Annotated in this window: 198 protein-coding genes and 4 pseudogenes (1 of these 202 cut by a window edge); 70 read left to right on the top strand and 132 right to left on the bottom strand. The window is 38.5% G+C overall.

From position 1 onward, the window contains the following. The first annotated feature begins 196 nt into the window (after positions 1-196). The 5 genes and pseudogenes from SOI81_RS08375 to SOI81_RS08355 all read left to right on the top strand — a co-directional run bounded on the left by SOI81_RS08375 (position 197) and on the right by SOI81_RS08355 (position 4,801). Positions 197-967 (top strand): SDR family oxidoreductase, encoded by a 771-nt coding sequence (locus SOI81_RS08375; RefSeq protein WP_004792425.1) that lies wholly within the window; start codon positions 197-199, stop codon positions 965-967. A 43-nt stretch (positions 968-1,010) separates the two neighbouring features. Further along, positions 1,011-2,249, top strand: a complete 1,239-nt coding sequence (locus SOI81_RS08370) for an isochorismate synthase (protein WP_320541553.1) — start codon at positions 1,011-1,013, stop codon at positions 2,247-2,249. After that, positions 2,246-3,910 (top strand): (2,3-dihydroxybenzoyl)adenylate synthase, encoded by a 1,665-nt coding sequence (locus tag SOI81_RS08365; protein WP_239976389.1) that lies wholly within the window; start codon positions 2,246-2,248, stop codon positions 3,908-3,910. Before SOI81_RS08370 ends, SOI81_RS08365 begins: the two co-directional genes overlap by 4 nt. Positions 3,911-3,931: 21 nt before the next feature. Beyond that, positions 3,932-4,582 (top strand): annotated as a pseudogene (locus SOI81_RS08360) (isochorismatase family protein); the annotation flags it as partial. Positions 4,583-4,612: 30 nt separating this feature from the next. Beyond that, a complete protein-coding gene (locus tag SOI81_RS08355) occupies positions 4,613-4,801 on the top strand; it encodes a phosphopantetheine-binding protein (RefSeq protein ID WP_235823111.1) in 189 nt (62 codons plus the stop codon). A 49-nt stretch (positions 4,802-4,850) separates the two neighbouring features. Here SOI81_RS08355 and SOI81_RS08350 read toward each other — a convergent pair whose 3' ends face one another. Then, complete coding sequence (locus SOI81_RS08350; protein WP_239976390.1) at positions 4,851-8,018, bottom strand: multidrug efflux RND transporter permease subunit; 3,168 nt, start codon at positions 8,016-8,018, stop codon at positions 4,851-4,853. Positions 8,019-8,235: 217 nt separating this feature from the next. Here SOI81_RS08350 and SOI81_RS08345 point away from each other — a divergent pair, with 217 nt between their 5' ends. After that, a complete protein-coding gene (locus tag SOI81_RS08345) occupies positions 8,236-10,197 on the top strand; it encodes a TonB-dependent receptor plug domain-containing protein (RefSeq protein ID WP_239976391.1) in 1,962 nt (653 codons plus the stop codon). A gap of 138 nt (positions 10,198-10,335) precedes the next feature. Further along, positions 10,336-10,737: a transcriptional repressor gene (locus SOI81_RS08340; protein ID WP_005305185.1), complete on the top strand. Its 402-nt coding sequence runs from the start codon at positions 10,336-10,338 to the stop codon at positions 10,735-10,737. Positions 10,738-10,792: 55 nt separating this feature from the next. Here SOI81_RS08340 and SOI81_RS08335 read toward each other — a convergent pair whose 3' ends face one another. Then, positions 10,793-12,574, bottom strand: coding sequence for a bifunctional metallophosphatase/5'-nucleotidase (locus SOI81_RS08335; protein ID WP_320541552.1), 1,782 nt, complete (start codon positions 12,572-12,574; stop codon positions 10,793-10,795). A gap of 456 nt (positions 12,575-13,030) precedes the next feature. Here SOI81_RS08335 and pqqA point away from each other — a divergent pair, with 456 nt between their 5' ends. The 9 genes from pqqA (at position 13,031) to SOI81_RS08290 (ending at position 19,438) form a co-directional block, all read left to right on the top strand. Beyond that, a complete protein-coding gene (gene pqqA / locus SOI81_RS08330; RefSeq protein ID WP_001982218.1) occupies positions 13,031-13,105 on the top strand; it encodes a pyrroloquinoline quinone precursor peptide PqqA in 75 nt (24 codons plus the stop codon). 75 nt (positions 13,106-13,180) lie between these two features. Continuing rightward, positions 13,181-14,092 (top strand): pyrroloquinoline quinone biosynthesis protein PqqB, encoded by a 912-nt coding sequence (gene pqqB, locus SOI81_RS08325; protein WP_239977345.1) that lies wholly within the window; start codon positions 13,181-13,183, stop codon positions 14,090-14,092. Between the two features lie 8 nt (positions 14,093-14,100). After that, the gene (gene pqqC / locus SOI81_RS08320) at positions 14,101-14,859 is read left to right on the top strand and encodes a pyrroloquinoline-quinone synthase PqqC (protein ID WP_239977343.1); all 759 of its coding nucleotides are present in this window, start codon (positions 14,101-14,103) and stop codon (positions 14,857-14,859) included. After that, entirely contained in the window at positions 14,856-15,140 is a 285-nt protein-coding gene (pqqD, locus tag SOI81_RS08315; RefSeq protein WP_239977341.1) for a pyrroloquinoline quinone biosynthesis peptide chaperone PqqD, read from the top strand. Before pqqC ends, pqqD begins: the two co-directional genes overlap by 4 nt. Next, positions 15,137-16,291, top strand: coding sequence for a pyrroloquinoline quinone biosynthesis protein PqqE (pqqE, locus tag SOI81_RS08310; protein WP_239977339.1), 1,155 nt, complete (start codon positions 15,137-15,139; stop codon positions 16,289-16,291). Before pqqD ends, pqqE begins: the two co-directional genes overlap by 4 nt. An 18-nt stretch (positions 16,292-16,309) precedes the next feature. Then, positions 16,310-17,362 carry a dipeptidase gene (locus SOI81_RS08305; RefSeq protein WP_239977337.1) on the top strand — a complete coding sequence of 351 codons (1,053 nt, stop codon included), beginning with the start codon at positions 16,310-16,312 and terminating at the stop codon, positions 17,360-17,362. A 580-nt stretch (positions 17,363-17,942) separates the two neighbouring features. Then, positions 17,943-18,119, top strand: a complete 177-nt coding sequence (locus SOI81_RS08300; protein ID WP_224991887.1) for a hypothetical protein — start codon at positions 17,943-17,945, stop codon at positions 18,117-18,119. A 252-nt stretch (positions 18,120-18,371) separates the two neighbouring features. Continuing rightward, complete coding sequence (locus SOI81_RS08295) at positions 18,372-18,608, top strand: hypothetical protein (RefSeq protein ID WP_239977347.1); 237 nt, start codon at positions 18,372-18,374, stop codon at positions 18,606-18,608. Positions 18,609-18,850: 242 nt separating this feature from the next. Beyond that, entirely contained in the window at positions 18,851-19,438 is a 588-nt protein-coding gene (locus tag SOI81_RS08290) for a uracil-DNA glycosylase family protein (RefSeq protein WP_320541551.1), read from the top strand. Positions 19,439-19,455: 17 nt separating this feature from the next. On the opposite strand, the gene SOI81_RS08285 is transcribed toward SOI81_RS08290, so the two are convergent. Continuing rightward, complete coding sequence (locus SOI81_RS08285) at positions 19,456-21,021, bottom strand: phospholipase D family protein (RefSeq protein ID WP_016141040.1); 1,566 nt, start codon at positions 21,019-21,021, stop codon at positions 19,456-19,458. Between the two features lie 225 nt (positions 21,022-21,246). Here SOI81_RS08285 and SOI81_RS08280 point away from each other — a divergent pair, with 225 nt between their 5' ends. The 3 genes from SOI81_RS08280 to SOI81_RS08270 all read left to right on the top strand — a co-directional run bounded on the left by SOI81_RS08280 (position 21,247) and on the right by SOI81_RS08270 (position 23,473). After that, positions 21,247-21,681, top strand: coding sequence for a GFA family protein (locus SOI81_RS08280; RefSeq protein ID WP_239967763.1), 435 nt, complete (start codon positions 21,247-21,249; stop codon positions 21,679-21,681). Between the two features lie 194 nt (positions 21,682-21,875). Further along, positions 21,876-22,337 (top strand): hypothetical protein, encoded by a 462-nt coding sequence (locus SOI81_RS08275; RefSeq protein WP_016141038.1) that lies wholly within the window; start codon positions 21,876-21,878, stop codon positions 22,335-22,337. 827 nt (positions 22,338-23,164) lie between these two features. Beyond that, complete coding sequence (locus SOI81_RS08270) at positions 23,165-23,473, top strand: hypothetical protein (protein WP_016141036.1); 309 nt, start codon at positions 23,165-23,167, stop codon at positions 23,471-23,473. Between the two features lie 5 nt (positions 23,474-23,478). On the opposite strand, the gene SOI81_RS08265 is transcribed toward SOI81_RS08270, so the two are convergent. Further along, on the bottom strand, positions 23,479-24,636 hold the full coding sequence (locus SOI81_RS08265) for a catalase family protein (protein WP_239977267.1): 1,158 nt from the start codon (positions 24,634-24,636) through the stop codon (positions 23,479-23,481). Between the two features lie 183 nt (positions 24,637-24,819). On the opposite strand from SOI81_RS08265, the gene SOI81_RS08260 reads away from it, so the two are divergent. Together SOI81_RS08260 and adhC are read left to right on the top strand one after the other, a co-directional pair. Then, a complete protein-coding gene (locus tag SOI81_RS08260) occupies positions 24,820-26,691 on the top strand; it encodes a phage capsid protein (RefSeq protein ID WP_239977265.1) in 1,872 nt (623 codons plus the stop codon). Between the two features lie 229 nt (positions 26,692-26,920). Next, complete coding sequence (gene adhC / locus SOI81_RS08255; RefSeq protein WP_016141033.1) at positions 26,921-28,030, top strand: S-(hydroxymethyl)glutathione dehydrogenase/class III alcohol dehydrogenase; 1,110 nt, start codon at positions 26,921-26,923, stop codon at positions 28,028-28,030. A 56-nt stretch (positions 28,031-28,086) separates the two neighbouring features. Here adhC and SOI81_RS08250 read toward each other — a convergent pair whose 3' ends face one another. From SOI81_RS08250 to SOI81_RS08215, 8 genes are all read right to left on the bottom strand, one after another. Further along, positions 28,087-29,034 carry a DUF4882 family protein gene (locus SOI81_RS08250; RefSeq protein WP_239977263.1) on the bottom strand — a complete coding sequence of 316 codons (948 nt, stop codon included), beginning with the start codon at positions 29,032-29,034 and terminating at the stop codon, positions 28,087-28,089. 113 nt (positions 29,035-29,147) lie between these two features. Then, entirely contained in the window at positions 29,148-30,176 is a 1,029-nt protein-coding gene (locus SOI81_RS08245) for a fimbrial protein (protein ID WP_239977261.1), read from the bottom strand. Further along, on the bottom strand, positions 30,173-32,734 hold the full coding sequence (locus tag SOI81_RS08240; protein ID WP_320541550.1) for a fimbria/pilus outer membrane usher protein: 2,562 nt from the start codon (positions 32,732-32,734) through the stop codon (positions 30,173-30,175). Before SOI81_RS08240 ends, SOI81_RS08245 begins: the two co-directional genes overlap by 4 nt. A gap of 55 nt (positions 32,735-32,789) precedes the next feature. Further along, positions 32,790-33,524 (bottom strand): molecular chaperone, encoded by a 735-nt coding sequence (locus SOI81_RS08235; protein WP_016141029.1) that lies wholly within the window; start codon positions 33,522-33,524, stop codon positions 32,790-32,792. An 88-nt stretch (positions 33,525-33,612) separates the two neighbouring features. After that, the gene (pilin, locus tag SOI81_RS08230) at positions 33,613-34,146 is read right to left on the bottom strand and encodes a fimbrial protein (protein WP_000731819.1); all 534 of its coding nucleotides are present in this window, start codon (positions 34,144-34,146) and stop codon (positions 33,613-33,615) included. Between the two features lie 494 nt (positions 34,147-34,640). Next, on the bottom strand, positions 34,641-34,931 hold the full coding sequence (locus SOI81_RS08225; RefSeq protein ID WP_224991896.1) for a hypothetical protein: 291 nt from the start codon (positions 34,929-34,931) through the stop codon (positions 34,641-34,643). Between the two features lie 1,653 nt (positions 34,932-36,584). Beyond that, the gene (locus tag SOI81_RS08220) at positions 36,585-37,934 is read right to left on the bottom strand and encodes an OmpP1/FadL family transporter (protein WP_320541549.1); all 1,350 of its coding nucleotides are present in this window, start codon (positions 37,932-37,934) and stop codon (positions 36,585-36,587) included. A 243-nt stretch (positions 37,935-38,177) separates the two neighbouring features. Beyond that, positions 38,178-38,783 (bottom strand): TetR/AcrR family transcriptional regulator, encoded by a 606-nt coding sequence (locus tag SOI81_RS08215; RefSeq protein WP_016141009.1) that lies wholly within the window; start codon positions 38,781-38,783, stop codon positions 38,178-38,180. Positions 38,784-39,201: 418 nt separating this feature from the next. Here SOI81_RS08215 and SOI81_RS08210 point away from each other — a divergent pair, with 418 nt between their 5' ends. The 3 genes from SOI81_RS08210 (at position 39,202) to SOI81_RS08200 (ending at position 42,654) form a co-directional block, all read left to right on the top strand. Beyond that, positions 39,202-40,737, top strand: a complete 1,536-nt coding sequence (locus SOI81_RS08210; protein ID WP_320541548.1) for an NAD(P)/FAD-dependent oxidoreductase — start codon at positions 39,202-39,204, stop codon at positions 40,735-40,737. 71 nt (positions 40,738-40,808) lie between these two features. Beyond that, positions 40,809-41,732 (top strand): alpha/beta hydrolase, encoded by a 924-nt coding sequence (locus SOI81_RS08205; RefSeq protein WP_064192618.1) that lies wholly within the window; start codon positions 40,809-40,811, stop codon positions 41,730-41,732. Positions 41,733-41,778: 46 nt separating this feature from the next. Further along, positions 41,779-42,654, top strand: coding sequence for a phytanoyl-CoA dioxygenase family protein (locus SOI81_RS08200; protein ID WP_000060616.1), 876 nt, complete (start codon positions 41,779-41,781; stop codon positions 42,652-42,654). Between the two features lie 84 nt (positions 42,655-42,738). Here the strand turns inward: SOI81_RS08200 and adeS are convergent, their stop codons facing one another. After that, positions 42,739-43,809: a two-component sensor histidine kinase AdeS gene (gene adeS, locus SOI81_RS08195; RefSeq protein WP_320541547.1), complete on the bottom strand. Its 1,071-nt coding sequence runs from the start codon at positions 43,807-43,809 to the stop codon at positions 42,739-42,741. Between the two features lie 48 nt (positions 43,810-43,857). Next, positions 43,858-44,586 carry an efflux system response regulator transcription factor AdeR gene (gene adeR / locus SOI81_RS08190; protein WP_320541546.1) on the bottom strand — a complete coding sequence of 243 codons (729 nt, stop codon included), beginning with the start codon at positions 44,584-44,586 and terminating at the stop codon, positions 43,858-43,860. Positions 44,587-44,732: 146 nt separating this feature from the next. Between adeR and SOI81_RS08185 the strand changes: the two genes are divergently transcribed. From SOI81_RS08185 to adeC, 3 genes are all read left to right on the top strand, one after another. Beyond that, the gene (locus SOI81_RS08185; protein WP_320541545.1) at positions 44,733-45,878 is read left to right on the top strand and encodes an AdeA/AdeI family multidrug efflux RND transporter periplasmic adaptor subunit; all 1,146 of its coding nucleotides are present in this window, start codon (positions 44,733-44,735) and stop codon (positions 45,876-45,878) included. Continuing rightward, positions 45,878-48,988: an efflux RND transporter permease subunit gene (locus SOI81_RS08180; protein ID WP_320541544.1), complete on the top strand. Its 3,111-nt coding sequence runs from the start codon at positions 45,878-45,880 to the stop codon at positions 48,986-48,988. Before SOI81_RS08185 ends, SOI81_RS08180 begins: the two co-directional genes overlap by 1 nt. Positions 48,989-49,067: 79 nt before the next feature. Then, positions 49,068-50,462, top strand: coding sequence for an AdeC/AdeK/OprM family multidrug efflux complex outer membrane factor (gene adeC, locus SOI81_RS08175; protein ID WP_320541543.1), 1,395 nt, complete (start codon positions 49,068-49,070; stop codon positions 50,460-50,462). A gap of 103 nt (positions 50,463-50,565) precedes the next feature. Here adeC and SOI81_RS08170 read toward each other — a convergent pair whose 3' ends face one another. Further along, complete coding sequence (locus SOI81_RS08170; protein WP_320541542.1) at positions 50,566-51,162, bottom strand: TetR/AcrR family transcriptional regulator; 597 nt, start codon at positions 51,160-51,162, stop codon at positions 50,566-50,568. Between the two features lie 81 nt (positions 51,163-51,243). Here SOI81_RS08170 and SOI81_RS08165 point away from each other — a divergent pair, with 81 nt between their 5' ends. From SOI81_RS08165 to SOI81_RS08155, 3 genes are all read left to right on the top strand, one after another. Then, entirely contained in the window at positions 51,244-51,999 is a 756-nt protein-coding gene (locus SOI81_RS08165; protein WP_320541541.1) for a hypothetical protein, read from the top strand. A 76-nt stretch (positions 52,000-52,075) separates the two neighbouring features. Further along, the gene (locus SOI81_RS08160; RefSeq protein ID WP_320541540.1) at positions 52,076-53,443 is read left to right on the top strand and encodes an FAD-binding oxidoreductase; all 1,368 of its coding nucleotides are present in this window, start codon (positions 52,076-52,078) and stop codon (positions 53,441-53,443) included. A gap of 258 nt (positions 53,444-53,701) precedes the next feature. Continuing rightward, positions 53,702-55,963 carry an excinuclease ABC subunit UvrA gene (locus tag SOI81_RS08155; RefSeq protein ID WP_320541539.1) on the top strand — a complete coding sequence of 754 codons (2,262 nt, stop codon included), beginning with the start codon at positions 53,702-53,704 and terminating at the stop codon, positions 55,961-55,963. 123 nt (positions 55,964-56,086) lie between these two features. Here SOI81_RS08155 and SOI81_RS08150 read toward each other — a convergent pair whose 3' ends face one another. Both SOI81_RS08150 and SOI81_RS08145 read right to left on the bottom strand, forming a co-directional pair. After that, a complete protein-coding gene (locus SOI81_RS08150; protein ID WP_262457826.1) occupies positions 56,087-57,391 on the bottom strand; it encodes an MFS transporter in 1,305 nt (434 codons plus the stop codon). A 331-nt stretch (positions 57,392-57,722) separates the two neighbouring features. Then, positions 57,723-58,622: a LysR family transcriptional regulator gene (locus SOI81_RS08145; protein WP_239976463.1), complete on the bottom strand. Its 900-nt coding sequence runs from the start codon at positions 58,620-58,622 to the stop codon at positions 57,723-57,725. A 110-nt stretch (positions 58,623-58,732) separates the two neighbouring features. Here SOI81_RS08145 and SOI81_RS08140 point away from each other — a divergent pair, with 110 nt between their 5' ends. Next, positions 58,733-59,656: an alpha/beta hydrolase gene (locus SOI81_RS08140; RefSeq protein WP_320541575.1), complete on the top strand. Its 924-nt coding sequence runs from the start codon at positions 58,733-58,735 to the stop codon at positions 59,654-59,656. A gap of 95 nt (positions 59,657-59,751) precedes the next feature. Here SOI81_RS08140 and SOI81_RS08135 read toward each other — a convergent pair whose 3' ends face one another. Next, positions 59,752-60,534 carry an HNH endonuclease gene (locus SOI81_RS08135; RefSeq protein WP_320541538.1) on the bottom strand — a complete coding sequence of 261 codons (783 nt, stop codon included), beginning with the start codon at positions 60,532-60,534 and terminating at the stop codon, positions 59,752-59,754. Between the two features lie 269 nt (positions 60,535-60,803). Here SOI81_RS08135 and SOI81_RS08130 point away from each other — a divergent pair, with 269 nt between their 5' ends. Then, the gene (locus tag SOI81_RS08130) at positions 60,804-61,052 is read left to right on the top strand and encodes a hypothetical protein (protein ID WP_320541537.1); all 249 of its coding nucleotides are present in this window, start codon (positions 60,804-60,806) and stop codon (positions 61,050-61,052) included. Positions 61,053-61,144: 92 nt separating this feature from the next. Here SOI81_RS08130 and SOI81_RS08125 read toward each other — a convergent pair whose 3' ends face one another. The 3 genes from SOI81_RS08125 to SOI81_RS08115 form a co-directional block, all read right to left on the bottom strand. After that, positions 61,145-62,341 (bottom strand): hypothetical protein, encoded by a 1,197-nt coding sequence (locus SOI81_RS08125; RefSeq protein WP_320541536.1) that lies wholly within the window; start codon positions 62,339-62,341, stop codon positions 61,145-61,147. 118 nt (positions 62,342-62,459) lie between these two features. Further along, positions 62,460-63,368, bottom strand: coding sequence for a hypothetical protein (locus SOI81_RS08120; RefSeq protein WP_320541535.1), 909 nt, complete (start codon positions 63,366-63,368; stop codon positions 62,460-62,462). Positions 63,369-63,579: 211 nt separating this feature from the next. Then, on the bottom strand, positions 63,580-64,134 hold the full coding sequence (locus tag SOI81_RS08115; protein ID WP_320541534.1) for a TetR/AcrR family transcriptional regulator: 555 nt from the start codon (positions 64,132-64,134) through the stop codon (positions 63,580-63,582). 794 nt (positions 64,135-64,928) lie between these two features. On the opposite strand from SOI81_RS08115, the gene SOI81_RS08110 reads away from it, so the two are divergent. Then, on the top strand, positions 64,929-65,363 hold the full coding sequence (locus tag SOI81_RS08110; RefSeq protein WP_320541533.1) for an HD domain-containing protein: 435 nt from the start codon (positions 64,929-64,931) through the stop codon (positions 65,361-65,363). Positions 65,364-65,443: 80 nt separating this feature from the next. On the opposite strand, the gene SOI81_RS08105 is transcribed toward SOI81_RS08110, so the two are convergent. From SOI81_RS08105 to SOI81_RS08030, 16 genes and pseudogenes are all read right to left on the bottom strand, one after another. Then, positions 65,444-66,607, bottom strand: a complete 1,164-nt coding sequence (locus SOI81_RS08105; protein ID WP_320541532.1) for a hypothetical protein — start codon at positions 66,605-66,607, stop codon at positions 65,444-65,446. After that, a complete protein-coding gene (locus tag SOI81_RS08100; RefSeq protein ID WP_320541531.1) occupies positions 66,600-67,928 on the bottom strand; it encodes a TolC family protein in 1,329 nt (442 codons plus the stop codon). Before SOI81_RS08100 ends, SOI81_RS08105 begins: the two co-directional genes overlap by 8 nt. Continuing rightward, positions 67,925-69,511, bottom strand: coding sequence for a GH3 auxin-responsive promoter family protein (locus SOI81_RS08095; protein ID WP_320541530.1), 1,587 nt, complete (start codon positions 69,509-69,511; stop codon positions 67,925-67,927). The genes SOI81_RS08100 and SOI81_RS08095 overlap by 4 nt, the downstream gene beginning before the upstream one ends. Further along, on the bottom strand, positions 69,508-70,296 hold the full coding sequence (locus SOI81_RS08090) for a hypothetical protein (RefSeq protein WP_239970376.1): 789 nt from the start codon (positions 70,294-70,296) through the stop codon (positions 69,508-69,510). Before SOI81_RS08090 ends, SOI81_RS08095 begins: the two co-directional genes overlap by 4 nt. Before the next feature lie 188 nt (positions 70,297-70,484). Further along, complete coding sequence (emrY, locus tag SOI81_RS08085; protein ID WP_320541529.1) at positions 70,485-72,032, bottom strand: DHA2 family efflux MFS transporter permease subunit; 1,548 nt, start codon at positions 72,030-72,032, stop codon at positions 70,485-70,487. A gap of 24 nt (positions 72,033-72,056) precedes the next feature. After that, the gene (locus SOI81_RS08080) at positions 72,057-73,118 is read right to left on the bottom strand and encodes an HlyD family secretion protein (protein WP_320541528.1); all 1,062 of its coding nucleotides are present in this window, start codon (positions 73,116-73,118) and stop codon (positions 72,057-72,059) included. Between the two features lie 784 nt (positions 73,119-73,902). Next, positions 73,903-74,025 carry a hypothetical protein gene (locus tag SOI81_RS08075; protein WP_000737387.1) on the bottom strand — a complete coding sequence of 41 codons (123 nt, stop codon included), beginning with the start codon at positions 74,023-74,025 and terminating at the stop codon, positions 73,903-73,905. Positions 74,026-74,191: 166 nt separating this feature from the next. Then, positions 74,192-75,586 carry a methylenetetrahydrofolate reductase C-terminal domain-containing protein gene (locus SOI81_RS08070; RefSeq protein ID WP_320541527.1) on the bottom strand — a complete coding sequence of 465 codons (1,395 nt, stop codon included), beginning with the start codon at positions 75,584-75,586 and terminating at the stop codon, positions 74,192-74,194. Positions 75,587-75,659: 73 nt separating this feature from the next. Beyond that, positions 75,660-76,427, bottom strand: coding sequence for an NUDIX domain-containing protein (locus SOI81_RS08065; protein ID WP_320541526.1), 768 nt, complete (start codon positions 76,425-76,427; stop codon positions 75,660-75,662). Between the two features lie 60 nt (positions 76,428-76,487). Next, a complete protein-coding gene (locus SOI81_RS08060; RefSeq protein WP_320541525.1) occupies positions 76,488-77,981 on the bottom strand; it encodes a nicotinate phosphoribosyltransferase in 1,494 nt (497 codons plus the stop codon). A gap of 11 nt (positions 77,982-77,992) precedes the next feature. Then, positions 77,993-78,877 carry a phosphoribosyltransferase family protein gene (locus SOI81_RS08055; protein ID WP_320541524.1) on the bottom strand — a complete coding sequence of 295 codons (885 nt, stop codon included), beginning with the start codon at positions 78,875-78,877 and terminating at the stop codon, positions 77,993-77,995. Between the two features lie 181 nt (positions 78,878-79,058). Further along, positions 79,059-79,154, bottom strand: a pseudogene (locus tag SOI81_RS08050) (sulfite exporter TauE/SafE family protein); the annotation flags it as partial. 8 nt (positions 79,155-79,162) lie between these two features. Continuing rightward, the gene (locus tag SOI81_RS08045) at positions 79,163-79,654 is read right to left on the bottom strand and encodes a GNAT family N-acetyltransferase (protein ID WP_239977192.1); all 492 of its coding nucleotides are present in this window, start codon (positions 79,652-79,654) and stop codon (positions 79,163-79,165) included. Next, positions 79,651-80,415 (bottom strand): ABC transporter ATP-binding protein, encoded by a 765-nt coding sequence (locus SOI81_RS08040; RefSeq protein WP_239977162.1) that lies wholly within the window; start codon positions 80,413-80,415, stop codon positions 79,651-79,653. Before SOI81_RS08040 ends, SOI81_RS08045 begins: the two co-directional genes overlap by 4 nt. Beyond that, positions 80,412-81,422 carry a FecCD family ABC transporter permease gene (locus SOI81_RS08035; protein WP_239977160.1) on the bottom strand — a complete coding sequence of 337 codons (1,011 nt, stop codon included), beginning with the start codon at positions 81,420-81,422 and terminating at the stop codon, positions 80,412-80,414. Before SOI81_RS08035 ends, SOI81_RS08040 begins: the two co-directional genes overlap by 4 nt. A 2-nt stretch (positions 81,423-81,424) precedes the next feature. Then, positions 81,425-82,444, bottom strand: coding sequence for an ABC transporter substrate-binding protein (locus SOI81_RS08030; protein WP_320541574.1), 1,020 nt, complete (start codon positions 82,442-82,444; stop codon positions 81,425-81,427). A gap of 325 nt (positions 82,445-82,769) precedes the next feature. Between SOI81_RS08030 and SOI81_RS08025 the strand changes: the two genes are divergently transcribed. Further along, on the top strand, positions 82,770-84,113 hold the full coding sequence (locus SOI81_RS08025; RefSeq protein ID WP_239977158.1) for a PepSY-associated TM helix domain-containing protein: 1,344 nt from the start codon (positions 82,770-82,772) through the stop codon (positions 84,111-84,113). 117 nt (positions 84,114-84,230) lie between these two features. Here SOI81_RS08025 and catC (SOI81_RS08020) read toward each other — a convergent pair whose 3' ends face one another. The 10 genes from catC (SOI81_RS08020) to SOI81_RS07975 all read right to left on the bottom strand — a co-directional run bounded on the left by catC (SOI81_RS08020) (position 84,231) and on the right by SOI81_RS07975 (position 93,173). Beyond that, positions 84,231-84,521, bottom strand: coding sequence for a muconolactone Delta-isomerase (catC, locus tag SOI81_RS08020; protein ID WP_016140968.1), 291 nt, complete (start codon positions 84,519-84,521; stop codon positions 84,231-84,233). Between the two features lie 13 nt (positions 84,522-84,534). Beyond that, positions 84,535-85,743, bottom strand: a complete 1,209-nt coding sequence (gene pcaF, locus SOI81_RS08015) for a 3-oxoadipyl-CoA thiolase (RefSeq protein WP_239977156.1) — start codon at positions 85,741-85,743, stop codon at positions 84,535-84,537. A gap of 468 nt (positions 85,744-86,211) precedes the next feature. Continuing rightward, entirely contained in the window at positions 86,212-86,865 is a 654-nt protein-coding gene (locus SOI81_RS08010) for a 3-oxoacid CoA-transferase subunit B (RefSeq protein ID WP_239977154.1), read from the bottom strand. Between the two features lie 18 nt (positions 86,866-86,883). Then, the gene (locus SOI81_RS08005) at positions 86,884-87,555 is read right to left on the bottom strand and encodes a 3-oxoacid CoA-transferase subunit A (protein ID WP_163118584.1); all 672 of its coding nucleotides are present in this window, start codon (positions 87,553-87,555) and stop codon (positions 86,884-86,886) included. Between the two features lie 78 nt (positions 87,556-87,633). Beyond that, the gene (locus tag SOI81_RS08000; RefSeq protein ID WP_239975854.1) at positions 87,634-88,566 is read right to left on the bottom strand and encodes an alpha/beta fold hydrolase; all 933 of its coding nucleotides are present in this window, start codon (positions 88,564-88,566) and stop codon (positions 87,634-87,636) included. A gap of 116 nt (positions 88,567-88,682) precedes the next feature. Beyond that, a complete protein-coding gene (locus SOI81_RS07995; RefSeq protein WP_239975855.1) occupies positions 88,683-89,456 on the bottom strand; it encodes a substrate-binding domain-containing protein in 774 nt (257 codons plus the stop codon). A 61-nt stretch (positions 89,457-89,517) separates the two neighbouring features. Continuing rightward, complete coding sequence (locus tag SOI81_RS07990; protein WP_239975856.1) at positions 89,518-90,357, bottom strand: amidohydrolase family protein; 840 nt, start codon at positions 90,355-90,357, stop codon at positions 89,518-89,520. 79 nt (positions 90,358-90,436) lie between these two features. Next, entirely contained in the window at positions 90,437-91,255 is an 819-nt protein-coding gene (locus SOI81_RS07985; RefSeq protein ID WP_239975857.1) for an SDR family NAD(P)-dependent oxidoreductase, read from the bottom strand. Position 91,256: 1 nt separating this feature from the next. Next, positions 91,257-91,820 carry a carboxymuconolactone decarboxylase family protein gene (locus SOI81_RS07980; RefSeq protein WP_239975858.1) on the bottom strand — a complete coding sequence of 188 codons (564 nt, stop codon included), beginning with the start codon at positions 91,818-91,820 and terminating at the stop codon, positions 91,257-91,259. A gap of 30 nt (positions 91,821-91,850) precedes the next feature. After that, on the bottom strand, positions 91,851-93,173 hold the full coding sequence (locus tag SOI81_RS07975) for a cation:dicarboxylate symporter family transporter (RefSeq protein WP_239975859.1): 1,323 nt from the start codon (positions 93,171-93,173) through the stop codon (positions 91,851-91,853). Positions 93,174-93,588: 415 nt separating this feature from the next. Between SOI81_RS07975 and SOI81_RS07970 the strand changes: the two genes are divergently transcribed. Beyond that, on the top strand, positions 93,589-94,500 hold the full coding sequence (locus SOI81_RS07970; RefSeq protein WP_239975860.1) for a LysR family transcriptional regulator: 912 nt from the start codon (positions 93,589-93,591) through the stop codon (positions 94,498-94,500). A gap of 119 nt (positions 94,501-94,619) precedes the next feature. Here the strand turns inward: SOI81_RS07970 and SOI81_RS07965 are convergent, their stop codons facing one another. The 8 genes from SOI81_RS07965 to SOI81_RS07930 all read right to left on the bottom strand — a co-directional run bounded on the left by SOI81_RS07965 (position 94,620) and on the right by SOI81_RS07930 (position 103,674). Further along, entirely contained in the window at positions 94,620-95,504 is an 885-nt protein-coding gene (locus SOI81_RS07965) for a bile acid:sodium symporter family protein (RefSeq protein ID WP_320541523.1), read from the bottom strand. A gap of 75 nt (positions 95,505-95,579) precedes the next feature. Continuing rightward, the gene (locus SOI81_RS07960) at positions 95,580-97,220 is read right to left on the bottom strand and encodes an AMP-binding protein (protein WP_320541522.1); all 1,641 of its coding nucleotides are present in this window, start codon (positions 97,218-97,220) and stop codon (positions 95,580-95,582) included. A 137-nt stretch (positions 97,221-97,357) separates the two neighbouring features. Continuing rightward, positions 97,358-98,731 carry a long-chain fatty acid transporter gene (fadL, locus tag SOI81_RS07955; protein WP_320541521.1) on the bottom strand — a complete coding sequence of 458 codons (1,374 nt, stop codon included), beginning with the start codon at positions 98,729-98,731 and terminating at the stop codon, positions 97,358-97,360. Between the two features lie 157 nt (positions 98,732-98,888). Continuing rightward, positions 98,889-100,712: an acyl-CoA dehydrogenase gene (locus SOI81_RS07950; protein ID WP_239975863.1), complete on the bottom strand. Its 1,824-nt coding sequence runs from the start codon at positions 100,710-100,712 to the stop codon at positions 98,889-98,891. Between the two features lie 9 nt (positions 100,713-100,721). Continuing rightward, on the bottom strand, positions 100,722-101,183 hold the full coding sequence (nodN, locus tag SOI81_RS07945) for a MaoC family dehydratase (protein WP_239975864.1): 462 nt from the start codon (positions 101,181-101,183) through the stop codon (positions 100,722-100,724). Positions 101,184-101,185: 2 nt separating this feature from the next. Then, positions 101,186-102,097: an SDR family NAD(P)-dependent oxidoreductase gene (locus SOI81_RS07940; RefSeq protein ID WP_239975865.1), complete on the bottom strand. Its 912-nt coding sequence runs from the start codon at positions 102,095-102,097 to the stop codon at positions 101,186-101,188. A 44-nt stretch (positions 102,098-102,141) separates the two neighbouring features. Beyond that, positions 102,142-102,897, bottom strand: a complete 756-nt coding sequence (locus SOI81_RS07935) for an SDR family NAD(P)-dependent oxidoreductase (protein ID WP_239975866.1) — start codon at positions 102,895-102,897, stop codon at positions 102,142-102,144. A 12-nt stretch (positions 102,898-102,909) separates the two neighbouring features. Continuing rightward, positions 102,910-103,674 carry an SDR family oxidoreductase gene (locus tag SOI81_RS07930; protein ID WP_239975867.1) on the bottom strand — a complete coding sequence of 255 codons (765 nt, stop codon included), beginning with the start codon at positions 103,672-103,674 and terminating at the stop codon, positions 102,910-102,912. Between the two features lie 179 nt (positions 103,675-103,853). Here SOI81_RS07930 and SOI81_RS07925 point away from each other — a divergent pair, with 179 nt between their 5' ends. Then, entirely contained in the window at positions 103,854-104,795 is a 942-nt protein-coding gene (locus SOI81_RS07925) for a LysR family transcriptional regulator (protein ID WP_125698695.1), read from the top strand. 60 nt (positions 104,796-104,855) lie between these two features. On the opposite strand, the gene SOI81_RS07920 is transcribed toward SOI81_RS07925, so the two are convergent. From SOI81_RS07920 to SOI81_RS07890, 7 genes are all read right to left on the bottom strand, one after another. Continuing rightward, a complete protein-coding gene (locus tag SOI81_RS07920; protein ID WP_239975868.1) occupies positions 104,856-106,805 on the bottom strand; it encodes an alkyl/aryl-sulfatase in 1,950 nt (649 codons plus the stop codon). Between the two features lie 136 nt (positions 106,806-106,941). Then, positions 106,942-108,336 (bottom strand): hypothetical protein, encoded by a 1,395-nt coding sequence (locus tag SOI81_RS07915; protein WP_239975869.1) that lies wholly within the window; start codon positions 108,334-108,336, stop codon positions 106,942-106,944. A gap of 314 nt (positions 108,337-108,650) precedes the next feature. Next, positions 108,651-109,271: a TetR/AcrR family transcriptional regulator gene (locus tag SOI81_RS07910; RefSeq protein WP_320541520.1), complete on the bottom strand. Its 621-nt coding sequence runs from the start codon at positions 109,269-109,271 to the stop codon at positions 108,651-108,653. 319 nt (positions 109,272-109,590) lie between these two features. Further along, on the bottom strand, positions 109,591-110,463 hold the full coding sequence (yhaE, locus tag SOI81_RS07905) for an NAD(P)-dependent oxidoreductase (protein WP_320541519.1): 873 nt from the start codon (positions 110,461-110,463) through the stop codon (positions 109,591-109,593). After that, a complete protein-coding gene (gene hpaX / locus SOI81_RS07900; RefSeq protein WP_239970018.1) occupies positions 110,463-111,839 on the bottom strand; it encodes an MFS transporter in 1,377 nt (458 codons plus the stop codon). Before hpaX ends, yhaE begins: the two co-directional genes overlap by 1 nt. A gap of 33 nt (positions 111,840-111,872) precedes the next feature. Beyond that, the gene (gene denD / locus SOI81_RS07895) at positions 111,873-112,844 is read right to left on the bottom strand and encodes a D-erythronate dehydrogenase (protein WP_320541518.1); all 972 of its coding nucleotides are present in this window, start codon (positions 112,842-112,844) and stop codon (positions 111,873-111,875) included. 215 nt (positions 112,845-113,059) lie between these two features. Next, positions 113,060-113,995: a LysR family transcriptional regulator gene (locus SOI81_RS07890; RefSeq protein ID WP_224991959.1), complete on the bottom strand. Its 936-nt coding sequence runs from the start codon at positions 113,993-113,995 to the stop codon at positions 113,060-113,062. Between the two features lie 111 nt (positions 113,996-114,106). Here SOI81_RS07890 and SOI81_RS07885 point away from each other — a divergent pair, with 111 nt between their 5' ends. From SOI81_RS07885 to SOI81_RS07875, 3 genes are all read left to right on the top strand, one after another. Beyond that, a complete protein-coding gene (locus SOI81_RS07885; protein ID WP_016145340.1) occupies positions 114,107-115,282 on the top strand; it encodes a fumarylacetoacetate hydrolase family protein in 1,176 nt (391 codons plus the stop codon). A gap of 87 nt (positions 115,283-115,369) precedes the next feature. Then, on the top strand, positions 115,370-117,157 hold the full coding sequence (locus SOI81_RS07880; protein WP_224991961.1) for an IlvD/Edd family dehydratase: 1,788 nt from the start codon (positions 115,370-115,372) through the stop codon (positions 117,155-117,157). Between the two features lie 16 nt (positions 117,158-117,173). Further along, positions 117,174-118,751: an aldehyde dehydrogenase (NADP(+)) gene (locus tag SOI81_RS07875; protein WP_239975873.1), complete on the top strand. Its 1,578-nt coding sequence runs from the start codon at positions 117,174-117,176 to the stop codon at positions 118,749-118,751. A gap of 79 nt (positions 118,752-118,830) precedes the next feature. Here the strand turns inward: SOI81_RS07875 and SOI81_RS07870 are convergent, their stop codons facing one another. Further along, positions 118,831-119,451, bottom strand: coding sequence for a TetR/AcrR family transcriptional regulator (locus tag SOI81_RS07870; RefSeq protein ID WP_239969311.1), 621 nt, complete (start codon positions 119,449-119,451; stop codon positions 118,831-118,833). A 165-nt stretch (positions 119,452-119,616) separates the two neighbouring features. Between SOI81_RS07870 and yhcA the strand changes: the two genes are divergently transcribed. After that, positions 119,617-121,194, top strand: a complete 1,578-nt coding sequence (gene yhcA, locus SOI81_RS07865; protein WP_320541517.1) for an MFS transporter — start codon at positions 119,617-119,619, stop codon at positions 121,192-121,194. Beyond that, positions 121,191-122,279 (top strand): HlyD family secretion protein, encoded by a 1,089-nt coding sequence (locus tag SOI81_RS07860; protein WP_320541516.1) that lies wholly within the window; start codon positions 121,191-121,193, stop codon positions 122,277-122,279. Before yhcA ends, SOI81_RS07860 begins: the two co-directional genes overlap by 4 nt. Before the next feature lie 59 nt (positions 122,280-122,338). Here the strand turns inward: SOI81_RS07860 and SOI81_RS07855 are convergent, their stop codons facing one another. From SOI81_RS07855 to aptA, 3 genes are all read right to left on the bottom strand, one after another. After that, positions 122,339-123,730 carry an amino acid permease gene (locus SOI81_RS07855; protein WP_016140939.1) on the bottom strand — a complete coding sequence of 464 codons (1,392 nt, stop codon included), beginning with the start codon at positions 123,728-123,730 and terminating at the stop codon, positions 122,339-122,341. 103 nt (positions 123,731-123,833) lie between these two features. After that, positions 123,834-125,402: a CoA-acylating methylmalonate-semialdehyde dehydrogenase gene (locus SOI81_RS07850; RefSeq protein WP_320541515.1), complete on the bottom strand. Its 1,569-nt coding sequence runs from the start codon at positions 125,400-125,402 to the stop codon at positions 123,834-123,836. 107 nt (positions 125,403-125,509) lie between these two features. After that, on the bottom strand, positions 125,510-126,892 hold the full coding sequence (aptA, locus tag SOI81_RS07845) for an aspartate aminotransferase family protein (protein WP_320541514.1): 1,383 nt from the start codon (positions 126,890-126,892) through the stop codon (positions 125,510-125,512). A gap of 97 nt (positions 126,893-126,989) precedes the next feature. On the opposite strand from aptA, the gene SOI81_RS07840 reads away from it, so the two are divergent. Continuing rightward, complete coding sequence (locus SOI81_RS07840; RefSeq protein ID WP_239975879.1) at positions 126,990-127,907, top strand: LysR family transcriptional regulator; 918 nt, start codon at positions 126,990-126,992, stop codon at positions 127,905-127,907. A 49-nt stretch (positions 127,908-127,956) separates the two neighbouring features. On the opposite strand, the gene SOI81_RS07825 is transcribed toward SOI81_RS07840, so the two are convergent. Next, entirely contained in the window at positions 127,957-133,320 is a 5,364-nt protein-coding gene (locus SOI81_RS07825) for an Ig-like domain-containing protein (protein ID WP_345791155.1), read from the bottom strand. A gap of 116 nt (positions 133,321-133,436) precedes the next feature. Between SOI81_RS07825 and SOI81_RS07820 the strand changes: the two are divergent. Then, positions 133,437-133,537 (top strand): annotated as a pseudogene (locus SOI81_RS07820) (LuxR family transcriptional regulator); the annotation flags it as partial. A gap of 58 nt (positions 133,538-133,595) precedes the next feature. Here the strand turns inward: SOI81_RS07820 and SOI81_RS07815 are convergent. Continuing rightward, on the bottom strand, positions 133,596-133,781 hold the full coding sequence (locus SOI81_RS07815; RefSeq protein WP_016140932.1) for a hypothetical protein: 186 nt from the start codon (positions 133,779-133,781) through the stop codon (positions 133,596-133,598). A gap of 208 nt (positions 133,782-133,989) precedes the next feature. Further along, positions 133,990-134,721 (bottom strand): GntR family transcriptional regulator, encoded by a 732-nt coding sequence (locus SOI81_RS07810; protein WP_239969328.1) that lies wholly within the window; start codon positions 134,719-134,721, stop codon positions 133,990-133,992. A gap of 111 nt (positions 134,722-134,832) precedes the next feature. Between SOI81_RS07810 and SOI81_RS07805 the strand changes: the two genes are divergently transcribed. Genes SOI81_RS07805 through SOI81_RS07795 form a run of 3 tightly spaced genes read left to right on the top strand, consistent with a single transcriptional unit; the run spans position 134,833 to position 138,292 of the window. Next, positions 134,833-136,122: an SLC13 family permease gene (locus tag SOI81_RS07805; RefSeq protein WP_320541513.1), complete on the top strand. Its 1,290-nt coding sequence runs from the start codon at positions 134,833-134,835 to the stop codon at positions 136,120-136,122. Positions 136,123-136,129: 7 nt separating this feature from the next. After that, positions 136,130-136,942, top strand: a complete 813-nt coding sequence (locus tag SOI81_RS07800; RefSeq protein ID WP_320541512.1) for an amidohydrolase family protein — start codon at positions 136,130-136,132, stop codon at positions 136,940-136,942. 9 nt (positions 136,943-136,951) lie between these two features. Beyond that, a complete protein-coding gene (locus SOI81_RS07795; RefSeq protein WP_262446703.1) occupies positions 136,952-138,292 on the top strand; it encodes an MFS transporter in 1,341 nt (446 codons plus the stop codon). Positions 138,293-138,410: 118 nt separating this feature from the next. On the opposite strand, the gene SOI81_RS07790 is transcribed toward SOI81_RS07795, so the two are convergent. The 18 genes and pseudogenes from SOI81_RS07790 to SOI81_RS07705 all read right to left on the bottom strand — a co-directional run bounded on the left by SOI81_RS07790 (position 138,411) and on the right by SOI81_RS07705 (position 156,260). After that, positions 138,411-138,626 carry a hypothetical protein gene (locus tag SOI81_RS07790; RefSeq protein ID WP_320541511.1) on the bottom strand — a complete coding sequence of 72 codons (216 nt, stop codon included), beginning with the start codon at positions 138,624-138,626 and terminating at the stop codon, positions 138,411-138,413. A gap of 235 nt (positions 138,627-138,861) precedes the next feature. Continuing rightward, positions 138,862-139,098 carry a hypothetical protein gene (locus SOI81_RS07785; RefSeq protein WP_320541510.1) on the bottom strand — a complete coding sequence of 79 codons (237 nt, stop codon included), beginning with the start codon at positions 139,096-139,098 and terminating at the stop codon, positions 138,862-138,864. A gap of 243 nt (positions 139,099-139,341) precedes the next feature. Beyond that, positions 139,342-140,055, bottom strand: a complete 714-nt coding sequence (locus SOI81_RS07780) for a DUF2314 domain-containing protein (protein ID WP_320541573.1) — start codon at positions 140,053-140,055, stop codon at positions 139,342-139,344. Between the two features lie 91 nt (positions 140,056-140,146). Continuing rightward, a pseudogene (locus tag SOI81_RS07775) lies at positions 140,147-140,259 on the bottom strand (hypothetical protein). Between the two features lie 176 nt (positions 140,260-140,435). Beyond that, on the bottom strand, positions 140,436-140,879 hold the full coding sequence (locus SOI81_RS07770; protein ID WP_320541509.1) for a hypothetical protein: 444 nt from the start codon (positions 140,877-140,879) through the stop codon (positions 140,436-140,438). 128 nt (positions 140,880-141,007) lie between these two features. Further along, the gene (locus tag SOI81_RS07765; RefSeq protein ID WP_016140922.1) at positions 141,008-141,148 is read right to left on the bottom strand and encodes a hypothetical protein; all 141 of its coding nucleotides are present in this window, start codon (positions 141,146-141,148) and stop codon (positions 141,008-141,010) included. Positions 141,149-141,299: 151 nt separating this feature from the next. Further along, the gene (locus SOI81_RS07760; RefSeq protein WP_320541508.1) at positions 141,300-142,142 is read right to left on the bottom strand and encodes a hypothetical protein; all 843 of its coding nucleotides are present in this window, start codon (positions 142,140-142,142) and stop codon (positions 141,300-141,302) included. Positions 142,143-142,258: 116 nt separating this feature from the next. Further along, positions 142,259-142,810 (bottom strand): TetR/AcrR family transcriptional regulator, encoded by a 552-nt coding sequence (locus SOI81_RS07755; RefSeq protein ID WP_320541507.1) that lies wholly within the window; start codon positions 142,808-142,810, stop codon positions 142,259-142,261. Between the two features lie 712 nt (positions 142,811-143,522). Next, entirely contained in the window at positions 143,523-144,011 is a 489-nt protein-coding gene (locus SOI81_RS07750; protein WP_320541506.1) for a MarR family winged helix-turn-helix transcriptional regulator, read from the bottom strand. Further along, positions 144,001-145,488 carry a UbiD family decarboxylase gene (locus tag SOI81_RS07745; RefSeq protein ID WP_320541505.1) on the bottom strand — a complete coding sequence of 496 codons (1,488 nt, stop codon included), beginning with the start codon at positions 145,486-145,488 and terminating at the stop codon, positions 144,001-144,003. Before SOI81_RS07745 ends, SOI81_RS07750 begins: the two co-directional genes overlap by 11 nt. After that, positions 145,485-146,081: a UbiX family flavin prenyltransferase gene (locus SOI81_RS07740; protein ID WP_016140917.1), complete on the bottom strand. Its 597-nt coding sequence runs from the start codon at positions 146,079-146,081 to the stop codon at positions 145,485-145,487. Before SOI81_RS07740 ends, SOI81_RS07745 begins: the two co-directional genes overlap by 4 nt. A gap of 245 nt (positions 146,082-146,326) precedes the next feature. After that, positions 146,327-147,421: an agmatine deiminase gene (aguA, locus tag SOI81_RS07735; protein ID WP_224992030.1), complete on the bottom strand. Its 1,095-nt coding sequence runs from the start codon at positions 147,419-147,421 to the stop codon at positions 146,327-146,329. Between the two features lie 81 nt (positions 147,422-147,502). Further along, a complete protein-coding gene (locus SOI81_RS07730; protein WP_320541504.1) occupies positions 147,503-148,846 on the bottom strand; it encodes an APC family permease in 1,344 nt (447 codons plus the stop codon). 117 nt (positions 148,847-148,963) lie between these two features. Further along, positions 148,964-150,379, bottom strand: a complete 1,416-nt coding sequence (locus SOI81_RS07725) for an aldehyde dehydrogenase family protein (RefSeq protein ID WP_016140914.1) — start codon at positions 150,377-150,379, stop codon at positions 148,964-148,966. 132 nt (positions 150,380-150,511) lie between these two features. After that, positions 150,512-151,912 (bottom strand): aminotransferase, encoded by a 1,401-nt coding sequence (locus tag SOI81_RS07720; protein ID WP_016140913.1) that lies wholly within the window; start codon positions 151,910-151,912, stop codon positions 150,512-150,514. Between the two features lie 70 nt (positions 151,913-151,982). After that, positions 151,983-153,245, bottom strand: coding sequence for a Zn-dependent hydrolase (locus SOI81_RS07715; RefSeq protein WP_320541503.1), 1,263 nt, complete (start codon positions 153,243-153,245; stop codon positions 151,983-151,985). Between the two features lie 381 nt (positions 153,246-153,626). Beyond that, positions 153,627-154,385 carry a TorF family putative porin gene (locus tag SOI81_RS07710; protein WP_320541502.1) on the bottom strand — a complete coding sequence of 253 codons (759 nt, stop codon included), beginning with the start codon at positions 154,383-154,385 and terminating at the stop codon, positions 153,627-153,629. A gap of 147 nt (positions 154,386-154,532) precedes the next feature. After that, positions 154,533-156,260: an amidohydrolase gene (locus SOI81_RS07705; RefSeq protein ID WP_320541501.1), complete on the bottom strand. Its 1,728-nt coding sequence runs from the start codon at positions 156,258-156,260 to the stop codon at positions 154,533-154,535. Positions 156,261-156,631: 371 nt separating this feature from the next. On the opposite strand from SOI81_RS07705, the gene yhgD reads away from it, so the two are divergent. The 4 genes from yhgD to yjlD all read left to right on the top strand — a co-directional run bounded on the left by yhgD (position 156,632) and on the right by yjlD (position 160,474). After that, on the top strand, positions 156,632-157,201 hold the full coding sequence (gene yhgD / locus SOI81_RS07700) for a TetR/AcrR family transcriptional regulator (protein WP_320541500.1): 570 nt from the start codon (positions 156,632-156,634) through the stop codon (positions 157,199-157,201). Positions 157,202-157,342: 141 nt separating this feature from the next. Then, positions 157,343-158,362 carry an MBL fold metallo-hydrolase gene (locus SOI81_RS07695; protein ID WP_320541499.1) on the top strand — a complete coding sequence of 340 codons (1,020 nt, stop codon included), beginning with the start codon at positions 157,343-157,345 and terminating at the stop codon, positions 158,360-158,362. 198 nt (positions 158,363-158,560) lie between these two features. Continuing rightward, a complete protein-coding gene (locus tag SOI81_RS07690; RefSeq protein WP_320541498.1) occupies positions 158,561-159,109 on the top strand; it encodes an Rrf2 family transcriptional regulator in 549 nt (182 codons plus the stop codon). Between the two features lie 159 nt (positions 159,110-159,268). Continuing rightward, on the top strand, positions 159,269-160,474 hold the full coding sequence (yjlD, locus tag SOI81_RS07685; RefSeq protein WP_320541497.1) for an NAD(P)/FAD-dependent oxidoreductase: 1,206 nt from the start codon (positions 159,269-159,271) through the stop codon (positions 160,472-160,474). Between the two features lie 93 nt (positions 160,475-160,567). Here yjlD and SOI81_RS07680 read toward each other — a convergent pair whose 3' ends face one another. Continuing rightward, complete coding sequence (locus tag SOI81_RS07680; protein WP_320150174.1) at positions 160,568-161,260, bottom strand: type 1 glutamine amidotransferase domain-containing protein; 693 nt, start codon at positions 161,258-161,260, stop codon at positions 160,568-160,570. Between the two features lie 195 nt (positions 161,261-161,455). Between SOI81_RS07680 and SOI81_RS07675 the strand changes: the two genes are divergently transcribed. After that, entirely contained in the window at positions 161,456-162,382 is a 927-nt protein-coding gene (locus tag SOI81_RS07675) for a LysR family transcriptional regulator (RefSeq protein WP_320541496.1), read from the top strand. Positions 162,383-162,464: 82 nt separating this feature from the next. Here SOI81_RS07675 and SOI81_RS07670 read toward each other — a convergent pair whose 3' ends face one another. The 4 genes from SOI81_RS07670 to SOI81_RS07655 all read right to left on the bottom strand — a co-directional run bounded on the left by SOI81_RS07670 (position 162,465) and on the right by SOI81_RS07655 (position 166,913). Next, the gene (locus SOI81_RS07670; protein WP_320541495.1) at positions 162,465-163,643 is read right to left on the bottom strand and encodes a Xaa-Pro peptidase family protein; all 1,179 of its coding nucleotides are present in this window, start codon (positions 163,641-163,643) and stop codon (positions 162,465-162,467) included. Between the two features lie 59 nt (positions 163,644-163,702). Continuing rightward, positions 163,703-164,776, bottom strand: a complete 1,074-nt coding sequence (locus SOI81_RS07665) for a porin (RefSeq protein ID WP_320541494.1) — start codon at positions 164,774-164,776, stop codon at positions 163,703-163,705. 276 nt (positions 164,777-165,052) lie between these two features. Next, positions 165,053-166,339: an MFS transporter gene (locus SOI81_RS07660; RefSeq protein WP_320541493.1), complete on the bottom strand. Its 1,287-nt coding sequence runs from the start codon at positions 166,337-166,339 to the stop codon at positions 165,053-165,055. A 151-nt stretch (positions 166,340-166,490) separates the two neighbouring features. After that, complete coding sequence (locus tag SOI81_RS07655) at positions 166,491-166,913, bottom strand: MarR family winged helix-turn-helix transcriptional regulator (protein ID WP_320541492.1); 423 nt, start codon at positions 166,911-166,913, stop codon at positions 166,491-166,493. A 191-nt stretch (positions 166,914-167,104) separates the two neighbouring features. On the opposite strand from SOI81_RS07655, the gene SOI81_RS07650 reads away from it, so the two are divergent. From SOI81_RS07650 to SOI81_RS07640, 3 genes are all read left to right on the top strand, one after another. Further along, positions 167,105-168,115, top strand: coding sequence for an alpha/beta hydrolase (locus SOI81_RS07650; RefSeq protein ID WP_320541491.1), 1,011 nt, complete (start codon positions 167,105-167,107; stop codon positions 168,113-168,115). 201 nt (positions 168,116-168,316) lie between these two features. Next, positions 168,317-168,733: a MerR family transcriptional regulator gene (locus tag SOI81_RS07645; protein ID WP_004792109.1), complete on the top strand. Its 417-nt coding sequence runs from the start codon at positions 168,317-168,319 to the stop codon at positions 168,731-168,733. A 76-nt stretch (positions 168,734-168,809) separates the two neighbouring features. After that, a complete protein-coding gene (locus SOI81_RS07640) occupies positions 168,810-169,616 on the top strand; it encodes a type 1 glutamine amidotransferase domain-containing protein (protein ID WP_320541490.1) in 807 nt (268 codons plus the stop codon). A 65-nt stretch (positions 169,617-169,681) separates the two neighbouring features. On the opposite strand, the gene SOI81_RS07635 is transcribed toward SOI81_RS07640, so the two are convergent. The 4 genes from SOI81_RS07635 to cpo form a co-directional block, all read right to left on the bottom strand. Further along, positions 169,682-170,257, bottom strand: coding sequence for a dihydrofolate reductase family protein (locus tag SOI81_RS07635; RefSeq protein ID WP_320541489.1), 576 nt, complete (start codon positions 170,255-170,257; stop codon positions 169,682-169,684). Between the two features lie 201 nt (positions 170,258-170,458). Beyond that, a complete protein-coding gene (gene lysl / locus SOI81_RS07630) occupies positions 170,459-171,526 on the bottom strand; it encodes a saccharopine dehydrogenase family protein (RefSeq protein WP_320541488.1) in 1,068 nt (355 codons plus the stop codon). A gap of 15 nt (positions 171,527-171,541) precedes the next feature. Next, positions 171,542-172,780: an NADH:flavin oxidoreductase/NADH oxidase family protein gene (locus SOI81_RS07625; RefSeq protein WP_320541487.1), complete on the bottom strand. Its 1,239-nt coding sequence runs from the start codon at positions 172,778-172,780 to the stop codon at positions 171,542-171,544. A 161-nt stretch (positions 172,781-172,941) separates the two neighbouring features. Beyond that, positions 172,942-173,772 (bottom strand): alpha/beta fold hydrolase, encoded by an 831-nt coding sequence (gene cpo, locus SOI81_RS07620; protein ID WP_004792098.1) that lies wholly within the window; start codon positions 173,770-173,772, stop codon positions 172,942-172,944. A gap of 330 nt (positions 173,773-174,102) precedes the next feature. On the opposite strand from cpo, the gene SOI81_RS07615 reads away from it, so the two are divergent. Then, positions 174,103-174,999 (top strand): acetoacetate decarboxylase, encoded by an 897-nt coding sequence (locus SOI81_RS07615; protein ID WP_320541486.1) that lies wholly within the window; start codon positions 174,103-174,105, stop codon positions 174,997-174,999. Between the two features lie 54 nt (positions 175,000-175,053). On the opposite strand, the gene SOI81_RS07610 is transcribed toward SOI81_RS07615, so the two are convergent. Genes SOI81_RS07610 through abaQ form a run of 3 tightly spaced genes read right to left on the bottom strand, consistent with a single transcriptional unit; the run spans position 175,054 to position 178,952 of the window. Then, positions 175,054-176,628 (bottom strand): aldehyde dehydrogenase (NADP(+)), encoded by a 1,575-nt coding sequence (locus tag SOI81_RS07610; RefSeq protein WP_320541485.1) that lies wholly within the window; start codon positions 176,626-176,628, stop codon positions 175,054-175,056. 10 nt (positions 176,629-176,638) lie between these two features. Next, complete coding sequence (araD1, locus tag SOI81_RS07605) at positions 176,639-177,637, bottom strand: AraD1 family protein (RefSeq protein ID WP_320541484.1); 999 nt, start codon at positions 177,635-177,637, stop codon at positions 176,639-176,641. Between the two features lie 10 nt (positions 177,638-177,647). Next, a complete protein-coding gene (gene abaQ, locus SOI81_RS07600; protein WP_016140856.1) occupies positions 177,648-178,952 on the bottom strand; it encodes a multidrug efflux MFS transporter AbaQ in 1,305 nt (434 codons plus the stop codon). 169 nt (positions 178,953-179,121) lie between these two features. Here abaQ and ilvD point away from each other — a divergent pair, with 169 nt between their 5' ends. Continuing rightward, complete coding sequence (gene ilvD, locus SOI81_RS07595) at positions 179,122-180,855, top strand: IlvD/Edd family dehydratase (RefSeq protein ID WP_239976285.1); 1,734 nt, start codon at positions 179,122-179,124, stop codon at positions 180,853-180,855. Positions 180,856-180,938: 83 nt separating this feature from the next. Further along, positions 180,939-181,655, top strand: coding sequence for a FadR/GntR family transcriptional regulator (pdhR, locus tag SOI81_RS07590; RefSeq protein WP_002113901.1), 717 nt, complete (start codon positions 180,939-180,941; stop codon positions 181,653-181,655). A gap of 67 nt (positions 181,656-181,722) precedes the next feature. On the opposite strand, the gene SOI81_RS07585 is transcribed toward pdhR, so the two are convergent. Beyond that, positions 181,723-182,517, bottom strand: coding sequence for a TorF family putative porin (locus SOI81_RS07585; RefSeq protein WP_239970384.1), 795 nt, complete (start codon positions 182,515-182,517; stop codon positions 181,723-181,725). Positions 182,518-182,598: 81 nt separating this feature from the next. Beyond that, the gene (gene catM, locus SOI81_RS07580; RefSeq protein ID WP_224992007.1) at positions 182,599-183,513 is read right to left on the bottom strand and encodes a LysR family transcriptional regulator; all 915 of its coding nucleotides are present in this window, start codon (positions 183,511-183,513) and stop codon (positions 182,599-182,601) included. A gap of 100 nt (positions 183,514-183,613) precedes the next feature. Between catM and catB the strand changes: the two genes are divergently transcribed. From catB to pac, 8 genes are all read left to right on the top strand, one after another. Next, on the top strand, positions 183,614-184,720 hold the full coding sequence (catB, locus tag SOI81_RS07575) for a muconate/chloromuconate family cycloisomerase (protein WP_016140851.1): 1,107 nt from the start codon (positions 183,614-183,616) through the stop codon (positions 184,718-184,720). A 23-nt stretch (positions 184,721-184,743) separates the two neighbouring features. Next, positions 184,744-185,034 (top strand): muconolactone Delta-isomerase, encoded by a 291-nt coding sequence (catC, locus tag SOI81_RS07570; protein ID WP_000897236.1) that lies wholly within the window; start codon positions 184,744-184,746, stop codon positions 185,032-185,034. A gap of 161 nt (positions 185,035-185,195) precedes the next feature. Next, positions 185,196-186,116 (top strand): catechol 1,2-dioxygenase, encoded by a 921-nt coding sequence (gene catA, locus SOI81_RS07565; RefSeq protein WP_239976282.1) that lies wholly within the window; start codon positions 185,196-185,198, stop codon positions 186,114-186,116. A gap of 135 nt (positions 186,117-186,251) precedes the next feature. Next, a complete protein-coding gene (gene catI / locus SOI81_RS07560; RefSeq protein WP_262456585.1) occupies positions 186,252-186,923 on the top strand; it encodes a 3-oxoacid CoA-transferase subunit A in 672 nt (223 codons plus the stop codon). Positions 186,924-186,941: 18 nt separating this feature from the next. Then, positions 186,942-187,595, top strand: coding sequence for a 3-oxoacid CoA-transferase subunit B (catJ, locus tag SOI81_RS07555; protein WP_239977424.1), 654 nt, complete (start codon positions 186,942-186,944; stop codon positions 187,593-187,595). Between the two features lie 12 nt (positions 187,596-187,607). Beyond that, a complete protein-coding gene (gene pcaF / locus SOI81_RS07550) occupies positions 187,608-188,828 on the top strand; it encodes a 3-oxoadipyl-CoA thiolase (RefSeq protein ID WP_320541483.1) in 1,221 nt (406 codons plus the stop codon). A gap of 10 nt (positions 188,829-188,838) precedes the next feature. Beyond that, positions 188,839-189,618 (top strand): 3-oxoadipate enol-lactonase, encoded by a 780-nt coding sequence (gene pcaD / locus SOI81_RS07545; RefSeq protein WP_016140846.1) that lies wholly within the window; start codon positions 188,839-188,841, stop codon positions 189,616-189,618. A gap of 260 nt (positions 189,619-189,878) precedes the next feature. Beyond that, entirely contained in the window at positions 189,879-192,341 is a 2,463-nt protein-coding gene (gene pac, locus SOI81_RS07540; protein WP_320541482.1) for a penicillin acylase family protein, read from the top strand. A gap of 70 nt (positions 192,342-192,411) precedes the next feature. On the opposite strand, the gene pad is transcribed toward pac, so the two are convergent. From pad to SOI81_RS07470, 14 genes are all read right to left on the bottom strand, one after another. Next, positions 192,412-193,899 (bottom strand): NAD-dependent phenylacetaldehyde dehydrogenase, encoded by a 1,488-nt coding sequence (gene pad, locus SOI81_RS07535; RefSeq protein WP_320541481.1) that lies wholly within the window; start codon positions 193,897-193,899, stop codon positions 192,412-192,414. A gap of 43 nt (positions 193,900-193,942) precedes the next feature. Then, the gene (gene alkJ / locus SOI81_RS07530) at positions 193,943-195,550 is read right to left on the bottom strand and encodes a GMC family oxidoreductase (RefSeq protein WP_320541480.1); all 1,608 of its coding nucleotides are present in this window, start codon (positions 195,548-195,550) and stop codon (positions 193,943-193,945) included. A gap of 64 nt (positions 195,551-195,614) precedes the next feature. Next, positions 195,615-196,832 carry a hypothetical protein gene (locus SOI81_RS07525; RefSeq protein WP_320140650.1) on the bottom strand — a complete coding sequence of 406 codons (1,218 nt, stop codon included), beginning with the start codon at positions 196,830-196,832 and terminating at the stop codon, positions 195,615-195,617. A 143-nt stretch (positions 196,833-196,975) separates the two neighbouring features. Continuing rightward, positions 196,976-199,291 carry a primary-amine oxidase gene (tynA, locus tag SOI81_RS07520; RefSeq protein WP_320541479.1) on the bottom strand — a complete coding sequence of 772 codons (2,316 nt, stop codon included), beginning with the start codon at positions 199,289-199,291 and terminating at the stop codon, positions 196,976-196,978. Positions 199,292-199,498: 207 nt separating this feature from the next. Beyond that, positions 199,499-200,413, bottom strand: a complete 915-nt coding sequence (gene feaR / locus SOI81_RS07515; RefSeq protein ID WP_016140840.1) for a transcriptional regulator FeaR — start codon at positions 200,411-200,413, stop codon at positions 199,499-199,501. Between the two features lie 198 nt (positions 200,414-200,611). Further along, positions 200,612-201,568, bottom strand: a complete 957-nt coding sequence (locus SOI81_RS07510) for a p-hydroxyphenylacetate 3-hydroxylase reductase component (RefSeq protein ID WP_080649450.1) — start codon at positions 201,566-201,568, stop codon at positions 200,612-200,614. 45 nt (positions 201,569-201,613) lie between these two features. After that, a complete protein-coding gene (locus SOI81_RS07505) occupies positions 201,614-202,567 on the bottom strand; it encodes a PDR/VanB family oxidoreductase (protein WP_320541478.1) in 954 nt (317 codons plus the stop codon). 34 nt (positions 202,568-202,601) lie between these two features. Further along, the gene (locus tag SOI81_RS07500; protein WP_320541477.1) at positions 202,602-203,339 is read right to left on the bottom strand and encodes an SDR family NAD(P)-dependent oxidoreductase; all 738 of its coding nucleotides are present in this window, start codon (positions 203,337-203,339) and stop codon (positions 202,602-202,604) included. 10 nt (positions 203,340-203,349) lie between these two features. Beyond that, positions 203,350-203,835: an aromatic-ring-hydroxylating dioxygenase subunit beta gene (locus SOI81_RS07495; protein ID WP_320541476.1), complete on the bottom strand. Its 486-nt coding sequence runs from the start codon at positions 203,833-203,835 to the stop codon at positions 203,350-203,352. A 10-nt stretch (positions 203,836-203,845) separates the two neighbouring features. Further along, a complete protein-coding gene (locus SOI81_RS07490; protein WP_005069110.1) occupies positions 203,846-205,123 on the bottom strand; it encodes an aromatic ring-hydroxylating oxygenase subunit alpha in 1,278 nt (425 codons plus the stop codon). A 29-nt stretch (positions 205,124-205,152) separates the two neighbouring features. Beyond that, entirely contained in the window at positions 205,153-205,680 is a 528-nt protein-coding gene (locus tag SOI81_RS07485) for a nuclear transport factor 2 family protein (RefSeq protein ID WP_320541475.1), read from the bottom strand. A 10-nt stretch (positions 205,681-205,690) separates the two neighbouring features. Next, positions 205,691-206,050, bottom strand: a complete 360-nt coding sequence (locus SOI81_RS07480; protein WP_320541474.1) for an IacB protein — start codon at positions 206,048-206,050, stop codon at positions 205,691-205,693. Positions 206,051-206,077: 27 nt separating this feature from the next. Next, positions 206,078-207,226 carry an acyl-CoA dehydrogenase family protein gene (locus SOI81_RS07475; protein ID WP_080593013.1) on the bottom strand — a complete coding sequence of 383 codons (1,149 nt, stop codon included), beginning with the start codon at positions 207,224-207,226 and terminating at the stop codon, positions 206,078-206,080. A 36-nt stretch (positions 207,227-207,262) separates the two neighbouring features. Then, positions 207,263-208,372: an amidase gene (locus SOI81_RS07470; protein WP_320541473.1), complete on the bottom strand. Its 1,110-nt coding sequence runs from the start codon at positions 208,370-208,372 to the stop codon at positions 207,263-207,265. Between the two features lie 149 nt (positions 208,373-208,521). Here SOI81_RS07470 and SOI81_RS07465 point away from each other — a divergent pair, with 149 nt between their 5' ends. The 3 genes from SOI81_RS07465 to SOI81_RS07455 all read left to right on the top strand — a co-directional run bounded on the left by SOI81_RS07465 (position 208,522) and on the right by SOI81_RS07455 (position 212,095). Beyond that, positions 208,522-208,989: a MarR family winged helix-turn-helix transcriptional regulator gene (locus tag SOI81_RS07465; RefSeq protein ID WP_025470292.1), complete on the top strand. Its 468-nt coding sequence runs from the start codon at positions 208,522-208,524 to the stop codon at positions 208,987-208,989. A gap of 390 nt (positions 208,990-209,379) precedes the next feature. Beyond that, positions 209,380-210,729, top strand: a complete 1,350-nt coding sequence (locus SOI81_RS07460; RefSeq protein ID WP_125739616.1) for a spinster family MFS transporter — start codon at positions 209,380-209,382, stop codon at positions 210,727-210,729. A gap of 109 nt (positions 210,730-210,838) precedes the next feature. Further along, a complete protein-coding gene (locus SOI81_RS07455; RefSeq protein WP_320541472.1) occupies positions 210,839-212,095 on the top strand; it encodes an OprD family outer membrane porin in 1,257 nt (418 codons plus the stop codon). A gap of 36 nt (positions 212,096-212,131) precedes the next feature. Here SOI81_RS07455 and SOI81_RS07450 read toward each other — a convergent pair whose 3' ends face one another. Genes SOI81_RS07450 through SOI81_RS07435 form a run of 4 tightly spaced genes read right to left on the bottom strand, consistent with a single transcriptional unit; the run spans position 212,132 to position 215,968 of the window. Further along, positions 212,132-212,875 (bottom strand): SDR family oxidoreductase, encoded by a 744-nt coding sequence (locus SOI81_RS07450; protein WP_239975841.1) that lies wholly within the window; start codon positions 212,873-212,875, stop codon positions 212,132-212,134. A 16-nt stretch (positions 212,876-212,891) separates the two neighbouring features. Then, a complete protein-coding gene (locus SOI81_RS07445; protein ID WP_016140827.1) occupies positions 212,892-213,590 on the bottom strand; it encodes a histidine phosphatase family protein in 699 nt (232 codons plus the stop codon). Continuing rightward, positions 213,587-214,708 (bottom strand): phosphotransferase family protein, encoded by a 1,122-nt coding sequence (locus SOI81_RS07440; protein WP_320541471.1) that lies wholly within the window; start codon positions 214,706-214,708, stop codon positions 213,587-213,589. Before SOI81_RS07440 ends, SOI81_RS07445 begins: the two co-directional genes overlap by 4 nt. An 18-nt stretch (positions 214,709-214,726) precedes the next feature. Next, positions 214,727-215,968 (bottom strand): acyl-CoA dehydrogenase family protein, encoded by a 1,242-nt coding sequence (locus SOI81_RS07435; protein ID WP_320541470.1) that lies wholly within the window; start codon positions 215,966-215,968, stop codon positions 214,727-214,729. Positions 215,969-216,056: 88 nt separating this feature from the next. Between SOI81_RS07435 and leuO the strand changes: the two genes are divergently transcribed. Next, positions 216,057-216,977, top strand: coding sequence for a LysR family transcriptional regulator (leuO, locus tag SOI81_RS07430; protein ID WP_320541469.1), 921 nt, complete (start codon positions 216,057-216,059; stop codon positions 216,975-216,977). 42 nt (positions 216,978-217,019) lie between these two features. Continuing rightward, on the top strand, positions 217,020-217,832 hold the full coding sequence (gene pcaU, locus SOI81_RS07425; protein WP_004701378.1) for an IclR family transcriptional regulator PcaU: 813 nt from the start codon (positions 217,020-217,022) through the stop codon (positions 217,830-217,832). A gap of 94 nt (positions 217,833-217,926) precedes the next feature. Here pcaU and SOI81_RS07420 read toward each other — a convergent pair whose 3' ends face one another. The 13 genes from SOI81_RS07420 to pcaD (SOI81_RS07360) form a co-directional block, all read right to left on the bottom strand. Further along, entirely contained in the window at positions 217,927-218,793 is an 867-nt protein-coding gene (locus SOI81_RS07420) for an MBL fold metallo-hydrolase (protein WP_320541468.1), read from the bottom strand. Positions 218,794-218,797: 4 nt separating this feature from the next. Then, complete coding sequence (locus SOI81_RS07415) at positions 218,798-219,211, bottom strand: DUF6691 family protein (protein WP_239975837.1); 414 nt, start codon at positions 219,209-219,211, stop codon at positions 218,798-218,800. Between the two features lie 4 nt (positions 219,212-219,215). Then, the gene (locus SOI81_RS07410) at positions 219,216-219,629 is read right to left on the bottom strand and encodes a YeeE/YedE family protein (RefSeq protein WP_239975836.1); all 414 of its coding nucleotides are present in this window, start codon (positions 219,627-219,629) and stop codon (positions 219,216-219,218) included. A gap of 135 nt (positions 219,630-219,764) precedes the next feature. Then, on the bottom strand, positions 219,765-220,223 hold the full coding sequence (locus SOI81_RS07405) for a DUF6438 domain-containing protein (RefSeq protein ID WP_224993864.1): 459 nt from the start codon (positions 220,221-220,223) through the stop codon (positions 219,765-219,767). Between the two features lie 653 nt (positions 220,224-220,876). After that, positions 220,877-223,306, bottom strand: a complete 2,430-nt coding sequence (quiA, locus tag SOI81_RS07400) for a glucose/quinate/shikimate family membrane-bound PQQ-dependent dehydrogenase (protein WP_239977229.1) — start codon at positions 223,304-223,306, stop codon at positions 220,877-220,879. Positions 223,307-223,388: 82 nt separating this feature from the next. Further along, positions 223,389-224,708, bottom strand: a complete 1,320-nt coding sequence (quiX, locus tag SOI81_RS07395) for a carbohydrate porin (protein WP_239977231.1) — start codon at positions 224,706-224,708, stop codon at positions 223,389-223,391. A 61-nt stretch (positions 224,709-224,769) separates the two neighbouring features. After that, on the bottom strand, positions 224,770-226,224 hold the full coding sequence (gene quiC / locus SOI81_RS07390) for a NosD domain-containing protein (RefSeq protein WP_239977238.1): 1,455 nt from the start codon (positions 226,222-226,224) through the stop codon (positions 224,770-224,772). A 19-nt stretch (positions 226,225-226,243) separates the two neighbouring features. Then, a complete protein-coding gene (aroD, locus tag SOI81_RS07385) occupies positions 226,244-227,071 on the bottom strand; it encodes a type I 3-dehydroquinate dehydratase (protein ID WP_239977251.1) in 828 nt (275 codons plus the stop codon). 69 nt (positions 227,072-227,140) lie between these two features. Next, entirely contained in the window at positions 227,141-227,770 is a 630-nt protein-coding gene (gene pcaG, locus SOI81_RS07380) for a protocatechuate 3,4-dioxygenase subunit alpha (RefSeq protein ID WP_016140815.1), read from the bottom strand. A 14-nt stretch (positions 227,771-227,784) separates the two neighbouring features. Beyond that, positions 227,785-228,510, bottom strand: coding sequence for a protocatechuate 3,4-dioxygenase subunit beta (gene pcaH / locus SOI81_RS07375; RefSeq protein WP_000077913.1), 726 nt, complete (start codon positions 228,508-228,510; stop codon positions 227,785-227,787). 10 nt (positions 228,511-228,520) lie between these two features. Next, complete coding sequence (gene pcaC, locus SOI81_RS07370; protein ID WP_005306044.1) at positions 228,521-228,934, bottom strand: 4-carboxymuconolactone decarboxylase; 414 nt, start codon at positions 228,932-228,934, stop codon at positions 228,521-228,523. Between the two features lie 15 nt (positions 228,935-228,949). Continuing rightward, positions 228,950-230,305: an MFS transporter gene (gene pcaK, locus SOI81_RS07365; RefSeq protein WP_239977240.1), complete on the bottom strand. Its 1,356-nt coding sequence runs from the start codon at positions 230,303-230,305 to the stop codon at positions 228,950-228,952. A 42-nt stretch (positions 230,306-230,347) separates the two neighbouring features. Then, positions 230,348-230,686, bottom strand: the end of a protein-coding gene (gene pcaD, locus SOI81_RS07360) for a 3-oxoadipate enol-lactonase (RefSeq protein WP_239977242.1). The gene runs 447 nt beyond the window's last position; only the last 339 of its 786 coding nucleotides appear in the window; its start codon lies beyond the right edge, outside the window; its stop codon occupies positions 230,348-230,350.

Here is a 230,686-nt window from a genome sequence, read left to right as displayed (position 1 = left end):
TATCATTATAATCAATAAAAAAAGATGCGTTTTACTAATGTTAATTAAAAACAATAATTTAAGTTAGATTTATGGTTAATAAATAACTTGATTTAGATTGTAATCTTATGTTTGATATTTATCGCACTTGATAATAATGATAATTATTTGCAATTATGTGGCGCAATTTAATATTCGAGTCAAACTGGAGTAAAACATGAGCTCTACCATCGTAGTCACAGGTGCTGCAAGAGGTATTGGAGCTGCTATTGCAAAAAAATTATTGCAGCAAGGGTATCAAGTGATTGGCATTGACCGACAGGAAAACCCAGAACAATGGGAAATCACTCAAAAGCTACAAGAACGTGAAATTTCACGTTGGCAAGGCTTTCAGCAAGATATTACTGATCAAGAAACAACAGCAAAACTCATTAACAATATTTTAAACAAATATAGCGTGACGGGTTTAGTGAATGCGGCGGGCGTTTTGATTATGCGTTCTATGCTTGAAGCAAAAACAGAAGACTGGCAAACACTTTTCGCAGTAAATGTCATGGCACCTATTGCGATTAGTCAACAACTGGCCAAGCATTTTTGTGAAAAAAAGCAGGGAAGTATTGTCACGATTAGCTCAAATAGTTCACGGATGCCACGTATACAACTTGGCATGTATGCAACTACAAAAGCTGCATTGAGCCATTACTGCCGTAATCTTGCGCTTGAAATTGCACCTCATCAAGTCAGGCTTAATATTGTTTCACCAGGCTCTACGCTAACTCAAATGCAGCAGCAGCTTTGGACAGATAATTCGCCTCCGCCTGCGGTAATCGATGGAGATTTAAGCCAATACCGTACAGGCATTCCCTTAAGGAAATTAGCCCAACCTGAAGATATTGCCAATACGGTGAGTTTTTTACTTTCTGATCAAGCTGCACAAATTACCATGCAAGAAATTGTGGTTGATGGAGGAGCCACTTTAGGCGTTTAAACATCCATTCATTACAACAAAATAACTGATAAGGAGTTGCGAGATGTCGGCACAGCATCCGTATTTTATCCAACGAGAAAATTTTACTGAAAGCCGCGTTGCACTAGCGCAAGAAATTTTAAATTGTGGAAATGACGCAGGTTTTATTTTTACCACGCCAGAATACACCATCAATAGCCATCAAAAATTACGAGATATTCAGGTCGCTAAAAATAGCCTTTTAAAAGATTGGCTAGATGAAGCGCGAACTCAATTACAGCATGCAATAAATGACGGTTATAAAGACGTCAAAATTATGGGTGGACTACCATTTTGCTCGGCAGCCGATGTCAATTTAATGCTCATGAAAAATGCAAAAATCTATCAGAAAGTACTCTATGCACAATCTGATATTGATTTTGGTTTTTTATCTTTAGAAAAGGCGGATTATTTCCCTTTAGGTGAACATTACCAACAGCAAGTTGAGTATTTAGTTCAACAAATGCAAGCAAAAAAACTCGATAAAGCCGTACTTGCTCGTATTTTACAACTTGAATTTGAACAAAATATTCCTGTCTCGGACTTATTTTATAACTTAGCTAAGCATAATCCCGAAGGCTATAACTATGCAGTTGCGAGGCATCCTCAAAGTGAAGGGTGGTTTGTCGGTGCAAGCCCCGAACTCTTAATTGCAAAGCAAAATACAAAAATCTGGAGTAAACCGGTTGCCGGTACATTGGCTCGTGATGATGACCCAACCGTAGACCAAAACAATGCCAGAGCATTACTGGCTTCACAAAAAGATCAACGTGAACATGCTCTCGTCATCGAAATGATTGCCGATGAGCTCACACCTTTTTGCAAGCAATTACAAGTACCAAAACAACCATCCCTCATTCGTACCAAACGCCTCTGGCACTTGGCATCCCATATCACCGGCGAACTTAAGAAAGCCGATACTCATGTTTTTGACTTAATTGAACGCTTACACCCAACACCCGCAATTTGTGGAGAGCCTAGTCCAATTGCTAAAGAATTAATTCAACAACTTGAACCATTTAACCGTGAATTATTTGCAGGAACTATGGGCTGGGCAGATGAACAAGGTAATGGTGAATGGTCGGTGACTGTTCGCTGTGCCCGAATTTATCAAAATATTGCCCGTTTATTTGCTGGTGCAGGGATTGTGGAAGCTTCTAGTCCGCAAGCTGAACATGCTGAAACTGCCGCTAAATTTCGTACTGTACTGGATGGATTCCAGATTTCACCCAATCAATTGCCAATACAAGGACCAAATACATGACAACACAGGTTTATCTGGATGGCGCCGTGCCATATCCAGCAGAGTTTGCTGAGATTTACCGTAAAAAAGGTTATTGGCTTGGGCAAAACTTGAGTGATTTCTTGCGTGAAAGTGCTCAAAAATACCCAGAAAATATTGCTGTATATGATGGGGATAAAGCCGTCAGTTACGCTCAGTTTGATCATTTAGTTGATTACTGTACCAGCCACTTATATCAACATGGACTAAGAGCGAGTGATAAAGCGGTTGTACAGATGCCGAATCACTATCAGTTCTATATTTTATTTTTTGCACTGATTCGGCTTGGTGCTTTACCTGTGATGTCTTTACCTGCACATCGCTATGCAGAACTCAGCAGTTTTTTTAAACAAACTCAAGCAAAAGCTTATTTCTGTGCTGATTTTGGAGCACAAAAATTTGACTACCGAGAACTTGCCGAAAAGCTTCAGCAAACTGCTCCTTGCTTACAACATGTATTTGTCCTTGGAAATGCCGGCAAATTTATAGCCATTCAAGATCTATTAAAAGAAACCAGTATTTTGGATACAGCGATTTCGCCTACTACGGCAGATCAGGTTGCTTTCTTACAACTTTCAGGTGGAAGTACTGGTGTTCCTAAACTGATTCCACGTACCCATGATGACTATCTATATAGCGTACGCGAAAGCGCAAAAATCTGCCGTCTCAATCAGTCATCGCGCTTACTCATGGTTTTACCCGCGGCACATAACTTTTCAATGAGTTCGGCTGGTTCTTTAGGCATTTTTTATTCGGGCGGAGCTGTGGTTTTAGGAACTGATCCAAGCCCTGAAACTGCTTTTTCATTAATCAAGAAACACGCCGTAACCGATGCCTGTTTAGTTCCTGCTTTGGTTCGACCTTGGATGGATAAAGCAGCGAAAGAACAAGATTCAATATTATCGACTTTACGTTGTTTGCAAGTCGGTGGAGCACGTTTACCCGATGCCGTTGCCTCACGCCTAATTGATGAATTTCAAGTCAATCTACAACAAGTCTTTGGTATGGCTGAAGGACTGGTGAACTACACCCGTTTTGGGATGACGAAAGAGCAAATCGTTCATACCCAAGGTTTAAAAATCTCACAAGATGATGAAATCTTGGTGCTGGATGATAACGATCAGCCAGTAGACGCTGGAGAAGTAGGGCATTTGCTGACTCGTGGGCCTTATACCATTCGCGGCTATTATCAAGCACCTGAGCACAATGCACGTTCTTTTACACCAGATGGTTTTTATCGAACAGGCGATTTAGTGCGTATCCGCGAAGATGGCTGCATTGTGGTAGAAGGGCGTTCAAAAGAACAAATCAATCGCGCTGGTGAAAAAATTGCGACTGAAGAGGTTGAACAAGCTTTATTAACTCATCCACAAATTCGCTTAGCAGCACTGGTCGCTATGCCTGATGAGATTATGGGGGAAAAAAGCTGTGCCTTTGTTGCATGGCAAGCACAAAGTGATGACCCAAGCCAAATTCGCCTTGCAATGTCAGTTCGTCAACATCTGAAAGACTATGGACTTGCTACCTACAAAATTCCCGATCGGGTCGAATTTATCGAGCAATTTCCATATACAGCCTTTGGAAAAATCGACAAAAAAAGATTACGTCAACAACTTGAAACTAACACCAATGTTCTTGCTTAAAGATAAAAAAGGAAAAATTTGATGAGTATTCCTAAAATTGCTAGTTACAGCATGCCACAAGCCCACGAATTTACGGCGAATAAAACATCTTGGCAGTTGCATACCAATCGCGCTGTTTTATTAGTACATGATATGCAGCAATATTTTTTAGATTTTTATGATCAAACTCAAGCGCCTATTCCAGAGCTCATTAAAAATACCAAAGAACTGATTGAAACTGCGCGTAAGTTTAATATCCCTGTGGTCTATACTGCACAGCCTGGTAACCAGACACCTGAACATCGTCAGTTATTAACTGACTTTTGGGGAACTGGACTAAAAGATGATCCGAAAATCACTCAAATTTTGCCGGAAATTTCTCCTCAAAAAAATGATACTGTCTTAACAAAATGGCGTTATAGCGCATTTAAGTTTTCTCCACTTGAACAACTCATGCGTGAGTCAAACCGCGACCAGCTCATCATTTGTGGTGTTTATGCTCATATTGGCTGTCTTATGAGTGCAGCGGAAGCCTTTATGCTAAATATCCAACCGTTCTTATGTGGAGATGCGCTCGCTGATTTTAGCCGTGAAGAACACGATATGGCTTTAAAATACGCAAGTACACGTTGTGGGCAAGTGATGACAACTCAACAGGTCACACGAGCTTGGGCGCTTGAACAAGCGGCATCACCCCTCACTCAAGAAGGTATTGTTTTGGCGGTGAGCGAACAGCTTCAGATTCCTGCATCAGACATTCAATTAAATGATGATTTGCTCATGCTTGGGCTTGATTCGGTACGACTCATGACATTAGTGGGTAAATGGCAAGCTTACGGCGCACAGGTGAGTTTTGAAGATTTGGCTGAACAACCAACCTTAGAAGTTTGGATTGATAAGCTAGTCGCTTAAATTTAAAGAATAAAAAAATGGCAGATTTAATATCTGCCATTTTTTTATTTTAATCTTTAAAAGGAGGTATTATCCTTTTTATACGGTCGTTAAATCTCAAAGTTCGGCTCAACCATAGTTTGCTCATTGACCACTGAAAACTCGGTAAACTATGAACCACAACAAAGAAGAACACAGTAAATAGCGGTACCAGTAGTGTACCAAACACAACACTACCGAATACGCTCATTCCAATTTCATATCTACTCGCAGCGCCTGCACCAGTTGCAAAAATTAAAGGAACCACACCCGCACCAAAGGCAAGAGATGTCATCAAAATCGGACGTAAACGCAGTTTCAAAGCTTCACTTGCCGCATCGATTTTACTTTTTCCTTGTTTGAGTGCTTGAGTCGCAAACTCAACAATGAGAATCGCATTTTTACAAGATAAGCCAATACCCGTTAATAGGGCAATTTGAAAGTAAACATCGTTAGGTAACTTAAAAATCCAAGCAAAAATAATAGTGCCTGTAATGCCTAGAGGAAGCCCTAATAAAATAATAAAAGGAACTTTCCAGCTTTCATACAAGGCAGCCAAACATAAGAAAATAAACAAAATAGAAATGAGATATAAATAGATCGCTTGGCGGCTAGATTGTTGCTCTTGTAAAGAAAGACCGCTCCATGCGACATCTATACCAGACTGTTTACCGACCATATCACTTAACTGTTGCATTGCCTGACCTGAGCTAAAGCCTGAACTTACATTGGCTTCCAGTTGAATGGCAGCTAGTCCCATAAATCGGGTAAGAGCTTCTGGGCCACCTGTCCACTGACTTTGCGCAAAATGGGCGAGAGAAAGCATGCCACCTGAGTTATTTCGCACATGCCAATATGCTAAATCTTCGGGTTTAGAACGGAACTCTGCATCGCCTTGCATAATGATTCTCTTAATTCGACCTCGTTCAACAAAATCGCCCACATAGTTTCCACCCCAAGCCGTCGAAAGGGTTGAACGAATTGCTTGTTGGTCAATTCCTAACATTTTGGCTTTATTTTGGTCGAGTTGAATAAATACTTCGGCTTTATCTTCACTTACCAGAGGGCTTAGATTTTCAAAGGCTGAATAATTCTGAGATTCTTTTTCTAAGGCTTTATATTGTTTAATTAATTCATCGCGCCCTTGACCATTTACATCTCTAAGCCAAAGCTCTAAAGCATCAGACTGACCTAAACCAGATACACTTGGCGGCATTCCTACCATGACTTTAGCGGGTAAGTTCTTTTGTAAATATGCTTGGGCACGTTCACGAATAGCACTCGCCGTATTGGCTTCACCTTTGCGTTCATTCCAGTGTTTGAGTGAAACAAAGGCCATACCCAAATTTGGACCGCTCCCTGAAAAATTTTGCCCATTTACGACCAGTACGGTATTAATATTTTTGGCTTCATGTTCAAAAAAATAATTATTGACGAGTCTTCCAACTTCTTCCGTCTGGCTCATTGAAGCACTGTTATGCAAACTATAAGGCACAGCCAGCAGTCCTTGATCTTCATTTGGAATAAAGCTTGTAGGCAAACTGCGGTAAATCATAAATAAAATAACCGCTATACCCACAACCAATAGAATGGAAAATACTTTAAATTGAGTTAAGCGAACCGATAAAAAACTAAAAGCTGATCTGACTTTTTCAAGAGCAAGCTCAAGCATTTGTCCCCATTTCGGTTTTTTATGCTGTTTTTTTAATAGAACTGCGCACATTGCTGGCGTAATGGTCATGGCTACAAATAGCGATAACAACATAGCTGCTGCTAATGTAATAGAAAACTGACGGTAAATCATACCGGTCGAACCACTAAAAAAAGCCATTGGGATAAATACTGCGGTTAAAACCAACGTAATACCTACCAATGCGCCGCTAATCTCTTGCATCGACATTAAACAAGCTTCACGTACACTTAGCTGTTGTTCGTGCATAAGCCGCTCAACATTTTCCACGACTACAATCGTGTCATCAACCAATAATCCAATTGCTAAAACCAGTGCAAATAGCGTAAGCGTGTTAATGCTCATCCCAAAGAGATATAACACTACAAATGTGCCACTAATGACGATCGGAACGGTAATGGTTGGAATAAGAGTTGCACGCCAATTTTGCAAAAAGAGATACATGACAATAACGACAAGTACGATTGCTTCAAGCAAAGTGATCATGACCTGCTTAATAGATTCTTCGATAAATGGCGTATTGTCTCGTGGATAAACAACTTTATATCCCGCTGGTAAATGTTGGCTAAGCTGAGCCATTTTGTCTTTAATAAGAGCAGAAGTCTCGATTGCATTGGCATCGGGGCTTAAAGAAATTCCTAAACCTGCCGACGGATAGCCATTAAGTGTATTAATGCTTTCGTAATTTTCTGCCCCTAATTCGACTCTCGCGACATCTTTTAAATAAACAAGACTACCGTCAACATTTGCTTTAACCACCACCGATTTAAAGTCATCAATTGTTTTTAAGCGCGAACCTGCTTTTACTTTTGCATAAATATTTTGATCAGAAGCAGAGGGCATTGCACCAATCGAACCAGCAGCAATTTGGGTATTATAATCTTCGAGGGCCTTTTCAATATCACTCGGCACAAGTTGGTAATTTCTAAGCTGATTTGGGTTTAACCAAATGCGCATGGCATAACTTGAACCAAAAACATCAACTTCACCAATCCCTTGTAATTGACTTAAAGGTTGTTCAAAGTGATTCACCATATAATCAGACAAATCAATATTGCTGGTTTTACCAGTTTCATCATATAGCCCCACAATCAGCAGCATATCGCCCGTGGTCTTCCATATGTTTACGCCTTGTCTTTGAACTTCCTCAGGTAAACGGTTTAAGGCACTATTAATTCGGTTTTGTACTTGGAGCTGTGCTTTATCGATATCTGTGCCAATTTTAAAATGAATATCAATGCTGCTCGTTCCGGACGATTCACTATGGGATGTAAAGTACAGCAAATTATCCAGACCCTTTATTTGTTGTTCTAAAATTTGGGTCACACTTTCTTCTACAGTGTCAGCAGCTGCACCACGGTAGTTCGCCACGACCGTGACACCGGGTGGTGCAAGGTTTGGATAGCGTTCGACCGGCATGGCTAAAGTGGCAAAAAAACCAAAAATAAGAATAGTAATTGCAATGACAGAAACAAAGATAGGGTGGTAGATAAAAAATCGAGAGAGCATTGTTATGTCTACTTTAAGATTGTTTTAAATAGGTTTTTAGGCACACGAAAGTGCCATGTTAACGCTTTTTTAAATCACAAACAATAATGATTATCATTATATAACTAATAATTATTTTTATCTTGAACAGTAAAAGTCATGAGTATATGATGCTCGGCACATCATAAATGATAACAATTATCATATGGTAATTATTATCCAGAATAAGGGCCGAGAAATGACGTTAACTAAAAAGGCGCTGGTGGTCGCCATCTCAACACTGCTTCCGTTTGCAGTTCAAGCAAATACAGATAGTGAACAGCCGAGTAATAATGAATCAGTTCAAAAACTTAAAACGATTGTGGTTTCCGCTGCATTAAAAGAACAAGATGTAGATAAAGCACCTGCTTCCATTAGTGTGATCACGAGTGAAGAGATTGAACGTAGTGCGGCGCTCAGTCTTGCTGATGTTTTACAAAAACAAGCTGGGGTTTATAACTACAACAGCGGACAAGATAAAATCGTTATACGGGGAATGCTAAATACATCGGGAAACTACACACTCATCCTACTTAACGGTAAGCGTATGTCATCTAATGGTGCCATGTGGCGAGGTAATGACTTTGACTGGAGCGCAATCCCTTTAAATAGTATTGAACGAGTAGAAGTGATTCGAGGACCAATGTCGTCGCTCTATGGAGCAGATGCCATGGGCGGAGTCATCAATATTATTACCAAGAAAGCCGAGGATGGGCAGCTGCATGGTTCGGTCTTTGGCCAATATAATCGAGCAGACCGCGGAAATGGTAAAGAGCAATTCCGTTACGGATTTAACTTATACGGCGGTTTAACCGACAATCTAAGTTTTACTTTGGCAGGAGATGCCTATAACCGTGATGCATGGTACCGAAATGGCAAACCAGATCCAGATGGGGCTTACTTTGTAGAAAAAGATACTAAAAACGTAAACGGTACATTAAGTTGGAATATTAATGACCAACAAACTTTAGACCTAGATTTGGGTTATAACAACGATAAACGCCCACTGACCCAAGATGCGGCAACTTCAATTCAAGAATCAGAAATGAAACGAACCAATGTGGGAATTGCTCACCGTGGAAAATGGGGTTGGGGTAAAACAGAAGCTTACATTGGTAAAGAAACAGCTAAAATTTCTGACTACGATAGCGAATATGATGCGCCACAAAACCGTCAATATAAGCAAGAAAATTTAATTGGTCGTGCCTTTGCTAACTTTGATTGGCTGATGAATAACACCACAGCAGGTTTTGATTATAAAGACCAAAAAATTACAGACGTTGTGAGCTATATCGGCACTGGAAAAAACCAGCAGAAGAGCTACGGTGTATTTGTTCAAAACGATACCCATATTAATGATGCACTGACTTTAACTTTAGGCGGCCGTTACGACGACTTTGATGACTTCGATGGTAAATCGACTGGTAAAGCCTATTTGTCCTATGAACTCGCGGAAGGTGTTGTGCTAAAAGGTGGTGTAGGCCAAGCTTATAAAGTTCCGGCTCCTGCACAGTTAGACATCAATTACTCAATGATTTCATGTGGTGGTAGTTGTCACATTCGAGGCAATCCTGACTTAGAGCCAGAAGAAAGCACCAACTATGAAGCATCCTTAATTGTAACCCGTCCAAACTGGAATGCTGGTGTTACCGTTTTCCAAAATGATGTGAAGAACCTGATCGAAGCCATTACCTTAAGTAATGGAGACCCGCGTTTAGTGGGTGATTTTAGAAAAATCTGGACTAATGTAAGTCGTGCAGAGCTTAAAGGTGTTGAACTTACAGGTGGTTATGATTTCACAGATAATTTAGGTGTTAAGGCAAATGCCACTTATCTTGATGCAAAAAATAAAACGACAGGTCAAGATTTAACTGAACGACCAGAATGGCTGGCTAATGGTTCAATTTCTTGGGCACCCGTTGAAGACTTCCGTGTAAATGCAGGGGTAAGCTACGTTGGTAAGCAAATGTACTCTGCAACTAAAGAGTTACCAGCTTATACCACTTATGACGTGACATTTACTTCACCACTTTCACCACGCTTAACATTGGACTATGGTGTGAAAAACCTGACCGATGTTGATCTGGAAGATAAAAATAAAACCTTTAATACCAAACTTTATGGCCGTAATTATTTTGTAAAAGCGACTTATAGTTTCTAAGGTAAAACGAAGGGCAAAGCCTATTCATAGGGGAATAGGCTTTGCTTTTTAACGTACAAATATCCATAATTTTCAAGTAAGTATAGACAAAATAATTTTAAAAATTTCTATACTTCTCAACATTAAGGCTAATTAATCATGACGGCAACATCAAAATCATTATTAAATGGACTACCAATAAAAAAATCGAGAATTCAGGTTTTTGAAATTTTAAATCAAAATCCACAAGGCTTAAGCGCGGTAAGTATTTATGCACAAATTAAAAATGAACATAAAATTACGCTTGGAACAATTTATCGAATCTTATCTGAATTTGAAAATCGTAAACTCATCAAAAGAGTGTTCTTAGGAAAAAGTAAAAGTATTTATAAGATCAGAAAAGATAAAATGAGCTGTAACTTGATTTGTCTAAAAACGGCAGAAGCAACCAGTTATGAACATGAAAAAGTAAAAGAGTTACTGCATGAAGTCATAGATGTTATTTTTGCGAATACAGGAACCAATATCAGTAGTATTGAACTTAATCTCTATACAGAATAAGAACTACGAATAAAAACCAAAGGACAGCCTAAACTGTCCTTTTTTATTAAATTTACTATTTGATGACTTTAATACGTGTTGTAGCTGGAATAATTAAAGGTGAATTCTTAGCGACATAGCTTTCAAGGGCATCAATATCTTGACCACCACCTACACGGTTTTGACCATCTTTTAATACGGTGAAGTTATCACCTCCATCTGCCAAGAAACTATTTACCGTCACGCGGTATATTTTACTGTCAACCAACGGTGAACCAGCGACCATGATGTTACTTGCTCTTGGTGAAACAGCCGCATTTGCCGCATATTGATAACTTAATTCTTTAGATGGTTGTAAAATTCTAGGTGAGTTTGCATTTGCACCTGACCATTGCTGCTCAAGCACATCTCTAATCTGTTTGCCAGTTAAGCTCAAAGTCACAATAGAGTTGCCAAAGGGCTGAACTGCAAAAACATCACCAAAGGTAATCTGGTTACTGCTATTGATGAGCAGATCAGCACGTACACCACCTGGATTCATTAAGGTAAAATCAGAGCCTTGGTTACTTGCTTTTAGGGCAGCCGCTTGCTGAGCATCGGCAATCATAATACCGAGCGGACTTTCACCACTTTCAACTTGAGTACGACTTACTACTGCTGTTGCAGTTCCAACCACACGGCTTGAAATAGTGGTCACAGCTTGGCGGTATTTATCTAAAATGGCTTCAATGCTTGGGGTTTTACTAAATTTTTGATAGAGGTCTGTAAGGCTTACAGTGGTTGTACCAGACATATAGGCTTCACTTTGTATAGGAACTTGTTTAGCATCCTTTTTAATCACATCCCCAGTTTTACCATCTAGCTCAACCTTGATGTCAGTAATGAGTGTGCCATACTGTCCAGCCGAAGTAAGTAAGAACGGTTTTGCCGGATTTTTTGTAGAATAGTCACAAATATAAGATTGGTGTGTATGGCCTGAAACAACAATATCAACTGCCGGATTTAATTTATCCAAAATTCCTAAAATTGGGCCGCTTAAGCCATCACATGTTTTTTCATTAAACTTCGTACTTGGCGCCGCGCCCTCATGCACAACTACGACAATGGCTTCAATTCCTTGTTTTCGTAACTCAGGAATCAAAGCGTTTACCGTATCTGCTTCATCACGGAATTCAACGTCTTTAATACCAGCAGCAGAAACAATACTTGGGGTCGCTTTAAGGGTTAAACCAATAAACGCGACTGGAATTCCACCATAAGTTTTGACTTTATAAGCAGGAAAGATTGTTTTGCTGGCATCACTTTTCATTGCTACGTTGGCAGCAAGGAAATCAAATTTTGCACCACTAAAGTTTTTATTAATTTGGCATGGGGCAGTGCTGGTATATTGCTGACATCCGCCGTTCTTTAAACGGCGTAATTCATCTGTACCACGGTCAAATTCATGGTTACCTACAGCATTAAAGTCAATTTGAATATCATTCATGACTTCAATGGTCGGTTCATCTAAAAATAAAGAAGAGGTTAGAGGCGAAGCACTAATTAAATCGCCTGCCGAAACCACTGCATTATTTGGATTTTCTGCTTTAAGTTTTTTAATGGCATCGGCAAAGTAACTAACCCCACCCACAGGAATACGAACAGTTTGAGTAGTATCATTTGGATTTGGTGCCTCAACATAACGCTTAGGAGGTTCAAGATTTCCGTGAAAGTCATTAAAAGCTAAAATATTTACAGTCTGATTGCTTCTTTGGACAGGTGGTGCTGTGTCGTTATCATCATCGTCATTACATCCCGCCAATAACGTTACTGCTAGAGAAAGTGTTGTTACTTTAAAAAGTATTGTTAAATTTTTCATTTTCTTATCATTTGATCAATTAAGACGCATAAAAAATACGTTTTTAGTATGAATATTTGATGAAAAATGAATATAACCTAAAAGAGAATAAAATTTGCACAATTAGCATACTTAATAAAAAATAGTATTATTTAAAAAATATCTTAAATATTAAACACATAATTTTTCCATTAAAATTTTCATATAATTATCAAAGATATAATAAATATTGAGCTAATCTTTATAGTTAATAAAAGTAAATATAATTTCTTTAAAAAGACTATAAATATTAATAAAATAATTTTCCCAAAATAATAAGATTGCTAAAATTTGGACAAAAAACACAATTATCGAACAATATATTGTCTAGAGATTATCTACAAAACTACTTTTATTATTTAAAATAAATTTTTAATTGCCTTAAAATCTTAATCAAGTGATTCATTTCACAAGATTAATATGAACCGGAGATAATTTATGCAATGGACTAAACCAGCTTTTACTGATTTACGCATTGGTTTTGAAGTTACAATGTACTTCGAAGCACGTTAATCAGTTTCATCCAAATATGTTATAAGCCCTAGTCTTGCTCTAGGGCTTATCTCTTTCTAATAAGATATTAATTTTATGTATATTTATGTTTTAGGTTCAGCTGCTGGAGGCGGGTTCCCGCAGTGGAATTGTAATTGCCCGAATTGTCACGGTGTGCGCACAGGTACAATCCAAGCCAAAGCCCGTACTCAATCATCAATTGCTGTTTCTGAAAATGGGACAGATTGGGTTTTATTAAATGCATCACCTGATATTCGGCAGCAACTTTTCGAATTTAAAGCAGCTCAACCAGCACGTAAATTGCGTGATACAGGAATAACGAGCGTTATTTTAATGGACAGTCAGTTAGACCATACCACTGGGCTTTTAACCTTACGTGAAGGTTGTCCAATGAATGTATGGTGTACAGAAATGGTCCACCAAGATTTAACGAGTGGCTTTCCTGTTTTTAATATACTCAAACACTGGAATGGTGGTCTTCAATACCATGAGATTAATCCTACGCAAGCCTTTAAAGTTGATGGTTTCGAAAATTTAGAATTTTTACCTTTAATTATTAAAAGTGCTGCACCGCCATATTCACCGCATCGACATGACCCACATGATGGCGACAATATTGCTTTAATTATCAAAGATCATAAAACGCAAAAACAGTTGTTCTATGCACCGGGTCTTGGAAAAATTGACGATCAAATCATGCAGATTATGCAGAGTTCAGACTGCGTCATGATTGATGGTACGCTTTGGACAGATGATGAAATGCAACAGACAGGGGTTGGAACGAAAACTGGCCGTGAAATGGGGCATTTATATATTAGTGGCGAAGGTGGTTCACTGTCTTATTTAAATCAGCTAACCACACCTAAAAAAGTGCTGATTCATATTAACAACACCAATCCAATTTTAAATGAAAACTCTAGCCAGTTTGCTGAGCTTAAAGCAAATGGTGTAGAGGTTGCCTATGATGGCATGCAGATTGAACTCTAAGGTGAAACATGACTCAAACACCTGAAGCTTTGACGACCGAGCAATTCAAACAAGCCATTATCGAAAAAGGCCAGTATTATCATATCTATCATCCATTTCACGTGATGATGTATGAAGGCCGAGCAAATCAACAGCAAATTCAAGCTTGGGTAGCAAACCGATATTACTATCAAATTAATATTCCGCTTAAAGATGCGGCCATTATGGCAAATTGCCCTGACCAACGAGTCCGTCAAGAATGGATTCAACGCATGATCGATCAAGATGGTGAATATCCTGATGGCGGTGGACGAGAAGCATGGTTACGATTAGCCGAAGCTGTGGGCTTGAGTCGTGAACAAGTTATTTCTGAAGAACTCGTATTACCTGGTGTCCGTTTTGCAGTAGATGCCTATGTAAATTTCGCACGCCGTGCCTCATGGCGTGAGGCAGCAAGCAGCTCGTTAACTGAACTTTTTGCCCCACAAATTCACCAATCACGTCTTGATTCATGGCCGCAGCACTACCCATGGATTGATGATAAAGGCTATGAATATTTTCGTTCTCGTTTAAGTCAGGCGCGCCGTGATGTTGAACATGGTTTAACAATTACGCTTGATTCATTTACAACTTTTGAGCAACAAGAACGAATGCTTGAAATATTGCAGTTTAAGCTGGATATTTTATGGAGCATTTTAGATGCTTTAACTTTGGCATATGTTCACAATGAAGCACCGTATCACAGTGTGACAAGTAAACGGGTTTGGCACAAAGGACTATTTAAATGAATAAAGAGCAATTTGATTTAAACCTTGTGCCGACATGGCGACAAGGTTACCGTTTTCAGTTCGAGCCAGCTCAAAATGGTTTTGTGATTTTATATCCTGAAGGCATGATTAAGTTAAATGAAAGTGCAGGGGCAATCGGACAATATATTGATGGGCAGCAAAATGTTTCTGCAATTATTGCTCATTTAAAGCAAAAATTTGGTGATATTGCTGAAATTGATCAGGATGTAGTGGATTACATGCTAGTCGCAAAGCAACAACACTGGATTGATTTAGTATGACAGAAGGTGTTGGCCTACCTTTATGGTTATTAGCGGAACTCACGTATCGTTGTCCGCTACAATGCCCATATTGCTCAAATCCATTAGACTACGCTCAGCATAAAAATGAACTGACCACCCAAGAGTGGTTCGATGTTTTTGATCAAGCACGTCAGATGGGTGCTGTTCAACTTGGTTTTTCTGGCGGTGAACCGCTGGTACGTCAGGACTTAGAACAACTCGTTGCACATGCTCATCAACAAGGCTTTTATACCAACTTAATTACCTCGGGTATGGGCCTTACCGAACAACGCATTGCTGATTTAAAGCAAGCGGGTTTAGATCACATTCAAGTGAGCTTCCAAGCGAGTGACCCTGTGGTAAATGATGCCTTAGCAGGTTCAAAGCATGCTTTTGAACAAAAGTATGAAATGTGCCGACTAGTTAAGAAGTATGATTACCCAATGGTGCTTAACTTTGTTATTCATCGACATAACATTGACCAGATAGAACAAATCATTGAACTTTGCCTAGAACTTAATGCAGATACAGTTGAGTTAGCAATTTGTCAGTTTTACGGTTGGGCTTTTTTAAATCGCCAAGGTCTATTACCAACCCAAGAGCAACTGACCCGTGCAGAACGGATTACCAATGAATATCGAGAAAAATTAAAAGCGCAAAATCATCCTTGCAAATTCATTTTTGTAGTACCTGATTATTATGAAGAGCGACCAAAAGCCTGTATGAATGGTTGGGGTAAAATCTTCTTTACAGTTGCTCCAGACGGTATGGCGTTGCCTTGCCACGCAGCACGACAATTGCCGATTTCATTTCCAAACGTCCGCGAACATAAATTGTCAGATATCTGGTACAAATCAACGGGGTTTAATCATTTCCGTGGCGATGCATGGATGCCGGAAGGGTGCCGTAGTTGCCCAGATAAAGATCGTGATTTTGGTGGATGTCGTTGTCAGGCCTATATGCTGACTGGAGACGCAGCTAATGCCGATCCTGTATGCGGGAAATCGCCGTATCATCAAATGATTGAACAAGCACGCGAAGAAAGTCAGTTGGCTGCACCTCTACAACAATTAGTTTTCCGTAATAGTCGAAACTCTAAGTCTTTAAGCGCCACACAAAATATTCCAGTCCACACGATTACAGACATATAGCAAGTAATAGGAATACTTATGAAGCCTAGCCATATTCCAGTTTTCGATGGGCATAATGATGCTCTAACACGTTTATGGCTAAGTGATCATTCAGATCCAGTACATGCTTTTATTCATGAACGCCTAGCGGGCCATCTTGATCTAAAACGCTGTCAACAAGCTGGTTTTATGGGGGGGATGTTTGCGATTTTTTTACCCCCCTATAGTTATGTTCAACAGCATCATGCCAATAAACTATTTGATCAAAATACTTCTGATTTTACACAACAGCAAATTGAACAAATTTGCTTGGAACAACTCGATTTAGCTCAGCAACTTGGTCACCGCTCTAAAAATATTAAAATTTGTACATCGGTTCAAAATATTCAGGATTGCTTAGTAGAGCAAAAGCTAGCAATTTTGTTGCATATGGAAGGAGCTGAAGCTTTACAAGAAAATCCTGATTTACTCGATATATTTTATGAAAAAGGTCTGCGTAGTATTGGCCCACTGTGGAATAGACCTAGTCGTTTTGGGCATGGTTTAAATGCTAAGTTTCCTCACTCACCCGACACTGGAGCAGGCCTTACTGTCGATGGCAAAGATTTTATAAAACGCTGCGCCAATAAAAAAATGGTGATTGATGTTTCACACATGAATGAGAAAGCTTTTTGGAATACTGTAGATATATTGCAGCAGCCAATTGTAGCAACGCACTCTAATGCACATACTTTATGTCCTCAAGCACGTAATTTAACTGACCCACAGCTCAAAGCAATTCAGGAAAGTAAAGGTATGGTTGGGGTAAACTTCGATGTTGCTTTTTTACGGTCGGATGGGCAACGCAATGCGGATACATCCATAGATGTAATTTTGGAACATCTAGAATATTTAATGAATCATTTAGGCGAAGAACACGTAGGTTTTGGATCGGATTTTGACGGTGCACTTATTGGTACTGAACTTGAAGATGTAACTGGCCTACATCGTTTAATTGAAGGTATGCAACAGCGTGGTTACTCTAAAATGCTAATTGAAAATATATGTATGAATAATTGGATACGGGTACTTCATAGAATTTTTGGTCAATAATGAAATGAACGACTAAACAGAATTAATCTGTAAAATCATTCACTGTTTTTATTGGCCGAAATGACTAAAAAAAATACAAATAGTTTAATTGTCAACCATTCGGTATATTCACTACACTTAACCTTACTGAATGTAAGAACATTTGGTATTTCAGGTCTTTTGTGGTTTTCACATCACCCATTTCTTCATGAGAAGTAGAAGTGGGTTTTTTCTTATCTTAAGCAAATAAAGCGACATTCATCACAATAATTACTAATTATTAGTAAAATCACTCAATTCCATCTTGACTAAAAGTTCAGCATTAAATACAGTTGTATTGTATTTAAAGATAATAAGATTGCTTAAAGCAATTCATAATACTGCTTAATCCTGAAATACAGTAAAAAGCCTGTTCTTTTTTAGAATAGGCTTTTTGCTTTGTATCAAAATTTATTTTTTCAGAATATTTTACTCTTCAATTAACATAAAAAATAAACACCTTACAAAAGCGGAGCAAATGAAAGCCTTTAAATAACAAAATTTGTGCTATTAATTTAAGCTAATTGCTCAAAAGTTACTCCATTAATCAAAGAGGTGCAAAATGTTGAAATCAATTATAGTGTTGGGAACAGGTATTGCGATTGGCATGTGTATGTACAAGAAAAAGCAAAAAAATAGTAAGAGCTTTAACACAGATAGCGATACTGACACAATGATGAGTAAAGACACTGCTAAAAATAAAGACGATAGTTCGCTTGATAATGCAGTACAAGTTTAGAATTAAATAAAAAAGGGTTCAGTTAATGAACCCTTTAATTTTTTATTAAAATTAAAAATTTATCAGTAATCTTTACTTTTCATCGTTTAACTTAAAAATAATCTTTAAATTAAATAATTACTCAACTATTCATTTAATTATTACGAAAATATGATTAAAACAAAAAAAACACTTTCATTATTAAAATTTACATATTGTATCAGTGGAGTCTTTATTATGAGCGATGCGGATAATAAAAAAATGGAGACTAGAATGTCAAAGCGCCATATTTTAAAAGAAGTGAATGCTAAAAGTATGTGTGGAATGGAAATCGTTGTTGAACAAATATATGAAAATATTTATGAAAAAAACTTTGTTCAAACTGAACAAGAGCAGAATTGGTTACCACTTTCTAAAATTGTGATTTCGGATAAAGTCATCAATTTAGACCAAGATAATACTTTTGCTCATCCAAGAACTGGTAAAGTTTTTAAAGTCCTTAATTCTTAATCGTTTTTCTGTGAGAATATTCTTAATATTTCTAAGTGATTGAGGTGAAGTATAAATATGTTTCTCCTCAATGCACTTACCTAAGAACAAAAAATATTTTTAAAATAAGTATTCTTCAACAATGCTTGCTTTTGTGACATCCTTTAACGCTTTAATGAAGAGAAATTGCATTTCATGACTCGAGATTAACTAGAAAATAGGTTAATTTGTTTATAAGTTTTTTAACTAACTACTGATTTTTTATGATAATTGAGATAGAAACACATCCACTTGAACCATTTTTACCTGAAAATGCTCGTTTATTAATGTTAGGCAGTTTTCCACCCCCACGTAATAAATGGAAGATGGACTTTTACTATCCAAATTTCCAAAATGACATGTGGCGTATTTTTGGTTTGATCTTTTTCCAAGATAAAAATTACTTTTTAAGTGAAAGCCAAAAAAATTTTAATGAAGAACGTATCCGAAACTTCTTGATTGATACTGGCATTGCAATCTTTGATACGGCTTACCAAATTAAAAGGTTGAAGGGGAACGCTGCAGATAAGTTTCTTGAAATCGTAACGCCCACAGATCTTGCTGTTTTGCTTCAGCAGATTCCTTTATGTCAGACCATTATGACCACTGGCGATAAAGCGACTGACACCTTAATTTCTGTTTTACCCGAACACACTGAAAAACCGCTTATAGGAATGTCTACCTCGACTTACTTTGCAGGACGTAACATTAATTTATACCGTCTACCATCGTCTTCTAGAGCTTATCCATTGGCACTAGAAAAGAAAGCAGAGGCTTATCGAAAATTCTTTAAAGAAATTGGGATTTTATAATTAAAGCTAAAACGCTTTTACATCATCCATTCAATTGGTAAATATGAAACTGCTTTAACCATGGTACGTTGAAAAAGACTCGTATCTGGGTCTTTGTCATATTCAATAATTTTTCCATCTGACTGATAATCTAACCAAATAATCTTTCCTTCATTATTTAACTTAAGCTGGTAGGCGACTTGAGGTAAATGTTGATCAAGCATGACTGAAACTTGAGCTTGTAGTTGACTCGACTCAATCACAAGACCAACCTCAGTATTTAAGTAAGTTGAACGTGGATCAAAATTAAATGAACCAATAAATACTTTACCGTCTACGTCAAAAAATTTGGCATGTAAGCTCGATTTATTTTTACCTTTTGCAGGGATTACACTTCCAGTCACTACTTCATACCATGTTCGGCGTCTACGTTCTAAAAATGGCTTAAACTCAAATAGCTCTACGCCATTTTTGAGCATTTCAACTCGATATTGACTATAAAAAGCATGCACAATCGCTACATCATTTGCAGCAAAAGAATTGGTTAAAACCCTGACTTTAACCCCTTGTACTTTTAGCTGTTTTAAATAATAAGTTCCTTGCTGAGTCGGCACAAAATAAGCAGAAGCTAATTCGATATGCTGCTCTGGTTCACCCATAATCTTTATGACTTGCCCATAAAGCATCTCTTCCTTAGAGGCTAACCCTAAGATTTTTTTAGGTGAATCTGCAACGAAATATGCTTTTGACCATTGAATTGGATAATTTTGTAGGAGCTCTTTTAAATAAGTTTGTGCATCGGAAAGCTTATCTTCAGTTTGAATATGATTTTCACTTTCGTGAAGTAGATCATGATAGTGCTGCCTGAGTGTTTGCAAGTGGTGGACAGCACATGTACCTATGAGCTCGGTAGCATTTTGACTTAAATCATTTTGCCAAAAATCATTAAATACGACTTGTGCATGCTGTACTGTATGGCCATAAAATAAAATATCTAAATCTGTAAACTGAAACTTACTACTTGCATCAAAATATTCACTGCTGATATTTCTACCGCCTGTTACAGCAATCATGCCATCTGCAATAATTAATTTATTATGCATGCGATGGTTTACTTTTTTGAACCGAAAAATATAGTCCAAGATTCTTAAATATCTAAATTTATATGGGTTAAATAATCGAATTTCAAAGTTAGGGTGGTGCAGAAGACTCCGGAGAACACCATCGAGCTTTATTCCGTTTTGATCATCGATGAGTAAACGGATTTTTACACCACGATCTGCCGCCGTTAGCAACTCATGCAGCATTAAGTTTCCAACAAAATCATTGGTCCAGATATAGTATTGTAAATCGATCTTTTCTTTTGCATTTCTAATGAGGTACATACGAGAAGCGATACTGATAAAGGCATCATCTAATGCGACAAAAGCAGTTAAACCTTGTTTAGTTTTTTCCGTAGCTTGCTCATCATTCAACCAATTAAAGCTATTCGTCACTGTATCATTCTCATCAGGGTCGTATGTACCGTTATACGAAGGTGTATTTGTAAAGCCCCAAGCATTTAATGCCATACGGCTATATTGCTGATACAATTGATTAATCATGTAAGCTTTTAAGTCGCATCCAAGATAAATCCATCACAGCATTTTTATATTCAATTTATATGTCAAAATTCATATTAAACGTTATAAATACACTCTGCCAAGTCTCAACTCTAGCAATTTCTTATATTTATAGGTAATTCTAAGAAAACATATCTATTTAAAAATATAAAGTTAAATTTAACCCTTTTTAAGCCTAGTGCTATATTCAATATTATTTTAAAAAGGATACTCGAGATGAGCCATGTGGGTTCTTGTCTATGCAATGAAGTCAAATTTTCAATTTGCAATGAAATAAACACGGTTTACCATTGCCACTGTAGTCTCTGCCGTAAACAAACTGGAACGGGATCAAACGCAGCAACTTTAGTAAGTAAGAATAGATTTGAATGGTTATCAGGTTTAGAACTTGTCCGCACCTATAAAAAAGAAACCGGCTTCACTTCTTCATTTTGCAGCAAATGTGGATCGCCAGTACCGAACTTAGTGGGCAGTACCGACTTTATGTGGATTCCATTAGGGTTGTTAGATCAAGATATTGTTGTGCTAAAGAAACTTAATTTTTGTATGGTTTCAAAAACCAATTGGGCAAACACAATAGCGGCTGATGAATCCTATAACCAACTTCCCACTTTAAATGAACTAAAAATACTTTTTGATTAAAGTAAATTCCTATCCAAAAAATGAGACTTAGTTTGCATTAAATTTATTTTTTTCGGATGGTTATGCTTGCAAGTTTCACAAAAACACATTAATTACAATTGGCAGCACAACAATTACATTAGAAAACATGATATCTATCATACTTCCTTAAAAGGCTGAGTGAGTAGCTTAACAATAAAAGGGAGAAAATAGAGATGCCACAATATTTAATCATCGCTGAGAATGTGTATAAAAAGATTGAGGACAAAAATTTATTTTCAGAAAGCTCGGCAGAAAACTTAAATCAACTAGTGGGTGCAATTCGTAATGAAATTAAAGGCACCAAATTTAAACTTAAATACAATTTTATCGATTTTGAGGAATGCCTAACTAAGCCTTTAGAGGAGTGTGCCATAAAGTTAGACATGAGCCTTATGCCGAAATATAAAAACAAAGATGAATATATACTTTGGCTCGCAGGTTTTATTGAAAGAATTACAACAGGAGGAGAGACAAAGCTTCCACCAATCTCAAAATTTATACCTCCTGACTTTAAATTTAATTATGACGAACTATCTAAAGTATCAACTTCTACTTCAACTCGAGATGATGGAGAGATGATTATCAATTATTTTAAATCAGATGATTTTACTAAAATTATAAAAGAAGAAAAATAAGTACATAAAAAATATAGAAGTGATCGTCCACTACACTTCTATATGTCGCTGTAAATTCAGCAACCGCCTACTGGGGCGGTTTTTTAATTTTGCTTGTCTTATTGCTAAAAAATATATTGTTATATCTTTTCACAAAAGTTTGCATAACGCACAGAAACAGACTCATTGGCCTAAAAACAGATACATCCTTCAATGTTAGTTTTAAATTTACTTAACTATCTTTTGGAGATAAGTATGTTTAAAGCTATGTTTTTCTTTGGCGCTGGTGCTGTTTTCGGTTATTGCTGTAAACACAAGGAGGATAAAGCTAAAGAGGAAAACTCATCAAAATAAGCTAAGTACATTGATAAAGAACTTACTGCTGAGTCGGTTTTTTATAAGGAGGTGTCTATGCTCCACAATCTTAGACAAATTTTCTGTATTCATGTCTGGGAATATGAATTTGATATTGCTCATAATGAAATTAGAGAATGCAGGAAATGTGGAAAAATTCATAAAATGAAAATTTTCCAGAAACTTACTTAAGATTTTAAAAAGTATTTTTTAGTCTCAAGTAAATATTAAAAATTAAATAGGCTTAATAGATTAACTATATTGAGCCTATTTAATACAAATTTAAAAATCCGAGTATTTTAGTCAATATTAAAAACCTACTAATTTAATCAGAATAAAAAAACAAACTAAATCACATTTTAAAACAATAAATAGTTATACTAGGCACAACTTATGAATTAAAATTAAAAAACTAGAAACAATTTAATAAAAATTAAAAACTTATTTTTATAACTTTAAACTTATACTTATAAATAATTAATAAGGAGGTAGAAATGCCAAAATATTTACTATTAGCAGAAAAAATTAATAAAAATATTAAAAATAAATATTCAAACAATCATCTAAAGAACTTAAACAATCTTATTGTAGAAATCAAAAAAGCTATTGCAGGTACAGAATTAAAATTTTTATATAACTTTGTGAATTTTGAAGGCACTGTAATTAGCGTTAAAAATGAATTACCCATTAGATTAGACATGAGCTTGATTCCACGACATAAAAATGAAGATGAGTTTATTTTATGGTTGGCAGATTTCATTGATCGCATCACTATAGATACAAGCAAGGGCATTAATGGATAATGTATTTAAGGTTCTTGTCTAGGTGCTGAATTCATATCATGCCGAACTCTGCTGATATTTTCATAAATGACTTTACGCATTCTATTTATTGCACCTAATGGTCTATGTTCTGGTAAGGCGTGCCACGGCGTAAAAGATAGATTTTCACAAAACTTATTTTGTTCAGCTGTATCAAAGTCTTGCTTTGGGATATGGATAGTTGCCACTTGATAAAAAGGAGCTGCTTTCTCATCCCACTCTGTCATTGAATCTTCTACTAACATTTGGCTTGAGGTCCGTGGCTGAATAAGAAATTCCATACAAGCATCTGTACTTTGTAGAGTGTTCTTTAAAGCTTCTCTTAAATAATTATGGTTAGGATTTTTAGGTAGATTGTTTGGTGGCATTGAACAGGCACGAACTGAATATTTAACTGCTTTTCGATCATTACCCAGCCCTAGCTGATAGGGAACCATAGACCAATACCGTGCATATAATGGGTTGGCGATTTGCGAATTACGTGCTCCGAGTGCATTCATGGTTCCTTTAAAACCTAGGGCAATCGGAATATGAAGTTTTCTGATGATATTGTGGCTATTCACATCATTCATGAAAGAAAGATATCGTTTAGCATCATTGGCAAAGAAGACCGGATGATTAATCATAATAAAATCTTGTGTGGTTGCTTGCTTTTCACTTTCTAAAATTTTTTGTCCAGATACACCTAAAATTTTTATTGCTATACCACGCGCATCTTTATTAATGTCCGCATTAGAGGCATCATTTGAGGCATTTGAAAAGCGAATCCATGCTTGATAAGTTTGATCTGGAATAAACATCCCTTTGGCCAATTGAGTGGGTATATTTTTTGAGACATGAAATTCAGCTCGCACACATCCATGCGCTTTAGGATGTGCATCACGTAAAGCATTTCCATCCCTATATTGTTCACGGATCGCCTTTTCAATCACTTGGGCTATATTGTGGGCGATGAGTTCCTCATTCGGTTGTAACTTTTCTCCTAAAATCGGATCAATCTCTGGATAAGCAATATTCTCTGAAGAAGTCTTCACTGATAAGGGTGTTTGAGAGTGTAAATTTTCACTGCAACCTGTTAATACAAATACAAGAGGAGTAAATACATACAAAACCTTAAAGTTTATAGGCTGTATAAAATTTGCCATTTGTTATCTCCTCGGTACAAAAAATATTTTAGGTAATATTAAGTTTTCTTGTTTAAAATCATTTTGAACTTTATAAAAAATAATCACTGTAAATAAATTAAACTCCATTGTTACTTATCTGAACAATGCAATAAAAATTATTATTTAAGATAAAACCTCTTAATGCATTAAGAGAATGTAGACATGATAACTAATCGACAAAATGTGCAAAATAATTCTAATTCATCACCTCATCCAATCACTCAAAATACACTTATTGATCGGTTTAGTCCTATTTACTGGAGAATAGACGGTCCGCAAACCATGTCTTTTGCCATTACAAATTATGGGAATGGATTTGAGGCATCTTTTAGATCACGTATGGCAAATGACTTGGTAGGAATTAGTTGGGATTCTTCTGACACTAAAGACCATAAATTTTTAGCGTATGAAACCAAGTATAGCTATGCAGGGGTGGTTTGGGATTTCGATATTGAACTATCGGCTTCTATGCCAGTGCTAAATAATCCGAGTTTAACACCGACTTTAACGGTGTACTATAAAGATAATGGTATAGATAAAATTGCATATATTGTTCTATTTAATTACGCAAATAACCCTTCATCGCGAACGGCGCACATCCGTATTAACTGGGACACAGTAAAAGCAGGTTTTTCTGCTACAGATAGCTTTCCGGTAACCAATATTCAGCGAATTTCATTTTCGGGATTTACCAGTGACTACAATAGCCAATCCGCCACGCCTTTAAGCCAGCCAAAAGATGGCTACATTCGTGTGACCAATTCAGTTGTGACTGGTACAAATGCAAAGTTAAATTTGAGTCGTGTAGTTGTCCCTCAGCACAATTATGGCATCTGTACAAGTTATGATGACCACTATGATTTAAACCCCCAGCGCCTAGTCAACAATATGGTGGCTTTGGGATATAAAGGTTTGGTGAACCATTATTGTGGAATGTCGCATTATCCTGAAATGACTTGGAAAACTGACATTAATAAATGGCAAATACCAGATACGATGGTGACAGGTGAGGCGGTCGTTAACTCATGTGCCCGTAAATGGCATGAGAAATATGCTCAGGCTTTACATAACGCCAGTATGCAGCCCATCTTTGGGGTCAGCTTTGAAATGTATTCCTTGGGGGCCAATGAATATTGGGCACAACGTGACTGGAATAATAACTTAGGTCGGACAGGTTATGAGCCACCTAGCTATTTCTTTAGTTTAAGCCATCAAAATGCTTTGGCATATCTACATAAAGTCTTTATTGAGTTTGCAGATGCAATGGTTGCAGGGGGATGTGATGTAAACATGCAGATTGGTGAACCTTGGTGGTGGTATAACACGGGTACAAATCTACCTTGTGTATATGACTATCCAACTAAACTGGCATTTAATGCAGATACAGGTTTATATGCACCAGATCTAGGTACTATTTACGAAGCAATGAATAAAACAGGAACGCCATATGATGAGTTTAAAACATGGCTTAGAAATAAATTAGGACAAACCTGTCAAAACATTCGTACCGTTATCAAAGCAAAATATTCTAGTGCCAAAGTTAGCCCACTTATTTTCTTTCCTTCTATTCAATCCCCAATTCAGACATTAGCCACTTATATTAACTATCCAAGCCAACACTATTCATATCCTAATTTTGATTACATGATGACAGAAGCTTATGACTGGTTATTAGAAGCTCGCCTAGACTTGGCCCATCAGGCAGTTTCCCAAATACCTATACAAGGGCTAGGCTATCCTGCCAATAAAGTTATTTATTTATCTGGATTTGTTCCTGATGAATCTATTGCTTATATCTATGGGTTCGACAAAAACAAACCTTATCGCACACCTATCTGGCAACGAATTTTTGGTGACATGAAAAACAATGTTCCTCTGGGTTTAATGAAACAATTTATTTGGGCCTATCCACAAGTTATGTTTGATTCAATTACGATTGATACTACTCAAGCTCCAAATGGCTTCTTCGTTGAAAATACACTTTACTCGCCAATTAGTGATAACACACCATATCCACCGGATATTTACCTCTAAGTAAACATAAACCATTTATAAGATAAGTGATTTAATAAGAAACCTCTTTAAGTAAGGGGTTTTCTTCTTTTTTAAATGTAGGCTTGCTTAGAGGTACATGACTGGCTATGCTGTGATGGATTGTCATGAAAGCCAATTTTAATTTAAGCAAAATTAAGCTCTTGTATTACTGTTACATAATCTATTTTGCTCGACTATAAATACCGAATGATTTAAAGGAAACCCAAAGATGAAATCTCGTGCAGCTGTCGCCTTTGCTCCAGGAAAACCTTTAGAAATTGTTGAAGTTGATGTTGCACCACCTCAAGCGGGTGAAGTTTTAATAAAAATTACCCATACAGGCGTTTGTCATACCGATGCTTTTACATTATCTGGCGATGACCCAGAAGGTGTTTTCCCTGCCATCTTGGGACATGAAGGAGCAGGTGTTGTAGTTGAAGTAGGTGAGGGCGTAACAAGTGTTCAACCGGGTGATCACGTGATCCCGCTTTATACGGCTGAATGTAAAGAATGCTTATTCTGTAAATCCGGAAAAACCAACTTGTGCGTTGCAGTACGTGCCACCCAAGGTAAAGGTGTAATGCCGGATGGAACCACACGTTTTTCATATAATGGTGAACCGATTTATCACTACATGGGTTGTTCAACATTTAGTGAATATACGGTAGTTGCAGAAGTCTCTTTAGCTAAAATCAATCCTGAAGCCAATCACGAACAAGTTTGTTTACTTGGATGTGGTGTGACTACCGGTATTGGCGCCGTGCATAACACAGCAAAAGTTCAAGAAGGTGATTCGGTTGCCGTATTTGGCTTAGGCGGCATTGGTTTAGCAGTTGTACAAGGTGCACGTCAAGCAAAAGCAGGACGCATTATTGTCGTAGATACAAACCCAGATAAGTTTGAACTTGCTAAGCAGTTTGGTGCTACAGATTTCTTAAATCCTAAAGATTACGATAAACCAATTCAGCAAGTCATTGTAGAAATGACAGGTTGGGGCGTAGATCATTCATTTGAATGTATTGGTAACGTCAATGTTATGCGTTCGGCTCTAGAGTGTGCACATCGTGGTTGGGGACAATCCGTTATTATTGGTGTTGCCGGTGCAGGTCAAGAAATTTCGACTCGTCCATTCCAGTTAGTTACAGGCCGTAAATGGTTAGGTACTGCGTTTGGTGGAGTAAAAGGGCGCTCACAACTTCCTAAAATGGTCGAAGATGCGATGAAAGGTGAGATTCAGCTTGAACCTTTTGTGACTCATACTATGCCTTTACAAGACATTAATACTGCTTTTGATTTAATGCATGAAGGTAAATCAATCCGTACTGTCATTCATTTCTAAATGAAATAAAAAAGGGCTGTGATTCAGCCCTTTTTTACCACTTATAGCTTTATATCTTAAATGGCATTACCACACATATCTGTTGTGCCTTTAGGGTAGTTAAACTGCAATGCATTACGGTCAGTAATGAGTTCGTTCGACAACTCTTGTCCAAATAAATTTGTTGAAAGAATATTTATATTTCCATTCATTGAGAAAGCTATTTTCTGTAGTGCACCAGGTAATTTAAATTGATATCCTTCATCAACACCATTGGAAATAAACCCGACTTGATTCGTATCCTGATTAATGTAAACGCCTAAGCGTTGATATTCATTTGTGTTATCCGTCATTTGTTTGCTTTTAAAGTAACTATCGATAAGTTCATATTCTCCCACCTCCGATGATAAGCTATGATATAAACGAGGTGGATTCTCACCAAACTCAAAATCATGAGCACCAATATCAAAATGATAATTTGATCTAATTGTATAGTTATTATCAGTTACACCATTAAAACTAATGTCGGCTGAGTAAGAGGAGCTGCTCGAAGAAAGGGTGGGTACTTTAAGCTCCATCTCAAAAGCAACAATACCTTTATCCGGTAATAAAAAATCACCTTCATAACTCGGTGAATTTATTTTTGCCTTACTTTTTGCATTATAATCAAGATAACCGTAATTATCTTCAGTTACAGGCTCTACTTTAAAACCAAATTTTTGACCATTTATCAATGGGAATATTTTCATAGGAAAATCAGGATGTTCATTATTCCATAGATCGAGATCTTCCTGAGTCACATCAAAATTGTATTGGCAGACTGGGGCAGAATTAAGGGAATTTGTTTTTGCCAAAATGGTTTGAGACGTTAATTTTTCATCCTTTGCAGTTGATGAAAATTTTTTAGATGCTAGTTTTTGGCTTGACTCGCTATGCGTTACTGTATTGGTATTATCAGAAGATACTTCATACATGGCCCAGCATAATGTAATTGCACTAACAGCAACTATACCTATTTTTTTCATAAATATTCCTATTAAGTTAAGTATTAAGTTTTTAGAAAGTAGTGATAAAGTAAAATTTATTATTAATATTTAAATATTTAAAATTATTAGGTTTAAAAAACTATTGAATATGATTAATCATATTCAATAGTTACAGTAGCCATTGCACGTACTTTACCAGCAGTCACATTTGTTGCTGTTTGATAGTAGCGAGCAGTCATTGGTACGTTATATTGAAGTGTCTGGTTAGAAGACAATGTACCTATGGCTAGTTTATCGCCTTTTTTGATGACTTGATTTTTATTTTGATAGTTCCAGAGTAACTGCACGCCTACGCCGTTTGCTTTCTCAGATGTTGGAGCAGTATTCGCTAAAACCTGATTGTTTGTTCCGTCTTGGGTAAAGTCGTAAGTTAAGCTAATGAGATTTTTCTCTTCATAACCCGTTGGGTTGATACCACCATTACATAAGATGTTCATATCGAAGGTTTGTTCGCCTTGAGTTGAGCCAACACCTTTGAAACCAGCCTTTGTAACTGTAGGAAGCTGTACAACTTTATTGATATTACCTTGGATTTCACATGAAGAAGAGGCAATGGTAATTGCATCACCGTTAACTGTACTGGTTAAAAAAGGGCGGTTCATATAACCACTTACATAGTATCGACTATATAAACCAGGTACTAATGCACCCGAACCAGTCTGTGCAGCAGTTTTCACAATTTCGACAACAAAATATCCCGAAGCAAGAGTATAATAAGTGCTTGGTGTTAAACTACGAGTATATGGATAATACCCTGAAAAGTTAGTTGCATTTTCCGCTTCACGGTAAAGACGAATACCAATCCCAGGAATGTTGGTAGAATAGATATTATTCCCTAGTGGGCTTAATGCATAACCTTGAGTAAGTGCGGCAGTAATAGTATCACTATAAGACGTACATTTAGCTCTTGAACCATTGTCGGTAATTGGAAAAGTTGCTTTTCTTAAAACCATTCCAACAGGATCACTTGGTCTTACCACAACGCGACCTACGGCCATGGAAATGCCAACCGTGCTAAATGAGCCTCCATTCTTATTGTCTAAAGTACAGTAAGCATTAGCTTCGCTATACATGCCAAGGCCAACCGTAAATAGAGCACCCGTTAATAATATTCTTTTCATTTGCAGACAGCCTCAGTCATTACCATGCTTTGTTGCTTACTTTGCAACTGATTACTGATGTTGTACTCAACCGAACAACGCTCATTGCTTTCGTCGCCCCATTTTACATAGAGACGATCTTGAGCAAGTGGGGTACGTAAGTAAATCATACTACCTTGCGCAACAATACCTACAGCTTCATCTTTTTGGTTAAAGACTTGAGCACCAAACGGTAAACTGTTGCCATCAGCAGTTTTACTATTAATGTAGACTGCATAACCTGTCTTAGTCGCAAAATCTACTTTCGCAATTGCACCAGCAAAAGGTGCGATACGTTGACTTGTTTCTTCAAGCTCTACTTGGCTCGACATCTCTTGTGGGTCAAGCGTAATATCATTTAGGCGATAAGGCGTTACATATGGGATAACCGCATAACCAGCCTTATTTACGCTTAAACCAACGGTATTATTAACTTTTGCCCCAACTGCATCAGGTGCATGTACAAGTACCATCGTTTGGCCTTGCTCAGGTCCAAATAAAATACCATCTGAATGTGCAACCACACTACCACTTAAGCTAACCATTGCTTGTTGGTAAGAATCAGCAATACTGTAAGAACCGCCAACAGTTGCATAGTTCGTACGATAACGACCATTAGCGTTAAATGTTGGATTTGCATAGTCTTGATGTGAAACAGAGGCACCATAACTAAAGCGATCACCCACCATTCCACTTGCACCAACAGTACGGCTGTCTTCAGAAGCAGTAACGTTGACGTTGACTGAATTCTTCTTAAAGTTAATTGGGAATGAAAGCGTCATTAAATATTCAGTATCATGCGTCGCATCATTTGAACCGTACTCAACCTTACGGTTAATTGCAGATAAACCATAGGTTAAACCATGGTAGTTATTGCTATAACCAATTTGGTACTGTTTAGTACTTTCACTACGATTCCAATAATCAACCCATGAGCCAACCACATAGAAATTACCCCAACATTCAGGAAGTCCTTGGTTTAAAGTAATTTGAAATTCACTGCGCTGATGGCCAGCAGCAGCATAGGTATTTACGCCTTTTTCTTCTAAATCGCGAATAAGTAAAGCATCACGTAATTTATAGAAGTTTTCTGTCGAATAACGATAAGCTGCTAGTGTTAAGTTGGTGTTAGTTGGAGTAATTAACTTACTATAACTTAAACGGAAACTTTGCCCAGATTGTGAAGACTGTTTTTCAAAGTCAGCTTCTGAATGGGTAACATCTAACGCAACAGCGCCAATTGGTGTAGCAAAAGCAGCACCCAACAATACAGCAGCATAATTTTCTGTAGCTTGTATGCCCGTATAGCCTGTTAGATAGTTGTTAATACCTTGTTGGTATTTACCTTGAATTACCCAAGGGTTAAGGTCGATATCCTGATCTCGGAACTGACCTACAGTTAAAGAATAACGGTTTACGCCTGGACGGAGCATCTGTACAACTGAAGCATATGGAACCGAAAATTTTTGTACTTGGCCATTTGCTTCAATAATAGAAACTTCAATTTCCCCACCAAAACCAGTAGGGTAAAGGTCATTAATCTCAAAGTTACCTGGTGCAACAGTTGTTTGATAGATAAGTTGGCCCTGTTGACGAACTTCAACCTTTGCATTGGTTTTTGCGTTACCACGAATACGAGGGGCGTAGCCCAACATACTATTGGGTAGCATGCGGTCATCACTTGAGAAATCAATACCACGATAACCAATAGAATCAAATACTTCGCCGTTGGTAAAACTATCACCTAGTGTTAAAACCCCACGGTACTTAGGGAAGGCTCTTTGTAAGTATGTACTTGTTTCTTGATAGTCTGATTTAGATTGATTTTCAGCAGGTGTATCTTGCCATTGCCACTGGCCATTATGACGTAATTGCCAACCAGCAATATTTAAACCAGCTGTAACCCCCATAAATGCATTTGTTGTTTCGCTTCGGTCACCAGACTGATTAAATGTTTTATAGGCACTACCACTATAAGATAAAAAACCAGCATTAATACCACGGTCCCATACACTTGGGTCAACATAGCCTTGCGCATTTTTTTGCAAAGCGACTTGTGGAATAGAAATATCTACACGTAAACGAGAGGTATCAAATTCATAAAATGCATTTTCAACCCACTCTTCAATTTTATAACAACTATTATTTTCTTTTTGAAGGGTAGTGTGCTTAGACAAAACGTCTTGTTTAACGCCGTACTCAAGCAGGTTCATACCTGTAAAACACGTTTCTGCATTTTTATTAGGGTCTAATGCTTTGAAGACCATACGACGTTTACCAAACCATTGCCCATTTACATATAGATCAACGTTGTATTCGCCTGGTAAAACGGGGTTACCATATTTAAAACGAGAAATATCAACTTTTTGCGCATCTCCAATTAAAAAAGCAGAATCAAATTCAGCCTCTACTGGAGCACTCGTAGTTGTTTCTTCAGCATGCACGAATACAGGCATTGTCATTGTGACAACACCAGAAGCCAAGTAGTAACAAATATGGCGTTTTAATAATTTATAAGATTCTTGCCTTTTTTTTGGCATAGCTAAGTCCGCCTACACATATAGGTGCTTAAATTTATTAAAAAGATAAATCTGATTACTGGAGCTTTATTGGGTGCTCAACGCGACCACCGTAGTCATTGACATTAATAAAACTCATATCTTGAAGGTTGCCATTCTTAAGTTGAACTGACGCTTCAGAAAAAGGCTTAATCATTAGCCCTTGAGGTAATAAATCAACTTTTTTATCACCTGCCTTTTGGTAAATAGAAGTCATAGTGATATGAAAAGGGGTAGGATTTTTTACCATTAAACTTTGACCAGATTTAACCCATTGAAGTTTATCTGATGCTAAATTCGCATCTTCTTTAATCGATGAAGGACGATAGAAGAATTTAATCCGTGAACGAATTGCAAGTTGTAAGAAGTTATCAGGTGTCGTATCTTCACTTTTTGAAGTAGGTCTTGGTGGGATATCCAAAATATTCAACCACAAAACCGTTTCTTGCTTCTGATTTAATTGAGAAGCATTTGGCAAAGCGGTAATACGAAGAGTCTGACTTTTCGTTGCTTCAACACGAGAAATTGGAGGAGCAATCATAAAAGGAACTTTTGATTGGTCCGGTGTACTCTTAGGGTCACCTTCGTCAATCCAAGCTTGGACAAGTGCTGGCTTTGAACCGTTATTGCTAACTTGTAGCGTAACTTCGCGAGCATCCGATGGATAGATTACACGGGTGCCATGAATTACAATTTCTGCTTGAGTAGCAGGTGCGACTACTGTCGAAGCAAATGCCAAACCTAACAAAAAATTATAACTGTTCAATTTCATTTTTCGAGTTCTCAACCAAGAAAGATTCAGGAAAGTGTTACACAAAACAGGGTTTCCATGCGGACACAGAAACCCCGCTATCAATTAATTATTGATAGATAATTGTGTATTGAACAGAAGTAGTTACTTTACCAGCAGTAGAAGCGCCAGTTGCATAGTATTCAGCATAGTAGTTAAGGTCAGCACTTGCGCCTTCAGCTACGTCAACCCATTGAGAGTTAGCTTGAGCACCGTTTGCACCCGCAGCAAGTACTGGGATGAAATTGTTGTTGCTACCTAAAAGTTGAACGTTAACGTTTTTAGCACCAGTAGCGTCTTGGTTAAGTAAACGACCAGTATTGAAGTCAACAGTTGCACCTGGTTCGAAGTAAGTAGCTACTTTACCTTGTGAACAGTTAGCTAAGTTGATTTGGAAAGGAGTACGACCAGCAACATCCCCAGCAACAGCTAAAGTTTGTTTAGAAACAGTTGGAAGAGTAACTGTGAAGTCTTTACCAGCAGGGGTAACGATGTCACAAGTTTTGTCTGTAACTAAACCATTAATTGTAATTGTACCATCAGCAGCTTGAGCATTCGCAATCCCTACAACCGAAAGAGCAGCGATCAAAGCAAGTTTTTTCATAGTGTTTTCTCAAAAGTCTGGATAAAAGTTTAATTCCTTACTTTTCCAGTGTTTGACATCTTGAAAAGTAATGTAACAATCCTAAACACATTTCAAACAAAATGCAAACTAGATCACATTATTTTCTCATAGTAGTAATTGGTTCACACTATTGTTTTGTAGTTAAAAGCTACTGTAAACAGCCTATATAGCTGTTTATAAATAATTTTTTTGTTTCAGAAAAAGAGAAGCTAAAGAGATGAGCTAGTTACATAAGAACACGAGGTAAATAGACTAAAATTAAACCATTTATGTGAAAAAATAAGCTTAAATTCTTAGAATACAATTATATAGAATAAATTGTGTATATGTATACAGAAAAAATATACAAATGGGCATTTTTGATGAAAAAAGAGCAATTTTCTTATTAATTCATCAAAAGTCGTGATGAACTCGTCAAATTGCTCTTTTGATTTAAACTTATGATTGAAATAAGCTCAAATACTTCAGTGTGGTTAGTGATAATTGATAAGCACAACCTTATGATTGGAACCTATGCTTTCAATGCTAGTATCCATTTTCTCAGTATGTTGAGCTAATTTAAAAAGACTATCTTTATTTAAATATTCACTATCAAGTTTAATATTTAAATTATTTACCTCTGTACATTCTATCTCGCTATGTTCTCTTGAACACGTATCTTCAACAATATTTCCTCTTATCATTATTGTGTTATTTGCATAACAAAATAATGGGGAAGTGGAAAGCACCATCATAACTAGAAGTTTAAAAATATTATTTTTCATTTTATATACCTATTTATAAAATAGTTTATATCTATTTGATACAATATTTTTTCTTTAAAAACAATTATTAATTTAAAATTATCAAGAATTTATCAATTTTCACGTGATATAAATCACATTAATTATTTTAAATAATGTAATAGTTAAAATTTTTTAAAATTAAATTTGCAAATAAAAGATGTATATTCCTTAAAAACCAAAAAAATACAAGTTGCTGATATTTATATATATTTTAAAATACACCAAAATAAAAACATTTGAAATATAATATTATGAAATAATTAATTAATATGTAATTTATATCTATTCACTTGCATAGTTTTTAAAAAGACACCTAATACAGTTAAAGTGTGACTCATATCACCATTATTTAAGTAAATATAAGATACATTACTATTCTTAATTTAACAGGATTCAAAATTTAAGAACAAAATAACTTTTATTTTTATCTTAAGTATTAGGGTATATAAAAATAGTGAAATAAAATTTCATCATTTTAAGTAGGTTTGAACTATTTTTAAAAATTTAATCAATCCAAATATTTTCAAATCAAATTATGCTTCAGAAGCCTAAGCTGGAGAACAGCCATAGAGTATCCAAAATCAGGAGAAATCATTTTTTATTTAAGTTTTTATAAGAGCTACAGAGCTACAGAGCTACAGAGCTACAGAGCTACAGAGCTACAGAGCTACAGAGCTACAGAGCTACAGAGCTACAGAGCTACAGAGCTACAGAGCTACAGAGCTACAGAGCTACAGAGCTACAGAGCTACAGAGCTACAGAGCTACAGAGCTACAGAGCTACAGAGCTACAGAGCTACAGAGCTACAGAGCTACAGAGCTACAGAGCTACAGAGCTACAGAGCTACAGAGCTACAGAGCTACAGAGCTACAGAGCTACAGAGCTACAGAGCTACAGAGCCAGGCTACAGAGCTACAGAGCTACAGAGCTACAGAGCTACAGAGCTACAGAGCTACAGAGCTACAGAGCTACAGAGCTACAGAGCTACAGAGCTAGGATATTCTTAAAGGGAAACTAAGCAAGTAAAAGACTATATTATTGAATTATATAATTGTTCGTATAATGTATATTATGTTAAATAAGATATTTGGAAACCTACTATATAAGGCTTCACTACCTATGTTGCTGCTATGCTGTTTTATTCTTTACTGCACTGAATTCTGAGCTTACTCACAACTGTATTTGCTGTTTAAGTAACTTACCAAGCTGTGACACTGTTATCTATTTAAATTAGGTTAACCCTATTTCTAATCTTGACCAGAATAATTCTCTAAGAAGCTTTCTCTAAAATTGTCATTACTTTTTATATTTACCCTAGTGAGCCGTACTACTCACCATCTTTATGATGAGCTGCCATAAAAAAAACCACTTTCGTGGGCTTTTCTATTTAATGTAAAGGTATTTTATCTACTGTACTTTGCTGGGCTCCTAGCTCAGAACGTACAACCTGTAATTCAAACCCTTATAACTATATGCATTGGAGTAAATTGCATGCCACTATTTTTATATTAAAATTCAATAACTTAAAAAAACAAAAATCATTTCAAATATGAAATTAATTTCATATTTGAAATGATAAATAAAAAGAAATTTATAAAACTCTATCGCACTAAATAGTTATTCATAGCTCTTCTAAAAGCGATATCCAAACTTTAACGCATATGCAATTGCGCGATTATTTTTAAACTCAGCCTGCTCTGAAAATTCTTTAATACCATCGATTGGTAAATAATAGCCACCACCTTCAGCTTTAGTATCCCCTAACCAGAAATATTTTACGCCAGCAGCAATAAAATAATTAGGCGCTGGATTAAACTGAGCACCAAGTCCAAAAGACCAGTATCCTTTCACTGGTCCAAGCGTTGAAGCAGGACTCCCCGAGCCTGAATCCCAGCCAATATCAGATGCAATACTCCAACGGTCAGTTAACTGTTGTCCCAACCCAAGCGTTACACTATATTGATCTTTTTGGTAAGAATCCAAATCAATACCTTGTTTATATGCCCCTTCCGTTAATGCATCCATATACATTGCTGTAAGAACATCGTATTGCGCCGGACGAATATTAAATTTTTTCCAATTCACCCATCTAAGGTTCATATAAGCAAGCGTCTTTTCAGCAATACCTGTTTGAAAATCTATATTTACTGATTGAGGTGTTTCGACTTTTGTCTTTGCAGGTGCAGTGTATTGTAGTGGCTCACCAAATATATTTTCATCTACCTGAAAATCATATTTAATTTTTGAACGGTAAGTTATAGCGGCTTTAAGTGCAATTTCCGGAATTTGATAACTTCCTCCTAATAGCCAACCTAGCTCTCCCTTCTCTTTAAATTTAGCATTGTATCCATTAAAAGCTTCGGTATATGCCATTCCTCTGAAAGAGACATCACCTTCTACAGTTTGATAGACAGGTCCACCATACACTTGAAAGTTTTTAATAGGTGAATAACCTAAAATAAAACTTAAATTTTGGCTTTTTACATTTACAGATGTACCTTCATGGCTGGCATCATCAGAATAACTATTATTAGGAAGAAGTGGATAAGCTGTTTTTGCAGCAAAAGGCTGATCGTAAAGTAACCCAAAGCTGAATTGGTCTGTGAGTTGTAGCTTTAAGGCGGCAGTATAAAATTGATTATCTTGCCCAATATTTCCTGTATCTCGGCTTTGATTAGGTTTACCAAGATCTGGACGATCATGAACTACGCCAGAAACAGAAGGATCAACAGCGAAGGCATTTGCTTCTGCATAATTACCAGCTTCTAAAAAAGGTAAGATCGATTGGCCCGACTGTTCAAGTGCAGAAGCCTGACTATAACTACTAAAACAAATACCAATTACGCTCAATATAATTGGGCCAGATTTCAACTGAAGTCTGCTGCTTAAGAAATATTTCTTTGGATTAGTTACAAAAGTATCTTTCACTCTTTTTAAGTGTGATCTTAAGTCAGCACAATCCTTGCTTAGAGATTTTTCCATTATTCATCCTTAAATTATAATTTTTGTTAAATCGCTAAGTACCTAGCAATTTATTTGTTCACTAAAGTTATGTGCAGTAATCATAGTGAACAAAATACAAGCTATAAAATTAATTACACTATGTCAATGACTCTGTGTAATTAATAGGAAAATCTGTTATCTTTGTTTATAATGTTCAATATAATCAGCTAATAAGTAAAATATTTTTAAATCTAAAATCGATTAAACGTATAGGTGGAATTCTTATTTGTTCACGTAAAGTGTCGAAGTCCAAATATTTCGAAGTACGCGGATAACGACTTCAGGTTCTACAGGAGATGAGCGCCCGAATGCTTCTGAAAGATAACGCTCTTCCAACCAAATCAGTGCTTTCGCTGTTTCGTCGACATCTAAATTTTGTTTAATATTTCCTGCTTGCTGTTCTGCTCTTATATGTTGAGCAGCGGCCTTGATAAAGTCTTGAATTATAGTTCGATAGACGCTATCAACACGTTCATCTCCACTTGCTGCTTCAACAAAGGCCCTTAATAAACGACCATGTTTTATATAGACATTTATAGAGTCGACTAAGGCACGCTCTAGATCGTCTTGAAGATTATTTCCTGCCAACCACCGTTCTGTGATATTGAACAATTCTCTAGCGATATTCTCAACAAGACGAAGCGTAAGATCGTGTTTATCACGGAAATGGACATAAAAAGCCGGACGTTTTAAACCTGTACGTCGCATGACCTCATCAATATTGAGGTCACGAAAATGATGTTCATTTAAAAACTGTTCAGCAGCTTCTAATATTTCTCGCTCAGATTCTTTTGGATCATGTTTAGGTCTACGGCGAGAGGTTGTCATATTGTCCTATTTCCTTTTAGCATGGCGTCATTGTAGGTATTAAAAAATCTTTCGACAAGTCTTTATCCCCTCTTATCACATATGCTAATGACGTAATACAAGAAGAAACCACTTAATTAAAAATAAAATATAATTTATAAAAATCATAATCTTAAATTAAAAATATCATCCTCCACATGACTGTAATAATTAAGCTATCTATGTTGCAAGCAATAATTACACATAGTCATTGACAGTGTGTAATTATTGGCTTAATAATATTCACACATACCTAAACCTCACTTAGATTTAAATCGAAGTGAAAGTGGATTGGCTCAAGGACTTTGTTCATCAGGGAAGATGAAGATTATAAAAATCATCATCTTAGAGAATCTAACTGATGCTCAATTTATTAAAATTGTGTGAAGAGGAAAAAGATATGAGTACATCAGATCAAATTGCTATTACTGATGTTTTAATTATCGGTGCAGGGATCTCAGGTATTAGTGCAGCATACCATTTAAAAAAATATAGACCGAATACAACATTCACTATGCTAGAGGGTCGTGACGAAATTGGAGGCACATGGAGCCTGTTCCGTTATCCAGGCATTCGCTCAGATTCAGACATGCAATCTTTTGCATTTGGCTTTAAGCCTTGGACCAATAAAAGGGTTTTTGGCAGTGCTAAAATGATCTGTAATTATTTAAAAGAAACGATCACAGAGAACGAAATTGAATCTCATATTCGATTTGGCCATTATATGACAAGTGCTGAATTCTCATCTGATGAAGGCATTTGGACAGTTAAAGTAAAACGTAAAGATCAAAAAAGTTTAACCACTTTCCGCTCTCGCTTTTTACTCATGGGTACTGGTTATTATGACTATAATGCTGGTTATACCCCTGAGTTCAAAGGAACTGAAGAGTTTCAAGGTCAAATCATTCATCCTCAATATTGGCCAGAAAATCTTAATTATTCAGGAAAAAAAGTAGTAGTCATTGGTAGTGGGGCTACAGCGGTCACCTTAATTCCTGCGATGGCTCAGGATGTTGAACACATCACGATGCTTCAAAGATCGCCAAGTTATGTGATGGCTGCACCAAGTACAGATTCAATCGCGAACGCGCTCAATCGTGTTTTCTCACCACAACGTGCTTTCGATCTTATCCGCCGTAAAAACATTGTCCTAACTCGTGGGGTCTACAATTTAAGTCGCCGTTTTCCAAAGCTAATGCGCCTTTTTTTAATTTCTGATGTACGACGTAATTTACCGAAAGATTTCGATATCGAAACCCATTTTTCACCTAAATATAATCCGTGGGATGAACGCTTATGTGTTGTGCCAGATGGAGATATGTTTAAAGCAATTTCTTCTGGAAAAGCTTCAGTGGTAACTGATCATATTGAAAGTTTTACCAAAGATGGAATTTTACTTAAATCAGGAAAAGTACTGGAAGCAGATATCATTATTACAGCCACTGGTTTAAATGCTGTTGCATTTAGCAAAACCCAATTAATTGTGGATGGAGAAAAAATTAATTACCCAGATACCACAATCTTTAAGTCAATGATGCTCTCTGATGTTCCCAACTTTGCCTTCGCATTTGGTTATACCAATCTCGCATGGACTTTAAAAGTTGATCTTGTATGGAAGCACTTCTGTCGCCTTCTTGATTATATGGACGACAATAACTTTAAAACTTTTAAGCCAGTGATTGGCAACAAAGATATGAAGCGTGTTCCTTTTGTTGACTTGAACTCAGGATATATTCAACGAAGTATTACCCAATTTCCAATGGCTGGAACAGAAGGCCCATGGATATTAAAGCACGACTATAAATTCGATTTAGAGCGACTTCATAAAGGCTCTGTATTTGATCAAGAGTTACAGTTTTCAAATCCGAAAACCCAGAAAAAAATTACTCTTATTACAGAAGAACCCCTGACAGCACAAATCAAAGTTCAGGCTTAACACGGCGATTTGCATTTTCACCTCTTATCTAAAGTACGAGTAAGAGAAAAAAATCAATTAGGGAAAATAAGATGGAAAATATTAAATTTACAAGTAAAGGAGTTACCTGTTCTGCATGGTATATCCCTTCAACTTCAGAAGAGTTTATGACGTCTCGAGGACGACCTTGCATTGTTATGGCAACAGGCTTTGGTGGTACAAAAGACACAGGATTATTAGATTTTGCTGAGCCATTTAGCCAAGCAGGCTTTGATACTTTTATATTTGACTATCGTGGATTTGGTGAGTCAGCAGGATTACCTAGACAACATGTATCCTATATTAACCAACGCGAGGACTATCATGCAGCGATAGCAGCTGCACGAAGTTTGCCACTTGTTGATCGAAACCGCATTGTACTATGGGGTACCTCTTACTCTGGTGGTCATGTCGTTGTCGTTGCTGCACAAGATCCAAAAATATCAGCCGTCATCTCCATGAACCCTGCTACAGATGGTTTAGCAGCGTTAAAACAAGTTTTCCAATATGGTGGAATAAAACAGATCACGACGGCTATAGGCCATGGCATCAAAGATTTGATTCATGCCATAGCTCAACGTCCTCCACATCTCATACCAATTGTTGGACAACCTGGTACTGCTGCCATGATTAGTACACCGGGCGCTGAAGAAAGTTATACCGCAATGGCAGGTCCAACTTGGCGTAATGAAGTCTGTGCTCGTGCAGCTCTGGAAGTCTCATACAACCGACCAGTTACTTTTGCAAAAAATGTTAAGTGTCCTACTTTGGTACAAGTCGGCTCTAATGACCAAATTGCGCCACCTAACCCAGCTCGAAAAACGGCAAGCCTAATTCAAGGGCCTTCTAAACTATTGGAATACCCTATTGATCATTTTGATTTCTATACAGAATCTTGGCACGGCAAGATACTAAATGACCAAATTGAATTTTTAAAGCAGTTATTTGCCCCTAAAACAAATAGGCCTAAAAGCTAATAAATTTATTTGAAATATTCTTAATCAGAAAGGATAAGGAAATCTTATGTCACTCGTTAAATTAAGCAAAGATACACAAATCGATGAGATCGTTTCGATTATTAAAAGAGATGGTGGGGTCATCATTGAAAATTTTTTAAATGATGAAATTACCAAAGATATTTATGAGGCACTCTCAAAGCAATTAGAATTAATTCCTGACGGAGAAGATGATTATTTTGCAGGTACTAAGACCCGCCGAATGAGTCGTTTATTTGCCCGCTTGCCGCAAATGCCGTTAGTTGCCATGAACCCAGTATTTTTAGACACTGCAAAAGCGATTCTTCAAACTCCTCTACATGCTTGGAGTGGTGAAAATAAAATTGAATTGTGTCCAGACATCCAAGTGGGTGTGACACAAGCAATTCAAATTTGGCCCGGTCAAAAAGCTCAACCTTTACATCGTGACGATACTGTATGGATGTGGCGACATCCAGTTTATGGGCGTGAAGCTAGAGTACAAATCATGTTTGCCGTGACTGATTTTACTGAAGAAAATGGTGCTACACGTGTTATCCCTGCAAGTCATTTATGGGATGACCAAAGAGTACCTAAAGAAGATGAAACGATAGCGGCCGAAATGAAGGCTGGAGATGCTTTAATATGGATTGGTTCTACCTACCATGGCGGTGGAGCGAATGTAAGTCAAGAACCGCGTATCGGTTTAACAATGTCGTATGATCTCGGTTTCCTTCGTCAAGAAGAAAACCATTATTTATCTCTATCATCTGAAACAGTTAAAAACTTTCCAGATGAGCTAAAAGGCTTACTAGGCTGGAATATGAGCACAACATTTGTTGGATTTGTTGAACACGACGGTAAAATGATGAATCCAATAGATATGTTAAATGTTCAAAACTTTAAAACGTCTGGAATCATTTAATTCTTACCACGCTAAATATCAAAAAAGAGAAATCTGCATGAATTGAGATTTCTCTTTTTTATTAAATTTGATAAATATTTTAGATTAAGCATTTGTTTTTATTTGAATAATAAAAGCACTATTTGAACTGCGATTTTCATATCTAATTGTGCCCGAGTGAGCTAAAACAATGGCTTGCACAACTGCCAAACCTAACCCTGTTCCTCCTAAAGCTTTATTTCTGGACTGCTCCACCCTATAAAAAGGATTAAATAATTCTTTTTGATATTCAACGGGAATTCCCGGCCCTTCATCGACTATTTCTAATATCCATTGCCCTCGTTCAACTGATGACTTAATTTTTAAAACTCCAGGATTAGAGTATCTAATTGCATTATCGATCAACGCGATTAAGACTTGCTCCATACGTCTTGCATCGCAAGATACCAGCTCATTAGAAATGTCGTAATTTATAGTAAAATTTGATTGTCTAAGTTTTTCATCAAACATCCGTATTACTTTTTCAACACATCTCAAAAAATCAACTGACTCAATATTTAACTTAAGCTGTTTATTTTCAAATAAACTCAATGTCCTCAAGTCTTCTACTAAATGTGACAGCCCTTCTACTTGATTCAACAAACTTCGGATGAGTTCAGGCTCAGCATTAAAAACCCCATCTACAATGCCCTGTAATCTGCCTTGTAAAATTGTGATTGGAGTCCTTAATTCGTGGGCAATAGCTGCATTCCATACTTGTGCATTTTGTACAGAACTTTCAAGCTTTTGAGCCATATCATTAAAATTTAAAATTAATGTATAAATCTCTGTGGAATGGACTTTTTGATCATTTGCTCGAGCAGACAAATCACCCTCACTAATTTTATTCGCGGCATCTGCCAATGAATTGATGGGCACAATAAATCTTTTTGCTAACTGCATTCCAATGATTAAAGAAATAATTGAACCACATAAAATAACTGTACCTAGCCAAATCCAGTCAATAAAGTGAAAATCTGTCCAGTCTCCTTCCAAGGAACTTACTGCAATCCATCCACTTTCAATTGCATAGTTATAGACAAAATATCCTAGAAATACAGACAATAAAGTGATGCTCAAATTCACCATACTAAAAGCAATAAAAAATTGCTTATTAATCCCTAATTTATTTTTCATTGTCTTTTCTCAACTTTTAGCATGTTGGATTTTTTCTATCTAATCCTATTATCGTTGGGGATGATCTAATCTATATCCGACACCGCGGACATTAATAAGCATGTGTGCAAGCCCGTACTCTTCTAGTTTTTTTCTTAACTTACTGACATGGCTATCAACCGTTCTTTCTAAAGCATCACTATCGGGCAAGCATTGATTCATTAACTCACCTCGAGTAAATACTCTGTGCGGCTGATTAATCATTAAGAGTAGTATTTTATATTCAGTTAACGTCAGGTTGAGTAAGATTTTCCTGTCCATCTGATTGATATAAACACTATGAATCTCGGTATTAATTTCAATATTTTTATAATGCAGATTTTTGGTCGCCGTCTGTTTGTTTTGATGGGTTCTTCTTAAAACAGCCTGCACACGTGCAACCACTTCATTCGGGTTAAATGGCTTGACTACAAAATCATCTGCACCGATTCGTAAGGCCATCACTTTATCAATATCCTGATCTAATGCGGTCAGCATAATGACAGGCGTTTGTGCTTTTTGACGAATTTTACTGAGCACTTCCCAACCATTGAGTTCAGGTAATTTAATATCAAGTAAAATTAAATCAATGGGTTGTGATGCATGAATTTCGATTGCCTGCTTACCATTCATTGCCCGAATAACTCGCATGCCTTCACGTTTTAAATATTGTTCAATAATGTCCCCAATATCGTATTCATCTTCTACAACAAGAATTTGTTTATCACGGCAATCAAAAGAAAATGAAGCTTCGAACATGAATCAATCATCGAATAATTACAATCATTTTAAATGATACGCTAATTTATCTGCAGATCTCCACACTTTTTCCACACTTCAGTGATGGTCGTTACACAGAGCACAAAAATAATAGCAGCATCAAAAACTCCCAAGGTTTAGACAGCATGCAAAAGCAGCTCTTACTTCCCTTATTTTTATCTATTGGGCTAATCATCCAAGGTTGTAGTTCCGAAGAGGCTAAACAACCAGAAGTCCCACCGGCGAAAGTCAGTGTATTAAGTCTCCAGCCACAATCCGTTAATTTTAGCGAGAACCTTCCAGCTCGCGTTCAAGCCTTCCGTACTGCTGAAATTCGTCCGCAAGTCGGCGGTATTATTGAAAAAGTATTATTTACTCAAGGTAGTGAAGTAAAAGCTGGGCAAGCCTTATACAAAATTAATGCTGAAACTTTTCAGGCTGATGTAAATAGCAACAAGGCTTCTCTCAATAAAGCCGAAGCTGAAGTCGCACGTTTAAAGGTCCAGTTGGAACGCTATGAACAACTGTTACCAAGTAATGCGATTAGTAAACAAGAAGTCAGTAATGCTCAGGCTGAATATCGCCAAGCTTTAGCTGATGTCGCACAAATGAAAGCTCTACTCACCCGTCAAAACCTGAATCTGCAATACGCAACAGTACGTGCGCCCATCTCTGGTCGTATTGGGCAATCATTTGTGACTGAAGGTGCTTTAGTCAGCCAAGGTGATACGAAGAATTTGGCGACCATACAACAGATTGACAAAGTTTATGTTGATGTAAAGCAATCTATTGGTGAATACGAGCGCTTACAAACTGCATTACAAAACGGTGAATTATCTGCCAATAGCGATAAAACTGTTCGTATTGCTAATAGCCATGGCCAATTCTACAACGTCAGCGCAAAAATGCTGTTTGAAGATATTAATGTAGATCCGGAAACAGGTGATGTCACCATTCGTATCGTGGTGAATAACCCTGAACGTAAATTGCTTCCTGGAATGTATGTACGTGTCAATATTGACCGAGCATCCGTACCTCAAGCCCTCCTTGTACCTGCCCAAGCAATCCAGCGTAATAACAATGGTGTCCCACAGGTTTATGTCATTAATGCTAAAGGTTTGGCAGAGGTTCGTCCGATCGAGCTTGGACAACAATATGAACAGTTCTACTTAGTGAATAAAGGACTCAAAGTAGGTGACAAAGTCATCGTTGAAGGAATTGATCGTATTCAACCGAATCAAAAGCTTGAAATAAGTAAGTGGAAAGCACCCATTACTCAAGGAGCTCAATGATGATGTCACAATTTTTCATTCGTCGCCCCGTGTTTGCATGGGTGATTGCGATTTTCATTATTTTGTTTGGATTACTCAGTATTCCCAAACTTCCTATAGCACGCTTCCCTAGTGTTGCGCCTCCACAAGTCACCATTAGTGCTGTCTACCCAGGTGCGACCCCCAAAACGATTAACGATAGTGTCGTTACTCTGATTGAAAGAGAACTATCTGGCGTTAAAAATTTACTTTATTACAGCGCAACCACAGACACCTCGGGTACGGCTCAAATATCGGCGACCTTTAAACCGGGCACAGATGTTGAAATGGCACAGGTGGATGTACAAAACAAGATCAAGGCTGTTGAAGCACGTCTACCTCAAGTGGTCCGCCAACAAGGTTTACAGGTTGAAGCCTCTTCATCAGGCTTCTTGATGCTAGTCGGAATCAACTCACCGAATGGACAATATTCTGAAGTTGAGCTAAGTGATTATTTAGTCCGTAACGTTGTCGAAGAATTAAAACGTGTTGAAGGTGTAGGTAAAGTTCAATCTTTCGGTGCTGAAAAAGCCATGCGCATTTGGGTTGACCCAAATAAACTGGTGTCTTATGGCCTGTCGATTAGTGATGTCAATAATGCGATTCGCGAAAATAATGTCGAGATTGCACCAGGTCGACTCGGTGACCTACCTGCTGTCAAAGGACAATTGATCTCGATTCCTTTATCTGCCGAAGGTCAATTGGGTGATGTTGAACAATTTAAAAATATTAGTCTCAAGAGTAAAACCAGTGGTAGTGTCATTAAACTATCTGATGTTGCCAATGTGGAGATGGGTTCACAAGCCTATAACTTTGCTATTTTAGAAAATGGTAAACCTGCAACGGCGGCAGCAATCCAACTTAGTCCTGGCGCAAATGCTGTAAAAACGGCTGAAGGTGTCAGAGCCAAAATTGAAGAATTAAAAGTCAATTTACCTGAAGGCATGCAATTTAGTATCCCTTACGATACTGCTCCATTTGTCAAAATATCGATTGAAAAGGTAATTCACACATTACTTGAAGCCATGGTTTTAGTTTTCATTGTGATGTACCTGTTTCTTCATAATGTCCGTTATACGCTTATTCCGGCAATTGTTGCCCCTATTGCATTGCTAGGAACATTCTCTGTGATGTTGCTTGCAGGGTTCTCGATTAATGTGCTCACCATGTTTGGTATGGTGCTCGCCATCGGTATTATTGTCGATGATGCCATTGTGGTCGTAGAGAATGTCGAAAGGATTATGGCAACTGAAGGTCTACATCCAAAAGAAGCAACGTCCAAGGCCATGAAAGAAATCACCAGTCCAATTATTGGGATTACCTTGGTACTTGCAGCCGTATTTTTACCAATGGCTTTTGCCAGTGGCTCAGTTGGCATTATTTATCAACAATTTACCTTAACCATGTCGGTGTCTATTCTGTTCTCGGCATTATTGGCATTGATCTTGACTCCGGCGCTGTGTGCCACCATTTTAAAACCGATTGATGGGCATCATCAAAAGAAAGGTTTCTTTGCTTGGTTTGATCGTAGCTTTGACAAAGTCACTAAAAAGTATGAGTTAATCTTACTGAAAGTGATCAAGCATAGTATTCCAATGATGGCGATCTTTATAGTCATTACAGGTCTCACCTTTGCAGGCATGAAATACTGGCCAACAGCTTTTATGCCAGAAGAAGATCAGGGCTGGTTTCTTACCACCTTCCAGTTGCCTTCCGATGCTACAGCTGAAAGAACACGAGGTGTGGTGAATGAGTTTGAAAACAGTTTAAAAGACAACCCGAACGTGAAAAGCAATACCACGATTATGGGCTGGGGCTTTAGTGGCGCAGGCCAAAACGTGGGGATGGCTTTTACCACACTCAAAGATTTTAAAGAGCGTACTTCATCGGCAAGCGAAATCACCAGCGCTGTCAATGAAACAATGGCACATAGTAAAGAAGGTTCATCTATGGCCGTTCTACCTCCAGCCATTGATGAGTTAGGCACGTTCTCTGGTTTTAGTCTTCGATTACAAGATCGGGCGAACTTAGGTATGCCTGCACTACTTGCTGCCCAAGATCAATTAATGGCAATGGCAGCCAAAAACCAGAAGTTTTATATGGTTTGGAATGAGGGTTTACCTCAAGGAGACAATATTTCTTTAAAAATTGACCGACATAAATTAAATGCACTCGGTGTTAAATTTGTCGACGTGTCAGACATCATCTCAACGTCAATGGGTTCAATGTATATCAATGACTTTCCAAACCAAGGTCGTATGCAGCAAGTGATTGTGCAAGTTGAAGCAAAATCACGTATGAAATTGCAAGATATTTTGAATCTTAAAGTGATGGGTGCAAGTGGCCAATTGGTTTCTTTATCGGAAGTTGTGACACCTCAATGGAACAAAGCACCACAACAATACAACCGCTACAACGGACGTCCATCTTTGAGTATTGCGGGTATTCCTAACTTCGATACTTCATCTGGTGATGCAATGCGTGAAATGGAACAACTCATCGCAAAATTACCAAAAGGAATTGGCTATGAATGGACTGGTATTTCTCTTCAAGAGAAACAATCAGAATCACAAATGGCATTCTTGCTTGGTTTGTCGATGCTCGTTGTATTCCTCGTACTTGCAGCTCTTTATGAAAGCTGGTCAATTCCGCTATCGGTTATGCTGGTTGTGCCATTAGGTATTTTTGGAGCGATCATTGCCATTATGACCAAAGGGCTGATGAACGATGTGTTTTTCAAAATTGGCCTAATTACGATTATCGGTCTTTCCGCCAAGAATGCGATTTTGATTGTTGAATTCGCCAAGATGCTCAAAGAAGAAGGAATGAGTTTAGTTGAAGCTACTGTTGCCGCAGCCAAACTCCGCTTACGTCCTATTCTGATGACTTCTCTTGCCTTTACTTGTGGTGTGGTGCCTTTAGTGATTGCATCAGGGGCTAGTTCTGAAACACAACATGCGCTCGGAACTGGTGTGTTTGGCGGCATGATTTCAGCAACCATCCTAGCAATTTTCTTTGTACCGGTATTCTTCATCTTTGTACTAGGCGCAGCCGAAAAACTGTTTTCTTCCAAACAGAAAGTTAAATCTTAAATGAAATAAAGCAAGGGAAATTAACCTGTTTCCCTTGCTCCTCTTATGCCTAAATTTATTTTATTATTTGGAGAAAAGCATGTCTAAGTCGGCTGTTTTATCTCGTGGATTTATGATTTCCACCCTCTCGATTACGTTAACTGCATGTATAAGCATGCAATCACCTCAACCCACTGCTAAGTCTAATATTCCACAAAATTTCACCGAAACTTATGCAGGTCCTTCAATTGCTGAACAAGGATATAAAGCCTTTTTTTCCGATCCTCGTTTATTAGAAGTTATTGAAATAAGTTTGAATAATAATCGCGACTTACGTACAGCAGCGTTAAATATTGAGCGTGCCCAGCAGCAATACCAAATTACCAAATACGACCAACTTCCGACGATTGGTGCGACAGCAAATGCCATTAGGCAAGTTAACCCTTCGGTAAACCCTAACAACCCTTACTCTACGTTTCAGGTGGGTTTAGGAGTAACGGCGTATGAACTTGATTTTTGGGGACGCGTTCAAAGTCTCAAAGATGCAGCATTAAATAATTACTTAGCAACACAAAGTGCTAAAGACTCAACTCAAATTAGTTTGGTGAGCCAAGTTGCACAAGCTTGGTTAAATTATTCTTTTGCTACAGCAAACTTAAATCTTGCGCAGCAAACTTTAAAAGCTCAACTTGATTCGTACAATCTGAATCAAAAGCGTTTTAATGTCGGGATTGATAGCGAAATACCTTTACGCCAAGCCCAAATTTCGGTCGAAACAGCACGTAATGATGTCGCAAACTACAAAACTCAAGTTTCACAAGCACAGAACTTGTTAAATCTTTTGGCCGGACAAGCGATTCCGTCAAACCTGCTTCCAACTCAGTCGGTTAAAACAATTACTCAAGAAAAGAATTTCTCAACTGGTTTAAGTAGCGATTTACTACAAAACCGTCCAGACCTGAAAGTCGCTGAATATCAGCTTCGTGCAGCGGGTGCCAACATCGGTGCGGCAAAAGCTCGTATGTTTCCGACCATTACACTTACGGGTTCAGCTGGATATGCATCGACTGAACTCAAAGATTTATTTAAATCTGGCGGGTTTGCATGGTCAGTTGGCCCTAGCATAGACCTGCCTATTTTTGATTGGGGAATGCGTAAAGCCAATATTAAGGTTTCAGAAATTGACCAAAAAATTGCGCTTTCTGAATATGAAAAAGCGATTCAGGCTTCTTTCCGTGAAGTTAACGATGCCTTAGCTGCCCATGCTCATATTGAAGAACGCTTAAGTGCCCAGCGCCGTTTAGTGTCTGCAACCGATACCACTTATAAACTCTCTACAGCCCGCTTTAGAGCCGGAATTGATAGTTATTTGACTGTTTTGGATGCCCAGCGTTCTGCATATGCGGCTCAACAAGGTCTACTGGTTCTCGAACAAACCAAATTAAATAATCAAATTGAAATCTATAAAGCCTTGGGTGGAGGGTTAAATAAATAACCCATTCTTCATAAACCTTTTAAAGGCTAATTTGCACCCGTCATTAGCCTTTAAATTTTATGTTTTTCTAAAAGATAAGAAATAGGTACTGTGAATTGGATAATTAGCTTAGCCCATTTAAAATCATTAATACCGTTTGCTCCATTTGCTTTTGTCTCTGTTGATCAGTGACGCCTTGAATACTAAACGCCCAATAAGCTTCAAATAAACAAACAATGACATAGGTCGCTGAGCTAATCGCCTCTGGTGTCGCTTTTGGATATTCTTGTGCCAATTGATTTTCAAAATCTGGAAGCCAGTGCTTTGTCCAAAGTGTATGGAGCATTTGCTGGATAAATGGATTTCTCGCACTTTGAGCCACCAACTCAAACCAAACTATTAAATCATCTTGAGTCCGATACACTTCAGGTGTGAACATCATGGTGATTCGCTCGCTCAATGGTTTTCCACTAAAACGATGAATAATTTCAGTGCCCATTTTTGAAATGTAATGTTCAATGAAAGCGTTCATTAAATCTGAACGTGACGAAAAATAATGATGTACGAGAGTACGTTGCATGCCTGAAGCTTCCGCTACTTTGGCAAAAGTAATTCCTTCTAACCCTTCTTTCGCCACAACTGAAACAGCAGCTTGAAGAATTTCATAAGACCTTTCTTGAGCTTTACTTGGGCGCCCTATTTTGTTTTCCATCATCGTCATAAATAAAAAATTGTTTACTAATTCATCATAGCATATTATTTTACTGACATGACAGTCAATTAATTACAAGGAAGTCATATTATGAAAATTCTTGGCCTTGATGCGGGTAGCCAAACGGAAGCTACTACCTCAAAAATCTTAACGAACAGTGAAATGACACATGCTGCCATTTTGGAAATTGTAAATATCTTTGGGTTGGTCGCTTGTATCGTTCTAGCGCTTGCTGGCTGGATCTACGGCGCGAAATTTCTTAAGAAAAAGAATTTTTTGCTTGGTTTAGAATGGTGGATTGTTGCATTTTCGGCGACGAATTTTGTCTCTTACATGCTGACAGCTTCGAATGTTAATTTTTCAATTACCATGTTTCTCGATTCATTCTCGCGTAGTTTCGGCATGCCGGTTATTGCTGTAATTGGTTTGATGGCATTGACTCATAATTACAAACCGTCCGCTTTTAAGGAAGTCATGCTGTTCGTATTGGCATTCGCCGGCACTTTCGTGGTTTTTCTAGCAGATTTTTTTCAAGAAATACGTCCGTATTTTTACGTCATCACGTGGAGCATTCTTGTGATGTATCTGTTCTATTTCATTGTTTGCTTGGTACGTGCGGGAGAGTTTTTTCATGCATTGGCCACCACAATAACCGCTGTAGTGAGTTTAGCAGTAGCCATTGTATATGACTTTTTCCCGATCCCTGGCGACGATACTCATATGATTTTCATGACTTGGGCTTTCGTGACATGGGGCTATGCCATCATTCAGTTGTATTACGCCTATGAAGCCTTAGAACGCGCACAGAAAGTTTCTATTGGATCTTTTATTCCAGCCCGCCAGTAAAACGCACTAAGGGCATTGTTTTTAAAAAGATTAAAGACGATGTCTAGAACTGTAAAATAATACAGAAGGATAGCGAATGAATTATTCAAATAAACAAGTGATGAGTGACAACCCTGAATCTATGCCATTTCGTCTTTTAGGTGGCTGGATAGAACAGCCTAGCAACCTTCAACCTGAGTTGGTGGGTTCGGTCAACGCAGATGTCATTGTGGTTGGTGCTGGTTTTGCCGGGTTGTCTACAGCTCTTGAACTCACTGCACGAGGTGCAAAAGTCATCGTACTTGAGCAAGAGTTCGGTGGTTTCGGTGCCAGCGGCCGTAATGCGGGTTATCTGCTTGGTAGTATGGGAATTGAATTCGAAGTGTTCGCCAAGCGCCTCGGCGTTGAACGTGCAAAGCAGTTTGTCAATTTCTACGATGAGGGCGTGACCTATGTTGAAAAACGTCTAGCCGAGTTAGGCATCGATTGTGATTACAACCCTTCTGGGATTATACGCGCTGTTATAGATCCTTCGCAGGAAAAATGGCTACGCCGCAGTATGAGAGTTGGTGAAGAATTAGGTTCCCATACTCGCTTTGTAGATCAAGCCGAAATGCGTGCTCGTGGAATTCCACCAGCTTTTCTGTTTGGTAGCGAACAGCGCGGCGGCACGCTAAACCCCGGTAAATACGTGAGTGGTTTACGCCGTGCAGCCATTCAGGCAGGTGTTAAAATTTATGAAAAAACACCATTGCTCTCTTATAGCGAAGGATCAATCATTACCTGCAAAACCGCTCGCGGTAGTGCCAGCGCACCCATCATGGTGTTAACCACAAATGCTTTCACACCTCAGTTGGGATTGCTGCGTGATAAAGTTGCTCCGATACGGGTTTCGGCAATTGAGACCCAACAATTAACTCCAAAGCAATTGGAGTCTCTGGGTTGGCCTGGCCGAGAAGGTATTATTACACCGCATCTCATGATGGAAAGCCATCGACTGACTGCACACAACACAATGGTGTTGACAGTTAAGAAGTTGAATTATGTTTACGGTTCAAAAACTCCGAACGTACCAGATCACGACGCCTATGCGGCACTCGCACAGACCTTACGTGAACGTCACCCAACCTTAAAAGGTCTTGGTATTAAGCACTGTTGGAGTGGATATGTTAGCGTGGCTTATGACTTTTTGCCTGTGGTTGGATCAACTGGACCACATCAAAATATTATCTATGCAGCTGGCTGTACGGGACATGGGCTTGCGACTCAGTCGCTCATGGGACAACTTCTTGCCGAGAAAATTAAAGGAGTAGAAAATCCTATTCTGAAAAACTTATACCACAAGACCCCTTCTACGCTACCTGAACCACTCCAGTGGTGCGTATTTAAAACAGGTTTCAAAGCAGCAGCATTCTATGACCGTCTAACTGACCGCAAAGCGCTTGCAGCTAAAAAGGATTTATAGAGCTAAGCATTTTTTAGTGCGGTAAATAATCAATGGACTACATGGTTGTAGTCCATTTTAAACTCGGACCATTTCTATATCTCTTTACTGCATTACCCCATATGGTAAATACCGACATGTCACCACCAGAGATTTAGGCTAGGCAAAGAAAAGACATATAAGTTTAATATTTAAACTATTTACTTAATAAACATATACATCCTTTTCACAAATTTTGTTTTACCTTTAGCCTAAATCTTTAACTTCAAGTGATTACACATGACTAAAAGAACAATAAATATTTATGGAGCAAGACAAAATAATCTTAAAAATATTTCATTAAAAATTCCTAAACACCAAATTGTCGCCTTTACCGGAGTTTCAGGTTCAGGGAAGTCTTCTTTAGTATTTGAAACGATTGGCGCGGAGGCACAAAGACAAATCAACGAAACTCAAGACAGTTTTGTGCGTAATCGTTTACAGCATTTTGGGGTCGCTGATGTCGATAAAATTGAGAATTTAAATGTACCTGTCATTATTAATCAAAAGCCTTTAACAGGTAACATCCGCTCAACAGTGGCAACAATTACAGATATTTATGCCAATCTTCGCTTATTATTTTCACGTATGGGTGAACCTTTTGTTGGATATTCCAACGTTTTTTCTTTTAATCACCCCAATGGCATGTGCCCGCAATGCGAAGGTATTGGGCTAGAGCAAACAATTGATATCTATAAAATATTAGATTTAGATAAATCCTTAAATGAAGAAGGTGCTATAGACTTTCCTACTTATCAACCTACAGCATGGCGTTGGACACGATATGCAGATTCAGGTTATTTCGATTTAGATAAAAAATTAAAAGATTATAGTGAAAAAGAATGGGAATTGTTTTTGTATGCTCCTCAGCACAAGCCTTTAAACCCAACAAGTAAATGGAGAAAAACGGCACTATATGAAGGATTAGTGACCCGCTTTGAACGTAACTTTTTAAAAGGCGAAGCGCAGGAAAGAAATCGCTATCGAAATAAACTTGAGCAAATTATTACCACCAAAGAATGCTCCCTATGTAAGGGACAACGGCTTAATCAAAAATCTTTATCCTGTAAGATTAACGGTAAAAATATTGCGGAATGTACCGCTCTATCTGTTTCAATGCTTTTAGAGTTTATCGAATCGATAAAAAGTGAAAAATTTGAAACCGTTTTGCATGAAATCATTCATAAACTGACTAATTTAAATCTCGTTGGACTTAGCTATTTAAACCTTAACCGTGTGAGCAATACGTTGTCAGGAGGTGAATCACAGCGAATCAAAATGGTTAAACATTTGGGCAATAGTCTGGTTGACTTACTCTATATTTTTGATGAACCAAGCATCGGCCTTCACCCCAAAGATTTAGATAATATTATTAAAATTATTCAAAAGATTAGAGATAAAGGAAATAGCGTTTTACTGGTTGAACATGACCCTGATCTGATTAGAACAGCGGATCATGTTATTGATATGGGGCCTCTTTCAGGCACCAACGGCGGTGAAATTATTTACCAAGGAACTTTCGAAGAATTAAAAAATTCATCAGGTTTAACAGGCGAGTTTTTTAGACGGCCAAATACCTATAAAAAAACACCACGTATAGGCAAAGAATGGATTTCAATTAAAAATGCTCATTTATTCAATTTAAAAAATATAGATGTCGACATACCTAAGAACTGTTTAACCGTGATTACAGGAGTGGCTGGTTCAGGAAAAAGCACATTGATCAGTAAAGTATTACCCCAACAATATCCTGAAACAAAAGTCATTAATCAATCTGCAATTACTGCCAGCATTCGGTCCAATTTACTGACCTATCTCGACCTTCTTGATCCGATTCGCCATCTATTTGCAAAAGCCAATAAAGTAAGCGCCAAGCTGTTTAGCTTTAATAGCGAAGGTGCGTGCCCTCAATGTAAAGGCGCAGGTATCGAAAGGATTGAACTCGCATTTTTAGATGATGTTGAAATGACATGTGATGTTTGTCATGGCTCAGGATATGCGCCTGAAGTATTAAAGTATCTTTATAAAGGTAAAAATATTGCTGAAATTTTAAAAATGACGGTTGCAGAAGCAAGTCAATTTTTTGAAGATCAAACTTTACAGCAACAATTTAACGCTCTGGTCAGCTTGGGGCTAGATTATATTGCAATCGGCCAACGCTTAAATACATTTTCGGGTGGTGAGCGTCAAAGATTAAAACTCACAAAACAAATCAATGAAACAGATAATATTTTTGTATTAGATGAGCCGAGTACGGGCCTACATCCTTCTGATACTGAAAAATTAATTAGTTTATTAAATAACTTAGTTGATAAAGGCAACACAGTCATTGTGATCGAACATAACTTAGACATCATGAGTCAAGCCGACTGGATTATTGATATTGGTCCATTGGCGGGTGACAAAGGTGGTGAACTAGTGTTCTCAGGAACTGTTAAGGGTTTGCTTTCAGCAGAAAAATCTTTAACTGGCCACTATTTGAAAAAATATCTAGAGCTGTAGTAATTTGATTGACCAGCTTGGCACAATCAAGTTTTAAATGTGAGAGTCTTTTAGACTCTCATATCCCTAATCATAGTAAAAAAACTCAACCAACTATTCACGCTCATTCACTTTTAGGTAGCATTATGTTCGATACTTTGCCTGAATCATCAGCATGATAATAACGAACAACGAAGGTATTGCAGCAATCACAAATAAATGAGTAATGACCAGAAATTGAGAAAGATAGCCACCAAATAACGGACCGATGACCGAACCCAAACGGGCAATTCCAATACTCCAGCCCACCCCAGTGGTACGAAGTGAAACTGGATAATAACTCGCAGACAGCGCATTAATAGCAGGTTGTCCGCCAACAATTGCAAAGCCAGCAATGAAAATAATGATAAATAATAAAACAATATGGCTAACAGCATAGCCAATTAAAGCAACACTCATCACTGCAACTAAAAAAACAGGAATTAATACTTTATAAAATCCAGTCTTATCGATTTTAAGGCCCATTACAACACTACCAATCGTACCGCCTAATTGTAGAGTTGAGCCGATCATCAATGCCTGATTTAATGAGAGTCCAGACTCTTTGGCCAAAGTTGGTAGCCAGTTCGCCAGAAAATAGAGGCTAATCATATTTAAAATACTAATGATCCAGATGGAATAGGTAAAAAACGCGCGCTTATTTTTAAATAACTCAAGCGGTGATTTTTTAACCTGAACTTCAGTAGTATTAATGATTTTCATCTCTGAGTTGAATGTTAACGCAGGATAAAATTTCTTTAACCAAAACAAAATTTTGGGAGTATTTTTGCTATTTTCACTTAAAAAATATAAAGACTCTGGCAACTTAAAGAACGTGATAAAGAAAATAATTAAAGGAACAATACCGCCAAAATAGAAAATCGCCTGCCATCCTCCCCAAGGAACTAATAAGGCTGATATGCCTCCTCCCAACATTGCCCCCACCGTATAGCCACAAGAAATGACCATCATGGTGAAAATACGAGATTTATATGGAACAATTTCGGAGCTATAAGCCATGACATTTGGCATGATACCTCCTAAAAAAATTCCTGTAACAAAGCGGATTGCAGTCAATTGCTCAATACTGCCGACATGTGGTGTTACCAGCATCAATATGGAGAACATAAAGGTTGAGATCAGTAGTATTGGACGGCGGCCAAAACGGTCAGAAAGAGAACTTAATAAAAATGATCCGACAAACAAACCAAATAAGCTGGCGCTAAACACAACGCCTAACATGGTTTTATGTACGCCCCATTCTTCTATAATCATTGGGGCTGCGTAAGCCATGGACTGAATGTCATACCCATCCATAATCATTAGTAATAAACAGGTGAATAAAATAAATTTCTGATATCGTCCAACTTTCTGCTGATTGATCAAATCACTTAATGCAACTTCTCTCATGGTCATCCTTTCTCCATGTTGCGCTTTCAATTATTTTCATTCTAATTACGCTATTCATAATCAATTTATGTATAGCGTAAAATAAAATAACAATATTCTCCCCCAAAAGTCAAAAGATTAACTTTTTCGGTTGATCACACAGCGCTTATGTCTACTTATCACACCATATTTTTAAATTATTATTTTAATTCAACTACTTGGTTTAAAAAACTGCTCTAGCATGACATCTCTTTCTTCCAAAATATTGGAACTTAGAAATTGCATCTCTCAAATCCTGACTTAGAAATATCAATATCAGAATTATTATTCTTAACAGTACCTTTACTTAGAATTATCTCTTATTAAAATTTTCCTTTAACGCATTGATTAAGATATTTAATAACGGCGCTTGCTCACGTCTATGAGGATAATACAGGTGATAAGGTTCATAGCTATGTCGCCAGTCCTTTAGTGTTTCTTCTAACTCACCACTTTCAATATAAGGTTGAACCATATCAATAGGTAGATAAGCGATTCCTACACCACTTCTTGCTGCTTGAAGCACTGGAGATAGAGTTGTAAAAATAACTTTAGCGTTAACGGTAACTGTCTGAGTTTTACCTTGTTTAGTAAATTGCCAACGATAGAGTTCACCATGCGTGGGTAATCTTAAATTAATACACTGATGTTCAACTAAATCTTTTGGTTGCTTAGGGTGACCATAACGAACCAAATATTCTTTGGTGGCAACCGTTAGCATTTGTATTGGCTCACTCACTTGTAAAGCGATCATATCTTTAGAAACCAAACCGCCTCTTCGAAGTCCTGCATCAAAACGCTCTTCTACAATATCGACAAGACCATAGTCAGAGATGATTTCTACTGAAACTTTAGGAAATTGTTGGATGACTTTTTCAACTGCTGGCCATATAACACTTTGGATTCCATATTCATCTGCACTGATACGCAATGTTCCCGCTGGATCATTTTTTAAAGCACTAATTTGATTTATGCCATGTTCTATTTCTTGTATTGCAGGTTGAAGCAAATTGAGTAGATATTCCCCCGCTTCTGTAGGCGCTACGCTTCTTGTGGTTCGTGATAATAGTTTTATACCAATTCGGTCTTCTAAATTGCGGAGGGTTTGGCTAATGGCTGACTGTGACGTTCTGAGTTTTGCGGCTGCACGGGTAAAGCTCCGCTCTTGAGCAACGACCATAAAAGTATGCAAATCATTTAAATTTTCTTTCATTATTTATAAGTATTCAATATAAGTGCTATCTAATTATAGTGGATTATCATAATAAATCACTACGGGTATATTGATTTCATCGACCTAGTTTCTCTTTCGGAGATAAGATGATGAAAACTGTAACCTTCAAAAATAAAAACATTGATGTTTCTGCAACTATTCGTTTTCCAAAAGATTTTGATGAAAACAAAAAATATGCAGCAATTGTTTGTGCTCACCCCATTAGTAGTTGTAAAGAACAGACTGCTGGCAGCATCTATGGTGAAAAACTGACTGAAGCTGGTTTTATAACTTTAGCGTTTGATGCATCGTATCAAGGTGCTAGCGGTGGTGAACCGCGCTTTCTTGAAGACCCTGCAACACGTGTTGAAGATTTCCGCTGCGCGGCCGACTATTTAACAACGCTTGCTTATGTCGATGAAAACCGTATTGGTGTATTAGGTGTATGTGGTGGCGGTGGTTATGCTGTCAATGCGGCTATGACTGAACGCCGTTTTAAAGCGGTGGCGACTGTTGTAGGCGCAAATTATGGTCGTCTCATGCGTGAAGGCGATCAAACACCTGATGCAGCCATTAAAACTTTAGAAGCCATTGCTGCACAGCGAACTGCCGAAGCGCGTGGTGCTGAACCCTTTATTACCCAGTACATTCCAAACTCACAACAAGAGCGTGAACAAGCTGGAATCAATGATATTGATATTAAAGAAGCGATTGATTACTACAAAACCCCGCGTGGTCACGCAGAAGGTTCACCAAATAAACTTCGCTTTTCAAGCTTAGCCGCTGCAGTTGGGTTCGATGCATTTCATTTGGCAGAGCACCTACTCACCCAACCATTACAAATTGTGATTGGTGAAATTCCGGGCGGCTTCGGTTCTTATCGTGATGGTTATGAACTATTTAGCAAAGCCGCTTCTAAAGATAAAAACCTTTTTGTGGTTAAAGATGCAAGCCATTATGACTTATATGATCAACCTGAACCTGTTGCTCAAGCTTTAGAAAAAATTATTCCGTTCTTTCAAAAACATCTATAAGTCATATATTGGAAAGTTTCTTAATCGGGGAACTTTCCAAACAGATATGCTTTATTAGATTGATTGTAAATGATCTAGTTATTCATCAGCCTATACTACATTACATTCCTGTTAATCATTTTTTGTAGATCATCGACTGTTAATGTTTTATCTCTTCTTCTATGAATAACTGCATGACAGTTTGCGCATAATGGGACTAGATCTGTCTCAGGATTTACTACTTTTTCGCCTACTGAAAAAAGCGGCTCTATATGATGGATATGAATAAATCCTTTCGCATACTCACCATAAAACTCTTCAAAATTAAAGCCACATGCAACACACGTATAACCATGAATTAAAATTGCTTGTTTTCTAAGCTTTTGATCTCTTTCATACTTAGTAGTAATTTGTAGAGTTGGTTTGCCTTCTACCCCAGATTCAAAACTTTGGCTATCCTCATTAGATAATAGTGTTTTTGTTTCTGAAATAGGTCCTAAATTCGCCAGGTTTTTAATTGCATTGTAAGTATCATCATCAATCTTTCGTACACCATCTCTCCAATAATTCTTTTCCTTATTTTTAGGAATTTTTTCTAAATATTCATTGTTTATTTGAAAATCAACAGCTTGAATAAAAGGTCTAAAATTAATAATTTCCGCTAAGAGTTCTTTGTCGTTATTGATAGAAATAACATCTCCTACCTCAGCGATCCCAAAGTAATGAGGAAACTTACTTAGTCGACGAGGTTCAAAATTTTTATCTTTCATCCTGCCTTTGTAATAAATAACTTTTTCACCAGTTAAGAGTAAGTCCTTATATCTTTTAGGAAAATGATAAACCTCACCGGTTAAATCATCCCATTGGGAAATATCATTTTCTACAATAACTGTTGGCATCTTTATTCCTAACTAACTCAATTTAAAATATTAAAAAAGATGTCAAAATGATCTACGGTCTAAAAATGCATTTTAAACTTATTTTGTTTATTAAGTTAATAATCATCTATGAAAAATTTAATAATTAATCATAAAGTTAGCTTTAATTGAACGTAAATTAGCTAAAATACTTGGTAATCTACACTATTTAGATTCTAAATTTTTCAATAGCTTATTCATTTCTGCAAAAAAATATTTCTGTTGGCATTAATCTAATAAATAAAATTATAATGATCCACTCATTATTTGAGAGTTATAAAATGAGCTTAAACAATATTAAAGAATTAAAAGAAGTTGATAACATTCAAGAAGTTAATTTACTATTGAACCAAGGATGGGTTTTGCTTTCGATTCTTGAATCAAAGGATAGAAATGTATATGTAGTAGGTCTAGATAGATGGAAAAAATTTGATGCAGATTACCCTGTAGATCAAGAAGCATGGAATGAATTTTTCCCTAAAAATCCTGTTCACGAATGATATTTCATTAAAATCACCAATAATATGATGACTAAAGTTTATAAAGTTAAATCTTTTAATAAAAAATTAGTCATCAAATATTAGTTATTTAACTATAAACGGCGTGTTGGTTTCTCCGAAAATCCAAGATATGAAATCTGAAGTATCGAGTCAAAGAAGATTTTGCTTATTTGTGACTGAGGTAACTCTTTAACTCTTGCGTAGTTTTTAAGATCCCAGTTATTAGCAATTGCTCTTTCGCCTTGCCCTTCACAAGATGAGATAACCATATTTTGAGCATGGATTTTAGTGATTTTTCCTGATTGATATTGCTCTGTACTGTTTGCAATTGCTCTATAGATAATATTGTAAATTTGACCTACGGAAAAATTGTTAACCAAGTTCTGAAAGACAGTATATGTTTTAGTACCTGGAGAAAAATCATAACGTACACTTTCCATTTTAAACATTAAATATTGCATACTTTCATAAAATGCAATTTTTTTCCAAAACTCATAGCAAAAAATAGAATCTTCTAAAAATTCATCTGATCTCGGATACATCAAACGATGAAGCATCATTTGATAATTTCCATCCTTAGACTGAATATTAATTTTATATTTAATATAATAAATAAAATAAGTTATTGATCCATCTTCTTCCTCTTGAAATTGATCAAGATCATTTATTAAATATGGAATAATGAACCTTCTAGATAGTAAGTGTTGCAAAAGCTCAGAGGTAAACTCAAGATAAGGAGTAATAGCTATACCTTTTTGATTAACTTCTTCAATATATTCAGCATCTTCATGCAAGCACTCCCTTAATAGGCTTGCTAAGTAAATTTTATCAATTAAAGATAATTCTTCTTCACTTATAGAAGGAATTTTTTGTAGCTGTTCTAAGTAAGTAATTTTTTTATTATTTAAACTTTCTTGCTTGCGTTTCTTTTCCAACTCTTCAAGCTTTACTTTTTCTCTACATTTGAGACATGTACAGGCTCGATTTTGTTGATGTTGGCATTTGGGACAAATAATATCTTTTCGACTCAACTGTTCATAGGAGCTCTTAGAATTAAGCTTTGTAATCATTGGAAGATTACAAAACTCGCATTCGCTATTTATCTTTACTGGCGGAAATAATGAAACAAGCTTAGAGCTGAGGACAGCTATATTATAGTGCTGGATAAGCTCACTTACTTTTATACCACTGTAGTAATCATTAACTAAGTTCGTTATTTCTTCTGGTGTTAAATGAGATAAAGCAGAGTTAATCTCACTGAATTCAAAATTTTCTTTGTCAAACATCATGCTATTCTGTTTTATAACTGTGTAAATATTTTAATAATTATATTTGATTTTTTTAAAGTTTATTAATTTTATTTAGCAGCTCAAAAGCCCACTTTTCAAGAGCGGGCTCTTTTTACGATTAATTTAATAGTATTGAATTATATTTCTCGGGTAATAGACCATATTCACCCCACTCAAGATTTTCAACACAAAGGCCGATACCATTGACCGTAATTTTCCCCCAAAAGAGAACAATTCGACCTGCAGAATTATCATTAATTCCGTGTTTCTTTTGAACTCCATTTAAGTCTTTAAGATAAAAATCTTTAATTGCTGGATTAGAAACTAATCTTGTCATCCTTACATTACTATCTGAACCAGCACCGGCTACATGTGAGCTTCTAATCACACCAAAATATAATTTGGGTTCATCATCTTCTTCAATAACATCTTCAACGTTATGAAGTAATTCATTTAGTAGAATTGCTACATTTGAATTTGGCATATAAAAGTATTTATAGTAATTTTCATCAAATTTTCTACAAATACCTGCTACTGTAGTAATTTTAGTCGGTAAATTTAATGTTTCACCCGTGTGTCTTGCGATTGGAATAGCAGATACTGGACCATCCTCATCTTCTACTGCTGTTTGATCATATTCTTCTGATTCAGAATCATTTTCTACTGGAGGCTCTGATTTAAACTTATGGATAATAGCCAATTGCTTATTTTCAATTGCTTCCCTTGCTTCTTCTTCTGTTTCGTATAATTGACCTTCTGGTTTAGGCACTCTTAATCTACAGTCAACTTCACGATAAGAAGGTAAGTGTGAAAAAAAAGCTTCTCTACCATTTGTAAAAAAATCTTCTACTAAAGGCTTTCTAGTTAAGGGAGTAGAACATATTGGGCAAAAAATTTTATCTTTCATTGAAATATCAAATTCTTTAGCAATAATACTTATAGCATTTCTGCGTAAATTATCTTTGTTACCCGATTCGTAATTCCAGCCATCTAAAAATAGAGCTGATTTAATTCGATTTTCAGACATATTATTCTCTTAAAGTCATTTTGAAGTTTTACCTTCATTTATATTAAGTTAGTTACACAAACTTTAATCTGAGTAACATTGTTATGCAGATCAATGTTTCTAACTATTATTAAGTACAGCTACAAATACTATAATTTATAGATATATTAATAAACATAATATAATTCAATAACAAATAAGACAGCTACTTGACTTTGGTCTTAGATGGAACTCACCCAAACCGCAACAAAAAATACTCAAGTAATCTCTCCCGTTCATCTGGTTTGTTCGGATCTAAAAGCTGAACCATTGCTCCATCAATCACAAACAAAAACATGTGGGCATCTTGTTTTGAAGCATTTTCGTTGGTGGTTAAAAGTAACTTATAGATTTCATTAATGAGCCAGTTTCGGTAGTCAATTACAAGCTGATATGCCTTTGGATGGGTCTTCGCAATTTCAAAAATGGCTTTAAACGGCAAATGGTAAAGCCCGTCTAAGTCAGCATGTAAGAAGTAAATCTTGCGGAGCTTTTCAATCACGGTTAAGTGTTTTTCAACATAGATAATTGAAATGACCGCATGTTTAAGCCCATCTTTTTGAAAAGTTAAGCTCATTTCAATAAGACGCTCTTTTGAGTGAAAGTAGTTATAAAACGTGGCTTTTGGAATGTTTGCCGACTCAACAATTCGGTCTACGCCGACTTTATGAAAACCATATTTATTAAATAAAAACCTTGAAGTGTGAAGCACGCTTAAAGCACGAAATGGGAGATCGATATGTGGCATATTTTTACCGTTATAAAAAATTATTGTTGTATATAAATGAGATATAAAAGCCGCTGCCTTTTGGGAGAAAAAAAGGCATAGCAAAGCCGTAAGACTGTGCGCAGCACATCTCAAGTTTTAGTTGTTGCTAAGTTTTAAGTAATAACGAGTTAAAGCCTAAAAGCCTTACGGCGATCAAGCTACGTTAAATGTTTTAAGCTGTGTTGTTATAGCTTTTGGCAAAGGCAGCCAAGAAATGATGAATGTGCAAAGCCAACTCCTTATATATGGAGTTCTGCCAAGACATTAGAATTATGGTGGCAGAACGAAAGGGGTTCGCAGACTGGCTTCAAGACCCAGCACACCCGAAGGTGTCCCCCTCCGTTCCGCCATAGAGGGGGCACGAGGGTATACACACTAAAAGAATAATCTTTTAATGCTCTTGAAGAACGGTCTGCGACAACCGACTGGCAATGTAGGCCAGCCCGCAAATGGTAATCTCCAATATTTGAAGTGTCAATGTGAAATTGGCTAGAAAATATTTAAATAATTATTATTTTTCATTTAATTACATAATTAAGGAAATTCTTAAGTATTATTTACAATCTACTTTTATATCATTAAGTTAAAGTTTAAAATTTTGAAAACTTAAGGTCTGAATTGTCCTATCTCAACCAAAATGAATAAACAAAAATGAGTAACTACTGTTATTAAATGGAGTTTTTATGAGTGGCTATTCAGTATAAACTTGTGATTTAAGCGACTCATCTCACAAATTAGACCGTGTCATATACTTAAAGTAACAAGAGCAAAAAATGACTCAAAATCAAGTTAAACTCGCAGAGAAATTGTCAAAAGAATCGCATCAAGGACAAAAGTATGGTCCTCATGATTACTTTGATTACCATATTAAAGGTGTGGTCAATTCATTAATTGAGCATCAATTTTCAGAAGTTTATATTATTACAGCCCTTCTACACGATAGCGTTGAAGACACGCCTCTTACGCTAGACAAAATCGAAAGCTTATTTGGAAAAGAAGTCCGCGATGCCGTTGATGCATTAACAAAACGGGAAAGTGAAACACGCGAGGAATATTTAATTCGTTGTAGTTCGAATCCGATCGCTCGAGTCGTAAAACTTCATGACGCCGCCTTTAATGCGCATAACTCACATAAGGACAATAATCACTCACGTGTAGATTATTACCTTCAAACCATGTTAATTGTTTCAACGGCCCAAGAGAAATAAAGATCTATGCAAGAGCAAGTTTATGGATAACATCCGTAAAATTTTGCGCATTAATAACCTACGGCGAAACTCTCTTAAGATTAAATACGCCCAACCTCTAAGTATGGAATCAGGTTTTTATCAAAATGTGGTCTTGGGTCGCCTTCAAAACTAATAAATCCATGCATCCCTGTTAGGCGCTCTCCTTTATAAAACTGGTTTAACTGATAACGCGGGTCTTTATGGGAAAGCGTAAAACTCACCACACCAACGCCCTGCTGTTTTGACTTGCTATAAGCATCTTCAAGCATTTTATGATGCAAAGCCAAATCTTCGGGATGGCACATGAGGGTATGTAGCACATGGTACTGAATAGAGTCGCCGAGTTTAGGCAAACGCATGCCTTTAGTTAGCGGAGTCAACAAGTTGTAAATGGGTCTAAGCACGCCAATGGCTGAGCTGTAATGCAAAATTTTAGTTTGCTTAATCGTATGCTGATCCCATAGACCAAACATCCCCACCAGTTTTTCACATTTAAAGTAAAGTGAAAAGTCTGAGAGTTTTATTCCTGAAAAATACTGATGTCCTTGCGCCAGTTCTTCAAAGTTATAAGCTGGAATAAAGTTATAAAACTCGGCCATGTCGGCAATAAACTGATTCATTGCGGGTACATGTTTGGCTTCGGCTATACAGCTACGAATCTCTTCAAGATCACTTTGCTTAGCAGCCTGTTTTAAAAATGCTGTGATTTTTCGTTTCGCGCCCAAGTCAGTTAGACTCAATGTCTCGATAAGTCCTTCGTCATAATAATCAGGCATTCCCGTTTTTCCCGTTTGGATGGCAGCGCGCGCGGCATGGTTATCATCAAAAATAATCATTTGGCTAAAGTTAGGTGCGTGCATCGTATCTTTTACATGCTTGCCTAAAACCTTTACCAGTGATTTACCACGATAGCTATGGTCTACCCGTAAATCTCCCGCATATCTTAAATTTTGAACGGTTCGGTCGACGTAACACGGACGGTATCCGTTGCTATAACAAGCCACCTTCTTTTGACTCTCAGTGTCTTCAATCACGACGTGCAGTTTATGCCGATAGACAATGTCGGACGCCCTAAAATAACTCGGTTCACGCTGAAAGCTAATTTGTATGCCTTTGGTGGTCATCGGTACGGCAATTAACTCTCGTAAAGCCTGATCATCTGCCAAAGTTGCTTCACGGGTAATCAGCGTATTATCAGTAAGCGGTGTATTTGTTTTATTCATTATTCACCTGTTGTGCAGTTTGTACGGGAACCAAGTTATTTAAACGCCCCATTTGGTCGAGTAACTGATAGACAAACACCACTTCGTCTTGATCATTCACGGTTTTTTGGGTTTGAACATCGAGTAATTTCTGCTCGGTATTGAGCAAATCAAACGTGGTTTTAGTGCCCACATCAAACTCTTTACGTGTGTAGACAAAGGCAATAGACGCTGCTTCTATGGCATTTGCCAGTGCTTCTTTATTTTGTCGAATGGTTTGAAGCTGCGCATAGGTCGTGCGTGTTCGCTTATTTAAATCTAGTTCAAGACTTCGCGTTTTTTGGTTAGCCAAATCGATATCGGCCTGCGCTTTTTTGACATTGGCCCGATTTAAACCATCGTCATAGAGCGGTACATTAAGCTGCACCCCAACCATATAGTTATTACTTTCCGAACCAATATAGCTTGCTTCATCTTGCTTTCCGGCACGGCTGGTGAGCATCACTGTTGGCCAGAGTTCGCGTTTGGTTAAAGCGTATTGTTTCTCGGCAGCCTGCTTTTCATATTTGCTACGCATGAGAGCCGGATGGTTTTTGGTTTGTGCCAAAATTTCATCTAGGTTAGCGGGAATAGCGGGTAGTTGTTTAATCGCAACAAGGTTGTCAGGCGTTACACCCGTTACTTGGTAAAACTGTGCTTGACTTACGGTCAGGTTAGATTGAGCCTGTGTAATATCGGCTTGGCCTTGTGCGACTTGCGCCAAAACTTGAGCCAAGTCTGCACGGGTAATCATGCCCACGTCAAAACGGCGTTTCGACTCATATAAAGACCGTTGCAGATTTGCCATGGTCTTTTTTCTGAGTTCTAAAATGGCTTTCTTCTTTAATACGTCGGTATAGACCATCACGGTGTTTAAAATGGTTTCCGATCTCTGATCTGACAAACCTTGGTTTTGTGCAGAAAGCTGACTTTCGGCAACATCAATTCCTAAACGGTGTCGGCCAGAGGTATAGATCGGATAATCAGCCTGTAATTGCAAACTTCGGCCTTTACGGTTTCCTTCGGTTGGAAACAGGACGTGTGGAGGTGTATCTATTCTTTCATAGTCCAGTTGTCCGACTAAATTGACTTTGAGACCGTCACGCTGCTTGGCTTGTTCTAGCATAGCGGTAGACTGGTTCACGCTTAAACGGCTGACTTCAAGCTGACTTTCGTGCCTTAAACTGGCAGATAAAGCCTCATCTAAAGTCATAGCATGTGTATTCGACACAATCAACACGCCTAAATATAAAGCGTGTCGAAGTGTTAAAAACCGAGTATTAAATGGCTTCATCCCTTTCATAGTTGTTCCAAACTATTGAGAGTGACTTTTTTGAGTGGCTCAGGCTTGATATTGCCTTCAATAATGCCATCAAACATGACCAGTTTTTTGTAGGCATTCCAGCCATTATTGGCTTGGCGAATCTGAGGTTGGTCAAGCTGTCCTAAGTTCCGTGCAAGCTCGTAATGGAAGTTCTGACGCAAAATACTGTCGATATATTCGTTGCTAATGCTGTGGTGAATTTCACCTTCAAAAAGCACGCAATAAAATGGCTTAACCTGTTGCTGGGTATCAATCGCAAGTAAAGAAATCGCTTTCGATTCTGTTTCATTTAATTGTGACAACAACTGCTGGGCGGTTTCGGGCGCAAGTTTTTCACCGACCAGATCTACACCAAAACGGCGGCCTTGGAACTCAAAACACGGAATTTGCTCTATAAAGCCCGTAACCCGTAAGCAATCATCCAGACAGTAACGAAGCAAACCATTACCAGAGGTAATCAGCGGACTCACCACATCACCCTCTTTAAGCTGCCAAGATGGAATGATTTGACCTTGTTTATCACCTTCTAAATATTCAAATTCGTAGAAATGACTTTGATATGCCAGCGGGTATTGGTCGTTATAGGGAATCGTGACTACACCTTCGGTCGCCCATAGACCTTTGCCTTCAAACTGAACACTGGGCAATTTCTCTTTTAATTTTTCAGCCCAAGCTTTTGAACCTGCGGTATCCCAGCTCGACACCAGACTTAACTTTGGCCAGAGCTTTTTAAAGTCGATCTGTTCGCCGTTTGAACTTGCCATTAATGCTTGAGCACTTTTAGGGCTATGCGGTGCAGTGACTTCTTTTAATGAAGCCTGACGGTTGCCCCATGAACCACTTTGTAAAACATCAATGACGTCCTTTTGCAGTGACTCCAAACGTTCCAGCAATTGCAGCGCAAACGTTGGGCTCCACACCGAAATCATGGCTAAGTTACGGTTTGCGACCAAATAACAAATGGTGGCAAAGAGTGCATCATCCGCGTTGGCGGCAAATGCAACATTACTTGGAACCGCTTGAGTAAACTTAGATAAAATTCGCTTACCTACACCGAGTAGAGCACTATCATCATTTAAGTTTTTGTCTTTTAAAACTTCACGCTGGCTTTCAGGCAACCATGACACCGACCAGTAATGTGTGCCCGAACTCAACTGTGGGCATTTACGGTATAAACTTGCCATCCACGGCGCAATCGCATGGTCAAGTTCATCTAAAAATAGCTTGGTGTATGGAATAAACTTGATTTGTTCACTCGAACCACTGGTCGGCTGGAAACGCACCAGCTTACTGCTAGACAATGACAGTTTTTGTTCACGATAACGTTGAATGTCTTCTCGCCATGCGCCGTAACGTGTCGCAGGAAATGATTTTACAAACTGCTCATAGTTTTGAACTTTTTTATCTTTGGCAAAGGTCGAGTTCTGTAAAATTGAATGCAGAATTTGACGTTGCGTTGTCTCTAAAGCATTAAACTGTTTTTGAAAATTACGGTCAGTTGCATCACACCATTTTTTTAAAACTAGATGTGAACCTAAAGTGAGCCATTCATTAGATTTCATTGGATGGCCTCTCTACGTTTTGTTTTATGGGCTACACAAGCTTCAAATCTTCCCTTACTTGTAGGTTTGGTCATTAGCTTCACTGGGAAACGAGCAATGTCTTTCCAACCTAATCGACCAATACACGGTAGTTCTGTGCCTGCTTTCCATGTTGGATTCATCTGCTCAAAGAAATGAATATTTGGATTTTTCTCTCTCATTTCGGCAGTAATTGGTGCGACTTCGCCCTTTAATGGCTGATAGTCATCACCAAAATTTAAAAGGCCCGCTTCACGGTCATAGTATTCGCCAAAGAATTTCTCGCAGTAGTGCTCGACAACTTCCGAGAGATGCTGGTTTTCATCTTTAATATTTGGGTAATAGACATAATAGTTATTGGCGAGTAACAGGTAAGTCTTATAGCCTTTAGAGATCAAGAGCCAATAGAGTTCGTTAAATGGATATTTGATTCGAAGCTTAATCATCAGTTTGAGCATGGTACTTTGCAGACTACGCGTGCCCCAAAACTTTTTCAAAATAACCGTATCACCACTAAATAACACGGTGTAGTCCTTACCATTTAAGTAGAAATGCTGCACAACAACAGTAGAGAAACCGACAATCTCATCTGTTTCTGAGTCAAAAATTAAGATTGCACCGCTTTTATTTTGGAAATCATCTACGAAAATAGAAAATCTCGTATTTTCATAATACTGTTCGTAAATGGAATACATCACTTTTAATCGCTCTGTATCGATTTGTTCCTTTTCAAAATATTGCCCATAAGTCGTGTTTTTCAGGTTCAATTTTGAAATCAGTTTATACGTTGTATTAATCATAATCCTTTAACCTTCCACCTCTAATTTGCGAGTTCCCCGACCTCATCAACCGATTTTAGAAAACTCATCTCAATGTTCTTTTTCTATGAAGGGATATGTTTTGATATGCCCTATTGTTTTTCATTCTTTGAAAGCTGCTCTTTATTTCTAAATCGCTACATATTCATTTTCTTCCCCCGATCCATAAAGATGGTTAAAAAGGCGGTCACAAACATGATGATTGCGAGCATGCGTAATAAGTCATTAAAACTCGATGTCAGTGCTTGAAAATGAATGTCTCGATAAATCACACTGAGCGCGATTTGCTGTGCGTTTGATCCAACTTCCTGATATTGCGCCGTGAGCTGATCCAGCCTTTCTATAAAGATCCAGTTCTGCGGTGTCATCGACTGATTAATCTGGGTAACATGTAGTGCAGTGAGCCAATCTAATGATGAGTTAATCAGTGCCAGTCCAACCGCACCGCCGATATTGCGCATGAGGTTATAAATTCCGCTGGCATCGGCTACTTTGCTGAGTGGTAAAGTGCTCATGGCTAAATGTGAAACTACAATCAGGCAGATCATGAGGCCAATACCACGGTAAATTTGTGGCCAAAACATAAAGTCGTAATCGCTGTGAATGCTGAGGTGCGAATTGAGCCATACACCAAAACCCGCCAGAATCATTCCGACAAATACGGTTTTTCGGGTATCAAAATTTGGAATCAGCCATGCGAGGAACGGCGCAAAGCAGAACATGACAATGCCTGTCACCATCATGACATGACCAATTTGGCTACTGTTCATTTCTCGGACTTGCCCAAGAAACACGGGAATCATGTAACCCAAGCCATAGAGCGCCATACCAATCACAAAAGTTGTAATGGCACTTAAGGTAAAGTTTTTATTTTTAAATACGGATAAATCGAGCAAAGGCTTAGGCTGGGTGAAGCTTCTAGAGAAGAAAATCATGCCGCCTACAATGCAGATCATAAAAGCAATACGAACACCTGTGTCTGCAAGCCAGTCATGTCGTGCACCTTCATCAAGAAAATATTCAAGCCCACCCAAAAACATCGCCATACCAACGAGGCTAAACCAGTCCATACCTTTGATGAGTGAATAGTTCGCACGGTCGATATTTGGCCCTGAATAGATGACGGTGGCAATGATAATGCCCGGAATAATATTGATCAGGAACATCCAGTGCCATGAAAAGTTATTGGTGAGCCAGCCGCCAATGGTTGGGCCAATGGCCGGACCTAAAGTGCTGATCATGCCAAACATCACCAAAGGCAAAGAACGTTTTGCTTCAGGGAAAAGTAAGTACAACGCAGTCATTGAGGTCGGAATCATCCCCCCGCCCATAAAACCTTGAATGCCACGGAATACCAATAGACTTTCTAAGTTCCATGCCAACGCACACAGTAAAGAACTGACCGTAAAACCAATTGCACAGATGGTGTAATACACCCGTGTTGACAGCACCCGCGAGACAATACTCGACATTGGAATTGCAATAATTTCGGCAATTAAATAAACCGTTTGCACCCAAGTCACTTCGTAACGACTTGCACTCATGCCAGCTTGAACTTCGTTTAAAGAACTCGCCACAATCTGAATATCAAGAATCGCCATGAAATTGCCAAAAATCATGGCCGCAAAAATTGCCCATGCCGTCTTTGCGGGAAACATCCACTCGGCTTCAAGGTGCTTATTCATTTGTTATTACCTAAAATTTTATTATTAAGTTCTTAGGTCAACGGTAGCGCTCACCGACATTCCAGGTTTTATCAAATCAATATGCGGGCTTGAATCTATGGCAATACGCACAGGAATGCGTTGTACAACTTTGTTAAAGTTACCAGTGGCATTGTCTGGTGGCATGAGTGAAAAAGTTGCGCCAGAAGCTGGTGAAAAACTCTCAATTTTTCCGCTATAGGTCAGGCTTGGGTAAGCATCAAGTTTTAATTCAACTTTCTGACCAATATGCATTTTTTCAATTTGGGTTTCTTTGAAGTTCGCTTGTACGTACAAACTGTTTTCAGGAATGATTGCCATTAAGCGCGTTTGCGGAGAAACACGCGAGCCTTTCTGTATTGCAAGACTACCGATTTTGCCGTCTACTGGACTGACCACTTTTGACGAAGCCAGATCGACTTGATACAGATTTAAATTTGCATTGGCACTTTGAATATCTGCTAAAAGCTGCGCTCGACTAGCCTGTAAACTTCCCAATTGAGCTTCTGCTGCATTGACGGCGGCTTGTGCCTTGTTGAGTTGCGCTTGAGCTGTTAAATATTGAGACTGAATACCTTCAAAATTTTGACGAGTAATCACCCCATCTTTTAATAAATCTTGATAACGTTCAAAATCTTTTTTTAAGCGGGATAAATCTGCTTGCGCTGCCACTACACCACTATTTGCTTCCGTAATTGAAGACCGAGCAGATTTTTCATTTTGTTGTTGTACGCCAAGCGCTGCTTCTTTTAAGCTGACCACAGAACGGGCCTGATCATAGCGAGCTTGGTAATCGCGATGATCTAATACCGCTAAAGTTTCCCCTTTTTTTACCACCTGATTATCATTAATTAATAACTCAATCACTTCGCCTGAAATCTTTGGCATGACCCAAGTCACATCAGCTTGTACATAAGCATTATCAGTAGATTGATAAAATCGGTATACAAAAAAATAATATACGATACCAGCAATTAAAAGTAATAAAAGGACGCTGAAAACACCCCAAGTTATTTTCTTTCGACTTTGGAAATTAGTGTCAGTTTCTAGCTGAGCGACGTTATCCATATTCATTCCGTGTATTTGTAATATTCGATTTTTTATTTACCCCAATAAAATATTGGCGTCTTTTTTACGTAACTTTTCACTTGGTTTTATTCAATGAATCGTGACAGCGTAAAATTTGGTGCAAATTATGGTTCTTAAGCTAATTAAATATCATTGACCTCTTTGACATATATTTTTTCTCTTTGTGCCAATAGGTAGTATTTTATAAATAATATATTTAAAAATTATGTAATTTTATATTCTAACTCATTTCTACTTATAAATTTATATATAAATTGATATATAAATATTATTAATCAAACACTTAATACAACACTTAAAAATAGTAAAAAGTGCAATCGATAGCCTTCTTTGTTATACAGCTATAAAATAATATTTTTACTTTGTATAATTTAAGTAAAGTTAATTAAGATGTTTTGTAATTTAAAAAGTAGTTAGTAATACTCGTTATATCCTTATAAAATTAGAATACATATAAAATATAAATATTATGATTTCTAAAAATGAGACTAATAAAAACGACTGACTTTAATAAAACTACTAAGCTATGATTCTTACATGTATAAGTCTTTATATTAATTAAAATGATATATAAATTTTTAGATAAAACCCAAGTTTCTATTCCTTTTAAACACATTCTTAAAAAGAAAAATAAACCTAAAAAAGAGTTAAAAGTAACTCTTTTTTATTTAGGAAATAGTGATTTAAGGAGTTTTGATTATTTATTTAAAAACTTAAAAATTTCTTCCAAATGAAACCCACTCATTGAGTGGGTTTTTTATTACTAACCGTTTTGCCTGAGGTGATCTTGGAACTCTTGGTCGTGTATTTTGTTGTAATTAACAGGGTCGTAGACACATCCAGTTAAAACAACAATTACAGTAAGTACAGCAACCAACTTTTTCATTGAGACAGCCTTTCTTTTAACGCAAAAGATTTGCTTTAAGTATACTCCTAGGTGATCACTTTGATTGGACATAATTAAGGCAAACGATTGTTATTTTTAAATTATCGCCGTGCTTTAGCATATAAATTGATTTTTTAACAAAATCAAATCAAGGAAGTTATACAACTTATACCTCAGTCGCTAAATACCAATTTTTCCAAGAGCTGGTTCCCCTTGTTTCAATAGGCACAGTTGGAATCAGTTTTTCTTTTAATATTTCGGTTTGTTCAATGGCTTTAGCAAGCCTTGCTTTAACAGAGTGAATGCATTCACGGTCACCAAATTCGCAGCGGTCTAAAGTTGTACCGCCACATGGCCCGTTGGCTAAACCTTTTGGACATGTTTCAGGGCAAATATATAAAGTATCGCTTAGGCGACACTGACCACAGCTTTCACAACCCACTAGGCTATGTTTACTCAGTACTTCTGTTTTAAGTAAGAGTTTTGCGACCAAAGCATTTTCCCAAAAAGATGCCTTGAAAATAAAACGTCCGACGCCTTTAGCAATTTTTGATCCAAACATTGCTTCATGCATAACATGTAGCTGGCGATATTTAATGATTTGTTTAGAGGTCGGCTGACGTGAAAAATGCTTAATTTCAGGTGCAAACTCTTTGCCTGTGGTGACTTGCCACAGTGAATTCCAAAGCTCTTCTAAAGCTTCAAGCTTCAGATGACGATATTGCTCGACGTAGCTTTCAAGCAGCATTTGTTCTTCTGGCTTATGACAAGCAGATAAGTGAATTCCTGCAAACCCTAAATGTTTACATATCAAAATCTGTAAAGCGCAGCGTAAATAAACTCGGTTTGTATGTCCCGCCTGTTTTTCGTCTGCCAAGACTTTTAACATGTGCGGAGTAATGACAATACCTGCCACTTTATGTTTCACCATAAAATTGGCACGTGCCAAAGTCAGTGGCATCACACAAGCGAGTATTTGCTGCGAATAATCATGCTTGGTTAAAAATGATTTAGCTTGCTTTAAGGTTTCAATGTCATAGCCCAATTGGGTAATAATAAAGTCAGCACCTGCTTTAATCTTCTTATGCAGTTTTAAATATTGTGCATCACGCTCAGCTTCAACATATTTAAATGGGTTAAAAGCAACTCCAATACGAAACCCACCATGCTGCTTGGCTGCCATTACAGCATTTACAGACTCTAAGTATCGACTACGAGGCTGTCCATCTCGACCATGATGATGTTCTTTGAGTTTATCGCCTGTAAGCAATAACAAGTTTTGAATATTGGCTGACTGGGCTTGTTCTAAAAATTGCTCAAAGTCTTGTATGTCTCGGGCCTTACCTGAAAAGTGTAAGACTTTCTCTATTGAGTCGGGGTAACTTTTACTGACTTCAAGCGGCGCAATATCATGATCGGAATGTACGCGATCTGCCAATGTCATTGCAGCTGGATATCCTGCGAACTCATGTTTCACAGGATAAATCTCATGCAGTGAAGTGAGATATTCCACCAACACAAAAAACTGATTTTGCTGGAAGCAGGGAGAAACGTGTGACATAGGCAAAGTGCTGATCAAAACATGACATCAATCATAAGCGCGGCATTATAAAACAAAAGTACATCAAGATGCGCTAGTCAGAAAGCTCATTGTTTTGCTTATCTTCAGCCTCTTTATTTCTGGGTAATTCGAGTGAACGAGGAAATATAAAATCAAAAGAATCGAGTGCATAGCGGTAAAGCTGAGCTGGTCGTTTACCCACGGTTTTACTGTGGTTAGTTTCTTCAACTGCGCCCGCTTCTATCATACGGCGTCTAAACGCTTTTTTATCTAAAGATTGCCCAAGAATAATTTCATAAATGGTTTGTAACTCGGTTAGTGTAAATAACTCGGGCATTAGACTAGCTGGCAATGCGGTATAGCGAGTTTTATTGGTTAAACGCTCTAATGCTAAGCTGAGCAATTCATTGTGATCAAAAGCTAATACAAAATCTTGAGCTTTTGCTACAGGCACCCATTCGCTGTATTCAGCCAAGGCTTGTTGTTGGTAGGCATTAAAATCAATTAAAGCAAAATACAAAATAGTCACCGCCCAACCACGTGGGTCACGTTTAGCATTACCGACCGAGGCAACTTGTTCTAAGTAAGGTGAAGCAATCCCAGTTTTTTCGACTAGCTTACGATAAGCCGTGGCCATTAAGTCTTGATCATGCTTTAAATCGGCAAAGCCACCCGGTAAAGCCCATTGGTCTTTGGCTGGGAAGTTTGGTCGCTTAATCAGGAGTACCTGCAACTGTCCATTAAATACCGAGAAAATAGCCATATCTACAGTGAGTAAAGGTGCGTCATAATCTCGGCGATCATAACTGGCAAGGAATTCTTGTTCAGTTTGAATAGTCACGTTCAGCCTCTCAATAAAAACGATGAGCCGATACACACGCAACGGCTCATCTAAATTCAGTTATACGATAGATAAACGCTCACGAATTTGATCTAGAGTACACTCATATTGAAGTTTACCATTTTCAAAGACTGTTTTTAGTGCTCCGCCTTGTTCTTGTTCGGCTGTTTGCTCATCAAATAAGGTAAAACCATTTTCACTTTCTTCAATACGTAATAGACCTTTCGCAGATTTTTTTACGCCTGAGTCAGTAATCGGGTCTTTAAACAGCTCTCGACCTACACCATTCACCTGCCCCCAAGTTGCTTTTACAGCAAACCCAAAGGTATCGCGAGTTAAGTAGTTATAGGTAAAGCTGCCTATACCAAACACCAAGTTGTTTGATGCAAAACCTTTGGCTTCTAATCCTTCTAAAATACGCTGTGCGCGGTCTAAAGTAATTGAGTCACCGTAAATTAAACCGACACGTTCATTCAGTACTTTATAGCCTTGCTCAGTTGTTGTACCTCCAAACACTTCCCATAAGCATTCAACTGCACCTTTGTAGGCAGGACTGCCAACTTCGGCATCTGGGTCACCGCAAATAATTTTAACAGGGTCACCAGAGTCTGGACGGAAAACCAATTTAGCCAAACCTAAAGCATTGGGTTGTCTTGCCAAAATTTCAGATTTTAACGCCACAGTAAACTCGGTAATGACTCGCCAAAAGTCCCATGTATCAGACACAATACTAACCACACCAGACGGATAAAGCTCACAGATTAAACGCTTAAAGGTTTCTAGCTCACTGTTTTCCGTGCCCATACACATCACACTGTGTTCAGTTGCAGGTACAGATACCCCAATCACACCAGTTGCATTGTAATATTCTTCGGCGTAGTCAATAGAAGCAACCGAGTCTGTTCCAATAAAACTGGTTAAGTGACCTACGCCTGATTGCGCCGCATCATAAATGCCACTCATACCACGGCTACTAAAATCGTGTCCTTGCACAGGTACAAAATCGAGTGGTGCGCCAGTTTTAATAGCATATTTCGTTAATAAGCGTTTGTATTCATAGGCAATTGTGGCAGTAGTACAGCTTTTCCAAAGTTCAGCACTTAACACAGTTTCAATATAATTCGTTAACCAAAAAAAACGCGGTTCGGTATTAATGACGGTGAGCACAGGTACGCGCATATTGACGCGACTGCCTTCTGGCAAGGCTTTAATGCGTAATGGTAAATACCCCAAGTCGTGTAATGCTTCAATGTGATCAACAGGTACTGCGCCTTCACCTAATGAACTATCCATACGGCGTTTATAAGCAGCCACCACTTTGTCTTTAGGTTGCTTGAAAAAGCCTTCATTCCATGTATCGATTAAAAAGTGTTTGATAAAACCCTGAAGTCCAAAAAACACAATTTTATCGTCAAAGTCAGGCAGCATTTTTGCGAGTCGAGATGAACGCGGCGTAAAGTTAGCGTATACATACTCTGTGCCTGCCGGATACTGACGTCTGTGATCCGCTTTATAAAAATCAATAGCATTTAATGGGTTAAGTTTAATCGTCATCTTTATTCTCTTTATTTTGCTGCAAAAGCAATTACTGAAATTTTGTCTGATGGTTGTTGTGGAAAGCTGTCTGAGGTAAACAGTTGGTCAAGCAGTCCATCAAAAACCTCTATTCCTTTACTGAAAATACCGTGGGTCACATATAGAACGACCTTGTGACAATTAAGGCGACGGAGTTCTTTAGCAATACCAATAAAAGTTGCACCGCCATCACAAATGTCATCGGTAATGACCGCTGTTAGGCCTGATAAATCAGAAGCATGTACATGTGTACCCAAAATTTTGCCAGTCACTGGGTCGCGTTTTTTATCACACTGAACAATAGTGATGGGTTGTTTTCGCTCAACATTAAAAGCATCTGCAACCATTTGTGTACGTGCTTTTGCACCTTTATCTGGGCAAATCAATACGGTTTTTTCATCTTTTAATAATGTGCTTAGCGCTTCACTCTTTGTGATGATGTCGACTGAACTGACGTTTACAACTTCGCTAAAAGAAGTATTGGCAGCGAGCAAGACTGTTGTTACTTCACTATGGCAGTCCCAAACAGTGATTTTGCCTTGTTTGCCCGCTTTTTTGTCTACATTGATGTTGAGTAGCTTCGTCATCACATCAAGCGAGAATGCTTGACCTACTGCACAAATACGGTCCTGACGTGCATATGGAAAATACGGAATTTCTAGGTCAACAGTTAAGCCCTGATTCAGCAATATATTTTCAAGTAGTAAATAATCCATCACATCATGACTTGAGGTCATTTGTGCGCGAACGAGTACTCTGCCAGCTAGTGAAGTTAAAGTTTTCTCATCAATCTGAACATGACGCTCGCCACCAGAAAACTGCGAAAATTTCACTGGAATTTCATTTCTTGCCGCATCTAAAAGCTGGATAGCCATATCATCCTCTTTTTGTCTGATGACCTTCGATAAATATATAGTGGCACAAAGCCACTATATATTGCAAGTCTATTTTTTAAACTTTTTTCAAAGCCATTTAAGACATAAAATTGAGGGTTTTAGAGCGTTTATAAATTAGTTATTTAATAGAAATTATTATTCAAACTATTGAAAAAAATAATTAATTTACAAAAATCATGACTAGTAGAACTACTATTAAAAGTAGCGGATATAACTCTGCCCGCCATAAATCAGGTAGTTTTGAAATAAAATTTTTCTAATAAATTATAAAGATTTACTCATATGAATGGTGTCATAGGTATCGATCCATTCCCGTTGAATCACCTTAAATCCTTGTAGAGTCCAAAACTCTTCAGCCGCTGGCAAAAATGGATGGGTATGTAAATACAAGCTAGTAATCCGATTGTTTTTTGCATGGCTAAACAACATGTCACATAGCTTGGTTGCGATGCCCTTACGGCGGTATTCAGGCAATACAAACAACTTAACCACTTCTACCGTATTGGACGGCAAATTTAAATCAAAACGATGGTCATATGCCTGATATGCAATGGTGCCAATAATGCGGTTTTGGTCTTTTACCGTAATAAAGCAGCCCAATGGGTCATGAACATAATATTGCTCAAAATTTTGTAAATCTTTGGGAACTTGCCCATGATAAATTTCTGGGAATAGCTGCTGTCTTGTATAAAGCGCAAACTCTACCACAGAATCGTAGTCAGATTTTTCAACCAACTGATAATCAAACATATTTATAGCCAAGAATGATCAGGGATAACAATGGTTTTATCTTGAATCATGGCCTCATGAAACTCAACATCGTAGACACTTTTTAAAAACTTTGGATCGGTTATTCGTGTTTTTGACTCAGGCTTAACCACCTCATGTTGTCGCATAAAAAATAGATGATCTGCAAATAAAAAAGCCAAGTTAGGATCATGCATAATCGCAATCACCGTAAAATTTTGCCGCGACAACTGACGCAATTTTTTCATTAAATAAGACTGATAATAAACATCAAGATGGTTGGTTGGTTCATCAAGCAAAATAACTTTTGGGGCTTGCACTAAAATGCGGGCAATCATAACCAGTTGCCTTTCACCACCTGATAGCTCGGTATAAGGACGGTCACGCAAATGCTCAATATCTAAATCAAGCAAAGCTTGATCTACATGTTCCCAGTCTGATTTTGAAGGTCTATATCGGCTAAAAGCGGCACGCCCTGTAATCACCACATCTTTAACTAAAAATGGAAATACGGTTTTATGAAACTGCGGTAAAAAGCCGAGTAAGGCAGCCCGATCTTTTCCTTTAAAGTTTGATAGTGGTTTCCCATAGTAACGAATCAACCCATCTTTTACAGGTTCTAGGCCCGCCATCAATTTAAAAAGTGTCGATTTTCCGCAACCATTACGCCCTAAAATGACGGAAAACTGATTTTCGGGAAACTCCAAGTGAATATTTTTGAGAACCTGTTTGTGCCCATAGGCATAATTTAACTGATCAATTTGAATCATGCCCAATGAGTCCTCTGTGTTTTCATTAATAATAAGAAAAATGGCGCGCCAAGTAACATGGTAAAAATACCAATCGGTATTTCAAACGTCAGTAAAACCCGAGAAAAGTTATCAATCAACAGTAGAAAACTACCGCCTAAAATCATGTTGGCAGGAATACTGTAGCGGTGATCTGGTCCCACCAACATTCTCACAATATGCGGCATAAACAGTCCATATAAGCTAATAATGCCCGCCGCTGCCACAGATGTTGAAGTACATACGGTCACCAGCGCAATTAAAATAAGCTGCTCCCAGCGCGGGTTAACTCCAACCGCCTGCGCTTCTTCAGCACCGAGTGCCATTAAGTTTAGGCGCCAACGCATCGCAAATAATCCAGCAAGGCCAATACAAATCGGTAGCACGGCATATTGAACCTTTTGCCAAGAGGCTTGATGTAGATTACCCATGGTCCATTGCACTATTGCTTGCAGTTTAAATGGATCACTTAAATATTGAATAATCGTAAGGCCTGCTAAAAACAGCCCTGAAACAATCATGCCCGATAAAATTACCATCACTAAAGACGTCTGGCTTTCATGTTTTTGATGCGCGAATAAATACGTTAAGGCAACAGCGCACACACCAAAAACAAAGGCTGATAGATTTGGCGAAAGCCAACTTAAAGAAAGTGCTAAAGCTGCACCGAACGCCGCTCCAGATGAAATACCGAGTACATATGAGTCAACCAAGGGATTACGAAATAATGCCTGCAAGCCATTCCCCGCAGTTGCTAATGCAGCTCCCACCATAAAGGTGAGTAAGATTCTGGGCAATCTGACATTGACTAGAATGTTTTGCATCAGTCTAAATTGTTCCGCGTCAAAATATGGTGTACCGAAGACAGCTTGCACCCCCCACAGCACATAGTCCCATGCACTTAAGGTCTGAGTTGGCCCAATCAGCAACGAGATAAAAATCATGAGGAACGGTAACGGGTAAAACCAATAATATTTCAGCTTTTCCATATTCATTGCACCAACGCTTTGGCAAGCTGCTCACCATACAACTTGTTTAAAATACGCTGTTGTAAAGCACTTACTGGTAAATCAGACTGTTCAGGGTAAATACTGTGATTTAGATAAATCGCTGTAATAATAATTTTGATGGTATGTGGGTTATATATAAATGCAGGACTCAAATTAAAAACTTTTCGATTTTGTACGGCACTTAAGCCTTGTAATTCTTTTCGTTCATAAATCAGTTTGGGATCGGTATTCCAAAGCACAATATTGTCAGGGTTCCACTCAATTAATGTCTCGGGGTTTACATTAGGTTGATTGGCATTGGTCTGAACAATATTGTACGCACCCGCCAGCTCAATAAAGTCATTGGTAATTGACTCACGTCCAGAGGTAGAAAAAATACGTCCTCCTGACCATGCATAGTAAATTGATTGCTTATTTGATTGACGTGCGGTTTTGGCTGCGACCTCTGCAACAACTTCATCCGAAAAATTTAAAATTTCCTGAGCGCGCTTTTGAGCACCACTTAAAACCGCAATTTCAGATAATTCTTCTTTTACTTGCTCGTAAGTACCTGACTCCATGACATATACAGCAATGCCAAACTGCCGCAACAGGTCAATCGTTTGGGTTTGCCCACTCCCTACAATCACCAGATCTGGTTTTAACAACACAAGACTTTCAATATTGGTTGCATTAGCACCTTGTGAAGGTGTCGCAAGCTGCTTATTGGCAATGCGTTGATCTATTTTTGAATAGGCATTAAATAATAAAGGCTGGATGTATACTTCAGCTGGTATACCAATCACTTTGTGACCTTGCCCTAGCATATATAAGCCATCTAAACCCGACTCAAATAAAGAAACAATTCTTTGAGCTGGTTTGGCTACACAGACTTTTGTATTTGTACTATCAAAAACACATATCGAATGAGTTGTTAAGTTTTCTTGAGTTTTTCTATTTTGTTCAGATGAAGAGCATCCGTACAGGATGAATAAAGTGAGTATTGAAACCAGCAATCTCATTTTCGGCATCTTGCGCACAAATGTGGTGCAAAATAAAAAGACGTGTCTATTTGGTGCATTTTTCATGTGAAAAAAACACTATAAGAGAGCAAAACGGTTTGTATCATCATTTATACAACAATCAAATTAAGTATGTTAGATAAGGTCTTAGATAGTAAGCAAAAAAAACGCCAAATTTACCAAGTAATAAAAACTATTGAATGATTGGGCTAAAAAGCCTACATAAAAGCGAGTCAAATAATTTAATCATGTTTACAGCTCATTCAACATCAACAGAAATAAATCGCTATAATCCGCCCCAACACCTGATAGACACTCTTTTCTGATGCTGACTCAATCATCCTTCTGGCGTAGTCTTTACCGTTTAATTCATATTTATGCTGGTATTTTTATTGCACCATTAATCTTGTTTGCTGCAATTACTGGTTTACTCTATGCCATTACGCCTCAACTCGAACAAGCCATTTATAAAGATGTTCTATACGTTCAGCCGCTGGATCAACCGCCACATAAGCTGAGCCAGCAAATTGAAGCCGCAAAGCAAGTAATGCCTAAGTCTGCACAGGTGATTGAAGTTAGACCAGCACCAAGCGCTGGTGAGACAACACGTGTCATTTTTTCAGATCCAATACATGATTTTACGAGTGAAGCCGTTTTTATTGATCCTTTTACGCTTAAAGCCCAAGGCCATCTAGCGGTCTATGGTACGAGTGGAGTGTTGCCGTTTCGAACTACGCTTGATCAACTGCATAGTAATTTATTGCTAGGTAAATGGGGACGCTTTTATAGTGAATTGGCAGCAAGCTGGTTAGCTATTTTGACTTTAACTGGACTATATAATTGGTTGAAACGTCGTCAAAATCTTAAAATCCGACAAACACAAAAAAATAAATTATTGAGATGGCATAGCACGCTGGGTTTAACTTTATTTCCACTCTTATTATTAATCGCCATTACGGGCCTTACATGGTCTGAATGGGCTGGAGATAATATTCGAGTTGCTCGTCAATGGCTGAACTGGCAAACCCCAACATTAGCAACTTCTCTTCAAGAAGATAATTTACCTACAGTGATGCACCATGAACATCACGAAATGCCACACAGTGAAAATCTCAATTTAAATATCGTTTCCAGTGAGTACGATAGCGCTCTTTCAATAGCTAGAGCTCATGGTATTGACGCGGCACAAATACAAATCAAACCACCGACCAGTGGAAATCAAGCTTGGACCGTAGCCGAGATTCAGCGCAAATGGCCAACTCAAGCAGACAGTATCGCCATTGATATGGAACAACACAAAGTTATCGATCAACTTGCGTTTAAAGACTATTCGCTGGTAGCAAAGCTCACCCGTTGGGGAGTTGATGCGCATATTGGGGTTTTATTTGGCTGGATAAACCAACTGGTACTGGCGCTTTACGCGCTTGCGCTGTGTATCATGATTATTTACGCATATAGAGCTGCGTTTAAAAACTCGAATTTAAAACACATGACAACTCACTTTGTTGGTCAAAGTTTATTGATTTGGAACCGCGCAACTGGGCCGCAAAAATTATGGTTAATATTGGTAGGAATCGTGTTAGGGCTAAGCTTACCTGTTTTTGGATTTAGTCTTTTAGTTACGCTATTTATCTTTGCTATGCGTAAATATATTCCTTCTAAATCATAAATTTTCATTTGTGTAAGGAGTTAGACTTAAGTTTTGTCTAACTCCTTTTTAATAAAAATCCCAAATCAAAAACAACGTGCTTTCAAACTCTTGCTTTAAAAAAAGAGTGATTAACTATTAATAATCACCTTCTCGCACTGAAGACGGATGCCTATTTAAAGCAATCACTTCAATTTTCATATAAGGATAGAGAGGTAAACCTTGTAATAGATTATGTAGTTCCTCATTACTTTCAACATCAAAAATACTAATATTGGCGTATTGTCCTGTGATTCTCCATAAGTGACGACACTTCCCTTGTCTTTGAATTTCTTGGGAATAAGCACGCTCTCTTGCTTTAATATCTTCAATTTCCTGCTCAGTTAAATGGCTAGGTAAAGTCACATCTTTTCGTACGTAAAATAACATTCATTTTTTCCTTTTAAATAACACGTTCAATAATCAAAGCAATCCCTTGACCAACACCAATACACATTGAACACAAGCCATAACGACCACCTGTTTGCTCAAGCTGGTTTAAGGCTGTGGTCACGAGGCGTGCACCTGATGCACCAAGCGGATGACCCAATGCAATCGCACCGCCGTTTGGATTTACCTTGTCAGAATCATCTGGCAAACCTAAATCACGGGTCACTGCCAAAGCCTGTGCAGCAAAGGCTTCATTCAGCTCAATTACATCCATCTGCTCTAAAGTCAGGTTGGCTTGTTTAAGTAATTTTTTAATTGCAGGTGCCGGAGCAAAGCCCATAATACGTGGTTCTACACCGACCGCTGTTGAAGCAATGATCTTGGCACGTGGTTTGAGGTTATAAGTTTGAACAGCTTCATCAGAAGCAATCAGCAGAGCTGCTGCACCATCGTTAATGCCTGAAGCATTCCCCGCCGTAACTGTACCGTCTGCTTTCACAACAGGCTTAAGCTTGCTTAAACCTTCAAGCGTGGTCGATGCACGTGGGTGCTCATCGGTATCAATCACAACAGCATCACCCTTACGCTGAGGGATTTCAACTGCCACGATTTCTTTAGAAAAAAAGCCTTTGGCTTGCGCGCTTGCGGTGCGTTGTTGGCTCACCAAGGCAAACTGGTCCTGATCTGCACGATTGACGTTAAACTGTTCAGCCACGTTTTCGGCAGTCTGGGGCATGGTATCTACACCATACAATTCTTTAAGTTTTGGGTTGATGAAACGCCAGCCCATGGTGGTGTCTTCAATCTTCTGGCTTCGGCCAAAAGCACTATCTGACTTGCCCATCACATAGGGTGCACGGCTCATGCTTTCCACACCACCTGCAATCACCAAGTTCGCTTCACCCGCTTTAATGGCACGGGCCGCAATGGCAATGGCATCGAGTGAGGAACCACACAAACGATTAATAGTCGTTGCCGGCACTTGATACGGTAAACCTGCAAGGAGAGCTGACATACGGCCGACATTACGGTTATCTTCACCGGCTTGGTTAGCACAACCGTAGATCACATCATCGACCTGTTCCCAATCTACATTCGGGTTACGCTGCATGAGTGCTTTAATCGGCACAGCACCAAGGTCATCGGCACGGACAGGTGCAAGACCACCGGCATAACGGCCGAATGGGGTACGGATGGCATCGATGATATAAGCGTTTTTCATTCTTACATTTCCATTTTGAAATCTGTTGCTGTCATTGCTACATCGTTAGACTTTCCAGCATTTGCTGGTGCTGATCATAGTTACAAAATTCGAAGTAATCATGACGGAGTCTTATTGTATTGAGTCAAATGCCAGTAGCTAATTCTTGTCACTTTTTTGAAAAAGTAACCAAAAACCTTTGTTGAACAGAGGAGGCTTCCATGCCTCCCTGTTCAACGGGCGACATCCATGTCGCCTGTCACAATAGCGAATTACGGTGAAAACCAAATTAATAAGTAAGAACCGTATTCAATGAGTTCCATTCAGTGTTTCGCGTTGGTGACATGGATGTCGCCTCGTTGCTCAGCACAACAGGGATTGTTGTGTCTGAGTAACAAAGGATTTTTGTTACTTTTTATCCTTAAAAAGTAAGGTATTACTTATACAAAAAATTTTGGCTTTAACTCGTCATCTGAAGTTATGTAAACCTTACCCTTGAGTGGCATCAATCAAAGTTGCACCCGTTAAAGCCTGTAACTCTTCAAAGCTGAGACCTTCCACTTTCTCAAGCACCTTTAAACCATCATTGGTCACGTCAATCACACAAAGATCCGTATAAATACGATCAACACACTGTTTACCCGTAACTGGATAAGTGAGCTCAGCGACAATCTTCGGCTCACCTTGCTTGGTTACATAGTCTGTAGTGATAAAGACTTTCTTGGCACCTACAGCTAAATCCATCGCACCTCCCACGGCAGGAATTGCGTCCGGTGCACCGGTGTGCCAGTTGGCCAAGTCACCATTGGCTGCAACCTGAAATGCGCCAAGCACGGCAATATCAAGGTGACCTCCACGCATCATGGCAAATGAGTCACCATGATGAAAAAAGCTGCCGCCCTCAAGCATGGTCACAAACTCTTTGCCCGCATTAATCAGTTCAGGGTCTTCTTCACCTGCCGCTGGCGGTGGGCCAAATGCCAACAGGCCATTTTCAGAATGAAGAAAAATATCTTTGTCGTTAGGTAGGTAGCTTGCAATCTTGGTCGGTAAACCAATGCCTAAGTTCACATAGGCGCCATCTGGAATATCTTGTGCCACACGCTTTGCAATCTGGTCACGGCTGAGTTTCTGGTAGCTCATGTTATTTCTCCTTATTGCTTACTGTGCGGGTGCGACTTGTACAACGTGCTGTACAAAGATACCTGGGGTGATGATGTGTTCCGGGTCTAATCCACCCAGTTCTACAACCTCAGAAACCTGAGCAATGGTGACATCAGCAGCCATCGCCATGATCGGACCAAAGTTACGTGCTGATTTACGGTAAACCAGATTGCCCCAGCGGTCGCCCTTGTAAGCCTTAATCAAGGCAAAGTCCGCCTTGATCGGATATTCAAGTACATAATCTTTCCCATCAATCTCACGGGTTTCTTTGCCTTCAGCTAAAAGTGTTCCAAAGCCTGTTGGGGTAAACACAGCCCCAAGCCCCATACCTGCTGCCTGAATACGACAAGCCAGATTACCTTGCGGCACCACTTCAAGTTCGACCTTTCCAGCACGGTACAACTCATCAAACACATAAGAGTCTGCCTGACGTGGGAAAGAACAAATCACTTTTTTAACTGAACCGGCTTTAAGCAGTTTCGCCAGACCGTAATCACCGTTACCGGCATTGTTGCTGACAATAGTTAAATCTTTAACACCCAGTTCAATCAGTCCGTCAATGAGTTCAGCGGGTTGTCCTGCGGTACCAAAACCACCAATCAGAATGGTTGCACCATCTTTAATCTGCGATAGTGCCTCGCTTAGTGAGGACTTACTTTTGTCAATCATGTGAGAAACCTTAGAGCTATAATGCATAGGAATGAGTAAAGTCGAACGCTCAATAACGTTCGACTCTTTAAGAAAAGACTATGATTTTTTAGCGAATTGTTGTTTAGCAAATTTACCAATCGCCTCAGCTAAAGCCTTTGGTTGCTCTGGAACTAAGGCATGACCTGCGTTTTTAATTTCTACAATAGTCACTCGGTCACCTAAAGCACCTTTTAAAACACCTCTTAAAGGTTTAGGTGCAACTGTGTCATATTCTGGTTGAATATCTAAAATAGGTGCTTTACCAGCAGCAAAGTAATCATCTACAGGCGTGTTATTACGCGCATAACCTTGTGCATCGTGTGCTTCGTGGTGCCAGCCAGTTAACCATACGCGTGGGTCATTCATTGGTGCAAAGAACGCACGTTTTAAATATTCGATACGCTTAGCTTCTGGAAGCTCTTCATTTCCAGCGTTATCAATCGCCTCACGTATTTCAGGACCGATTGGTTTACCTTTATATCCTTCTGGCACTTTACCAGCCGAAGCACCTGCTAATACCACCCCTTTAACCAGATCTGGACGCTGTGTTGCAACCATACGGGTTGGGAAATTGCCCCATGCATGGCCGACTACAATTGCAGGACCAGCTTTAAAATGTTCAATTACTGCAGCAACGTCGTTTCCATAGTCTTGAATATGCAATTTTTCCATTGGTCCACGGCTTAAACCAATTCCACGAACTTCCGGTCGAATGACTCTAAAGCCCTGTTTAACCAAATCTTGGGCAACCACATCATAGTCACGTACAGAACGTCCTAGTGACGACATAATCACAATAGTAGGCCCCTTACCTTGTACATAGGCTTGAATAGAGACATCACCATACTTCACCATCTCATAAGGCACACTGCTGACCTTAGAAGTGGCAGTTGTATGGGCCGCTGGTGAGATATTTGTTTGTTTTGCTTCCGTAACCGTTGCTGTGGCTAATAATATTGCTGTAGATAAAATAGCTAAGGTTTTGTTCATCTTAATCAACTCCATGTTTTAGATGATTGTGGTTTAAAAATTAAATAAATAGATTTAAGTCATTAGACTCAACGATGTCGCCAAAATTACAGTGAAGTATTTTTCATGCCGATTTTTCACTGACCCAGTGGTTCCAAACCACTTTTAGTCAAAATACTTGCTGCTTGTTTAGTTTTTAAAAACTGTACAAATTGAGCTGCGATTTCAGGATGTTCAGCTTTTTTGGCAATGACTGAGGAAAATTTACTAACGTATTGCAAGCTTTCAGGTAAAGGTGCGACAAAGGTAATTCCTTTAGTATGTTTAAGTTCACTAATCTGTTGCATTCCTACATCGGCTTGGCGTTCTACTAAAACTTCTCCAACCAGTTTTTTACCTGGTACTTCAAGCCCTTTTTTTTGCATTTCTTGTTCAATATTTAGTTTTTTGAATAAGGTTGAGCGAATATAGACACCGCTTGCACCTTGAGAGTAGGCAACTTTTTGGGCTGACAATAAGGCTGCCTTTAGGTCTGCTTCATTTTTTAACGGCGGTACTTTAGTTCCTCTACTCACTGCCAAACCAATTTTTGAATTTGCCAATTCAGTACGACTAGTTAAGTCAAAATTTTGACTTAACTCATTAGATTTAAGTGCATCATCCAAAATAATTGCCAAGTCCATTTTTTCATTATTTTTAATCCGCATTGGTAATGATTCAGGAGACTTTCCAGCTGATGGTCCCCATTCAATATGAACCGTATTTCCGGTTAATTTCTCATACATCGGAATCAGGGTGTCCATTGCACCATGAAAAGAACCAGAAGCAATAATATTTAATTGCGCTGCATGCGCTGGTATGACCATAGCAATTGATAAGCCCATTCCTGAGACTAATTTTTTTAAACTCATTTTTACTTCCTTTTAAGTGAAGAAGTATTCACTCAATGAATACTTCATTGGTTTTAGAACTTTAATTTTCTTTGAAATATAAATTTCGAGGATTATCGACAAATACGGCTTGTTTTAATTCGGGCGTATCGAGTGCTTTTAATGCAAACTGTAAAAGCTCATCATCATTAGGAACCTCACCTTTAATATTTGGATGAGGCCAATCTGTTCCCCATACCACTCGGTTTGGAGCAAGCTTGATTAACTTTTGAACCCAATTCAGTGAAGCCTCCCAAGTGTTGGCAGGCTGACCATTCATTGCACGATCAATTCCGGAAATTTTTAGCCAATGCTTCGGATTCGACATGACTTGTTGCAGTTTATGAAAAGTGTTTTCTGCATCTTGTGAATCGAGTAAATTAGGTCGCGCCATGTGATCAATCACAATATCGACATCTATGTCTTGCCAAGCTTCAATCGCAGGTAGGATATCTTCAATTTTGCCGTGTATCTGAATATGCAATCCAAGCTTTGCAACTCGCTCAACCAAGCTACGTAGTGCTTGCGGATCACGACTTCCAGGCAAATGCCCCATCATGTTAAAGCGAATACCACAAATACCACCGTGCTTTAATTCAATGAGCTGTTGATCAGAAATATCGTGATCTACTAAAGCCACACCCCGATAATTAAAGTTACTTTGTTCAATCGCATCTAAAATGATGGCGTTATCTGAACCGTAGGCAACGGCTTGAACAAAAACACCGTGTTCAATTCCTAAACTTTTGTGCAACTCAAGCATTTGTTGAAAGGTTGCTGGTTCAGGGTGATATGCAGCGTCTTTAGGTAACGGAAAGCGATCAAAAGGCCCATATATATGAAAATGGCAATCCCATGAACCTCTTGGCAAATTAAATGACATAGTACTTCCTAAACAAATCTTATTAGGTTTAACAAATATTCCATGCAGCTCACATATTTGGAGTTACTCGGAATTCACCTTAATCACAGCGTGCAGTCATTCCGCCATCGACCACAATTTCTGTTCCGGTAACAAAACGTGCTTCATCACTTGCAAGAAACAAAGCAGCAAACGCTGTATCACGGCCATCTCCCATAAAGCCTGCGGGAATTCGTTTTAAACGACTTTCAAGCAATTGATCCACATCACCGCCTGTACGTTGCCCTGCTAAACGGACCTCAACCATTGGCGTATGTAATTGACCCGGCAAGATAGTGTTTACACGTATTCCTTTAGGGGCATATTCGACAGCAGTCACTTTTGATAATTGAATAATTGCGGCTTTACTTGCGGCATAGGCAACTTGCGGGGAACCTGTAAAACGAATTCCAGAAGTTGAAGCCGTATTTACAATCGAACCACCGCCTTGTTGCTCCATATAGGGAATGGCATGTTTACAAGTTAAAAAGACACTTTTTAAATTTAAGTCGAGCTGTTTGTTCCAAGCCTCTTCTGATAGAGCGACAGCACCACCAGCAGCAGAACCACCAACGTTATTCACTAAAATATCTACGCGTCCATATTTCTCTACGCAGGCTTCAACCATGGCTTTGACTGACTGACTGTCAGTCACATCACACGCAAAAGGTGTCACGTCACCATCAAAGTTTTGAATACGATTTAAAGTCTCTTGCATTGCATCAATCGAACGATCTACGGCAAAAATTTTTGCTCCTGCTTTTGCAAAGAGTACTGCCGCTGCACGACCATTTCCCCAACCCGGACCCACACAACCTGCACCCGTAATGATTGCAACTTTGTCTTGCAAACGTCCTTGAGGATTAATTTCATCAAACATATTAAATTCCTGCTTTTGGAGTTGGTAATTCAGGAGCTATACCTGCTGGTGGTGGAACTTCAAATACATTAATCGTCATGGAAATCAGGGTGTAATAACCTGCTATTGCAACTAAATCGATTAATGTATCTGCCCCAAGTAGTTGCTCTATATCTCTATAGGTCTGCTCAGATACCCTTTTAGTTTCATGAAGCTCACAAATAAACTGATAGATTAATTGTTCATCTTTATGAATAAACGCAGGTTGCTCACCTAAACGAATTGCTTCAATGACGTCTGTACTTAGGCCAGCCTCAATTGCATAAGGTTTATGAGCAGCCCATTCATATTCAGCAAGCCAGTGTCTACCCATCAATAAAATGGCTAACTCACTCAAACGCGGCTCTAAACAGCTGTCGTAGCGACAATATTGGCCAAGACTTTGTGCTAAGTTGGCTAACTTTGGATGATGCAACCAGATCGCTAAAGGACCTCGCACACCTTTACGTGGACCGCTTGCAATTGCATCGAATACAACTTGTTGTTCAGCAGTTAAATGTTCTGGGTCGATAGCTTTTAAACGCATGTCTATTCTCGATATAAGAAGTTGAGATAATTAATGAGATTTATCTAAAACTTGACTTGAGTGATTTGAATCAGAGGCTAACGGCGTCTCTACCAAAGAATCTTTAGCTCGTAGCAAACTACGCTTAGGTTTTTTCCCTGTTTGTTTTTCAAAGGCATCTGCATCGAAAGCATTTTCCCAACGAGCGACTGCATAAACCGCAAGCGTATTTCCAATAATGTTGGTAATTGCCATGATGGTTGCCATAATCCGGTCAACACCAAACAACAGTCCCAAACCACCTAAAGGTAAAGTTTTTACAGACTGTAAAGTCGCCGCCAACTTAATAAAGGCGCCTCCAGCGACAGTAGTGCCACCTTTCGAGGTAAAGCTTAAAATTGCTAATAGAACCAGTTGATCGATTAAACTCAAAGGTGTATCAGTTGCTTGAGCAATAAAGCCCACAGCGATCGCCATATATAAAGCTGTGCCATCTAAATTGAAGCTATAACCTGTAGGTAAGACAAACCCGACAACCGCTTCGTCACAACCCGTTTTTTTGAGTTTTTCAATCAGTTTAGGAAAGGCAACTTCACCAGAAGCTGTACCGAATACCAAAAGTATTTCGTCACGAATTACTTTTAAAACAGTAAGGAAAGGTAGACCAATAATCCACGTCACAGCACCAAGAGCAAATACGATAAAGAAGAAGCAAGCTGTATAGAAAACACCAATTAACTTCATTAAATAAATTAGTGTTTCACCGCCGTAACTACCAATTGCAGCCGACATCGCCCCAAATGCACCGAGTGGCGCAAGCTTCATAATAAAACCCAGCATCTTGAACAAGATGGTTTGCGCTTCATCAATTCCCTTAACAATGACAGAGTCTGGGCCACAGCATAAATTGATAGCCATACCCGCTAAAATTGAAACAACCAATACTTGTAATACGTTTCCAGTCGCAAAAGCGTCTACGATGGTATGCGGAATCATATTTAAGAAGAAATCAACCGCGGAAAGTGTTGCTGAACCCTTTGCTGCATCAGGTTCGGCTAAGTCAGTTGCATGAAGGCCTAAACCAGGTTGCAACACATTGACAAACACAAAACCAATCAGCATTGCTACGGTTGTTAATACTTCAAAATAAATAAGTGACTTAATACCCAAACGGCCCAGTTTTTTCATATCTTTAATATGAGTTAAACCATGAACTAAGGTAAGAAAAATCAAAGGAGCTAAAAGCATTTTTAGTAAAGCAATAAATGCTTGACCTAATGGCTTCATTGCCTTTGCCCATTCGGGGGAAACTAAACCCAAAATAATGGCAGCAATAATTGCAATAATTACCTGCACATGTAGTTTTTTTAACATGTCGAATTCCTATATCGAAACTTTAAAATGCTTGTGCTTAAACACATCCCTGCATTTTTTGGCAAACGAATCCCCTATAAACAACATTCATATGTGTTTAGATTTACATTTATCAGAGGGTTCAATTGTCTAGAGTGTTTAACTCATCGAAAAGCTAGATTTAAAATATAATCTGTCATAGAATCAGTCCTTAATCATATTTTTCCAAATAAACCTGATCAATCCTATTTGCTAGACCAGTTTAAGAATCAACAATGATATCAATAACTTTTCACTAAAAATTGATATCGCTTGATAAAACATCACGTAAAATAAGAAGCTTATTTCTCCTTCCTTATAAGTTCCGTTCCTTACGTCTGAATTCATTGTTATATAATCACCATCTTTATGGAATAGGATTTAGGCACTATCAGATATGAATGAAATTAATATCGCACAAATCGACTTAAATCTATTAAAGTGCTTTGAAGTCTTATATGAAGAACAGAATGCTTCACGTGCAGCTGAGCGTTTAGGAATTACTCAATCTGCTGTCAGTGCCTCCTTAAGACGACTTAGAGATATTTACCAAGATCCACTTTTTCAGCGGACTGGCCGTGGTCTTGCACCCACCACCAAGGCTCATGCTTTAAAGCCCTTAGTGAGCAATGCTTTAAATATTTTTAGGGAAACCTTGTTGTCCCTACCCAATAATGACAATACCTTGCAACAAAGAATTATCACGATTGGCATGTCTGATGATTTTGAAATTGCATTTGCACAAGAAATTATCGAACAAGTTAAATTAAAATTTCCACACTACAGAATCGTAATTAAACAAACCTACACGCATATCATTGCCGAAATGTTGGTCAAGCATAATGTTGATATTGGAGTGACATCTGGTGGAATCTACTATCATTCTTTGTATCGAGAATTAATGGTATTAGGTGATTATTCTTGTTTGGTAACACATCCCGAAGATGCAATTGAACTAAGTCTGGATAAGTTTTTAAGTTTTGAACATTTACTCATTTCAAATACTGGGCAAATTGGGATTGTTGACGAACATTTAACGAAATTAAATAAAACCAGACGGATTTTTGCTTCTACTTCTCATTTTGCAGCTATTCCGTGGTTATTAAAAAATAAAGGAACGGTTTGTACTCTTCCCACCCACGCCGCAAGAAAGATTTCTGAAATTGTACCTGCCCTGATTTATACAAAATGTCCAATTTCGATACCGACCTACCCCATGGTTCTTTCATGTAGAAAAACATCGCTTAAAGACAAAGCAATTTTGGATGTACAAGAAGTCATTAGAACAGTTATTAATAAGTATAAATAGACTTGTATATTAAAGAGATAACATGAAACTTAAACAAGTTCTATAAAACTATTAATAGAACCAAAAAAGGAGGTTTTAACCTCCTTTTAATTGAAAATTAAAGAAACCTTTTAGTTCATTTAAGTCGTTGTTGAGAGCTGCGAAATATCTTTCTTTTCCAAGCGATTTAACAATGAACCAAAGCTTGCTGCAACAATGTACATAAATAATGAATACACCGCTGCTGGCATGGCAGCCATATTGCTTTCCATTACCGTAAAAGCAATGGTCATAGCTAAAGTACTGTTATGAATTCCGATTTCGAACGCACAAGCCTTTGCCTGAAAGCTATTTACACCGAATAATCGTGGAACAAAATAGCCCACCATTAAACTACATACACAGAACAGCAAAGTTGCTAACCCAATTTGCCCAAGATACGTCATCAGATTTTGGTAATCCCGCACAACTGCTAATATGATAATTGTTACTAGAAAAACAATAGCAAAAACACGTACAGGTCTATTGAGCTTTTCAGCTATATGGGGTGAAAAATGGCGGATTAACATTCCAATACCGACAGGTATTAAAATAATAAGGAAAACTTGTATGATTTTAGAGAATTGCAATCCTACATTTTGTCCATTTTCCATAAAATGTTGTATTGCAAAGTTCACAATTAATGGAAGTGTAAATGCAGCAATTACCGAATTTATAGCGGTTAAAGTAATATTTAAAGCAATATCGCCTTTATAGAGATAACTAAATAAATTAGCAGTTGGTCCACCTGGTGATGCAGAAAGTAGCATTAAACCCACGGCGAGCATGGGTGGTAAAGCAAGAATCTTACAAATAATAAAAGCAATACTGACTAAAATAACCAGTTGGCAAAATAATGCGATAAAGACTGCTTTTGGATGTTGGCGCACACGTTTAAAGTCATTTATAGTCAACTCCAGCCCCAAACCAGCCATAATAATTGCAAGTGCAATAGGTAAAAATACGATAATTAATCCTGAACCCATAATCTCATTCCTTTTCCATTTATTTATAGGCATTCCAGCCCATGAATATTTATGTTTTTAATTAAAAAATTCTGACTAAACCTTTAGTTCTTTTCTTAAAATTTTACCCACATTTGACTTAGGTAGTTCATTGATAAATTGGATATGACGGGGTTGTTTATATCCTGTCAGGTTTTCTTTTGCATAGTTTTGGATTTCTTCAACCGATAAAGAAGCGTCTTTTTTAACAATAAAAGCTTTCGGTACTTCACCCGATTTTTCATCGGCAATACCAACCACGGCGACTTCTAAAATTTTTGGATGCTGAGCCAAAACTTCTTCAATTTCATTTGGAAAAACATTAAAGCCTGAAACTAAAATCATATCTTTCTTACGATCAATAATTTTGGTATAGCCTTTTTCATTCATGAAACCAATATCGCCTGTTCTAAAGAAACCATCATCAGTCATGACTGCTTTAGTTTCTTCTGGCAAATTCCAATAACCTTTCATGACTTGCGGACCGCGGATTGCAATTTCTCCATTTTCACCGGGCGGTAATGGATTGCCTTCATCATCCAAAATAGCGATATCTGTACTTGGCACAGGAATACCAATCGTGCCACTAAAACAATTAGAAATCGGCGGGTTAAATGTCGCAACAGGAGAGGTTTCTGATAAGCCATATCCCTCACGGATAATACGCCCTGTCAGTTTTTCCCATCCATCGGCGGTAGATTTCAAAATTGCCATACCGCCGCCTGTAGTAATCTCCAAACGACTATGGTCCAATTTATTAAAGCCTTCATGATTAAGCAGTGCATTAAATAAAGTATTTACGGCAGGAAAAACGGTAGGACGGTACTTTTCAAAACAATGCACGAGAGCATCTAAATCACGTGGGTTCGGAACTAAAACAGTGGTATAACCTTTATTTATTGCGCTGTGCAGTAAACAGACTGTAAAACCAAAAATATGATAAAGTGGTAAAGCACAGATTGCGATTTCATCTTCAAAAGCATCTCTGTCACCAAAGTAGCTTTTAAAAATCACATTATTTTGTAATAAATTGGCGACAATATTTTTATGGGTTAGTTCTGCACCTTTTGATACACCTGTTGTCCCACCTGTGTATTGCAAAAGTGCAGTATCCTCAAGAATAAGTTTGGGGCGGATATAATCTTGGGCATTTACTGTCAACAAGATTTGCTTAAAATCGTAGTATTTTGAATCTGATGTGTCTAACCTTGGAGCGGGTTCATCTAACATTTCTGTCATAGTTGTAGTGATAATCTGTTCAACCGCCACTTGTTCTTTGACAGCCTCATAAATAGGTACGAACTGTTCCAATATAAACAAGACTTTTGCGCCTGCATCGTTTAATTGATGCTTTAATTCACGCGCCGTATATAGTGGATTAATATTGACCAGAATATACCCTGCACGAATCACGGCAAGCGAAATAACTGGGTATTGAATAATATTGGGCATCATTATGGCAACACATGTACCCTTTTCTAAACCCAAACCTTGCAAGAACGTTGCTATTTTTCGGCTGTATAAGTCGATTTCCGCATAAGTAAAAAATTTATCGGCAAATACAAAAGCATTTCTTTTCTGAAACTTATTAAAACTGTTGTCCCAAAAATCGAGAAGTGAAGTTTGTTCATCCGGCAATGTAATCGTACTTTCTATATTCCATTGCTTATATTCATCTAACCAAATTTGATTTTTCATCTTATTGTCCTTTTATGAGAGGGAGAAATGGAACTGTTCCTACTCCACTTTTTATATTTTCTTTAATCTCTTAATCTGCTTACTCTCGTACAGAAATAAACTGTTTATATAGCTAAGCGATCCATCAAATAGTTGAATTAAAATTTATAACCAATTTTCAAACCGTAACCGATTGAATAGTTATTTTTATATTCACCCACATAATATTCACTGCCTGCCTGAGCACCAAGCTGACCTTGGGCATTACCTAGCCATAGGTACTTCATTCCACCTGAAATAAAGTATTTTGAAGTTGGACTATATTGCGCACCAAGACCAACACTGTAATAACCTTTAGCTGGCCCACCTGTGGACACGCGCTCACCTGCTCCCGAGTCCCAACCTACAGAAACTGAACCTGTCCATTTATCACTTAGACGTTGTCCAATCCCAAGATTAGCAGACCATTGATCGTCATAATAACGAACTAAATTAAAGCCATTTGGACGACTTGGCGTTGATAAAACACCAACAACTTCTGAAATTTCACCAAAACGATACGGTTTAAACTCAAAATCATTCCAGTGAACCCAGCGCACGTTACCAAACAATAAAGTGCCTTTGCGTAGCCCAGTCTGAAACTCCAAATTTACTGACTCTGGTGCTCTAAATTTAGTTGGACCTGACGTTCCTGCTGAAGGTAAGCCTGCAATAATATGATTAAGTGCTTCTTTACGTGATTCAGTGAGTTGTCCTATAGAAACCATATAGGCTAAATGCTGATCAAGAAAATCACGGCCTTGTTGTGTACTCAACATATCAACCAGTGGCGCATTTTCATTGGCAGTCACTTCATGCATAATTTCTGAACGATAGGTCAACGAGGCTTTAATGGCTTTTTCGGGAATTTGATAACCAAATCCTGCCAACCATCCCCAATCTCCAACTTCTTTGGCATTAAAGTCATAGCCATTATATAAACTGAAAACTTGGCCTCTTAAATTGACGTTACTTTTAAATGTCTGATAAACAGGACCTGCATAAAAATTCCAGTTTTTATCAGGTTGGTAACCAAAAATCAGACTAAAATTTTGCATAACAAAATTCGATTTGGTGTTTCCTGTTACGACTTGTCCCCCTGTCTGTTGAGCAAGCGTTCCAGTAGTTATGCCTGGTACTAAAACCGTATCACTCGGCTTAGCAACAAAGCTGTTATTTCCATAATATTCAGAGTCGGAAGTAAATGGCTGATCGTAAAGAAAACCAAATGAGAACTGAGGTGCTAACTGTAATTTCAGAGCCGCACTTGGGCGATAATCAGAGTTTGCAATATCAGAAATACTATTACGCGTGGGGTTGGTACCTGCTTCTTGTCCTTCTAACGAAGTGTCTGAAACAGATAAACTTGCCTCAAAATAATTACCAGGTTGTAGAAATGCAGAAATGGATTGTCCTGTCCGATCAAATGCTGCTGCATAGAGTGGGCTCGTACAAAATGAAGCCATGACCATGAGTAATGTTTTCTTTTTCATCTTTTAATCCGTCCTAGATTTTTATTTTTACTTATTGGGGCGCTCTTATACTGAACGCCCGAATTTTGTTTTTACATGATGATTGTTATTAGGCAATTTCTATAAAATTAGGTTCTACTCCTGCTCATTTAATGGGTTGTCTAAGGAATGGTTCTTACTAGAACCATTCTTCCGGCATATTGAGTGGTGTCGTCTCTACCGGATCAAGTACAGCTAGCCAACTCATAATTTTTGGCATTTCCCAACCAAAGAAATAATCACAAGCTGCAAGTTTCCCGTGCAGAAAATCAAGGTCTGTCGAGTTTGGCAGAAGCTTATGAACGACTACCGCCTGGTCAAGCCATAACCATCCCACAACAAGATGTCCAAAAGCTTCCAGATAATTAGCTGCATTTGCCAATTGGAGTTCCACATCGGTTAGGGCATGTAATTTCTCTGTTATATTTCGGATGAGTTGCCACTTTTGAGCTAATTGATCCGCATGTTCTTTTAAAGAAGGCTCTGCTTTAGCTTGTTCAATCGTATTAATGATTTTTTCATGTAATAGCTTCATCGATAGCCCCTGATTAAGACGAGTTTTCCGTCCTAATAAATCGAGTGCCTGAATGCCAAATGTTCCTTCATGAATTGGATTAAGTCGATTGTCCCGATAAAACTGTTCAACATTATATTCACGGGTATAACCATATCCGCCATGAACTTGAATCGCTAAATCATTGGCGACTAGTCCCCATTCAGAAGACCAGCTTTTCACCACTGGTGTTAATAAATCAAGTAATTGATGGGTTTGATTGCCTTGCTCTGCATCTTCAAGCGAGTGAATATCATCGGTTAATCGGGCTGCATATAGACAGAGTGCCAACGCGCCTGAGACATACGCTTTTTGCGCCAAGAGCATACGGCGAACATCGGCATGTTGAATAAGTGGAATCTGTGGCGAACTTGGATTACGTTCGCTACGAGAGCGCCCTTGTACTCGAGTTTTTGCATAATCTAAGGCATGCAAATAACCTGTATACCCCAATGCGGCCGCACCCAGACCAACTGAAATTCGGGCCTCATTCATCATATGGAACATATAGGCCAGCCCTTTACCGGCTTCGCCAACCAACTCACCAATTGCGCCAGCTTCTCCTTCAGGTGTGTAACGACCTTCACCAAAATTCAGCACACAGTTGACCGTTCCCCGATAACCCATCTTGTGGTTAATTCCAGCTAATACCACATCATTACGTTCACTTGGCTGTCCATTTTCATCGAGTAATTTGCGCGGTACGGTAAACAGAGAAATGCCTTGCACACCTGCTGGTAATTGTCCATTTTCATCTGGAATTTTTGCCAAAACCAAATGAACAATATTGTCAGAGATATCGTGCTCACCGCCTGAAATCCACATTTTGTTGCCGAACAAACGATAACGACCATCTTCTGTTTTAATAGCACGTGTCCGAATATCAGCAAGACTTGAACCAGCTTGTGGTTCAGACAAACACATCGTTCCGAAGCATTTTCCTTCTATCATGGCATTGACATAGGGTCTAACTTTTTCAGGCTCACCATGCGCCATCAATAAATTTGCATTACCAATGGTTAAAAAAGCATAGCCTGCTGTCCCTGAATTGGCACCGAGTAGATAGGCCATACCAGCCCGCTCAATGGTATTAGGTAAGCTCATGCCATTCCAATCTGACGGAAACGCTGCACTCATCAAACCCGCCTCAGCAAATGCCTTAAGTGCAACCCCGACTTCAGGATTAACAGTGACACGTTCACCATCAAAAACAGGTTCGTTACTGTCATTTTTTTTATTATGTGGAGCAAATAAATCGGTTGCTAGGGCCTCGTAAACGTTTAAAACAGACGTATATTCAAAACGGTCCTGTCCTGCAAAAGAATTGCGTTGGCTGAGTTCTTCGACTTTTAGCCAATCGAATAGCAAAAAATCTACATCACGACGAGAGAGAATTAATTCATTGCTCATGGGTTATTCCTATACATTTACAAGTGTAAGCCACTCTGTCACGAGTGCTGGTTTTGCTTCGTCTTCGATTTCAATCGTGACTTCCATGATCAATTGATAACTTCCCTTATTTTTTTGGGAAACATTTTTTAAGTGAAAATGTCCACGCACTCTCTTACCACTATGCACAGGACTAATAAAACGCAAATTATTGATCCCATAATTCACCCCAGATTTCTGCCCCTGTACAGTCGGCAAGACCTGAGCGGCCATCGCTGAAAGTAAAGAGAGTGTTAAAAAACCATGGGCAATCGTGCCACCAAAAGGTGTCTGACGAGCTGCTTCTTCATCCACATGAATAAATTGATGATCTTGTGTGACATCCGCAAAGGTATTAATCATGCTTTGATCAATGGTCATCCATTGCGAGCTACCTAATGCTTGGCCTTGCAATTCAACCAGTTGGTCGATGCTTAATGTATTTTTTGTCAAAATTATTCTCCTGCCATTAATGAAGCTTTTTTCAGCTCAAGCTCACCCTGAGCGCCTCCTCTGACAGGCACAAACTCATCTGTTCGGTCTGAAACATCAGTTAAACGTTGTGCTAAAACATGCGGAACTTGTTCATCCGTACCTAAATAAATTCCTTGCGTAAGAGTAATGTGGGCAGCTTCAAAACTACCTGCGCCAGCACAAAGAATCATACGTGTAGGTGCATCTTCGCTAACCAAAGTCGCGATTGCAGGACTGACCGCACTTGGAGCAAGCGCTTTAAGGGCTTCTTCGGGCAATAATCCTTCAAGCATACGAGTGGCAGCTGTTGGCGCTAAACAATTCACCCGAACATTAGATTTTTCACCCTCTAAAGCCAGTGTCTGCATGAGTCCAACCAATGCCATTTTTGCAGCACTATAGTTCGATTGTCCAAAATTGCCATATAACCCAGAAGATGAAGTCGTCATAACAATACGACCATATTTTTGTTCGCGCATGATATCCCATACCGCTTTTGTACAATTGACTGCCCCCATTAAATGGACATCAATCACGGTACGGAAGTCGTCTAAGGACATTTTGCTAAAGGTTTTATCACGGAGAATGCCTGCATTATTGACCAAAATATCCACCCGTCCCCAGCGGGCAATGGTTTGCTCTACCATCTGTTGAACTTGCTCAATATCCGTAACTGAAGCACCGTTTGCAATTGCTTCACCACCGGCTGCAATAATTTCGTCTACAACTTTTTGGGCTGCCATGGTTGAGCCGCCTTTACCGTTTACATCACTACCCAGATCATTCACGACCACTTTTGCACCCAAACGAGCGAGTAACAGCGCATGTTCCCGCCCTAGACCAGCGCCTGCACCTGTAACAATAGCCACTCGATTGTTTAAATTAATTGTCATGATTTTTTCCTAAATAAATGAATAAGATGTATTTAATAAATGTTTTAATAAGCTGTCACGCCGCCATCAATTGCAATAGCTTGACCTGTGAGATATGAGTTTTCTTTGGCACACATCATCAGCATCATTGCCACCACTTCGCTTGGATGGCCAAGACGCTTCATTGGCGAAGCCTGCGCTAAAAAGTCTTGTTTCTCTTTGAGTTCACTGTCGACCACCATCGGGGTGGTTGTATAAAATGGACAAATTGCATTAACTCGAATGCCTTTATTTGCATATTCAATCGCTGCTGTTTTGGTTAATCCCACCACAGCATGCTTTGCCGCAGCATAGGCAGCCAATTTGGGAGCCGCGCCTAAACCTGCAACAGAAGCAACATTGAGAATAATGCCACCATCTTGTTGCAACATCTGACGAATTTGATGCTTCATTCCAAAGAACACACCTTTGGCATTGACGGCAAAACTCAAATCCAGATCTGCTTCATCGGTATCAATAAAGCTTTTCATAGGCGGACTCATACCTGCATTATTGATCCCGACATCGATTCTACCAAACTGAGTAACTGCACTTTGCACCAAAGCCTGTACATCTGCTTCACAGCTGACATCACACACTTGCGCAACCACCTCCACTCCTGCTTGGCGTAGCGGTTCAACTACAGTATTTAACCCTTCAATATTCAAGTCACCCAACACTAATTTTGCGCCATACTTTGCCAGTTGCTCTGCCAGCAATGCTCCAAATCCACTCGCCGCACCTGTGATTAAGACCACTTGACCTGAATAATGTTTGTACATTGCTATTCTTCCCTAAATCGTTAAACCGCCATCAACCACAATACATTCACCATTCGTATAGCTCGCAGCATCTGACACTAAATAAAGTACAGTTCCAGCCATTTCACGTGGTTCTGCGTGACGGCGTAATGGAATTGAACTCATCCAACTTGTATAAATATCTTCATTTTCAAATAGTGCCGAAGCAAATTTGGTCTTGGTAAGACCCGGCAATAAAGCATTCACTCGAATACCCAACGGTCCACATTCCTTTGCAAATGCTTTGGTCATATTAACCACAGCAGCTTTGGTAATAGAATATATTCCTTGTTTGTCTCCTGGCTGTAGAGCATTTACAGATGCCGTATTAACAATTGCACCTTTGCCCTGTTCTTTCATTAATTTGCCCGCTTCAATAGACATAAAGAAATATCCACGAATATTGACTTCAACCGTTTTGTTATATGCAGCAATATCCGTATCAAGAATGTGCCCAAAATAGGGATTGGCAGCCGCATTGTTGACTAAAATATCTAAACGCCCATGTTCTTTACGGATATATTCAAAAATTTCTGTAATATCTTCTAGTTTACCCACATGGCAAGCAAAAGCCTCTGCCTTTCCATTTGCTGCAATAATTTCATTAGCAACACGTTGGCAATCTTCAACTTTCCGACTAGAGACAATTACATGTGCACCTTGTTCAGCTAATAGTTTGGCAATTTCCTCACCAATGCCACGACTTGCACCTGTAACTAAGGCTATTTTTCCAGTCAAATCAAATAAATGTGTTGCCATATCATTTCCTTATGTTCCTAGGTTTAATAAAATTAGTTGTAAGTAACGCTTTCTAAATATTATTTGCCACAAGCGCTACGTTCAAAATTCACGGTTTTAATCGCTCTATTTTTTATGCTATTTCCTGACCATAGCTAACTTGTTACAATGAATAAAATGAATTGTTTGAATAACAAACTATGAATGAAATGAATAATAATATTGCCTCTCTTGCTCGTATTGATCTCAATTTATTTCGTGTATTTGTTGCAATTTATAAAGAAAAAAATCTAACACGGGCGAGTGAACAACTTTTTCTTAGCCAACCTGCTGTTAGTCATGCTTTGGCCCGTTTACGCGATCACTTTAATGACCCACTATTTGTTCGAGATGGACATGGCGTTGTTCCCTCACCGTTAGCTAAACGGTTGTGGCCTACAATTGAACAGTCATTGCAACTTATGCAGCAAGCAATTCAAAGCACACATGACTTTCAGCCCGCACGTGATTTGACTCATCTCACCATTGCTATGAATGATGAATATGAATGGATTTATTTACCTTATATAATTCAACACTTAACCCAATTTAACCCTAATTTGCAGCTAAACAGTGTACGTATTGACCGTAAGAATTTAAGACATGAACTTTCAACAGGAAAAATCGATTTTGCGATTGATGTTGAACATTCTGTCGAAGAAAGCATTAATTACGAATGCTTTTCTAAAGATCAATTTGTAGTCATAAGCCGTAACCAGCACCCTTTATTATCGTCAGCGGAACTAACAAAAGAAATCTATTTAGAGGCTAAACACATTACCGTTTCCTCCCGTCCCACAGGTCGTGTATTTGAAGATTTTTTCTTGTCTAAACAAGGTATTAAAAGAACAATAAGTTTCCGCTGCCAACAATATGAAACCGCGATTCGACTGATTACCCAAACGGATCATTTACTCACTATTCCTCAACGTCAAATTGCTTATTTTAAAGATGATTATCCTCAACTTAAGGTACATCCTCTCCCTATTGATATAGATGGATACCAAATGAATTTATATTGGGACCGTCAAAAGTCCGATGAACATCAAATAGCATGGTGCAAAATGCAACTATTACAGATTATGAGCAATTTGAACTGCTAAGCTTACGGCTTACTCATGCAGCACCTGATGATTTTCTCAGTGCAAGTGCTGCTGATATTTTCAACTCTCTGGTCGAGTCACAATTGGAAAACCATTATTAGACTTTTTAAATAAAGAGAAGAACTTACCAATTTTTAATGGGTTTCCTTTTACTTCACTGTCTTTAGAAACTAAGACTTTTGAAGCATCGGCCCCACCTGTAATTAACTGCAAATATAAAAGTTTAGTCAGCTTTAACGTTGGGCAGTTTGTTGGTAAGCGATCATTCTCATATTTATCAAAGAGCATTACGGAGTTTTCAATCCGCAATGAAAAATTTTCTTGTGTATCGGTCAGGACCAAGTTCATACATTGATTTTCATTTTTTAAATTTTCGACATCGAGATTGGTTGCCATAGCCTCAAGAAATCTTTCAGTAGGCGTATGAATCAGTAAACCTAAACGACCAGACGTACTCTTAAGTGGAGTAAAGCCTTGTAATTCTTGAGCACCTGATAAATAGAAATTACGCCAAGTTGCCGCTTCTGCTGAATAACCTAATTGTCGATAGGTTTTTGCTAATAAATCTTTTGCTTGAGAATTTGCTGGATTATTAAATACTACATACTTTAAAACTTCTGCTGCCCATCTATATTCAGCTTTGCTATAGGCGTCTTGAGCATTTTTTAAGGCATTCGCCTCTCCTCCTGCCAGTTCAATATATTTCTTTGCTGCATCTTTAGGCGGTAATGGATCTAAATTTGAAGGGTTGGCATCAAACCAGCCCATATAATATTGATATACAGCCTTCGCATTATGTTTTAAGGTGCCATAATAGCCGTGCGCATATAGCTTTTGATCTAACTCTGGTGGCAGTTTAATTTTTTCTGCAATTTCAGCACCATTTAAACCAGAATTCATATAACGAACTGTTTGGTCGTGAATAAATTTATAGACATCTCTTTGTGTTTTAATAAAATCTTGAATATTTTTATTCCCCCAAACAGGCCAATGATGCTGAGCAATAAAAACCTCTGAATTTTGAGTTTGCTCTAAAGCTTGGCTTAAATAACTAACCCACTTTAGCGTATCACGGACTTTAGCACCTCTTAATGTGTAGAGATTATGCAAAGTATGAGAAAGAATTTCTGCACCGTTATATAGTTTCATTGAGGGAATTGAGAAGGTTAATTCTGAAGGTGCTTCAGAACTCGGAACGTTATAAAATACGAAATCTAACCCATCAATATTCAATTTTTGTTCTTTCTGAGTAATTAACTGATTGGGTTCTAAAATCCCGATTTGTCCTACTGCTACAGCCTTACCTAAACCATTATCTACTAAACCTTCGGTATTTTTAGGCAAATATGTTCCATACATATAGGTTGCTCGCCGAGTCATTGCTGGACCAGCCATAATATTCTCGCTGGTCGCTTCTTCCATAAAGCCTTCGGGTGCAATAATCGGTATTTGCTTTTGCTTTAATTCTTCGGTAGAGATAACACCTAGCGCTCCCCCAAAATGGTCAACATGGCTATGTGTGAAAATAATCGCTGAGATTTTTTGGTCACCTAGATGCTGCCTTGCAAATTTAATAGCAGCTTCGGCAGTTTCTTTTGACGTTAAAGTGTCAACAATAATCCAGCCGCTCTTGCCCTGAATAATGGTCATATTTGCCAGATCAAAACCGCGAACTTGCCAAACACGGTCTGCAACTTTAAACAAACCCACATTATTATTTAATTTAGCCTGCCGCCAAAGGCTCGGATTTACAGTATCAGGGGCCTGATCTTTAATAAAATTAAATGCATCAAAATCCCAAATCACATCTCCTTGCTCATTCTTTATTTGCCCACTGGGTTTAGCAATAAAACCTCTTGCGGCGTTATTAAACTCATCAGCATTTTGGAGATTATATTTACTACTATAAGAAGCATTTGAATCAATAACTACTTTTTCTACTTTAGTTGCTGCAAATGTATTGAAAGATAAAGCGCATAACAATGAAGTAGTGAGTACGTTAATTTTCATAAAATTTCCTTATTTATGTTCTATATACGTTGTATCCCATCATACTTGGGAGACATTTTTATTGAATTAAACTTCTTATTGAACTAACAAAAAACCAATCTTTCATCAAAAGATTGGTTTAGTTTGAACCTAGATTTTAAGAACATCCTTTTGTTTCAAAAGCGTCTTTCGAGGTGTAATGAATATCTGGTAAATAGTCGCCCATGACTGCTTTTTCTTCGCCTGGTGCTTTCACTTTTTGAACGGCGTAAGCAAAATCATTATTCGGTAATAAATTACGCATAATAAATAAGCCAAAGTCTGTGTGACCAAAAGCTTTACCATCTTCGGCTGTATAGCCTGAACCACGCGGGCTTAGCTCAAGAAAATACACGCCACACTCTTCTCGGGCATTTGCCGGTCGATCTTCTGGTAAAGAGGCAACAATGGTATAGAAACCGTCTTTATCTACTTTTTGAATATTTTCATCATAAAGACAATAATTTGTTGCAGTGGTAATCACTTCGTTAGTACAAATTGACCAATAACGGACATCAGTTTTTTGAACAAATGGATCGTTATTAAATGTTTTCTCTGTGTTTGGAAGTTTACCCCGAAGTTCTATGACTTTACCTAATTTACGGCTTACCGCAGCATAGACATATTCATTATCCGGAGTCGCCCAATAACCAAGTTTAGGTGTTACCGTTAAACCTTCACATTTATCGATCGGCTGCTTAGTAATCGGATCAAATTTATAAATACATTTGAAACTATCTAAAGCGCTAAAGGCTTTGTACCATTTTGGCTCTTGTTGTGCAGGAAAACCCTCATATCTGTTTTGGTTAAAAGCATCCAAAGTAACTTTTAATGGCATTGTTGATATACGGTCAATCGGTGCTTTTTTTACTTGTAAAATATTACAAACGTCTTGCCCTTTCTTAATGTCACCGTTTGCTAGTTGTACTTTAAAACGTGGAAAACTTACATTACCCTTAATATCCATATTTTTGTTAGGTACATAGACACGGTATAAAATAGCAACTTTACCGTCTGCTGTTTTAGGCGCATACAAAGTATTACTTAAAGGACTATTTGGTAGGTCTCCCAATTGTAATTGCGCTGAGTAAGCGCGGTTTTTACCTAGACGGTTATTGCCGACTACAAACGGGTTAACTGAACCTTGGTTAGGCAAAATAGTAGCGTCTAATAATGAGTTAACCCGCTCACCTTTAGCAGTATAGCTCACCAATGAAAAGTGTCGTGAATAAGGATAATCACCATCAATCATCACTTTTGCACCTTCAGGTACAATAAATTCTGATGACCAATATGTCACGTTAGAGTCAGGAAAAGCATAGTTTAAAGGATCTTCACCCGTATGCTGTTTACTTGTCACAGAATCTTGCCACATGCAATCTGTTAACTCAGTTTCTGGGGTGATTGGATTATTTACCTGAGTGGAATCATCGCTGTCATTACATGCACTTAAACTCACTGAACCAACAACAGTCAATAATATTGCAATCTTTAATCGATTAAACTTTTCCATAATTCTTTTTTCCATTTTGACCAAGTTATAAAAACTTCATCCTTTGGTTTCCCTTGTTATATTTTGAACCTTAAATTTTAAGATCTAATCCATTTAGATTAAAATAATAATCCAAATAGATTAAATATCAAGCTATTTTTATCACCAATTAAGAAAATTACTTTCTTCTATTAAGTCAATGAAATTGTTTTTAATATCAATAGGATAAGTAATAAAACATATTGTTTTGAGGCATAGTGAATATGCAGATACTCTAAAAATGATAAATGAGACACTCTAAAATTATCTTTGTGAAATTAGACGAACTTCTTTCTTTATTTATAAAAATGTTCAGCTTTAAAACGAATTCCCCCTTCAATATAGTCTTTTAAATATTTTCCTAATAATCTATGGTCCTTAACATCTGTTGGCCAAAAATGCTCAAGCCCAATATCACTAATCACATTTAAAATGATATTAAAAGTAAAAAGAACTTTAAGTGAAATCGCATTAGAATCAGCATCAGGTAAAGCCTGTTTTAATAAAGCTACAGCTTTATTTGCAATCGGCACTAAGGTTTTTGCAACAATAACTCGTCCTTCATCTCCGGCACTAATGGTCTTAGAGAAAAACTTTAAGTAATGAATTCCATTATCCTGTAAAAGTATTTTTACCATTGGCTTCATTAACGCATCTACCACATCAGAAACCTGTACGTTATCTGAAGGAATAGTATTTAGTAATTCAAGGCTGTCAGCCATATATGGCTGCATAACATGATCTAAGGCCGCTTCTACTAAGCCCCATTTAGACTTAAAGTGGTAATAAAGTGCTGATTTGTTTGCTACGCCTGCGGTCTCATTAATTTTTTGCACTGATAGCGTTTCAATATTATTTTGTGAAAAAAGAATGATTGCTGCTTCTATCAATTTTTCTTTAGTCTGCTGTTTACTCATTAGATTCCACAATTCAGTTAAAATTAAATTCCTTAAGGGCATAAACATACCAAATAATCCAAAATTTAATATATTGGCCTTATAAGTAAGTCAAACAATCAAAGATGAATTCAAAAATTTCTAACTATTTTGTTTAAGGGCGTTCATCTTTAAAAGAAAAATAATAATCCATATAGATTAAATAGCAAGTTTTTTATTGGAGGGATTTGGGTTTGTCAGCTTACTTTTAGTATCCTAATTTGTTGTAAAGCTGTAGTGATTGATGCAGCAATAGTTCTGCGGCATCAATCAATTACCTATTAATATATTTAAAACATGACTAAACGTGATTCATTCGCTCAAGTTCACGAATTAAACCAGAATGATCCAACTCACCATCTCCGGCAACAAGCATATTTTCAAATAATTGACTGACCTGTTGGGCAATAGGTAAATTCAGCTCAAGCGATTTGGCATAGTTAACGGCCGTATGAATATCTTTATGCTGGTTTCGAGCAGTGCCTCCCGGTTTAAAATCTCGATTTAGCATACGTTCACCATGCTGCTGTAAAATTGGGGAGTCGGCAAAGCCTCCCGTGAGTGCCTGTTTTAGCTTAATAGGATCGGCGCCAGCTTTATTGGCAAGCAATAAACCTTCGCTTACTGTTGCGATGGTGGTGGCTACAATCATTTGATTTACAAGTTTTGCGAGCATTCCGCAGCCAGCCCCGCCCACTAAAATTGGTCGGCCCATTGCAGTTAAAATAGTTTCAGCTTGTGAAAATGTTTTAGCTTCTCCGCCTACCATAATAGCAAGACTTGCATTTTGGGCACCTTTTTCTCCACCGGACACAGGAGCATCTAAGTATCCAAGTCCTCTTTCTTTACACTTTTCACTTTGTGCTTTTGCAACTTCAACCGGTATCGAACTCATGACAATAACCGTGCTTTCAGGTTTTAGCTCTGAAACTGCACCGTGCTCTTTAAATAGAATTTCATCACAGGTTTTTCCGTCGCTAAGCATACAAATTAGAAATTCTATATCTTTTCCAACTTGTTCAAGGTCAGAGCAAACATAGGCTCCCGCCTCTTTTAAGCTATCTGCTTTAGAGGAAGTTCTATTCCAGACCTTAACTTGATGACCTGCCTTGAGTAAATTCATAGCCATCGGCATACCCATAATGCCTGTACCCACAAACCCGATGGTCGCCATTATTTCATCTCCGCAGCTGTTCGAACTTTAAGTTGTTGTTGTTCTACTTTTAAGCTATTCGATTTTAACTTTGCTAATAGTAATAGTCCTAAGCCGCCCATCGCTACAAAGCCGGCAATAGCAAGGAATGCGACTGTGTAAGTTCCTGTGGTCGTGTATAAATATCCAGTTAAATATGGGCCAGTAAAACCACTTAAATTACCTACCGAGTTAATCAATCCGATTCCGGCTGCGGCCCCCACACCCGTTAGAGTTTGTCCAGGAATGGTCCAGAAAATGTTAATCGCACTAAATACGCCAATCGCAAGCAGAATAAAGCCTACAATAATTGCCCATGGCTGATTTACAATCAGTGCAATCGCAATTGCGAAAGCTGCCATAAGTGCAGCACAAGCACCGTGTTTGTAACGCTCTTGTTTACGGTCAGAACGGCGGCTCCATAAAACCATACCAACAGCTGCAAATGCATATGGAATTGCGGTAAGTAAGCCATTTTGAATAAGGCTAATTTGCATACCAAATGTGTTACGGAACGACTCTAAAACACTTGGTAAGAAGAAGAACATCGCATTTGAACCAGAGGTAATTCCAAAGTACACAACTGCCATAATCCACACTAAAGGGTTTTTAAACACTTGTTTAATGAGTTCACCTTTTGTTAAAGCAGCGTCGGCAGATTGCGCTTTTTCTCTTTCTTCGCGCTCTAGTGTAGTCATTAACCATTGACGCTGCTCAGCTGTTAACCACTCTGCTTCTTTTGGGTTATTGGTTAAATATTTTAGACAGATTAATCCTAAAATAATGGAAGGAATCCCTTCTAGCACATACATCAAACGCCAACCTTCATAGCCAATCGTATTACCCCATTGCATGAGACCGACTGAAATTGGCGCTCCAATAATTTGAGCAATTGGTAATCCAAGATAAAACGTTGCAAAAACACGGGCACGATATTTTGCAGGAAACCACAAGGTTAAATAAAAGATAACGCCCGGAAAGAAACCCGCTTCTGCAATACCGAGTAAAAACCGTAAAACGATAAATTGAGTGCCGCTATGAATAAAGCCCATAAGTCCGGCAATAATGCCCCAAGTAATCATGATTCGGGCAATCCAGATTCGTGCTCCAAAACGATGAAGCAAGATATTACTTGGAACTTCTGCAATAAAATAACCTAGAAAAAATACACCCGCACCCAAACCAAAAATGGTTTGAGTAATTCCAAGTGCATCATTCATGTGTAGGGCAGCAAAACCAATATTGGTTCTGTCTAGAAATGCCATAATGAATAGAATAATGAGAAACGGGATAATTCGATTCGAAATACGTTTAATTGTCTGCTCTTCGAGAGCAGTTACATTTTTGATATCTTCCATAATAACTCTCACATTAAGTGGCGATCACTGCCATTAATTTTGGGTATCTTCTATATGTGCCTGAATCACGCTTTCAAAATTTTCATCTGCTTGGAAACCTAAAGATTCGGCATATTCAGCTTTCACCTGAACAGGCCAACTTTTAACAATACGTTGAATGGTTTTGTCTTCTTGCCATTGCACCAAATCAGTTGCTTGTTTGCCTGCAACTTTTTCAAGTGCCTCAAGCATTTCTTTAACCGTGACTGTTAATCCCGGTAGAGGAATAATTCGATTATCTTGAAGTACATCTGACGAAAGTGACGCTGCTTTAATCATTGATTCAACGCAACGTCGCGGTGAAGTAACAAAGACTGGAGTATCTGAAGGTACGGGGCAAATAGCCGTTTCGCCTTTTAACGGTTCACGGATGATTGAGCTAAAAAATGTCGAGGCAGCTTTATTCGGTTTACCGGGACGAACCACAATAGTTGGTAGTCTTAAAACACGGCCATCAATAAAGCCTTTACGTGAATAATCTGAAACAAGTAATTCTCCTACTGCTTTTTGCATACCGTAAGAAGACTTTGGTGTAACCACTGTCTCATCTGTCACAACTTCTGGTAATTGACCACCAAATACAGCACAGCCACTAGCAAAAATGACTCGAGGGGTAGTTTGCTTCTTTCTTAATTCTTCTAATAAATTTAAGAGTCCATATAAATTAACATCCATACCTAAATCAAAATCGGCTTCTGCTGCTGAGCTCACCACAGCGGCCAAATGCCAAACGACATCAATATTTTCTGTAATATGAGCAACTGTAGTTTTATCGGTAATATCACCGACAATCACTTCAATTCTCGGGTCTTGCGGCAAATCATCGCCTGCAAAAGCATCAAATAGAATAATTTTATCGATGGGCTCAGGTTTATTGTCCTCTAAAGTCAAACTGCCAGTTTTTAAGATCTCTTTAGCGATTTGTTTTCCAATAAAACCTGTTCCACCAGTGATTAGCACATTCATATAGAGGTCCTTTCCTAGTTTTTATTCACTTAAAAACTTTTGTAATTGTCGTGAATTAAACGATAAGGACTCCTTTTAATAATTTCCAATGAATAATTTCTAAATATTGATAACTTTTTAATATCAATTTTATGTTTATAAACTTACTAAACAAAGCAGGTTTTTCTTTTTGATTTTAAAGCCTCAAACCCGACTATGGATTGAGGCTGAATATTTTATTTACGTTTTGCATTTTTAAGTAAGATATTAATAAACGCTGCTGCAATATCAGACACTGGTTCATCTTTGCGCGTCAAAATTCCATAATCCTGCGCATCTAAAATTAGATCTGTTTCTAAAATCTGTAATTGTCCCTCTTTTACCTGATCAATCACCATCGCTTCGGGCAACATTCCCACCATAGGTGCACCTTTTAAGATCTGCAAAAAGGTCTGCATCGACATGGTATTGACCGTATTTAAAGGAATTTTGACTTTTGCTCGGGCAAATGCGCCTTCCATACGTTCTCGAATTGGCGTGCCTTTCGGATAAAGTACCCATGGCCAATTTAGTAATTCTTCTAATGTACAAAACTTTTTATGGGCACATGGATGAGCATTATTTACCACTATGCAAAACGGCTCCGGGCCCAAAGGTTGGAAATCAAAAAATTGACTTTGCGTCACCGCGGTAAAACGACCTACGGCTAAATCTAGAGTATGTTCACTTAGCATTTCCATTAAATGGTCACTGGTTTGCTCAACAACATCGATAGAAAGTAGTGGCCATTGTTTCTTAATCTCAATAATTGAGTTTGGAATTACCACAGCGGTTGCGGCAAAGATACCGCCTACTTTTAAAAAACCGTGACCACCTAACCGTAAAATTTCTATGTCTTCGACAAAATGCTTTGCATCATTTAAAACACGCTGCGCATATCGAATCACCTGCTCGCCCAAAGCTGTTACTGGCATATTGCGAGGCAGACGTTCAAAAACCTGAAATCCGAGAAGGCTCTCAATTTCTTTTAGCATTTTACTCACCGCAGGCTGACTTAAGTTCATCTGCTCGGCTGCCAAATGCATATTATTGGTTCTTGCTAAAGTTTCCAACAAAACCAAATGTTTGAATTTCAACCAATTATTTAGGCTTGTGTAAGTCAAATCCGCCATTTATAAAAATCCTTTTTGATAACTATTCGTTATTAATAATTAAATTATTACGATTGGTGTTTATTAAATAAGAAACATATCATGATTTCAAATAAAAGAAGGATGCTTTAAATGAACTTTACGTTAAATTCCCAGAACTCATTACCAGACGATGCAACTCAAGGATGCTTAATTGGTCGCGCGTGGATTCCAAATCAAATTTCCGGCCCATCTCCGATTCTTTTAAAAGGTGATCAGGTTTTTGATATTTCAGAAAAGTTTCACACGATTTCCCAATTGCTTGAAAGTACAGATCCTTTAAAAGCTTTATCTGAAATTGAAGGAAAATTAGTTGGGTCAATTGATGAGTTATTTGCCAACACAGTCGCTGAACCAGATACAAACAAGGCATATTTTTTAGCCCCTATTGATTTACAAGTGATTAAAGCGGCTGGTGTTACTTTTGCAGCAAGTATGTTAGAGCGTGTGATTGAAGAACAAGCTGGTGGCGATGCACAAAAAGCTCAATCGATCCGTGAAGTGGTACAAGGGGTAATCGGTGATAATTTAAAAACAATCGAACCCGGCTCGGAAAAAGCCCTTCAACTCAAAGAATATTTAATTGAGCAAAAAATGTGGTCTCAATATCTTGAGGTGGGCATTGGTACTGACGCTGAAATTTTTACTAAAGCACCCGTTTTAGCGGCTGTGGGAACTGGTCAAAATATTGGTATTCACCCGAAATCTGAATGGAATAATCCGGAACCAGAAGTTGTATTGGTTGCAAATAGCCACGGTAAAATTTTAGGCGCGACTTTAGGAAACGATGTGAATTTACGGGACTTTGAAGGCCGTAGCGCCTTACTGTTGAGTAAAGCCAAAGATAACAATGCATCTTGTGCAATCGGACCGTTTATTCGCCTTTTTGATCATACTTTTACTTTAAATGACATTCGTGCTTGTGATGTTGAACTGAAAATTGAAGGTACAGATAATTTTGTGCTCAATGGCGTGAGTTCTATGTCTCAAATTAGCCGTGATCCGGAAGATTTAATTCAACAAACCCTGAATGAAAATCATCAATATCCAGACGGTTTTGTGCTATTTTTGGGAACTTTGTTTGCACCTACTCAAGATCGTGAGCAAGCTGGGGCTGGCTTTACCCATAAAGTCGGAGATGTGGTCCGTATTCATTCACCTAAACTTGGTACTTTATACAACACGGTTATGACCAGTGACAAAGCAACGCCGTGGAATTTTGGAATAAATGCTTTGATGCGTAATTTAAAGCAACGTGAATTACTATAGTTTTCACGTATTATCGATCGGCTGAATTGTAAGATTCATCTCGTGAATAAACTAAATTTCAAAAAGTATGAGTGAAAGGATCAAAAAATGAATGATCAAAATAAACGGATTTTTTTACGTAGCCAAGAATGGTTTGATGATCCTGAACATGCCGACATGACAGCACTCTATGTTGAGCGTTATATGAATTATGGCCTGACCCGTGCCGAACTACAATCAGGTCGCCCGATTATTGGTATTGCACAAACTGGCAGTGATTTAACTCCATGTAACCGTCACCACAAAGAACTTGCTGAACGGGTTAAAGCAGGTATTCGAGATGCGGGTGGTATTCCCATGGAATTCCCCGTTCACCCGATTGCAGAACAAACCCGTCGCCCTACTGCTGCACTTGATAGAAATTTAGCTTACTTAGGCTTAGTTGAAATATTACATGGTTATCCGCTTGATGGTGTGGTGCTAACCACAGGTTGTGACAAAACTACACCTGCTTGTTTAATGGCTGCCGCAACAACAGATATACCAGCCATTGTGTTGTCTGGTGGACCAATGCTAGATGGTCATTTTAAAGGTGAGTTAATTGGTTCTGGTACTGTGCTTTGGCATGCAAGAAATTTACTTGCCACAGGTGAAATTGATTATGAAGGGTTCATGGAAATGACCACTTCAGCATCGCCTTCGGTCGGGCATTGCAACACCATGGGCACTGCACTTTCTATGAATGCATTAGCAGAAGCTTTGGGCATGTCTTTACCGACATGTGCAAGCATTCCAGCGCCGTATCGTGAACGTGGGCAAATGGCCTATATGACAGGCAAAAGAATTTGTGAAATGGTTTTAGAAGATTTACGCCCTTCTAAAATCATGAACAAACAATCATTTGAAAATGCCATCGCGGTAGCTTCAGCATTAGGGGCATCAAGTAATTGCCCTCCTCACCTCATTGCAATTGCCCGTCACATGGGGATTGAGCTGAGTTTAGAAGACTGGCAACGTGTTGGAGAAAGCATTCCGCTGATTGTGAACTGTATGCCGGCGGGCAAATATTTGGGTGAAGGTTTCCACCGTGCGGGAGGTGTTCCTGCTGTTTTGCATGAATTACAAAAAGCAGGTGTTTTACATGAAGACTGTGCATCAGTCAGCGGTAAAACAATTGGGGAAATTGCTAAAAATGCAAAAACCTCAAATGCAGATGTCATCTTCCCTTATGAACAACCATTGAAACATGGTGCAGGTTTTATCGTGCTTAGCGGCAATTTCTTTGACAGCGCCATTATGAAAATGTCTGTCGTCGGTGAAGCATTTAAGAAAACCTATTTATCTGACCCAAATAGTGAAAATAGCTTTGAAGCACGTGCAATCGTTTTTGAAGGTCCCGAGGACTACCACGCACGAATTAATGATCCTGCTTTAAACATTGATGAACATTGTATTTTGGTCATCCGTGGTGCTGGTACTGTTGGTTATCCAGGCAGCGCAGAAGTCGTCAATATGGCTCCTCCAGCGGAGTTAATTAAAAAAGGCATCGATTCACTGCCTTGCTTAGGAGATGGCCGTCAAAGCGGAACATCTGCTAGCCCTTCTATTTTAAATATGTCACCCGAAGCGGCGGTAGGCGGTGGAATTGCATTATTAAAGACCAATGACCGTTTACGCATTGATCTCAATAAACGCTCCGTCAACGTACTCATTTCTGACGAAGAGTTAGAACAACGCCGCCGTGAGTGGAAACCGACGGTCTCTGCCTCTCAGACACCTTGGCAAGAAATGTATCGCAACATGGTGGGTCAATTATCTACTGGCGGTTGTTTGGAACCTGCAACTTTATATATGCGAGTCATAAATCAAGACAACCTTCCAAGACACTCTCATTAATTTCAGGATATTTGTTATGACCATTATCGGACACAACTTTATTGGCGGTTCACGTAGCGCACAAAGTACAACTTTATTGAAAAGTGTGAATGCAACAACTGGTGAGGCTTTGCCTTATGAGTTTCACCATGCAACCGAACAGGAAATTAATCAGGCCTGTGAAGCGGCAAGCCAAGCCTTTAAGACTTACCGTCATACTTCACCTGAACAGCGTGCTACTTTTTTAGAAAATATTGCCGATGAACTCGATGCCTTGGGCACCGATTTTCTAGAGACTATTTCGCAAGAAACCGCTTTGCCACTTGCCCGTTTACAGGGTGAACGTGGCCGTACCAGTGGACAAATGCGCCTGTTCGCTAAAGTGTTGCGTCGTGGTGATTTTTTAGGGGCCCGTATTGATACAGCTTTACCTGAGCGTCAGCCTTTACCTCGCCCAGACCTACGCCAGATTAAAATTGGTGTTGGCCCTGTGGCAGTCTTTGGGGCAAGTAACTTTCCTTTAGCATTCTCAACCGCAGGTGGTGATACTGCTTCAGCTTTAGCTGCTGGTTGTTCTGTAGTGGTGAAAGCGCATAGTGGTCACATGGCGACAGCAGACTTTGTAGCTCAGGCAATTGAACGTGCCGTAGAAAAATCAAATATGCCTAAAGGCGTATTTAACATGATCTATGGTAATGGTGTGGGTGAACCACTGGTTAAGCATCCTTTAATTCAGGCTGTGGGTTTTACTGGTTCACTACGTGGTGGACGAGCTTTATGTGACATGGCCGCAGCCCGTCCACAACCGATTCCGGTCTTTGCGGAAATGAGCAGTATTAACCCGATGCTGATGTTGCCGGAAGCCTTGAAAAACCGTGGTGAAAAAATTGCACAGGACTTGGCCGACTCAGTTGTTTTAGGCTGTGGTCAGTTCTGTACCAATCCGGGTTTAATTTTAGGTATTAAATCAGCTGAATTTAGCCAGCTCATTAACAACCTAACTGAAATTATGGGTGGCAAACCTGCACAGACTATGCTGAATGCCGGAACCTTAAAAAGTTATACCGCAGGTCTTGAGCATTTAACCCAGCATCAAGGCATTGAACATTTGGCAGGTCAAACCCAACAAGGCAATCAGGCACAGCCACAACTTTTTAAAGCCAACGTTGAACTATTACTTGTAGGTGATCAGCTTCTGCAAGAAGAAATCTTTGGGCCAGCAACTGTCATCATTGAGGTTGAAGATAAAGCCCAGCTCCTTCAAGCCCTACAAAGCATGAATGGACAGCTGACAGCAACTTTAATTGCCGATGAAGCGGACTTAACCGAGTTTGCAGATGTGGTTCCTGTGCTAGAAGAAAAAGCAGGCCGTTTACTCATCAATGGCTACCCAACAGGTGTTGAAGTATGTGATGCCATGGTGCACGGCGGACCATACCCAGCAACCTCGGATGCAAGAGGTACATCAGTTGGAACTTTGGCAATAGACCGTTATTTACGCCCAGTCTGTTACCAGAACTACCCGCAAAGTTTGTTGCCGGAAGCCTTAAAAGACAGCAACCCATTGCAGATTTTAAGATTGGTCAATGGTGAGATGACCAAAGAAGCAATCTAATAAAATAAAAAAAGAGACCACTCGTTGGTCTCTTTTTTACTTCTACATTTAAGGTTTTGTAGGGAGCAAATTCCCCCAATTAATCTAGTTTATAATTGATATTTTTTAAAAATAAATCGACCGCATATTCAACCCAAACACTAATTTCATCGGCTGATATTAAATACTCAGGATGAGTCAAACACTTTAGATGGGCATCACTTCTTAACAGTGATAAAAATATATTTGCTGCAACGTCCGAAGAAGAAGTTAATTCAATTTCTCCTTGTTTCACAGACTTTTCAAGATAGCCCGCAATAATATTTGCCAGCCGTTGTGGACCCACTTCAAAGAACTTTTCGGACAATTCTGGGAACCTTACTGCTTCTGCAATACAAATTCTAAAAAACGCCAATCCTGAATGCGACAATATAAAACAAAGATAAGTTTTACCAATCTCGGTTAAAGCTGAGCGTAAATTTTTAGCTTGTGTCTCGACTAAAATAATTTGCTCTTGCATGTTGGTACATTGACGTTCAATGACGGCAGCAAACATTGCTTCTTTATTTTTAAAACAACCATACATGGTTGCTTTGGAAACCCCTGCTTCCTTTTGAATCATGTCTGTGGTTGTACCACTAAAGCCGTGGATCAAAAAAAACTTTGTTGCTGCATCAAGAATTTTTTGATCTTTCTCATTCGTTTTAGTGCAATCAGACATACGAACCTACAAACATATTTAGCAATTTCATTCTTAGTGTAACTCATCGAAAAGTTCAAAATCGAGAATTGACGTAAATTTAATAAGATAGTACAGTACCGATCGGTACAGTTGGGCTAAATAACTGCTATTGCAGTAAGCTCATTTTAAAATTTACGGTAAAAGATGAATATACGACCACTCATCGGTTTGGCAGGTGCAATATTCGCAGCAATGACTGTTGAATTTAACAACCGAATCACCAGCATTACCTTGGTCGATATTCGTGGCGCGATGGGAATTAGTGTCGACTCTGGTTATTGGGTCAGCAGTATTTACGCAAGTGCCATGATTATTGGCATGATCCTATCTACCAGTTGGGCCGTTATTTTTTCTATGCGCAGAGTTCTTCTTTTTGCGATAGGACTTTGCCTCTTCTCTAGCGTTTTAATTCCTTTTAGCCCCAACATCGAAATATTTTATGTATTGCGTGGCCTACAAGGACTCGCCAATGGTTTAACCATTCCTTTACTCATGGCCTGTGCACTTAGATTTTTAGGACCTGACATTCGGCTATGGGGCCTCGCTTGCTATGCATTAACTGCAACTTTTTTTCCGAACTTAAGTGCTGCACTCTCTGCTTTTTATTTAGATGTGATTGGCTGGAAAATGATATTTTTCCAAACCATTCCTTTTTGTGCACTGAGCGCTGCACTGGTTTATTTTGGTATTCCACAAGACCCATTAAATTATTCAAGAATAAAAACTTACGATTGGACTGGCGCCATTTTAGCGATTATTAGCTTAGCGAGCCTGAGCACCATGTTATTGCATGGCAATCATTTAGACTGGTTCCATTCTCAATTAATTTGTGTATTGGCTTTAATCAGTGCAATTACTTTACCTTGGTTTTTTATACATGAATGGCGTTATCCGTCACCCTTAATTAAGCCGCAAATGCTCGAAATACGAAATTTTGCTTACGCTGTTTTCGCTCTCTTTTGCTTTGTCATTATTGGTATGTCCACCAGCACATTGCCACTAAATTACCTCAGTGCTGTGCATGGCTATAAACCGACCCAGACCATGTGGATTGGCTTACAAATTGCGGCATTGCAATTTATCTATATTCCTATTGTGGTGAAGCTTTTAAATCAAGCTTGGGTGGATAGCCGCTATGTACACGGTTTTGGTTTACTTCTGGTCATTGCTGGTTGCCTAGGTGCAAGTCAACTTGATACCACATGGAATCAAGACCAATTTTATTTCTGGCATGCAATCTCATGTTTGGGGCAAACCTGTGTAGTGCTCTCGCTCTTAATGATGGGTACAAACAGTGTTCACCCCAGCATGGCAATTTATGCATCACCGATGATTAACACTCCGCGAGCTATTAGCGGTGTACTGGGTGTTTGTATTTTAGACTGGATCAATCGAGTACGCGGTGAATACCATTCAACACGGCTGATTGAAAATACCGCCCAACATGTTTTCCAAAATATTCAAGGTCCTGTTATTAATCCACTTACTCCACCAGTGCTCACTGCAAATGGCGCAGATCGTGTTTCAGGTGGTTTATCTGCTCTAAATTCTGCGATTCAAGCGCAACAATCTGTTTTAGTCATTAGCGATCAATATCTTATCTTAGCTGGTCTTACCGCTATTTTATTCATTGTAATGGTGATTTTGCCAGTTCGAACTTATCCGCCACGTATTGCTCTCATTAAGTTAATGAATAGTCATAACTCAGGAAAATCTTTATGAGTACTCTCGAAGCCCAAGATACCACTAACATCGAACCACCCAAGTTAACAAAGGTGCAACATCTCAAAAAGCATTGGGTTATGGTTATTGCATTCATTATTGTCTTGGCATCTATTTTATGGGTTTTAAAACTTATATTTTTACCCTCTTCAGTTGTTAAAACTGACGATGCACGGGTAGATGTCGAGTACTCAACCATTGCCCCTAAAGTATCTGGTAATATTGAAGAGATTTATATTAAAGATCATCAGACCGTAAAAAAAGGCCAACTTTTAGCGCGAATCGATGCACGTGATTATCAAGCTGCTTTGGCAGAAGCTGAATCTAATTATGCAAAAGCACAAGCAGACTTAAATGAAGCAATGCTGGCGGTAGAAAGACAACCGACCGTTATTAGAGAAACTGAAGCACAGCTTAGAAAAGTAGAAGCCGGAATTAAACTTACCAAAGACAACACGGCGCGTTATGAGCAGTTGCAGGCACTTGGTGCTGAATCTAGATTGATTACGCAACAGTCAAAAACCACATTGACTGAACAATATGCTGACTTAGACAGCAGTAAAGAAAAAGTGATCGATGCACAGTATCAGCTCAACCAATACAAGATTCAGGTGCAAGCCAAACAAGCTGCTTTAAAACAGGCTCAAGCAGCACTTGATAAAGCAAAACTGAATCTGAGCTATACAGAAGTTCGTGCCCCTATTGATGGCATGATTGGTCAAAAATCTGCAAACGTGGGTAACTTTGTAGGTGCTGGGAATCCTTTAATGGTAATTGTGCCTTTAGACCAAGTCTATGTAGAAGCAAACTTCCGTGAAATTGAGTTAAAACAAATTAAAATCGGACAACCTGTTACTGTCTATGTAGATGCTTATAACGTTGAATTAAAAGGTGTGGTAGATAGTTTTTCACCATCAACTGGTGCATTTTTCTCTCCAATCTCTGCAACCAATGCGACTGGTAATTTTACCAAGATTGTTCAGCGTCTTCCTTTACGAATCAAGCTTATTGAAAATCAAAAAGACGTTAAATTATTGCGTCCCGGCTTATCCGTTTTAGTGTCTATTAACACGGCTCAAAAATAGATCGTTTAAATCTTGGGACATACGAGAAAAAAGAGACCATTTACGGTCTCTTTTTTAATTTAATCTAGATTCATGGCAACCGCTCTGGTTGCTTTACGCTTTCGCGTGACGAACAACCCACAAACAATCACAAGCGAAGTTACCCCTAAAGATAAAGTGGTTTCATAACTGTATGCTGGCGAGAAGAACATATAAGCCAATACACTTAAAATAATAATAATTACAAACCAAGTGAGCCATGGAAATAGCCACATTTTAAATGGAATTTCCGCTCCTGCAGCTTCCAGTTTATGTCGTAAACGCAGTTGAGAGAATGCAATGACTAAATACACAAGCAACGCAATTGACCCTGTACTTGAGAGCAATAAACCAAATACTTTTCCTGGGAATACGTAATTGATAATACAACAAATCAAACCAATAAAAGTTGAAGAGAACACCGCAATTGCAGGTACGCCTGCATAATTGACTTTAGTTACTGCTTGAGGTGCTTCACTACGGGTACCCAAACGGAATAACATTCGAGAAGATGTATAAATTGCGGCATTCATACAACTTGCCACAGCAATGAACACGACTGTATCAATGATGAGTTTAGTACCTGGTACGTTCAAGCTCATTAAAACGTATTGGAATGTTCCGTATTTTTGTAAGTCTGGCGAACGCCAATCAACAAGTGAAACGGCAATAAACATTGAGACTACAAAGAAAAGAATAATGCGGTACAACACGAGGTTCGTTGCACGTCTAATTTTCTGTTTAGGGTTTGATGACTCTGCTGCTGCAATCGAGACAATTTCTACGCCAAAAAATGAGAATGCAGTAATTAAAATTGCCGATAAAATTCCTCCCATACCGTGTGGCATAAAACCGGCATTATTGTATAAATTGGCAACCCCACTTACATTTTTAGCTAATGGCCAAAAACCTGAAATTGCTAAAATACCAATAATAATGAAGCCAATAATGGCAACCACTTTAACTAAGGAAAACCAGAACTCAAACTCACCAAAACTTTTGGTACTAAAAAAATTAGCTAAGCTTAGAAATACAATAAAACAAAATGCGTAAATAGAAACAGAAACGTTCGGAAACCATGAATGTAAAATTTCAGCACCTGCAATAGCTTCTACCGGAATTGCGAGCACCCAAAACCACCAATATAACCAACCAATTGTAAAACCTGCCCACGGGCCAATCGCTTTGCGGGCATAGGTAGAAAATGAACCAGTGTCCGGCTCTAAAACGGCCATTTCACCCAACATTCGCATCACCAGAAATACCATAATACTGGTAATTAAATAAGCGAGAATAACCGCTGGTCCTGCCTTGGCAATTGCAGAAGATGAACCGACAAATAAACCTGCGCCAATAACACCGCCAATACTAATCATTGTGATATGGCGATTTGAAAGTCCTTCGCCTAATTTTTTTGTTCTATCATTATTCATATTTCAATCCTTAAAAATATATCCATATAAAAATCTATTACATGTTTGAAAATCCTACGGTAATGAAAAAGGGAAAACTAATGTCTTCCCCTTATTGCAATAATTAATTTAGAGTTGGCATTGAAAATTGTTTTGCTTCACGGACTTGCGCAGATGGCCAGCGTTGCGTAATGGTTTTACGGCGTGTGTAAAAACGGACACCATCTGGACCATACGCATGTAAATCACCAAACAATGAACGTTTCCAACCACCAAAGCTATGGTAAGCAACAGGCACAGGTAAAGGAACATTAATACCCACCATACCGACTTGAATGTGACTGCTAAAATAGCGTGCTGCCTCACCGTCACGGGTATAAATACATGTCCCATTGCCATATTCATGGTCATTAATGAGTTGCATGGCTTCTTGCATAGTATTTACACGCATAACTTGCAGTACAGGTCCAAAAATCTCTTGTTGGTAACTGGTCATAGCTGGTGTGACTTGGTCAATTAAAGTAGGCCCAACAAAGAAACCTTTTTCGTAGCCTGCCGGTTTTGCATCACGGCCATCTACCACAATTTTTGCGCCTTGTTGTTCTGCACTTTGAATATAAGCCTGCACTTTGTCTTTATGTGCTTGGGTAATGAGTGGACCAAAGTCGTTGCTTGCATCTGCATAGTTGCCGAACTTCAATTTTTTCATTTCTTGAGTCAGCTTATCAATCACCACATCGGCAACTTCATCTCCAATAGCAACCGCAACCGAAAGTGCCATACAACGTTCGCCAGAAGAGCCAAAAGCTGCGCCTAGCAATGAAGTTACTACGTTATCAATATCGGCATCCGGCATGATAATCGCGTGATTTTTTGCACCGCCTAATGCTTGGCAACGTTTACCCGTTGAAGTCGCTGTGCGGTAAATATATTCAGCAATTGGTGTTGAACCCACAAAGCTGACTGCTTGAATGCGCGGATGATGCAATAAGGCATCTACCGCTTCTTTATCCCCATTTACCACATTAAATACGCCGTCGGGTAAACCTGCCTGTTTTAATAGTTCTGCAAGGTATAAAACCACAGAAGGTGCCTTTTCAGAAGGTTTTAAAATAAAGCAGTTACCGCAAACCAGCGCCATTGGGAACATCCACAACGCCACCATGGCTGGAAAGTTAAATGGTGTAATACCAGCCACAACACCTAGTGGTTGGAACTCGCTCCATGAATCGATATCAGGGCCGACATTTTTTGAATATTCCCCTTTTAAAAGCTCTGGCGCGCCGCAAGCATATTCAACGTTTTCAATACCGCGTTGAAGTTCACCTTGAGCATCATGAGAAATTTTACCGTGCTCTTGTCCAATCAAAGCGCAAATCTTTTCAGCATTTTGTTCTAATAATTGTTTAAATTTAAACATGACACGTGCACGTTTAATGACAGGCGTATCTCGCCATGCAGGAAATACTTGCTCGGCTGCCTGAACAGCTTCATTTACCGTCTGTGCATCTGCAATTTCGACTTCTTTACTAATTTCACCCGTCGCAGGATTGTAAACTGGCTGTCTTCTTGCCGTTTTAGATACAATTCTTCCTTGAATGAAATGCCCTAGCACTTTTTTGGCTTGTTCGCTATGCGTACTATTTTCAGTTGAAACTTCGTCATAGCTAAAATTTTCTAGGCCATTTGTCATTGTTGTTACTCCTTACTACAATTGGTTTTCAGATCAATCTGTATTTTTGATTTGGTTTTTAAAGAGCATCTATAGAACCTACCGATGCTCATAAATATCTATAAGCCTTAATTCACTTGGTGCAGTGCATCACCCACAGCATTCATTAAGCGGTCAATATCAGCCTCAGTGCTGTTGAACATTGGCCCGAACTGAAGGGTGTCGCCTCCAAAGCGAACATAGAATCCTTCTTTCCAAAGTTCCATACCAAGCTCGAAGCCTCGAATGGTGGCATCACCATCACGCGGAGCTAACTGTAGGGCACCAATCAAACCACAGTTACGAATATCTAAAATGTGCGGTGCACCTTTTAAGCCATGTAGCATTTTTTCAAAACTTGGTGCCAATGCTGCAGATTGAGCGAATAGGTTTTTCTTTTCTAAAACTTCAAGCGCAGCTAAAGCGGCAGCACAAGCAACAGGATGTGCCGAATAGGTATAGCCGTGAGTAAATTCAATGGCATGTTCCGGTAAGTCTTGCTGCATAAAAGCAGAGTAAATTTCATGGCTTGCCACCACGCCACCTAAAGGAATGGCACCATTGGTCACTTGTTTCGCAAAGTTCAAAATATCAGGCGTAACCCCAAAATATTCTGCTGCGGTCCAAGTTCCTAAACGGCCAAAACCTGTAATCACCTCATCAAAAATTAACAAGATGTCATGCTGATCACAGATTTCTCTTAAACGCTGTAAATAACCCGTTGGCGGTACAATACAACCTGCTGATCCGGAAATAGGTTCAATAATCACGGCGGCAATATTTGAAGCATCGTGTAGCTCAATTAACTTAAGCATTTCATTAGCAAGCTCTACGCCACCTGTTTCTGCACAGCCTTTGGTAAATGTTAAATTTGGCTGCAAGGTATGCGGCAAATGGTCTACATCCATAAGTTGACCAAACATTTTACGGTTGCCGCCAATACCACCGAGGCTTGTTCCTGCAACGTTTACACCATGATAGCCACGGGCACGGCCAATCAATTTGGTTTTACTTGGTTTACCTTTAATACGCCAATATGCACGTGCCATTTTGATAGATGTATCTGCCGACTCTGAACCCGAGTTGGTAAAGAAAACGTGTTGTAGTTTTTCAGGCATATGCTGAACAATTTTATCTGCCAGTTTAAAAGACAACGGATGGCCGAACTGAAAAGCTGGTGAGTAGTCGAGTTGACCTAACTGAGCACTTACCGCTTGCTGAATTTCAGGCAAGGTATGACCTGCACCACAAGTCCATAGCCCTGAGAGTGAGTCATAAATTTCACGGCCAGAATCATCAATCAGGTACGATCCTTTTGCGCCCACAATCATGCGCGGGTCTTTAGCAAAGTTACGATTTGCAGAGAAAGGCATCCAGTGTGCCTGATAATTTATATGCATATTATTATTGGCTTGAATCGCTTCCGAAGTATGCTCAGATTCGCTGAATTTATCCGTATCAAACATAACCATTCCTGTTTATTTTCAAATTATGGTTTGAGTGTACATAGCGTGATAAGTTTGATAAATTCAAATTATCTTGAGTTTAGATTTAAAAAAACAAAACTAAATGAAACCGAAAAAATTAAATCAAGTTACTGATTTTGATATAAAACTTCTTAAAATTTTCAAAACAGTTTGTGACTGTCATAGCTTTACATCCGCTGAAAGCATTCTTGGTATTAGCCGCTCTGCAATTAGTTTGCATATGAGTGATTTAGAAAATCGTTTGGGTATTCGGCTATGCCAACGTGGTCGCGCTGGCTTTGCCCTCACCGATGAAGGACGGGAAATTTTAGAATATATCGAAGTACTCACTGCTTCTATCGAAGATTTTCGCTCTAAAGTTAATCAAATGCACAACCGCCTTAAGGGTGAGTTTAATATCGGGATTATTAATAACCTTGTAACGATGCCTAGAGGCTATATCACCAACACGTTGACACAACTCGCCGAAGAACATTCTGAAGTAATTATTAACATTAGTATGAGTACTCTGTCAGATATTGAATGCCGTGTGCTCGATAATCGTTTGCATGCAGGCGTTATTCCCCTTGTTACGCCTTTGTCCGGTTTGGACTATTTTGATTTATATAGTGAAAGTTCGTTTTTATATTGCGGCAAAAACCATCCCTTGTTTGGCAAATGTAGCAAGATGGATTTAGATGAATTAAAAAAATGGCAAGCAATCCTTCCGAATTATGCGATTACATCGGAAGCGGCAAAGTTACACCAGCTTTTAGACTGTAAAGCGACTGCAAGTGACCGAGAAGGAATTGCCTTTCTAATTTTAACAGGAAAATTCTTAGGTTTTTTACCCGACCACTATGCAAAAAAATGGGTTGAAGATGGTTTTATGCAAGCTGTTTCAAAGGAAAAAATGCATTACAGCACACCCATTTGCTTAATTACTCATAAAGGCAAAAACCACAATATTATTTTAAAAACCTTTATGGAGATGCTTGAGAAGCGGATCGTTGGGGGTTAAAAAAAGAGACCATTAAATGGTCTCTTTTTTTAGTCTATTACTAAACAACTTAATAAATAAAGGTATTTGAAACTATTAAGTTCTCTAAGGTATCATGCTTATCAGTAAGCAAAATTAATTCTTGCGAATGATACGTAGATTGACTAGCCCCATCTCTATCAACTGAAATAATTAGCCCCGCCTCAGTATCTTTTACCGAAATATAATCTTGAAGATTTCCACTTTCATTTATAAGTAATTGAGACAAATCAATTTTATCATCCTCTACGAGATTAAAATCAGTCCACTCACTCTTAACATTTCCACCTAAATTATCTGTATTATCGAGAATATTAAAAACCACAGTATCTGCACCATCTCCGAGAATATAAGAGAAAGTTTGATTTGCTATGCTTGTCTCAATTACGTCATTACCAGTTGTACCCAGTACAGTTTTGGCAATATATTGCTCAATTTGTGCCTTATCCCAGACTGTTCCATCGTCAAATATAATAGATGATAATTGTCCCTCACCAAAATGAATGCTGGCAGTTGAATCATTGAACGTAATAACTCTATCCGCACTAGCCTGTTTTAAAATAATTTCATCAGCTGAAACTGATTTTAAATAAAGTATATTTTGTTCATTGTTATTATCTAGGATATGAACATAACTTAATGACCCTAGTAATGCTTTATCTACAATATAGGTATCATTACCAGTTTCACCAATTAATCCTGTATATACATTCGCGGAATTGCCACCATAAATGAGTGTATCATTCCCTGAACCACCGTATAAATGATCAGAACCCGTATTCGATATTAATGTGTCATCGCCACTACCACCATATAAATAATCATTCTGTACACCACCTTGAATCGTATCATTACCTCCCAAACCATAAATAGTTGAAATCTCAGCATCTGCTTGAAGATTATCTGCTGCATCAGTACCTAATAATTTACCAATCGTATTAGCTTCAATTTGAGCTTTATCCCAAACAGTTCCGTCATCAAATACAATAGAAGATAAATTATCCTTACCAAAACGTATTGTTGATGCTGAATCATTGAATGATATTATGATTAGTGAATCGGATTGCTTAAGTAAGATATCACTAGAAAGCACTGATTTTAACTGAAGAGTATTTTCTTCACCTGCATTATCTAAAATATGAATATAGCTTGATGAAGTGAGTAATCCTTTATCTATGATATAAGTATCATTACCCGCCTGACCTAGTAAAGCCGTATACGCATTCGAATTACCACCATAAATCAACGTGTCATTACCAGCCCCACCATATAGATAGTCCGAACCTGTATTAGAAATTAAAGTATCGTCTCCATCACCACCATACAGATAATCATTCTGTACACTGCCTTGAATTGTATCATTGCCTCCCAAACCATAAATAGTTGAAATCTCAGCATCTGCTTGTAAAGCATCTGCCTCATCAGTACCTAATAATTTACCAATCGTATTAGCTTCAATTTGAGCTTTATCCCAAACAGTTCCGTCATCAAATATAATAGAAGATAATTCTCCCTCACCAAAACGTATTGTTGATGCTGAATCATTGAATGATATTATGATTAATGAATCGGACTGCCTAAGTGAAATATCACCAGAGGACACTGATTTTAATTGAAGAATATTTTCTTCAGCTGCATTATCTAAAATATGAATATAGCTTGATGAAGTGAGTAATCCTTTATCTATGATATAAGTATCATTACCTGCCTGACCTAGTAAAGCCGTATACGCATTTGAATTACCACCATAAATCAACGTGTCATTACCAGCCCCAGCATATAAATAGTCCGAACCTGTATTAGAAATTAAAGTATCGTTTCCATCACCACCATATAGATAGTCATTTCCTGTAGATCCTTTAATAATTTGAGTAAATGTAGGGTCTGTTGGCTTGTAAGTTCCTGATACAGTATTAATTATAGTGGTTAGTGGTTGAGAACTATTCCCAGCTTGATCTGTAGCAGTTACCCTATATTCTACATTTAACCAATCGAATTTTTCCTCAATATTTACGTGAACCCAAGCACCATCAATTTTTTGCTCAACAGCATAACTATCACTTGGCGCATTAAAAATAATTTTATCTGTACTCACATCATAATTAAACAAATTAGCCAATATAGGTGCCGTAGTATCAGGTGCATTTATATTAATTGAACTTTCATTACCTTTAGCATCCGCAGCAATTACTTTTAATACTTCACCATCTTCGTAAACCATATTCAAAATTACATTGTAATACCCGGATGCATCAGCTATTGCCGAACCGATTACATCACCTGCAGTATTTTTAACAATTATTGTGGCATTTGCTTCAGTTGTACCTTGTACTGATTGCCCTTCAGCCCATCCACCTTGAATAGTTGGTTGATGCAAAATTGGTGGCGTACTATCTGGTGCAATAACCTCTTTCGCTTCAGTTTTATTATCCGATTGATCTGCTGCTGTTACGCTTAAGCTTTCGCCATTTAAGTAAGCTTTATCAAGAGTAATAGAATAATTTCCTGCTTCATCTGCATTAGTTGTGCCTACAACTTTTGTTTCGTAATGGTCTACTTCTAAAATAGTTTTTGGCACTTCTTGCGTTACATTTACATTTATAACGGGGACCATTGAACTAGAATAATTTACTGTCAAAGTATAGGTTCCAGATGCTAATACTGAACCTTGTGCTAGATCAATACTGTAATTTCCGTTTCCAGCTTGAGAGATACTACCAGTTAGACTTGTATTTAAACTCGCACCAGAAAGAGTTGAGCTATAACTACCAGAAAGTGAATTAGTCGAAGAGTTCAAATTTAAAGAAACATGTGCATTTGTACCTGTAACTTCGAAAGAATATGTTTTCGATAAATAATTTGACTGTACTGTCTCATTCAAAACAGATTGGATTTCTAAAACAGTTACTTCTTTATAAACAGCAGTTACTTGTTCTACTGTCACTCTTGCACCTACTTCGGTCACACCCGCAACCACTTTACCTGCAGCATCTATAATTGCAGTTAAACTTGATGGTGCCGTGGTATCCAGTGCATTAATGGTTTTCGGCGCTGTAGCATTACCAGATTGATCTGATGCTGTAGCACTTAAGCTTTCTCCATTTAAATATGCTTTATCTAGGGTAACTGAATATTTACCTGTGGCATCAGCAGTAGCTGTACCGATTATGGTTCCTGCAGTATTTTTAATTGTTACAACAGCATTCGCTTCGGTCACACCCGCAACCACTTTACCTGCTGTATCAATCGTTGCAGTTAAGCTTGAAGGTGCCGTGGTATCTGGTGCAACAATGGTTTTCGGCGCTGTAGCATTACCAGATTTGTCCGCAGCCATTGCACTTAAGCTTTCACCATTTACATAAGCCTTATCTAGGGTAATCGAGTATTTACCTGTGGCATCTGCAGTAGCTGTACCAACGACAGTTCCTACAGCATTCTTAACTGTTACAACAGCATTCGCTTCAGTTACACCTGCAACCACTTTACCTGCAGTATCAATCGTTGCAGTCAGACTTGAAGGTGCTGTAGTGTCTGGTGCAACTATTGTTTTTGGTGCGGTAGCATTACCAGATTTGTCTGCAGCCGTTGCACTTAAGCTTTCACCATTTAGGTATGCTTTATCTAGGCTAATCGAGTATTTACCTGTGGCATCTGCAGTAGCTGTACCAACGACAGTTCCTACAGCATTCTTAACTGTTACAACAGTATTCGCTTCGGTCACACCTGCAACCACTTTACCTGCAGTATCAATCGTTGCAGTCAGACTTGATGGTGCTGTAGTGTCTGGTGCAACTATTGTTTTTGGTGCGGTAGCATTACCAGATTTGTCTGCAGCCGTTGCACTTAAGCTTTCACCATTTACATAAGCTTTATCTAGGGTAACTGAATATTTACCTGTGGCATCTGCAGTAGCTGTACCAACGACAGTTCCTACAGCATTCTTAACTGTTACAACAGTATTCGCTTCGGTCACACCTGCAACCACTTTACCTGCTGTATCAATCGTTGCAGTTAAGCTTGAAGGTGCAGTAGTGTCTGGTGCAACAATGGTTTTCGGCGCTGTGGCATTACCAGATTTGTCCGCAGCCATTGCACTTAAGCTTTCACCATTTACATAAGCTTTATCTAGGCTAATCGAGTATTTACCTGTGGCATCTGCAGTACCTGTACCGACGACAGTTCCTACAGCATTCTTAACTGTTACAACAGCATTCGCTTCGGTCACACCCGCAACTACTTTACCTGCTGTATCAATCATTGCAGTCAGACTTGATGGTGCCGTGGTATCTGGTGCAATAATTATTTTCGCGGCTGTAGCATTACCCGATTTGTCCGCTGCAGTGGCACTTAAGCTTTCACCATTTAAATAAGCCTTATCTAGCGTAATTGAATATTTACCAGTGGCATCTGCTGTAGCTGTACCAACGACAGTTCCTACAGCATTCTTAACTGTTACAACAGCATTTGCTTCAGTTACACCAGCAACAACTTTACCTGCGGTATCAATCGTTGCAGTCAGACTTGATGGTGCAGTTTTATCATCAGCCAAAATTGTTTGAATTGTTGATTTATTACCAGCTAAATCTTCGGCAGAAATAGTAAGTTTTTCACTATTTAAATAAGCTTTATCTAGTATGATTGTATATTTTCCATCATTATCAGACTTTGAAGTTCCAATAATTTTTCCAGATGAATCTTTGACGGTGACAGTTGAATTAGCCTCTGTCAAACCTGTAATAGTTTTACCGTTAGAAGAAATAGCATGTACTAAAGTAGGGGCCGTAATATCAGAAGCGACAATCTCTTGTTTCAAGGTACTATTGCCAGCAGCATCTTGAGCAGAAACTTTTAGTGTTTCACCATTAATATAGGCTTTATCCAAATTAATTAAGTATGCCCCATCTGCTCCAGCTTTGGCAGAACCGATTACTTTACCAACTGAGTTTTCAACTATAACAGTTGCTCCAGCTTCTGTTAAACCACTTACTGTTTTACCATCTTTAGACAATATTTTAGTTAAACTCGCTGGAGGAGTCTGATCAGAAGGTGTTGAAATATCACTGCCGCCGCTACTTGATGCCGCTACCGCAATACCACCAAGTGCAATCGCAGCACCACCCCATAACATTGCTTGTGAATCCCATAAACTCTTTTCTTTTAGAACCTCTTGCTTTTCAGCTTCCTCATCAGCCTCAGAATTATTTTCTACTTGTTGACTAAAAACTTGCTCCACAGGTTGAGTATTAGGAGTAACACTATATGATTCAGCTTGAATTACCTCACCACTCTTAAGAGTAATTTCAAAACCATTTCCCGTATCTTTTACGCTTTTAATATTACTTGCATCTAAAGTAATTTTTTGACCATTTTTAATAAAAGTAAGTATATTTTGCATTTTTGTAAAACACCTATTTATAACGCAAAAAATTTACCACAAAAAATAATAAAAACTATAAAAATTCATAATAATAATTTTATTATTTGATATATTTTCTATTAACTCTACAACTATATAGCATACGCTTTTGCTTAATTACTCATAAAGGCAAAAACCACAATATTATTTAAAAACTTTTATGGAAATGCTTGAGAAGCGGGTGCTTAACAGCTAAAAACTTCCCGAAGGAAGTTCTAAGAAAAACCTAGTCATGCATGCAATTATTTTAAGTTTTAGCAATTCCCTTTTTTTGCTTGTCCAGGAGGACAGAAACGGCCATGACTACCACCATCATGATAACCACCATCAATCAAGCGACCATCTGGATCGATCACAACGCTTCCTTCACGTGTATGAACAGCACAAGCTGTTAAACTCAATCCACTTAATACAGTCAAAATCAATAAAATATTTTTCATAATTCACTCCCTTTTCTATTTAAAAATAGAATGGGCTGAAGTTTTTTACAACTAAGGATTTGTTATCAATACCTTATAAATACCAGCAAAGTATAGGCATTCAAGGAATAGCCGATGCTTGATTTATAGAGTAATGACTCGCTTCCTAACGTTAGTGAACCAACTTTTGACGCTTAATGGGGAAATCTCTATTAAGCTGCATAAAAAATTAATTAATTGTTATTTCATAATGAAAATTATCGGCTAGACCATAAGACTCACGGTATTCGACTGCTACACCTTCAAGATTCTTTGCAATACGGCATACCTTAACTAAAGGGTCTTCAAGATTATTATTTAGATAGCTGTCTTTAACATTTTTCTCAAAAGTTAACCGTTCTGTCGCAGAAGAAACAAACTGACCGCAGTGCTGATAATAAAATGGATAAAGTAAGTTACCAAAATCAGCGATTGGAATTTCTTCCAGGTTTTTAAATAAGCGTTCAGGCAGCCAGATTTTCTCGCTTAAAACAACGACTTCTTCATGTTTACGGACACGCTCGATATAAAGTAACTTTTCGGTAAGCCCAAGCCCCAGCTCGGCATTTACTTCCGATATTGCATCACACACTTCTACTTTTTTGATTTGGCCTTGAGGCTGAATGAACTCGCCTTTTTTATTGCGTAATCTAAAAAAACGAATAAGCGAATTTTCAAAATTAGGTTGTTTTAGGAAAGTTCCTTTTCCTTGCTGTTTAACTAATAAGCCGTCTTCAACCAGTCCTTCAACCGCCTTTCTAACGGTTCCTACCGATACGCTATACATTTGCGCAAGTTCTTGTTCACTTGGAATAGGCTCTTCAACTGTCCATTTTGACTGGATCAGTAGTTTTTGAAGTTCCCAACGGACCTTTTCATATCTTGGCAATTTAAAATTTTTAAATGCAGTCTCATCAAGCATTTGCGTTAAACATTATGAAATCGATTTGACAATATTAGCATAGTTCTGTGTAATACAAAAAACCAAACATATATATGTTTAGATGTTTATATATTTATCAAGGAAGATAATATGACTGCATTGATGCTGATGGCTTTAGTCGTATCGATAGGTTTAGGTTATAAAACGAAAATTAATATCGGATTTTTTACGATAGCGTTTGCCTACCTGATTGGTTGCTTTGGCATGGGACTTAAACCTTCAGAAGTTATTGAATTATGGCCTGTCAAAATTTTCTTTATTATTTTATCTGTCACTCTGTTTTATAACTTTGCTTTGGCCAATGGCGCATTAGAAAAGCTTGCCAGCCATCTTTTATATAAGTGCCGTAAGTTTCCTCAGTTTTTACCTTTAGCAATTTTTTTCGCAGCAACCATTATTGCAGGCCTCGGCGCAGGTTTTTATACGGTGCTTGCTTTTATGGCACCGATTACCCTGCTGCTGTGTAAAAAAACCAATATGAATATGATTATTGGTGGGATGGCTGCAAATTACGGCGCTTTAGCGGGCGCAAATTTTATGACATCGCAAAGTGGTATTATTTTCCGAAGCTTAATGGAAAATACTGGCATTAGCTCACAAACAGCTTTTTCATATAGCAGTGGCATTTTTATTTTAACTTTAATTATTCCAATTGCAGTGTTGGGCATTTATACCCTCTGGAATAGAAAAAGTAATTCTATTGTGATTGAAGATCAAAAGCCTGAGCCATTCGACAAAAAACAGAAACAATCTATCTTCCTTATTATTTTAATGATGTCGATTGTTTTAGTTTTTCCAATCTTGCACCTTGTATTTCCAGATGTAAAAACCATCAGCTTTTTAAACTCCAAAATTGATATTGCCTTCCTTGCTATTACCTTCTCGCTCATTAGTTTACTTATGAAACTTGCTGATGAGAAAAGGGTCATCGCACTTGTGCCTTGGGGAACACTGATCATGATTTGCGGTGTCGGTATGCTCATCGCATTAGGGGTGAAGCTTGGCATTATTACGACCCTATCTGAATGGTTAGCAAACAATGTTCCTGTGTGGGTCATTCCAGTATTGTTATGTCTCATCAGTGCCATTATGTCTGTATTTTCAAGCACTCTAGGCGTAGTTGCTCCTACCTTATTCCCAATTGTTCCAGCACTTGCACTTACCTCTGGGCTAAATCCGCTAGTGCTGTTCATTTGTATTGTGGTTGGCGCTCAGTCTACGGCCATTTCACCTTTCTCGTCTGGCGGTAGCCTCATTATGGCTTCAGCACCAGCAGACATCGACAAAACCAAATTCTTTAATCAACTGTTATTTAAAGCAATTCCTGTAGGAGTCATTGCTGCTTTAATCGCTATTTTCGCTTTAAAATTTGTAATGTGAGATGAAAATGAACTGTATAGATACACATGCACATGTTTTTTCGACTCAGGACCACAGTATCGAAACAGCACGGTACGCACCTGATTACGATGCAACTGTACAAAGCTTTGTCTCTCATCTTGATCAACACAATTTCACGCATGGCGTTTTAGTCCAACCCAGCTTTTTGGGTACAAATAACCAAGCAATGTTAAATGCAATTCAGCAATACCCTGACCGTTTAAAAGGGATCGCCGTTGTTCAACATACGACGACTTTTGATGAGCTATTGCAACTTAAAGAACAAGGCATCGTCGGTATTCGCTTAAATCTATTCGGTCTTAACCCACCTTCGCTAAATACGCCTGAATGGCAAAAGTTTTTACGAAATGTGGAAAGTCTCAACTGGCAAGTTGAATTGCACGCTCCACCAAAATATCTGGTCCAGCTTTTACCACAACTGGGTGACTATAGTTTTAATGTCGTGATTGACCATTTTGGCCGAGTTGATCCAGTTAAAGGGATTGAAGATCCAGATTATCAGAAGTTTCTAAGCTTACTTAACGTAAAACAGCACTGGATTAAAGTGTCCGGTTTCTACCGTTTAGGTACTACGCCTAACAACATAAATATAGCCCAGCAGGCATATAACATTTTTAAAGAAAAAGGTTTTTTACAAAAACTCATTTGGGGAAGCGATTGGCCGCATACCCAACATGAATCTTCAATAACTTATGAGGACGCATTTAAAACTTTTAAACAGATTGTGTTTGATAAACACGAGCAATGTTTAATTTTAAATCAGAACCCGACCGAGCTGTTTGATTTCTCACGTACATAAGGAGTATGTATGAAAAATGATATATCTATATCGGAAGTAGAAAAGTCAACGATCCGTAAACTTTCTTTTCGTATTCTTCCCTTTCTCATTCTTTGTTATTTCATCGCTTATATTGATCGGGTGAATATTGGATTCGCCGCTTTAACCATGAACCAAGAAATTGGTTTAACTGCTACCGCGTTTGGCTTTGGTGCGACATTATTCTTTATTGCCTACGTTATATTTGAAATTCCCAGCAACATGGCAATGGAAAAGCTGGGGGCACGTATCTGGATTGCTAGAATCATGATTACTTGGGGAATTGTGGGTTGCTGTACCGCCTTTATTACCGGCCCCATTTCTTATTCGATTTCAAGATTTTTACTCGGCGCTGCCGAAGCTGGTTTTTTCCCAGGCGTATTACTATATTTAACGCTCTGGTTCCCTAAACGATATATGGCACGAATTGTTGCCGTATTTATGGTTGCCATTCCTTTATCTAACTTTATTGGTTCGCCCTTATCTGCTTTATTGTTAGGTTTACATGGTTTACTGGGGTTAAGTGGATGGCAAGTGCTTTTAATTCTTGAAGCATTACCCGCAATTCTTCTTGGTTTATTGTGTCTCGTATGGCTACCTAACAATGCAAACAATGTTAAATGGTTAAGTAAAGAAGAAAAGGAGTGGCTCTCAAACACTTTAACTTTTGAAAAAAACCAGTTGTTAAACTCTGAAAAACAAGACAGTGCTGAGCAGAAAAAGAGTAAGTTTAAGCTTCTTATTACCAATAAATATTTATGGTTCTTCGCAATTATTTATGCAGGAAGCTCAGCAACCAGCAATATTTTATCGTTATGGATGCCTCAAATTTTAAAAGCCTTCCATCTAACTGCCATGGAAACAGGTCTCTTAAATATGATTCCTTTTGGCTTAGCTGCAGTTTTCATGATTGTTTGGGGCGTACATGCCGATAAAAGTGGCAATAAGAGCTTAAATACAGCGATTCCATTATTTGTAACCAGTTTTGGTTTGCTCCTTACTATTTTTACGTCATCTTTAACCTTGAGCTTAGTTTTATTCTCTATCGTTTTGATGGGTAACTACGCAATCAAAGGGCCTTTCTGGGCGTTAGTTTCTGAACGCTTACCACCGACTCTGGTTGCTGTAGGCATTGCAGCGGTCAACACCATTGCACATATTGGTACGGGCCTCATGAACTCTATTATGGGCATTGTGAAAGATTATTCGGGTAGCTTCCCTATTTCTCTTTTACCGTTATGTATGCTGACATTTACAGGTGCCATGATCGCGCTATATTTGGGAAGAAAACCGTCGTTACCAAAAGCACAGAAAGTTCAAAATGTGATTTAAGCTTTAATGGTTAGAAACACACTAGCTCATGTAGCGAAAAAGAGACCAGTTCAGTGGTCTTTTTTTATTTATAACATCCATATTTAAAATCGCTCATTAAAAAACCCACCGAAGTGGGTCATTTATATTCTATATAATAGCTGTTGCCATCGGAACTATTGAAAACCATATTTAAAGTAGGATAAATAAATTCACCTTTTACCAAAATATATTCAACGGTAGCTCTCTGAACTCGAGATGAATAATTGATTTTATTAGTCTTTACTTCTGTATAGTTTGCCTGTGCTCTTATTTCTTTTCCTTGAAAATCAATAATTGTAATGTCTTTTAGCATTAAAATGCTCCAATTTAATCGGACATATTATGCGTAACGAAACTTTTATACTATCAATATTTTGTAGGCAATTAGATCGAATTAATTTTTAAAAAATTATGCACTCTGAGAAGTATGATCAACCTGACTCTAACAACAAATAATTTATTATTAACAATAATTTGAAAGTTAATTTTTACGACTCAGCTATTACTAAGAATAAATTTAAAAAGAGCACCTAAGTGCTCTCTCATCTTTATTGATTTTTGTATAAGGCAAAATTTAATGCCCTTTCATATGCCTGTTCCTGTAGCTCCGTATATACATAAAAGTGCTGTTCTATCTTGGTAACAGGATTAATAAGTTTCATTGGTTCATAACTATGAGTATTTAAATCATGAGGATCAACATCAAAAGCTTCTAATTGCTGCTCTCTCCACTCTCCACTTAGTACACCACCTACACAAAGCCATTTCGTTGTATTGTCTGACATCTCTAATCCTTATTTTTGGAGGTGTTCACATACCATATCACGCTGGTCTTTGAGCTGTATTATTTTTTCATGACTAAAAAATCGATCAACTCATTAGAGGACTTCTTCAGTAAAGTAATTTTAATATCCATAACCACAAAAAAGCCCATCTTCCGATGAGCTTAACTTTTTATGAAAACCAATTTTATTTTTTATAAATTTCATTACTTGAAAACGTTCTCAATTAGAGGGCGTGGTTCAAAGCTACTTAAGTAAATTTACAATATTGTTCCATCCAATCTTATTAGCCAAATCTAAAGGAGTCATTGATTGATTATTCATTATTAACTTATTGACATTCAAGGTTAAAAGTTCTCGGACAAACAAATAGTTACCTGCTAAAACTTCACGATGTAGCAATTGATTACCACTTTCATCTTTTTCACTAATGATTTTGGAGTCTGTATTTATAATATTTATGAACTGATCTAACATATTCTTACACATGGGATGTTCGTCTAGATTTTCGGGACAATTTTTCTGGTCATAAACTAGAAAAATTTCATCAGGATTACCAAAATCAATCCCCCATGCCTCATCATATTCTTTACGACCTGATGCATTTAAAGTCTTACGATATTCTTGAATCGTAAACGCACCATGAACAGTGCCTTTACATAAAAACATCCAATCAACTATAGACTCAAATTGGAGCCTTACTGTTTCACCAGCTTGCACATTATCAATAATATAAGGTTCATTTAACAAAATTCCTGAAATTGTACTCCCATCAAAATCAACTTGATCAATCCACATATACTCAATTAAAGGTTCATTTTTATCTTCAAGGTTTTCTTGGATAAATGCACACTTCACATAAGCCAGCTCTAGAGCAGGAACAATTCGTCGATATTCCCAATAAAGTTCACGCCAAAAATATTTAAATGTACTTATAGCACTCTCAAAAGCTAGAATCATTTCTGGAGATTCATTCTTATGCAATTTATTCATATAATCCATATTACAGTTAATTAATATTAAACTTTCTTATAATAACACTATGATAAATTTAAATATCTTTAAATTTCTTAACTATGACACCAATGTTCATAAAAGAATAACCGCCAAGGCTAAGACTAAGCCAAATTAAGGTTCTGAGCAAAAACCTCTAGCAAAGCCAATTCAAACAGGTTACCGTTTATATAAATTTGGTATATTGTATTTATTTTCTGTTTTGGACTATTGTTTTTTTTTAAGAAGAACTAAAAATAGCCCCTAGCCCATAAAACAAAACCCCAATAATAATATACATTTATCGGGGTTGATGTGCCAAAATATTTTCGACTAACTTAGATACTTCAGTACTGATACTTATAATTAAGATATAGAAAATAGAGAACGTACAATACTCCCGCGACAATAAGAGTAAGAAAGAATGAAGCTAAACATGTGATTTTCATTTCAAATGATATATTCGCTTTAATTCCTGTCTCTTGCTCTCTCCTTTTTATAGAAAGATAACCTTTCATATTCCAAAAAGTGAAAAATATAATCGTAATAATTATGAGACAAAGCAAAAGATAGTATTCTGATGTGAAAGGATTATTGATAGCGTCATTGCATTTTTGCTTTTCTATTATTTCTGCTTGAGTTAATTCAGTTTTCACTGAAACACCCCATTTCTGACTATCAGGTAGAAAATACTTATATTCACAATAATCTATAAATTTTTCTTTCTGATCACGTCCATCTCCTCTAGTTCCAGAAGATGATGTGTGATTAAGTCTTACTGTAGTTGTCATTTGCCATTTTTATTTAAAAATTCGGTGCAATTATAAATACCGACTAACTCGAAACGCAATAAATACGACTCCAATAAAAAAGCCCATCTTCCGATGAGCTTCTTATTTAATTAACATTATTAAATGCATTAGACTTTAAAGTCTGCTAATACAAAGTTTTTTACTATTTCATCAAAATTTGATTTTCTGAGAGTTAGCTTGCTATTTTTTATAGTTTTATACCAATAACTCGCTGCAACTCCCATGCTAACCAAAGCTAACAATTTCATTGCTCACCTCACTTATTGGGAAGAGTGAAACTTAAAGTATCATTCGCGTTTGTAGCGTTCCAACTTGTTTTAGGGAGGTTTCTGTATATTTTTTAAGCAATGTGTAATAGCAAAGCGTATATCTTTGGGATTCTTTCGTTAGTCTATTCAACTACAAAAAATCTATCTGTATCGTTTCAAGCAAATTATCACCTATCACTTCAAATTCTGTAATTTGTGCTGAATAGGTTTTCATTAAAGGATGGTTTAAATATATTTCATCTAATTTATCTAATGCACGTAATTTATTAATTACATGAATTTCAAGTGGCAATAAAGTAAACGGAGGGTTAATAAATTTTGGAGGATACTTACGTGAATCGTTATCTATTAATTCTTCGCAGTGTAAATTTGCTATATCTATGAGTAATGGTTCTAAAAATACTGAGTCACATGACCAATTATTTATCAAATCTTTAAATTTTCCATCTATTTTTGATTCTAATGTAAATTTTTCATTAATCCATTTGTAATAAGCCCATAATGAAAAATAGTCATAACTTAAAGGAAAATCAGATAGAAATTTTTGTTGTAAGCAAAACTCTACTTGGCGTGCTAATTTCTTTGCTAAGTTTTTATTATTTAACAAAATTGCCCAAAAAAGTAATGCAGAAAATTCTGAAAAATACTTCTTTAAATCATGTACATTCATTTTATCTAAAGGTTTTATTTTAAAATCTTTTAATTGTAATTCTCTTCCCACCTCTGCATACATCAAAGCAAGATTTAAATTTTTTAAAGCCTCTATATCTGAATTATTATTTTCAATTTTTAAGAATGCCAATTGGGCATAAGATATAGATATACCCACTATATGATGAGGAAAAAGTATATCTTCCCCATCTAAACTATCTAGTATATGTTTTTGATCAAATTTTAATGAATGAATCAAACTTTCAACACTATATGTTTTATAACATTTTAATAATTTATTTAATTCTCTTATTTCTCTCATAAAATAACCTTATTGGCTTTCTATCCATTAAAAATAGTTATAAAGATTTGATACTTTTAGCTTTACTTTAAAATTAGCTTTATAAACTATAATTTACCATTATGGAATTACTTATTTTATTTCCCCCAAAAAAACCTCTCCACTACCATATCCCGATCATCCAAACTGTTGGAGCTTAAAATCTGAAACATCAAACCATCAATTAAGTTTAAAACCATGTTGGCATCGGGTTTTAGCGCATGAGTTTCCAAACTAAAAACCAGATCAAAAAGTTCTCGGAGCAGCCATTTTCTATACTCAATTGCCATACGGTAGGCCTGCGGGTAAATCTGCTTAATTTCAAAAATGGCTTTAAGCAAAAGGTAATACAGGCTATTAAAGTTAACATGTAAGTTTATAATTTCTTTGAGCTTGTCCTTTGAAGTGCGGTAACGACTTGAGTAAATAATGGCAAGTACTTCTTCTTTCAGCAGGCTTTTTTGAAAAGCGATGCACACTTCAATTAACCTTTCTTTTGAGTGAAAGTAATTATAAAAAGTCGCCTTGGTTATTTCGGCTTCTTTAATAATTAGGTCTACACCCGTCGTATGAAAACCATAAGTAACAAATAAACGTATAGCAGTATGAATAACCTGTAATTTTTTGGAAGAAGTTTTTAAATTTTGCATAGTTTTACCGTTATAAATTCTTGTTGTTTCTAAAAGAGATTAAAAAGCCTGTGCCTTTTCTGGGAGAAAAAAAGGCACAGCAAAGCCGTAAAGACTGTGCTTGGCACATCTCAAGTTTTATTGTTGCTAAGTTTTAGACGTAATGATTTAAAGCCTGAAAAGCCTAACGGCGATCGAGCTGCTTTAAAGTGATTTAAGTTGTGTCGTTGTAGACCTTGGCAATGTCTGCCAATAAATGATGAATGTGCATAGCCAACTCCTTCTATTGGGAGTTCTGCCGAAACATTATAGATTATGGTGGCAGAACGGAAGCAGGTTGACGGACTGGGTAAGACTCCAGCACACCCGAAGGTGTCCCACTCCCGTCCTACCGCTACGAGAGGGGACGAGAAGTCTACGCATAAAAGTATTCCTCAGAAGGAATAGCTCTGATGCGGTCTTACTACACGGTCCGTCAAAACCGACTGGCAATGTAGGCCAGCCCGCAAATGGTAATCTGCAATATTTAAGGTGTCAATGTGAAATTGGCTAGAAAATATTTAATTAATTATTGTTTTTCATTTAATTACATATTTAAGGAAAATCTTAAGTGTAAGTTATACTAATTTATAGATTTATACTAATTGTGAAACAAAATCGTTCTATAGCCGTAAAGGAAACGGCTATAGATAATATTAAACACTAACTTTCCTCTCATTTTCATGACTTGATTTTACAGTTGCGAACCTTGTTCAGAAATATCCATATTCACCATCATATTTTTTAAAATTTTCTTAAAAATTAAGTGGTCACTTTCACTAAGACTCGCCTGAAATTGTTGATCAAATTCAGTTACCATTTTCCATACTTGCTCAAATGTCTCTTGAGATTGTGACGTCACTCTTAAATATAAAGCACGTTTATCATCAGGCGCGGGAAAACGCTCGACCCAACCACGTTGAACAAGCTGATTTATTGTTCGCCCTAACGCTGTTCTATCCGTTTGCGAATGGGCAATTAACTCACCCATCGGAACATCGCCTTTAAAACTGTACAAAATACGTAGAGCACGCCACTCATGTAAAGTAATACCCTTCTGATTTAATAACGTACTCAAACGTTTCTCACGATAACGCACAATTTCTGTCATTAAATATAATGAGTCTTGGGGTAAACCAAGCCCTTGACTCATTTTTTGTTTAACGTTCGCGTCAGTAGCCATAACTCTCCCAATGCTCTACAACTTTATCTTTGATATGTTGAGGATATGAATATTTAAAAGAAGCTGTCTCGGCTCTGATTTGTCCCTTGAATTGTTCAGGGAAAAGACAATTAATTACTGCTTTGCCGCCACATCCCTTCTTTTTATCTTCCGCCGATAGATAAGGAACCATCGGAAATTCTCTCACATTAGGGAAAATAAAATGATCATTTTTAGGATGAGATCGAGTAGCAAGTGCCCAAACTACCTCATTAATATTGGTAATATCAATATCATTACTTACAAGTATTAATTTAGGAATTAAATATCCCGGATGTGAATTAAAAACCACATTAGCAATAAGTTCTACAAAATCGGTAGCGTTTGTTTCCATTAAAGCCAATTTAGCAGTATCTATTGAAATTACAGCCCAACATGTCGCTGCCTCATATGAGCACCATACGAAGTCGACTGGTAAACCTGTCTTCTGAGTAATTTCCAGCAGTTGTGCCGAAATCATTGTCCCCCAAATTGTATGATTTTCTTCAGGCGGTGTTCCAGCCACGCAAATGGGTAATATCGGATTATTACGGAAAGTAACGGCTTTAACATGAAAGATAGGTTGTTCATTTCCTTGATGATGCTGGTAGCCATGATATTCCCCCATTGGCCCTTCTAATGCTTTTTCTGTAAGGCTTATTTCTCCTTCTAAAATGATTTCTGCATGAGCAGGCACCCAAAGATTATTGGTCTCTGTTTTAATTAAAGGAATGCTTTTACCTAGCAAAGCACCAATATAGTCCGGCTCACTTACGCCAGCTGGTAAAGGCATTCCAGCGACAGCGACCGCAGCCGGTGGTGCACCTAAAACCATTGCCCACGGCGTTGGCTTACCTTGTTGCCGCCACATTTCACGGACGATTCCAATATGCTGAGTTGAAATTGCAGGACCCGTTAAGCGGTTTCGGTCAACTAACATTAAGCGTCCAATGCCCCAACTGTTCCACTTTCCATCTGGTGATTGGACAACATGAAAACCATAGGTCCCAAAATATCTTCCGCCATCTTTTTCATGCAATAAAGGAACTGGAAACTGTGCTAGGTCAACCTCATCACCCAACCAAATATTTTCTTTAACTGGTCCAGTCGTACAATATTCAGGCTCTACAGGATCCGCTTTCACTGCGGCACGAATTTTATTAACAATATCTTTAGGAGTGCTATCCGAAGGTAAGCCAAAGTGTAAAGCAAGACGGGAGTATTCTTTACCGGGTGTTGCAACCATGCCGGCTGGCGCACCTAAAATCTTTGCTCCTGCCATTCCTTCACGAATATTACAAAATAACGGAGCTGGTAACTTTTCTTCATACACTCGACGAGTAATAGCAGCAACTTCTAAATGTGCAGATACTTCATGGTGAATTTCAACAAGATCTTTGCGTAGGGCTAATTCTTCTAAAAATTTTCGAAAATCTAATGCTGCTTCAAGTAAGTTCATGATTCAATTCCTTTTTCAATATTTTGTTTTTTATCTAACCCTTCCCAACGTTTTAATGAAGGATCATCAATATCAAACATATCTAATATTCTGCCCACGCCCTGATTAATGACATCGTCTAAGGTATAAGGCTGATGATAAAAAGCTGGCATTGCAGGAAAAATAATTGCTCCCGCCTTTGCAACAGTCAGCATATTTTCAAGATGAATGATACTAAGCGGAGTTTCACGAACCATAAGTACGAGCTTACGACGCTCTTTTAAAGCGACATCTGCTGTTCTTGTAATTAAGTTCTCAGCATAACCACTACTAATTCCTGCTAAAGTTTTCATACTACAAGGGGCTATTACGACCCCATCATAACGGTAAGATCCACTCGCTATTGGAGCCGACTGATCTGCATCTGAATAAATATAAGTTGCCAACTTTTGCAGATCTTTTAATGAATAATCTGTTTCTTGTTTTATTGTTACTTTTGCCCATTTACTCATCACTAAATGAGTTTCGATATTTAATTCAGCTAACTTTTCTAAAAGCCTAATACCGTAAACGACTCCAGTGGCGCCTGTAATACAAATTACTATACGTTTCATAAACCACCAAAATATATGCATGTGCACACATATTAATATAGCAAAGCTCTATGTCAATTTATTTATGTGCATGCACACACAAATAAATAATAAAATTATATTTTTCAACACGATAAAAAAATTTAGAGACACAGAAATATGAGATCTAACAAGTTGACTGATGTAATAAAGGGTAAAAGATATCGCGTAGATAGCTTTTACCCTACATTTTTTATTAGATTAAACGCTTTATAAGCTTAATTATATTAAGCAACAGAGGCTGGAATCTGTTGGGTAATACAATGAATATTCCCCCCGCCTAATAAAATTTCACGGGCTTCAACACCTGTAATTAAATAGTCTGGGTACATCTGTTGCAATATTGCTTTTGCTTGATCGTCTGTACGCTCATCTAGTAATGGAAAAATAATCTGTTTATTACTAATGAGATAATTTACATATGAACCCGCTAGACGATTACCTTCGATTCGTTCAATTGCATTTCCTTTTTCAACATCAATCGTTTCATCTTCACTCGCATATAGTGGGCCTGGGGCTGGTAGTTTCCAAACTTTTAACTGACGCCCTAAAGCATCACGACTATTTTCTAATACTTTTAAGGCAGCAAGAGAACGCGGATACTGTGGATCATTAACATCATCTGTCCAATGTAAAGCAACCTCACCAGGACGTACAAAACAGCACATGTTATCTACATGTCCATCTGTTTCATCGTTATATACCCCAAGCGGCAACCAAATAAATGTTGAAACGCCTAAACATTCTTTTAAAACGTTTTCAATTTCAGCTTGAGTTAAGTGTGAATTTCTATTTTCATTTAACAAGCATTCTGATGTGGTTAGTAATGTTCCCTCACCATCCACATGAATTGCACCACCTTCTAAAATAAGAGGGGTTGAATAAGTTTTAATATCATGAAACTTTGAAACTTTTTTGGCAATGAGCTGGTCTTGGTCCCACGGGAAATATAAACCGCCCTTTTCCCCTCCCCATGCATTAAATACCCAGTCAATTCCGATTCGTTCACCCTTATTATTTTTTACAATACTTGGGCCTGTGTCTCTCATCCAAGCATCATCACTTTCCATTTCTACTAAAGTAATATTTTCAGGCATAACTTGTTGAGCATTAGTCATTTCCGCTTTGGGTACAGCCATAAATACTGGAGTTGTTTGGGAAATCGCTGCGGCAACCTGCGCAAATGCCTGTTGAGCAGGTCGACCATTCGCACGCCAATTATCTGTACGATAAGGCCAAATCATCCAGACCGCCTCTTGAGGTGCCCATTCACCCGGCATAACAAAACCTTCTTGCTTAGGTGATTTTATAGTGTGTTCCATATGACTATCTCTATTTGCAACTACTTCTAAAAGACTCATGTTTAAATGTTTCCCTAATTCATTCATTTTTTACGTTGAGTATTATTTTCCTAATTCTTGAGTCGCTATATTTAGCGAGGCAGGCTGTTTTTTAATTTTCCTGTACAGCAATAACAAACCTCCTGATAGAAGCCATATACCACCAAAGACAAGAGCTGATTTTTCTAGGTGTATCCATAAACCTAAAAGGACTACTCCAGAAGCCAGTGGTAAAAGTAAATTAAGAAAAATATTTTTAAAGCCATTACGCTGTTTAAGAATGACGTAAAATTTCATAAATACAGAGAAATTCACCATTGTAAAAGCGATCAAAGCTCCAAAACTGACAAGGCTAACCACCATTGCTAAATCAACAAAAATAGCGAGTAATGAAATTAAGCCTACGAAAAAGATAGAGTAGAGAGGCGTTCCTAATTTGGAGTTTATTGAACCAAATATTTTTTTATGAAAGACACCGTCACGACCCATGATATATAGCAATCTTGACGCACTTGCATGGGACGCTAGACCAGAAGCAAAGGCATTCATAATCTGAACTGTTAACAAAATAGATTGAAATAACGCGCCACCTACATAGAGTGCAATTTCTGGCAATGCTTCATTAGGATTTTTAAACTGATCAAGTGATGGAAAAGATAACTGTACAAACCACGATACGGTGATAAAGATTGCCCCGCCCAACAATGTGGTTAGCATAATTGCTTTGGGTATGGTTTTCGTAGGATCTTGGCTTTCATGTGCGAGTGTAGAAACAGCATCAAAACCTAAATAAGAAAAACATACTAAAGATATGCCCGTGAGTAAGGTTAAGTATTCTGTATTTCCATTTAAAAGGGGGCGCATGGTTAATAAATTGCTATAACCTTGTGAATTACCTATGCCCGTCACCACAAGAATAATAAATATCATCATCATTGCTATCGTGGCAGTAATTAATATTGAACTAAAGTTCGCCAAGATATTGATATGAAAGCTATTTATTAGGGTAATTATACTCACCATAATGATGACCCAAACGGTATATGAAACGTCTGGCATTAAGGCATGTAAATAAAAAGAGGCTAATAAAACATTTACCAGTGGTATGAGTAAATAATCAATTAATGAACACCATCCCACAAAAAAGCCTGCCGTTTTACCGCAAGTTTCTGTGGTATAGGTATAGGCAGAACCTGATTTTGGCGACTGTTTGCTAAATCGAGCATAGCTAAAAGCTGTCAGCAACATAGCAAATAGCGCCATTACATAGGCTAGTGGTACTCGACCTTGTGTGACCTGAGAGATAATTCCAAAAGTATCAAATACGGTAGCTGGCGCCATATAAGCGACCCCAATGACAACAACTTGCCATAAGGTCAGCCCTTTGCGATTTTTTTCGCCTTCCATGCTTATTTCTCCTGCATCTATGCAAGCACTTTTTTCAGTGCGTCAATTCCTTAACTCAACAGAGCCTAGATTGAAAAATGACGTCCCTTTCTTATTTCAATAGTTATGTAAGAGCTATTAGATAGTGATTACATTTTCTTCAAGATAACTTCGTATACCTGACTCACCGAGCTCACGGCCAAGACCGCTTTTTTTAAAGCCACCCCATAAGGAACCAGGTTGAATCATCTGGAATGAATTAATCCAGATATGTCCCGAACGAAGCCTTTTCGCGATTTGTTTACCTTGTAAAACTGAACCCGTCATAATTGTTGCAGCGAGACCAAACTCAGAATCATTTGCTAAAGCAATTGCTTCCTCTTCATTTTTAAATGTTCGGCAGCATAAAACCGGGCCAAAAATTTCCTCTCTCCAGAGTCGACTTGTGGTAGGAACATCAACAAAAACATGGGGTTTTATAAAGAAGCCCTGTTCTGGTAATGAAATTTTTGTTAAATCAACAAGCGAATTTAATTGTTCTTGTTGGGCAATCTCTAAATATTCATGAACTTTATTAAATTGTTTTTTTGTCGTAATAGGACCAATAGTAAAGTCATCTACCTGCTCTTGACCGATAATGATTGACTCAACTGACTTTTTTAGTTTTTCATAGAAAGACTCAGCTATAGATTCATGTACTAATAACCGTGACGTTGCTGAGCACATTTGTCCGCAGTTATAAAACATTCCAGAAACTGCCTTCTCTACAGCATCATCCAAATCTGCATCAGCCATAATTAAAATCGGAGATTTTCCGCCTAACTCTAAAGTCACTCGCTTCACAGAGTTAGCAGCCTCTTGCATGACTTGTATGCCAATTTCAGTACTGCCTGTAAATGAGACTTTTTGCACGTCTTTATGAGCCACTAAATGTTGAGCAGCAACGGCGTCTCCTAATATCAAATTAAATACTCCTGCTGGAAAATTAATTTGATCAAGCAGCTTCGTAAATTCAACTTCAGGAAGAGGTACAAGTTCAGACGGCTTAAAAACGATACAGCAACCCGCTGCAAGTGCGGGTGCGATTTTCCATGCACTCGTGATTAAAGGAAAATTCCAAGGCGTAATAAGTGCAACCACGCCGACAGGGCTTTGATGGTGTGTTAATTCCACTCCATCTTCACAATCTGTAATTTTGCTAAAAGCAAATTTTTTGACCAGATCGGCATAGTAGCGATAGCATTTAATACTATTATCGACATCAACTTTAGCTTGATTACGTGATTTACCATTATTCGCATGAGAAAGTTCGATTAAAACTTCTCTTGAAGATTCAAGTACATCTGCAATTTTATTTAACCAGCTGGCTCTTTCGTCGGGTTCAGTATTGCTCCACGAAGTGAGCGCCTGATGCGCGGCCATTACTGCGGCATCTACATCTTCTACAGACGCTGTAATATAAGAGTCCAGCACCTCTTCAGTACGCGGATTAATAATTACAACTTGTGATTTACCAGTAGTGGATTTCCATTTTCCATTAATATAATTATTCATTTAATGATCGCCTTTTCTTAACTACTTTGACTTATTTTCATAGGGCCTTAATTACTTTTATGCAGGTCTGATCAACCCGGCCAAATAAGACCAGGTTGACGTTAAAAGTAATAGGGGTGTGAACTCTAAAATTTAGAGATGGCCTTCAGCCTTAAGCTCCTGAATCGTGTTCAGAATTGCTTGTCTTAAAGTCGTTACAGCAAAATCGACATTTTCTTTAGTTAGAATTAAAGGTGGAGATAAAACATTCATATGTCCAACTGGTCGTACAATAAGACCAAGTTTTTGACAGTGGTTAGCAATACGCTTACCCACTCCTACGGCGCCATCAAAAAGCTCTTTCGTTTCTTTATTACGTAGGTTTTCAATACACATCATGAATTTTTTGCCGCGTACCTCGCCTACTATTTCTAAATCAGAAAGAGTTTTTAATTGTTCTTCAAAATAGACGCCCATTTCTTGTACATGCGCACAAATATTTTCTTTTTCAATGATTTCAATATTTTTTAGTGCAGCTACACAGCTAACAGGATGTCCAGAATAAGTAAATCCATGCGTTAATAAACCGCCGTTATGATGTGGTTTACTAATAGCTTCATAAATTTCGTCTGAAATAATTGTTGCCCCTAAAGGTAAATATCCTGAAGACAACCCCTTAGCACAAGTAATAATGTCGGGCACAATGCCAAAGACAGCTTCAGATGCAAACATATGTCCTAATCGGCCAAAGGCTGTTACGACTTCATCAGAAACATATAAAACATTGTATTTCTTACAAACTGCTAGGGTTTTAGCATGATATCCTTCTGGTGGAACAATGACGCCGCCTGCTCCCATAATTGGTTCTGCAAAGAAAGCCGCAACATTATCTGGACCAAGCTTCAAGATTGTATCTTCTAGTTCTTGAACCTTCTCATTACAGAAATCTTCCATTGATTGAGAAGCTGGCTTACGGTAAGGATTTGGGCAAGAAATATGATGAACTAACTCATTGTGAATCTCAAAACCAATATGATCGGCTTCAATTCCGGTTAGTGTCATACTGATATAGGTACTACCATGGTATGCATCTTTACGTGATATGAGTTTTTTCTTGCTCGGTTTACCAATTTGATGAAAATAATGATGAATTAAACGTACAGCTGTATCGTTTGCTACAGAACCACCACAGCCAAAAAATACATGATTCAGATTTCCTGGTGCGAGCTCTGCCAATTTAGCTGCCAATCTTGCTGCAGGTGCAGTTGTTTGATGGCCAAAAGGTGAAAAATAAGGTAATTGCATGATCTGTTCTGCAACCGCCTCTGCAATTTCTTTACGCCCATATCCAACATTCACGCACCATAGACCACCAATGCCATCTAAATATTTATTACCTTGGGCATCGTAAACATATACATTTTCACCTTTAGACATGATCAACGACCCTTCGTCTTTAAAAGTCGTAAAATCTGTCCAAGGGTGAATTACATGATCTTTATCTTTTTGCCAAATATCTTGAATCTCAGCGTTTACAGCAATTTTAGAGTTCATACTATTTCCATCCTCATTTATTACAATACTCCGCTCCGGAAGCTTGTATTTTTTTCAGTTAATTAATTTTTTAAACGGCTAATGAATGTTGTTTAATATTTTTTTGCGCTTGCATAGCGTCATAATTCAAAATTGCATTGAGTAAAACATCGGCACCTTGTGCGGCGTCTTGTAAATAAATATCTTCAGCTTCGTTATGACTTAATCCGTCAATACAAGGGATAAAAATCATGGTAGTTGGACAATGCTTAGCAAGATTAATAGCGTCGTGCCCTGCACCACTTACGATTTGTTGATTTGAATAACCCAATTTATCAACGGCTGTTTGTACTGTTTCAACACAAGCTTCATCGAAATAAGTAGCTGGACTTAACCAATGCTGAGAAATCGATATTTCTAAAGATTTTTCTGATGCTATTAATTGCAAAGTTTTTCGAACTTCAGTTTCCATTTCTGCTAATAAAGCATCATTAGGATGACGTAAATCAATTGTCCAATTTATTTCGGCAGGAATAGTATTGCGTGAAGAATTTTGTACTTGTAATTCACCAAAAGTAATTAAACCTTCAGGAAATTTTTCTAAAATGAGTTGTTCAAGTGTAGCGATCATAGTTGCAACACCGACCATCGTATCTTTACGAACATTCATAGGTGTAGTGCCCGCATGAGCCGCTTTACCTTTGGTTTGAATATCTAACCAAAGAATTGCTTGCCCACCCGTGACAACTCCAATAGCAACTTGGTTTGTCTCTAATACAGGACCTTGTTCTATATGAACTTCATAGTAGCCTTGAAACGGGCGTGCTAAAGATAAATCTCCGAGCTGACCAGTACGCACTAATTCAGAATAGACAGAAATATCCTGCTTATCTTTATTTTCATACGCTACTTGCTTTGCCAAAGTGCCTGTAAATACAGCAGATCCCATCATCGCTGGAGTAAATCGTGCGCCTTCTTCATTCATCCATACGATGAGTTCTAAGGGATGGTAAGTTGTTACCTGCTCTTCTGCTAAACGCTGTAAAACTTCCATTCCAGCCAATACACCATAAATCCCATCAAAACGACCACCTTTAGGTTGAGTATCTAAATGGCTTCCCATAACAATAGGTAAGGCTGTTTCATTACGACCTGAACGACGCAAAATTAAGTTACCAATCTCATCATAATGACAAGAAAGATTAATTTTTTTTGCCCATTCTATTAATAGTGCTCGACCAGCGACATCCTCATCTGTAAGAGCTAACCGTGTATTACCACCTTTATCAGTTGCGCCAATCTTTGCCATTTCCATTAACATTTGCCACAACCGCTCTGCATTTACTTTCTTCATCTTTTTAACTTCCATTTATAAATATATTTTTTGTGCAGCTTTTATACACTCTAATTTGATAAATTTCTTTATTAAAAACGAGTGCCAATTTTAAAACTTTCAAAGGTGCCAATTTAAAATTAACTAAAATAAAAATACAACCTAAAAATCAAATCAACAAAAAGTAAAATATAAAAATATCAATTATTAAAACCCCACAATAGGCAAATTTAAATATGTGCACCATTAAACATTTTTTGTTTTGCCTGTAAAACTTCAACCTTTTGTAATTATATTTCTTTTATTAAAAACTCAATAAACTCAGCAATTAAAATAATTAGATAAATTTAATTAAACCAAATTTATTGAGTTAATCCAATATATTTATAATTATTAATATTTTTAAAAGTTTTTCGTTAAACTAAAAACAAGAGTTGGATCAGCTTCTGGTAGTTCTTTATTAACATTCGACGAGACATAATATAAATCAAAAATAAGCCCCTGAAAGGTTAAATTTCCTCCTAATTTATAATCATAGAAACCATCTTTACGATCTGTCCCCCAAAGTAAATCATAGGCAGTTTTGCTAGAAAATTGGTTATAAGCCAACTGTACAACAATATTCCAATAATTATTAATAGGATAGATATAACCAAGTTCATAGCGCAACATTGTCCCAGTTTGCATTGAATACTCTGGTGAATAGTAAATAGAAAAATTTAGTTCATCATTACTTTTCAGAATTTGGTTATTTATGATGCTAAATGAATACTCTTCAAAGTTAACATTCGGTAACGACTTATCCGCTCCGGGATAGTTTACGTCTAGATACTGAATATTTATTTTCGAATAATCATTTAATAAATAATTGTAGCCAATATAATAATCCAGCTCTAGAGAACTACCAATTTCTAAATCTATATTTGAGGCAAAAGCTTGTGCATATAAACCACTCTCATGATCTAACCTCAATATTCCTTGTAGAGCAGGATTCCCTTTAGTCTGTGATACTCCTCTCCAATAATAATCTGTTAAAAAAGTAAGTGACCCACTTATTAAAAATGGATTAGTTACTGAGTCATCTTTATTTACTTCTGCATACACAGGCATTGCTGCAGAATAAATTATTAATGCAACCATTAACAACTTATTTAATTTCATATATTAACCTATCATTCCATGATCTTATCTTGTATTTTTTATAAATAGAAATTAACTTGTCTAAAATACAAGACCTATTTATTTATGTGTTTTTATATAATTAGATAAATAAAAAAACCTTTCGGCTTTTTTATTTATCTCTTTGTGTTATTGGTGATTAATTTTCTGGTCGTATACTTTCTTTCCAGAGAACCATGTTTGGATAACTTTCCAATCTTTAATATTTTTGTTTAATGGAGTCCGCATGGTATCTTGCAAAATAATAAAATCTGCCCATTTTCCGACACTTATACTTCCAATTTCATTACCCCAGCCCGCTACATTTGCTGGTGCCTGAGTATAGGCATATAAAGCTTCATCTAAATTTAGGGCATTATCGCTATAGCGTGTTTTGCCCTTGTATTCCCTAAATACAGCATCACTTAATTGAAGCATTGGATTCTCTGGTGCAGTAGGCCAATCACTGCCTAAAACCAACGTAGCGCCACTACTCAATAAAGATTGCCAAGCATAACTATAAGGTAATCGTTTTTCCCCTAAACGTGACTCTTGGTAATTACCAGAGATCGCATGGTCAGGCTGCATCGAAGCAACCACACCTATTTGTGCAAAACGAGGCATGGCCTCTTTACTCATAACCTCGATATGTTCAATACGATTTAATAGCTTTTTATGACTAGGACTATTCTCAATTGCGTTAAGGGCCATATCTACACTTCTATCACCAATTGCATGAATGGCGACAGGAAAGCCTACATCATTTGCTTTTTTTACTAAGCTATTAAGCTGAGCTTGGTTAGCTACTGGTTCTACATTAAAGTTATGTCGATCTGCATAAGGAGTATTTAAAGCTGCCGTATAATTCAACAAAGTTCCATCAACAAAATATTTAATGTAGCCAAAACGAAATTGTGGTCCCTGATGCCATTGTTGCTCTTTTTGTTGAAAACGTTGGTTTAGCGTATTGCGCTGATTTGAATAAGCTTGGAATTGAGTTTCAGTCGCTAGCCCTTCTCTTGTTTCAGCCATAAGACCGAAATTTACTCTAATTGGCAATGGTTGATTAGAGTTTAAAATAGAAGGATAAACGTCTGACAGTTCGTTCCACATATCATGAACAGAGGTAATTCCTAAACTATTGAAATGAGCTACCACTTTCTTTAATGTGGCTAGCGCAGCTTCACCTGAAGGTAAAGCTTTAATATATTTTGGATTATTTAAAATTAATTGAGTCGCTGCTGTTTCTTTAAAAATTCCTGTTAATTTTCCTGTTTTAGGATCTTTAATAATTTCTCCACCTTGTGGAACTGGCGTATTTTCATCAATACCCAATAATTGTAGAGTTTTACTATTTACCCAGACAGTATGGAAATCAATATCTTGTAGAACAACGGGACGATCTGGAATGATTGCATCAAGTTCCTGTTTTGTCGGCATAGCTGAATCTTTTAAAATACTGGTATCCCATCGACCACCAGTTAACCATGCTCCTTTAGGCAACTCTTTGTCTCGTTTAGCAATTAATTTGAACCATTGCTGACGATCAGTAATTCCATATAAATCTACGCCTTCCCATAGTTCTAAACCACCTAATAAATGAGTATGAGCATCTGTTAAACCAGGCAATATAGTCTTACCTTTTGCATCAACCACTTGGGTCTCTTTGCTGGCCATATTCTTTATGAATGTATTATTTCCTACTGCGAAAAACTTACCATCCTTGATTGCAAATGCTTGTGCTTTAGGTTGGGCTGGGTTCGAAGTACGAATATCCGCATTCAAGACAATCATATCTGCTTGTTGAGACTGTGCGAATGTTTCTACTGATACTATTGAGATTGCTAGATATAAAGCCGTTTTCAATACTGTTTTCATAATATCCTTCTTGTTTAGTTGTATTAAGTTTAAGCGGCTTCCCAGCCGTAATAAGATATACAATGGATATATCTTTAGGCTTCAATGTGTACTTTTTAAACTGAATAAACGAGGGCCATTTCTTGATCAATCGAAGGAGCCAATTTTTATACTTTTTATAAATATATTATACAATTTCAATAGATTATTAGACTTATATCTACTTTAACTCTCATCGCTAAAGCACTTAATGAATGGAGAAATAAGTATATTTTTTAGTAAAAATATCTTCTGATTAATACCCATGTTTCTTTTTACCTTCACAAAATCTTTCTTGTGCTTTAACTATTTTTATGTATGATTGAGTAATCACTCAATTAATATGTTTGTATATGGCTCGTCCCCGTAGTGAAGATAAACGTAATGCAATTTTAAGCGCTGCTATTGAAATATTAGCTGAGCTTGGCGAGCGTGCGTCTACCTCAAAAATTGCTAAAGTTGCTGGCGTGGCAGAAGGAACTTTATTTACCTATTTTAGTAATAAAGAAGAACTGCTGAACCAGTTATACCTTTCACTAAAGGCCGAACTGCGTCAGGTCATGATGCTTGGTTACCCTGCCGATTCTGACTTACAAACACAAATGTCGCATATCTGGCAAAGCTATTTGGACTGGAGTTTAGAAGCTCCTCTGAAACGAAAAGTGATGGCGCAGCTTTCAACCTCAGAACAAATTACTGAGCAAAGCAAACAAATTGGCATGCAAACCTTTTGTGACCTCACCCAAAACATTCAAGAAAGAATTAACGATGGCAAATTAAGAGATTATCCACCGTTATTTATTGCTTCAATTTTAGGTGCGCTTGCAGAAGTTACACTTAATTTTATTGCCCAAGACCCTTCTCAAACCGAGCGTTATCGTAAATCTGGTTTTGAAGCGTTTTGGCATGCAGTTTCAATTTAGATAAAAAAATAAGGATGCACGGCGTCCTTATTTTTAAACCAATTAATGAGTGAGTAAATACTCATTTAAATAAATCAAAATAAGCACTTAGCCCAAGTTCTTATTTGCACATATAGGTTTGTTCCAATAAGGAAAAACAAGATGACTATTTCAAACACAACAGACTTACCTTATCCCTTAATGCCATCACAGCAGCACAATGGCAAATTTAGAAATACACGCCCGAACCAACACAAGCCTTCTTTTGGCAAAACGCTCCAGCTCATGTGGAAATTTCTATTTAACAAACCAAAAGACACTGTTCCAAACAGAGAAATTCCTGTTTTAAGTTTATCGAAAGAACAACTGTTGAGTGCAGCCGACCGCTCTCTATTTCGTTTGGGCCACTCAACCATCTTGTTAAAACTGCAAAATGAATTTTGGTTAACCGACCCAGTTTTTTCAGAGCGTGCATCACCTTTTCAATGGCTTGGACCAAAACGTTTCCACCAGCCACCGATTAACATTGCTGACTTACCACCTATTAAAGGCGTGATTTTATCGCATAACCACTACGACCACCTCGACTACCACGCAGTCATGCAACTTAACGATAAAGTTGAGCATTTCTTAACACCGCTTGGCGTGGGTGACACACTCATTAAATGGGGAATTCCAGCAGAAAAAGTTCAGCAACTCGACTGGTGGGACACCACACATGTAGATGGACTTGAACTGGTTGCTACCCCTGCCCATCATTTTTCAGGCCGTGGTATGGGCGATAGCAATGCAACACTTTGGGCCTCGTGGGTGATTATTGATAATGACTTACGTGTATTTTTTAGCGGTGACACAGGATATTTTGATGGGTTTAAAGAGATTGGACATCGCTATGGCCCCTTCGATCTCACCATGTTAGAAACAGGTGCTTATGACCCTGAATGGCCCGATGTTCATATGCAACCCGAGCAAACGCTGCAAGCACATATCGATTTAAAAGGACATTATTTGTTGCCTATACACAATGGTACTTTTGACTTGGCACTTCATGCTTGGGACGACCCGTTTGAACGTATCGTCGCTTTGGCTCAACAAAACGAGTTAGCGATTAGTACACCTCAAATGGGTGAACTCTTAAACTTAAACGAGCCAAATGTTGAAAATTATTGGTGGCGTTCGTAAGTTTTTTCAATATTTTTTAAATTATTTATAGCCCCTAATTTTACTTTAAAGGTATTTAAATTCAGATATATATCACCTATTTATACTCTCTACAATAATTCCAAATAAAACTAGGACTAACTTTGTCTTAGTTTTATTATTGACTTAAAACACAGACTGCTTTAGTCTGTGTTTGTAGTTGATCAATTATGAAATTAAATGGCTTATATCACTAGTAGCGTCGAGTATGCGATTCACTGTCTTCTTTTTCTTGTGAACAATGAAGATAAACCTTTGAGTAGTAAGGATCTTGCCGAATTACAAGGAGTTTCTCCAAGTTTTATGGCCAAGATTTTTCCTAAACTTGAAAAGGCTGGACTTGTTGTAGCACAAGAAGGTGTTCGCGGCGGATATTTACTGGCTCGCTCTGCGCACGAAATTAGTTTTTTAGATATCGTGAATGCAATTGAGGGTGAAAAACCGCTTTTTGAGTGTCAAGAAGTTCGTGGAAAATGTGCAGTCTTTCACAATGCCCCACCAGATTGGGCAACCAGTGGTGTGTGCGCAGTACATGCAGTCATGCTACAGGCTGAAAAAGCCATGCGAGACGCTTTAGGTGCTCATACACTTGGCGATATTGCAGACCGTTTTGGCCGTTATGCACCCGACGTATTTTTTAGTGATGTAAATGGTTGGATCAGTGAACGCATTGAAGGAAGAACAGCAAAAATGCGAAAAAGTAAAATATCACGGGATACGCCCGACTAATAAGCTGATAGGGCTCCACGCCCTAAAGTAAACTCCCCCTAATCCTTTTTAAACGCCTTCTCAGATTTTTTCGGACAATCAGAGAATGGATTCGCTCACCCTAAATTTTGTGATGAGCTGGAATGTGTTGTCCGAAAAATAGATCAAAAGGATAATCAAATGAGTAAACGTATTATTATTGCAGGTTCTGGCTTTGCTGGTTTATGGGCTGCACTTGCTGCACAACGGGCAATTTACTTAGCTTCGCAAGAACAAAACATTGAAGTAGTGCTGGTTTCCCCTAATCCAAATGTGGATATTCGTCCTCGTCTTTATGAAGCTGTACTTGAAAATATGTACCCTGATATTTCAGAAGTATTAAGCGTAGTTGATGTTAAATATGTAGCTGGCTGGGTAAATGAAATTGATGCTGCTGCCCAAAATCTTGTGATTACCACAACTCAGGGCGATAAACAGACTTTAAGCTATGACCGTTTTATTCTGGCAACTGGAAGCACCACATTTATGCCACCAATACCAGGTCTTACCGAGTATGGATTTAGCGTAAGCACATTAGAAAATGCCGAAAAACTAGACCAGCACCTTAAGAACTTAGCCAATAAACCTGCAAATGCAGCTCGTAATACTGTAGTTGTTGCTGGTGGCGGCCTGACTGGGCTTGAAACAGTGACTGAAATGCCTGAGCGTCTGCGTAATATTTTAGGTGAACCTGATATTCGTGTGGTTTTAGTCGATTCATCAGCAGAAATTGGTGCAGCCTTGGGTAACGAAGCTGCGGCTGTCATTCGTGAAGCTCTCGAGGAACTTGGTGTTGAAGGTAAAGCTGGGCTACGCGTTACTGCACTTGATGCTTCTGGTGTAACTCTTTCTAACGGCGAAAGAATTGAAGCAGAGACGGTTATTTGGACTGCGGGCATGCGAGCGAACTCGCTTACTTCTCAAATTGCAGGTGAAAAAGATAATTTAGGCCGTATTTTAGGTGATGCTTATTTACATGCACCTGAGGCAAAAAATATTTTTGTGACGGGTGATACGGTAAAAGTTCCAACCGACGATTTAGGTAATTTTAACGTGATGTCATGTCAGCATGCGATGAGCCTAGGCCGTGTAGCTGGTTACAATGCTGCCGCAGAATTGGTTGATTTACCATTACATGCCTATAGCCAACCAAAGTATGTGACTTGTGTTGACTTAGGCCCATGGGGCGCACTTTATACTGAAGGATGGGAGCGAAAAGTTCAGTTTGTACGTGAAGAGGCGAAAAAAATTAAACAAGAAATTAATACGGTCTGGATTTATCCGCCAGTTGCAGATCGTGAAGCAATTTTTGCAATCGCAAACCCTGATTTTGTGATTGTCCCTTAATATTAGCTTTTCTAGGATAAACTATTATTTAGATACCCTAAAAGCAAAGCCGTCGCTGGTTTTGCTTTTAGGGTTTATTTTTGAGACATTAAGTTATGACTTTTCTAACTCTTCTATTATCGCTAAAGCCGTTTTTTTAGCAGAAAACGGGTTTTGTCCTGTAATTAAATTGCCATCTTGAACTACATGCGGTGCAAATGGAATAAAGGCCTTATCATAATGTGCACCATATTCTTTAGCTAACTCTTCAGCATTGTATGGGACCTTTTTCGCGACCCCAGCCAAAACCTCTTCACTCCATGCAAAGCCAGTTAACTTTTTGTCTTTTATCAGTCGTTCGCCATTTGAAAGTCGTACATTGAGCAAGCCGCAATAACCATGACAAACACTGGAAACAATACCACCCTTTTCATAAATATTTTTGGTGATTTCTTGCAGTTCAGGATTATCTAAAAAATCCCACATGACACCGTGACCACCTGTGTAATAGATCACGTCATAATCTTGCCAATTGATATCGGAAGGTTTAAAAGTGTTTGCCAATAAAGTCATAAAAGCTTGATCATCTTCCCTCGCTTTTACAGACTTGTCAGAAACCAAAGCTCCTAATGATTTTGGTTCAATCGGAGTTTTTCCGCCATTGGGACTAACAATATCTTGTATATAACCTTGCTTTTCAAATTCATCATAGGCATGAGTGAGCTCACCTAGCCACAGCCCTGTTGGTTCATCGATATCTTTATAGCGTGAAACATTGGTCACGACGTGTAGTATACGTTTAGACATTTCATCACCTCATTTTTCATATTTATAATTTTATCTTTCATCTATCAAAACATAGAAAGCTGTTACTGAAAGTGTGTGCTTGGTAAAGTTATGAACCTTGCTTTAATTTTCTCCACCACAAAGAAATCAGGTAAAATACTCAACTAAGTCAAGAACTGACTTCCAATCAAATTGGGATTATGGATATAAAATATTATGGAAGATTTAGATTCATTTTTCAGCTCAAGGATCAAGTTCAAAAACTTAAAGATTTTATCTTTATTAGGCCAACATAAATCACTGACTAAAGTAGCTCAACTCATGCATATGACTACTTCAGCCGTATCTAAATCCTTGGCAGAAATTGAAACTAATTATGGTGCACAACTATTCAGAAGAGAAGTTGGTCAACTAGTCCCTTTACCAGAGTGTCTTATCTTAATTGATTCGTATCTAAAGATTGAGGCTCAGTTACGTGAAGGGCATGATAGGATTGCACTATTAAGAGGTGTTAAAGCCAGCAGAATATCTATTGGTGTTCATGCTCCATCTTTAGAAAATGCTCTAGCTAATGCAATTATTCGATTTAAAAAGATTTCTCCTGAAACTGAAATCTGTATTAAGGCAGGCGATAAAAATTCACTTCTATCAAGTTTACGTGCAGGTGAACTAGATTTAGTTATGTGCCGAGCTGAAGTAGATGATTTAAATAATGATTTACGAGCGATTTTACTACATGAACATCAATTGCTCTTTATTGCAAATAACAACTTAAATATTCCCGACTCGAACAAGGATCTAAAAAGCCTTTTACAATATCCGTGGTGTCTCACATCTCCAACTTGTCCAGTACGCCAATGTTTTGATGCAAATTTAGTGGCTAATGGATTGAAACAGCCTAATAATATAATTGAAGTTGATAATCCAATTAATTTAATAGGTATTATTATGCAAAATTATGAATGTATTACTGTCGCTTCAAGTAATATAGCTAGAAAATTACAAAGACAAAATAAAGTTAAAATAATTAATCGTGAGTTAAGTTTTAATATAAAACCGCAAATAATTATATGGAATAGCAAAGTACCTTTAAATACAAACGTTAGAAAATTACGTGATTTTATATGTTATGAGGCTCATTAATTTTTAATTTATTTCCAAAATTAATACTCATAGACAATATGAGTATTAATTTTTGTGCATACTAGTAAATACTAATTTTATACTATATAGCCTGAGCTTCATGTAAAGGAATGGTCAACGCATCCATATCTATAGGGCCATCAGTCAACATAACTGAATTTTTTTCTCCAATTAAAACTGTATCGGAATGTCTAAACCCTCCAACTCCTTCAATATAAAGTCCAGGCTCAATAGTCAAACACATTCCTTTTTCAAGGGGACGGTCATAACCTTCAGCAAAGAAAGGGGCTTCATGTGCAGTTACGCCCATTCCATGTCCAGTTCTGTGAAGTAGATAATCTCCCATTCCCTGTTTACGGAAAAAATTATTAACTTTTTGATCAACTTCACTCATTAAAACTCCGGGCTTAGCCATTTCAAAGGCAATTCTTCGCCCTTCTAACATGATTTCAAAAGGTTTCTTTGCTTTCTCTGGAACTTTGCCAAGGAAAAAAGTTCTTTCAACCTCAGCCCCATAACCATTCATTACCGCATTGATGATAGATACGTGTGGCCCTCCTTCTTCCATAACCATATCTATATTTGTAAAGTTGTGTGGATCATGAGATACGCTCGGTGGTTGAAAAATAGCTGTAACACGGGTAGCAAGCGGATTCAAACTCTTATTATCCTTTGCAAGTTTATTCATGATGAACCCTCTTACTTTGGTCGCCATTTCGGTTAAAGACATACCTGGATAAGCAGATTTTAAGAGCAAATCATGGGCTTTGGTGGCCAGTTCACAAGAATAAATTAAGCGACCTATTTCATATTCAGATTTAATCATACGAATATCATCAATAATATCACTGCGAATACGCTCTCCAGGAGTTTCACTATATATCTGTAACGGACAAATTGACTCAACTCCCACACGTTCATTTTCAGAAAATAGTTCTTTAAATCGATCACTCCAAGCTTGGCCCTGAGGTGCAGGAAATTCGAAATATGAAATAAGTTCAATTTTTCCTACTACACGTGTCTTTACATGTGGAATTTCTAATTGAGGTACGATGAATTGAGGTATTCCTTTACTTGGTATGACTAAAACAAAAGGACGTTCATGTACAGCATTTGCAAAATTTGTTAGATAAAAAATATTATCTGGACAAAAAGCCACATAGTGATCTAATCCTTCCTCTACCATACGAGCCTGCACCCGTTTTATACGTTGCTCAATTTCATTTTCTGTTGGTGAATAGCAAATTGGTTCCATATTCATCTTGGTTCTCCTATGTAGATTTAAATGAATAGATTGAAATTAATTAGATCGCTTTATTTCTAGAATATAAATTTAAGTCCAATACCATAACTAGAAGGATTATCTCCTTGGCCTTCAATAGGAATATTATTCATTGTGTATTTAGCCTTACTGTTATTATCTATATACTCAGCTCTTACATAAGCATCTAGGTACTTATTAATATGATAATTAGCACCGACTGCATAAATCATGGCTGATAGATCTTGTTTATTAACTTGTCTATGATATAAAGCCGCTTTTAGATTATATTTTGGCTGTTCAAAATTTATCATTGTGCCGTAAATCTGAGCAGAAACAGCATCGGGACTATTAGGTTTAAGGTAATTCGCAGTACCAGTAATAAAGAGGTTTTTATTTAATCTTTTTAGTGCAAATAAACGATAATCTTTTGTTTTAATTTCATCATAAATGACACCGTTATAATTAACAGAATAATTACTAACTAATTCATTATATGAAGCACTTATACGATTAACACCGTCATCATAAACAGCCATGGCTCCATAGTTTTTAGCATCTAGAACTTTTGAAGCATCTCCTACCATCTGGTTTGGCGTATAAAGAAAACTCAGTGTAGTATTATTGAACTTTGGAGTGGTATAGGTAATTGCTCGACTAGATCTAAAATCAAATGTAGGTGCGCCAGTTCCTAAATCATATGCTTGATAACTCAGTGTAGCTGGAGCAAATGATGATGCAAATAATTCCTCATATACCCCAGAAACATTTAACATTTGGCGCCCATATAATACTGTGCCATATTTTTTTGAGCTAACACCAATATATTCCCCACGCGCAAAAGTTTCATCTCGAACAAAATCCATTTTATGTAAATCAATCCAAGATTCAGCATTCCCAATAATAGAAAGATCATCATTTAAATTAAGATTAAGTTTGAGTCCTAGTCGACTTGCATAATCCATCCCACTTTGAAATTCATGTGAACTCACAGCCCCAGAGTGGGAATAATTTAAACCATAGTCAAAAACACCATAGATTTTAAAAGGTGAGTTTGTATCCCCTACTTGAATATCAGCAAATGATTTAATTGGTAAAATACATGCACTTGATATCAATACATATTTCAACATTGTTCGGTACTCCATGACCTTTGTTATTTATTTCCTCCATTTAAATTACATAAAATTTTTGCATTAGAATATTGATAATTTCTCCATTGCAGTTGAGTATTTTTCTATTGATTCTATAATTTTTTTAATCTCAATTTTATAAAAGATATAACCTAAATTTCTGACTTAAAAAATAAAAAACCTACTATTTAAAAGTAGGTTTTTTATTTAATATTTATATAGCTTATCTAATAACGTCTATTTATAGATATTAAAGTGAAAAATATTAATTTACTATTAGCTTACAGGTTGTGATTTCATAACAGGTTTCTCTTTATTTTTATAAATTAGAAGAACCACAATAGAAACCGTTGCAGCACATAATAAATAAACAGCAGGTGCCTGTAAAATTCCCTTACTAAGTGCATAGGTAGTTACAATTGGAGATACAGCACCAAAAAGTGTTACACCAATATTATAGCCCAAGCCAATACCTAAAGCTCTTTGTCGAGTTGGGAACTGCTCTGTAATAAATGGAAAGTATGCTCCTATTGTCGTACCTAGCCCTAGCGAGCAGACTATTTGAAATAAGAATAAACGAGGTGCCGTAGGAGAAATCAATAAATATTCATAGAGAGGAATACCTATACAGGTTGTAATTAATGTACCTGTTAATAAGACTTTAATAATTTTTCCAGATTTGTCTGCCCAGTAGCCACCAATAAATGCTCCTAAAATAATAACAAGAGCTGACAACATAGAGCTAGCCGAACCTATAATTGGTTCAATACTCATTGCTTGCTTTGCAAACGATGGCATAAAGATGATGACAAGATAAACAATTGCAGATCCAAAACCTGAAAGAGAGGCAACGAGTATGATACGTTGGATAAATTGTCCACGACTTAACTTAGTTTGAAAATTTTGTTTTTTTGAAGCATGTATTAATTCATGACTTTCCTCCATATGCCGACGAAGATATAGGCCCACTGGAATAATAATCAAGCCGATAAGGAAACCAATTCTCCATCCCCAATCTAAAGTGGCCTGTAGCCCCAATACACCATAAATAAGTAATGCAATACCTGAACCTGTAGCAAGAGCAAGATAGGTGGAAGAATTAAATAGTGCACTATAATATCCACGGCGGTTCTTTGGACAACTTTCCATGACTAAAGATACAGCTGCACCAAACTCTCCTGATGCTGCAAGTCCTGCGACTAATCGTCCTAGAACAACTATTGCTGTTCCCCAATATCCTGCTTGTTGAAATGAAGGTGCACAAGCAATAAGTAAAGTACCTGCTCCCATTAACATAACAGTCAAAACCATTGCTGACTTGCGTCCTTTTTTATCAGCATAGTTTCCAATTAAATAAGCCCCAATAGGCCTGACTAAGAAGCCAACTGCAAAAGTAGTAATAGCAGCGAGGGTAGAAAGTATTTCATTTTCTGCGGGGAAAAAGTTATGTGCAATAGCAAGTGCAAAATATCCATATAATGTAAAATCAAGCCATTCAAGAAAATTACCCGCTGATAATCCTAGAAATGAACGTTTACTAATAGACTTGTTCTCATTTAGCATTTTGGCCTCTCCTGACCTAACATCTATTTGTTAAATCAAAACTACACAAAATGCTTTATCTGGAATATTGATATAATTTCCATCGCGATTGAGTTTTTTTCTCAAATCGAATTTTACTGCTGAGAATTACACTTTTTTCTATATTAGAAACTTACAGATCATCCAATAACTTCAAAGAAAGCTTTCTAAGCATAGTCAGCTCCTCATCATTCATATGCATTGAACATCGCAACTGATTCGGTAGATCAATAACTTTTTCTTTTATCTCTAAAGCTTTTTCCGTCAATATAACTTTTTTCACACGCTCATCTTCTTTGATCGACACCCTCTTTAAAAAATCTTTTGATTCAAGTTTTTGGACCAATGGCGTTAAGGTGCCCGAGTCAAATAAAGTCTTTTCACCCAATTCTTTAAGGGAAATGTCATCCTCTTCATATAAAGCTAAAAGAATAATGAATTGGGGGTAAGTTAAATCGAAATTTTTAAGTAATGGTCGATACTGCCGTGTAAGAGCATTAGCAACTGAATAGAGTGAAAAACAGAGTTGACCCTCTAATATATTGTTTTCTTTCATCTTTAAACCAAAATTCAAAATTATCTAAAAATAATTATAAATAATTCTTGACCATAAGTATCTTGCGTGCAAGTATTATATACACAAGATACTTGTTGAACTGAGCTTTCGATAGAACCAGCTTCATATTGGACGCAAAGCATTGGCTCAAAGTTGTATTTAAAATTTCTAACTTAAAGTGAGTTTTCACCATGAAAATCGCAACAGCTTTATTAACATCTGCTCTTTTCACTACAGCTGTTTCAGCTGAAGCTATCAATACTCCTGCTCCTACTGCGGGTGTACAAGCATTCTTAAACGTGCTCAATTCGGGTAACGGCAAACCAATGGAATTGATGACTCCAACCGAAGCTCGTCAAGTTTTAATAGGTGCACAGAAAGGAGCAAAACTCCCACCAGCACAAGTTTCAGAAAAAACAATTCAAATAAATGGACAAAACATTCAGCTAAAAATCGTTAAACCGGAAAATGCTAAAGGTGTTCTTCCTGTATTTATGTTCTTCCATGGCGGCGGTTGGGTGTTAGGCGACTTTGCTACTCATGAACGTTTAATTCGTGATTTAGTTCGAGAGTCTGGTGCAGCGGCTGTATACGTTAACTATACTCCTTCCCCAGAAGCTCACTTTCCTGTAGCAATTAATCAATCATATGAAGCAACCAAATGGGTAGCTAAGCATGGTAAAGAAATTGGTGTTGATGGCAGTCGTCTAGCTTTAGTAGGTAATAGTGTTGGAGGCAACATGGTTGCTGCTGTTGCTCTTCAGATTAAACAATCGGGTGGTCCAAAAATTCGTTACAATGTAATGTTATGGCCTGTTACTAACGCTGGTTTCGACAATGCTTCTTACAATCAATATGAGAAAGGATATTTCTTAACTAAGAACATGATGAAATGGTTCTGGGATAACTACACAACTAATGCTAATGATCGCAATAATATTTTGGCATCACCACTTCGCGCTACAAGTGAACAGCTAAAAGATTTCCCACCCACATTAATTCAAACAGCTGAATTAGATGTATTGCGCGATGAAGGCGAGGCATTTGGCCGCAACTTAGATAAAGCGGGAGTCCCAGTGACTGTAACTCGTTATAACGGTTTGATTCATGACTATGGTCTTTTAAATCCATTAAGTAATGAACCCTCTGTTAAAACTGCTTTATCACAAGCTGGATCTGAACTTCAAAAGCATTTGAAATAATTCTTTATACAGCCTGCTTAACATATATTTTTTAAAGAAAGCATGATTACATGCTTTCTTTATATTTTTTATAGCCCAGAAAGGATTCTGACCAGTAATTCAATTTCCATTACTAAAGTATGTACCTGATAAAGTTATGAGCCTTGCTTTTACATGACTATAAGTCTAAAGTTAACTTGAATGTCGATAGAGTATGTGGCTATGAATATTAGCGAGTTATCTAAACTAAGCGGTTTAAGTACCCCTACAATTCGTTACTACGAGCAAATCAAACTCTTGCCTAAAGCCAAAAGAAAATCAAATGGCTACCGCGAATATACCGACAACGATTTAAAGCAACTTTCTTTAATTCAGCAAGCCCAGCAAGTTGGATTTTCTTTAGCAGAAATTAAAGCTTTTCTCCCTTCAAAAGTGAGTAGTTGGAACCATGACGCACTCATCCAAACACTTGAATCAAAAATTCAGGAAATTGAACTTTTAGAACAAAAACTAAAAGTGAGTAAGCAAAATTTACGAACCATGGTTGAAGCAATTAATAACAAACCAGATGAAATTACTTGCGAAGAAAATGCAGAACGACTCATGAACCTCTATTACGACAAAGCAAAAACACCGTAATTTTTTAAAGAACTATTGACCTTAAAGTACGCTTTAAACATACGATGGATCACAGGTGATAGATGAGGAACCTGTGATGTTTAAAGTTTGGGATTTTCAGCGTTGGTTAACCATTATTTTTGCTATTTTTTTGACTGCCAATGTTGCACATGCTGCAGAGTTAGATAAAACTCAAAGCCTTAGCAAAGCAAATGGAAAAATTTTAGTCGTGATGACCAATCACTCGGCTTACCCTTCACGTTCGGATAAAACAGGACTTTGGCTAACTGAACTCACTCATTTTTACGATGTCGCTTTGGCTGCTGGCTATGATATGGATTTTGTAAGTCCTTTAGGCGGTCAGGTTCCTCTAGATGAACGTAGCTTAAAGTCTATTTATTTAGACAAATCAGCACGAGATCATTTAGCTGACCCAGCGTTTATGCAGCGGTTAAAAACAACGTTAGCTCCGAGTGTGATTAATCCTTCGGAGTACAAAGCCATTTACTATACTGGTGGTCACGGCACCATGTGGGATTTCCCAACCAATAAAGCTTTGCAGAACATTAGTGAACAGATCTATCGCCAAGGTGGAATTGTTTCAGCAGTATGTCACGGCGTAGGTGGTCTATTACCTTTACAGGATGAAAATGGCAAACCTTTAATTGCAGATAGGACCGTTACGGGTTTCGCAAATATTGAAGAAACGCTGTCGGGTATTAAGTCTCAAGTTCCTTTTTCTCTACAAAATGGGCTCATTGAACGTGGAGCAAAATATAAACAAGCATTTGTTCCATTTACGTCGTATGTAGTTTCAGACGACAGAATTATTACAGGACAAAATCCGCAGTCGAGTAAAGAAATTGCCGAGGCAGTGGTTAAGCGTTTAAGTAGCATTCAATAAATCTAAAAAGACGAATTACAGCCCTATTCTGTAATTCGTCTTTTTCATATAAATACTATAAAAAATCAGCCAATCTTTTGATAGTGAAGGCCTATTGCACCTGAAGCAAACGTTTTATTTTCAATAAGTTTAAGATTAGTCTTTTCTTGAATACCTTGGAATAGTGGCAAGCCACTACCAATCAGCACAGGCGAAACCGTAATTTTGTATTCATCAATTAAACCAAGTTGCATCAGATAATGCGCAAAGCGAGGACTCCCCAGAATTACCATATCCTTGCCCTGCTTCTGTTTAAGTTTATTAATTTCTTCTTCGACATGGTCTTTCACAAGTCTGGAGTTATTCCATTCAACTGTATCTAAAGTAGTTGAAAAAACAATTTTTTCTGTCTTTTCAATCCATTTTGCATGATTTCGTTCGTGCTCTGAAGCTTCTGGGTTTGAAAGCATGGTTGGCCAGTAATTATGCATCATTTGGTAAGTTGCACGCCCCCATATCACAGTATCGGCAGTACTCAAAACTTCTTTGGCATGATTTGCTAAATCGGCGTCGTAAGCAATCCAACCTATGTCCATTGCCCCATTTGGACCTTCCACAAAACTATCTAGCGATGCATGTAGAAATAGTATGAGTTTTCTCACTATTCTCATTCCTTTGTTATGAAAAATATTTATCGCTTTTTAGTATATTCAATTTGAATTATTTCTTATGGAGTGTTTTGTTTGCTGTTTTTCTTTCATCTATATAAAGCTGTATTTACTTGAAATATTTAAAAATAACCCGAACATGAATGACTCCTTGTTCGGGACTATTTATAAACATGGTGTTTTAATAAAGGCTTTTTAATTAATGACCAGCGGACCAGAACCCGGCAGCTCGGTCACTAGCTTATAACCCATTAGTTTTGCAGGTGTATATGTACCGCCTTTAACGGTATTTTTGAGTAAATAATTCACCACAGTCAGAGAGCCATTTACGGTAAGGCTATATGCATTTTCTGTTTGGATACGGGCGGTTTTTATTTCCCCACGTGAGTTTCTCGCTTCACCCCACACATAGGTTGGTACTTTCGCACGGAGTTCCTCATTTGGCCCAACGACCGTTTTTTCAATACGTGACTTAATAAACTTCTGCACAGCTTTCAGTTTTAATACGGGGCGTACATAGTTCATCATTTTCGCGCCCACGATCATTTTGGGAAATGCGGGTACAAACACTTCAATGTTTGGAATACCTGTTGTATAGAACGCTGTAGATACGTCTCCCCATGGAACGCTCATAGCACTTTTTTTACCGTCCCCAAAATCAATGGTCCGAACATAATGTGCTAATGGAACTGTAGTAATTTTTCCGTTTTTACGAATTTTTCCGCCTTCGGCCATACCTTCTGTACTGGTTTTGGCAGTACCTGGTGAAAGTCCTGTTCTTGAGTCGAAACCAAGTGCTAAATGAGTCGCATCTGGCAGTGCTTCTTTGAGAGCGGCAGCGACACAATCTGTCGGAATCACATCGAAACCAACACCCGGACAAAGCACGATATCAGCTTTTTCGGCTTGGCTGTTAAGTGACTGCGCTAATTCAAATACCGCAATTTCACCAGTAATATCGAGATAGTGAGCACCTGCTTTTATACAAGCTTCCATCATAGGCTTCGAGGTCGCTGAAAATGGTCCTGCGCAGTGCATAACCAATTTAAAGCCTTGGAGTTGCTCACTTACTGCATCTACGTTATCAAGTCCAAAAGCTTTATAGTTGAGCCCCAACTCTTGAGCGAGTGTTTCAACCTTGGCTTTGTTACGACCAGCCAAAGTTGGTTTTAGACCTTGGCGTACAGCTTCACGAGCGATTAACTCACCCGTGTAGCCATTTGCTCCATAGATTATCCAATTTGAATCGTTAGGATTTGTCATAACACTACTCTTTTATTAAGAAGCAAATGAATAATCACGCATACCTTTTTTGTATTGGCGGGTACGGCATGACATCGCTGATTGTTGCAAAATTAAAGCCCAAGCTGGTGAAACATTTGGTTTTGTTTTTTTACCAGAACTTAAATTACGTAACTGGAATTTGACCACAGCCATATTCGCAAGTGAAGCAAGTGTTTTATTTTCCCATGTAATTGGTTTTAGCTCTGGTGTGACATTGTGGCCTTGTTTCCAAGCATTTGGCAAATTAGGCTCAATCGCTAAAGCCGTAGCAATACCGACCATATCTACACCACTTTCAATCACTTGCTCTGCTACCTGCTTACGGCGTATGCCACCTGTCACCATAACAGGCATTTTGGCAACTTTACGAATTTCTTGTGCAAATTCTAAAAAGTAAGCTTCACGAGCAAGTGTTCGGCCATCACGCGCTTGACCTTGCATCGCAGGTGCTTCATAGCTACCGCCTGAAAGCTCCACCAAATCGACTGCATGCTCATTTAACATTTTAACCACTTGTTGAGCGTCTTCAGCACTAAATCCACCACGTTGGAAATCGGCTGAATTTAGTTTTACCGCCACAGTAAATTCAGGTGAAACCACTTTACGAACTGCTTCTACAATCTCAATTAAAATGCGAGCGCGGTTTTCTAAAGAACCACCCCACTGATCTTGGCGTTTATTGCTGAGTGGAGAAAGAAACTGGCTTAATAAATAACCATGCGCTGCATGAATTTCTACACCAGTAAATCCTGCTTTTTCACCTAACCTCGCAGTGTTTGCAAAACGCTGAATCACCTCTGCAATCATAGATTCAGTCATTTCGATTGGTGTATTAAAACGGTCTGACATTTTTCCTAAATCTAAAGCAACAGCAGAAGGTGCCCATGTTTGTTGCCCTAAATTTGACTGCATTTGACGACCAGGATGGTTGATTTGAAGCCAAACCTGAGCGCCTTTTGAACGGCCAATTTGTGCCCATTTTTTAAAAGTACCTAGATGTTTTTCATCTTCCAGCACGACACCGCCCGGTCCAGTCATTGCGCGGCGATCTACCATTACATTTCCGGTAATGATTAAACCTACGCCACCATTTGCCCAAGCTTGATATAGACGCATTAATTCTTCTGATGGTGCGTGGTTTAAATCAGCCATGTTTTCTTCCATTGCCGCTTTAGCAATACGGTTAGGAACATATGAGCCATTTGGGAATACTAATTTTTCGAAAACTTTCATTGGAATGACCTCATTCAGTATGACTTTACTTTAAGATTAAAGCTAACTTTAATGTCAATACCTTTTAGTATTTCTATATTTAATATTTTGACTTTATTAATTTTTTATATAAAAAAAGAGGCACTCTTTAGGCCTCTTTTTTGAAGTTTAAACGCTTTTAATTATTCACGAATAAAAGCCAACAAGTCCGCATTAATTACTTCATGGTTAACAGTTAACATGCCATGAGAAAAACCTGGATAGATTTTGAGTTGGCTATTTTGAAGTAACTCAGCAGATTTCACGCCTGAAGTTTTATAAGGCACGATCTGATCATCGTCACCATGCAACACCAAAACAGGAACCGTGATTTTCTTTAAATCTTCAGTAAAGTCAGTTTGTGAGAATGCCACAATACCGTCGTAATGTGCTTTTGCACTACCCGTCATGCCCTGACGCCACCAGTTAGAAATGATGCCTTCAGATGGCTTCGCATCAGGTCGGTTAAAACCATAAAACGGACCAGATGGCAAATCACGGAAAAATTGCGCACGGTTTGTGAGAACTTGATTTTGCAGGTCATCAAAAACTTCTTTTGGTAAACCTTCAGGATTATTCTCAGTTTTAACCATAAGCGGTGGTACTGCACTAACAAGTACAGCTTTCGCAACATTTTCTTCACCATGACGCGCAATGTAGTGAGCTACTTCACCACCACCCGTTGAGTGACCAATATGAATTGCATTTTTAATGTTCAGATGTTTAACCACTTCTGCGACATCATCTGCATAGTGGTCCATATCATGACCATCCCACACTTGACTTGAACGCCCATGCCCACGTCTGTCATGAGCAACTACACGAAAACCTTCTTTAAGGAAAAAAAGCAATTGTGTGTCCCAATCATCTGAACTTAAAGGCCAACCATGATGAAAAAATAAAACTTGGGCATCGCGTGGTCCCCAGTCCTTATAAAAAATTTCTACACCGTCTTTTGTTGTTACATATCCCATCTTTGTTCTCCTGCTGAAAACTGTTTATAGATTCGTTATAAAAGTTTGAATATTTATACTAAGCTTGAAGTTAACTTTAAGGTCAATCATCTTAAATCATATTTTAAAAATAAAATTTATATGAAGACTCTACTCAACTTTGTATCTTTTTAATCTTGAATTGTTTTTATTTTATTTCTTTTAAATGTCAAAGATTTGACATATCAAAAATTAAAGCCTTGACCTTAAAGTTAGCTTTAATCTTATAGTGCCCACATTGGCTATTAATTAACATGTCTGGATATAGACAAAAGTAGCTACTCGGTCATTAAATATTAAAGGTGAACTCTCATGAATATAAAACAACAGTTTACTGAGGTTGAGTTTGGGCAACAAAAAGTTAAAGTACCCAAAGATGGTTATTATGACCGTTTTAGAATGAACCCTGATCTAAACGAAGTCGCTCAAGACCCTGCTGCGGGCAACATCGATTTTTTCCGCCATATTCCTAAAAAAATTGTAGAGTCACGTGTAGGTCCTGTCTGGGCACCCAACTTTTATTATCGCAGTGCAAATGTACAGCTTTTAATGCTTGCTCCAATTAAGCTCATTAAGGCAAAACTTCCTGCGGCTTTAACTCCATTACAACCATTTCCGGGTTATGGGTTGGTCGCTGTTACGTTCTTTACCTATTCAGTTTGTGATAATGACCCTTATAACGAAGGGTCGATTGCGATTGTTGTACGTCAACCTAACGCTCGCGGGCCACACATTGCTGAGTTGATGAAATCGATGCATCAACGTCATTTTTATGCGCATGTTTTAGCTTTGCCTGTAGATACAGAAATTGCTAGAGTCCGTGGTGTATATGGTTACCAACTTCCAAAATGGCTGACTAAAATTGACGTCAACATTAGTTCAAAAGAGGTTCAAGCTAAAATTTTCGATGTTAATGGAAAATTAGATTTAAGCTTGAAAACCTTAGTACCGAATTTAAAACATGTCGCTTCTGAAACACATATCAACAAAGCCACTATGTTACATGTTGTTGATGGGAAATGGCATCGAACAGAAGTTCAGTCCAATATTCTTTCTTTCGCTCAAAAACTTTTCCCAAAGAATGTTCAACTCGAGAAAAATGAAGGGCCTTTAACTACATTGCTAAATGAGCTAGGTGCCTCAAGAATTCTCCGCTTAGATGTTATTGAAGATGCTCAAGTCGTGCTTAATTTGCCTACTCCGCTATAGATTTATTTTTAGGATAAGAAAAGAGACCAACGAGTGGTCTCTTTTCTTATTTTATTAGATCGCTGCTTTGGTCATCTCACCATTGACCAGTCTTAAAATCTGCAATGGGTTGCTGTCTTTTAAGGCTTCCGGCAATAAACTTTGCGGATAGTTTTGGTAACAGACTGGGCGCAAATAACGGTCAATGGCTAAGGTTCCAACTGATGTACCTCTTGCATCAGAAGTCGCTGGGTATGGTCCGCCGTGTACCATGGCATCACATACTTCAACACCTGTTGGGTAGCCATTGATGAGTAATCGGCCTGCTTTTTCTTCTAGCACAGGAACCACATCTGCAAACTCGGTTAAGTCTGCTTCATCGGCAATTAAAGTTGCAGTCAGCTGTCCATTCATGCTTTGTAGGGCTTGAATGAGTTGGGCTTTATCTTCAACCTCAATGATGACAGTCGCTGGCCCAAAGATTTCTTCTTGTAAAAGCTGATCACCTGCCAATAACAGCTCCACATCAGCTTTAAACAGTTGTGGCTGTGCCTGATTGCCTTGCTGGGTTTGACCTGCCAAATGTTCAACACCTTGATGCTGGGTTAAATGCTCAAGACCCGCGGTATAGCTTTTTAAGGTTCCGGCATTCAGCATAGTCTGTGCAGGTTTGCCACCCATAATTTCAGTTAGGTTACGAATAAGCTGGCTAAACTCAGCTGATTTGATGCCCAAAATTAAACCCGGATTGGTACAGAACTGACCACAGCCTAAAACAACTGAGTCGGCCAAGTCCTGTGCAATTTTTTCACCACGGTTTTTCAAGGCTTCGGGTAACATCAGCATCGGGTTAATACTGCTCATTTCAGCAAACACAGGAATCGGTTGTGGACGGGCTGCAGCCATATCACATAAAGCTCGTCCACCGCGAAGAGAACCAGTAAAACCTACAGCCTGAATTAAAGGATGCTTCACTAAAGGTTCACCCACACCATTACCATAGATCATGTTAAATACGCCTTTAGGCATATTTGATTTTTCTACGGCACGTTCAATTGCCTGAGCCACAAAATCCGCTGTCGCCATGTGGCCACTATGCGCTTTCACCACTACAGAGCAGCCCGCAGCTAGTGCCGAAGCAGTGTCGCCACCCGCAGTTGAAAAAGCGAGTGGAAAGTTACTTGCCCCAAAGACTGCCACAGGGCCAACACCAATTTTAATCTGGCGCAAGTCTGGACGAGGTAAGGGCTGACGCTCAGGCAAAGCTGTATCAATACGAGCCCCTAAGAAGTCGCCGCGACGCAACACTTTAGCAAACAGACGCATTTGCCCACTGGTACGGCCACGTTCGCCTTGTAAACGTGCAAGTGGCAAAGCGGTTTCTTGCGAAATAGTCTCTAGAAAATCTGTACCTAAGGCATCGAGTTCATCGGCAATATTTTCTAAAAAGGCAGCACGCTGTTCAGGTGAAGTATGGCGGTAAGTTTTAAAGGCTTGGCTAGCTGCTTCACAGGCCTGATTAATTTCCTGTTCGGTTGCATGGTGAAACTCATAAGGCAAAGCCTCACCGGTTGTTGCATTCACACTTTTCAATAAAGTTGTACTTTGTGCGCTACGTGAACCGCCAATAAAGTTGTGTCCAATGACCATTTTAAATTCCTTAAAGTGTTATAACTGAACCGATCGGTAACTCTGCTTGTGTATGAGCAAGTTTATTTTTAAGGGGAAGACCGAATTCTTTCATTTCAATTTCAAATTCATCGTTGACTTGTGCCTGAATACCATCGGCAAAAGATAAAGTAGCTGTACCGAAGTAGTGAATATGAACGTCCCCTGCTTTTAAGAATTGTTGATACTTAAAGTGGTGATATTCCAGATTTGCCAAGCTATGACACATATTGTCTTCGCCTGACAAAAACTCTTTTTCCCAAATAATTTGTCCATCACGGCGCAAGCGGCTGGTTCCCACTAAATGTTTTGGTAATTCGCCTGTTCGTAAAGCTGGACCAAAACTACAAAAACGTAATTTTGAATGGGCCAGATATAAATAATTACGACGCTCCATTACATGGTCAGAATATTCATTACCCAATGCAAACCCGATTCGGTAAGGCTTTAAGTCTTCTCCAATCACATATAGGCCTGCGATTTCAGGTTCTTCGCCACCGTCTTCAGCAAATGGAGGTAAAGGTAACTCCGCTCCCGGTCTCACCACAATTGAACCATCGCCTTTATAAAACCATTCTGGCTGTGCACCGACTTGACCTTCTGGTGGACGGCCCTTTTGTAGCCCCCATTGAAATATCCGCATGGTGTCGGTCACTGAGCTGTCATCGCTTAAATTTTGCTGATGCATTTTGTCGCGTGCTGATGCAGAACCTAAATGAGTTAAACCTGTACCGGAAACTAAACAGTGCGTTGGATCTGGATGATCTAAAGGCGGCAGTACCTTTAAATCTGCTAATAAAGATGAATAATCATAGGTCTCTGATTCAAACCCTAATATCTCAACTTGTTGCTCTAATGAAACTTTATTGCGGATTGCCAAAAGTGCTAAATCACGAACCGATTGAATATTTTTAACCGGATATGCCATGTTGCTTTCTACTTTGGCAACAGCACGTTGATTTGCACGATTTTCAAATTGAATAATTTGCATGTTTTATTCCTTACAAAGGCTTTTGAATATTCACTGTTTGAGTTTTTTGACGTTCGAGCTTGGCATAGACGATGTAAGTCAAAATCAGACCAAAAAGCATGACGATAGATAAGAAATACAAGCCTGCAGCCATATTTCCTGTGTATTCTTTTAAAAGTCCGATGCCAAATGGCCCAACGTAGCCACCTAAATTTCCAACAGAATTGATTAAGGCAATGCCAGCCGCTGCACTTGCCCCTGTTAAGAAACGGCCCGGTAATGTCCAAAACACAGCAGTTGATGAAAATAGGCAGAACGCAACCACAGCCAAAGCAGCCAACTGCATGACTGGAGAATTGAGCCAAGCACTTAAAAACATTGCACAAGCGCCTAGTGCGTAGAGAAAACTTAAATGTCCATAGCGATCATTTAGACGATCGGTACTACGTGGAATAATTAATAATCCAATAATTCCAAAAACGTAGGGAATGCTCGATAAGAAGCCAATTTGAAGATCAGTACCGCCTCCAAATTGCTTGATAATAGAAGGCAACCAGAGATTTAAACCGTAAATACTTAAAGTCACTGGTAGGTAATACAATGCTAATAAAAGTACGCGTTTGTCTTTTAAAGCATGCAGAGGATTAGCATGCCGAGTTTGATCGTATTCGGCTTCATCTTTAACCAGCTCATTTTTAAGCCATTGTTTTTGTTCAATGCTTAACCATTTCACTTTATCAATATTATCGGGTAACCACAGGAATGTTGGTAGAGCCAATAAAACCGCAGGTAAGCCGACTGCAATGAATAACCATTGCCAACCATGTAAGTTTGCAATGCCATCCATTCCAAGTAATAGACCAGCTAGAGGCCCAGCAATCATCATGGCAATGGGTTGTGAAAGTACAAACATTCCCATAATTTTTCCGCGATGACGCACGGGGTACCACTGAGTGATGAGGTATAAAACACCCGGGAAAAACCCTGCCTCCGCTACACCAAGTAAAAACCGTAAGAGATAAAAGCTTTTCGGCCCTTCAATGAGCGCCATAGCCATGGTGATTAAACCCCATGTCAATAAAATGCGGGTAAACCATTTACGGGCACCAAATTTGTCTAAAAGCAAATTACTTGGAACTTCAAAAAGAAAATATCCAATAAAAAATAAGCCTGCTCCTAGACCATAGGCTGCATCACCAATTCCGACGTCGGCACCCATATGCAAATGAGCGAACCCAACAGCGGCACGATCAATGTATGCCACCAGATATAGTATGACTAATGCAGGTATCAGCTTAAACGTGACCGTCCGTATTACATCCTTTTCGAAATCCATGTTCGACTCCATTTCCTATTATTTACTTATAGAGCATCTTGCTCGTAAATTATCCTTTCAATTTAAAATATAGTAATACTATTTAAATTTCAAACCTTTTAAAAATAAAATTTATGGTGTATTTTTAATTTAATTAGTTCTAATAGTAATACTATATAGGGAAATTTGTATGAATAACAAACAAGTTCTTCGTTCGGCTGCCTGGTTTGGTACAACGGATAAAAATGGCTTTATGTATCGTAGTTGGATGAAGAACCAAGGAATTCCAGATCATGAGTTTCAAGGCAAACCGATTATTGGGATTTGTAATACGTGGTCTGAACTCACACCATGCAATGCCCATTTTCGAAAAATTGCCGAACATGTAAAAAAAGGGATTTTAGAGGCTGGCGGCTACCCTGTTGAGTTTCCTGTGTTTTCAAATGGTGAGTCGAATTTACGTCCTACTGCCATGTTTACCCGTAACTTGGCCAGTATGGATGTAGAAGAAGCTATCCGTGGTAACCCTATTGATGGTGTGGTGTTACTAACAGGTTGTGACAAAACTACACCTGCATTATTAATGGGTGCAGCAAGCTGTGATATTCCTGCCATTGTAGTAACTGGTGGGCCAATGCTGAATGGTAAGCACAAAGGTAAAGATATTGGTGCTGGTACCATCGTGTGGCAAATGCATGAAGAGTTAAAAGCAGGCAAAATCGATTTAAATGAATTTCTTTCTGCCGAATCTGGTATGTCACGCTCAGCGGGTACATGTAATACCATGGGCACTGCTTCTACCATGGCGTGTATGGCAGAAGCCTTAGGCACTTCTTTACCACACAACGCAGCCATTCCAGCAGTAGATTCTCGTCGTTATGTGTTAGCTCATCTTTCTGGCATGCGTATTGTTGACATGGTTCACGAAGATTTACGTCTTTCTAAAATCTTAACCAAAGAAGCTTTCGAAAATGCCATTAAAGTCAATGCCGCTATTGGTGGTTCAACCAATGCCGTGATTCATTTAAAGGCCATTGCTGGACGTATTGGGGTTGATTTACAACTCGATGACTGGAACCGTGTCGGCCGAGGCATGCCAACGATTGTTGACTTGCAGCCTTCGGGTCGTTTTCTCATGGAAGAGTTCTATTATAGCGGTGGTTTGCCGGCTGTAATCCGTCGTATGGGCGAAGCCAATCTCTTACCACATCCACAAGCTTTAACCGTAAATGGTCAAGGCATTTGGGAAAATTGCCAACAGTCACCTATTTATAATGATGAAGTGATTCGGAAAATAGATAATCCAATTCGCCAAGATGGCGGCATGTGTATTTTACGCGGTAATTTAGCGCCTAAAGGTGCGGTGCTTAAACCTTCTGCTGCAACACCTGAACTGATGAAACACCGTGGTCGTGCAGTCGTATTTGAAAACTTTGACGATTATAAAACCCGCATTAATGATCCAGACCTGGATGTCGATGAAACTTGTATTCTAGTCATGAAAAATGCAGGCCCTAAAGGCTATCCGGGCATGGCAGAAGTTGGAAATATGGGGTTGCCACCAAAGATTTTAGCTAAAGGAATTACCGACATGGTCCGTATTTCCGATGCACGGATGAGCGGTACAGCGTATGGCACCGTGGTTTTACATGTTGCCCCTGAAGCTATGGCTGGTGGGCCTTTAGCCGTAGTTCAAAATGGTGACTTTATCGAACTCGATGCCTATGAAGGAAAACTTCATCTGGAAGTGAGTGATGAAGAACTTAAGCAACGTCTTGAGAATTTGGCACCTCCAGCACCGCCAAGTTTTATTGGCGGCTACCGCAAACTCTATGTAGAACATGTTCTACAAGCAGATGAAGGCTGTGATTTTGATTTCTTGGTCGGTTGCCGAGGCTCAGAAGTTCCACGTCATTCCCATTAATATTTATTCTTGAAAAAGATGATCTTGTTAAAACACAAGGTCATCTATACCATAGGATATTCAACATGTCGTAATAGTGAAATATGAGTAAAGCTGACTATAAAAATCCTATTCCAAGCAAAAGCCAACATGCATTAATTGTTCAACAATTGGGATTAAAAATTGTTTCTGGTGAAATCTCAGAAAATGAAAAGCTCCCGAGTGAAGTTGATTTATGTGAGGAATATAAAGTCAGCCGCCCTGTCTTTCGCGAAGCAATCCGTGTTTTAAACGCTAAAGGCTTAACTTACTCAAGACCAAAAATCGGAACTGTAGTAAGGCCTAAAGAAGAATGGCATTTGCTCGATCCGGATGTATTGTTTTGGTTGATTCAAACGACGCCTGAACATGAGTTTTTTAAAACCCTTTCTACCGTACGACGCGTTTTGGAACCTGAGCTTGCTTATATTGCGGCAAGTACGGCAAACGAAGAAGATATTGAACGTATTAAACATGCCTATGATGGGATGGAAAAAGCGACAACTGTTGAAGAATTTATAGAGCCAGATATTCAATTTCACTTAGCAATTGCTAAAGCAACGCATAATGACTTGCTGGCTTATATGTCGAAAATGCTGGTTTTACCTTTACAACAATCGATTCAAGTCACCAGTTTACGCCCAAATTTACAAGGCCATTCGTTACCTAGACATAAAGCAATTTTAACTGCAATTGAAAATAAAGACCCGCTTTCTGCTCGCCATGCTTCACTTGTTCAGCTGGACGACACTAAAATGGCTTACGATTTAATTAAAAAATAATTTTTATATATTCATTATTTAAAGCCTGATGCTCAAAATAAAGTCATCAGGCTTTTTTATTTATTAATTAGAACACTTTTTTAACTGAGACAGTAAATGTCGAATCAATCGGGTTTGAAATGGGTGCATCGGGTTCACCATTACTATACTTCTTATAGAACCCATCTTTATCCCAAGCTTTGGTATAGGCTAAGCCAGTAGTCCAGCCATCACCTAAATCTTTAATCAGCTCGACTTTCATATCCTGAAAATTAGCTTCCGAGAAATTTTTAATTTTTTCATATCCATAGTGAGCGCCAAAAGTCCAAGTCTCATTGATAGGCTGAGTAAAAGTTAGATCTAAATAAGTTGTTCCTCGTGAACGCTTACCTGCTGGGCCACCCATCGTATCGGAGTTATAGCCTGCATAATCTGGGGTATAGGTAATATAATATTTAAGAGTCAAAGGTCCATAACCAATTTGAGGTACAATTTCGCCATAGTTATAACTGGTACTCCCCGTTTCAGGCGTGCTTTCAGCTCCCGGATAGTAGTAATAAAAAACCGTCATTCCGGCCGAAAACTTATCGAAAGTTTTGATATAACCTGTATAGAAATCCCACTCAACTGAAGCATCTCGCAAATAGTTAGAACTTACATTCGATGCCCAAGTTCCCACAAATAATCCATTTGGATTGGTATAATCGAGACCTATTTGTAATGCCGGCTTGCCCCAAGTTTGTTGAAAACCACGTGATATATATTGACTTGCGAAGGTGACATTAGCACTGTATGGAGAAATTTTTTCTTGTTCATTTAATTGTTCAGCATGTACAACACCGGTAGATATAATGAGAGAAGCTATCCCTAAAATTTTTCTCATTCAATAATTCCTTTTAAATATTACCTATAATCTTAAAGTTTAAAAATAACATGATAATTCAATTTAAAACGTATTAAAAAGTTATAAATTTAAATTTCTAGACACTTCTTCTTGGCTATAGATCTCTTCAATGCAGTCTAAGATTTTAGGAATGTAAGAACTTTGGTCCATATTACGCATAGATAGAGAAATAGGACTATAAGCTTCTAAGTCCAAGATATTTAAATAAGTTAGATTCTTCATTCCAATATCGCAGGCACTTTCGGGAATAATACAAATACCCTCTCCAGATGCCACTAAGCCAAGTGCCATATGAATTTCGCGGACTTCAGTAAATTTGGCAGGAACAAGACCTAATTTGGTAAACAAAGCTTGAATAGTGGTCGAAAAATTCGGCTTAGGTGTAGTTGGATAAGAAAAAATTGTCTCATTGATAATTTGAGATAAATAAATTCCTGATTCTTGGAACTCACTTAATGGATGTTTTTTATGAATCGCCAGTTTTAATTTTTCTTTTCGAAGTAAAAGTCTCTTAATGGCAGGATCACTAATCGGCAATCGACCAAAACCTAAATCAATTTTACCTAACTTTAGAGCCTCGACCTGATCTCGTGTACCACATTCAATAAGCTCGACATGAATGTCAGGATTTTTTTGTCTAAATAGATAAATGACCTGCGGTAATCGCCCATAAAGAAGCGAACTCACATAGCCAACTTTAACGACATTCTCGACCAGCTTCATTTTTTTAGCCATCGAAGCAGCTTGAGCCGTATGCGTTAAAATCTGAACAGCATGTTGGTAAAAAAACAACCCTGCCTCTGTCACTTTTAATGGGCGTGAGCCTTTCACAAACAAATCAATACCTAATTCTTCTTCTAGTTTTTTAATTTGTCGTGTGAGTGGTGGCTGGGCAATAAAAAGCTTCTCAGCCGCTTTTGTGAGACTTTGTTCTTCCACAACGGTAACAAAATAACGTAGATGTCTTAATTCCATTAATATACCTTTTTAGTATCTTAAAATACCGTTCTATATCTATTTTAGGCTATTACATTCTTCTATGGTATGTAAACAAGTTCGTAATAGTTGAAACTTCATGTATAGAACCATAGAAACCATACTTGTGGATATTCCAACTATCCGTCCTCACCAACTGTCTGTGACTACCATGCGTACTCAGACTTTGGTGCTCGTTAAAATTACGACCACGGATGGTATTGTCGGTTGGGGTGAAGCGACCACCATTGGTGGACTGAACTATGGTGAAGAAAGTCCTGAAAGTGTCAAAGCCAATATTGATACTTACTTTGCACCATTACTCGCATCAGTTAAAGATTTAAATGTCGCACAAACACTAAAACTGATTCGTAAGAATATTAATGGTAACCGTTTCGCGAAATGTGCCATTCAAACTGCGCTGCTTGATATTCAAGCAAAACGACTAGGTGTACCGTTAAGTGAAGTTTTAGGTGGCCGTCTGCGTGATAGTTTACCTGTACTTTGGACGCTCGCATCTGGCGACACAGAAAAAGATATTGCTGAAGCTCGCAAAATGATTGAGTTAAAACGTCATAACACGTTCAAACTCAAAATCGGCTCACGTCCTTTGCAACACGATGTTGATCATGTGATTGCAATTAAAAAAGCATTAGGTGCAGATATTAGTGTACGTGTTGACGTAAATCGTGCATGGTCAGAGTTGGAATGTATTCAAGGTATTCAACAGCTACAAGATGGCGGAATTGATTTAATTGAACAGCCTTGCGCTATTCAAAATACTGAAGCACTTGCTCGTTTAACGCGTCGTTTTGATGTCGCAATTATGGCAGATGAAGCTTTAACTGGCCCTGACAGCGCATATCGTATTGCAAAAAGTCATGGTGCAGATGTATTTGCGGTGAAGATTGAACAATCAGGTGGTCTGATCGAAGCATGTGAAGTTGCCAAGATTGCAGGTTTGGCTGGAATCGATCTTTATGGCGGTACCATGCTTGAAGGCCCTGTAGGTAGCATGGCTTCTGCTCATGCGTTTGCAACCTTTGAAACACTAGCGTTTGGTACTGAATTATTTGGTCCATTATTACTTACCGAAGAAATTTTGAAAGAACCACTACGCTACGAAAACTTTGAATTGCACTTGCCAACAGCTCCAGGCTTAGGCATTGAAATTGATGAAGATAAAGTTGAAAAGTTACGTCGTTAAGGCAACAGGATAAGGAGTTTCCCATGTTATTTCATGTACGTATGGATGTGCATATTCCACTTGATATGCCAGCCGACAAAGCGAATGAAATTAAGGCTGTTGAAAAAGCCTATTCGCAAGACTTACAGCGTCAAGGTAAATGGCGCCACATCTGGCGTATTACAGGCCAATACTCAAACATCAGTATTTTTGATGTTGAGAGCAATGAAGAGTTGCACAACATTTTACAGGGATTACCACTTTATCCTTACATGAACATCGAAGTGATGGCACTTAATCGCCACCCTTCTTCTGTTCGTGATGATGATTCGTAATCTAAGAAAATAGTTTGAATGTGCCGTCTTAAGCACACTCAAAAACTAAATACACTGATTCAAAAGGTAACAAGGAACGTGGCAGGCACTATTCGCTAGCAAAACAAAATGCCCGCAGCTCTGCCACCCAAAACCGTATTGCATACTTAAGGAGTTTTAGTATGAACCGTCAACAAATTGATGCGCTTGTAAAACAAATGAATGTCGACACTGCAAAAGGCGAAGTCGATGCACGTGTTCAACAAATTGTAGTGCGCCTTCTCGGGGATTTATTTCAAGCCATCGAAGACTTAGACATCCAACCTTCAGAAGTATGGAAAGGTTTGGAATATTTTACCGATGCGGGTCAAGCCAATGAACTTGGACTTTTGGCAGCTGGCTTAGGTCTAGAGCACTATCTTGATTTACGTGCAGATGAAGCGGATGCAAAAGCTGGTGTTACGGGTGGCACACCTCGTACCATCGAAGGCCCACTTTACGTAGCGGGTGCACCTGAATCTGTTGGTTTTGCGCGTATGGATGATGGTACTGAAACAGGCAAAATCGATACCTTGATTATTGAAGGTAAGGTAACCGATACTGATGGCAATATTATTGAAAATGCTAAAGTTGAAGTATGGCATGCCAACAGTTTAGGCAACTACTCATTCTTTGATAAGTCTCAATCTGACTTCAACTTACGCCGTAGTATTTTGACTGATGCTGATGGTAAGTATGTGGCATTAACCACTATGCCAGTAGGTTATGGTTGCCCGCCAGAAGGCACAACTCAAGCACTTCTTAACAAGTTAGGCCGTCATGGTAACCGTCCATCTCACGTTCACTACTTCGTTTCTGCACCGGGTTACCGCAAGCTTACAACTCAATTCAACATTGAGGGTGATGAGTACTTATGGGACGACTTTGCTTTCGCAACCCGTGACGGTTTAGTGGCAACAGCAGTTGATGTGACTGACCCAGCTGAAATACAACGCCGTGGTTTAGATCACGCCTTCAAACACATCACATTTAACATCGAACTTGTTAAAGATGTCGCTGCTGCTCCTTCAACTGAAGTTGAACGTCGTCGCGCTAGCGCTTAATTAAAAGTATATGTGAGTTAAAAGTTCGCTTTTGACTCACAAAACTTAGTCCATTTATTACTACCATTAAGAATTTAAATAAATTTTTAGCGGTAGTAATAACATCACGTTACCTCATGCTCTAGGGTTTCTCACATGATTGACAAAAGTAAGTCCTCACTAAGCGAGGCACTATCGCAGATTAAAGATGGTGCAACCATTCTGATTGGTGGTTTTGGTACCGCAGGACAACCCGCTGAACTCATTGACGGACTGATTGAACTGGGTGTTAAAGATTTAACTATTGTCAGCAACAATGCCGGTAACGGTGATTACGGTCTGGCGAAACTGCTTAAAGCCGGTTCAGTTAAAAAAGTGATTTGTTCTTTCCCACGTCAGGCAGACTCTTATGTGTTTGATGAGTTGTACCGTGCCGGAAAAGTCGAGCTTGAAGTCGTGCCGCAAGGCAATCTGGCTTGCCGTATTCAGGCAGCAGGTATGGGACTTGGTGCTGTGTTTACCCCAACAGGCTTTGGAACACTTTTAGCTGAAGGCAAAGAAACCCGCCAGATCGATGGCAACGATTACGTACTTGAATATCCGATCAAGGCGGACTTTGCCTTGATTAAGGCTTACAAGGGCGACCGCTGGGGCAATCTGGTTTACCGTAAATCTGCACGTAACTTTGGCCCGATCATGGCGATGGCTGCTGATGTCACCATTGCTCAGGTGTCTGAAGTTGTAGAGCTCGGTGGATTAGATCCGGAACACATCATCACCCCAGGGATCTTTGTACAGCACGTTGTACAAGTCGCACCCGCACAGTAAGCAATAAGGAGAAATAACATGAGCTACCAGAAACTCAGCCGTGACCAGATTGCAAAGCGTGTGGCACAAGATATTCCAGATGGCGCCTATGTAAACCTAGGTATTGGCTTACCGACCAAGATTGCCAGCTACCTACCGAATGACAAAGACATTTTCCTTCATTCTGAAAATGGTTTGTTGGCTTTTGGCCCACCGCCAGCAGCAGGTGAAGAAGACCCTGAACTGATTAATGCGGGTAAAGAGTTTGTGACCATGCTTGAAGGCGGCAGCTTTTTTCATCATGGCGATTCATTTGCGATGATGCGTGGTGGTCATCTTGATATTGCCGTACTTGGCGCCTTTCAGGTTGCAGCCAATGGTGACTTGGCCAATTGGCACACAGGTGCACCGGATGCGATTCCTGCTGTTGGTGGTGCAATGGATTTAGCGGTTGGTGCCAAGAAAGTCTTTATCACGACAGACCATGTAACCAAGCAAGGTGAACCAAAGATTGTCGCTGAGCTCACTTATCCGGTAACAGGCAAACGATGTGTTGACCGTATTTACACTGACCTGTGTGTGATTGACGTGACCCAAGATGGTTTAAAGGTGCTTGAGAAGGTTGAAGGTCTGAGCTTTGATGAGTTACAGGCTTTAACGGGTGCAACTTTGATTGATGCCACTCAAGGGTAAGGAAGTAGGGAAATGACATTAAAAAACGCTTATATCATCGATGCCATCCGTACACCATTCGGCCGTTATGCCGGTGGCCTTGCTCCTGTCCGTGCCGATGACCTTGGCGCTGTACCGATTAAAGCGCTCATGCAGCGTAACCCAAATGTAGATTGGGAACAGGTCGATGATGTGATCTATGGCTGTGCGAACCAAGCCGGTGAAGATAACCGTAATGTCGGCCGTATGTCAGCACTGCTTGCAGGTCTACCGTATCAGGTGCCTGCAACGACTATTAACCGTCTCTGTGGTTCCTCACTCGATGCGATTGCCATTGCTGCCCGTGCCATTAAAGCAGGTGAAGCGAACTTGGTGATTGCAGGTGGTGTGGAAAGCATGAGCCGTGCACCCTATGTGATGGGTAAGTCTGACAGCGCTTTTGGCCGTAACCAGAAGATCGAAGACACCACCATGGGCTGGCGTTTCATTAATTCTAAACTTAAAGAATTGTATGGTGTAGACACCATGCCCCAGACTGCCGAAAACGTGGCTGAACAGTTTAACGTCAATCGTGCAGATCAGGACCAGTTTGCCTTGGTGAGCCAACAACGCACCGCAAGCGCGCAAGCCAAAGGCTTTTTTTCTAAAGAAATCGTGGCAGTTGAAATCCCTCAGCGTAAGGGTGATGCTGTTGTGATTGATACCGATGAACACCCACGTGCATCAACTACCCTTGAAGGTTTAAGCAAACTTAAACCTGTGGTCAAAGCAGATGGCACCGTCACTGCGGGAAATGCTTCAGGCATTAACGATGGTGCAGCAGCTTTATTGATTGCTTCTGATGAAGCTGTTCAAGCTTACAACTTAAAACCACGTGCCAAGATCATTGCTTCAACAGCTGTGGGTGTAGAACCACGCATTATGGGTTTTGCTCCGGCACCAGCGATTAAAAAATTACTGAAACAAGCCAACCTGACTTTAGATCAGATGGATGTGATTGAGCTGAATGAAGCCTTTGCTGCACAGGCTTTGGCAGTGACCCGTGATTTAGGTTTACCAGACGATAGCAATAAAGTAAATCCAAACGGTGGTGCAATTGCATTGGGTCATCCACTTGGTGCATCAGGTGCACGCCTAGTCACCACAGCCTTAAACCAGCTTGAGCAAAAAAATGGTCGTTATGCCTTATGTTCAATGTGTATTGGTGTAGGCCAAGGAATTGCACTCATTATTGAACGTGTTGAAGCACTTTAAGGAGAAACAAATGCCATCTTTTCAATCTGCCGATGCACAAATTAATTATCAAACCTTTGGTGAGCCATCTTCCCCTGCTCTGGTGTTTTCCAATTCTTTAGGCACCAATTATGGTATGTGGCAAAAACAGTTTAATGAATTGAAAGATCAGTTTTTTGTAATCTGCTATGACACACGTGGTCACGGTTCATCATCCACACCTGACGGCCCATACACTGTAGAGCAATTAGCTGAAGATGTTGTCCGTTTACTTGATCACCTAAATATTACTAAAGCTGCTTTTTGTGGTATTTCAATGGGCGGTTTAACTGGGCAATGGCTTGCAATTCACTACCCTGACCGCTTTAGTCATGTTGTTGTGGCAAATACTGCCGCTAAAATTGGGCAAGAACAGGCATGGCTTGATCGTGCAAAATTAGTGCGTGAACAAGGTTTACAACCGATCGCAGCTACAGCAGCTTCGCGATGGTTTACAGATCCCTTTATCCAAAGTCATCCTTCAATTGTCAACAACCTGTGTAACGACTTAAGTGCTGGCAGCGCAATGGGTTATGCCAATTGTTGTGAGGCTTTGGCTAAAGCGGATGTCCGTGAGCAGTTAAAAGATATTAAAGTTCCAGTATTAGTAATTGCTGGAACTCAAGACCCTGTAACTACCGTTGCAGATGGCCAATTTATGCAGCAACGCATTCCACAAGCAAAACTTGCAGAAATAGATGCGTCTCATATTTCCAATGTAGAGCAACCAGAAGCTTTTAATAAAATCTTAAAGGATTTTTTAGTGAACTAATTTTGCTGTCAATAAAATTTATACATTTCGAAAAAGGCCAATCATGGCCTTTTTTATTCTTCCAAAATAAAAAACTAAATAACTTGTTCGAGAAGGTATAAATATATACCTCAAATGTAATGGAAAATTACATGGATAAATAACAGTATTTTAAACTCATGAACAGGGCTTGTTCATCAGTGACGTGAATCTAAGAAGATTCTTAAATCGTTCACTTCTACATCATAATGAAAGTAAGGATATCTAAATTGAACATACCTATGCTGAACTCTCGGCCTCACCCTACACGCCCTTTAATTAAATATGGAACATTACTTTTAGGTGCACTTTTAGCGGGTTGTAATTCTTCGTCAAGTTTAGACTCAACACCGACACAAAAACAAATCACGATTAAGCGCGATAAATTCGGTACACCCCATGTCTATGCAAATGACACCTATGGGCTTTTCTACGGTTATGGCTATTCGGTAGCGACCGATCGTTTATTCCAGATGGAAATGTCAAAACGTACAGGACAAGGCACAGTTGCTGAGGTGCTCGGTTCCGACTATCTTCAATATGATATTGCGACACATAGTCGTTTTGATCCAGAGAATATTAAACAGCAACTCGCCGCACTCTCACCAGAAGACCGAGCAATTTTTGAAGGTTATGCCGCAGGTTTTAATAAACGGGTTAAAGAAGTTTTAACAGATCCAGCTCGTATGCCTAAAGAGTTTACAGATCATGGTTTTAAACCATCAACATGGCAACCAGAAGACATTGCTATGGTTTGGGTGGGCTTAATTTTAAATCGCTTCTTTTCAGCAAGCTCGGAAGTATCAAATTTAGATTTACTCACGCAACTGCAAAAAGAAAAAGGTCAAGAAGAAGGCTTCAAAGTCTATCAACAATTACGTTGGCTAGATGACCCAAGTGCTCCCACCATTATCCAATCTGCACAAAAACCACAGCTTATAGCTCGTCAACAACAAATACTTAAAGACATTAGCCCTATTTCAAACAAGGCAGCCAAAACCTATTTAGCTCAAGCTCGCATTGCTTTAGGTAAAAGTGTGGTAGACGGCGTACCTACCGCCAGTAATGCATGGGTCTTAAAAGGCGATAAGACCATTGAAGGCCAAGCAGTTTTATATAATGGTCCACAACAAGGATGGTATACGCCTGCAATCACCTACGGTATTGGTTTACATGGAGCTGGCTATAATTTGACAGGTATTACTCCAGTTGGATTACCTGCAATTTTATTTGGAACCAATGGCAAAATAGCATGGGGTTCTACGGTAGGCTCACTCGATACTAACGATGTTTATCAACTCACCTTAAACCCAAGTAATTCAAAAGAATATTTATATAAAGGAAGTTACATTCCATTTGAACACAAACAAGTAAAAATCAAAGTTAAGAATCAAGCTGACCATGTTTTAGATATTTATAAGAGTAAACAAGGTTTTGTAAGTACATGGGATGAAAATAACCATACGGCGTACGCACAAAAACGTAGCTGGGAAGGCGTAGAAATTGAAACCTTATTAGGATGGGCAAGTGCAGCGAAAGCTTCAAATTGGAATGAGTTTCTTGCTCAAGCCAAACGTGTAGCGGCCTCTATCACTTGGTTCTATGCCGATACTAAAAATAATATTGGTGTTGCTGCTTTAGGTCGTTTACCTATTCGCCCTGAAAACCAGCATATTCAGCTTCCAGCTAAAGGTGATGGTTCAATGGAGTGGCAAGGTTTTTATGACTTCTCACATAACCCTAAAGAATACAACCCACAAAAAGGCTATGTCACAAGCTGGAATAACAAAGCCTATGCTGGTTTACGTTCAGATTCGTCAAACTTTTCTTATGTAGATCGGGTCAATGAACTGATTGAACCTTTAGAAAGTAAACCAAAACTGAGTCAGCAAGAAATTTGGGAAATTAATAAAACAGCAGCATGGTCAGATTTAAATGCGCGTTATTTTGTTCCTTATATGATTCAAGCAGCACAAAGCCCTAATGCCTCACCTTTAGCCAAAAAAGTTGCTCCGTTACTTGCTAGTTGGGATCTTAAATTACGTTCTGATAGCGAAGAGAAATATTATCAAGGTGCAGCACCAGCAATTACACGTGCATGGCTTAATCAAATGATTGAACTGGTACTCAAACCTAACCTTTCAGAAAATATTTATAAGCGCTATACCGATACGCTTTATCCAGTAAATAATGATCCACGAAGCGCACAACCAGCGAGTGCATCAAAATTAATCTGGAATGCCCTGCAAGGAAAACAGGCAAGCGTTCCTCAGAATGTTGATTTCTTAAAAGGACAAACAGCAGATGAGGTGGTCTTAAAAGCTTTAGAAAACGCACTGACTGAACTTTCAAAACAATATCACTCGACTGACCCGAATGACTGGAAAATTCCGGTGGCAACCATGGGCTTTTCCAGCAAAAATTCGGTAGGCATTCCTTGGGCTGATCCATCGCATGAACAACAGCTCAGCACTTATGGAAATACGGGAAGTGCTACGTTTAGAGTGATCTTAAATCCAAATCAAGTCACCATGTGTTCGATTTTGGCCCCAGGACAAAGTGGGTTTATCAATCAAAATGGAAAACCTGATGCCCACTTTGCAGATCAACTTCCTTTATTTGAAAGTTATAAATGTAAAGAGGATGCGGTGAGTCAAAAGGAAATCGACCACTCAACTCAACAAAGCATCACTTTAAGTTACTAACTTTTTAGTCCAATTCTTATGTTAAAAGCAGAGGTTTGTTATTGATGAAATGACAAACCTCCTTATTGGCTTAATACCGAATCATCACCGATTTTAATTCGGTGTAATCTTCAATAAATGCATCAGAAAACTCTCTGCCAATTCCTGAAGCTTTCACCCCACCAAATGGAACTGATGGGTCTAAGAACGTATGCATATTGACCCATAGAGTACCTGCTTCAATCTTAGGAATTAAACGTAAAGCTTTAGATAAATCATTTGTCCAGATGCTTGCGGTTAAACCAAAGCGAGACTGGTTCATCAACTGAATAAGTTCTTCGTCAGTTTCGAATGGCATTACCCCGACCACTGGGCCAAAGGTTTCTTCTGAAAATAAAGGATCATCCGTATTTTTAAAGGAAATTAAAGTCGGCTGTACAAAATAACCAGTCTGATCTAAAGCCTCACCTCCAGCAATAATCTGGTTGTTGGCTTTTGCCATATCTAAATAATGTTTTACTTTATGAAAATGTGGCTGGTTAGAAAGTGGACCAAACATACTTCCCTCATCCATGGCCGATCCAATTTTGAAACCAGAGAGTGCTTTAGAGAGTTTCTCGACAAGTTCATCGTATTTTGTACGGTGTACAAAAAACCGTTCTGGGGATGCACAAACCTGTCCTTGATGTACAAAAGTTGCTTGCAACAAAGTCGGTAAAATCTCATCGACATTTGCATCAGCCAAAACAGCTATCGCATTTTTACCGCCTAACTCCAGACTTACACGGGTTAAATCGCTGCTCATCGCAAGTTTACCAATCGCAATGCCTGTCGGCACTGAACCTGTAAATGAGACTTTCTTAACGAGCGGTGACTCAATTAAATATTGTCCCGTCTCCCCCTTACCTGTTACTACATTAATCACACCCGCTGGAATACCTGCCTCTATAGCAAGTTCAGCTAAACGTAATAAAGATAAGCTGGCAAACTCACTCGGTTTAAGCACAATGGTGCAGCCAGTTGTTAAAGCTGAACCAATTTTCCAAACACCAATCATCAGTGAAAAATTCCAAGGCACAATCCCTGCAACCACGCCAATTGGTTGTCTTAAAGTAAAGGCCGTATATTTCTCACCTTGCATAGAAGGAATAGAAGGTTGCATGGTTTGACCATTAATTTTAGTTGCCCAACCAGCAAAATATCTTAAGAAAATAACAGATTGTGCAACTTCAAGATGACGGGAAATATTGATAAGTTTTCCGGTAGACAACGTCTCGAGCTGTGCAAGCTCTTCACCATATTGCTCGATTAAGTCTGCTAGCTTGTTCAGTTTAACGCCACGCTCATACGGTGTCGTTTCAGCCCAAGCGTTTTGAAAAGTATGTTCAGCACTTTTCACCGCATTTTCGACGTCTTGTTGACTACCAACACTAATTTGAGCAACAACTTGTTCAGTGGATGGATTTACAATATCCACTTTATCTAAAAGCTCGGCAGCAACCAATTTTCCATTAATAAAATGTCCATGTTGTCGCGCCATAAATTGCTGTACGCTTTCTAAAATCTGAACTTCACTCATTTTCTTTTCCTCTTTTCGTTTCTAAATATTGATATGACATCAACTACGCGACCTGATTCAAAATAAAGTCTGCACCACGTTCTCCAATCATGATGGCAATTGCGTTGGTATTACCGCTTGGAACTTGTGGGCAAATAGAACAATCCACCACACGTAAATTTTTAAAACCATGGACTTTTAGGGTCTGATCTGTGACCGAATCTTGCGGAGTATTGCCCATTTTGCAGCTACCTGCGGGGTGATAGACCGTTTTAATATTCTGGCGCATCCATTTATCAATCGCTTCAATATCATCAGGATTGATATTTGCAGGCTCAATCACTTCTTTGACAATTGCTTTCAATGCTGGTTGTTGTAATAGGCGAAGTCCGGCCTGTACCGCACGGATATTTGCGTCAATATCTTCTTGATGACCTAAATAATTAGGATCAATGACAGGTAAATCTTTAGGATCTTTACTACTTAAACGTAAAATCCCACGTGCTTTTGGCTGTACATGTCCGACTTTAATGGTAAGGCCATGTGCTTGAGCCACTGATTTTTCACCAGGGGTATTATCGAAATTATCCAGCACAGGTAAAAAATGAAATTGGACATCAGGTCGACCGTTGTTGTTGGTGTCAATAAAACCACCACCTTCTAGAATATTGGTGGTTAACAATCCTGAACGTGTAAAACACCACTGTAAAAAGTGCCGTACGGCGGTTAAACCTTGGTCTTCACCGAGCAGACTATTATTGGTTGTTACCGTTGCATTAACCGACATATGCAAATGGTCGTGAAAATTTTCACCTACGGGTAGATCACGAATACATTCAATGCCGATCTCATCTAAATGCTGTTTTGGACCAATTCCCGAAAGTAATAAAACTTTAGGACTACCAATTGCACCAGCACTTAGAATGACTTCTTTTTGAGCTTGTACAGTAATCGGTGATTTTCCTCCAACGCTATAAGTCACCCCAGTAACTTGATCACCTTGAGTTTCAATTTTATGGACCAAGGCATCAGTAATCACCGTGAGATCTGGGTGGTTTTCGACTGACTTTAAATAGGTTTTTGAGGTACTCGCCCGTGAGCCATTTTGAGTGGTGGTTTGATAAAACCCTACACCTGCCTGATCCCAACCATTAATATCATTGACGTAATTCATGCCCATTTGTTGACCTGCTTTAATACAAGCAAGCGTCAAAGGATGGCGATAGCGGTTTTCACTGACAGGTAAAATGCCATCTTGTCCGTGATATTCATTAGCAAGACTTTCATTTTTTTCTGCTTTTTTAAAAAAAGGCAGTACATGTTGATAAGACCACTGATTGCATCCCCATTCCGTGGCCCATAAATCATAATCCTGACGTTGGCCTCGGCAATAGATCATTCCGTTGACCGAGCTTCCGCCTCCCAACGCTTTTCCTTGTGCAAGGATCATTTCACGATGATTACAATATTTCTGAGGGACAGTCATGTATTGCCATGATTTTTGCTGGAATACTTTAACCACTGTGGCAGGTATGGTATGAAACATACTGCTATCTCGGCTTCCTGCCTCTAAAACAAGAACGCGCCCTGCTTTGGCCTGTAACAGCCGTGCTGCAACCACACAGCCTGCCGAGCCCGCACCAATCACGATATAGTCATATTGTTTATTCATCTGATTTCACCTAAGTTATTTTTATGAATGCACCGTCAATAAACACGGTCTCCTTTGCTCTGATTTAATAGATGTATTGCAGAATTAACTGTGCATACACATTAGTTTTGTCATCATAGTTTTGAGTACCCCCACTATGGATATCGTGTTTCGGTTTATAGAGTCCCACTAAAGGTATAACGTTGAATTTTTTATTAACCGACCAAACCGAAAATACATCCAGTTCATGTCCATCTACATTAGTTAAAGATTCATTAACTGTTTTGAACTTATAGGCCAAAGCACCTAACATAAAGTTTTCTTTTAGATTCATACTGTAAGAAACTTGGTGAATGTCTGCATTTTTGTTAAATGGGCCAGCATAATTTCCTGCAACTTCACCTTGAAACCACGTGCCGAACCCGACTGTATTTCCATAAAACATCGGGTCGTATTGGTCGGAAAAATGACTAAAACGGTAGCCTAATGAGGGCGTATATTTTGAAGATAAAAAGTTATAGTTCAGCGCCAAGTAGCCTGCATTTTCTTGACTATCTTTTCTATCTTGCACAACAAACTCAGTCTTAACTTGTAGTTCTGGCAAAGGTTGATAATTCAAACGTAAAGCATAATTTTTAAGATCTTCGCGCCCTGAAACTTGCTCAGTATCTTCAAGGTCTAATACATTTAAGTAAGTAAATCCAACACCTTTATCTTTAAGTTGATACATCAGATCGGTTACAAAGAGTTCAGGTGAAAATTGTGCTTTATTGTCCGATTTTAAATAAGCCAGTTTTAGCGTGGTATTCTCTTGCGGTTTGTATTGAAGCAAACTTGTAAAATCAAAACTTCGACGGGCTGCCAGATAATATGCTCCGCCCCGATCAAGTGCGCCATCCGCAGGTGCTTTCCCGAGGTTTAACGCATCACCTGCAATGAAAAACCCGTCACCAATCATGATATTTTGTCGACCAATACTTAAATCATAGGTCGTTAACTCATCTTTATTGGTGCCATCTTTAAAACCCAAGATCCATTCATTCACATCTGTTTTGCGTTCTTTACCATTACTATTTTGGCCTGCATCGCCATCGCCAAATGTGGCCGAGCTAATACCACTCAAGCTCGCATAGAGTTGATTGTTTTTAAAGGTGTATTGTCCTTTAGCACCATATTTAAGATGGCCTTCTTGCCAGTTGATTCTTTCATCATCTAGGTTTTCGCCGTTATAACTTTTACCGCTACTAAAAGCCCCGAAAGTTGCCTCAAAAGTCGGTTTAATTTCAAGCTCGCCAGCATGCACTGTTGAAAAAAATGAGACAAAGAGAGTCCCTCTCATAACTTGAGAAAGTAGAGTTTTCATACAAAATTCCTTTTTTGTGAATGGTCTACCAGACGCTAAGAGTGGGTAACCAATTCGTTACCCATCTCGCGTGATACACGTCTTTAGTGATGGTCGTGCTGCGTGTTTTGCTCTTCTTCGCCCAAGTTTAAAGTCGGCGTATTATCAAAAAAGTTCCACGGTTTGATAAGTGTATTCACCCATTCTGTCGGCATGATTGGCCATTCTTCTGCACGTGCCACATGGGTTGTGCCTGTTGTCATCCACACCACAAGATCTTTATTTTCAATATTTTCATTGTTGCTAATAAACTGGCCTAAACCTGTGTCATGAGTCGAACGGTTTGAATATTTACCTTCAGGATAACGTTCATCCTGATTATATTGCGTCACCCAAATTTGCTTATCCATAAAGTTTAAACGTTTAAATAACCATTCATCTTTAGAAAAATTAGCACCCTTCGCCACAGGATGTGTTCCACCTGCAAAAGGAATGAGCTGGTAAGAAACAGGATTACCTAATTTATTTTCCTTGTTGAAATTAGTCAGTAAACGAATGGTAGATGGATCAAATTTTTCAGCCGCATTCTGCTCATTGGTAATGACTTTACTGTCAATTTGCATTGTACTTGTACGCACGCCGCCTCGATCATTGGTCTTCACCACAGGGTCCATATGCATGAAACTATTATTTTCGCCATCTACATCCATATCTAAGCGGAAGTTATAGATATGTTGATGGGTTGTACCCACAATATTATGGTCAATTAAAGTGCCATATTTGGTGTCTTCTTTTGCGGTACTGTCATGCATGGTTCTTGCTTTAACGCCTTTAACCGCTTCAATACCTGTAGCACCTGCATTAATGCCAATTACGCCATTTTGAGCAAATACCCAGTCAAACATGTAATCGTAATTACCCACTGTACTAATCCAGCGCACGACAAGTTCACGGCGAGCTTCACTGGCATCTTGATCACCAAAAATTTCTTGGTGTTTATATTCAGGGCCAGCATAGCGCTCAAAAATTGCAATCGCATTTGGAATCACTTGTGGCTGGCCTTTATAGTCTGCAATGACAGCATCAAGTAAAACCGCATTTTCTGGTGCATCGGTCCCAAGCTGAATGGCTGATGTGAGTGTTCCCATTCCGTACTCACCAGAGTCCAGATAAGACTTAAAGTACCATCCCATGTCAGGGTCACCATATGGAACCACCATTCCACCAAGGTTACCTTCATACATGACTTTACGTTTTACGCCTTTATCTTTATATGTCACGGTTGAAAGCTGTAAGCCCACACGTGAATCTAATGCAACATGGAAACACCAATTACCCCAATGTACCGTTTGTCCTGTAATAGAAAAGTTCTTGCCTTCGGGTTCACTAATGTTCATCGGTTTGATTTTCGGTGGTTTGGTATTTTTAGTGGCATAAGGTCGATCCGTCATCGGAACAGGAATCATGGCCCCTTCTTCGATTTTAATAATTTTTTCTTTATCTAAATCAACCACAGCCACCAAATTTTCAATTGGATGCGCCCAATAGTTACCATCGCCAGTATCTAGATACGACACAACTTTTAAAACATTAAGTTGTTTATCCAAACCATCTTTACCACCAAAATATCCAACGGTTAATGGATTGGTAATGACTTTCTTAACATCTGTTACACCACGTTTGCGTAAAGCATCCTGATATTCTTTACTCGCTTCAATCACGCGCTGTACAGTTTCAAAGTTATCGAGCAAGACCATTCCATGAGTATCTTTAAGTACATTCCATTTTGTGACTTGCTGAGTGTTAAGGTTAACTTCACCTTCAATCGCTTGATTGCCTTTTAACAAAATGAAAGATGCAATTCGAGCGTCTTTATATTCTTTGTGATTAATAAAATAATCCCAAACTTTGGCTTTTTCTGGTTCTTTTAGTTTTAATTCGGCAAAACGCATATTTTTATAGGCATATTTTGAGCGATTAATGACATCAAATGTCTTTTTAATTTCGTCAGAATTTAAACTATTGAGTGGATGAAACGTATTTTCAACTTTAAAAGTTTGATCTAAACCAGACTGAAATACTTCATTAAAGAAGTCTTTTCCAATAACAGGTTTATTATCTTTAATTAATAGTGGGACGCTTAATTTTAGAGGTTTTCCATTCACTAAAACCTGATCTGAATTTGGCTTGGCTCTTACCACGATAGAGCCTTTGGTAATCATATAAGTATTAGTAAAATCGTCTTTGACAACTTTAGCGCCTTGCTCACTCATGTTTTGGTAAAGAGATACCATTTCAGCTTTTCCACCATGAGCAAAAGCTTGAGTATTTAATCCCCAAAAGCTTGCAGCTATTGATAAGTTAAGCGCTAATATCTTTTGTATGTCATTCAATAATCGTTGTTTACGCATTGGTTTCATCCTTTTCTCTATCCCTGAACCATCTGAGTCAGACAGTTAAAATGCACTTTCCTATGTGTGAAATTTATTAAATAAACTTAATAGTTCTATGCTTATTAAGCTCATCTAACCTGTTCTAATTAATTTAATTTCAACACACTTGCATGGGGCTAGCTTGTTCAAGAATGACCTAGAACTTGTCTAAAAATGACATTCAGAGATGAAAATTTAAACTGTCATACCCTCTCTAAATTCTTTAGGAGAAATGCCATAAGTCTTCTTAAAGATTTTTGAAAAATGAGCACCATCCCAAAAACCCCATTTCAAGGCAATCTGGGTAATTGAGCTTTGTTTATTTCTTTTATCGAGTAAATCTGCTTTGACTTTTTCTAGGCGTTTGAGCTGTATATATTTGTTAATAGATAAATTTTCTTGAAGAAATAAACGGTAGAGATGTCGTAGTGATACTCCAATATGCTCTGCAATTAATTTAGGGGTTAAATCTGGTTTTGCTAAGTTCTCAATAATAAAACGCTCGGCTTTTTCCATCAGGTTATTGGAGCTATTAATATTTTTATAATTAATTGTGGGTTTGATTAAGGCAATTAGGGCATCTTCAAAAGCATTACCATCTTCGGTTGCGTACCAAAGTTTGATATTTTCGGGGGACATATTTTTCAAAATATTTTTTAGTAAAAAACCACTCATATTTTGCGTAATCAGTTTTCCAAAATATTCGGTACTAATATTTTCTTTAAGTAATTTTTCACGTGAGAGATGGACGGAAATCTGGCTTACCAAGCCTTGTGGATACATCGAAATGGTTTCGACTGGGTCGACCAACACAATATCGCCTTCATTCAGAGTTAAAGTTTCATTTTTATATTCGAGCAGCATTTTTCCCGAATACTGCAAAATCAAAAAGCAAAAACGATTATTAACGCGGTCGATTTCATCGGCTTTTCGGACAATTTTATTGGCATTGTTTTTGATAAAAGCAATTTCGGTATCACCCAATAAAAAGCATTGAACCTCACCAATGAATAAATTACGGGTTCCATCAAAATCGGTTTCAAAATTACCGCACACATTTTTAATGTGGTGCGTCCATGTGAGTAATGCATCACTTACATATTGGTTCATCCCTTACCTCTCTATACACGCGCCACAGCTCAAGACTTTTCTTTTGCTGTAGTTCACTGTCTTGGCTTATTTGCAATCATGTTTTATTGATAAACAAATTATGTGCCAAAAATTCCTTGTCCATGGAATTCTTTTATTGATAGTCAGCTAGATGTAAAGAAGCTGATAAATCAATTCAATTTATCAGCTTAATGGGGCTTATGCTACACCTGCAAAATCTCGCAGCATGGTAATAAAAATATCCTTTTGCTCATCAGAATATTTTTTAAACACTTCATTTTGGTGACTGTCGGCAATATCAAACAAATACTGCGCCGTTTGTTTACCTTTCTCGGTCAATGCATACAAATTATCGTGATCGACCAGTAACCCTTCAAATTTTAGAATTTCAGCCGATCTTTCAACTTCTTGCATTGGCATGGCAATATCGCGCGGTAAATCTTCTTTACTTGAAGCAGTACCACTTGCCAAAACAAGTAAGAGACGTGATTCACTGGTACGGAACCCAGAAGCCATTTGCTTTGGAATATAGTCAGTTTGATAAGCTTTAAAAGCACGACTCATCAAATAGCAGACATTATTATATAAGTGCCCATAATGTGTTTGGTCTACGCCGTTCTGTTCAGTTTGTTTAACTTGAAGGCTCGGATGCGGCATTACACAAGAATATGCACCTTGATGGTAAACCAGCGGGCTTCGGCCTTGGTCATGAAAACGCACCACTTTACCAATAATAATCCAGTGGTCACCACCTTCGATCACTTGATAACGTTCGCACTCAAACACCGCAGAACAATTTTCTAAAATGGGTGCGCGTCCTGCGCCAAGTTGAAAATTGGTGTCGGCAAATTTATCAATATTGCGTCTCGAAAACTTATTTGACAGCTCAATTTGCGTGCCCGATAAAATATTGACAGCAAAATGTGTTGCTTCTTCAAATACTGAAAAACTTGACGATTTTTTATCAATACTCCACAAAATAAGTGGTGGGTCTAGAGACACTGAGTTAAAGCTATTTGCAGTTACACCGACTTTCTCACCTTGTGCATTTTGTGCGGTAATAATGGTAACGCCTGTTGCAAAATTTCCTAATGCTCGTCGGAACTGTAGTGGATCGACCGTAAACTCATCTATTTGTTGTAATACATTCATCATCTTTCTCCTAAACCTTCTCTTACATCCATATAAATCGCGAGAGCATTAGATATCTAAAACTAGTCTCGGTGTTTTAGAGCGCGAACAGCACACCAATATTTGCTCATTGCTGGCCTTTTCTTCATCAGTAAAATAAACATCTCGATGATCAGGTTCGCCTTCAATCACATCACACATGCAGGTTCCGCATACCCCTTGCTCGCAAGACATCTCAATCTCGATGCCTTCTTTAGCCAAAGCCTGCAAAATGGTTTCACCTGCTTCAACCATAATGATTTTTCCACTACGCTCAGCCACCACCTCAAATGAATCTCCAGATGTGTCAGTTTCCACTTGGAAATATTCTTTGTGGATTTGCTGCTCAGGAAAATTGTGAGTCGTAGCAAGGTTAATCACCCAGTCCATAAAACCGACTGGACCACAGGTGTAAATATGGCTCTCAAGATCAATATCTTTAATGGCAGATTCAAAAAATGCTCTATGGCTTGCACCTTCGGATTTAAAATGAAAAGTTGTGTACTCGGCTAACTCACCATTTTTAATTTCATCAACAAAAGCACAGTTTTCTGGGCTAGCGCCGCAGTAGTGAAGCTCAAATGATTCGCCTTCATGTGCAAGTTGATATGCCATCGTAATTAATGGCGTAATCCCGATACCACCGCCAATCAATACACTATGTTTCGCTTTTAAAAGCGGAAATAAATTTTTTGGCTCACTGACCTGAATTTGCATGCCATCTTTAATTTCATCAAAAGCCGAGATTGAGCCACCACGTGATTCAGGATCACGTAAAATTCCAAGGCGAAACTTACCTTCGTCATTTGGATTTTGGCAAAGTGAATATTGGCGCACCATGCCATTCGGTAAGTGCACATCAATATGCGCACCCGCTTCAACTTTTGGCAATGTTGTAGAAGTTGCAGATTCAAATTCCATGACTGCAATATTTCCACCTTCCACATGGCGATTTTTAACGACAACTTCATAAAGTGTAGTCATGATTCAACTCCCTTTTCATGGTTAAGCTCGTGGCTTAACGCATGAATAAACCACCGTTAATATCCCATGTTGCACCAGTCACAAACCCCGCATTTGGACTCGCGAGCAAGCCACAAGTTTCAGCAATAAAATGCATACTTCCTAAGGCTTTAACCGGAATATTCTGGATGAACTGTTCCATTTTTTCGTCTGGCACCACACTATGAACAATTGGTGATTCCATTGGACCCGGTGCAACCGCATTGACGGTTACCCCTTTTGCCGCAAACTCTTTGGCAAAAATTTTGGTTAATGTCACAATTGCGCCTTTGGTTGCCGCATAGTGTGCACCCGTTGCAGTACCGCCATTTTGTCCCGCTAACGATGCCATATTAATGATGCGTCCATAGCCTTTTTTAGCCATATATTGGCCAATAATTTGACAAGCCTGAAAGGTGCCGCGTTGGTTGACTTGGGTTACCCAATCAAAATCGGCTGCGGTAATTTCTAATACTGGCGTTGCTTTGGTGACGGTGGCATTGTTAATCAACACATCAAGTTTAGAAAATTTTTCTTCAATCCATTGCACGGCAGCATGAAAATCTGCTTCGACAGAAATATCTAATTTCACTGGAAACATATTTTGTGCATATTGACTTTGTGCCTTGGCATTTTCGGCTTTTTCAAACGTACTTGCCGACAAAATCACTTGATGGCCTTGGCTCGCAAAATATTCAGCAATGACATTACCGAGTCCAGAAGCAGCACCTGTCACTAAAACAACCTGTTTCATATTACCGCTCCTAAAGAATGTAGCTAATACCAGCTAAGGTATCGGTCGAATTAACCAAGTTAATGATTTTACGGTTAATCTTAAAACCTGTAGCCGCATCACGAGTCAAATGGTAAGTAATATCTGCGGTGTAATGCTTGAGGTTTTCTTTACGAAACTCACGTAAGTTTTGGGCACAACGTAAAACGATTTCATCATCTTGATCTTGAACAATGCGCACACGAGAAACGCTACGCACCGTATTTGCTTTAGGCGCTGTAGAAATTGCTTCACCATTTTCAAGACGCTCTACACGTAAAGTACGCATATGATTATCGTCATAGGCATAATTTAAGTTGTTTTCATAGTCCGTTAGGTTTGGGTCAATTGGAATGATATAAACGCCTTTTTCATTCCATAAATTGAGCCATTCACGGTATTCACTGTGGTCTAACATATCTGCTTCAGCCCAGATGAAAGCAGTGACTTCATTTAATAATTGCAGATTTATATTCATTGCTCTCTCCTTAAGCCGTCATCATCTTTTTCCACTGCTGATAGGCTGCACGCATACCTGTTTCAGCACTGACATCACTTTTTAAGCCATCTTCGGTTTTGACTTCACCCGGTAAACCGCGATTGAGCATGATCCATAAATCATTGCCAGCATTGGCGCCGTGCTGTACGCGCTCCCAAGCTTCTGAGTCATCTGGCGTACCAAAGCCAAATGGACCTTGGAAATGTTCATGCAAACGTAGGCGGTATTGGTTGGCAATTTGTGGTCCACCGTCCATGGTAATTACCGAGTGATGAATTTCTGTTTCAGCAACTGAAATTGGCTGTAACACACGGAAGAACGCCATTGAACATGCAATATTTGGGAATAAATTTAAGTTAAAGCCAGAACCACCCACTGCACGGACAATACGGCGTACTTCTAACTCTTCATGGCCTTCGTCGCGCAAAGCTTGAGCCAAGTCTTCAAAGCGCTCTTGAATTGGTCGCTCCATAAGCTCTTCGTCTAGATCAACCAATTCAGGAATCATCACCATCACACTGTGACCGTTACCTAAGTCTTCAACAAAGCCCGGTTGGTTTTCGAAGTTAAAGAGTTCTTCGGTTTTTTCATCGACAGAACTTAAAAATGACTTGTGTACCAATGGGAAGTGATAAGCATCGGTTGTATTTTCAAGCTGGATTTTCCAGTTACCCGGGAAACGGAAGCGGTGTTCACCCAACACTTTAATTGGATAACCTGCACCTTGTTTCATAAACAGGTCAATCCATTTTTTTGCTGGCCCAAGGAACTCTTCAAGCGGTTGAATGTCTTCTTTAAATGAAGCGAAGATCATGCCGTTATATTCTTCTACACGTAGACTCACTAACGGTAATTCTGATTTATCTAAACAATCGCCGTAACTTTCCGGAGATGGCACACCGCGCAAACTACCGTCAAGTGCATAACTCCAACCGTGGTATGGACATACAAAACTGTTGGTTTTTCCTTTCTTATGTTCACATACAGTTGCTGCACGGTGACGGCAACGGTTTAAAAGTACATGGACTTTCTTTTTACGGTCACGCACCACAACCACAGGCTGTTTACCGATATTAATGGTTTTATAGCTTCCGCCTTCCGGAATTTCGCTGGCATGCGCAACCCACACCCAAGTGCTATAAAAGATTTTTTCCATCTCTTCATCAAAAATGCGTTCATCTTTATAAAGAGAAGTATGAGCACGGTCACTTTGAACCAAAGCATCGTAATCAATGCCAATGTTATGCGTCGGGATAATACTGTTCATATCAATAGTCCTTTTAAATATGTCCTGGGTCATTCCTGGGAAGGTACCGGCAATTCAGCTTCACTGTGCCAATGCGATACGGGACGACTGAAAATATTCTGTGTTTGGAAATGTTTAATTTTCCATGTTCCATCTGCTTGCTTTTGAAACTTCACATTGAGCTTTGCTGCATTCAGATGACTACGGCCATCTTGAAAGGTTGAAGTTTGCAACATCAGCCAAGAAGCATTTGCATAGCCTTGGTTTACATAAATTTGTTCTGAATTGACAAAGTGTGCATTCATAACAAAGTGAGATTCTTTTTGGGTATAGCTTTTAAACATGTCGTAAATCGACTGCCAAGAATCATAACGACCAAAAGATTTGGCATATTTCTCGCCAATACCTTCCCAAATACAGTGTTGATCAAAAAGATTCATTAGCTCGTCAAGGTCTGTATTTGCATTAAGCTCGTCGCAGATTTCCATATAACGGTTCAGGCAGTTGCGAATGGCGTTGTGCGCTTCTAACTGTTCTAGTCGCTCTAAGATTTCTGCAATATTCACTTTGTCAGTCATTGCGGTCGCCTTAACGTTGGATAATCAATTCGCGCCCAACACGAGCTTCAACTTTGCAATATTTCCAAAGTTTGTATGGGCCTTCACCCACTACCGTCGTTCTAAATAAGTTACAAGCAGCATGTACGGTTTCAATATCCGGAACATCTGCAAGTAAGTAGGTTGTCCAAGGCCAGCCCGCACATGGACCAACCATGCTTTGGTCATCATCAAGATTTCCAAAAACATGTACGCCCGGTAAGTCATGAATGCCATTCCACATTTCACCAAATGCTGCCCAAACCGCTTTTGCTTCAGCAGGTTCCGCATCAAAAAAGTTTTGGTTAATACCCATGCAAAACAACACGCGTAATGATTTTTTAGCTTCCATCTCAATATCCTTTTTAAAAATTAAAACTTATAAATAACCAGGGGTTGGCTTTAACCCGAAACTAATTGAGCCTGCATTTTGTAAGGTCGCATCACCCATAAAGGCATGTTGGGTCACCACGTTGGTGTCATTTACAAAACGGCTAAACGGATTGTTGGTATAGATTGCTGTCATACCCGCGAGCATTTGCATTTTTCGGGTGACTTTGGCGCAAACTCGAGCTGCATGGGTACATGCCAGACGCATATCACTAATTTGTTCAGCAGTGGCTTCACGCCCAGCAATAATTTCATTCCAGACAATATCCATGGTTTGATAAAACCAAGATTTTGCAGCCTGAAACTCTGCATCAGCTTGAGCAAACTCATATTGAGTCACTGGGCGGTTTGCAATTTCTGACCCGCCTGTAATAGATGCTTTACCCGGTGCTAATTTTTCAAATTCTTCTAGTGCAGCAGCTGCAACACCAATACCTACCACAGTTAATACTTGAGTCGCTAAAGACAGTGACGGATATTTAAAAAATGGCTCACTTAGTTTTGAAGGTTCACCACGGACAAAGGTCCATTTCTTTTCGACCAATACATCTTCGACCACCAAATCATGGCTTCCCGTACCTTTTAGGCCAACGGTGTCCCAAGTCATTTCAATTTTGGCTTTTTTCGCAGGCATCACTGCCATACGTGGTAAGCCCTGCATTTCATTGTTTTTAAGTGGTGAAATCCCCACACCAACAATGTCAGCTCCCATACAACCGCTTGAGAATTTCCAACGTCCACGAACCACAACACCTTCATCGGTAATTTCAGCAGGTTGTGGTGGAAAAATACCTCCGGCAAACACAACATCTGGTCCGTTTTGGTACAATTCTTTAAGCGTTTCTTCTGGCAAACTTCCTAAATAAGCAGGGCTCATGCCGAAACTTGCTACCCAGCCCACCGAACCATCAGCTTTAGATAAAGTTTCGATCAATTCGCAAAACTGCCGTGGTGACCATTCTTCACCACCAAAACGTTTAGGCACCAAGGCACGGTAAACACCAATTTGTTTAAGTTTTTCGATAATATCTTGGCTCACGTAGGCCTGATTATCGAATTCACCTGTACAGGCACGCTCACGTATTTCTTGGCACAAAGCATCTAAGTCAACTGCTTTGTCTTGAGAAGCAAACTCCATTTTAGACAACTTATTCATCATCTAACTCCTTGTAATTTATTGCATTGCATCAACACAAAATTTAGCTATAGCGCATAATTGCTCATCTTTTTGATGCTTTGATACGATCTGTAGGCCCACGGGTAACCCTTCACTGGTTTCAAGTGGCACTGAAATGGCTGGATGTCCTGATAAATTAAATGGTCGAACTAAACCCGTAAGATTTAAAAAAGCGACCGTGTTTTCAGCTTCAGAAACTTTCGGTGGAATTTGTGGAAGTGTCGGTAAAACCAATGCATCATATTTTTCTAGTAGTGCATCAAGTTCTTGGGTCAGCTGCGCTTTCACAACTTCTGCTTGTTTCACTTGCTCTAAAGTTGTTGCGGCAGCTTTTAATAAACGACCGTTTACATCGGAACCAACTAAGCCTGTTTGAGTTAACTCACCAAAAGCTTGCCAATTTTCATAATTAATAATCTGCATACCTGCATCAAAAGCCGCTTCAAAATGTTCAACTTTTTCTAAAGTGGTCTGTAAATTAGCTTTTTGAAGTGCTTGATAAATACAGTTCCAAATAACCTCATCTGCTTTCACATCCAGAACAGCAAGTTTTGGTGCATTAGTAGATGCAGAAGGTTTGAAAGTTGGATCAATAATCTGCATGGCCTTTTCAATCATCTCGACTGAATTTGCAAAAGGGCCAACGCAATCTAAAGAACTTGACGGTGGATAGACGCCCTTTCTGCTAACACGGCCAAAAGTCGGTTTTAAACCAAAAACTCCGCAGCACGCAGCAGGCATACGGATAGAGCCGCCCGTGTCGGTACCTAAAGTAAAGTCAGCTTGCTTGGCAGCAACTGCTGCAGCCGAACCACTCGAAGACCCACCTGGAATAAGTTCAGGATATTTAGGATTAACAGGCGTACCAAAAGCGTGGTTAATGCCTGTAATACCAAAAGCCAATTCGTGCAAATTTGTCTTGCCAATAATTTCGCAGTCAGCTTGCAAGATGTTTTTAACCACCTCAGCATCATCGTGTGCAGGTTCAACATTTAATAAAGCTCGACTGCCAGCAATGGTTTTTAGACCTTGAATATCAATTGTGTCCTTGACCATCACCTTGAGCTTGCCACTTCCTTTGTGCACGCTTTGGCTAACAATATTCATTCACTTTTCCATGTATTTTTATTCATTAATCAAAATATCGGAAAATTTAATGGAATTGTCAAGTATTTTTTATAATTTGTTCTCAAGGAAATATGCAAAATTTTGTTTATAATAGGATTACCCTTTTTTCACTAAGTTATTGCTTAGCTATGCTTGATCATTTAGAACAATTTCTTCCTAATAAAGAACCGTCGAGTATTCAAAATTTTCCTTTTTTTTGGGTTTCCCAAGTGAATGGAAAGTATTCACAACTGATTGAAAAATCAATAAAAAAACTAGGTATCGATAATACACGCCGTAAAATTATTTTAAGTACTAATGCTCTTGGGGAAGCCAGTATCACCGACATCGCCAATCTTTCTACTTTAAAATTAACTACCGCAACCAAAGCTGTATATCGGTTGGTAGAAGATGGAATTGTCGAGGTCTACTCTTCTACCTCCGATGAACGCATCTCGATGGTGAAATTAACAGCCAAAGGTATTGAGCTGGTTGAACAGATTAATCAAATTAGTGTGGTCACCTTGGCAGGCATCCTGAATGCGTTTTCAGAAGATGAATTGCACAATTTAAATTCTCAGTTAAAGAAATTATTTGATCTTATGCCATCAAGTTAGATATTTCTTTCAATAAAAATTAGCCCTTTTGAGCAGTTAAAAATTTATCTTCTTTAACTGCTCCTTTATTAAAATAAATAGAATCAAATTATTACTTCATTAAAATATTCGTATATTTCTACTTAACATACTTTTTAAGTATTCTAACATACTCAACAAGTAATGGAATTTTACATATAAAAAGAAAATAATAATTCCATGATCTTAAAAGCCCAATTACTTCCTAATTGGATTTAGACACTCTCTTCCGGTCTGTACGAGACCAAATTACTCATTTCTAGCCTATTTATTATTCTTATCTAAAGGGGGAAAAGTATCGAAAACTTCAGAGGAATAATAAAAGTTAGATATCAATTTCTTTAAAGCGTTTTATACATAAGGATTAAGTGTATGAACCAAAGTAATATCGCTGTTGAAAGGACACAGAAGAAAAGCAATGCCTATGCATGGTATGTGGTGATACTTTGTATGTTGGCATATATATTTTCATTTATTGATCGCCAAATTCTGGCGCTGATGATTGAACCCATCAAAGCAGATCTCCAACTTTCAGATACCCAATTTAGTTTGTTACATGGTCTTGCCTTTTCACTATTTTATGCGGTTATGGGATTACCACTCGCCTATATTGCTGACCGTTTTTCACGACCAAAACTGATTTCAATCGGGATTATTGTTTGGAGTCTAGCAACGGCAACTTGTGGTTTAAGTAAAAACTTTATTCAACTGTTTTTAAGCCGTATGGCGGTCGGTGTAGGTGAAGCTGCGTTATCTCCAGCTGCTTATTCAATGTTTAGCGACATGTTTAGTAAGGACAAACTAGGCCGTGCTGTTGGGATTTATTCAATTGGTGCTTTTTTAGGGGGCGGTATTGCCTTTTTAGTGGGTGGCTATGTCATTAACTTGCTTAAAGGCGTGACACTCATTGAAGTTCCACTATTAGGCGCACTTAAAGCATGGCAAATTGCCTTTTTAGTGGTGGGTTTACCCGGCATTATTATTGGGTTGTTATTTATTTTGACCGTTAAAGACCCTGCGCGTAAAGGTCAACAGCTCAACCAACATGGACAAGTCGACCAAGTTAAATTCACACAATGTCTTCAGTTTATTAAAAAACATTCGAAAACTTTTGCTTGTCATTATTTAGGTTTTACCTTTTATGCAATGGCACTCTATAGCCTAACTAGCTGGACACCTGCATTTTATATTCGAAAGTTTCAACTTGCGCCGACAGAAACAGGCTATATGCTTGGTACGATTCTATTAATCGCAAATACATTAGGTGTGTTTTGTGCAGGTTGGTTAAACGACTGGTTTATTAAAAAAGGTCGTCAAGATGCACCGATGTTCACAGGTGTGATTGGGATTGTTGGCCTGATTATTCCGATTGCATTTTTTACCCAAACAGATCAGCTTTGGCTTTCAGTCAGCTTACTGATTCCGGCAATGTTCTTTGCGTCTTTCCCTTTAGTGATTTCGGCAACTGCTTTGCAAATGTTAGCCCCAAACCAATTTAGAGCACGCCTTTCTGCCCTCTTCCTTTTGGTCAGTAACTTAATTGGGCTCGGTATTGGTACAACATTGGTAGCCATTATTACAGATAAAGTTTTTGGTAGTCCGTTAATGGTGGGTTCTTCTTTGTCTATTGTGGGTGGTCTGTCTTGTGTACTGGCTTTAATTCTGCTTTTTAAAGGCTGCAAATTCTTTAGTGAAAGCATGAAACTTGAAAAATTAAATTAATAGCTCTCAATAATTGCAAAAAAGTACTCTCTATCTAAACACATAGAGAGTACTCAAATATTCAAAATTAAGTATTGCCGAGGACAGGCATATATCTGGGAAATGGATTATGGAATTATTTCACCGTTTTAAACCACACACTTTAGCTGTTACTACTTTATTACTTATGTGCAGCAGCTCATGGGCTGCAAATCCGAATCAGCAAACTGAAGATGAATGGAAATTCACTTTAAAAAATGCATATATCAATCGTGATTTTGATAATGATGCATTAAAAGATACTGGTAGTTGGTCTCAGGCAGCGTCATTATTTTATAAATCAAAAATGCATGACACTCCCTTAGTCATAGCAGATAAGCCAATCACGATTGGGGCCGATGCTTCTGTCCAATACGCCGTGCGCCTAAGTTCAGACAAACATGTCGCCGATACAGTTTTGCCTTTTAATAAAGAAACACAATCTCAGGCATCAGACTATCTAAAATACGGCGCGACTTTAAAACTAGGTTATGACAGAACTCTTTTAAGTGTCGGTGAACTCTGGCTAGATTTACCTGTAACAGCTGTTGATGCTAGCCGGCAGTTACTCACTTCATATTGGGGAACTAACTTAAAGTCGCAACTTTCAGATCAGCTCTATGCTGAAATTGGTCGGGTTGAAAAAGTGTCTCCACGTAATGAAGAAGACTTTAAAAAGTTTTCATTTACTGCAAATGGAATTACTAAAGAATCTGATGGCCTTAACTACATTGACTTGCGATATCAATTTACACCGTCACTCAAGGGCGAATATTACTTCGGTAATTTGGAAGACCTCTACAATAAACACTATGTTGGACTTGAACATACGTGGAAGAAGCCAACTTTTGCCCTTACCTCTAAGTTTAAGTACTTTAATGCAAAAGATGACGGCAATACTTTTGATATTGATGCGCAGAACATCGGATTACTTGAAACCGTTAAAGTAAAAAACCATACCTTTGGTTTAGGTTACCAACAAATTATTGGTGAATCGGCTTACCCGCTACCAGATGGCTTCTTACCAGAAACCTATTTCATTAACTGGAATGCCACAGGTTTCTTTAAAGAAGATGAAAAGTCTTACCATGTCATGTATGGCTACGACTTTAAAGATTATGTACCCGGTTTAAATGCGATGGTGAAATATGTTTACGGCCATGATTTTAAAGCAGCCAATGGTGAGAAAAACCATGAAACCGAGTCGAATGTGATTTTAAACTATGCATTTCAACAGCCGTTCTTAAAAGGCGTTGCCCTGCAATACATTCGTATTGATTACAATGTTAAGCATGGTAATGATTTTGGTGAAGACCGTCTATTTGTCAATTACACCAAAAAGTTCTAAATAAAAAAATACCCCCTAAAATTTAGGGGGTAACTATTATCCTAATTTATTGACCAACTTTAAAGGTAAAACTTTCATGGCAATACTCATTGGTAACCATGGCCACTGCGGCACATAAGCCTTTACAGGTTGTTTTTCGATGGCTTTGACCAAAGCTTTACATCCTGTTTTGGCATCTACTTCAAAAGGTAAATGTTTAGCACCCTCATTCATTTCAGTTCGGATGTAACCCGGAAAAATTGTAGAAACTTTAATTGGTGTATCCAATAATTCAGCACGAATACCTTCGGCCAAGTGAGCCACCGCAGCTTTACTGGCCGCATAGGTCGATAAATGTTTTGGTAATCCACGCATAGCACTCATGGATGACATCACCACCAAATGACCTGCGTTTTGTGCTCTAAAAATTTCAACCGCTGCTTCACATTGCGCCAAAGCAGAAATAAAGTTCGTTTCAGCAGTTGCCTTATTAATTTCAAAATTACCTTTACCAATGCGGCGGCCATTTCCGACTCCCGCATTTACAATAATTCGGTCTAAATAGCCAAATTCTTGTTTAAAGGCCCGAAATACTTCAAAAACTTGATCGTAATTGGTGACATCTAGACTTTTTGCAATGACTTTAATCCCATACTCAGTTTCAAGTTCAGTTTTTAAATCTTCCAATCTGTCTAAACGGCGTGCACAAATTGCTAAGTTATAGCCTTTGGCTGCAAATTCATGCGCCATACCCGCGCCAAGACCTGAACTTGCACCTGTAATTAAAATTGTCTTTGTCATGTTTTTATCCTTATTTTTAAATCCATGTCAGTAAATCTGGACGTTTAGCTTTTATAAAATGATGTTCATTTAAACTTAACACCTGAGCTTCATTTCCAACCAAACGCAAAGTGGTGAGGCTTGTATTAGCAATTGCCCAATTCAAAGCAAAAGTTCGATTGGGACTCAGTTCAAGTAGTTTGCCAATTGCTACTGAAATGACACCGCCAGAGGTAAAAACAACTGCATAGCGAGGCTTGGTTTTTGCCAAATCATCACAAAGTTGCTGCAATGCCGTTTCGACTCTTTCCTTAAAGTGCGGCCAAGACTCATCATATTCATGATGAAAATCACCATCTGTCCATCGTCCAATGGCACCTTCAAATATTTTGGCAAGATATGCACGTGGGTTTTGTTCTTGCGCCACGTCAGCTTTTAACAGTTCAGGCTGTTCAAAACGTGGCTCATAACGGGCAAAAACTTGCTGATGGTTAAACTCATTCCATAAATTATTATGATGAATCACCGCATCTGGAAAGCATTCATTGAGTGCGAGCTTTGCAGTTTGTTCATGGCGCTGCATAGTTCCCGCAACTACATACGGTTGTTCTTTCAATATTTGCTTAAAATATTGACCTAATAAAGTCGCTTGAGCTTCACCATTTTCAGACAGCTCATCATAGTTACTTTTACCAAATGATGCCTGCCCATGTCTTACCAGATAAATTGTGGTCATCTTCTTAAAATACCCTGTATTTTCTGTAGAGATTGCTGAGCAAATTCTGATTCTTGCAATTTTTGCTGCGCGATAAGTTTTAAAGCTCTGATATGTAGTGCATGAATGACAATCCAGAAATCTTTAAAAGCAGGGTTTCGGGTTTGCTTGTGGTAATAACGGTAATAGATTTGCTGGGCAATCACGGCTAAACGAAATACACCAAATACTTCATAAAAAGCCCAATTTGTAGGTTTCAGTCCTGTTTTTTGCAAATAATACTCAACCACTTCTTTTCGAGAGAACATTCCCTTTAAGTGAGTCGGCTGACGGCGTGTCGATCTAAAAATCATGTTATCCGTTGGCTCAACCCAATAGGCTAAGGCACTTCCCAAGTCCATTAATGGATCACCCAAGGTCGCCATTTCCCAATCCAACACACCAATCACCTCTGTTGGATGTTCTGGGTCTAACACCACATTATCAAAACGCCAATCATTATGAATAATACAAGTCGTAGAGTCCTGAGGGATATTATCATTTAGCCATTTTCGAACATATTTAAAAGAAGGAACGTTGATTGTACGGACTTTCTCGTAACGTTTATCCCATCCTTCAACTTGTCTACGGCAATACCCTGTACCTTTGCCTAGTTCAGCTAAAGGCGTGTTCTCATAAGGAACTTGATGTAGCTCAATCAACTTATCAATAACGTTTACACAAAGCTCATGAACATCTTCTTCATTAAAACCAAGTTCAGGCGGCAGTTTTGCACGAGGAATAATACCTTCAATGCGTTCCATGACATAAAAATCACAGCCAATGACCGATTCATCCTGACAAAATGCCACCATTTTAGGAAGCACTGGATAATAAGGCGCAAGATTTTTCTGCACCATATATTCACGGGCCATATCGTGGGCTGACTTCGCTTTTGTTCCTTTTGGAGGACGCCGTAAAATTAGATCGGTATTTTCATACTTTAAACGATAAGTCCAATTCGACGCCCCACCTGTATATTGAGTAACAACTGCTGGTCCAACCAACTCAACACCTTGGCTTTTTAACCAGTTTTCAACTGCCCCAATATCAAGCTCTTCACCTTCACGTACTTCACCGCCTATATCAATTACCGACATATTCACTTCCTTTAAACCTTATACTTTCTTATGACGGCCATAACCACGTTTGGCCAACTCTAATTTGGCAATCATGCCTTTATGTACTTCATCTGGACCATCAGCTAAACGTAAACTGCGTGCTTGGGCAAAGAAACCTGTTAATGGTGTATCTCTTGAAACACCCGCACCGCCATGTAGCTGAATCGCCATATCGACTACTTTTTCTAAAACACTCGGAGCGACCACTTTAATTGCAGATATTTCTGTTAAAGCAGCCATATTTCCTAAAGTATCCATTTTATAAGCAGCATACAAGGTTAAAAGTCTGGCTTGATCTATGGCGACTCGGGCATCAGCCACGCGTTCGAGGTTTCCACCGAGTTTTAAAATTTCTTTGCCAAACGCCGTTCTAGACATGCCGCGATCAATCATAAGTTCTAGCGCTTTTTCAGCAGCCCCAATGCAACGCATGCAATGGTGAATACGTCCTGGTCCTAAACGGCCTTGGGCAATTTCAAAACCTTGCCCCGCTCCACCAATAAAGTTTTCGATAGGCACTCGAACATTATTAAAATGAACTTCACCATGTCCATGCGGTGCATCGTAGTCACCAAAAACAGGTAACATCCGCTGAATTTCAACACCTGCCGTATCAATCGGTACTAAAACCATAGAGTGTTGATGATGACGGTCTTTGGTTTCATCTGGAGTATGCGCCATAAAAATAATGACTTTGGCATTTGGATCACCTAAGCCAGACGACCACCACTTTTTGCCATTTAAAACAATTTCATTACCTTCGATTAAGGCAGTCGCTTGCATATTGGTCGCATCACTTGAAGCAACCTCGGGTTCAGTCATACAAAAAACCGAACGGATTTTGCCGTCCAATAAAGGCTGTAGCCATTGCTGTTTTTGTTGTTCACTACCATAACGCCATAACAATTCCATATTTCCCGTATCTGGTGCATTACAGTTAAAAACCGTAGGTGCCAATAAACTACGGCCAGTTAATTCAGCTATATGAGCATATTCTTGAACAGTTAACCCAGCGCCCAGCTTTTCATCGGGTAAAAACATATTCCAAAGGCCAGCATCCTTCGCTTTAGATTTCAGAGTTTCTAAAAGCTCTGGCCATTGCCATTTTTTCCAGTTTCCGTCTGGATTTAACTCATGAACTTCTTCCCAAAATTTTGCTTCGACAGGTTCTATTTCTTCTAAAATAAATTTTCTAGTTCGCTCGGTGAAGTCCTGAGCTTTTTTTGAGAGTTCAAACATTCTTTTTCCTTTACAACATTATCTGGTCTTTACATCAACATAACTTGAAACTTAATATGAATGAAATGATTTTATTAAATAACACCTCATGAATAATATTCATAACCTGCACAGCCTAGACTTAAGCTTTTTTCATCGAATAGATATCAATTTATATCCGCTATTTATCGCGATTTATGAGCAAAAAAGTATTTCAAATGCGGCAAGTAGTCTTAATATTACGCAGTCGGCAGCAAGTCACGCCCTGCAAAGATTACGTCAGCAACTTGAAGATGATGTATTTATACGAGTAGGCAATAAAATGTCGGCTACTCCTTTTGCAGAACAAATTTATCCGACAGTGAAACAGGCACTTTTAACAATTCAAAATATTAGCCAGCAAAAACATGTCTTTGATCCAACAAGTCTAAAAAATTTAAAAATCGCTGTGCATGATGAAATTGAGCCGATTATTCTTCCAAGACTCGCTCAACACTTTCAAAATCTTAATTTAGATTTGCAGTTTGTCAGTATGAAGCTAGATCGAAAACATATCATGGCGGACTTGGCAACACAGCAGCTCGATTTTGTGATTGACCTAGAACAATATCTATCTCCAAAAATTACCTTTGACCATTTGGTAACAGATGAGTTCGTCATTTGCAGTCAACTTAAAGAAGTCGATTTATCGAGCTATATTAGTGGTCGACATATCGGTGTTTCGTCACGCCGTACAGGCGCGTTACTTGAAGATATTTATCTAAACCAACATCAAAAAATTTCAAGAAATGTATTTATGCGCTGTCAGAACTACTCAACGGCGCTACAAGTTTTAGGTGCTCAAGCCAACGCAATATTGACGATGCCTCGTATGATTTTGCAGCATTTATCTTATAGTCCAGAAATTTGCTTACATTCTCTGCCTTTTGAGATAACCAATATTAAAATGGGTATGTTTTGGCACGAAGATTTAAGGGATAATTTAAGGCATCAATTTTTGCGACATGAAATTATTAAACTTTTTCAGTAAAGCAAATTGATCTACTAAGCTTCTATCGTACAAGGATCAGTAATGAGTAAAGATGAACGGATAATCCAGAATCAGGACAACAAAAAAACGATTCGTCATGAAGATTACATTGCTGGCATCGGTAAAGGCATGGCAATTTTAGATAGCTTTAGTAGTAATCAACATCGTTTAAATATTTCGATGGCGGCCGAAAAAACCGGACTCACTCGAGCGGCAGCAAGACGCCATTTATTAACTTTAGAATATCTAGGTTATCTTGAGTCTGATGGACACTATTATTATTTAACTCCCAAAGTCTTGAAGTTTTCAGGAGCTTATTTGGGTGCAGCCCAGCTTCCGAAAGTGTCTCAGCCTTTATTAAATCTGTTAACTAACCAAACATCTCTCATTTACTCGGTGATGGTACTTGATGGGTATGAAGCCATTACCATTGCCCGTAGTGCCGCGCACCAACAAACAGACCGTGTAAATCCATACGGCTTACACTTAGGTAACCGTCTGCCTGCTCATGCGACCTCAGCGGGTAAAATTTTACTGGCACATTTAAGCCAACAAGAACAACTCGACTGGCTTCAAAAATATCCACTTCAGCGTTTAACCAAATATACCCATGTCGAAAATGATAAATTTTTAGAGTTACTAAAAGAGATTCGTGAGCAAGACTGGTGCTATTCGCGTGAAGAACATGAATTAGGAGTTCATGCGCTCGCCGTACCGATTTATGGACAAGACTTTAAAGTCGTTGCAGCTTTAAATATTGTTTCACCTACTATGAAAACAACTGAAGAATATTTAATTCAACACATTTTGCCTTTATTGCAAGAGACTTCGCGGGATTTGAGACAAGTTCTTTAAATCTTACTTAGGCTATTTTTAGAAGATAATTTTATTATTTGCTTAGGCTATTTATAGAGAATGATGGTAATTTGAAGAGTTGCTTAGGCTATTTTTAGAAGTAATTGAATGGAATTTTTAAATAGCGGATGCCATTCGCTTCAGGTTCCGGAAAATTTCCACCGTTCATATTAATTTGAATTGAAGGCAAAATTAATTTTGGCATTGCCAAAGTTGCATCTCGTTCTTGGCGCATTCTTATGAATGAGTCCTTAGAAACGCGTCGGTTTAAATGAATATTGCTTTGCTTTTGAGTTTTAATATCTGTTTGACAAATATATTCATCACGACCTTCGGGTTTATAGTCATGGCATAAAAACATACGCATTTCGCCAGGAAGTTGGTAAAGCTTTTGTACGGAATCATAAAGCTCAGCAGCACTTCCTTTAGGAAAGTCGCATCTGGCCGAACCATAATCGGGCATAAATAAAGTATCACCGACAAAAACGGCATCAGCAATCACATAGCTTAAGCAAGCAGGTGTATGCCCTGGTGTAGGAATGTTATAGGCTTCTATATCTCCTATTTTGAAATGTTCATGATCTTCAAATAAATAATCAAAAGGCTGATTTTCATTAAATTTTTTAAAATCAAAATTATAGATAGCCGAAAATGTTTCTTGTACGATTGAGATTTTTTGACTAATTGCAACCGTACCGCCCAATTGAGATTTTAAATATTGAGCCGCGGTCATATGGTCGGCGTGTACATGGGTTTCTAAAATCCATTGCACTTTAAAGTTTTGAGCCAAGACATAATCGATAATACGATCGGCATTGGTTGTTTTTGTAGTTGCTGATGCAGCATCGTAGTCAAGCACACTATCAATAATTGCGCATTGATGAGTCACTAAATCTGCAACAACATAGCTAAAAGTATTGGTGTTTTCATCAAAAAAATCTTTTACTAGAGGTTGTTGCATAGGTTTAATTTCCTTTATTTAAGACTCGGTAAATAAACATCCCTAATAACATAGCGACAATAAAATAAAGCGCTTCAAAATGTCCTAACCCTATAAGCGTTAAAGCCGGCGCTGGACATATCCCTGCTATTCCCCAGCCTATACCGAAAATAAAAGCCCCAACAATTAACCTTTGGTCAATCTGTGTATTTGTTGGTAATTGAATTTGTTCATTAAAAAGTGTTTTAGGGCTTTTTATAGCCTTTTGAAATGGAATAAATGCCACAGCAATTGCACCTAACATCACAAACATTAAGCTAATATCCCACTGCCCAAAGATATCTAAAAAACCTAATACCTTTTCAGGATTAGACATACCAGAAATCATTAAGCCTAATGAAAACAAACCACCAAATATAAAAGCAAAAATGTTTTTCATAGGATTACCCCAGCACATGACGAATGATATAAACCGTTAACATGCCAGCAAACATAAAAACTGCTGTCGCCACTATTGAGCGTTTTGATAACCTGCTCATACCGCAAATACCATGCCCACTTGTACATCCAGCGCCTAACCGTGTTCCAAAACCAACAAGTAACCCTGCCAGAATAAGTACAAATGAATTGGCTTTAATTTCGATTTCAGGCTGATAGAAATAACCATATATAAAAGGTGTAATCACGAGTCCTGCAATGAACCAAAATGCTGAACTTTTAAAAATATCTTTAGTAGGATTTATAACTTGAGCAAGCAATCCACTAATTCCGGCTATACGACCATTTATATATAAATATCCAACTGTTGCGATGCCGAGTAATAAACCACCTACAAAGGCATAGACAATATTTGACATATAACCACTCTCAACAATATATGTTTTTATAATTTGTATTATACGCTGATTTGTTTAGGAGTACTTAAAATAAAATTTTTAAGTTTATAATTGTTCTTAACAAGAAAAAGCCCCAAAGTTTTGGGGCTTTTGTCATTAAATTAGATCTTTAATGCCTAATTGATCTGGCAAGCTATCCATAATCTTATTAAGTCTACTATTTGCCGGAGACATGCAACCTTTATAATGGCTTAACTTAGTTTCTGTACCATTTGGTTGAATCCATGAAATGTAATAGCTAGACATGTCGGTTGCAGTTTGCTGACATCCACCAGTTTTCGCTTGTGTACCTGTTTCAGGTCGGTAAGTTTTTAGATCATCTGCAAGTTTTTTATAATCTTTTACGCTACCTTGAATTTCTTTAACACCGATAGCTTTTGTATATTGTTTACCTTCAAAACGAATTAAACCCGTAGGTGTTACTTCCACAGAATAGATTGGGCATGCGCCAAAGCATGGACTAGAAGCATAACGAATTGTCTCTTGTGTATTCGGTGCTTGCTGAACAGAAGCACAACCCATCAAAGCTAAACCAGATAAAGTTGCAAGAACCAAAAATCTCATCGTATCACCTATTATTATCAAGTGGCTTTAATTTAACAAATCAGACACTTCTTGTCATTAAAGACTATTTTTTGTGATTCTCATCAGTATTTATTTGCTTAATTTTACTTAGGCTATTTTAATAGTAGTTAAAAATAGCTTTCGTCAAGTCATAAAAAAAGGCTCATCTTGCGATGAGCCTTAAGCTAAAAAGAGCTTAAATTCCTGAAATACAAATTATTACTGGGTAGTAATAATCTGCGACGACCATTCTAACGCAACCCAATAAATTATATAAATATAATATAAGTATATATTTACGCTCATTTTTCCAACAAAAATACCCTAATTTTCTCTATCAAAAACTTGATAATGTTTATTTCTAATTAAAATTCACAACTTTAAGTTAAACAAAACTTAATAAATTCCTGCCTTTTATTTATAGGTAAAACATTATAAGAAAATGCTTAATAGTTCGGCTGTGCCTAGTGTTCAAGATAAATAACTTTTAAGAAAATTTTAAGTTTGATAATAACTTCAAGCACTTTTTTACTATTTGGTAAAGCTATCTAGTTAAAAATATAGAATTTACTTTTCTTCTTTTATATAAAAAATATATTAAAAATAAAAGGCAAAAGAGAAATTCTCTCTTTTGCCTTATTTAATTACTGTTCTAAAGTATAAGCGATCACATAATCGCCATGATCAGGTGATTGACGTGCTCCACCTGCGGTAACAACCACATATTGTTTACCTGTTTTAGGTGAAACATAGCTTATTGGTGTGCCCTGACTACCTACTGGCATACGTGATTTCCACAGTTCTTTACCTGTAGATGAATCAAATGCACGTAAGTAGTAATCTTGTGTTGCAGCAAAGAAAACCAAACCACCTTGAGTTGCCATCGGACCACCAATGGTTGGCATACCGATCGGTGCTTTTAAGCCCATTTTAATTCCCATAGGGCCTGTATCTTCAACCGTACCTAATGGTACCTGCCACGCAACTTGACGAGTTTTCAAATCAATCGCAGTCATCGTACCAAACGGCGGTTTCTGACAAGGAATGCTTAATGCTGACATAAAGCGGTTTTTATTCACTTTATACGGGGTACCTTTCATTGGTACAGCACCCATACCTGTGTTTACTTTTTCCCCACCATTCGCTTGAATCTTAATGTCTTCAGGAGTTTGCTCCATCAATTGAATCCATAAGCCAAGGCGCATATCGTTCACGAACATATAACGATGAGTTGGATCAAAAGCAATACTACCCCAGTTCATGCCACCCAAAGAACCTGGGAAACTTAACGAAACGTCAGTACCTGGTGCAGTAAATAGACCTTCGTAACGCATTGACTTAAAGTTAATACGACACATCAGTTGGTCAAACGGCGTAGCACCCCACATATCTGACTCAGTTAAAGTCTGATTACCAATTTGAGGCATTTCAACTGAACGTGGTTGAGTTGCACTGTATTGCTCACCCGGGATATTTGCCGCTTTCACGGGTTGTTCAACTACTTTAGTCAGCGGTTTACCAGTTACGCGGTCAAGCACAAAGAATTGACCTGATTTGGTTCCAATCACAACAGCTGGTTTAGTCGTACCATCTTTTAATGGAAAGTCGACTAGACTTGGTTGCATAGGTAAGTCAAAGTCCCATAAATCATTATGAACAGTTTGATACACCCACTTTTCTTTACCTGTTGTCGCATCAAGTGCCAAAACAGAAGTATTGTATTTATGATCTAACGGATTACGGTTACCGCCCCAAATGTCGACAGATGAACTACCCATAGGTAAGAACACCGTATTCATTTGCGGATCATACGACATTGCAGCCCAAGAGTTTGCCGAACTACGTTTATAGGTTTCACCCGGTTTAAGAACATAGTTAGGATCTGGATTACGTGGATCAAACGCCCAGCGAAGTTTACCCGTAATCACGTCATAACCACGGATAACACCGCCCGGCATATCTGCGGCTACGTTGTCAGCAATACGGCTACCTACCACAATGGTTGTACCCGCAATAGTTGGTGCAGAAGTCACTTCAAAACGTGGCGCTTTTGTTCCCGCCCCAAGTCCTTCCAACAAATCAACCGTTCCATTTACACCAAAATCAGTACAGCGCTGACCGTTATCTGCATTGACTGCAATTAAACGACCATCAGGTGTATTGGTATATACACGACGTGGACATACCGTGTTTGTTGCAACCGCGGTTACTGCATTTGCACCAGCCAAAGTTGGTTGAACAAGTGGTTTAGTTGAATCAAAATATGCAACACCACGGCAACGTTCCCAAGCATCGGCTTTCGAGTTCACTTCAGCTTTCCAGATCTGTTTACCTGAGTCAGCATCTATCGCAAAAATATTATTATGTGGTGTACATAAGAAGACTTTATTTCCAACCTGTAGCGGTGTCATTTGGTCTTCAGCACCATTACCATTACCTGTTGTAAAATCGCCTGTTCTAAAGCGCCAAGCTTCTTTTAATTTATGAACGTTATCTCTGTTAATTTGATCGAGAGCAACAAAGCGGCTACCGCCTGCATCATTTCCATAATTTTCCCAATTCACCTGTTTTTTAGCAGGGTCAACTGGTACTAAAGGCAGTTTTTCACCTGAACTTGCTACCGTTGGATGCGGTTGGAACATCTGATAAAGCGCAATCAACATACCAACTACAACTAATCCACCTACTGCATAAGATGAAGATGCCAAACTGGTTTGAAATTGGTAGCGTCGAATTGAAGGTAGCGTAAATAATAAAGCAGCAAAAAGACCAGCAGGAAACATTAAACGCGAGAATAATGGCCAGAATTCCCAGCCCGCATCAACCAGTGACCAAATTACGGTGCCAACAAAAACAGCCACAAAAATCCAGACACCAAGCGCTTTTTTTCGGAAAATACTAATTGCAGAAAGGGTAATAAATAGCCCTGCAACTAAGAAATACCAAGAACCGCCGAGCGATACTAGCTTTCCACCGCCTATAATGTAAAAAACACCTGTAGCCAATAAAGCTAAGCCTAAAATAAAACACCATATTTTGAATAAGATATGAAACTTAGAATCTGACTCAGACATAGATCCTACTCCACATATACTGAACCCGAATAGTTCAAGCATTTGAGCCAGTTAAACCATGTCTAACCAGCCATAAATACTGTTAAAAATTAACTTTTACACTCAAGCCTGCCACCCAAGCATCATCGACCTCTTTTACACCCGCAGGTTGATGGATATATTGAATGTTTGGACGTAACATGACGGCCGGAGACCATTGGTAGGTATAGTTCAGCTCGACATTTAGCTCGTCGTCTTGAATTGGAATATAGTCAGACGCAATCGCATCATAGCTATAGTATCCACGACTTTCATTTGTTGCGATCTGCTTATCTTTAGCACGATCATTGACCACATAATTGGCAATACCAAAACCAATCGAATCATTTGGACGGCTATCAAATGGCCCCTTATACCAAAGAGCAAGCTGTTGCGTACTTTGAACAAAAGTCGTTGCTTTATCATTTACAACGCCGTTAAAACTAATATATAAACCGCGTTTCGGATCTTCGCCTTTATTCGTCAGTTGTTGCTGGGCATTAAGCCAGAAACTTTGTTTTCCATCATGAACTTTACCCGCAGTCTTAATATCATTCGCTTCTGCGGTTGAGTACAGCGCCCCTACTTTATATTCACCCGGTAAACCATTAAAAGTAGCAAGTTTTGGTTTCCATGTAAGCTCAACTGGTATGGTTGCGCCCTTTACGTTGTTCATATCCAGATTAAAACCATCACTATTTGATTCAGTTTTAATGTTGTCTGGATTGTCCTCATACACACCCAATCCCAAAGTCCACTCAGGTGCAAACTGATATTTAACATTTGTCGCCCAAACACCAACTGGCGAGTTATACCAAATTGAACCGATTGATTTTCCTAGCTGTCCACCGCAAAGCAATAAATTCTGAAACTCACATTGAGAACTATTAAAGTCCTCTGACATTCCCATACGACCAAATTTGACCTGTACGGTGTTATTAACGAAACCTTTTTTCACCCATGCTTGAGATAAACGCCAGATTTTACCGCGTCCATAAATCTCTTGAGCATTACCCAATTGGCTAGAACGTGGGTCTTTAATACGCTCGAGAGTTAATGCATTGCCGTCACGTTTAGTCACGACTAGACTCGCTGTTGTATCTTTCCAACCAGCAATTTTTTCTAAATCGAAGTTCACACCTAAAGAAAGTTGCGCAGCATTTTCAAATGTATTGCTATCGTTATAACCACCATCTAAATTTGTGGCAGCTTGGCTCATAATAGAAGCTGTAAATTTATAACCTTGTTGTTCTAACTGTTGGCGTTCACCATTCCAGTCGCCAAGTAACCATTGGCGATCTTGTGACCAAGGTTCATTCGCAAGCGCAAATTGGCTACCTATTACAGCGATTGTTAACACACTCAGTTTCATTAAATTTGGCATTTCAAATCCCTTTTATCATTTCTATGCTGCGCCTCTGTGTGAGGCGCTTCCCTTATTGTTATTATTTAGTTTGTACCGCCGAACTAAGTTCAGACGTCGCACCAAAGCGATCAGTTACATTTGCTGTAATTGAGGCAACTTTTACAGTTGGCTTCCAATTCGCTTTTGCATTACCTTCGGCATTTGTAGCAACGGTAACAGCTCCTAAATATTGCTCAGCTTCTTTTGATGCCGCATTTTGATTTCCAAAGAACTCCACTTGATAACGCTGGTTTGGCAAACCATTAATTTCTACAGCCACTGAGCCTTTATTCACTGTTAACTTAGGTGCTTTAATGCCCTGATTCGGCTGAGCATTACAGTTTTGTTGATTTGGCTGCGTACATGTCTTTTGTTGTTTAGATGGATCAACAACCACACCGCCACCACGAGAACCGACAAAACCTTCATGCTCAAGTGCAGGCACACCAAATACAATTGCACCTAAACGCTGATTTGGTACACATGAACCGCCAGCTTCACAACGCTTAATATCTTTACCATTGTCCCAAATCAGGTTTTTAGTCAAAGTAATTTTTGCGTTTGCATCTTTTTCAGACCGGATCGCAACACCAATGCGGTTACCATGTACTTTATTGCTATCGAGAATGTTTCCATCACCCGTCATGTTAAAACCAATCGAATTATTGGTCAGTTCGTTATAGGCAATATAGTTACGCTTACCCCAGTTAATCTGTAAGCCATCTGAATAGTTTTCAAATTTATTACCAACTACGGCATTGTCATTGCCCCACAAAATTTCAATACCTTGTGATGGCTCTGGGTTTGCTTTCGTTGAAACAAAATGGTTATTCGCAATTAAGTTAAACGCAGCACCACGGGTCAGTTCTAAACCATCACCATTGTCTTGGAAAATATTGTCTAAAACTTTGTTGTTATTGGTCGTCGTTGCAGTTGGGTTACCTTGCCCATCATCACCAGTCAGCATGACACCAGCACCACCGTAGTTATTACTAATACGGTTGTGTTGAATGAGGTTATTGCTTGAACGGTTAATCAATACACCAATACAAAAGCGATGAATGTCTAAACCTTTCAAAGTGACATTATTCACATCACGCAATACCAACCCCGGTAAAGTCATGGTACGTACATTGGTTCCGTACTGCTCAGGGTTTGCACCTGGACAAGCTTTTGCACCTTCGCCTTTAATATAGTTTGAACCATCAATCGCGATGTATTCACCAGTTTTATCCCACTCTGTACCAATGATTTTAACTGGAGCTTTAATTTCAGGAAGTGCGCTGTTTAATTTAATTGCATAAGGTGCTCTGCCTATCGCCTGAATCAAGATTTCGCTCGCTTCGCTTGAGTTCGCATTAGCTTGTTCAATTGCCCAGCGCAAAGAACCTTTATTACTATCATCTTGATAACGGTCAACAACATAAGTTTGTGCCGTTGCCATTCCTGAAACCATCAAACCTAATGCAAGAGTAGTTAAACGTAATGTATTCATTTCATCATGTCCTTATGATTTATGGGTTTGTTGGTTGAACAGTTTTTAAAATCTGTTTGAGCTTAGTCACATCAATTTGTCCTGGTGCTGACGCCTCACCAATCATGCCAAAGCTATAACTTCCGCCCATATTGGCTGTGGCAACACGAGAAATCGTACCTAATTGTCCCATCGACATCGTTAACAATGGTTTAGTTGTTTGCTGACTTACTTTTAAAGTTGCGTTCATTAAAGTGAAAACGTCTTGTTTAGATTTTGGCATCACTGCAATTTTGAGAATATCTGCGCCCATTTGATCTTGTTTTAACAAGCGTTTTTCAATTTCATCTTGGCTTGGTGTTTTTTGAAAGTCATGATTAGACATCACCACTAACACGTTCTTTTGATGTGCTTTTTGAACAATGTCTGAAACTACTTTTTGATCACGGAACATTTCAACATCCAACCAGTCCATGAACGGATTTTTTAAATAAGCCTGATAAGTCTTGCCATAATCAGCATCACTAATTTCAAGCTGTCCGCCTTCGTTTTTAGTGCGAATTGTGGCAATCATCGGCTTATTGCCTAAAATCTTTTTCAATTCATGACCCAAGGCAATCACTTGTTTTGTATCACTCGCAAAACTGAGTAAATCGATACGGAACTCAGCTAAATCAGCATCTGCCGTATTTGCAATGACTTGAGCTTGTGCCAGAGCTTGTTCTTTGGTTTTTGCGGTAATCGGAACAATCGTTTTAACGGCTGTAGCGGCAAGTTGTGTTTGAGCAGCTAAAACAACCGGTTCAGCATTTGTCTGTGCTGTAAAAAATGGGAGTGCAAGCAAACTTAGGCTTAATAATGTTTTCATGTTCATATCGTTCATCCTTAAAAAGGCTACACGCATCCTTGAATAATCAGGTGTAGCCTTAGGTATTTCTTAAATATCAAAAAATACAGTTTCGTCATCGCCCTGAATACGAATATCAAAGCGGTAAACAACTTCACCATTTTGTTCAGAACGTTTTGCAATAAGTGTTTGGCGACGTGGTGCCCATTCAATGCTATTTAGAATTGGATCGTTAGCATTTGCTTCAGCTTCATCTTCAAAATAAACACGTGTGTGAAGACCTAAGTTAATACCACGAGCGAAAATGACTAATGCAATATGAGGTGCTTGAGTTGAACCTTTACGGCCTGCTGTAGCACCTGGCTTAATTGTATTAAAGCTCCAAACACCCGTTTCAAAGTCTGCACCTGTACGGCCCCAGCCCTGAAATGCAGGATCAGCTTTTTGCTCACGTGTATCTGCCTGACTCGGGTAAATACCGTTCGCATCGGCCTGCCAAATTTCGATCAGTACGTCGCGTAGTGGTAAACCTAATCCGTCAAATACTTGACCTTCAAGACGAATGCGCTCGCCTTTGGTTTGGTCTTGTACTAACTGGTTATTAAAGTTGTTTTCGAAAACTTCAATATTCGCTTGTTGCGGTAACAAACCAATGTGAACGTAAGGACCACCCGTTTGAGATGGAGTTTCTTTTAATTCCTGAAAATTCCAGTTATTCATGCTCGTGCTCCCGATTAAGTCAATTCATTTTCGAAGTAAGTCGCTCGACGACCACGTAAAGTGATGTCAAAACGGTAACAACGGCTATCAGCTTCGATAAAGTTGTTTTTATCTTCTAGTGCAATCAATGCACGACGTTGATCTTCAGAAGGAATCGTTTTTAAGATCGGACAAGTGTCGATGAGCGTGTCGCCTTCAAAATAAAACTGTGAAATTAGGCGCTGAGCCCAACCATCAGCAATTAAAGAAAAATGAATATGAGCTGGACGCCATTCATTAATACGGTTACGCCATGGGTATGGGCCCGGTTTAATGGTTCGGAAAATATAAAACCCGTTTTCGTCAGTTAAGGTACGACCACAACCACCAAAGTTAGGGTCCATTGCACCAATAAACTTATCGTTTGGATGACGGTAACGACCAGAAGCATTGGCTTGCCATACTTCTAAAAGTGCATTTTTTACAGGACGACCAAATTGATCACGAACATAACCATGAACGATGACACGCTCACCAATTGGCAAACCATCTTTGGCATAATTCAAAATCAGATCGTTATCTTTTGGACCAAACAAATTTGAAGAAAAATGCGGCGCAGTAACTTCAGTTAAAGTCTCGTTAATAGAGATCAATGCATTTTTTGGCGAACGTAATACACTTGTTTTATAACCTGGCGTATACGCTGGTGGATGATCATCTGTATTACGTTGGGCGTAAGCACCCCAGCTATGTTGTGACATCTTTATCTCCTTAATCCTGTTCTTTCGCTGCAACTGAGTTGACTTCTATTCCCAACTCTTTAAAGACTTCTTCGGCCATATGCATTGCAGCGTTTGCAGCAGGTAAACCTGCATAGAGTGAGCTATGTAAGATCAACTCTTTTAAATCTTCTTTGGTTACGCCATTGTTGAAGCAAGCACGTAAATGCATACGTAGTTCGTCTTCACGACCAAGTGCTAATAAAATTGCGATAGTGACTAAACTACGGGTATGGCGTGGTAAGCCCGGACGAGACCACACCTCACCCCATGCGTAACGGCTAATAAAGTTTTGAAAATCTTGGTTAAAGTCATTTAGGTTTTGCAAAGACCGACCAACATGCTTTTCACCCAAAACTTCAGTCCGCACTTCAATGCCTTGTTTATAGCGTTGTTCATCATTCATTGTGATAGACCTCTATTAAGTTGCATCGGTATGCGCAACAAGTGATTTAACAAATACAGCAACAGCCGCAGCGGTCGCTGGAATTAGTAATAAACTGAGAATGGCGGTAAACGACCAATCATTGCCGAGTAGTACGGCACCAATCCAAGCACCAAAAACTGCACCGAAACGTCCAATACCCGTCATCCAAGACACACCCGTTGCACGGCACTGTGTTGGATAGAAACGAGCGCTTAACGCTGGCATTGAAGATTGCGCACCGTTAATTGCGATACCCGCGCAAAGCACCAATACTGCAAGTAATGTCGAGTTTCCTAAGCTTTGACCAACAGCAATCGCAAATAGACCTGCGGCAAAGTAGAAAATGGCAATGACTCGGTTCGGGTTAAATTTGTCCATTGCCCAACCAATGAACAGCGCACTCACTACACCGCCGAACTGGAACAATCCACCAATAAACGCAGCACGCTCCATTGAAGCACCTGTTTCACGCATAAGCGTTGGTAGCCAGCTTGTCAGCAAGTAAACAACCACTAAGCCCATGAAGTAGGTCAACCAAAGTAAAAGCGTTCCTTTGGCATATGGTTTAGAAAACATAATTCCAAAGACATTTTTCTTTTGAACTGTGTCGGTTTTCTCTTCTGGCACGTGAAACGCAGTCGCATTTTGAATTTGAGCAGGCGCGATATGATTTAAAATCTTGCGTACTTTTTCAGGGTTCTTACCTTTAACAATTAAAAAGCGGTAAGACTCAGGTAATACAAAAATCACTAAAACCATTAAGATCAAAGGTGACCAGCCGCCAAGTAAAAATAGACTATGCCAACCGTAGGTCGGGATAAGCCAACTACTAATAAAACCACCTGTAGCCATACCCAAGTTGTATCCACAAAACATACATGTCACGAGCAATGACCGAATGCGGGTTGGACAATACTCAGAAAATAATGTGGTGGCATTCGGCATAGCTGCACCAAGTCCAATACCTGTCAAAAAGCGTAAAACGACAAGGCTATCTAAATTTGTTGCATACGCAGATGCCAAGGTAAATCCACCAAACACAAGCATCGAAAAAGCTAAAACGATTTTTCGACCGAAACGGTCAGCTGTTGGGCCAGAAACCAAAGCTCCAATAATCATTCCACCAAGTGCAGCACTCATTACCGGCCCTAACTGAGAGCGGTCAACACCCCAGTCCTGAGCTAATGCTGGAGCGATAAAACCCATCGCAGCAGTATCGATACCATCAGTAAAAATAATTAAGAAACAGATGATTGCGATCATCCATTGATATTTACTCAGTGGAGCATCATTAATCAGCGCTTGAGCATCGATACTTTTATTTGGTGCAGCGTAATCCTGAGACGCCATATTTGCCTCCTTAAGGCCAATTCCTTTTAAACGACTGAGCTATTAGATTTGTTGAATAAACCTAGTCAATTCCTGAGTAAATCTTTGCGGTTGCTCAATATTAGAAAGATGTGATGCTTCCAATTTAGCAAGTTGACTGTTCTTGACTGTATTCTGCACAAACTCAGCATCTGCTACTGTCGTCACTGGATCTTCTGTTCCTGCAATCAGTAATACCGGAATTTGGATTTGTGCAATTTCATCTCTTAAATCAGCATGTGCTAAAGCACGACATGCATTGGCATAACCTTGTGCTGGTGTGTTTGCTAGACTTTGAATAGTTGTTTGTGCAACCACATTATGCTGATAGTCGAATTTTTCGCTAAACCACCGTGTATGCGT

The sequence above is a fragment of the Acinetobacter pittii genome (assembly GCF_034067285.1).
GTDB classification, from domain to species: domain Bacteria; phylum Pseudomonadota; class Gammaproteobacteria; order Pseudomonadales; family Moraxellaceae; genus Acinetobacter; species Acinetobacter pittii_E.
The sequence above is the reverse complement of the archived record's forward strand: the minus strand, read 5'-3'. Positions and strand labels throughout refer to the sequence as shown.

What these genes read in the sequence shown, in the direction of transcription:
- SOI81_RS07725 (WP_016140914.1), bottom strand. Translation starts at nt 150,379, where the DNA reads ATGAATAATTATATTAATGGAAAATGGAAATCCACTACTGGTAAATCA.
- SOI81_RS07750 (WP_320541506.1), bottom strand. Translation starts at nt 144,011, where the DNA reads ATGGCTACTGACGCGAACGTTAAACAAAAAATGAGTCAAGGGCTTGGT.
- SOI81_RS08170 (WP_320541542.1), bottom strand. Translation starts at nt 51,162, where the DNA reads ATGACGATGATGGAAAACAAAATAGGGCGCCCAAGTAAAGCTCAAGAA.
- SOI81_RS07715 (WP_320541503.1), bottom strand. Translation starts at nt 153,245, where the DNA reads ATGAAGAAAGTAAATGCAGAGCGGTTGTGGCAAATGTTAATGGAAATG.
- SOI81_RS08365 (WP_239976389.1), top strand. Translation starts at nt 2,246, where the DNA reads ATGACAACACAGGTTTATCTGGATGGCGCCGTGCCATATCCAGCAGAG.
- SOI81_RS07815 (WP_016140932.1), bottom strand. Translation starts at nt 133,781, where the DNA reads ATGAAAAATATTTTATTGATTTTGACTGTATTAAGTGGATTGAGTTTA.
- SOI81_RS07870 (WP_239969311.1), bottom strand. Translation starts at nt 119,451, where the DNA reads ATGTCTGATTGCACTAAAACGAATGAGAAAGATCAAAAAATTCTTGAT.
- SOI81_RS07920 (WP_239975868.1), bottom strand. Translation starts at nt 106,805, where the DNA reads ATGAAAATTAACGTACTCACTACTTCATTGTTATGCGCTTTATCTTTC.
- SOI81_RS07790 (WP_320541511.1), bottom strand. Translation starts at nt 138,626, where the DNA reads ATGCTAAAAGACATTACAATTATTGATTTTCAAGGAAAAGAAATAAGA.
- aroD (WP_239977251.1), bottom strand. Translation starts at nt 227,071, where the DNA reads ATGAAAACATTATTAAGCCTAAGTTTGCTTGCACTCCCATTTTTTACA.
- SOI81_RS07825 (WP_345791155.1), bottom strand. Translation starts at nt 133,320, where the DNA reads ATGCAAAATATACTTACTTTTATTAAAAATGGTCAAAAAATTACTTTA.
- catA (WP_239976282.1), top strand. Translation starts at nt 185,196, where the DNA reads ATGAACCGTCAACAAATTGATGCGCTTGTAAAACAAATGAATGTCGAC.
- SOI81_RS08135 (WP_320541538.1), bottom strand. Translation starts at nt 60,534, where the DNA reads ATGCCAACAGTTATTGTAGAAAATGATATTTCCCAATGGGATGATTTA.
- SOI81_RS08290 (WP_320541551.1), top strand. Translation starts at nt 18,851, where the DNA reads ATGATAATTGAGATAGAAACACATCCACTTGAACCATTTTTACCTGAA.
- SOI81_RS07975 (WP_239975859.1), bottom strand. Translation starts at nt 93,173, where the DNA reads ATGTTAAAAAAACTACATGTGCAGGTAATTATTGCAATTATTGCTGCC.
- yjlD (WP_320541497.1), top strand. Translation starts at nt 159,269, where the DNA reads ATGAGTAAACGTATTATTATTGCAGGTTCTGGCTTTGCTGGTTTATGG.
- SOI81_RS08350 (WP_239976390.1), bottom strand. Translation starts at nt 8,018, where the DNA reads ATGCTCTCTCGATTTTTTATCTACCACCCTATCTTTGTTTCTGTCATT.
- SOI81_RS08285 (WP_016141040.1), bottom strand. Translation starts at nt 21,021, where the DNA reads ATGATTAATCAATTGTATCAGCAATATAGCCGTATGGCATTAAATGCT.
- SOI81_RS08220 (WP_320541549.1), bottom strand. Translation starts at nt 37,934, where the DNA reads ATGGAAAAATCTCTAAGCAAGGATTGTGCTGACTTAAGATCACACTTA.
- yhcA (WP_320541517.1), top strand. Translation starts at nt 119,617, where the DNA reads ATGAATATACGACCACTCATCGGTTTGGCAGGTGCAATATTCGCAGCA.
- SOI81_RS07810 (WP_239969328.1), bottom strand. Translation starts at nt 134,721, where the DNA reads ATGCTTGATGAGACTGCATTTAAAAATTTTAAATTGCCAAGATATGAA.
- SOI81_RS07880 (WP_224991961.1), top strand. Translation starts at nt 115,370, where the DNA reads ATGAATGATCAAAATAAACGGATTTTTTTACGTAGCCAAGAATGGTTT.
- emrY (WP_320541529.1), bottom strand. Translation starts at nt 72,032, where the DNA reads ATGAATAAGCACCTTGAAGCCGAGTGGATGTTTCCCGCAAAGACGGCA.
- SOI81_RS07680 (WP_320150174.1), bottom strand. Translation starts at nt 161,260, where the DNA reads ATGTCTAAACGTATACTACACGTCGTGACCAATGTTTCACGCTATAAA.
- cpo (WP_004792098.1), bottom strand. Translation starts at nt 173,772, where the DNA reads ATGGGATATGTAACAACAAAAGACGGTGTAGAAATTTTTTATAAGGAC.
- adhC (WP_016141033.1), top strand. Translation starts at nt 26,921, where the DNA reads ATGAAATCTCGTGCAGCTGTCGCCTTTGCTCCAGGAAAACCTTTAGAA.
- SOI81_RS08075 (WP_000737387.1), bottom strand. Translation starts at nt 74,025, where the DNA reads ATGAAAAAGTTGGTTGCTGTACTTACTGTAATTGTTGTTTTAACTGGA.
- SOI81_RS07410 (WP_239975836.1), bottom strand. Translation starts at nt 219,629, where the DNA reads ATGTCAAATATTGTCTATGCCTTTGTAGGTGGTTTATTACTCGGCATC.
- adeC (WP_320541543.1), top strand. Translation starts at nt 49,068, where the DNA reads ATGTCTAAGTCGGCTGTTTTATCTCGTGGATTTATGATTTCCACCCTC.
- SOI81_RS07760 (WP_320541508.1), bottom strand. Translation starts at nt 142,142, where the DNA reads ATGAGAGAAATAAGAGAATTAAATAAATTATTAAAATGTTATAAAACA.
- SOI81_RS07850 (WP_320541515.1), bottom strand. Translation starts at nt 125,402, where the DNA reads ATGACAAATGGCCTAGAAAATTTTAGCTATGACGAAGTTTCAACTGAA.
- SOI81_RS07445 (WP_016140827.1), bottom strand. Translation starts at nt 213,590, where the DNA reads ATGACCACAATTTATCTGGTAAGACATGGGCAGGCATCATTTGGTAAA.
- SOI81_RS07885 (WP_016145340.1), top strand. Translation starts at nt 114,107, where the DNA reads ATGAACTTTACGTTAAATTCCCAGAACTCATTACCAGACGATGCAACT.
- pqqB (WP_239977345.1), top strand. Translation starts at nt 13,181, where the DNA reads ATGTATATTTATGTTTTAGGTTCAGCTGCTGGAGGCGGGTTCCCGCAG.
- leuO (WP_320541469.1), top strand. Translation starts at nt 216,057, where the DNA reads ATGAATAATATTCATAACCTGCACAGCCTAGACTTAAGCTTTTTTCAT.
- SOI81_RS07930 (WP_239975867.1), bottom strand. Translation starts at nt 103,674, where the DNA reads ATGGCAACACATTTATTTGATTTGACTGGAAAAATAGCCTTAGTTACA.
- quiX (WP_239977231.1), bottom strand. Translation starts at nt 224,708, where the DNA reads ATGCCAAATTTAATGAAACTGAGTGTGTTAACAATCGCTGTAATAGGT.
- SOI81_RS08080 (WP_320541528.1), bottom strand. Translation starts at nt 73,118, where the DNA reads ATGGATAACGTCGCTCAGCTAGAAACTGACACTAATTTCCAAAGTCGA.
- feaR (WP_016140840.1), bottom strand. Translation starts at nt 200,413, where the DNA reads ATGAACCAATATGTAAGTGATGCATTACTCACATGGACGCACCACATT.
- SOI81_RS07655 (WP_320541492.1), bottom strand. Translation starts at nt 166,913, where the DNA reads ATGAAAGAAAACAATATATTAGAGGGTCAACTCTGTTTTTCACTCTAT.
- SOI81_RS07650 (WP_320541491.1), top strand. Translation starts at nt 167,105, where the DNA reads ATGAAAATCGCAACAGCTTTATTAACATCTGCTCTTTTCACTACAGCT.
- SOI81_RS07615 (WP_320541486.1), top strand. Translation starts at nt 174,103, where the DNA reads ATGAATATAAAACAACAGTTTACTGAGGTTGAGTTTGGGCAACAAAAA.
- SOI81_RS08275 (WP_016141038.1), top strand. Translation starts at nt 21,876, where the DNA reads ATGCCACAATATTTAATCATCGCTGAGAATGTGTATAAAAAGATTGAG.
- pac (WP_320541482.1), top strand. Translation starts at nt 189,879, where the DNA reads ATGCTGAACTCTCGGCCTCACCCTACACGCCCTTTAATTAAATATGGA.
- pilin (WP_000731819.1), bottom strand. Translation starts at nt 34,146, where the DNA reads ATGAAAAAACTTGCTTTGATCGCTGCTCTTTCGGTTGTAGGGATTGCG.
- SOI81_RS07730 (WP_320541504.1), bottom strand. Translation starts at nt 148,846, where the DNA reads ATGGAAGGCGAAAAAAATCGCAAAGGGCTGACCTTATGGCAAGTTGTT.
- SOI81_RS07465 (WP_025470292.1), top strand. Translation starts at nt 208,522, where the DNA reads ATGCTTGATCATTTAGAACAATTTCTTCCTAATAAAGAACCGTCGAGT.
- SOI81_RS08005 (WP_163118584.1), bottom strand. Translation starts at nt 87,555, where the DNA reads ATGATTGACAAAAGTAAGTCCTCACTAAGCGAGGCACTATCGCAGATT.
- SOI81_RS08225 (WP_224991896.1), bottom strand. Translation starts at nt 34,931, where the DNA reads ATGAAAAATAATATTTTTAAACTTCTAGTTATGATGGTGCTTTCCACT.
- SOI81_RS08070 (WP_320541527.1), bottom strand. Translation starts at nt 75,586, where the DNA reads ATGTCACACGTTTCTCCCTGCTTCCAGCAAAATCAGTTTTTTGTGTTG.
- pcaF (WP_320541483.1), top strand. Translation starts at nt 187,608, where the DNA reads ATGACATTAAAAAACGCTTATATCATCGATGCCATCCGTACACCATTC.
- SOI81_RS07440 (WP_320541471.1), bottom strand. Translation starts at nt 214,708, where the DNA reads ATGTCGGTAATTGATATAGGCGGTGAAGTACGTGAAGGTGAAGAGCTT.
- SOI81_RS08150 (WP_262457826.1), bottom strand. Translation starts at nt 57,391, where the DNA reads ATGAGAGAAGTTGCATTAAGTGATTTGATCAATCAGCAGAAAGTTGGA.
- SOI81_RS08270 (WP_016141036.1), top strand. Translation starts at nt 23,165, where the DNA reads ATGCCAAAATATTTACTATTAGCAGAAAAAATTAATAAAAATATTAAA.
- pcaG (WP_016140815.1), bottom strand. Translation starts at nt 227,770, where the DNA reads ATGAATAACTGGAATTTTCAGGAATTAAAAGAAACTCCATCTCAAACG.
- SOI81_RS07695 (WP_320541499.1), top strand. Translation starts at nt 157,343, where the DNA reads ATGACTATTTCAAACACAACAGACTTACCTTATCCCTTAATGCCATCA.
- ilvD (WP_239976285.1), top strand. Translation starts at nt 179,122, where the DNA reads ATGAATAACAAACAAGTTCTTCGTTCGGCTGCCTGGTTTGGTACAACG.
- SOI81_RS07705 (WP_320541501.1), bottom strand. Translation starts at nt 156,260, where the DNA reads ATGAAAACAGTATTGAAAACGGCTTTATATCTAGCAATCTCAATAGTA.
- SOI81_RS07890 (WP_224991959.1), bottom strand. Translation starts at nt 113,995, where the DNA reads ATGGCGGATTTGACTTACACAAGCCTAAATAATTGGTTGAAATTCAAA.
- SOI81_RS08155 (WP_320541539.1), top strand. Translation starts at nt 53,702, where the DNA reads ATGACTAAAAGAACAATAAATATTTATGGAGCAAGACAAAATAATCTT.
- SOI81_RS08295 (WP_239977347.1), top strand. Translation starts at nt 18,372, where the DNA reads ATGTCAAAGCGCCATATTTTAAAAGAAGTGAATGCTAAAAGTATGTGT.
- SOI81_RS08025 (WP_239977158.1), top strand. Translation starts at nt 82,770, where the DNA reads ATGCTGACTCAATCATCCTTCTGGCGTAGTCTTTACCGTTTAATTCAT.
- SOI81_RS08145 (WP_239976463.1), bottom strand. Translation starts at nt 58,622, where the DNA reads ATGAAAGAAAATTTAAATGATTTGCATACTTTTATGGTCGTTGCTCAA.
- yhaE (WP_320541519.1), bottom strand. Translation starts at nt 110,463, where the DNA reads ATGGCGACCATCGGGTTTGTGGGTACAGGCATTATGGGTATGCCGATG.
- alkJ (WP_320541480.1), bottom strand. Translation starts at nt 195,550, where the DNA reads ATGAATAAACAATATGACTATATCGTGATTGGTGCGGGCTCGGCAGGC.
- SOI81_RS07765 (WP_016140922.1), bottom strand. Translation starts at nt 141,148, where the DNA reads ATGAAATTGTTAGCTTTGGTTAGCATGGGAGTTGCAGCGAGTTATTGG.
- pqqE (WP_239977339.1), top strand. Translation starts at nt 15,137, where the DNA reads ATGACAGAAGGTGTTGGCCTACCTTTATGGTTATTAGCGGAACTCACG.
- SOI81_RS08185 (WP_320541545.1), top strand. Translation starts at nt 44,733, where the DNA reads ATGCAAAAGCAGCTCTTACTTCCCTTATTTTTATCTATTGGGCTAATC.
- pdhR (WP_002113901.1), top strand. Translation starts at nt 180,939, where the DNA reads ATGAGTAAAGCTGACTATAAAAATCCTATTCCAAGCAAAAGCCAACAT.
- araD1 (WP_320541484.1), bottom strand. Translation starts at nt 177,637, where the DNA reads ATGCAAATTATTCAATTTGAAAATCGTGCAAATCAACGTGCTGTTGCC.
- SOI81_RS08265 (WP_239977267.1), bottom strand. Translation starts at nt 24,636, where the DNA reads ATGGCAAATTTTATACAGCCTATAAACTTTAAGGTTTTGTATGTATTT.
- fadL (WP_320541521.1), bottom strand. Translation starts at nt 98,731, where the DNA reads ATGAAAAAGAAAACATTACTCATGGTCATGGCTTCATTTTGTACGAGC.
- SOI81_RS08110 (WP_320541533.1), top strand. Translation starts at nt 64,929, where the DNA reads ATGACTCAAAATCAAGTTAAACTCGCAGAGAAATTGTCAAAAGAATCG.
- SOI81_RS08205 (WP_064192618.1), top strand. Translation starts at nt 40,809, where the DNA reads ATGGAAAATATTAAATTTACAAGTAAAGGAGTTACCTGTTCTGCATGG.
- SOI81_RS08105 (WP_320541532.1), bottom strand. Translation starts at nt 66,607, where the DNA reads ATGAATAAAACAAATACACCGCTTACTGATAATACGCTGATTACCCGT.
- SOI81_RS08335 (WP_320541552.1), bottom strand. Translation starts at nt 12,574, where the DNA reads ATGAAAAATTTAACAATACTTTTTAAAGTAACAACACTTTCTCTAGCA.
- SOI81_RS07940 (WP_239975865.1), bottom strand. Translation starts at nt 102,097, where the DNA reads ATGACAATTAATTTAAACAATCGAGTGGCTATTGTTACAGGTGCAGGC.
- catC (WP_000897236.1), top strand. Translation starts at nt 184,744, where the DNA reads ATGTTATTTCATGTACGTATGGATGTGCATATTCCACTTGATATGCCA.
- SOI81_RS07485 (WP_320541475.1), bottom strand. Translation starts at nt 205,680, where the DNA reads ATGACTGACAAAGTGAATATTGCAGAAATCTTAGAGCGACTAGAACAG.
- SOI81_RS08235 (WP_016141029.1), bottom strand. Translation starts at nt 33,524, where the DNA reads ATGAAATTGAACAGTTATAATTTTTTGTTAGGTTTGGCATTTGCTTCG.
- SOI81_RS07490 (WP_005069110.1), bottom strand. Translation starts at nt 205,123, where the DNA reads ATGAACAGTATTATCCCGACGCATAACATTGGCATTGATTACGATGCT.
- SOI81_RS07985 (WP_239975857.1), bottom strand. Translation starts at nt 91,255, where the DNA reads ATGTTTGATGAAATTAATCCTCAAGGACGTTTGCAAGACAAAGTTGCA.
- SOI81_RS08160 (WP_320541540.1), top strand. Translation starts at nt 52,076, where the DNA reads ATGAATTATTCAAATAAACAAGTGATGAGTGACAACCCTGAATCTATG.
- SOI81_RS07800 (WP_320541512.1), top strand. Translation starts at nt 136,130, where the DNA reads ATGAACTGTATAGATACACATGCACATGTTTTTTCGACTCAGGACCAC.
- SOI81_RS07855 (WP_016140939.1), bottom strand. Translation starts at nt 123,730, where the DNA reads ATGAATAATGATAGAACAAAAAAATTAGGCGAAGGACTTTCAAATCGC.
- SOI81_RS07990 (WP_239975856.1), bottom strand. Translation starts at nt 90,357, where the DNA reads ATGTCATTTAATTTGCCAAGAGGTTCATGGGATTGCCATTTTCATATA.
- SOI81_RS07805 (WP_320541513.1), top strand. Translation starts at nt 134,833, where the DNA reads ATGACTGCATTGATGCTGATGGCTTTAGTCGTATCGATAGGTTTAGGT.
- SOI81_RS08030 (WP_320541574.1), bottom strand. Translation starts at nt 82,444, where the DNA reads ATGAGATTGCTGGTTTCAATACTCACTTTATTCATCCTGTACGGATGC.
- SOI81_RS07475 (WP_080593013.1), bottom strand. Translation starts at nt 207,226, where the DNA reads ATGGAGTTTGCTTCTCAAGACAAAGCAGTTGACTTAGATGCTTTGTGC.
- SOI81_RS07875 (WP_239975873.1), top strand. Translation starts at nt 117,174, where the DNA reads ATGACCATTATCGGACACAACTTTATTGGCGGTTCACGTAGCGCACAA.
- tynA (WP_320541479.1), bottom strand. Translation starts at nt 199,291, where the DNA reads ATGAAACCAATGCGTAAACAACGATTATTGAATGACATACAAAAGATA.
- SOI81_RS08260 (WP_239977265.1), top strand. Translation starts at nt 24,820, where the DNA reads ATGATAACTAATCGACAAAATGTGCAAAATAATTCTAATTCATCACCT.
- SOI81_RS07675 (WP_320541496.1), top strand. Translation starts at nt 161,456, where the DNA reads ATGGAAGATTTAGATTCATTTTTCAGCTCAAGGATCAAGTTCAAAAAC.
- SOI81_RS07960 (WP_320541522.1), bottom strand. Translation starts at nt 97,220, where the DNA reads ATGAAAAATCAAATTTGGTTAGATGAATATAAGCAATGGAATATAGAA.
- adeR (WP_320541546.1), bottom strand. Translation starts at nt 44,586, where the DNA reads ATGTTCGAAGCTTCATTTTCTTTTGATTGCCGTGATAAACAAATTCTT.
- SOI81_RS08055 (WP_320541524.1), bottom strand. Translation starts at nt 78,877, where the DNA reads ATGGCTATCCAGCTTTTAGATGCGGCAAGAAATGAAATTCCAGTGAAA.
- SOI81_RS08250 (WP_239977263.1), bottom strand. Translation starts at nt 29,034, where the DNA reads ATGAAAAAAATAGGTATAGTTGCTGTTAGTGCAATTACATTATGCTGG.
- SOI81_RS08370 (WP_320541553.1), top strand. Translation starts at nt 1,011, where the DNA reads ATGTCGGCACAGCATCCGTATTTTATCCAACGAGAAAATTTTACTGAA.
- SOI81_RS07450 (WP_239975841.1), bottom strand. Translation starts at nt 212,875, where the DNA reads ATGACAAAGACAATTTTAATTACAGGTGCAAGTTCAGGTCTTGGCGCG.
- SOI81_RS07780 (WP_320541573.1), bottom strand. Translation starts at nt 140,055, where the DNA reads ATGATTCTAGCTTTTGAGAGTGCTATAAGTACATTTAAATATTTTTGG.
- pcaK (WP_239977240.1), bottom strand. Translation starts at nt 230,305, where the DNA reads ATGGCGTCTCAGGATTACGCTGCACCAAATAAAAGTATCGATGCTCAA.
- SOI81_RS07970 (WP_239975860.1), top strand. Translation starts at nt 93,589, where the DNA reads ATGAATGAAATTAATATCGCACAAATCGACTTAAATCTATTAAAGTGC.
- SOI81_RS07720 (WP_016140913.1), bottom strand. Translation starts at nt 151,912, where the DNA reads ATGAACTCTAAAATTGCTGTAAACGCTGAGATTCAAGATATTTGGCAA.
- SOI81_RS08200 (WP_000060616.1), top strand. Translation starts at nt 41,779, where the DNA reads ATGTCACTCGTTAAATTAAGCAAAGATACACAAATCGATGAGATCGTT.
- SOI81_RS07625 (WP_320541487.1), bottom strand. Translation starts at nt 172,780, where the DNA reads ATGAAAGTTTTCGAAAAATTAGTATTCCCAAATGGCTCATATGTTCCT.
- pqqD (WP_239977341.1), top strand. Translation starts at nt 14,856, where the DNA reads ATGAATAAAGAGCAATTTGATTTAAACCTTGTGCCGACATGGCGACAA.
- pqqC (WP_239977343.1), top strand. Translation starts at nt 14,101, where the DNA reads ATGACTCAAACACCTGAAGCTTTGACGACCGAGCAATTCAAACAAGCC.
- SOI81_RS07645 (WP_004792109.1), top strand. Translation starts at nt 168,317, where the DNA reads ATGAATATTAGCGAGTTATCTAAACTAAGCGGTTTAAGTACCCCTACA.
- SOI81_RS07710 (WP_320541502.1), bottom strand. Translation starts at nt 154,385, where the DNA reads ATGAAATTAAATAAGTTGTTAATGGTTGCATTAATAATTTATTCTGCA.
- SOI81_RS07435 (WP_320541470.1), bottom strand. Translation starts at nt 215,968, where the DNA reads ATGTTTGAACTCTCAAAAAAAGCTCAGGACTTCACCGAGCGAACTAGA.
- SOI81_RS08040 (WP_239977162.1), bottom strand. Translation starts at nt 80,415, where the DNA reads ATGATTCAAATTGATCAGTTAAATTATGCCTATGGGCACAAACAGGTT.
- SOI81_RS07585 (WP_239970384.1), bottom strand. Translation starts at nt 182,517, where the DNA reads ATGAGAAAAATTTTAGGGATAGCTTCTCTCATTATATCTACCGGTGTT.
- SOI81_RS07610 (WP_320541485.1), bottom strand. Translation starts at nt 176,628, where the DNA reads ATGGTCATTGGACACAACTTTATTGGCGGTTCACGTAGCGCACAAAGT.
- SOI81_RS08245 (WP_239977261.1), bottom strand. Translation starts at nt 30,176, where the DNA reads ATGAAAAGAATATTATTAACGGGTGCTCTATTTACGGTTGGCCTTGGC.
- SOI81_RS08140 (WP_320541575.1), top strand. Translation starts at nt 58,733, where the DNA reads ATGAAAACTGTAACCTTCAAAAATAAAAACATTGATGTTTCTGCAACT.
- SOI81_RS08100 (WP_320541531.1), bottom strand. Translation starts at nt 67,928, where the DNA reads ATGAAAGGGATGAAGCCATTTAATACTCGGTTTTTAACACTTCGACAC.
- SOI81_RS08215 (WP_016141009.1), bottom strand. Translation starts at nt 38,783, where the DNA reads ATGACAACCTCTCGCCGTAGACCTAAACATGATCCAAAAGAATCTGAG.
- SOI81_RS07460 (WP_125739616.1), top strand. Translation starts at nt 209,380, where the DNA reads ATGAACCAAAGTAATATCGCTGTTGAAAGGACACAGAAGAAAAGCAAT.
- SOI81_RS08125 (WP_320541536.1), bottom strand. Translation starts at nt 62,341, where the DNA reads ATGATGTTTGACAAAGAAAATTTTGAATTCAGTGAGATTAACTCTGCT.
- hpaX (WP_239970018.1), bottom strand. Translation starts at nt 111,839, where the DNA reads ATGGAAGATATCAAAAATGTAACTGCTCTCGAAGAGCAGACAATTAAA.
- SOI81_RS07660 (WP_320541493.1), bottom strand. Translation starts at nt 166,339, where the DNA reads ATGCTAAATGAGAACAAGTCTATTAGTAAACGTTCATTTCTAGGATTA.
- SOI81_RS08305 (WP_239977337.1), top strand. Translation starts at nt 16,310, where the DNA reads ATGAAGCCTAGCCATATTCCAGTTTTCGATGGGCATAATGATGCTCTA.
- SOI81_RS07995 (WP_239975855.1), bottom strand. Translation starts at nt 89,456, where the DNA reads ATGAGTTTAAAAAAATTAGTCTCAGGAATGGGCTTATCAATTGCTATG.
- abaQ (WP_016140856.1), bottom strand. Translation starts at nt 178,952, where the DNA reads ATGGATTTCGAAAAGGATGTAATACGGACGGTCACGTTTAAGCTGATA.
- SOI81_RS07950 (WP_239975863.1), bottom strand. Translation starts at nt 100,712, where the DNA reads ATGAGCAATGAATTAATTCTCTCTCGTCGTGATGTAGATTTTTTGCTA.
- SOI81_RS08000 (WP_239975854.1), bottom strand. Translation starts at nt 88,566, where the DNA reads ATGAACAAAACCTTAGCTATTTTATCTACAGCAATATTATTAGCCACA.
- SOI81_RS08095 (WP_320541530.1), bottom strand. Translation starts at nt 69,511, where the DNA reads ATGAAATCTAATGAATGGCTCACTTTAGGTTCACATCTAGTTTTAAAA.
- SOI81_RS07495 (WP_320541476.1), bottom strand. Translation starts at nt 203,835, where the DNA reads ATGAATATAAATCTGCAATTATTAAATGAAGTCACTGCTTTCATCTGG.
- catI (WP_262456585.1), top strand. Translation starts at nt 186,252, where the DNA reads ATGATTGACAAAAGTAAGTCCTCACTAAGCGAGGCACTATCGCAGATT.
- SOI81_RS07670 (WP_320541495.1), bottom strand. Translation starts at nt 163,643, where the DNA reads ATGAATATGGAACCAATTTGCTATTCACCAACAGAAAATGAAATTGAG.
- quiA (WP_239977229.1), bottom strand. Translation starts at nt 223,306, where the DNA reads ATGTCTGAGTCAGATTCTAAGTTTCATATCTTATTCAAAATATGGTGT.
- SOI81_RS07755 (WP_320541507.1), bottom strand. Translation starts at nt 142,810, where the DNA reads ATGCAAAATTTAAAAACTTCTTCCAAAAAATTACAGGTTATTCATACT.
- SOI81_RS08240 (WP_320541550.1), bottom strand. Translation starts at nt 32,734, where the DNA reads ATGCCAAAAAAAAGGCAAGAATCTTATAAATTATTAAAACGCCATATT.
- pcaH (WP_000077913.1), bottom strand. Translation starts at nt 228,510, where the DNA reads ATGTCACAACATAGCTGGGGTGCTTACGCCCAACGTAATACAGATGAT.
- SOI81_RS07420 (WP_320541468.1), bottom strand. Translation starts at nt 218,793, where the DNA reads ATGCAACAACCTCTAGTAAAAGATTTTTTTGATGAAAACACCAATACT.
- SOI81_RS07415 (WP_239975837.1), bottom strand. Translation starts at nt 219,211, where the DNA reads ATGAAAAACATTTTTGCTTTTATATTTGGTGGTTTGTTTTCATTAGGC.
- adeS (WP_320541547.1), bottom strand. Translation starts at nt 43,809, where the DNA reads ATGAAAAATAAATTAGGGATTAATAAGCAATTTTTTATTGCTTTTAGT.
- pcaU (WP_004701378.1), top strand. Translation starts at nt 217,020, where the DNA reads ATGAGTAAAGATGAACGGATAATCCAGAATCAGGACAACAAAAAAACG.
- SOI81_RS07505 (WP_320541478.1), bottom strand. Translation starts at nt 202,567, where the DNA reads ATGACTACACTTTATGAAGTTGTCGTTAAAAATCGCCATGTGGAAGGT.
- quiC (WP_239977238.1), bottom strand. Translation starts at nt 226,224, where the DNA reads ATGAATACATTACGTTTAACTACTCTTGCATTAGGTTTGATGGTTTCA.
- yhgD (WP_320541500.1), top strand. Translation starts at nt 156,632, where the DNA reads ATGGCTCGTCCCCGTAGTGAAGATAAACGTAATGCAATTTTAAGCGCT.
- pad (WP_320541481.1), bottom strand. Translation starts at nt 193,899, where the DNA reads ATGAGTGAAGTTCAGATTTTAGAAAGCGTACAGCAATTTATGGCGCGA.
- SOI81_RS07470 (WP_320541473.1), bottom strand. Translation starts at nt 208,372, where the DNA reads ATGAATATTGTTAGCCAAAGCGTGCACAAAGGAAGTGGCAAGCTCAAG.
- SOI81_RS07860 (WP_320541516.1), top strand. Translation starts at nt 121,191, where the DNA reads ATGAGTACTCTCGAAGCCCAAGATACCACTAACATCGAACCACCCAAG.
- SOI81_RS07980 (WP_239975858.1), bottom strand. Translation starts at nt 91,820, where the DNA reads ATGCGTTTAAAAGCTATCGACCCAGAACATTTAACTGCTGAACAACAA.
- SOI81_RS08130 (WP_320541537.1), top strand. Translation starts at nt 60,804, where the DNA reads ATGATCCACTCATTATTTGAGAGTTATAAAATGAGCTTAAACAATATT.
- SOI81_RS07910 (WP_320541520.1), bottom strand. Translation starts at nt 109,271, where the DNA reads ATGAGTAAACAGCAGACTAAAGAAAAATTGATAGAAGCAGCAATCATT.
- denD (WP_320541518.1), bottom strand. Translation starts at nt 112,844, where the DNA reads ATGAATGTGCTAATCACTGGTGGAACAGGTTTTATTGGAAAACAAATC.
- SOI81_RS08035 (WP_239977160.1), bottom strand. Translation starts at nt 81,422, where the DNA reads ATGGAAAAGCTGAAATATTATTGGTTTTACCCGTTACCGTTCCTCATG.
- SOI81_RS07690 (WP_320541498.1), top strand. Translation starts at nt 158,561, where the DNA reads ATGGCTTATATCACTAGTAGCGTCGAGTATGCGATTCACTGTCTTCTT.
- catC (WP_016140968.1), bottom strand. Translation starts at nt 84,521, where the DNA reads ATGTTATTTTACGTACGAAAAGATGTGACTTTACCTAGCCATTTAACT.
- SOI81_RS08060 (WP_320541525.1), bottom strand. Translation starts at nt 77,981, where the DNA reads ATGACGATTAAACTTAACCCATTAAATGCTATTGATTTTTATAAAGCG.
- pcaD (WP_016140846.1), top strand. Translation starts at nt 188,839, where the DNA reads ATGCCATCTTTTCAATCTGCCGATGCACAAATTAATTATCAAACCTTT.
- catJ (WP_239977424.1), top strand. Translation starts at nt 186,942, where the DNA reads ATGAGCTACCAGAAACTCAGCCGTGACCAGATTGCAAAGCGTGTGGCA.
- SOI81_RS07665 (WP_320541494.1), bottom strand. Translation starts at nt 164,776, where the DNA reads ATGTTGAAATATGTATTGATATCAAGTGCATGTATTTTACCAATTAAA.
- SOI81_RS07500 (WP_320541477.1), bottom strand. Translation starts at nt 203,339, where the DNA reads ATGAAACAGGTTGTTTTAGTGACAGGTGCTGCTTCTGGACTCGGTAAT.
- pcaF (WP_239977156.1), bottom strand. Translation starts at nt 85,743, where the DNA reads ATGAAAAACGCTTATATCATCGATGCCATCCGTACCCCATTCGGCCGT.
- SOI81_RS07925 (WP_125698695.1), top strand. Translation starts at nt 103,854, where the DNA reads ATGAATGAAATGAATAATAATATTGCCTCTCTTGCTCGTATTGATCTC.
- SOI81_RS07965 (WP_320541523.1), bottom strand. Translation starts at nt 95,504, where the DNA reads ATGGGTTCAGGATTAATTATCGTATTTTTACCTATTGCACTTGCAATT.
- lysl (WP_320541488.1), bottom strand. Translation starts at nt 171,526, where the DNA reads ATGACAAATCCTAACGATTCAAATTGGATAATCTATGGAGCAAATGGC.
- SOI81_RS07640 (WP_320541490.1), top strand. Translation starts at nt 168,810, where the DNA reads ATGTTTAAAGTTTGGGATTTTCAGCGTTGGTTAACCATTATTTTTGCT.
- catM (WP_224992007.1), bottom strand. Translation starts at nt 183,513, where the DNA reads ATGGAATTAAGACATCTACGTTATTTTGTTACCGTTGTGGAAGAACAA.
- aptA (WP_320541514.1), bottom strand. Translation starts at nt 126,892, where the DNA reads ATGGTTATGTTTGATACGGATAAATTCAGCGAATCTGAGCATACTTCG.
- SOI81_RS08010 (WP_239977154.1), bottom strand. Translation starts at nt 86,865, where the DNA reads ATGAGCTACCAGAAACTCAGCCGTGACCAGATTGCAAAGCGTGTGGCA.
- SOI81_RS07840 (WP_239975879.1), top strand. Translation starts at nt 126,990, where the DNA reads ATGAAACCGAAAAAATTAAATCAAGTTACTGATTTTGATATAAAACTT.
- SOI81_RS07770 (WP_320541509.1), bottom strand. Translation starts at nt 140,879, where the DNA reads ATGACAACTACAGTAAGACTTAATCACACATCATCTTCTGGAACTAGA.
- SOI81_RS07455 (WP_320541472.1), top strand. Translation starts at nt 210,839, where the DNA reads ATGGAATTATTTCACCGTTTTAAACCACACACTTTAGCTGTTACTACT.
- SOI81_RS08340 (WP_005305185.1), top strand. Translation starts at nt 10,336, where the DNA reads ATGACGGCAACATCAAAATCATTATTAAATGGACTACCAATAAAAAAA.
- SOI81_RS08115 (WP_320541534.1), bottom strand. Translation starts at nt 64,134, where the DNA reads ATGCCACATATCGATCTCCCATTTCGTGCTTTAAGCGTGCTTCACACT.
- SOI81_RS08165 (WP_320541541.1), top strand. Translation starts at nt 51,244, where the DNA reads ATGAAAATTCTTGGCCTTGATGCGGGTAGCCAAACGGAAGCTACTACC.
- SOI81_RS07935 (WP_239975866.1), bottom strand. Translation starts at nt 102,897, where the DNA reads ATGTACAAACATTATTCAGGTCAAGTGGTCTTAATCACAGGTGCGGCG.
- SOI81_RS07480 (WP_320541474.1), bottom strand. Translation starts at nt 206,050, where the DNA reads ATGGAAGCTAAAAAATCATTACGCGTGTTGTTTTGCATGGGTATTAAC.
- SOI81_RS07785 (WP_320541510.1), bottom strand. Translation starts at nt 139,098, where the DNA reads ATGTCAGACAATACAACGAAATGGCTTTGTGTAGGTGGTGTACTAAGT.
- SOI81_RS08375 (WP_004792425.1), top strand. Translation starts at nt 197, where the DNA reads ATGAGCTCTACCATCGTAGTCACAGGTGCTGCAAGAGGTATTGGAGCT.
- SOI81_RS07740 (WP_016140917.1), bottom strand. Translation starts at nt 146,081, where the DNA reads ATGAAACGTATAGTAATTTGTATTACAGGCGCCACTGGAGTCGTTTAC.
- SOI81_RS07795 (WP_262446703.1), top strand. Translation starts at nt 136,952, where the DNA reads ATGAAAAATGATATATCTATATCGGAAGTAGAAAAGTCAACGATCCGT.
- pcaC (WP_005306044.1), bottom strand. Translation starts at nt 228,934, where the DNA reads ATGAATGATGAACAACGCTATAAACAAGGCATTGAAGTGCGGACTGAA.
- SOI81_RS08180 (WP_320541544.1), top strand. Translation starts at nt 45,878, where the DNA reads ATGATGTCACAATTTTTCATTCGTCGCCCCGTGTTTGCATGGGTGATT.
- SOI81_RS08120 (WP_320541535.1), bottom strand. Translation starts at nt 63,368, where the DNA reads ATGTCTGAAAATCGAATTAAATCAGCTCTATTTTTAGATGGCTGGAAT.
- SOI81_RS08345 (WP_239976391.1), top strand. Translation starts at nt 8,236, where the DNA reads ATGACGTTAACTAAAAAGGCGCTGGTGGTCGCCATCTCAACACTGCTT.
- SOI81_RS07915 (WP_239975869.1), bottom strand. Translation starts at nt 108,336, where the DNA reads ATGGAAAAGTTTAATCGATTAAAGATTGCAATATTATTGACTGTTGTT.
- SOI81_RS08300 (WP_224991887.1), top strand. Translation starts at nt 17,943, where the DNA reads ATGTTGAAATCAATTATAGTGTTGGGAACAGGTATTGCGATTGGCATG.
- aguA (WP_224992030.1), bottom strand. Translation starts at nt 147,421, where the DNA reads ATGGAACACACTATAAAATCACCTAAGCAAGAAGGTTTTGTTATGCCG.
- catB (WP_016140851.1), top strand. Translation starts at nt 183,614, where the DNA reads ATGTATAGAACCATAGAAACCATACTTGTGGATATTCCAACTATCCGT.
- SOI81_RS07745 (WP_320541505.1), bottom strand. Translation starts at nt 145,488, where the DNA reads ATGAACTTACTTGAAGCAGCATTAGATTTTCGAAAATTTTTAGAAGAA.
- SOI81_RS07510 (WP_080649450.1), bottom strand. Translation starts at nt 201,568, where the DNA reads ATGATGAATGTATTACAACAAATAGATGAGTTTACGGTCGATCCACTA.
- SOI81_RS08210 (WP_320541548.1), top strand. Translation starts at nt 39,202, where the DNA reads ATGAGTACATCAGATCAAATTGCTATTACTGATGTTTTAATTATCGGT.